This window comes from Streptomyces sp. RK9 (assembly GCF_045070545.1).
In the GTDB taxonomy this organism is placed as follows: domain Bacteria; phylum Actinomycetota; class Actinomycetes; order Streptomycetales; family Streptomycetaceae; genus Streptomyces; species Streptomyces alboflavus.
The window spans coordinates 872545-1100854 of record NZ_CP173704.1 but is presented as its reverse complement, the minus strand read 5'-3'; the positions used below and the strand labels follow the sequence as shown (position 1 = coordinate 1100854).

At 71.2% G+C, this 228310-nt stretch carries 207 protein-coding genes, 6 tRNA genes and 1 riboswitch (2 of these 214 running past the window's edge); of the genes, 97 read left to right on the top strand and 116 right to left on the bottom strand.

The window, feature by feature from the left end:
* From AB6L24_RS25085 to pknB, 4 genes are all read left to right on the top strand, one after another.
* Positions 1-861: the 3' portion of a peptidoglycan D,D-transpeptidase FtsI family protein gene (locus AB6L24_RS25085; RefSeq protein WP_405658661.1), read on the top strand. It extends 603 nt beyond the left edge of the window; the window shows 861 of its 1464 coding nt (coding positions 604-1464); its start codon lies beyond the left edge, outside the window; it ends in the stop codon at positions 859-861.
* A gap of 74 nt (positions 862-935) precedes the next feature.
* Positions 936-1331 carry a peptidase inhibitor family I36 protein gene (locus tag AB6L24_RS25080; protein ID WP_405658659.1) on the top strand — a complete coding sequence of 132 codons (396 nt, stop codon included), beginning with the start codon at positions 936-938 and terminating at the stop codon, positions 1329-1331.
* A gap of 100 nt (positions 1332-1431) precedes the next feature.
* A complete protein-coding gene (locus tag AB6L24_RS25075; protein WP_405658657.1) occupies positions 1432-2337 on the top strand; it encodes a hypothetical protein in 906 nt (301 codons plus the stop codon).
* 243 nt (positions 2338-2580) lie between these two features.
* Positions 2581-4614: a Stk1 family PASTA domain-containing Ser/Thr kinase gene (pknB, locus tag AB6L24_RS25070; RefSeq protein WP_405658655.1), complete on the top strand. Its 2034-nt coding sequence runs from the start codon at positions 2581-2583 to the stop codon at positions 4612-4614.
* 135 nt (positions 4615-4749) lie between these two features.
* Here the strand turns inward: pknB and AB6L24_RS25065 are convergent, their stop codons facing one another.
* Genes AB6L24_RS25065 through AB6L24_RS25040 form a run of 6 tightly spaced genes read right to left on the bottom strand, consistent with a single transcriptional unit; the run spans position 4750 to position 9015 of the window.
* Positions 4750-5523 (bottom strand): class E sortase, encoded by a 774-nt coding sequence (locus AB6L24_RS25065; protein ID WP_405658652.1) that lies wholly within the window; start codon positions 5521-5523, stop codon positions 4750-4752.
* A 26-nt stretch (positions 5524-5549) separates the two neighbouring features.
* On the bottom strand, positions 5550-6740 hold the full coding sequence (locus AB6L24_RS25060) for a class E sortase (RefSeq protein ID WP_405658650.1): 1191 nt from the start codon (positions 6738-6740) through the stop codon (positions 5550-5552).
* Positions 6671-7321: an aminodeoxychorismate/anthranilate synthase component II gene (locus AB6L24_RS25055; RefSeq protein WP_405658647.1), complete on the bottom strand. Its 651-nt coding sequence runs from the start codon at positions 7319-7321 to the stop codon at positions 6671-6673. Before AB6L24_RS25055 ends, AB6L24_RS25060 begins: the two co-directional genes overlap by 70 nt.
* A complete protein-coding gene (locus tag AB6L24_RS25050) occupies positions 7318-7479 on the bottom strand; it encodes a hypothetical protein (protein WP_030360570.1) in 162 nt (53 codons plus the stop codon). Before AB6L24_RS25050 ends, AB6L24_RS25055 begins: the two co-directional genes overlap by 4 nt.
* 51 nt (positions 7480-7530) lie before the next feature.
* Positions 7531-8220, bottom strand: coding sequence for a class E sortase (locus tag AB6L24_RS25045; RefSeq protein WP_405663313.1), 690 nt, complete (start codon positions 8218-8220; stop codon positions 7531-7533).
* A 21-nt stretch (positions 8221-8241) separates the two neighbouring features.
* Positions 8242-9015 (bottom strand): DUF881 domain-containing protein, encoded by a 774-nt coding sequence (locus tag AB6L24_RS25040; protein ID WP_405658645.1) that lies wholly within the window; start codon positions 9013-9015, stop codon positions 8242-8244.
* Positions 9016-9163: 148 nt separating this feature from the next.
* Here AB6L24_RS25040 and crgA point away from each other — a divergent pair, with 148 nt between their 5' ends.
* Positions 9164-9421, top strand: a complete 258-nt coding sequence (gene crgA / locus AB6L24_RS25035; RefSeq protein ID WP_380843005.1) for a cell division protein CrgA — start codon at positions 9164-9166, stop codon at positions 9419-9421.
* A 383-nt stretch (positions 9422-9804) separates the two neighbouring features.
* On the opposite strand, the gene AB6L24_RS25030 is transcribed toward crgA, so the two are convergent.
* Both AB6L24_RS25030 and AB6L24_RS25025 read right to left on the bottom strand, forming a co-directional pair.
* The gene (locus AB6L24_RS25030) at positions 9805-10701 is read right to left on the bottom strand and encodes a rhomboid family intramembrane serine protease (RefSeq protein WP_380843007.1); all 897 of its coding nucleotides are present in this window, start codon (positions 10699-10701) and stop codon (positions 9805-9807) included.
* A 139-nt stretch (positions 10702-10840) separates the two neighbouring features.
* On the bottom strand, positions 10841-11374 hold the full coding sequence (locus AB6L24_RS25025) for a peptidylprolyl isomerase (protein WP_380843009.1): 534 nt from the start codon (positions 11372-11374) through the stop codon (positions 10841-10843).
* Positions 11375-11636: 262 nt separating this feature from the next.
* On the opposite strand from AB6L24_RS25025, the gene AB6L24_RS25020 reads away from it, so the two are divergent.
* Positions 11637-12353 carry a DUF5324 family protein gene (locus tag AB6L24_RS25020; RefSeq protein WP_405658640.1) on the top strand — a complete coding sequence of 239 codons (717 nt, stop codon included), beginning with the start codon at positions 11637-11639 and terminating at the stop codon, positions 12351-12353.
* Positions 12354-12423: 70 nt separating this feature from the next.
* Here AB6L24_RS25020 and AB6L24_RS25015 read toward each other — a convergent pair whose 3' ends face one another.
* The 4 genes from AB6L24_RS25015 to AB6L24_RS25000 form a co-directional block, all read right to left on the bottom strand.
* Positions 12424-13140, bottom strand: coding sequence for an ANTAR domain-containing protein (locus AB6L24_RS25015; protein ID WP_405658637.1), 717 nt, complete (start codon positions 13138-13140; stop codon positions 12424-12426).
* On the bottom strand, positions 13137-14000 hold the full coding sequence (locus tag AB6L24_RS25010; protein WP_405658635.1) for a GAF domain-containing protein: 864 nt from the start codon (positions 13998-14000) through the stop codon (positions 13137-13139). The genes AB6L24_RS25015 and AB6L24_RS25010 overlap by 4 nt, the downstream gene beginning before the upstream one ends.
* A gap of 157 nt (positions 14001-14157) precedes the next feature.
* A complete protein-coding gene (locus AB6L24_RS25005; RefSeq protein WP_405658633.1) occupies positions 14158-16023 on the bottom strand; it encodes a CheR family methyltransferase in 1866 nt (621 codons plus the stop codon).
* Positions 16023-16604 carry a chemotaxis protein CheB gene (locus AB6L24_RS25000; protein ID WP_405663311.1) on the bottom strand — a complete coding sequence of 194 codons (582 nt, stop codon included), beginning with the start codon at positions 16602-16604 and terminating at the stop codon, positions 16023-16025. The genes AB6L24_RS25005 and AB6L24_RS25000 overlap by 1 nt, the downstream gene beginning before the upstream one ends.
* A 270-nt stretch (positions 16605-16874) precedes the next feature.
* Here AB6L24_RS25000 and AB6L24_RS24995 point away from each other — a divergent pair, with 270 nt between their 5' ends.
* Positions 16875-17570 carry a M23 family metallopeptidase gene (locus AB6L24_RS24995; protein ID WP_405658631.1) on the top strand — a complete coding sequence of 232 codons (696 nt, stop codon included), beginning with the start codon at positions 16875-16877 and terminating at the stop codon, positions 17568-17570.
* A 29-nt stretch (positions 17571-17599) separates the two neighbouring features.
* On the opposite strand, the gene AB6L24_RS24990 is transcribed toward AB6L24_RS24995, so the two are convergent.
* Positions 17600-17881 (bottom strand): hypothetical protein, encoded by a 282-nt coding sequence (locus AB6L24_RS24990; RefSeq protein ID WP_405658629.1) that lies wholly within the window; start codon positions 17879-17881, stop codon positions 17600-17602.
* A gap of 218 nt (positions 17882-18099) precedes the next feature.
* Between AB6L24_RS24990 and AB6L24_RS24985 the strand changes: the two genes are divergently transcribed.
* Positions 18100-18366: a chaplin gene (locus AB6L24_RS24985; RefSeq protein WP_405658626.1), complete on the top strand. Its 267-nt coding sequence runs from the start codon at positions 18100-18102 to the stop codon at positions 18364-18366.
* 82 nt (positions 18367-18448) lie between these two features.
* On the opposite strand, the gene AB6L24_RS24980 is transcribed toward AB6L24_RS24985, so the two are convergent.
* The 8 genes from AB6L24_RS24980 to AB6L24_RS24945 all read right to left on the bottom strand — a co-directional run bounded on the left by AB6L24_RS24980 (position 18449) and on the right by AB6L24_RS24945 (position 23319).
* Entirely contained in the window at positions 18449-19318 is an 870-nt protein-coding gene (locus AB6L24_RS24980; RefSeq protein ID WP_405658624.1) for a tyrosinase family protein, read from the bottom strand.
* Positions 19319-19364: 46 nt separating this feature from the next.
* The gene (locus AB6L24_RS24975; RefSeq protein WP_405658621.1) at positions 19365-19787 is read right to left on the bottom strand and encodes a tyrosinase cofactor; all 423 of its coding nucleotides are present in this window, start codon (positions 19785-19787) and stop codon (positions 19365-19367) included.
* Between the two features lie 25 nt (positions 19788-19812).
* Positions 19813-20475: a vitamin K epoxide reductase family protein gene (locus AB6L24_RS24970; protein ID WP_405658618.1), complete on the bottom strand. Its 663-nt coding sequence runs from the start codon at positions 20473-20475 to the stop codon at positions 19813-19815.
* Complete coding sequence (locus tag AB6L24_RS24965; protein ID WP_030360553.1) at positions 20475-20978, bottom strand: DUF5949 family protein; 504 nt, start codon at positions 20976-20978, stop codon at positions 20475-20477. The genes AB6L24_RS24970 and AB6L24_RS24965 overlap by 1 nt, the downstream gene beginning before the upstream one ends.
* A 204-nt stretch (positions 20979-21182) precedes the next feature.
* A complete protein-coding gene (locus AB6L24_RS24960; RefSeq protein WP_405658615.1) occupies positions 21183-21431 on the bottom strand; it encodes a chaplin in 249 nt (82 codons plus the stop codon).
* Between the two features lie 127 nt (positions 21432-21558).
* On the bottom strand, positions 21559-21837 hold the full coding sequence (locus tag AB6L24_RS24955; RefSeq protein WP_405658613.1) for a hypothetical protein: 279 nt from the start codon (positions 21835-21837) through the stop codon (positions 21559-21561).
* Positions 21838-22109: 272 nt separating this feature from the next.
* Positions 22110-22781, bottom strand: coding sequence for a hypothetical protein (locus AB6L24_RS24950; protein WP_405658611.1), 672 nt, complete (start codon positions 22779-22781; stop codon positions 22110-22112).
* A gap of 298 nt (positions 22782-23079) precedes the next feature.
* Positions 23080-23319 (bottom strand): chaplin, encoded by a 240-nt coding sequence (locus AB6L24_RS24945; protein ID WP_087887727.1) that lies wholly within the window; start codon positions 23317-23319, stop codon positions 23080-23082.
* A 284-nt stretch (positions 23320-23603) separates the two neighbouring features.
* On the opposite strand from AB6L24_RS24945, the gene AB6L24_RS24940 reads away from it, so the two are divergent.
* The 9 genes from AB6L24_RS24940 to AB6L24_RS24900 all read left to right on the top strand — a co-directional run bounded on the left by AB6L24_RS24940 (position 23604) and on the right by AB6L24_RS24900 (position 35563).
* On the top strand, positions 23604-24725 hold the full coding sequence (locus tag AB6L24_RS24940) for a DUF3344 domain-containing protein (protein ID WP_405658609.1): 1122 nt from the start codon (positions 23604-23606) through the stop codon (positions 24723-24725).
* A 44-nt stretch (positions 24726-24769) separates the two neighbouring features.
* The gene (locus AB6L24_RS24935; protein WP_405658606.1) at positions 24770-26446 is read left to right on the top strand and encodes a glycosyltransferase; all 1677 of its coding nucleotides are present in this window, start codon (positions 24770-24772) and stop codon (positions 26444-26446) included.
* Positions 26443-28104 (top strand): sugar transferase, encoded by a 1662-nt coding sequence (locus tag AB6L24_RS24930; RefSeq protein ID WP_405658604.1) that lies wholly within the window; start codon positions 26443-26445, stop codon positions 28102-28104. Before AB6L24_RS24935 ends, AB6L24_RS24930 begins: the two co-directional genes overlap by 4 nt.
* Positions 28105-28108: 4 nt before the next feature.
* On the top strand, positions 28109-29611 hold the full coding sequence (locus AB6L24_RS24925) for an O-antigen ligase family protein (protein WP_405658602.1): 1503 nt from the start codon (positions 28109-28111) through the stop codon (positions 29609-29611).
* Positions 29608-31383 carry a lipid II flippase MurJ gene (locus AB6L24_RS24920; RefSeq protein ID WP_405658599.1) on the top strand — a complete coding sequence of 592 codons (1776 nt, stop codon included), beginning with the start codon at positions 29608-29610 and terminating at the stop codon, positions 31381-31383. The genes AB6L24_RS24925 and AB6L24_RS24920 overlap by 4 nt, the downstream gene beginning before the upstream one ends.
* Positions 31384-31711: 328 nt before the next feature.
* The gene (locus AB6L24_RS24915) at positions 31712-32431 is read left to right on the top strand and encodes a polysaccharide deacetylase family protein (protein ID WP_405658597.1); all 720 of its coding nucleotides are present in this window, start codon (positions 31712-31714) and stop codon (positions 32429-32431) included.
* A complete protein-coding gene (locus tag AB6L24_RS24910; protein ID WP_405658595.1) occupies positions 32428-33612 on the top strand; it encodes a glycosyltransferase in 1185 nt (394 codons plus the stop codon). The genes AB6L24_RS24915 and AB6L24_RS24910 overlap by 4 nt, the downstream gene beginning before the upstream one ends.
* Positions 33609-34418 (top strand): lipopolysaccharide biosynthesis protein, encoded by an 810-nt coding sequence (locus AB6L24_RS24905; protein ID WP_405658593.1) that lies wholly within the window; start codon positions 33609-33611, stop codon positions 34416-34418. The genes AB6L24_RS24910 and AB6L24_RS24905 overlap by 4 nt, the downstream gene beginning before the upstream one ends.
* Positions 34415-35563 carry a GNAT family N-acetyltransferase gene (locus AB6L24_RS24900; RefSeq protein ID WP_405658590.1) on the top strand — a complete coding sequence of 383 codons (1149 nt, stop codon included), beginning with the start codon at positions 34415-34417 and terminating at the stop codon, positions 35561-35563. Before AB6L24_RS24905 ends, AB6L24_RS24900 begins: the two co-directional genes overlap by 4 nt.
* 51 nt (positions 35564-35614) lie before the next feature.
* Here the strand turns inward: AB6L24_RS24900 and AB6L24_RS24895 are convergent, their stop codons facing one another.
* Entirely contained in the window at positions 35615-36871 is a 1257-nt protein-coding gene (locus AB6L24_RS24895) for a glycoside hydrolase family 26 protein (protein ID WP_405658588.1), read from the bottom strand.
* A gap of 131 nt (positions 36872-37002) precedes the next feature.
* Here AB6L24_RS24895 and AB6L24_RS24890 point away from each other — a divergent pair, with 131 nt between their 5' ends.
* Both AB6L24_RS24890 and AB6L24_RS24885 read left to right on the top strand, forming a co-directional pair.
* Positions 37003-38403: an ATP-grasp domain-containing protein gene (locus AB6L24_RS24890; RefSeq protein ID WP_405658585.1), complete on the top strand. Its 1401-nt coding sequence runs from the start codon at positions 37003-37005 to the stop codon at positions 38401-38403.
* Entirely contained in the window at positions 38396-39709 is a 1314-nt protein-coding gene (locus AB6L24_RS24885; RefSeq protein ID WP_405658583.1) for an NAD(P)-binding domain-containing protein, read from the top strand. The genes AB6L24_RS24890 and AB6L24_RS24885 overlap by 8 nt, the downstream gene beginning before the upstream one ends.
* Before the next feature lie 189 nt (positions 39710-39898).
* Here the strand turns inward: AB6L24_RS24885 and AB6L24_RS24880 are convergent, their stop codons facing one another.
* The 3 genes from AB6L24_RS24880 to AB6L24_RS24870 all read right to left on the bottom strand — a co-directional run bounded on the left by AB6L24_RS24880 (position 39899) and on the right by AB6L24_RS24870 (position 41996).
* Entirely contained in the window at positions 39899-40837 is a 939-nt protein-coding gene (locus AB6L24_RS24880) for a chaplin (protein ID WP_405658580.1), read from the bottom strand.
* A 135-nt stretch (positions 40838-40972) separates the two neighbouring features.
* The gene (locus AB6L24_RS24875; protein WP_405658578.1) at positions 40973-41206 is read right to left on the bottom strand and encodes a chaplin; all 234 of its coding nucleotides are present in this window, start codon (positions 41204-41206) and stop codon (positions 40973-40975) included.
* Between the two features lie 379 nt (positions 41207-41585).
* Positions 41586-41996: a rodlin gene (locus AB6L24_RS24870; RefSeq protein WP_405658575.1), complete on the bottom strand. Its 411-nt coding sequence runs from the start codon at positions 41994-41996 to the stop codon at positions 41586-41588.
* Between the two features lie 324 nt (positions 41997-42320).
* On the opposite strand from AB6L24_RS24870, the gene AB6L24_RS24865 reads away from it, so the two are divergent.
* Positions 42321-42731 carry a rodlin gene (locus AB6L24_RS24865; protein ID WP_405658573.1) on the top strand — a complete coding sequence of 137 codons (411 nt, stop codon included), beginning with the start codon at positions 42321-42323 and terminating at the stop codon, positions 42729-42731.
* 215 nt (positions 42732-42946) lie between these two features.
* A complete protein-coding gene (locus AB6L24_RS24860) occupies positions 42947-43354 on the top strand; it encodes a rodlin (protein WP_405658570.1) in 408 nt (135 codons plus the stop codon).
* 132 nt (positions 43355-43486) lie between these two features.
* On the opposite strand, the gene AB6L24_RS24855 is transcribed toward AB6L24_RS24860, so the two are convergent.
* The gene (locus tag AB6L24_RS24855) at positions 43487-44194 is read right to left on the bottom strand and encodes an NAD(P)-dependent oxidoreductase (protein WP_380843069.1); all 708 of its coding nucleotides are present in this window, start codon (positions 44192-44194) and stop codon (positions 43487-43489) included.
* 109 nt (positions 44195-44303) lie between these two features.
* Here AB6L24_RS24855 and AB6L24_RS24850 point away from each other — a divergent pair, with 109 nt between their 5' ends.
* Entirely contained in the window at positions 44304-45059 is a 756-nt protein-coding gene (locus AB6L24_RS24850; protein ID WP_405658568.1) for a TetR/AcrR family transcriptional regulator, read from the top strand.
* Between the two features lie 72 nt (positions 45060-45131).
* On the opposite strand, the gene AB6L24_RS24845 is transcribed toward AB6L24_RS24850, so the two are convergent.
* Positions 45132-45761: a TetR/AcrR family transcriptional regulator gene (locus AB6L24_RS24845; RefSeq protein ID WP_405663309.1), complete on the bottom strand. Its 630-nt coding sequence runs from the start codon at positions 45759-45761 to the stop codon at positions 45132-45134.
* Positions 45762-46266: 505 nt separating this feature from the next.
* Here AB6L24_RS24845 and AB6L24_RS24840 point away from each other — a divergent pair.
* Complete coding sequence (locus AB6L24_RS24840; RefSeq protein ID WP_405663307.1) at positions 46267-46668, top strand: VOC family protein; 402 nt, start codon at positions 46267-46269, stop codon at positions 46666-46668.
* A 47-nt stretch (positions 46669-46715) separates the two neighbouring features.
* A complete protein-coding gene (locus AB6L24_RS24835; RefSeq protein WP_405658565.1) occupies positions 46716-47597 on the top strand; it encodes a GNAT family N-acetyltransferase in 882 nt (293 codons plus the stop codon).
* 300 nt (positions 47598-47897) lie between these two features.
* On the opposite strand, the gene AB6L24_RS24830 is transcribed toward AB6L24_RS24835, so the two are convergent.
* Positions 47898-47970: transfer RNA gene (locus tag AB6L24_RS24830), tRNA-Ala, on the bottom strand.
* 184 nt (positions 47971-48154) lie between these two features.
* Here AB6L24_RS24830 and AB6L24_RS24825 point away from each other — a divergent pair.
* Together AB6L24_RS24825 and AB6L24_RS24820 are read left to right on the top strand one after the other, a co-directional pair.
* Positions 48155-48703, top strand: coding sequence for a DNA-binding protein (locus AB6L24_RS24825; protein WP_030357748.1), 549 nt, complete (start codon positions 48155-48157; stop codon positions 48701-48703).
* Between the two features lie 51 nt (positions 48704-48754).
* Entirely contained in the window at positions 48755-50557 is a 1803-nt protein-coding gene (locus tag AB6L24_RS24820; protein WP_405658563.1) for a protein kinase domain-containing protein, read from the top strand.
* Positions 50558-50664: 107 nt separating this feature from the next.
* Here AB6L24_RS24820 and AB6L24_RS24815 read toward each other — a convergent pair whose 3' ends face one another.
* Both AB6L24_RS24815 and AB6L24_RS24810 read right to left on the bottom strand, forming a co-directional pair.
* Positions 50665-51999, bottom strand: a complete 1335-nt coding sequence (locus tag AB6L24_RS24815; RefSeq protein ID WP_405658561.1) for a hypothetical protein — start codon at positions 51997-51999, stop codon at positions 50665-50667.
* A gap of 348 nt (positions 52000-52347) precedes the next feature.
* The gene (locus AB6L24_RS24810) at positions 52348-52476 is read right to left on the bottom strand and encodes a DLW-39 family protein (protein ID WP_003999697.1); all 129 of its coding nucleotides are present in this window, start codon (positions 52474-52476) and stop codon (positions 52348-52350) included.
* A gap of 337 nt (positions 52477-52813) precedes the next feature.
* On the opposite strand from AB6L24_RS24810, the gene AB6L24_RS24805 reads away from it, so the two are divergent.
* Positions 52814-53146, top strand: a complete 333-nt coding sequence (locus AB6L24_RS24805; RefSeq protein ID WP_405658559.1) for a DUF6344 domain-containing protein — start codon at positions 52814-52816, stop codon at positions 53144-53146.
* Positions 53147-53291: 145 nt separating this feature from the next.
* On the opposite strand, the gene AB6L24_RS24800 is transcribed toward AB6L24_RS24805, so the two are convergent.
* The 10 genes from AB6L24_RS24800 to dnaA all read right to left on the bottom strand — a co-directional run bounded on the left by AB6L24_RS24800 (position 53292) and on the right by dnaA (position 66705).
* Positions 53292-53705 carry a hypothetical protein gene (locus AB6L24_RS24800; RefSeq protein WP_405658557.1) on the bottom strand — a complete coding sequence of 138 codons (414 nt, stop codon included), beginning with the start codon at positions 53703-53705 and terminating at the stop codon, positions 53292-53294.
* Between the two features lie 90 nt (positions 53706-53795).
* Positions 53796-53869: transfer RNA gene (locus tag AB6L24_RS24795), tRNA-Ile, on the bottom strand.
* Between the two features lie 186 nt (positions 53870-54055).
* Positions 54056-54802: a DUF3566 domain-containing protein gene (locus tag AB6L24_RS24790; RefSeq protein ID WP_405658555.1), complete on the bottom strand. Its 747-nt coding sequence runs from the start codon at positions 54800-54802 to the stop codon at positions 54056-54058.
* A 19-nt stretch (positions 54803-54821) separates the two neighbouring features.
* On the bottom strand, positions 54822-57410 hold the full coding sequence (gene gyrA / locus AB6L24_RS24785) for a DNA gyrase subunit A (RefSeq protein ID WP_030357755.1): 2589 nt from the start codon (positions 57408-57410) through the stop codon (positions 54822-54824).
* Positions 57411-57483: 73 nt separating this feature from the next.
* The gene (gene gyrB / locus AB6L24_RS24780) at positions 57484-59595 is read right to left on the bottom strand and encodes a DNA topoisomerase (ATP-hydrolyzing) subunit B (protein ID WP_380843086.1); all 2112 of its coding nucleotides are present in this window, start codon (positions 59593-59595) and stop codon (positions 57484-57486) included.
* Positions 59596-59880: 285 nt separating this feature from the next.
* The gene (locus AB6L24_RS24775; protein ID WP_405658552.1) at positions 59881-60465 is read right to left on the bottom strand and encodes a DUF721 domain-containing protein; all 585 of its coding nucleotides are present in this window, start codon (positions 60463-60465) and stop codon (positions 59881-59883) included.
* Complete coding sequence (recF, locus tag AB6L24_RS24770; RefSeq protein WP_405658550.1) at positions 60462-61586, bottom strand: DNA replication/repair protein RecF; 1125 nt, start codon at positions 61584-61586, stop codon at positions 60462-60464. Before recF ends, AB6L24_RS24775 begins: the two co-directional genes overlap by 4 nt.
* 94 nt (positions 61587-61680) lie before the next feature.
* The gene (gene gnd / locus AB6L24_RS24765; protein WP_380843092.1) at positions 61681-62565 is read right to left on the bottom strand and encodes a phosphogluconate dehydrogenase (NAD(+)-dependent, decarboxylating); all 885 of its coding nucleotides are present in this window, start codon (positions 62563-62565) and stop codon (positions 61681-61683) included.
* Positions 62566-62697: 132 nt separating this feature from the next.
* Positions 62698-63828 (bottom strand): DNA polymerase III subunit beta, encoded by a 1131-nt coding sequence (dnaN, locus tag AB6L24_RS24760; RefSeq protein WP_030357760.1) that lies wholly within the window; start codon positions 63826-63828, stop codon positions 62698-62700.
* Between the two features lie 903 nt (positions 63829-64731).
* On the bottom strand, positions 64732-66705 hold the full coding sequence (gene dnaA / locus AB6L24_RS24755) for a chromosomal replication initiator protein DnaA (protein ID WP_405658546.1): 1974 nt from the start codon (positions 66703-66705) through the stop codon (positions 64732-64734).
* 375 nt (positions 66706-67080) lie between these two features.
* Here dnaA and rpmH point away from each other — a divergent pair, with 375 nt between their 5' ends.
* From rpmH to AB6L24_RS24710, 9 genes are all read left to right on the top strand, one after another.
* Positions 67081-67218, top strand: a complete 138-nt coding sequence (gene rpmH / locus AB6L24_RS24750) for a 50S ribosomal protein L34 (RefSeq protein WP_016644655.1) — start codon at positions 67081-67083, stop codon at positions 67216-67218.
* 20 nt (positions 67219-67238) lie between these two features.
* The gene (gene rnpA, locus AB6L24_RS24745; RefSeq protein WP_087884955.1) at positions 67239-67610 is read left to right on the top strand and encodes a ribonuclease P protein component; all 372 of its coding nucleotides are present in this window, start codon (positions 67239-67241) and stop codon (positions 67608-67610) included.
* On the top strand, positions 67607-67966 hold the full coding sequence (yidD, locus tag AB6L24_RS24740) for a membrane protein insertion efficiency factor YidD (protein WP_030357762.1): 360 nt from the start codon (positions 67607-67609) through the stop codon (positions 67964-67966). The genes rnpA and yidD overlap by 4 nt, the downstream gene beginning before the upstream one ends.
* A gap of 3 nt (positions 67967-67969) precedes the next feature.
* Positions 67970-69304, top strand: coding sequence for a membrane protein insertase YidC (yidC, locus tag AB6L24_RS24735; protein WP_405658543.1), 1335 nt, complete (start codon positions 67970-67972; stop codon positions 69302-69304).
* 14 nt (positions 69305-69318) lie between these two features.
* Positions 69319-69834, top strand: coding sequence for a R3H domain-containing nucleic acid-binding protein (locus tag AB6L24_RS24730; RefSeq protein ID WP_030357764.1), 516 nt, complete (start codon positions 69319-69321; stop codon positions 69832-69834).
* 99 nt (positions 69835-69933) lie between these two features.
* Complete coding sequence (rsmG, locus tag AB6L24_RS24725) at positions 69934-70650, top strand: 16S rRNA (guanine(527)-N(7))-methyltransferase RsmG (RefSeq protein WP_030357765.1); 717 nt, start codon at positions 69934-69936, stop codon at positions 70648-70650.
* A gap of 298 nt (positions 70651-70948) precedes the next feature.
* On the top strand, positions 70949-72025 hold the full coding sequence (locus AB6L24_RS24720; protein WP_078619016.1) for a ParA family protein: 1077 nt from the start codon (positions 70949-70951) through the stop codon (positions 72023-72025).
* Entirely contained in the window at positions 72022-73140 is a 1119-nt protein-coding gene (locus AB6L24_RS24715; RefSeq protein ID WP_405658540.1) for a ParB/RepB/Spo0J family partition protein, read from the top strand. The genes AB6L24_RS24720 and AB6L24_RS24715 overlap by 4 nt, the downstream gene beginning before the upstream one ends.
* A 326-nt stretch (positions 73141-73466) precedes the next feature.
* The gene (locus AB6L24_RS24710) at positions 73467-74084 is read left to right on the top strand and encodes a GNAT family N-acetyltransferase (protein ID WP_030357768.1); all 618 of its coding nucleotides are present in this window, start codon (positions 73467-73469) and stop codon (positions 74082-74084) included.
* A gap of 84 nt (positions 74085-74168) precedes the next feature.
* On the opposite strand, the gene trxA is transcribed toward AB6L24_RS24710, so the two are convergent.
* From trxA to AB6L24_RS24675, 7 genes are all read right to left on the bottom strand, one after another.
* Entirely contained in the window at positions 74169-74501 is a 333-nt protein-coding gene (trxA, locus tag AB6L24_RS24705) for a thioredoxin (protein WP_030357769.1), read from the bottom strand.
* A gap of 49 nt (positions 74502-74550) precedes the next feature.
* On the bottom strand, positions 74551-75513 hold the full coding sequence (trxB, locus tag AB6L24_RS24700; RefSeq protein ID WP_030357770.1) for a thioredoxin-disulfide reductase: 963 nt from the start codon (positions 75511-75513) through the stop codon (positions 74551-74553).
* A gap of 193 nt (positions 75514-75706) precedes the next feature.
* Positions 75707-76747 carry an anti-sigma factor family protein gene (locus AB6L24_RS24695; protein WP_405658535.1) on the bottom strand — a complete coding sequence of 347 codons (1041 nt, stop codon included), beginning with the start codon at positions 76745-76747 and terminating at the stop codon, positions 75707-75709.
* Positions 76744-77502 carry an RNA polymerase sigma factor SigM gene (sigM, locus tag AB6L24_RS24690; RefSeq protein ID WP_405658533.1) on the bottom strand — a complete coding sequence of 253 codons (759 nt, stop codon included), beginning with the start codon at positions 77500-77502 and terminating at the stop codon, positions 76744-76746. Before sigM ends, AB6L24_RS24695 begins: the two co-directional genes overlap by 4 nt.
* A 42-nt stretch (positions 77503-77544) precedes the next feature.
* The gene (locus tag AB6L24_RS24685; RefSeq protein WP_405658531.1) at positions 77545-79257 is read right to left on the bottom strand and encodes a protein kinase family protein; all 1713 of its coding nucleotides are present in this window, start codon (positions 79255-79257) and stop codon (positions 77545-77547) included.
* A gap of 118 nt (positions 79258-79375) precedes the next feature.
* Entirely contained in the window at positions 79376-82108 is a 2733-nt protein-coding gene (gene murJ, locus AB6L24_RS24680; RefSeq protein ID WP_405658529.1) for a murein biosynthesis integral membrane protein MurJ, read from the bottom strand.
* Between the two features lie 47 nt (positions 82109-82155).
* On the bottom strand, positions 82156-84624 hold the full coding sequence (locus AB6L24_RS24675) for a DUF6049 family protein (protein ID WP_405658527.1): 2469 nt from the start codon (positions 84622-84624) through the stop codon (positions 82156-82158).
* A gap of 227 nt (positions 84625-84851) precedes the next feature.
* Between AB6L24_RS24675 and AB6L24_RS24670 the strand changes: the two genes are divergently transcribed.
* A complete protein-coding gene (locus AB6L24_RS24670) occupies positions 84852-86321 on the top strand; it encodes a CCA tRNA nucleotidyltransferase (RefSeq protein WP_051810652.1) in 1470 nt (489 codons plus the stop codon).
* Between the two features lie 112 nt (positions 86322-86433).
* Here the strand turns inward: AB6L24_RS24670 and AB6L24_RS24665 are convergent, their stop codons facing one another.
* The 4 genes from AB6L24_RS24665 to AB6L24_RS24650 all read right to left on the bottom strand — a co-directional run bounded on the left by AB6L24_RS24665 (position 86434) and on the right by AB6L24_RS24650 (position 90284).
* Positions 86434-86958: a hypothetical protein gene (locus AB6L24_RS24665; RefSeq protein WP_405658525.1), complete on the bottom strand. Its 525-nt coding sequence runs from the start codon at positions 86956-86958 to the stop codon at positions 86434-86436.
* A gap of 131 nt (positions 86959-87089) precedes the next feature.
* Positions 87090-88346: an MFS transporter gene (locus AB6L24_RS24660; RefSeq protein ID WP_405658523.1), complete on the bottom strand. Its 1257-nt coding sequence runs from the start codon at positions 88344-88346 to the stop codon at positions 87090-87092.
* A gap of 115 nt (positions 88347-88461) precedes the next feature.
* Positions 88462-89544 (bottom strand): inositol-3-phosphate synthase, encoded by a 1083-nt coding sequence (locus AB6L24_RS24655; RefSeq protein WP_030357779.1) that lies wholly within the window; start codon positions 89542-89544, stop codon positions 88462-88464.
* A gap of 59 nt (positions 89545-89603) precedes the next feature.
* Positions 89604-90284 carry a helix-turn-helix transcriptional regulator gene (locus tag AB6L24_RS24650; protein WP_380843117.1) on the bottom strand — a complete coding sequence of 227 codons (681 nt, stop codon included), beginning with the start codon at positions 90282-90284 and terminating at the stop codon, positions 89604-89606.
* 375 nt (positions 90285-90659) lie between these two features.
* Between AB6L24_RS24650 and AB6L24_RS24645 the strand changes: the two genes are divergently transcribed.
* Positions 90660-93389, top strand: a complete 2730-nt coding sequence (locus tag AB6L24_RS24645) for a transglycosylase domain-containing protein (RefSeq protein WP_405658520.1) — start codon at positions 90660-90662, stop codon at positions 93387-93389.
* A 220-nt stretch (positions 93390-93609) separates the two neighbouring features.
* The gene (locus AB6L24_RS24640) at positions 93610-95163 is read left to right on the top strand and encodes a glycosyltransferase family 87 protein (RefSeq protein ID WP_405658517.1); all 1554 of its coding nucleotides are present in this window, start codon (positions 93610-93612) and stop codon (positions 95161-95163) included.
* A gap of 130 nt (positions 95164-95293) precedes the next feature.
* Here AB6L24_RS24640 and AB6L24_RS24635 read toward each other — a convergent pair whose 3' ends face one another.
* From AB6L24_RS24635 to AB6L24_RS24625, 3 genes are all read right to left on the bottom strand, one after another.
* Positions 95294-96325, bottom strand: a complete 1032-nt coding sequence (locus AB6L24_RS24635; protein WP_289948502.1) for an alanine racemase — start codon at positions 96323-96325, stop codon at positions 95294-95296.
* A 77-nt stretch (positions 96326-96402) separates the two neighbouring features.
* Complete coding sequence (locus AB6L24_RS24630; protein ID WP_190118555.1) at positions 96403-97524, bottom strand: peptidoglycan bridge formation glycyltransferase FemA/FemB family protein; 1122 nt, start codon at positions 97522-97524, stop codon at positions 96403-96405.
* Positions 97525-97711: 187 nt separating this feature from the next.
* A complete protein-coding gene (locus tag AB6L24_RS24625) occupies positions 97712-98023 on the bottom strand; it encodes a hypothetical protein (protein ID WP_030357785.1) in 312 nt (103 codons plus the stop codon).
* A 265-nt stretch (positions 98024-98288) separates the two neighbouring features.
* Here AB6L24_RS24625 and rpsF point away from each other — a divergent pair, with 265 nt between their 5' ends.
* From rpsF to rplI, 4 genes are all read left to right on the top strand, one after another.
* Positions 98289-98579, top strand: a complete 291-nt coding sequence (rpsF, locus tag AB6L24_RS24620) for a 30S ribosomal protein S6 (protein ID WP_016644628.1) — start codon at positions 98289-98291, stop codon at positions 98577-98579.
* A gap of 101 nt (positions 98580-98680) precedes the next feature.
* Positions 98681-99280: a single-stranded DNA-binding protein gene (locus tag AB6L24_RS24615; RefSeq protein WP_405658514.1), complete on the top strand. Its 600-nt coding sequence runs from the start codon at positions 98681-98683 to the stop codon at positions 99278-99280.
* A 73-nt stretch (positions 99281-99353) separates the two neighbouring features.
* Entirely contained in the window at positions 99354-99590 is a 237-nt protein-coding gene (gene rpsR / locus AB6L24_RS24610) for a 30S ribosomal protein S18 (protein ID WP_006381652.1), read from the top strand.
* A gap of 18 nt (positions 99591-99608) precedes the next feature.
* A complete protein-coding gene (gene rplI / locus AB6L24_RS24605) occupies positions 99609-100055 on the top strand; it encodes a 50S ribosomal protein L9 (RefSeq protein WP_189731142.1) in 447 nt (148 codons plus the stop codon).
* 157 nt (positions 100056-100212) lie between these two features.
* On the opposite strand, the gene AB6L24_RS24600 is transcribed toward rplI, so the two are convergent.
* Positions 100213-101550, bottom strand: coding sequence for an MATE family efflux transporter (locus AB6L24_RS24600; RefSeq protein ID WP_380843126.1), 1338 nt, complete (start codon positions 101548-101550; stop codon positions 100213-100215).
* Between the two features lie 460 nt (positions 101551-102010).
* Between AB6L24_RS24600 and dnaB the strand changes: the two genes are divergently transcribed.
* Positions 102011-103483 (top strand): replicative DNA helicase, encoded by a 1473-nt coding sequence (dnaB, locus tag AB6L24_RS24595; protein WP_030357789.1) that lies wholly within the window; start codon positions 102011-102013, stop codon positions 103481-103483.
* A gap of 74 nt (positions 103484-103557) precedes the next feature.
* On the opposite strand, the gene AB6L24_RS24590 is transcribed toward dnaB, so the two are convergent.
* Positions 103558-104880 carry a phosphatase PAP2 family protein gene (locus AB6L24_RS24590; RefSeq protein ID WP_405658509.1) on the bottom strand — a complete coding sequence of 441 codons (1323 nt, stop codon included), beginning with the start codon at positions 104878-104880 and terminating at the stop codon, positions 103558-103560.
* 519 nt (positions 104881-105399) lie between these two features.
* Between AB6L24_RS24590 and AB6L24_RS24585 the strand changes: the two genes are divergently transcribed.
* Positions 105400-106773 (top strand): serine hydrolase domain-containing protein, encoded by a 1374-nt coding sequence (locus AB6L24_RS24585; RefSeq protein WP_405658507.1) that lies wholly within the window; start codon positions 105400-105402, stop codon positions 106771-106773.
* 74 nt (positions 106774-106847) lie between these two features.
* Here AB6L24_RS24585 and AB6L24_RS24580 read toward each other — a convergent pair whose 3' ends face one another.
* Both AB6L24_RS24580 and AB6L24_RS24575 read right to left on the bottom strand, forming a co-directional pair.
* The gene (locus AB6L24_RS24580; RefSeq protein WP_405658505.1) at positions 106848-107300 is read right to left on the bottom strand and encodes a GNAT family N-acetyltransferase; all 453 of its coding nucleotides are present in this window, start codon (positions 107298-107300) and stop codon (positions 106848-106850) included.
* Between the two features lie 118 nt (positions 107301-107418).
* A complete protein-coding gene (locus AB6L24_RS24575) occupies positions 107419-107877 on the bottom strand; it encodes a MarR family winged helix-turn-helix transcriptional regulator (protein WP_405658503.1) in 459 nt (152 codons plus the stop codon).
* Positions 107878-108102: 225 nt separating this feature from the next.
* Between AB6L24_RS24575 and AB6L24_RS24570 the strand changes: the two genes are divergently transcribed.
* Both AB6L24_RS24570 and AB6L24_RS24565 read left to right on the top strand, forming a co-directional pair.
* Positions 108103-109314 (top strand): MFS transporter, encoded by a 1212-nt coding sequence (locus tag AB6L24_RS24570; protein WP_405658501.1) that lies wholly within the window; start codon positions 108103-108105, stop codon positions 109312-109314.
* Between the two features lie 112 nt (positions 109315-109426).
* Positions 109427-109858, top strand: coding sequence for a heme-binding protein (locus tag AB6L24_RS24565; RefSeq protein ID WP_405658499.1), 432 nt, complete (start codon positions 109427-109429; stop codon positions 109856-109858).
* Positions 109859-110045: 187 nt separating this feature from the next.
* On the opposite strand, the gene AB6L24_RS24560 is transcribed toward AB6L24_RS24565, so the two are convergent.
* Together AB6L24_RS24560 and AB6L24_RS24555 are read right to left on the bottom strand one after the other, a co-directional pair.
* The gene (locus AB6L24_RS24560) at positions 110046-110924 is read right to left on the bottom strand and encodes a GNAT family N-acetyltransferase (protein ID WP_405658497.1); all 879 of its coding nucleotides are present in this window, start codon (positions 110922-110924) and stop codon (positions 110046-110048) included.
* A gap of 5 nt (positions 110925-110929) precedes the next feature.
* Positions 110930-111511: a DUF2269 domain-containing protein gene (locus AB6L24_RS24555; RefSeq protein WP_405658495.1), complete on the bottom strand. Its 582-nt coding sequence runs from the start codon at positions 111509-111511 to the stop codon at positions 110930-110932.
* 76 nt (positions 111512-111587) lie between these two features.
* On the opposite strand from AB6L24_RS24555, the gene AB6L24_RS24550 reads away from it, so the two are divergent.
* Together AB6L24_RS24550 and AB6L24_RS24545 are read left to right on the top strand one after the other, a co-directional pair.
* Entirely contained in the window at positions 111588-112259 is a 672-nt protein-coding gene (locus tag AB6L24_RS24550) for an HAD family hydrolase (protein WP_405658492.1), read from the top strand.
* 374 nt (positions 112260-112633) lie between these two features.
* Positions 112634-114277, top strand: coding sequence for a globin domain-containing protein (locus AB6L24_RS24545; RefSeq protein ID WP_405658490.1), 1644 nt, complete (start codon positions 112634-112636; stop codon positions 114275-114277).
* Positions 114278-114347: 70 nt separating this feature from the next.
* Here AB6L24_RS24545 and AB6L24_RS24540 read toward each other — a convergent pair whose 3' ends face one another.
* The 5 genes from AB6L24_RS24540 to AB6L24_RS24520 form a co-directional block, all read right to left on the bottom strand.
* Positions 114348-114830 (bottom strand): NUDIX domain-containing protein, encoded by a 483-nt coding sequence (locus tag AB6L24_RS24540; RefSeq protein ID WP_405658487.1) that lies wholly within the window; start codon positions 114828-114830, stop codon positions 114348-114350.
* A gap of 58 nt (positions 114831-114888) precedes the next feature.
* Positions 114889-115794 carry a LysR family transcriptional regulator gene (locus AB6L24_RS24535; RefSeq protein WP_405658476.1) on the bottom strand — a complete coding sequence of 302 codons (906 nt, stop codon included), beginning with the start codon at positions 115792-115794 and terminating at the stop codon, positions 114889-114891.
* Between the two features lie 234 nt (positions 115795-116028).
* A complete protein-coding gene (locus AB6L24_RS24530) occupies positions 116029-117261 on the bottom strand; it encodes a cystathionine gamma-lyase (RefSeq protein ID WP_405658473.1) in 1233 nt (410 codons plus the stop codon).
* Positions 117258-117791: a low molecular weight protein-tyrosine-phosphatase gene (locus AB6L24_RS24525; RefSeq protein ID WP_405658471.1), complete on the bottom strand. Its 534-nt coding sequence runs from the start codon at positions 117789-117791 to the stop codon at positions 117258-117260. The genes AB6L24_RS24530 and AB6L24_RS24525 overlap by 4 nt, the downstream gene beginning before the upstream one ends.
* A gap of 9 nt (positions 117792-117800) precedes the next feature.
* On the bottom strand, positions 117801-118181 hold the full coding sequence (locus tag AB6L24_RS24520) for a phage holin family protein (RefSeq protein WP_030357804.1): 381 nt from the start codon (positions 118179-118181) through the stop codon (positions 117801-117803).
* A gap of 71 nt (positions 118182-118252) precedes the next feature.
* On the opposite strand from AB6L24_RS24520, the gene AB6L24_RS24515 reads away from it, so the two are divergent.
* The 4 genes from AB6L24_RS24515 (at position 118253) to AB6L24_RS24500 (ending at position 120731) form a co-directional block, all read left to right on the top strand.
* The gene (locus tag AB6L24_RS24515; RefSeq protein WP_030357805.1) at positions 118253-118570 is read left to right on the top strand and encodes a cupin domain-containing protein; all 318 of its coding nucleotides are present in this window, start codon (positions 118253-118255) and stop codon (positions 118568-118570) included.
* A 290-nt stretch (positions 118571-118860) separates the two neighbouring features.
* Positions 118861-119076, top strand: coding sequence for a DUF5326 family protein (locus AB6L24_RS24510; protein WP_030357806.1), 216 nt, complete (start codon positions 118861-118863; stop codon positions 119074-119076).
* Positions 119077-119466: 390 nt separating this feature from the next.
* Positions 119467-120192, top strand: coding sequence for an IclR family transcriptional regulator (locus AB6L24_RS24505; protein WP_405658467.1), 726 nt, complete (start codon positions 119467-119469; stop codon positions 120190-120192).
* 101 nt (positions 120193-120293) lie between these two features.
* Complete coding sequence (locus AB6L24_RS24500) at positions 120294-120731, top strand: SsgA family sporulation/cell division regulator (RefSeq protein ID WP_405658465.1); 438 nt, start codon at positions 120294-120296, stop codon at positions 120729-120731.
* 72 nt (positions 120732-120803) lie between these two features.
* Here AB6L24_RS24500 and AB6L24_RS24495 read toward each other — a convergent pair whose 3' ends face one another.
* Positions 120804-122198 (bottom strand): YibE/F family protein, encoded by a 1395-nt coding sequence (locus tag AB6L24_RS24495; protein ID WP_405658462.1) that lies wholly within the window; start codon positions 122196-122198, stop codon positions 120804-120806.
* A 71-nt stretch (positions 122199-122269) separates the two neighbouring features.
* Positions 122270-122424: riboswitch (TPP riboswitch) on the top strand.
* Between AB6L24_RS24495 and thiC the strand changes: the two genes are divergently transcribed.
* Together thiC and AB6L24_RS24485 are read left to right on the top strand one after the other, a co-directional pair.
* A complete protein-coding gene (gene thiC / locus AB6L24_RS24490) occupies positions 122417-124198 on the top strand; it encodes a phosphomethylpyrimidine synthase ThiC (protein WP_405658460.1) in 1782 nt (593 codons plus the stop codon). (Overlaps the previous riboswitch by 8 nt.)
* An 82-nt stretch (positions 124199-124280) precedes the next feature.
* Positions 124281-125723 carry a VWA domain-containing protein gene (locus AB6L24_RS24485; protein ID WP_405658457.1) on the top strand — a complete coding sequence of 481 codons (1443 nt, stop codon included), beginning with the start codon at positions 124281-124283 and terminating at the stop codon, positions 125721-125723.
* Positions 125724-126026: 303 nt separating this feature from the next.
* On the opposite strand, the gene AB6L24_RS24480 is transcribed toward AB6L24_RS24485, so the two are convergent.
* From AB6L24_RS24480 to AB6L24_RS24470, 3 genes are all read right to left on the bottom strand, one after another.
* Positions 126027-126920 carry a hypothetical protein gene (locus tag AB6L24_RS24480; protein WP_405658454.1) on the bottom strand — a complete coding sequence of 298 codons (894 nt, stop codon included), beginning with the start codon at positions 126918-126920 and terminating at the stop codon, positions 126027-126029.
* A 245-nt stretch (positions 126921-127165) separates the two neighbouring features.
* A complete protein-coding gene (locus AB6L24_RS24475) occupies positions 127166-128215 on the bottom strand; it encodes a metallophosphoesterase (protein WP_405663304.1) in 1050 nt (349 codons plus the stop codon).
* Between the two features lie 754 nt (positions 128216-128969).
* Entirely contained in the window at positions 128970-130091 is a 1122-nt protein-coding gene (locus tag AB6L24_RS24470) for a LacI family DNA-binding transcriptional regulator (RefSeq protein ID WP_405658452.1), read from the bottom strand.
* Between the two features lie 484 nt (positions 130092-130575).
* Here AB6L24_RS24470 and hisC point away from each other — a divergent pair, with 484 nt between their 5' ends.
* The 6 genes from hisC (at position 130576) to AB6L24_RS24440 (ending at position 141408) form a co-directional block, all read left to right on the top strand.
* Entirely contained in the window at positions 130576-131664 is a 1089-nt protein-coding gene (gene hisC, locus AB6L24_RS24465; RefSeq protein WP_405658449.1) for a histidinol-phosphate transaminase, read from the top strand.
* A 263-nt stretch (positions 131665-131927) separates the two neighbouring features.
* Entirely contained in the window at positions 131928-133472 is a 1545-nt protein-coding gene (locus AB6L24_RS24460) for a cytochrome ubiquinol oxidase subunit I (protein WP_405658447.1), read from the top strand.
* A gap of 14 nt (positions 133473-133486) precedes the next feature.
* Positions 133487-134506, top strand: a complete 1020-nt coding sequence (gene cydB / locus AB6L24_RS24455; protein ID WP_405658445.1) for a cytochrome d ubiquinol oxidase subunit II — start codon at positions 133487-133489, stop codon at positions 134504-134506.
* Positions 134507-134551: 45 nt separating this feature from the next.
* Positions 134552-138280 (top strand): thiol reductant ABC exporter subunit CydD, encoded by a 3729-nt coding sequence (gene cydD / locus AB6L24_RS24450; RefSeq protein ID WP_405658442.1) that lies wholly within the window; start codon positions 134552-134554, stop codon positions 138278-138280.
* A gap of 115 nt (positions 138281-138395) precedes the next feature.
* Positions 138396-140132 carry a GAF domain-containing sensor histidine kinase gene (locus AB6L24_RS24445; protein ID WP_405658440.1) on the top strand — a complete coding sequence of 579 codons (1737 nt, stop codon included), beginning with the start codon at positions 138396-138398 and terminating at the stop codon, positions 140130-140132.
* A gap of 151 nt (positions 140133-140283) precedes the next feature.
* Positions 140284-141408: a M23 family metallopeptidase gene (locus AB6L24_RS24440; protein ID WP_405658437.1), complete on the top strand. Its 1125-nt coding sequence runs from the start codon at positions 140284-140286 to the stop codon at positions 141406-141408.
* A 42-nt stretch (positions 141409-141450) separates the two neighbouring features.
* Here AB6L24_RS24440 and AB6L24_RS24435 read toward each other — a convergent pair whose 3' ends face one another.
* The 7 genes from AB6L24_RS24435 to AB6L24_RS24405 all read right to left on the bottom strand — a co-directional run bounded on the left by AB6L24_RS24435 (position 141451) and on the right by AB6L24_RS24405 (position 148928).
* Positions 141451-142329: a Cof-type HAD-IIB family hydrolase gene (locus AB6L24_RS24435; RefSeq protein ID WP_405658434.1), complete on the bottom strand. Its 879-nt coding sequence runs from the start codon at positions 142327-142329 to the stop codon at positions 141451-141453.
* Between the two features lie 201 nt (positions 142330-142530).
* Positions 142531-143433, bottom strand: a complete 903-nt coding sequence (locus AB6L24_RS24430; RefSeq protein WP_405658431.1) for an LLM class flavin-dependent oxidoreductase — start codon at positions 143431-143433, stop codon at positions 142531-142533.
* Positions 143434-143490: 57 nt separating this feature from the next.
* Positions 143491-143937 carry a hypothetical protein gene (locus AB6L24_RS24425; protein ID WP_405658429.1) on the bottom strand — a complete coding sequence of 149 codons (447 nt, stop codon included), beginning with the start codon at positions 143935-143937 and terminating at the stop codon, positions 143491-143493.
* 233 nt (positions 143938-144170) lie between these two features.
* Complete coding sequence (locus tag AB6L24_RS24420; protein WP_405663302.1) at positions 144171-145142, bottom strand: MerR family transcriptional regulator; 972 nt, start codon at positions 145140-145142, stop codon at positions 144171-144173.
* A gap of 128 nt (positions 145143-145270) precedes the next feature.
* On the bottom strand, positions 145271-146266 hold the full coding sequence (locus AB6L24_RS24415; protein ID WP_405658426.1) for a metal-dependent hydrolase: 996 nt from the start codon (positions 146264-146266) through the stop codon (positions 145271-145273).
* Positions 146263-148044 (bottom strand): SDR family oxidoreductase, encoded by a 1782-nt coding sequence (locus AB6L24_RS24410; protein ID WP_405658423.1) that lies wholly within the window; start codon positions 148042-148044, stop codon positions 146263-146265. Before AB6L24_RS24410 ends, AB6L24_RS24415 begins: the two co-directional genes overlap by 4 nt.
* Positions 148041-148928 (bottom strand): M24 family metallopeptidase, encoded by an 888-nt coding sequence (locus AB6L24_RS24405; RefSeq protein ID WP_405658420.1) that lies wholly within the window; start codon positions 148926-148928, stop codon positions 148041-148043. Before AB6L24_RS24405 ends, AB6L24_RS24410 begins: the two co-directional genes overlap by 4 nt.
* A gap of 299 nt (positions 148929-149227) precedes the next feature.
* On the opposite strand from AB6L24_RS24405, the gene AB6L24_RS24400 reads away from it, so the two are divergent.
* The 5 genes from AB6L24_RS24400 (at position 149228) to AB6L24_RS24380 (ending at position 153158) form a co-directional block, all read left to right on the top strand.
* Positions 149228-150265, top strand: coding sequence for an ABC transporter ATP-binding protein (locus AB6L24_RS24400; protein WP_405663299.1), 1038 nt, complete (start codon positions 149228-149230; stop codon positions 150263-150265).
* Positions 150255-151136, top strand: a complete 882-nt coding sequence (locus AB6L24_RS24395; RefSeq protein ID WP_405658418.1) for an ABC transporter permease — start codon at positions 150255-150257, stop codon at positions 151134-151136. The genes AB6L24_RS24400 and AB6L24_RS24395 overlap by 11 nt, the downstream gene beginning before the upstream one ends.
* A gap of 2 nt (positions 151137-151138) precedes the next feature.
* Complete coding sequence (locus tag AB6L24_RS24390; RefSeq protein ID WP_405658416.1) at positions 151139-152050, top strand: ABC transporter ATP-binding protein; 912 nt, start codon at positions 151139-151141, stop codon at positions 152048-152050.
* An 11-nt stretch (positions 152051-152061) separates the two neighbouring features.
* A complete protein-coding gene (locus tag AB6L24_RS24385) occupies positions 152062-152784 on the top strand; it encodes an ABC transporter permease subunit (protein WP_405658413.1) in 723 nt (240 codons plus the stop codon).
* A 98-nt stretch (positions 152785-152882) separates the two neighbouring features.
* Complete coding sequence (locus AB6L24_RS24380; RefSeq protein WP_405658410.1) at positions 152883-153158, top strand: hypothetical protein; 276 nt, start codon at positions 152883-152885, stop codon at positions 153156-153158.
* Positions 153159-153629: 471 nt separating this feature from the next.
* On the opposite strand, the gene AB6L24_RS24375 is transcribed toward AB6L24_RS24380, so the two are convergent.
* The 9 genes from AB6L24_RS24375 to AB6L24_RS24335 all read right to left on the bottom strand — a co-directional run bounded on the left by AB6L24_RS24375 (position 153630) and on the right by AB6L24_RS24335 (position 163967).
* Complete coding sequence (locus tag AB6L24_RS24375) at positions 153630-154460, bottom strand: HAD family hydrolase (protein ID WP_405658408.1); 831 nt, start codon at positions 154458-154460, stop codon at positions 153630-153632.
* On the bottom strand, positions 154457-155746 hold the full coding sequence (gene serS, locus AB6L24_RS24370; RefSeq protein ID WP_087884917.1) for a serine--tRNA ligase: 1290 nt from the start codon (positions 155744-155746) through the stop codon (positions 154457-154459). The genes AB6L24_RS24375 and serS overlap by 4 nt, the downstream gene beginning before the upstream one ends.
* 679 nt (positions 155747-156425) lie before the next feature.
* Entirely contained in the window at positions 156426-157361 is a 936-nt protein-coding gene (pheA, locus tag AB6L24_RS24365; RefSeq protein ID WP_405658405.1) for a prephenate dehydratase, read from the bottom strand.
* 108 nt (positions 157362-157469) lie between these two features.
* On the bottom strand, positions 157470-158738 hold the full coding sequence (gene efeB, locus AB6L24_RS24360; protein ID WP_405658403.1) for an iron uptake transporter deferrochelatase/peroxidase subunit: 1269 nt from the start codon (positions 158736-158738) through the stop codon (positions 157470-157472).
* Between the two features lie 6 nt (positions 158739-158744).
* On the bottom strand, positions 158745-160775 hold the full coding sequence (locus AB6L24_RS24355; protein ID WP_405658401.1) for a copper resistance CopC/CopD family protein: 2031 nt from the start codon (positions 160773-160775) through the stop codon (positions 158745-158747).
* Between the two features lie 16 nt (positions 160776-160791).
* A complete protein-coding gene (locus AB6L24_RS24350) occupies positions 160792-161370 on the bottom strand; it encodes a copper chaperone PCu(A)C (protein ID WP_405658399.1) in 579 nt (192 codons plus the stop codon).
* Positions 161367-162059, bottom strand: a complete 693-nt coding sequence (locus tag AB6L24_RS24345) for an SCO family protein (RefSeq protein ID WP_405658397.1) — start codon at positions 162057-162059, stop codon at positions 161367-161369. Before AB6L24_RS24345 ends, AB6L24_RS24350 begins: the two co-directional genes overlap by 4 nt.
* Positions 162060-162132: 73 nt before the next feature.
* Entirely contained in the window at positions 162133-162885 is a 753-nt protein-coding gene (locus AB6L24_RS24340; RefSeq protein ID WP_405658394.1) for a YcnI family protein, read from the bottom strand.
* 185 nt (positions 162886-163070) lie between these two features.
* Entirely contained in the window at positions 163071-163967 is an 897-nt protein-coding gene (locus AB6L24_RS24335; RefSeq protein WP_405658392.1) for a hypothetical protein, read from the bottom strand.
* 204 nt (positions 163968-164171) lie between these two features.
* Between AB6L24_RS24335 and AB6L24_RS24330 the strand changes: the two genes are divergently transcribed.
* Positions 164172-164678: an ATP-binding protein gene (locus AB6L24_RS24330; RefSeq protein ID WP_405658389.1), complete on the top strand. Its 507-nt coding sequence runs from the start codon at positions 164172-164174 to the stop codon at positions 164676-164678.
* A gap of 40 nt (positions 164679-164718) precedes the next feature.
* Here the strand turns inward: AB6L24_RS24330 and AB6L24_RS24325 are convergent, their stop codons facing one another.
* Positions 164719-165525, bottom strand: coding sequence for an NAD(P)H-binding protein (locus tag AB6L24_RS24325; protein WP_405658387.1), 807 nt, complete (start codon positions 165523-165525; stop codon positions 164719-164721).
* A gap of 105 nt (positions 165526-165630) precedes the next feature.
* Here AB6L24_RS24325 and AB6L24_RS24320 point away from each other — a divergent pair, with 105 nt between their 5' ends.
* Positions 165631-166071: a winged helix-turn-helix transcriptional regulator gene (locus AB6L24_RS24320; RefSeq protein WP_405658384.1), complete on the top strand. Its 441-nt coding sequence runs from the start codon at positions 165631-165633 to the stop codon at positions 166069-166071.
* Between the two features lie 105 nt (positions 166072-166176).
* Here the strand turns inward: AB6L24_RS24320 and AB6L24_RS24315 are convergent, their stop codons facing one another.
* Positions 166177-167631: a PLP-dependent aminotransferase family protein gene (locus AB6L24_RS24315; protein ID WP_405658382.1), complete on the bottom strand. Its 1455-nt coding sequence runs from the start codon at positions 167629-167631 to the stop codon at positions 166177-166179.
* Positions 167632-167672: 41 nt separating this feature from the next.
* On the opposite strand from AB6L24_RS24315, the gene AB6L24_RS24310 reads away from it, so the two are divergent.
* Entirely contained in the window at positions 167673-168170 is a 498-nt protein-coding gene (locus tag AB6L24_RS24310) for a carboxymuconolactone decarboxylase family protein (protein ID WP_405658380.1), read from the top strand.
* Between the two features lie 55 nt (positions 168171-168225).
* Here AB6L24_RS24310 and AB6L24_RS24305 read toward each other — a convergent pair whose 3' ends face one another.
* From AB6L24_RS24305 to AB6L24_RS24295, 3 genes are all read right to left on the bottom strand, one after another.
* A complete protein-coding gene (locus AB6L24_RS24305; protein WP_405658378.1) occupies positions 168226-169473 on the bottom strand; it encodes an MFS transporter in 1248 nt (415 codons plus the stop codon).
* 172 nt (positions 169474-169645) lie between these two features.
* Positions 169646-171166 carry an aminopeptidase P family protein gene (locus AB6L24_RS24300; RefSeq protein ID WP_405658375.1) on the bottom strand — a complete coding sequence of 507 codons (1521 nt, stop codon included), beginning with the start codon at positions 171164-171166 and terminating at the stop codon, positions 169646-169648.
* 75 nt (positions 171167-171241) lie between these two features.
* Complete coding sequence (locus AB6L24_RS24295) at positions 171242-172717, bottom strand: PP2C family protein-serine/threonine phosphatase (protein ID WP_405658373.1); 1476 nt, start codon at positions 172715-172717, stop codon at positions 171242-171244.
* A gap of 614 nt (positions 172718-173331) precedes the next feature.
* On the opposite strand from AB6L24_RS24295, the gene AB6L24_RS24290 reads away from it, so the two are divergent.
* The gene (locus AB6L24_RS24290) at positions 173332-174033 is read left to right on the top strand and encodes a bifunctional DNA primase/polymerase (RefSeq protein WP_405658371.1); all 702 of its coding nucleotides are present in this window, start codon (positions 173332-173334) and stop codon (positions 174031-174033) included.
* A gap of 54 nt (positions 174034-174087) precedes the next feature.
* On the top strand, positions 174088-174690 hold the full coding sequence (locus AB6L24_RS24285) for a hypothetical protein (protein WP_405658369.1): 603 nt from the start codon (positions 174088-174090) through the stop codon (positions 174688-174690).
* A gap of 283 nt (positions 174691-174973) precedes the next feature.
* On the opposite strand, the gene AB6L24_RS24280 is transcribed toward AB6L24_RS24285, so the two are convergent.
* The 3 genes from AB6L24_RS24280 to AB6L24_RS24270 all read right to left on the bottom strand — a co-directional run bounded on the left by AB6L24_RS24280 (position 174974) and on the right by AB6L24_RS24270 (position 177691).
* Positions 174974-175960 carry a DUF5926 family protein gene (locus AB6L24_RS24280; RefSeq protein ID WP_405658367.1) on the bottom strand — a complete coding sequence of 329 codons (987 nt, stop codon included), beginning with the start codon at positions 175958-175960 and terminating at the stop codon, positions 174974-174976.
* Between the two features lie 187 nt (positions 175961-176147).
* Positions 176148-176786 (bottom strand): ATP-binding protein, encoded by a 639-nt coding sequence (locus AB6L24_RS24275; RefSeq protein WP_405658364.1) that lies wholly within the window; start codon positions 176784-176786, stop codon positions 176148-176150.
* A 53-nt stretch (positions 176787-176839) separates the two neighbouring features.
* Positions 176840-177691, bottom strand: coding sequence for a glycerophosphodiester phosphodiesterase (locus AB6L24_RS24270; protein WP_405658362.1), 852 nt, complete (start codon positions 177689-177691; stop codon positions 176840-176842).
* A gap of 197 nt (positions 177692-177888) precedes the next feature.
* Here AB6L24_RS24270 and AB6L24_RS24265 point away from each other — a divergent pair, with 197 nt between their 5' ends.
* Positions 177889-179520 (top strand): S1C family serine protease, encoded by a 1632-nt coding sequence (locus AB6L24_RS24265; protein WP_405658360.1) that lies wholly within the window; start codon positions 177889-177891, stop codon positions 179518-179520.
* A gap of 53 nt (positions 179521-179573) precedes the next feature.
* Positions 179574-179660 (top strand) — tRNA-Ser (locus tag AB6L24_RS24260).
* Positions 179661-179795: 135 nt separating this feature from the next.
* On the opposite strand, the gene AB6L24_RS24255 is transcribed toward AB6L24_RS24260, so the two are convergent.
* From AB6L24_RS24255 to AB6L24_RS24200, 12 genes are all read right to left on the bottom strand, one after another.
* A complete protein-coding gene (locus AB6L24_RS24255; protein ID WP_405658358.1) occupies positions 179796-181172 on the bottom strand; it encodes a tyrosine-type recombinase/integrase in 1377 nt (458 codons plus the stop codon).
* A gap of 60 nt (positions 181173-181232) precedes the next feature.
* Positions 181233-181418, bottom strand: a complete 186-nt coding sequence (locus AB6L24_RS24250) for a helix-turn-helix transcriptional regulator (RefSeq protein WP_405658356.1) — start codon at positions 181416-181418, stop codon at positions 181233-181235.
* Between the two features lie 465 nt (positions 181419-181883).
* Positions 181884-183359, bottom strand: a complete 1476-nt coding sequence (locus tag AB6L24_RS24245; protein WP_405658353.1) for an ATP-binding protein — start codon at positions 183357-183359, stop codon at positions 181884-181886.
* Between the two features lie 2 nt (positions 183360-183361).
* On the bottom strand, positions 183362-184222 hold the full coding sequence (locus tag AB6L24_RS24240; RefSeq protein ID WP_405658351.1) for a DNA primase: 861 nt from the start codon (positions 184220-184222) through the stop codon (positions 183362-183364).
* Positions 184223-184308: 86 nt separating this feature from the next.
* Positions 184309-184617, bottom strand: coding sequence for a hypothetical protein (locus AB6L24_RS24235; protein WP_405658349.1), 309 nt, complete (start codon positions 184615-184617; stop codon positions 184309-184311).
* A 204-nt stretch (positions 184618-184821) separates the two neighbouring features.
* Complete coding sequence (locus AB6L24_RS24230; protein WP_405658347.1) at positions 184822-186942, bottom strand: ATP-binding protein; 2121 nt, start codon at positions 186940-186942, stop codon at positions 184822-184824.
* A gap of 32 nt (positions 186943-186974) precedes the next feature.
* Positions 186975-187541 carry a hypothetical protein gene (locus AB6L24_RS24225; protein ID WP_405658345.1) on the bottom strand — a complete coding sequence of 189 codons (567 nt, stop codon included), beginning with the start codon at positions 187539-187541 and terminating at the stop codon, positions 186975-186977.
* Positions 187542-187593: 52 nt separating this feature from the next.
* On the bottom strand, positions 187594-187980 hold the full coding sequence (locus AB6L24_RS24220) for an RRQRL motif-containing zinc-binding protein (protein WP_405658343.1): 387 nt from the start codon (positions 187978-187980) through the stop codon (positions 187594-187596).
* Entirely contained in the window at positions 187980-188810 is an 831-nt protein-coding gene (locus tag AB6L24_RS24215; protein WP_405663296.1) for a DUF2637 domain-containing protein, read from the bottom strand. The genes AB6L24_RS24220 and AB6L24_RS24215 overlap by 1 nt, the downstream gene beginning before the upstream one ends.
* 53 nt (positions 188811-188863) lie before the next feature.
* Entirely contained in the window at positions 188864-189082 is a 219-nt protein-coding gene (locus tag AB6L24_RS24210) for a hypothetical protein (protein ID WP_405658341.1), read from the bottom strand.
* On the bottom strand, positions 189079-189348 hold the full coding sequence (locus AB6L24_RS24205) for a DUF6284 family protein (RefSeq protein ID WP_405658339.1): 270 nt from the start codon (positions 189346-189348) through the stop codon (positions 189079-189081). Before AB6L24_RS24205 ends, AB6L24_RS24210 begins: the two co-directional genes overlap by 4 nt.
* A gap of 89 nt (positions 189349-189437) precedes the next feature.
* Positions 189438-189890, bottom strand: coding sequence for a hypothetical protein (locus AB6L24_RS24200; protein ID WP_405658337.1), 453 nt, complete (start codon positions 189888-189890; stop codon positions 189438-189440).
* Positions 189891-190278: 388 nt separating this feature from the next.
* On the opposite strand from AB6L24_RS24200, the gene AB6L24_RS24195 reads away from it, so the two are divergent.
* The 3 genes from AB6L24_RS24195 (at position 190279) to AB6L24_RS24185 (ending at position 192680) form a co-directional block, all read left to right on the top strand.
* Positions 190279-191037 (top strand): GntR family transcriptional regulator, encoded by a 759-nt coding sequence (locus AB6L24_RS24195; RefSeq protein WP_405658335.1) that lies wholly within the window; start codon positions 190279-190281, stop codon positions 191035-191037.
* The gene (locus tag AB6L24_RS24190; protein ID WP_405658333.1) at positions 191034-191717 is read left to right on the top strand and encodes an AAA family ATPase; all 684 of its coding nucleotides are present in this window, start codon (positions 191034-191036) and stop codon (positions 191715-191717) included. Before AB6L24_RS24195 ends, AB6L24_RS24190 begins: the two co-directional genes overlap by 4 nt.
* A gap of 881 nt (positions 191718-192598) precedes the next feature.
* Positions 192599-192680, top strand: a tRNA-Ser gene (locus AB6L24_RS24185).
* A gap of 157 nt (positions 192681-192837) precedes the next feature.
* Here AB6L24_RS24185 and AB6L24_RS24180 read toward each other — a convergent pair.
* Both AB6L24_RS24180 and AB6L24_RS24175 read right to left on the bottom strand, forming a co-directional pair.
* Positions 192838-193344 (bottom strand): hypothetical protein, encoded by a 507-nt coding sequence (locus AB6L24_RS24180; protein WP_405658330.1) that lies wholly within the window; start codon positions 193342-193344, stop codon positions 192838-192840.
* A 24-nt stretch (positions 193345-193368) separates the two neighbouring features.
* Positions 193369-193959, bottom strand: coding sequence for a hypothetical protein (locus AB6L24_RS24175; RefSeq protein ID WP_405658327.1), 591 nt, complete (start codon positions 193957-193959; stop codon positions 193369-193371).
* Positions 193960-194793: 834 nt separating this feature from the next.
* Here AB6L24_RS24175 and AB6L24_RS24170 point away from each other — a divergent pair.
* Both AB6L24_RS24170 and AB6L24_RS24165 read left to right on the top strand, forming a co-directional pair.
* Positions 194794-195033 (top strand): hypothetical protein, encoded by a 240-nt coding sequence (locus AB6L24_RS24170; RefSeq protein ID WP_405658325.1) that lies wholly within the window; start codon positions 194794-194796, stop codon positions 195031-195033.
* Positions 195034-195175: 142 nt separating this feature from the next.
* Positions 195176-195640: a hypothetical protein gene (locus AB6L24_RS24165; RefSeq protein ID WP_405658323.1), complete on the top strand. Its 465-nt coding sequence runs from the start codon at positions 195176-195178 to the stop codon at positions 195638-195640.
* Between the two features lie 190 nt (positions 195641-195830).
* Here AB6L24_RS24165 and AB6L24_RS24160 read toward each other — a convergent pair whose 3' ends face one another.
* Positions 195831-196889: a bifunctional DNA primase/polymerase gene (locus AB6L24_RS24160; RefSeq protein ID WP_405663294.1), complete on the bottom strand. Its 1059-nt coding sequence runs from the start codon at positions 196887-196889 to the stop codon at positions 195831-195833.
* Between the two features lie 516 nt (positions 196890-197405).
* On the opposite strand from AB6L24_RS24160, the gene AB6L24_RS24155 reads away from it, so the two are divergent.
* The 9 genes from AB6L24_RS24155 to AB6L24_RS24115 all read left to right on the top strand — a co-directional run bounded on the left by AB6L24_RS24155 (position 197406) and on the right by AB6L24_RS24115 (position 206914).
* Positions 197406-197717 carry a hypothetical protein gene (locus tag AB6L24_RS24155; RefSeq protein ID WP_380834809.1) on the top strand — a complete coding sequence of 104 codons (312 nt, stop codon included), beginning with the start codon at positions 197406-197408 and terminating at the stop codon, positions 197715-197717.
* 247 nt (positions 197718-197964) lie between these two features.
* Positions 197965-199152: an acyl-CoA dehydrogenase family protein gene (locus AB6L24_RS24150; protein WP_405658321.1), complete on the top strand. Its 1188-nt coding sequence runs from the start codon at positions 197965-197967 to the stop codon at positions 199150-199152.
* On the top strand, positions 199149-200312 hold the full coding sequence (locus AB6L24_RS24145; RefSeq protein ID WP_405658318.1) for a bifunctional MaoC family dehydratase N-terminal/OB-fold nucleic acid binding domain-containing protein: 1164 nt from the start codon (positions 199149-199151) through the stop codon (positions 200310-200312). The genes AB6L24_RS24150 and AB6L24_RS24145 overlap by 4 nt, the downstream gene beginning before the upstream one ends.
* A 1-nt stretch (position 200313) precedes the next feature.
* On the top strand, positions 200314-201480 hold the full coding sequence (locus tag AB6L24_RS24140) for an acyl-CoA dehydrogenase family protein (protein WP_405658315.1): 1167 nt from the start codon (positions 200314-200316) through the stop codon (positions 201478-201480).
* A complete protein-coding gene (locus AB6L24_RS24135) occupies positions 201477-201959 on the top strand; it encodes a MaoC family dehydratase (protein WP_405658313.1) in 483 nt (160 codons plus the stop codon). Before AB6L24_RS24140 ends, AB6L24_RS24135 begins: the two co-directional genes overlap by 4 nt.
* On the top strand, positions 201956-203122 hold the full coding sequence (locus AB6L24_RS24130) for a lipid-transfer protein (protein WP_405658311.1): 1167 nt from the start codon (positions 201956-201958) through the stop codon (positions 203120-203122). Before AB6L24_RS24135 ends, AB6L24_RS24130 begins: the two co-directional genes overlap by 4 nt.
* Before the next feature lie 52 nt (positions 203123-203174).
* Positions 203175-204065, top strand: coding sequence for a DUF1906 domain-containing protein (locus AB6L24_RS24125; RefSeq protein WP_405658309.1), 891 nt, complete (start codon positions 203175-203177; stop codon positions 204063-204065).
* A gap of 327 nt (positions 204066-204392) precedes the next feature.
* Positions 204393-204956 carry a SigE family RNA polymerase sigma factor gene (locus AB6L24_RS24120; protein WP_030357870.1) on the top strand — a complete coding sequence of 188 codons (564 nt, stop codon included), beginning with the start codon at positions 204393-204395 and terminating at the stop codon, positions 204954-204956.
* Positions 204957-205264: 308 nt separating this feature from the next.
* A complete protein-coding gene (locus AB6L24_RS24115) occupies positions 205265-206914 on the top strand; it encodes a long-chain fatty acid--CoA ligase (RefSeq protein ID WP_405658307.1) in 1650 nt (549 codons plus the stop codon).
* A gap of 111 nt (positions 206915-207025) precedes the next feature.
* On the opposite strand, the gene AB6L24_RS24110 is transcribed toward AB6L24_RS24115, so the two are convergent.
* A complete protein-coding gene (locus AB6L24_RS24110) occupies positions 207026-208315 on the bottom strand; it encodes an MFS transporter (RefSeq protein ID WP_405658304.1) in 1290 nt (429 codons plus the stop codon).
* Positions 208316-208479: 164 nt separating this feature from the next.
* On the opposite strand from AB6L24_RS24110, the gene AB6L24_RS24105 reads away from it, so the two are divergent.
* Positions 208480-209067 carry a TetR family transcriptional regulator gene (locus AB6L24_RS24105; protein WP_405658302.1) on the top strand — a complete coding sequence of 196 codons (588 nt, stop codon included), beginning with the start codon at positions 208480-208482 and terminating at the stop codon, positions 209065-209067.
* 59 nt (positions 209068-209126) lie between these two features.
* On the opposite strand, the gene AB6L24_RS24100 is transcribed toward AB6L24_RS24105, so the two are convergent.
* Positions 209127-214022 carry a PAS domain-containing protein gene (locus tag AB6L24_RS24100; protein WP_405658300.1) on the bottom strand — a complete coding sequence of 1632 codons (4896 nt, stop codon included), beginning with the start codon at positions 214020-214022 and terminating at the stop codon, positions 209127-209129.
* Positions 214023-214263: 241 nt separating this feature from the next.
* Positions 214264-214827, bottom strand: a complete 564-nt coding sequence (locus AB6L24_RS24095) for an SSI family serine proteinase inhibitor (RefSeq protein WP_405658296.1) — start codon at positions 214825-214827, stop codon at positions 214264-214266.
* Between the two features lie 197 nt (positions 214828-215024).
* On the opposite strand from AB6L24_RS24095, the gene AB6L24_RS24090 reads away from it, so the two are divergent.
* A tRNA-Ser gene (locus tag AB6L24_RS24090) sits at positions 215025-215115 on the top strand.
* Between the two features lie 270 nt (positions 215116-215385).
* Positions 215386-215458, top strand: a tRNA-Arg gene (locus AB6L24_RS24085).
* Positions 215459-215573: 115 nt separating this feature from the next.
* Here AB6L24_RS24085 and AB6L24_RS24080 read toward each other — a convergent pair.
* The 5 genes from AB6L24_RS24080 to AB6L24_RS24060 all read right to left on the bottom strand — a co-directional run bounded on the left by AB6L24_RS24080 (position 215574) and on the right by AB6L24_RS24060 (position 220316).
* Complete coding sequence (locus AB6L24_RS24080) at positions 215574-216107, bottom strand: GNAT family N-acetyltransferase (RefSeq protein WP_405658294.1); 534 nt, start codon at positions 216105-216107, stop codon at positions 215574-215576.
* A gap of 127 nt (positions 216108-216234) precedes the next feature.
* Positions 216235-217485: an NAD(P)/FAD-dependent oxidoreductase gene (locus tag AB6L24_RS24075; protein ID WP_405658292.1), complete on the bottom strand. Its 1251-nt coding sequence runs from the start codon at positions 217483-217485 to the stop codon at positions 216235-216237.
* Positions 217486-217649: 164 nt separating this feature from the next.
* Positions 217650-218597, bottom strand: a complete 948-nt coding sequence (locus AB6L24_RS24070) for an RNA polymerase sigma-70 factor (protein WP_405658290.1) — start codon at positions 218595-218597, stop codon at positions 217650-217652.
* A 79-nt stretch (positions 218598-218676) separates the two neighbouring features.
* On the bottom strand, positions 218677-219321 hold the full coding sequence (locus tag AB6L24_RS24065) for a CatB-related O-acetyltransferase (protein ID WP_405658288.1): 645 nt from the start codon (positions 219319-219321) through the stop codon (positions 218677-218679).
* Between the two features lie 164 nt (positions 219322-219485).
* Positions 219486-220316, bottom strand: coding sequence for an MOSC domain-containing protein (locus AB6L24_RS24060; protein WP_405658286.1), 831 nt, complete (start codon positions 220314-220316; stop codon positions 219486-219488).
* 207 nt (positions 220317-220523) lie between these two features.
* Between AB6L24_RS24060 and AB6L24_RS24055 the strand changes: the two genes are divergently transcribed.
* The 7 genes from AB6L24_RS24055 to AB6L24_RS24025 all read left to right on the top strand — a co-directional run.
* Positions 220524-221438: a DUF2797 domain-containing protein gene (locus AB6L24_RS24055; RefSeq protein ID WP_405658284.1), complete on the top strand. Its 915-nt coding sequence runs from the start codon at positions 220524-220526 to the stop codon at positions 221436-221438.
* Positions 221439-221610: 172 nt separating this feature from the next.
* Positions 221611-221979 (top strand): antibiotic biosynthesis monooxygenase family protein, encoded by a 369-nt coding sequence (locus AB6L24_RS24050; protein WP_380843352.1) that lies wholly within the window; start codon positions 221611-221613, stop codon positions 221977-221979.
* A gap of 85 nt (positions 221980-222064) precedes the next feature.
* Positions 222065-222946, top strand: coding sequence for an amidohydrolase family protein (locus tag AB6L24_RS24045; RefSeq protein ID WP_405663292.1), 882 nt, complete (start codon positions 222065-222067; stop codon positions 222944-222946).
* 169 nt (positions 222947-223115) lie between these two features.
* Positions 223116-223862: a response regulator transcription factor gene (locus AB6L24_RS24040; RefSeq protein WP_405658281.1), complete on the top strand. Its 747-nt coding sequence runs from the start codon at positions 223116-223118 to the stop codon at positions 223860-223862.
* A gap of 38 nt (positions 223863-223900) precedes the next feature.
* The gene (locus AB6L24_RS24035) at positions 223901-225496 is read left to right on the top strand and encodes a sensor histidine kinase (protein WP_405658279.1); all 1596 of its coding nucleotides are present in this window, start codon (positions 223901-223903) and stop codon (positions 225494-225496) included.
* A 26-nt stretch (positions 225497-225522) separates the two neighbouring features.
* Positions 225523-226860, top strand: coding sequence for a glycosyltransferase (locus AB6L24_RS24030; RefSeq protein ID WP_405658277.1), 1338 nt, complete (start codon positions 225523-225525; stop codon positions 226858-226860).
* On the top strand, positions 226857-228310 hold the 5' portion of the coding sequence (locus tag AB6L24_RS24025) for an ArnT family glycosyltransferase (protein WP_405658274.1). The gene runs 637 nt beyond the window's last position; only the first 1454 of its 2091 coding nucleotides appear in the window; its start codon is at positions 226857-226859; the stop codon falls past the right edge of the window. The genes AB6L24_RS24030 and AB6L24_RS24025 overlap by 4 nt, the downstream gene beginning before the upstream one ends.

Genomic DNA, 228310 nt, shown 5'->3' with positions numbered 1-228310 from the left:
GACAAGCCGATGCTGAACCGCGCGCTGCGCGAGACCTACCCGCCCGGCTCCACCTTCAAGGTGGTCACGGCCGCGGCGGCGATGGAGCACGGCCTGTACACGGAGATAGACGAGAAGACGAAGTCCCCGCTGCCCTGGACGATGCCGAACACCACGACCGAGCTGAAGAACGAGGGCAACATCCCCTGCAAGAACGCCACGCTGCGCGAGGCGCTGCGGGTGTCCTGCAACACGGTCTTCGGCAAGATCGGCTCGGACCTCGGCAAGGACAAGATGCTGGAGACGGCCGAGAAGTTCGGCTTCAACGAGGAGCAGTTCGTCCCGGTCCGTTCCAACGCCTCCGTCTTCCCCGAGGAGATGGACAAGCCGCAGACCGCGCTCTCCTCCATCGGCCAGTTCGAGACCGCGGCGACGCCGCTGCAGATGGCGATGGTCACCTCCGCGATCGCCAACGACGGCACCCTGATGGAGCCGTACATGGTCAAGGAGCTCCAGGCGCCGAACCTCGACGTGATCGAGAAGCACTCGCCCAAGGAGATGAGCGAGCCGCTGTCCAAGGAGAACGCGCAGAAGCTCCAGGACATGATGCAGACCGTGGTGAACGAGGGCACGGGAACCAGGGCCAAGATCCCGGGCGTCACAGTGGGCGGCAAGACCGGTACCGCTCAGCACGGCCTCAACAACAGCAAGAACCCGTACGCCTGGTTCATCAGCTACGCCAAGACCGACTCGGGTTCCCCGGTCGCCGTGGCCGTGGTCGTGGAGGACAGTGACGCCGCCCGTGGCGACATCTCCGGTGGCGGGCTCGCGGCTCCGATCGCGAGGGACGTGATGAAGGCGGTTTTGGACAGTAGCAAATGAGCCAATTCCCCTCCCTTGCGAAGAATGATTAAATTTTGCTACGGTACCGTAAAATTTCGGGAGGGGAAATTTCTATGAAGAATAGACTAGCCATATGTGGCACAACCGCTGCGCTTGCATTTTCCGGATTGGCGCTGTCCGCGCCTTCCGCTATCGCCGCACCCGGTTCGGACTGCCAGTCATCGGCCGCATGTCTTTACTATAATTCCGGCTTGCATGGCGCAATATGGTGGACAACATCAAGCGAACCCAACCTTGATGGATATGTTTTCATCAGGGATCACGAGTCCGCCGGTAAAGGCAAAAAGGTCAAGAACAACGCCGCATCTATTGTTAACCATACACGCAAAACCGTTCGCGTGTATTTTAACTCCGGTTACCGCGGCGCCTATGACTCAGTGACCGCTGGCCACTGGCGAGACCTGGTAAACACCAAGAATAACAATGCGTCACTTGAAGTGCGCAGGTAATATTCGAGAATAGCGCATGGCGCCAATGAGTCGCGCGGACTACCCATACGGGGGCTAGTCCGCGCGACTTTTGGCACTCGACGCAAGGGAAAATGCGAGCATGAACCCCACCACAAGGCGCGTTATAAAATTGGCCTTGCCCACAAGCTTCATCACAACTCTTCTCATCGGCTGCTCCAACACAATTTCGAGCAGCGGCAAGCAGAACGAAGACTACCGTAAACCAGAAGGTAGTCGCTCTTTGCCCATAGAGAAGTACCTCCTCTCAAACGACGAAGAACTAATACTTGAAAAAGCAAAGTACTCCGCTGCACGCAGCTGCATGGAACGCCTCGAAGCCCGGTTCCCACCCCCCGCGCACAGAGAACCATTTAAGCTACAAATGACGGAGCGGCGATACGGGATAACCAACCGCGACGAAGCAAAGATTCATGGGTACCGCGTTCCTGCAGCAGGCAAAGCAAGCTCGACCACTGAAGAAGAACCCCTAACCCATAAACAGCTTAGGGCACTATTCGGTGTCGAGCAAGGAAAAGAGAAGGGGGTGGCGAAAGTATCGCACATAAATGGAAAACCTATCCCTGAAGGGGGCTGCATGGGGGAGGCAGAGAGGAACCTCTCGAACAGGCAGCGCGTTTATGGGGACGGTCGACTTGCAATGAATATATCACAAAGAAGCTTTAAGAAATCCTCGTCAGACCCTCGCGTTCGCCGCGCGATTGAAAAGTGGTCCTCATGCATGGAAAGAAATGGGCATCCATACGAAAACCCACTCACGGCAGGCGAAGATCTGATGAATGGGAGGAGCGCTTCCGAGCAAGAAAGGAAGGTTGCAACAATCGATTCCGACTGTAACCGCGAAGCAAAAGTTGCCAAAACTTGGTTTGATGTCGAATCCGATATACAAAATGGGCTAATAGCAGACCACGAGAAAGAGCTTGATGAGCTGAATCAAATAAAGAAGAGGGAGATCGTCAACTCGCGAAAGGAGCTGCAAATATCTTAAAATTTCGACACTTACAATCGTTCCATTTATTGATTCTATACCTCAATTATCGTTAGGTCGATAAAAGCTTCCTGAGCTAGGCTTCCACGAACATCGGAACCTCACTCTTATACCATTCGTGTATCAGGTGACGGCAGGGGCACTGATCGGCTTCGGGTGCCGGGTACGGTATGCCCGGACAGCACACCGCCGGACCGCGCAACACGGTGCGGTCGGGACCGACGGAGAGGGCTGGGAATAGCTATGGAAGAGCCGCGTCGCCTCGGCGGCCGGTATGAGCTGGGCCAGGTGCTCGGCCGCGGCGGGATGGCGGAGGTCTACCTCGCGCACGACACCCGCCTCGGTCGCACCGTGGCGGTGAAGACGCTGCGAGTCGACCTCGCCCGCGACCCGTCGTTCCAGGCCCGGTTCCGCCGTGAGGCCCAGTCGGCCGCCTCGCTCAACCATCCGGCGATCGTCGCGGTCTACGACACCGGCGAGGACTACGTCGACGGGGTCTCCATCCCGTACATCGTGATGGAGTACGTCGACGGCTCCACGCTGCGCGAGCTGCTGCACTCCGGGCGCAAGCTGCTGCCCGAGCGCGCCATGGAAATGACCATCGGCATCCTCCAGGCCCTGGAGTACTCGCACCGCAACCAGATCGTCCACCGCGACATCAAGCCCGCGAACGTCATGCTGACGCGCAACGGCCAGGTCAAGGTCATGGACTTCGGCATCGCCCGCGCGATGGGCGAGTCCGGCATGACGATGACGCAGACGGCCGCCGTCATCGGCACCGCACAGTACCTCTCCCCGGAGCAGGCCAAGGGCGAGCAGGTCGACGCGCGCTCGGACCTCTACTCCACGGGCTGCCTCCTCTACGAGCTGCTGACCGTCCGGCCGCCCTTCGTGGGCGACTCGCCGGTCGCCGTCGCCTACCAGCACGTCCGCGAGGAGCCCCAGGCCCCCAGCGTCTTCGACGGCGAGATCACGCCCGAGATGGACGCGATCGTCCTGAAGGCGCTCACCAAGGACCCGGACTACCGCTACCAGTCGGCCGACGAGATGCGCGCCGACATCGAGGCCTGCCTCGACGGCCAGCCCGTCGCCGCCACGGCCGCCATGGGCGCGGTCGGCTACGGCGGCCACCCCGACGACCAGGCCACGGCCATGCTCCGCCCGCAGCACGGCGGCGCCGGCCACGGCCAGACCTCGATGATGCCGCCGGTCAACCCGGACGACGGCGGCTACGACGAGGGCGGACGGCGCGGCCGCGGCCAGAAGAAGAGCAACACCTCGACGATCCTCCTGATCGCCGCGGGCGTGCTCGTCCTGGTGGGGGCGATCCTCATCGGGAAGTGGGCGTTCAGTGGGGGCGGCGGGACCAGCGACGACAAGACGGCGCCGAACTTCGTGGGCGAGACCCTGAAGGAGGCGCGGGAGTCGGCGAAGAACGTCGACCTGGAGATCGCGGTGTCCGAGCGCAAGCCCTGCGAGAAGTACCCCAAGGGGGAGATCTGCTCGCAGGACCCGGGCGCGGACGCCAAGGTGGAGAAGGGCGACACGATCAATGTGGTCGTGTCGACCGGTGCGCCGAAGATCACCGTTCCGGACGTCGAGGGTCTTACCTACGAGAAGGCCGAGAGCCGACTCAGGGACAAGGGCTTCGAGGTCACGAAGAAGACCCAGGAGTCCGAGCAGAACCCGGGCGTCGTGATCAGTCAGAACCCACCTGGCGACACGGAGGCCCAGAAGGGCACCAGCATCACCCTGACGGTCGCCAAGGAGCAAGCGAAGTCCGTCGTTCCCGATGTCTCCGGTCAGACCTGGGAAGCCGCGAAGAAGCAGATCGAAGACAGTGGTCTCGTCGCGAGCCGCTCAGACGTCGAGAGCGACAGCGTCGAGGAGGGCAAGGTCATCCAGACCTCGCCCGCGGCCAACACCGAGGTCGACCCCGGCTCCACGGTGACCGTCCAGGTCGCCAAGAAGAAGGCCGAGGAGGAGCCGGAGGAGGCCACCGTCCCGACCCTCGGCGGCCAGAGCCTCGGGGACGCCCGTGACGCCATCGAGGACGCCGACCTCACCGTGGGCACCATCACGGGCCCGCAGGACGACGACGCCCGTGTGGTCCTCTCCACGCCGAGCGGCGGCCAGAAGGTCCCGTCCGGCACGGCGATCAACCTGGTGACCACCGGCGGCTCCGGCGGCGACCAGGGCGGCAACGACAACGGCGGCGGCAACGGCGGCGGCTTCATCGAGGGCGCCACCGGCTTCGGCCGCCACGGTCGGGACTGACGCCTCCGGCAGGACTGACACCTCCGGCGGTACAGCGGACAAGGACGAGGGCCCCGGCACCAGAAGGTGCCGGGGCCCTCGTCCGCGCTCCGGGCTCCGCGCACCGGCCTCGCGTCCCTGAAGCAAGCGCAGCGGCTAGCTCAGCTCACGCGGCGGCGTCCGCCTGTTGTCCACCTTCTCGATCCGCTCCAGCTTCCCCCACACCACGTAGCGGTAGTTCGAGGTGAAGACGGGGGTGCAGGTGGTGAGCGTGATGTAGCGGTCGGCCTTCTTCGCGCCGGACTCCTTGGGGATGGGGTCGAGGACGCGGACGTTGTACTTCGAGGTCTCGGGGAGGGTCTTGTAGACCTTGTAGACGTACCACTTGTCGCGGGACTCGAAGACGATCGGGTCGCCCTCGTCGATCTTGTCGATCTTGTGGAACTTCGCGCCGTGGCCGTCGCGGTGGGCGGCCAGGGTGAAGTTGCCCTTGTCGTCCTGCGGCAGGGCGGACTTGATGGGGTCCGTGTAGTAGCCGGCGACGCCGTGGTTGAGGGTCTTGGGGTTGGTGCCCTTGGTGACGAGGATCTCGCCGCCGCTCATCGAGGGCACGTGCAGGAAGCCGATGCCGTCCTTGGTGTCGATGGGGCCGGGGCCCTTGGCCTCCCAGTGGTCGCGGACGCGGTTCCCCTGCTTCTTGGCCTCGCGGTCCGCTATGACGTTGGTCCACCACAGCGAGTACGCGACGAACAGGCCTAGGATCACGCCCGCGGTGATGAGGAGTTCGCCGAAGACGCTGACCGCCGTCGCGATCCGGCCACGGCCGCGCTGCCGCGGCGCGGGCTTCGGCTCGGGCTTCGGCGCGGGCTCCTCGGCCCGCTCGGCGCCCTCGCCCCGCTCCTGCTCGTCCTCTTCGGTGGTGGCTGCCACTGCGTCTGCCCCGTCCGTCTCAGCTGCTAGTCGACCAACGCGGGTGGCTTCCCCTGGTCGCGTGGCCGGTCTTCGACCATCTTGCCCCACACGATCATTCGGTACTTACTCGTGAACTCGGGGGTACAGGTGGTCAGTGTGATGTAGCGGCCCGGTTTCGTGAAGCCGGAGCCGGGCGGCACCGGATCGAGGACCGCCGTGTTGCCGGGGCTCGTCTGCGGCAGGATGCTCGCCATCTTGTAGACGTAGTACTTGTCCTGCGTCTCGACGACGATCGGATCGCCCGGTTTGAGCCGGTTGATGTACCGGAACGGCTCGCCGTGCGTATTGCGGTGACCGGCGAGCGCGAAGTTGCCGGGGTTCGCGTCCGGCATCGGGGTCTTGGTGCCGCCCTTGTTGTAGTGGCCGACCATGCCCCGGTCGAGGACCTTGTGCTTGTCGATGCCCTCGGCGACCGGCGTGACGACGTCCAGCTTCGGGATGTGCAGGAGCGCGAAGCCCTGGCCGGGCTCGAAGGCGCCCGGCTTGCCCTTGCCCTTCGCCCACTCCTCCTGGAGTTTGCGGGCGGCCGCGTCGGCCTGCTGCTGGGCCCTTATGTTCGTCCACCACAGCTGGTACGTGACGAAGAGGAGCATCAGGACGCCGATGGTGATGAAGAGTTCACCGATGGCGCGGCTGGCCACGGTGGCCGGGCCCGGCTTCGCGGCACGGGCGGCGCGGCGGGCCTCGACCCGGGTGAGGGGGCGCTCCGCTTCGGCGGGGGGCGTGGCGGTGACATCCGCGGGCGCCCCCGCATCCGTCCCGCGCTTCGCGCCCCGACGCCCCTTGTGCTTGGCGGCCTTGCGGCGGGCCGCACGCCCACCCGTGGGCGGCAGCTCACCCGTGGGCGGCAGCTCGCCCCTGGGCAGCACCACCCCCGCCTCACCGACTATTCGGCGCGTGTCCGCCGTCCGCAGCCCGATGGTCTCGTCGTCCCGGGGAGGGTCGTACGCCGCCGGGTACGGCTCGGGAGCCACCTCCGCGTCCCCCCGCGCCTCCCCTGCGGGCGTCTCGGGCCCCACCTGCCCCTCAGCCGCCCCCGCGCCGCTCCGGAACCACGGCGACGGATGCTCCCCCGGCGCGGCGGCGTCGGGGCCACCGGGCGCGGTCACGCCGTGGCCCTGCCCACCACCGGGGCAAGCCCGCTCGAACGGGCCACGGCCCCGGTGTCGCCGCACTCCACGAGCCAGTTGGCGAGCATGAGGTGGCCGTGCTCGGTGAGGACGGACTCGGGGTGGAACTGGACGCCCTCGACGGGCAGTTCGCGGTGGCGCAGGCCCATGATGATGCCGTCGGCCGTGCGCGCGGTCACTTCCAGCTCGGCCGGGACGGTGGCGGGCTCGGCGGCGAGCGAGTGATAGCGGGTGGCGATGAAGGGGGACGGCAGACCGGCGAAGACGCCCTTGCCCTCGTGCGTGACCGGCGAGGTCTTGCCGTGCAGAAGCTCCGGCGCCCGGTCCACCACACCGCCGTACGCCACCGCCATGGACTGCATGCCGAGGCAGACGCCGAAGACGGGCACGCCGGTCGCGGCGCAGTGGCGCACCATCTCCACGCAGACGCCCGCCTGCTCGGGCGTGCCGGGTCCCGGCGAGAGCAGGACGCCGTCGAAGCCGTCCTGGGCGTGCCGCAGCTCGACCTCGTCGTTGCGGAGCACCTCGCACTCGGCCCCGAGCTGGTAGAGGTACTGCACGAGGTTGAAGACGAAGCTGTCGTAGTTGTCGACGACGAGAATGCGGGCGTTCTTGCTGGAGCTCACTGGCCGTCCACCGTCACATCGTTGAAGGGCAGCAGCGGCTCCGCCCAGGGGAAGACGTACTGGAACAGCACATAGACGACCGCGAGGACGAGCAGCAGCGAGAGCAGCGCCTTCACCCAAGCGTTCCCGGGCAGATGCCGCCAGATCCAGCCGTACATGCCGTCCCTTCCGTCGTCCGGCGCCACAAGCCGTCGCCGTTCGGCACCAGACTAACGGCGCAGTGCCTCGGGTTTCCCGGCCTCCACGGGCTGGGTGGCGTCGAGGTGGGCCCAGGCGATCAGACGGTGGCTGTGGCCCCACTCGGGTTCACAGGTGGTGAGGGTGAGGTAGCGGCCGGGCTCGCGGTAGCCGGACTTGCGCGGGACGGGGTCGATGACACCGATGTCGGCGGGCAGGGTGCGGTACGGCTTCCTGTCGATGCGGTACGTGAACCAGGTGGTCCCGTCGGTCAGGACGACGGCGTCGCCGGGGCGCAGCTCGGGGAAGTCCTTGAAGGGGTCGCCGTAGGTGCGGCGGTGCCCGGCGACGGCGAAGTTGCCCTTCTGGCCGAGCCGGGCCGTGCGCGCGTAGTGGCCGAGGCCCTTCTTGAGGGTGCCGGTGGCGGTGCCCTGGAGCACGGGCTTGTTCCACGTGAAACCGAAGCGCGGGATGTACATCACGGCGAAGGGTTTGCCGTCCCGGTACGCGGCGGGCTCCGGCGGCGCGGCGTCCGCGCCCCCGCCCGAGCCCTGGGCGGCCACCGGCCGCCGCGCCCACTGGTCCTGCAGCTGGTCGATCTGGCTGTCCATCGCGCGGTCGGCCTTCACCCCGGTCCAGAACAGGACGTACACGACGAACAGCACGATCACGGTCCCGACGGTGATGCACAGTTCGCTGAACGTCCTGACGATCACTCGCACCGGCACGGGGTCCCCCAGGGGCTACTGCTCCACAGGCTTCGCGTAGTGGAGATCCACTGTGCCCGAGTAGCCGGGAAGAGTCACCGCTCCGTCGTCGTCGACTTTCCAGCCGAGGCCGTAGGCGTTGACGTAGAGCATGTAGTTCTGGATCTCCGGGGAGGCCGCGAGGGACTTCCTGAGCTTGTCCGGGTCACCGACGGCGGTGACCTTGTACGGCGGTGAGTAGACGCGGCCCTGGAGGATCAGGGTGTTGCCGACGCAGCGGACGGCGCTGGTGGAGATCAGACGCTGGTCCATGACCTTGATGCCCTCGGCGCCGCCCTGCCACAGGGCGTTCACCACGGCCTGCAGGTCCTGCTGGTGGATGACCAGGTCGTTGGGCTGCGGCTCGGGGTAGCCGGGGAGCTTGGCGGTGGCGTCGGGCGGGGCGTCGGTGAGGGTGACCGTGACGGCGTCGCCGTTGAGCTTGCGGGTGCCCGCGTTCTTCTCCAGGGCCTTCAGACGGGCGTCGTCGGCCTTGCCGCCGGGGCTGTCGCGCTGGGCCAGGGAGTCGACGTCGCCGCGCAGGGAACCGTTGGACTCCTCCAGGTCCTTGTTGTCGCGGCTGCGCTCCTGGATGAGGTCGGAGAGCTTCAACAGGGAGGCGTCCGTACGGATGTTGGTGCCCTTGGCCGTGTTGAAGCTGGTGACGAAGATGAGGCCGGCGAGGGCGAAGACGGCGATCGTGAGGAGCCGCACCGGGCGCCAGCGGCGGCCTCGACCGGTGCCTCCCGGGAAGTCGGCAGAATTGCTCAACGTACCCTTATCTCCTTCACCGCCGCGGAAGCACTACGCTAACGGACGCCCGGGGGAGGACTTCGCGCACCGTAGCGCCGAAGAACCCACCCCGCGTCACACCCCGTTCCCTGCGCGGCCACGCAGCGCATCGACAGGAGAGACCCTCGTGCCGAAGTCACGTATCCGCAAGAAGGACGACGACTACACGCCGCCGTCGTCGAAGAAGGCGACGAACATCAAGCTGACCAGCCGCAGCTGGGTGGCTCCGGTGATGCTGGCCATGTTCCTGATCGGCCTGGCCTGGATCGTCGTCTTCTACGTCACGGACGGAAATCTGCCGATCGACCCGCTGGGCAACTGGAACATCGTCGTCGGCTTCGGCTTCATCGCGGCCGGGTTCGGCGTCTCCACGCAGTGGAAGTAACGGTTCCACGCGGCTGAGGGCACGGCGGGCGGGCACACGTGTGCCGCGAGAGCGGAAACGGAGCCCGTCCGCAAGCCCTGGCCTGAGTTATCCACAGCGCGAGCGCCACCATCCACAGACCTGGGGAAAGGTCTGAAGATCTGTGGATAACTCTCAGAAGGTTGACGCCGGTGTGACTGGCCCACTGCCTTGCACCGGCCCGCACACCCCTTGTCCCGCCTGGGAAAACCCGGATCGGCGACACAAGGAACACCCGTTCCCCACTTCGTGCACAAGATCGGGCACAGACTGTGGACAACACGGGTGCGGGCGCCGGTCCGCGCACGTCGCACACAGATCGGCCGACGAGCGCCGAGTGACACCCGCCGGCCGACCACCGCACATCAGGTGAGCTGGGCCGTCCTCAGCACCACGGTCACCACGATCACCGCGAACACCACCGCGCACGTCCCCCACTGCACCAGGGCCCGCCGCTCGCGCGGGGCGTGCACCATGCCGTACGCGATGGCCACGCCCGCGATCAGACCGCCGACGTGGGCCTGCCAGGCGATGCCGCTCCAGGTGAAGGTGAAGAGCAGGTTCAGCGCGAGGAGCGCGATGACCGGGCGCATGTCGTAGTTCAGGCGCCGCATCAGGACCGCCGTCGCGCCGAGCAGGCCGAAGATCGCGCCGGAGGCGCCGAGCGAGGCCTTGTCCGCGTCCTCCAGGAGATACGTGAGGGCGCTGCCGCCGAGGCCGGACAGCAGGTACAGCGTCAGATAGCGGGCCCGGCCGAGCGCCGCCTCCAGGGGACCGCCGAGCCACCACAAGCCCAGCATGTTGAACGCGATGTGCCAGATCTCCTGGTGCGTGAACATCGACGTGACCAGGCGATACGCCTGTCCGTCCGCGACGCCCTCGGTCGGCACGAAGGGGTGCGGCGGCCACTGGCCGATGAGCACCAGATCGCTGAGCAGGCTGTCGCCGCGCACCCGGACCGCGACGAACACCAGCAGGTTGATCGCCAGGATGATCTTCGTGAGCAGCCGGGGGTCCTGGGCGATGGTGCCCCCCGCGAGCGTGCGCGGCTGGCTGGCCGCGGGCGAGTGCCCGGTGCCCGAGCCGCCCCGGACGCACTCCGGGCACTGGAAGCCGACCGAGGCGCTGATCATGCACTCGGGGCAGATCGGCCGCTCGCAGCGCGTGCAGGTGATGCCGGTCTCCCGGTCCGGATGCCGGTAGCACGTCGGCGGGCCCTGCGCGTCCCGCGGCTCCTGCGGGCTCCCTGGCGCCTGGTCCATTGCGGTCCCCTCATTCTCCGTACGAAGGTGGCGTGGCGAACGCGCCGCCCCGCCCTTCCTGTACGGATGGGCGGGGCGGTTTGGTTCCCTCGGGGAAGGGGCCGCGCGGGCGCCGTCCCCGGAGAGCTCGCGTCGGCGCTCAGCCCTCGCGCGTCTCGATGACGACGGACTCGATCACGACGTCGTTGACCGGGCGGTCGGTGCGCGGGTTGGTCTGGGTGCCGGCGATGGCGTCCACGACCTTCTTGCCGGCGTCGGTGGAGACCTCGCCGAAGATGGTGTGCTTGCGCGTCAGCCAGGCCGTCGGCGACACCGTGACGAAGAACTGCGAGCCGTTGGTGCCCGGGCCCGCGTTGGCCATCGCGAGCAGGTAGGGCTTGTCGAAGGCCAGGTCCGGGTGGAACTCGTCCTCGAACTCGTAGCCCGGGCCGCCGGTGCCGTTGCCCAGCGGGTCGCCGCCCTGGATCATGAAGCCGCTGATCACCCGGTGGAAGACGGTGCCGTCGTACAGGCGGTCCGAGGACTTCTTGCCGGTCGCGGGGTGCACCCACTCGCGCTCGCCCTGGGCGAGCTCAACAAAGTTCTTGACCGTCTTGGGCGCGTGATTCGGCAGGAGCCGGATCTCGATGTCGCCCTGATTGGTCTTCAGGGTGGCGTAAAGCTGCTCGGCCACGATCTGCCTTCCGTTGTCCTCTGTGACCCTCCGATCCTCGCACGGACCGGTTTGCGACGAGTAGCCACCGACTGGGCGCGCGCCGCGGGGATCCGTGGCATTGTCGACGACAAGCTCCGCTCGTACCGAATTGGTCGAGTTCACCGGGAGCGGCCGATGACCCGGATGCCCGCCCTCGCATGCCCCGGTTCCGTCCGGCAGGCATGATCCCGGAAAGGGTGGAAAGGTGACATACCTATACGCCACCAAGGAGGAGGATCCCGTGACCCGCAAAGAGAGCGTGCGCGCCGCGGCCGACTCGGCGAAGGAGAGCGTGCGGCACGCCGCGGACGCGGTGGCCCCGTACGCGGACAAGGCGGCCGAGGCCAAGGACAAAGCCGCGCACCTGGCGCAGGAGGCCCGGGCACGGCTTGCGCCGAAGGTGTCGCACGCCGCCCACACGGCCGCCGATCAGGCCCGCGTCCAGTTCGACGCGCATGTCGCACCGCGCGTGGAGCAGGCCCGCAGCCATGTGCCGCCGAGGGTCGACCACGCGGCGCACGAGGCCGCCGTCCGCACCCGCAGGGCCGCGCGTCAGGCCGCCGACTTCTCGAAGCCCCGCGTCGAGCACGCCGTGGCGGCGGCCGGACCGGTCCGCGAGGAGGCCGCGTCCCGCGGTGCCGCGGCGCTCGCCGCGCTGCGCGGGCAGGTCTCGCCCGAGCAGATCGAGCACCTGGCCCGCCGGAACGAACGCCGTGCCCGCGCCGGGCGTCTGGCCAAACGGCTCGCCGTCCTCGGCGTGCTCGCGGCCGGCGCCGTCGCCGTGTGGAAGTGGTGGGACAAGCAGGCCAACCCGGACTGGCTGGTCGAGCCCCCCGCGGCCACGGAGGTCCCCGACCGGGCCCCGCTGACCTCGGTCGACGGCAGCGCCCAGGCCTCCCTGGACCCCGAGGTCCAGGCGAAGCAGGCGGAGGCCGAGGGGCGCGACGAGCGGGGCTGAGCCCCGGGGGCCCGCCGGGTGCGTGCATGCCCCCACGGAGCCCAGGAACGGTCAGTGGTGGAGGGGCGGCTCACAGGACGAGCCGCCCCTCCACCACATCCCGTGCCACCTCTGTCAGCTTCCGCTGCCGCGCACGCGCGTGCCCGCGGAGCATCGCGAAGGCCTCGTCCAGGGAGAGCGACCGCTGGGCCGCGAGCACGCCCTTGGCCTGCTCGATGCCGACGCGGCTGGTCAGGGCGTGCTCCAACTGACCGGTCAAGGTGCGGCTGCGGTCGAGTTCGAGCTCCCTCAGCAGGGCGATGGTCACGATGTCCGCGAGGGACTGGCCGAGCGCCAGCGCCTCGTCGGTGATCGGCGCCTCCTCGCTGCCGAAGAGGACCAGCGCACCGATGACCTGGTCACGTCCGCGCAGGGGCCGCGCCGCGACCTCCGTGTAGCCGAGAGCGAGGGCGCGGGTCACATAGTGCGGCCAGCGGTGCCGGGCGGCCGAGCCCTTCAGGTCGGTCCTCGGCAGCGGGATCCCGGTCGCCCGGCAGTGCGGGCCGGGCCCCTGGCCCCGGTGGTGCGCGTCGAGGACCAGCTCTCTGGCCCCGTCCTCGGACGCGTAGACCTCGCCGGACCCGGTGCCCGCGGAGGCGAACAGGACACCGCAGGCGCGTGCTCCCGCGAGCTCCCTGCTGTGCGCCGCGAGCGCGGTGAGCAGGGCAGCGGGTTCGATCGGCATGGCGGAGTTGCCTCCGGCCAGTTCCACGAAGATGTCAGCCAGATGTTGCCGTGGCGTCGTCATGACGGCCCTTCCGGGGTGAGCTTGAGTTCACCAGCCACGATTCCCCGCGCGTACGTCTCCAACGGCACCCCGAGTGTGAAGGCGCGGGCCTTGATGAGCGCCAGCGCGTCGTCGACGCGTCGGCTGATGTGCACGGACAGCACTCCCGCCGCCTGCTGCACGACCTCCCGATGGTCGGTCCCGCCGTACAGCTCGGGGTCGGCGTCCGGGTCGAGGAGCACCGTGCGGGTCAGCGCCCCGACGATGTCCGCGAACGCCTGGGTGCCGACGAGCCCGGGACGCGGGTCGAACACCGCGAGCGCGCCGAAGCAGCGACCGGTGGTGTCGAGGGGCGCGGCGGCGACCTCGCGGATGCCGAGCGCGGTGAGGGCGGGGCCGTAACAGGGCCAGCGCTGCTCGATCGCGTCGCGCGAGGCGACGACGAGCCGGCAGTGGGCCGTGGCGTCCCTGGTGGGGCCCTCACCGAGCATGAACTCCAGGTCCTGGGCGGCACGCGCCGGCTCGCTGGACGCGGCGACGGCGAGCTGGCTGTGGTCGGCGGCGACCAGCGTGAGGGCCGCGCTGCTGGTGCCGCACGCCTCGGCGACGCCGGTCATGAACTGCGGCCTGCCCCCTTGTCCCCGCCGCCAGCCCGTGAGGTTGTGCGCGAAGGCCTCCTGCAGCCGTGCCGACGAGCGGTGGCAGTCCGCCGTCGAGTGCAGCATCGTGGCGATCTGCACGTGCACGTCGCTGCCGGACTCCACCGCCTTCTGTTCGTACCGCTCGGCGGCTTCTTCGGCGCTCCGTGCGCGCTCCCGCGCGCGTGCCGCACGGCGCCATGCTGCCGCCGCGTGTTCGGCGGAGCCATCGCCCGTGGTCATATCCAGCAGCGTACGCCCGGAAATTGGCCCGGAGGAGGCGGTTTCGGGCTTCTCCACCCGATGGCCGGGGCTGCGCCATCGGGCCAGGAGACACCTGGAGCAGCGGTACGTGCGAAGACAGAAGCGCGACTACCGATCCCGTCCGAGAACGCCCACGTCAGCCGGTGGAGACGTCCGGAGCCTCCTCCATGAGCAGCACCACGCCCCCGTGATGACCGTCGAACGACGAGCACACCACGTTGCACACGATGGGACGGCCGATGCGGCTCACGGCGCGGACCGCGGCCGTGTCGGTGCGCTTGCCGGTGTCGATGCACACCTGGATGACCGACCTCAACTCCTCGGTGGGCAGACCGAAGTCGAGCTTGAAGAAGACCTTGTCGGCCACCTCGTCGGCGCGCAGGCCCCACAACTCGGCGGCGCCGCGGTTCCAGCTCTTGACCCGTTTCTCCCCGTCGAGGACGACCACGCCCGCGGCGACGCTGCTCATCACGCCTTCGAGGAAGGCGCGGGCCTCGTCCAGCTCCTCGCTGCGGATGCGCATCTCCTCGTTCATCGTCTCCAGTTCCTCGTTGCCGGACTGGAGCTCTTCATTGGTGGTCTCCAACTCCTCGTTGGTCGACTGGAGTTCCTCGTTGGTGGTCTCCAGCTCCTCGATGCTCGACTGGAGTTCCTCGTTCGTCGTCTCCAGTTCCTCGTTGGTCGACTGGAGTTCCTCGTACGCCGTCTCCAGCTCTTCGCGTACGCGCTTTATCTCGGACTTGAGCTGGGTGGTGACCGTGACGTCGGTGAACGTGATGATGGTGGCCGCGGCCAGGCCGGTGGGGCCGGTGAGGGGCTGGATGAGGATGTCGAAGTACTGGACGTCCTCGCCCACGCGCCGCTCGACGCGGTTGACCCGCAGGGTTCTGCGCTCGTGCGTCGCCTGCTCGATCAGGGAGCGCAGCTCGACGGGGCGGTAGGAGATCTCCAGGTCCTGGAAGGGACGGCCGAGGTCGTTGGTGGTGAGGGCGAACTGCACCCGGGCGCTGCTGTTGATCAGGGCGACCGTGCCGTCGGCGTCGACCGCGACGGCCGGGATCGGGATGGCGTCGAGGAGGAGGTCGCGCGTCTGCCGGTTGCGCGCCACCGTGCGCTGTTCGGCGCCCGCGATGGCCCTGATCTTCGGCGGTGCGGGCTGGTAGGGCGGCCCGGCGTCGCCCGGCCTGCGCCGGAAGACGCGCTGGCGCATGCTGACCACCTCGAAGCGGTCGGCGTCGTTGAGGAGCATCTCGGCCTTGCCGAGGAAGAGATAGCCGTTCTCGCGCAGCGCGAAGTGGAAGCGGTCCACGATCTGGGTCTGCGCCTCGACGTTGAAGTACATCAGCGTGTTGCGGCAGACCAGCAGGTCGAGGCGGGAGATGGGGGCGTCCCGGGTCACGTCGTGCCGCCCGAAGATGACCCGGCGCCGCAGATCAGGCCGGAAGCTGTACTGCGCGCCGTTCAGCTCGAAGTACTTCTCCCGCAGCTCCACGGGCAGCGCCTCCAGCGACTTGGCGCTGTAGAGGGCGGCGCGGGCGTCCCGCAGCGCCTCCTCGTCGACGTCCGTGCCGTAGATCTTGACGCGGTTGAGGCACTCCTCGACACCGAGCGCCTCGGCGAACATGATCGCCAGGGAGTAGGCCTCCTCACCGCTGGAGCAGCCCGCGCTCCACACCCGGATCTCGTCCTGCGGCTCCTTGTCGCCGAGGACCTCGGGGAGGACCTCGCGCTGCAGGAACGTCCACGCGTCCGGGTCGCGGAAGAGGGAGGTGACGTTGATGAGGATGGTGTTGAACAGCGCGCTGAACTCGTCCGCGCTGGTCTCCAGGCGGTCGCGGTAGTCCGCGTACGACGTCACATCGATGTCGGACATCCGCTTGCGGATCCGGCGTCCCAGGGAGGAGCGCTTGTATCCGGTGAAGTCGAAGCCGCGGGCGTCCCGCAGGAAGCCGAGGAGTTCCTCCAGTTCCTCGTCCGTCTCTGCGTCGTGCAGGTCACCCATCACTGCCTCTTGTCCTCGACGAGCCCGCGGATGATCGCGGCGATCTCCTCCAGGGGTAGCACGAAGTCCACTGCGCCCGTACCCACGGCAGCCGCGGGCATGCCACTGAACTCGGCCGATCTCGGATCCTGCACGATGACGGTACCGCCGCGCGACTTCACCGCGGTGACGCCCATCGCCCCGTCCCGGCCCGTCCCCGTCAGGACGCACGCGATCGCCCGGTGCCCGTACGCGCCCGCCACCGACTCGAAGAGCAGGTCGGCCGAGGGACGCACGAAGTGTACGAGGGCGCTCCTTGACAGCGTGAGCACACCCGCCGCGTCCACCAGGAGGTGCCGGTCGGGCGGGGCGATGTACACGGTGCCGGGCCGCGCCGACTCGTCCTGTTCCGCGAGCTTCACGGCAAGGCCGGTGCGCCGGCCGAGCACCTCGGCGATGACCGTGCGGTGGCGGGGGTCCAGGTGCTGGACGAGGAGGACGGGCACCGAGAGCTCGGGGCCGAGGGCCTCGAGCAGCACGGCCACACCGTGCACGCCACCGGCCGATGCGGCTATGGCCACGACCGAGAAGGCAGCTTCCAGGCCCTCCGTGCACGCGTCTGCCGGCTGCTCCGCCGGCTGATGAGCCGTCACGCGGTCGAGCCTAGCGTGGGCCGGATGCCGACAGGGCGGGCACGAGGACACGAACGGCCCCCCGCGGCCGTCACCCTCCCGGGGACACCGCCGCACCCGGCACCCGGCAGCCCCACCGGGCACACCGCCCCCACGAAGGGCGGCGCGCCCGGCACCCCCTTACGCCATGCGGAGCAACCGGCCGTGCGGCCCGCTCCCGTCCCGCGTGTCCTTGCAGGTATGGGCTACGGCATAGACGGCCCGCGCGAAGCGGGCACCACACGACGGGACGCGCTCGGTCTGGCCGCGGGACTGCTGGCCGGCGGCGCGCTGACAGCGGCGACGGCGACCCCCGCGGCGGCGGACGACGACGAATGGGCCGCGCCGGGGGAGGAGTGGGCTCCCGAGGCCGAGGACTGGTGCGTCGCGGACTTCGACGAGGAGTTCGAGGCCGACCTCTTGGCCGCGGAGGCGCTGCTCCCCGAGGAGGACAGCCGGAGCCTCGGTGTTCCGGGCAAGCCCACGGGCAGGTACACCCGGCCGCTGCGCCGCCGCTACCGCGTCACCTCGCGCTACGGCGTGCGCGGCAACTGGGCCGCCGGGCACCACACCGGAATCGACCTGGGCGTGCCGCGCGGGACCCCGGTGTACGCGGTGACCGGCGGAGTCGTCGTGCTCGCCCGCTGGTCGGGGGCGTACGGCAAGGCGGTGACGGTGCGGATGCCGGACCGGCACTACGTGCTGTTCGCGCACCTCTCCCGGATCTCGGTGCGCCAGGGCCAGCGCATCCGCACCGGCGCCCGCATCGGCTACAGCGGCGCCACCGGACGTGCCACGGGCCCGCACCTCCACCTGGAGATACGGGCCCGGCGCGGCTACGGCTCGGACATCAACCCCGTCTCCTACCTGGCCAGGCGAGGGGTACGGCTGCTGTAGGCGGCTTGTCCGCGAGCTTCGGCCGCGGGCTACTGGACGGCGGGCACCGCGTTGGTCACGGGCGCCACCAGGTCGGTGAGCTGGTGCAGTTGGTGCAGCTGGTGCAGGCCGCCCAGCTGGCTGGCGACCGTGGGCACCTGGTGCCGGTGCTCGGCGGGGATGCCGGAGGTCTGCAGTTCGTCGATCGTGTCCAGGACGGAGATCTTGGACGCGGTCGACGCGTCGGTGGACGCGTGCGCGGCGGGCGCGGCCAGAGCGGCGGCACCGGCGGCGAGGGAGACGGCGGCCATGAGTCGGCGTGCTGATGTCATGCCCTCACAAACGCCCGGGCGCGGTGAAGGATACGGCTCGCCGACCGCTGTCACTCAGGAAGCGCACGCCGACCCGAGGTGTTCTCCGGCATTTCTCGCCCCCTCGTACGACACGAATACGCAAAGCCTCACCCGGCGTGACTTCGTGTCAAGAACGTGCGTTAGAGGGACACGGCCGTCCCTTTGCGGCCGTATTTCCCCAGTCAAAGGAGAACGTGATGTCTCGCATCGCGAAGGCAGCCGCCGTGACGCTCGGCGCGGGTGCCGTCGTACTCAGCGGTGCCGCGCTTGCCTCGGCGGACGCGGGCGCGCAGGGCAAGGCCGTCGGCTCCCCCGGTGTGCTCTCGGGCAACCTGATCCAGGTCCCCGTCAACGTTCCGGTGAACGTCTGCGGCAACACCGTCGACGTCGTCGGCCTGCTGAACCCGGCGTTCGGCAACCAGTGCGCCAACAAGGGCGACATGCACGGCGGCTACGGCAAGTGACGCCGAGGCGAAGCCCCCGGCTGCGGCCGGGGGCTTCGCTGTGTGCGCGGGCCGCCCGCGCGGGCGGTGCGAACGTGTCCGGTCACTCGGCGTACCGGTAGACCGCCTTGTGGCTGAGCATGTCCTGCGGCGTCGTCCGCCACGGCGGCATCGGCTCACGGCGCGCCACGATGCGCCGGTACTGCGCTTCGCCGAGGGTGGGCGGCTTGGCCGGCAGGAACGGGGCGGAGTCGGGGCGCTGCCGCTGCCACCTGCTCCACAGCAGGTCCACGAAGGCGTGGTTCAGCCAGAAGACGGGGTCGTTGACGGAGGCGCCGCCGAGCATGTGCCCGCCGACCCACCGGTGCACCCGGTTGTGGTTCTGCCAGCGCGCGCTTCCGCTCTCCTCCGTCCAGCCCTCCAGGCGGTTGCGGAAGCCGCGCCGCGAGGTGGAGTCCCACGGCTCGACGTCGTACACCGTCTCCGCCATCGCCCAGTCCACGTCGCGGCGGGTCGGCAGCTCCAGCGGGGCGGCGCGGCGCCCGAGGTCGCGGGTGAGGAAGTCCCCGTCGGTGACGGCCTCCTTGACGACCCAGCCGTTGCCGCGGGCGAAGGGACCGGTCATGACCCGCCGGTCGGAGCGCCGGCCGTTGCCGCCCATCAGGTCCTCGCCCCACAGCGACCCGGCCGGGCTGCGGTCCTTCGTCCAGTCCCAGTACGGCACGGTGACGCTGTCGTCGACGCGGCGCAGGGCCCGCTCGAAGTCGAGCAGGAAGCGGCGGTGCCAGGGCAGGAAGGTGGGCGTCATATGGGCGACACGCAGCCGGTCGTCGCCGTCGGAGACGTAGAAGTCGATGTGCGTGCGCACGAACTCGTCGTACTCGCCCCGGCGTTTGAGGCGCAGCACGGCGTCGACGAACCGGCGCCGCTCGGCCCGGCTGAGGCTGTTCTGGTTCTTGCGCGTGTAGGCCATGGCAGTCGCTGTCCGTCCGTATCTCCGGTCCCGGTGCGGGCGGGGCTCAGTGGAGTCGACCGCTCAGGGTCTGGTACGAGCCGAGTTCGTCGACCGCGCCGCGGGCGGCCGCCAGGGGCGTCGCGTACGACTGGTAGTGGTCCACCATGCTCAGATAGCTGCCGTCGGCGCGGCGCATCAGGCCGAGCGGCTGCCCGTCGACGGTGACCCGCCAGCCGTCGGGCCCGTGCTCGCGCTCGCCCGTCGTGGGCTCGCCCTGGATGCGCCGGCCGCGGTACGTCTCGTCGAACCCGGGCCCGCCCGGCGCCCCCGGCAGCCCCTCCCGCTCGTCCTTCTCACGCAGCCCGCGAAAGGCGCCGATGGCTCCGAGGGCCGCCGCGGCCGCGACGGCGATCAGATGACGGCGCGTCAGCCGGTTGGCTACGCTGACTCTGCGTACGGACGACACCGCGGCATTCTCCTCCCGCACGGGGACGCTTTCGACGAAATCGCGGTCAGCTCATCCAGAAATCCCACCAACGGGTGAGAATCAGCATGCCGATGACGCCCGCGTGCAGCACCGGGAGAACCCAGGTGAAGTCATTCATGAACGTACGCAGCCACGCGGGCGCGGGCAGAAGTCCATGGCGCACATTGTGCGAGGTCACGTACCAGAACATGAGGATCGTGGCGGCCCACGCCAGACAGCACCACAGGCACAGCGCGTTGACACGGTAGAACGACTGGAATTGCAGCCAGGTGCAGAATCCGACGCCGAAGAGCGTGCCCGCGTTGAACGTCAGCCAGTACCAGCGGGGCAGGCGGGCCCCGGCGAGGAGGCTCACGCCGACGCAGAGGACGACGGCGTACGCGGCGAGGCCGAGCAGCGGGTTGGGGAACCCGAACACCGCGGCCTGCTCGCTCTTCATGATGCTGCCGCAGGACACCACCGGGTTCATGCTGCACCCGGGGACGTAGTCCGGGTCCTTCAGGAGCCGGAGCTTGTCGAGGGTGATGACCCAGGAGGCGAGCAGCCCCGCCGCCGCCGTGAGCACGAGCAGCAGGGCGAGGCCGCGCCCGCCCCCGGCCGTCCGGGAGTTCTCCGGCCGGGGGGCGGTGGCGGGCCGGGCTCCGGAGACCTGCGCCGGTACCCGTCCCGTGGTCGCGACGGTGCGCATCAGGCGCGCAGCCTGCGCACGGGCAGCAGGCAGTGGGCCGCGTTCAGCATGGTGTCCTCGGACCCGGCGAAGTCGCGCAGCGCCTCCTCGGAGACGGGGCTGCCGGGCTTGCCCTCGGGCCAGGCCACGGTGGTGATCATGAAGTAGGCGTGGCCGCGCTGTTCGACGGCGGCGAGCCACTCGGGCGGGACGACGCACTGCGCCTTGACGTGGGGCATGTTCACGACGGCCTGCTCGGCCTCGACGAGGAGGCTGACCGGCAGGGAGGGGGTGCGGGCGCCGTCGAGGACGGGTCCGCCGAGGGGCAGTTGCTCGTTGCGCAGGAGGGTGCGCATGGCCTCGGCCGTGGCTTCGGGTCCGCCTTCGGCGTCGCCCAGGGAGTAGGCCAGGAGGAAGGCCATGTCCTGCTCGTCCTCCGGGTGTTCGCCGCTCCAGGCGAGGACGGCGAGGGTGCCGAGGTCGGTCACCCGGAAGGTGCGCTGTTCGTTGGAGGTTGAGGTCATGGGCTGCACGCTATAGACGCGTGGGGGCCGCCCGAATCCCTTTGTCACCTGTCTGGCGGAGCGCGGAAACGGCATCACACGATGGGGTCAGCACGCCCTCGGACTTGACGTGCCCGGTCCGCCGACGACGAAGGGCCGGTCCCGGCGGTGTGTCGCCGGACCGGCCCTTTCGCCTCCGGGTGCGGAGGCGTCCCCGAGGGGCTTTCAGTCGTTGACGGACGAGTTGCCGAACGCCGGGTTGAGGGCGCCGATCAGGTTGGCCGTGTTGCCGGAGACGTTCACCGGGACGTGCACCGGGACCTGGGCGAGGTTGCCGGAGCCGACACCCGGGGAGCCGACCGCGGCGCCCTCGGCGCTGGCGCCGTCACCACTGGCGAAGGCGCTGCCGGACGCGGCACCCGCGGCGAGTCCGGCGGCGGCGATGACGAGTGCGGCCTTCTTGACATTCTTCATGATCAAAACCTTTCCTTGGGTTTACGCCAGCCTATGGACATGAATGCGGAAAGCTTCGCAATAACACGCCCACACGTTCTCGCCCCTCATTCCCCCATTACGCGAAGGCTCGGTGAGGGGAAGTCCACTACTTCTGGAGCGGAAGTCCACCGAGCAGCTTCGCGGGACCGCCGCCCTGGTTCACACCCTCCGCGGCGTCCGTGACGGTGTTGACGACGGAGTCCTTGTTCTCGGTGTCCAGCATGTTCGTGCTGACCGGCTTGGTGTCCAGCATCGACTGGCCGAGAACGGTCTCCAGGCCGCCGTTCAGGCTGGTGGGCGTCAGGTCGCTGGCCATGGCGGGCGCGGCGACACCGGCGACGGCCATCGACCCGGCCAGGACAGCGGCAGCCTTGAGGGACTTCATCGTGTTCCTTTCTTCGGCGACTTCGATCGCCTATGGGGGCACCGTTCAGGCAGCGAATGCCTGTCTCTCGAGTTCACTACGCCTAACGAGCGCAGGACGCTGCGGAAACCCCTGAGAGGAAACTTCCCCCGGCCCGCACGGATGAATAAAGGCCGCCATTTCTCATATCAACAGGCGTATTTTCAGACGGGGTTGACGAAGACGGGGTTGACGAAGCCACCCGCCGCTCCGGGGTACGGGAGCGGCGGGTGGCGAAGGTGCGGGGCGCGGCCTCAGACCGGGAGCTTGGGCAGCGGCAGCGCGTCGGTCGGCAGCTTGGGCAGCGCGGGCAGGCCGGGCAGGTTCGGCACCGGCAGGCCGCCGCCGAGGACGGTGGCGACGACGACGTTGACCAGGCCGGTGACGACCGCGGTCGCCGCCGGCAGGACGGCCGTCGGGTCGCCGCCGGTGACGGCCTTGAGGAGGGTGTCGACCGCCTTCTGCAGCGCGGCCAGGGCGTCGCCCTTGAGGTCCATCGGCGCCTGGGCGGCCGGCGCGCCGCCCAGCGGGAGCTGCGGGGTCGCCGGGAGCTGCGGGGTGGCCGGGAGCTGCGGGGTGGCGGGGAGTTCGGCGCCCTTGGGGGCCGCCGCCGTGACCGCGGCGATCGCGGTCTTGACGGCGTCCCCGAGCTTCGTGGCGTCCGCCGCCGGAAGCTGGCCGTTGTCCGCCTTGAGGGCGGCGTCGAGCAGGTCGGTGACCGGCTTGAGGACGCCGCCGATGTCGCCGAGCGTCTTCACCTGCGCCAGGAGCGCGTCGGCGCCGGGCACGGGCGCCTGCGGCGCGGCCGCCGCGGCCTCGCGCGCCGTGTCGTCGTGGGTCGCGGCATAGACGGGGCCCGCGGTGCCGAGGAGCAGCGCGGTGCACAGGAAGGTGGTCGCGATGCGCCGTACAGGCAGAGCTCGCATGGGTCAGTTCCCTTTCGGTGGTGCGTCAGATCCTGTGATCACCGTCTAAACGGCACCCACTGTCCGCAACCGAGCGACCACGCACTGTGGCGTGTCGCTCTCGGGGAAACCGGCATCGGCGCAGGTGAGAAGGAAGGGCGGCGGGCGCCCGACGACCCGCCGTACGGACGTCCATACGGGGTACCGGAGTACTCCGACCGGATGCGCGCGCACACGAAGCGGCGGCCGCCCCCGGGACCGGGGACGACCGCCGCTGTGCCGACTGTGCGTCAGGCGCTGTACGCCGAACGGCCGTACGTCAGTCGTTGACGCAGGTGTTGCCGAACGCCGGGTTCAGCAGACCGATGACGTTGATGCTGTTGCCGCACACGTTGACGGGAACGTGCACCGGCACCTGGATGGCGTTGCCGGAGACGACGCCGGGGGAGTGGGTGGCCGCACCCTGCGCGCCACTGTCGGCGGCGGCGACACCGGCGCCACCCGCGACGGCTGCGGCGGCGACGGCGGAGAGGGCGAGGGCCTTGCTGGTACGCGACATGGAGTACTGCTCCTTGTTCCGATGCTGGTGATGCTGAAAGCCGTGCGTGATGCCCGGTGTGGGGATCAACTGAGTTCCCCGACCGTCGGTTGTGCGCCCAGATGAGTGATGTCTTGCTCGCGGTTCGGCCACACGCTTCACCAATCCGACACACGCCACCAAGTCATCAGAAACTCCCGCAATAAACGCTACTGTTGCGCTTCCTTCTGAGTCTATTTCCGTCATACGCGCTCAGATCCACACATTTAATGCGATTAACCGCACCGTGGAAGGCCAGTGCCGTCATGCGTCATCTTCTGGGCCCGCGTCGTGTGCTCGCCGTCCTGCTCGCCCTCACCGGGTGCCTCTCGCTGACCGGCACCGGCACCGCGGCCCCGGGCACAGACACCGCCGCCACCGCCGCCCCCGCGGGCGAGAAGCCCCGCATCGCCTTCGCACAGCGCTACCACGCGGTCCAGCACGGCGGGATCGTCCGGGCCGCCAACTCGGCGATCACCTGCCGCCGCCCGGTGTCCCGCGCGGCGGCCCCGTGCGCGGACGTGCGGCGCGGCGGACCCGGCGCGAACCACGACTTCGAGATGTTCTACACGGACATCGACCGCGACCCGAACACGTACAACTCCAGCGCGGGCGAGGTCCGCCTTCCCGCCGGGTCCCGGGTCTCGTACGCCCGCCTGTACTGGGGCGGCAACCTCCGCGTCGGGGAGCAGAAGCCGCCCAAGGACAACGGCCGGGTCCTGATCGCCGAGCCCGGCGGCAGCTACCGCGCCGTCCTCGCCGACACCCTGACCGGCCACCGGGTCGCGGGCGGCGCGGACGCGTTCCAGGCGTCCGCCGACGTCACCTCGCTGGTCCGCGGCTCCGGCTCGGGGCTCTACACGGTCGCGCAGGTCAATGTGGCGATGGGGCACTCCAAGGCCGGGGCGTGGGGCGGCTGGACGCTGGTCGTGGCGTACGAGAACGCGGCGCTGCCGAAGCGGTCGCTCGCGCTGTGGGACGGGTTCGACTCGTTCGGCGTGCCGGGGCAGCGGCACACGGTGCGGATGAAGGGCGTTCCCGTGGCGCCCGGTGCGGCGGGCGGCGGGGTCGTCGAGCTCGTCGCGTACGACGGCGACCGGGGCGTGCGCGGGGACGCGGTGCACGTGTCCGCGGGGCGCGGCAGGCCCGTGCCGCTCTCGGACCGCGCCAACCCCGCCGACGACGTACTGAACTCGACCGTCAGCGAGCCCGGCCGGCCGGCCCGCAGGAGCCCGGCGTACGCCAACACCCTGGGCTACGACTCCGACGTGCTGCGCCTGCCCGACCGGCTGCGCGGACAGCGCGGCGACTTGACGGTGCGGATGTCCGCGCGGCGGGACGCGGCCTGGACGGGTGTGCTCTTCGCCGCCGTCGACGTGAAGCGGTAGCGCGTATTCCGTCGTCCTGACCCTAGGAACTCAAGGAGTCGTGCATGCAACTGCCGTCGAACTCCTCCCCCGCGCCGCGCGTCCTGCACGTCAGCCAGCCCGTCGACGGCGGCGTCGCCCGCGTCGTCACCGACCTCGTCAGGGCGCAGCGCGCCGCGGGCATCGACGTGCACCTGGCCTGCCCCGACGGCGGCACCCTCGCCCGCTCGGCGGCGCCCGTGCCCGTGCACCCGTGGGCGGCCGCCCGCTCCCCCGGGCCCGGCCTGCGCGCCGAGGTGCGCGACCTCGCCCGGATCGTGGACGCCGTCCGGCCCACCCTCGTGCACGCGCACAGCGCGAAGGCGGGGCTCGCGGCCCGGGTCGCCGTGCGCGGGCGCGTACCGACCGTCTTCCAGCCGCACGCCTGGTCGTTCGAGGCCGTCGACGGCAGCGTCGCGCTGCTCGCCCGCACCTGGGAGCGGCACGCGGCCCGCTGGACGGCCCGCACCCTGTGCGTCAGCGAGGCGGAACGGGACACCGGCCGCCGCGCGGGCATCACGGGGCCCTGCTCCATCGTGCCGAACGGCATCGACCCGGAGCGGTTCGTCCCCGCCGACCGGCGCGCGGCGCGCGCGGGGCTGCTTGCGGCGGGGGGCGGCTTGTGGGGTGTGGGCGGTACGGGTGGGCCGGATGGGTTCGGTGGGCCGGATGGGTTCGGTGGGCTGGACGGGTTCGGTGGGCTGGACCGGCCGGGCGCACTGGGCACGCCGGACGGGCTGGACCTGCTGGACGAGCTGGGTGGGCCGGGCGCTCCCCGGGTGCTGGACGCCCCCTGGGTCGTCTGCGTCGGTCGGCTGTGCCGCCAGAAGGGGCAGGACGTGCTGCTCCGCGCCTGGCCGACGGTGGCCGCGCGCGTGCCGGGGGCCCGGCTCGTGCTGGTCGGCGACGGACCCGACGCGGAGACGCTGCGGGCGGGGCTGGATGAGGCGGGGCTCGGTGAGGCGGGGCTCGGTGAGGCGGGGCTCGGTGAAGCGGGGCTCGGTGAAGCGGGGCTCGGTGAAGCGGGGCTCGGTGAAGCGGGGCTCGGTGAGGCGGGGCTCGGTGAAGCGGGGCTGTCGGCGGGGGCGTGCGACGTGGTGGGGGTGCGGGCGGGGGCGCACGACGCGGAAGGAGCGCGGGCAGGACTCACTGACGCGACAGGGCTGCGGGCGGGGGCGCTCGGCACGGCGGAGGCACGGGTGGGGCCCGCTCACGCGACAGGGCTGCCGACCGGGCCGCCCAGGACAACCGGCTTGCGGGCAGGCCCGCCTGACGCCGGGTCGGCCGCGGCGGCCCGCTCCTCCGTGATGTTCGTGGGCGCGGCCGAGGACACCGCGCCCTGGTACCGGGCGGCCGACGTGGTCGTCCAGCCGTCCCGCTGGGAAGGCATGGCGCTCGCGCCCCTGGAGGCCATGGCCTGCGCCCGGCCCGTCGTCCTCACCGATGTGGACGGCGCCCGCGAGAGCCTGCCGCCCGCGCACCACGCCCACGCCCTGGTCCCGCCCGAGGACCCGGACGCGCTGGCCGACGCCCTGACGGCCCTGCTGCGCGACTCGGCCCTGCGGGAGTCCCTGGGCACACAGGGGCGCGCGCACGTCCTCGACCACCACGACGTGCGCCGTACGGCGGCCGCGGTCGAAGCGGTGTACCGCGAACTTCTGGGCCCGGCGCCCACCGAGCACAGGGAGTGCAGCACCACGTGAGCGCGGAACGTACCGTCACCTCGGCGTCCGGACACCCACGGCAGGACGAGCGGCACCGCACCGGGCCGCTCGTCGTAGCTCCCCGGGGAGCACCGGCCGGCAGCGCCGGACGCCGCGGCGGACCGCCCGTCCACCGCGGCCACCGGGCCCTCGCCCCGCTCACCGCCGACGCGTTCGCCGCCGTGACCGCCGCCCTGCTGCTCCCGGACCCGTACCGCTCCCCGGCCCTGCTCGCCCTGCTCCTCATCGGCGTCCTCGCCCTCAACACCCAGGGCGGGCTGTACGAGGACACGCTCGCACCGTCCGTCCTCGACGAACTGCCCGCCCTCGCCTGGCGGATCGCCCTCGCCTGGTGCGCCGCCGCGGTCCTCGCCCTCGCCCTGACCCCGGCGCTCGCCCCGGCCGTCCCCCCGTGTCCGCCGGTGCCCCCGGCCACCCTGCTCACCGCGGCCGCGCTGCACGGCGTGCTCGGCGCGGGCGGCCGTGCCCTCGCGCACTGGCACCGCAGGGCGGCGGCCGCGCGCAGGCCCCGCCCCGTCCTGGTGCTCGGCCACGGCGGCCAGGCACGGAGCGTGGCGGCGGCCCTGCTGCGGCGGCCGCGGTGCGGGGTGCGGCCGGTGGGGGTGGTGGGGGAGTCGGGGGAATCGGGGGACTACGAGTACGGGAACCGTACGGATTACGCCGACTACGCCGATTACGCCGATCGCGCGGACGAGTTCGAACGGGGTGCGGGGCCCGGCGGCGGGCCAGGTGGTGGACCTGGCGGGCCCGGCGGCGGCTCCGGCAGCGGGCCCGGCGGCGGCTCCGAGCAGCACGGGGACGCCGCGCCCGAACTCCCCCTGCTGTCCTCCGAGGACGAACTGCACCGTGCCGTCATCCAGAACGACGTCCGCGCCGTCCTGCTCCTGTCCGGCCGCGCCCCCGCCGACGACGCCCGCGCCGCCGCCCTGCGCTCACTCGGCTGCGAGCTGTGGGAGGTCGACCCGCGCGGCCCGGCCGTGCCCGCGCCGCGCGACCGCGCCCGCCCCCTGTTCGTGGCCGGATTCCGCTGCCGCCCGCTGGTGGCCGCCGACCGGCCGCGGCCGAGCGCGGGCAAACGGGCCCTCGACATCGCCGTGTCCGGCACCCTGCTCCTGCTCACCGGGCCGCTGCTGCTCGCCTGCGCGCTGGTGCTCCGCGCCACGGAGGGCCCGGGTGTGGTGTTCCGCCAGGAGCGCGTCGGCAAGGACGGACGGCTGTTCACGCTCCTGAAGTTCCGCACCCACCGCCCCGCCGACCCCCAGGAGTCGGCCACCCGGTGGAGCGTCGCCGACGAGCACCGCATGAGCCCCTTCTGCCGGTTCCTGCGCGGCACCTCGCTGGACGAGCTGCCCCAGCTGTGGAACGTGCTGCGCGGCGACATGAGCCTGGTCGGACCGCGCCCCGAACGCCCCTTCTTCGTCGACCGGTTCAGCCTGCGCCACCCGCAGTACGCGTACCGCCACCGGATGCCGACCGGCATCACCGGCCTCGCCCAGATCCACGGTCTGCGCGGGGACACCTCCATCGAGGACCGGTGCCGCTACGACAACGCGTACATCGACAGCTGGTCGCTCTGGCAGGACCTGTGCATCCTGCTGCGCACGGTCGGATGCCTGCTGCGCCGCACGGGGAGCTGATCGCGTGGACCAGGCCCTGCCGCACCCGCGTACCTCGCTGCCCCCCGCCCTCCGCCACGCGGCCACCGTCCTCCCCGTCATCCCCGTAGTCGTCCTCCTCGCCCTCCTCGCGCTCCCCCTCCCGGCGGGCGACGGCTCCGGAGGCACCCCCGCCGACGCGTTCTCCGCGCTGGTCGTCGGCTGTGCCCTCGTCCATGTGGTCCGCTCCGCGCGCCGCCCCCTGACCCGGAGCGCCGCCGTGGTCGTCGGCCTGCCCGTCGTCGGCATCGCCGCGGCCGCGTGCGCCTCCTCGTCGGCGGCGACCGGGGTCACCGGGGCCGCGCGTTACCTCCAGGTCTTCGTCCTCGTCCCCGCTGCCGTCCTCGTGCTGATCCGGGACGCCCGCCAATTCCGGGTGCTCGCCTGGGCGTTCGTCGGGCTCGCGCTGTTCCAGGGCGCGCTCGGGGTGCACCAGAACCTCACCGGGACCGGGGCGTCGTACATGGGCGCGGACATCCGGGCGGTGGGCACGTTCGGGCCGACGGACGTCATGGGGATGGCGACCGTGGTGTCGTACGGGCTGATCGCCGCGCTCGCCCTCGCCTTCCGGCCGCACGCGCCCCGGCAGCGGGCCGCCGCGCTGACCTGCGCGGGGCTGCTGACCGTGCCGCTCGCGCTGTCGTTCAGCCGGGGCGCGTGGATCGCGACGGTGGCGGCCTGCGGGGTGGTCCTGCTGCTCGCCGGGGCGCGGCACGCGCTGCGGGCCGCGCTCGTGGGGGCGGCGGCGGGCGTCGTCCTGGTGGCCGGGCTCGGCCTCGGCTCGCAGCTGCTCCAGGACCGCCTGACCAGCATCACCGACGTCACGGACGCCCCCGACCAGTCCGTCACCGACCGGTACGCGATGTGGGCGGCCTCCGTCGACATGTGGCGGGACCACCCGGTGACCGGCGTCGGCCTCAAGGGCTTCCCCGAACACCGCGACAGCCACGCCTCCCTGGCCCTGTCCTCCGGCAGTGACACGGCGGGCGCGGGCGCCGAGTTCCGCCGCCAGCCGCTGCTGTCCCCGCACAACATGTACCTCCTCGTCCTCGCCGAACAGGGACTCCTCGGCCTGCTCACCCTCGCGGGCAGCTGGCTCGCGCTGCTGGTGTGCGCGGTGCGCGGGTGGACGCGGGTCCGGCCCCGGCACGGCCGGGCGGGCGCCGGGGCAGGCCGGGCGGGGGGCAGGGGAGAGCCGCTCGACTGCGCCCTCGTGGCCTGCGGCCTGCTGGTCTGGCAGCTCGTCGACTTCATGTACGCCGACATCGGCGGCCCGTCCACGGTGCTCACGGCGGTGGCGCTCGGCGGGTGCGCCTGGTGGGCGCTGCGGGGGCGGGGGGAGTGCGAGGGGGGCGCGGAGGGCTCGGCGCGCGTCTCCGGCGTGGGGTACGCGGACGGGGCCGATGCGGTGGGCGGGGCCGACTCCCCGTGTGGGAGCGGGAGTTCGGACGGGGCGGGCGTGTCGCGGGCCGTGGCGGGGGTGCGATGACGACGTTGCCGGGCACGGAGGCGGGGGCGGGGGCCGAGACGGTTCCGGGCGCGGCGGTTCCGGGCGCGACGACCGCGGACGCCGCTCCGGCGAAGAGCGCCCCGAGCCCGGCCGGAGCCACCGCATCCGCCGGGCCGGACCCCACCCCCCGTACAGACACACCCCCCGGCACCGACTCCGGCACCGACCCCGGCAACGCCTTCCTCGCCAAGGCCGCCGTCGTCACCGCCGTCCTGACCGTCGCCGGGTCCCTCCTCGGGCTCGTGCGCGACCAGGTGCTCGCGCACTTCTTCGGGGCCGGGAGCGCCACCGACGCGTTCCTGGTGGCCTGGACCGTGCCGGAGATGGCGGCGACGCTGCTCATCGAGGACGGGCTCGCCTTCTTCCTGGTGCCCGCGTTCAGCCTGGCGCTCGCGCGGCGCGCGGCGGCTGAAGGGGCCGGGGGACCCGATCCGGTACGCGCCCTGGTCGCCGCCTCGCTGCCGAGGATGACCCTGTGGTTCGTGGGCGCCTGCCTCGCGATCGTCGTCGCGGCCCCGCTCCTGGTGGCCGCGCTCGCGCCGGGCCTGCCGGACCCCGGGCTCGCCGTGGACTGCACCCGGCTGACGGCGACCTGTGCCCTGAGCTTCGGGCTCGCCGGGTACTGCAGCGCGGCCCTCCGCGCCCACCAGCGCTTCGCCGCGCCCGCCGCCGTGTACGTCGTCTACAACACCGCCATCATCGCCACCCTGTTCCTGCTCGCCGCGCCGCTCGGCGTGCGCGCGGCCGCGGTGGGGGTGGCCCTCGGCGGCGTCCTGATGGTGGTCGTGCAGGCGCCTTTCCTGTGGCGGCAGTTGCGGCTGCGGGGCGCGGCGGGGGCGGCGGGGCGGCAGGCGCCTCGGGGGGAGCAGGCCGTACGCCTGGAGACGGCCGTCATCTGGACCGTGCTGCTGTTCGCGCTGTGCCGCCAGTCGCAGGTGCTCATCGAGCGGTTCCTCGCGTCCTCGCTGCCCGCCGGGGCGATCTCGCATCTGAACTACGCGCAGAAGGTCGCGCAGATGCCGATGGTCCTGTCGCTGATGCTGTGCACGGTCACCTTCCCGGTGGTCGCGCGGGCCCTTGCCGCGGGCGAGACCGAGCGCGCCCGTGACCGGGTCGAGCGGGACCTCGTGCTCGCCGGGTGCGTGGTGCTCTGCGGCGCCGCGACGATCGTCGCCGTCGCGCCCGACCTGGTCCGACTCCTCTTCCAGCGCGGCGCGTTCACGGCGGCGGACACCGCGGCGACGGCGGCCGTCATGCGGGTGTACGCCATCGGGCTGCTCGGCCACACGCTGGTGGGCGCCCTCGCCCGCGCCCACTTCTCCGTCGGCCGGGCCACCTGGGCGCCGCTGGCCGCGATGGGCGTCGGCATCCTCACGACGGCCGGGACCGGCTTCCTGACGGTGGGCACGTGGGGCGTGTACGGCATCGCGGGCGCCAACGCAGCCGGGATCTGCGTCACGGCGGTGCTCCTGCTGCACGCACTCGGGCCGCGCGCCGTCCCCCTGCGCACGCGCGCCGTCACCGGGCAGCTGGGCCGCCTCACCCTCGCGGCCGCGTGCGCGGCGGGTCTCGGCGCCTGGTGCGCCCACCACGTCGGCCCACCCGTGGCCGCGGTGGCGACGGGCGGCCTGGCGGTGGGGGTGTCGTTCCTGGCGGCCGGGTGGGGGCTCGGCGTACCGGCTCTGCGCGCCGCGACCGCGCGCCTCAGCGCCCCCAGCTCCGCCACACGAAAGCGACGCCATGACAGCTGACTTCACGCGATCCGGGAGACCTGAGCGCCCCGGCGACCGGACGCCGTCCGGGGAGCCCACCCGATCCGCCGACCGCCCCGCGCGACCAGACGACCCCGAGCACCGCACCTGCCCTCCCACCCCCGACCCGCACCCGGGCGACCGCCCGAACCCCGACCAGGCCGCCCCCGGCGCTCACCCCACGGACGAGAGAGACGGGTGGGCGGGTGGGAGACACCGCCGCGCGCAGCGCGGCGCACCCCCCACGGCCCCGCACCCGGGCGACCACCCCACCCCGCCCCCGGGGCCCCCCGCACGCCGCCCGACGCGACCCGCGAGCTGGATCGCCATGTACCACTCCGTGGCCGCCCCCACCGAAGACCCGTACAACATCACCGTCTCCCCCGACCGCCTGGACGCCCAGCTCACCTGGCTGGCCCGCCGCGGCCTGCGCGGGGTGTCCATGGACCGGCTCCTGGAGGCGTGCCGCCGGGGGCAGGGCCACGGCCTCGTGGGGCTCACCTTCGACGACGGCTACGCCGACTTCCTCGACCACGCCGTGCCCCTGCTGCACCGCCACGCCTGCACCGCCACCGTCTTCGTCCTGCCGGGCCGCCTCGGCGGCGACAACGCCTGGGACCCGCTGGGCCCCCGCAAGCCCCTGCTCGACGCCGACGGCATCCGCAGCGCCGCCGAGCAGGGCATGGAGGTCGCCTCGCACGGCCTGACGCACGTCGACCTCACGCGGGCCGACGACGGCACCCTGCGCCGCGAGGTCGCGGACAGCCGGTCCGCCGTGGCCGACCTGACGGGACGTGCCGTCGGCGGATTCTGCTACCCGTACGGCCACGCGGACCCCCGCGTCCTGGCCGCCGTGCGCGCCGCCGGGTACACGTACGCCTGCGCCATCGCCCCCGGCGACCTCACCGGACCGCTCGCCCTGCCCCGCATCCACGTCGGGCAGCGCGACACCGCCCTGCGGCTGCGCCTGAAGCAGGCCACCGGCGGGCCCCGCGGCCGCACCCTGCGCCCCGGCCACACCCCGCTCCCGGCGGCGGTGACCGCGTGAGGGTCCTGCACATCATCACCGGGCTCGGCATGGGCGGCGCCGAGCAGCAACTGCGCCTGCTGCTCCGCCACGTACCGGCCACCTGCGACGTCCTGACCCTCACCAACGCGGGCAGCGTCGCCCGCGGCATCACGGCCGACGGCACCCGCGTCACCGACCTGGACATGGCGGGCAACCGGGACCTCGCCGCCCTGCCCCGCCTGGTCAAGCTGATCCGCGCGGGCCGCTACGACGTCGTCCACACCCACCTCTACCGCGCCTGCCTGTACGGGCGGATCGCGGCCCGCCTCGCCGGGGTGCGCGCGGTCGTGGCCACCGAACACTCCCTGGGCGACTCGCAGATGGAAGGGCGCCCCCTGACGTCCGGCGTGCGCGCGCTGTACCTCGCCGGGGAGCGGCTCGGCCGGATGACCGTCGCCGTGTCCCCGGCCGTCGGCGCCCGCCTCAACCGGTGGGGCGTGCCCTGGCAGCGCATCCGGGTGGTGCCCAACGGCATCGACGCCGAGCGCTTCCGCTTCGACCCGGCCGCGCGCGCGGCCGCGCGCGAGCGCCTCGACCTGCCCGCGGACGCGTTCGTCATCGGCGGCGTGGGGCGGCTCGCCGAGGGCAAGCGCTTCGACGTCCTGCTGCGCGCCGCCGCCCAACTCCCGTCCGACGTACGGGTGCTCCTGGTGGGGTCGGGCCCGCAGGAGCCGGAGCTGCGCCGCCTCGCCGGGCGCCTCGGCCTCGCCGACCGGGTGCGGTTCGCGGGCGAGACCACGCACGAGGACGGTGGTTCCGGTGGTGCCGGCCGTGACGGCGGCGACCGCGGCCCGGAGCACGCCGCCACCCATCTGCCGTCGCTGCTGTCCGCCATGGACACGCTGGCCTCCCCGTCCCCGGAGGAGGCGTTCGGCCTCGCCCTCGTGGAGGGCCTGTCCTCGGGCCTTCCCGTCCTCTACGCGTCCTGCCCCGCCATCGAGGGGCTGCCCGCGCACGAGCGCACCAACTCGGCGTACTGCGCGAGCGACCCCGACTCCTTCGCGCAGGTCCTGTACGGCCTGCGCAGATCAGGACCACCGCCGCAGCGCACGGCACCCGCCGCGGTGCGGCACTACGACATCACCCGCAGCGCCGGTCGGCTGATGGACGTCTACGCGTCCGTGCTCACCGGCCCGAACCAGGAGGTGAACTCCCCATGAGCGCCCCTTCGAGCGCCCCCTCGGGCACGACCGAGTCCAACACCAAGTCCAGCGGTACGGCAGGGGGCACGGGCGGCACCGGCGGCACGTCCACCGCTCAAGCCCCGTCCGCCACCACCGCCCCGGGCACCACCGCCCCGGGCACCACCGACACCTCACTCCCGCCCCGCCGCACCCTCCTCACCGTCCGCACCCTCCTGGCCCCCCTCACCCGCCTCCCCCGCTGGACCGTCCTGCCGGCCTGCGCGGCCCTCGGCGCCCTCGCGGGCGGCACGTACGGGCTGCTCCAGACCCCGGAGTACACCGCCACCAGCTACGTCGTCGCCGTGCCCGGCGCCAAGGCCGACCCGGCCACCGCCCTCGGCTTCGCGCAGGCCTACGGCAGGGTCGCCACCCAGCTCGCCGTCCTCGGGGACGCCCAGATCGCCGCGGGCGTCTCGCCCACCGAACTGCAGGACCGGGTCAAGGTCGCGACCTCCCCCGACGCCCCCATGATCTCGGTGTCCGCGTCGGCCGACCGGGCGGGCGACGCCGCCACCCTCGCGAACGCGGTGTCCCGCGCCCTCACCACGAGCGCCGGCCACACCAAGGACAGCACCCGGGTCAAGCTCCTGCCGTTCTCCCGCGCGGTCGCGCCCACCGCGCCCTCCTCGCTGTCCGCCCCGGTGACCGCCCTGGTCGGCCTGTGCGCGGGCGGCCTGCTCGGCGGCCTCGGCCTCCTGGTGCGCCCGCGCGCCGCCGCCAGGACGCTGCCCGGCGGCGCCGTGCCGGGGCCCGCGTCCGCCGAGGTCCGGGGCGGCGCGTGACGACGGCGACCCGGTCCGGGCTCACCACCGGACTCTGCGTGGACGAGGCCGAGTTCGCGTCCCTGGCCGGGCCCTGGCGGCGGCTGTACGAGCGGTGCGAGGAGGCGACGCCGTTCCAGAGCCACGCCTGGCTGACGTCGTGGTGGCGGTCGTACGGCCGTCCCGGGCGGCTGCGGGTGCTGCTCGTCCGCGACGGCGGCGACCTGGTGGCGGCGGCGCCGCTGATGCGGACGTACCGGCCGGTCCCGGCGCTGCGGCCGATCGGCGGCGCGATCTCGGACTTCGCTGACGTGCTGCTCGCCGCCGACGGCCGCGAGCGCGCGGCGGACGCCCTCACCGAGGGGCTGCGCGGGCTCGCCCGCGGCACCCTGATCGACTTCCGCGAGGCCCGCCCCGGCGCCTGCGTCGAGAGCGTGTACGAGCGGTGGCGCGGCCCGCGCCGCGAACTCACCGACTCCCCCTGCCTCGAACTGCCCCCGCTGCCCGTCGACGAGCTCCTGAAGCGGCTGCCCACGGCGACGGCCCAGCGCGCCCGCGCCAAACTGCGCAAGCTGACGGCGGTCGGCGTGCGCGCCCGGGTCGTACCCGCCGACGAGGTGGAGACCGCCGTGGCCACGCTGCTTCGGCTGCACCAACTCCAGTGGCAGGGGCGCAGGGTGACGACCGAACACCTCCGGCCGCGCTTCCGCGAGCACCTGCTGCGCTCCGTGCGCCCCATGGTGGCGGCGGGCGACGCCGTGGTCACCGAGTTCAGCGTCGACGGGGAGGTCCTCGCCGCCGACGTCACCCTGCTGTCCGCGCGGGTCGCGGGCGGCTACCTCTACGGCGCCCACCCGCGCCTGCGCGAACGCAAGGTCGACGTGGCCACGATGCTGCTCGACGCCTCCACCCGGCACACCGCGGGCGACCGCCCGCGCACCCTGTCCCTGCTGCGCGGCGACGAACCGTACAAACACCACTGGCGCCCCGACCCGGCCCCCAACCGCCGCTTCCTGCTCGCCCACGCGCGGACGGCCCCCCTGCTCGCGGCCGCCGCGGGCGAGGCGGCGGCGCGGGAGTGGGCGCGAGAAGTGCGCAGGGAACGGCGGCTGCGGCAGCAGCGGCGCGCACGCGAGGGGCGGCCCGGTGGCGGAACTCCCCCGTGAAGGTTCCGCCACCGCGCCGGGCCGAGCCACCCCCGCGACCCACGCGCCCCCTCAGGCGCGCGGCCGCTCCTTGCGCTCCCACCAGTCGAACCGCAGGCACAGCTTCCCGCCCAGCCAGTACTCGACCCAGTCGCCCAGGTCCAGCGGCGAACAGAGCGGCGGCCGTACCGGAGTGGTCGGTTCGGTCGGCTTCGGCGTCGGGTTCACCGGCAGGCCGGAGAGCGCCTCGCGGTACACCTTGGTGGACTTGGGGTTGTCCTTGCACTGCCACACACCGTGCGGGCAGTAGTCCGTGACCGTGTTGTACAGCGGCTTGTGCTCGGCCATCCACTTCAGCATCCGGCGCATGTACTCGTCGTTGTCGCCGTTGCGGAAGAGCCCCCATTCGGGATACGAGATGGGCTTCTTGTGGGCCTTCGCGAAATCCACGTGGTGCTGGAGCCCGTACTCCTCCGTGACCTGCTGGTCGAACGTCACACCGCTGGGCTGGTCGTACGAATCGAGGCCGATGATGTCGACCGAATCGTCACCGGGATAGCAATCGGTCCACGGAATGGCGTCCCGACCGCGATTCGGGGTGAAATCGAACTTGAATTTCTGCCCCGGCACCGAACGCATCGTGGTGACGATTCGTTTCCAGTACGTCTTCCAGGATTCCGGATCCGGACCGCAACGATGGGTGTACGTGGTGCCGTTCATCTCCCAGCCGAGCACGATCACCGTGTCCGGCACCCCGAGGTCGACAAGCCGCTTCGCGAGGACGCGGAAGTGCTCGTCGAAGAGCCCGGACGCGCCCTGCCGCAGCATCGCGCGCACCTGCCAGTCACCGACGCGGTCCTCGTTGCGCTCCAGCATCGGCACGTTCAGGACGAACATCCGGTCGTCCTTGGCCTTGCGCCAGGCCGCCCAGCTCTCCAGGAAGCGCGGCGCGCCCTCGATGTTGCTCCACCGGTCACCCGGGAGGTACGTGTGCCCGACCCGCAGCTCGGTCCCGTCGAGCCACTTGCTCAGCTCGGTCATGCGGTCGACGCCGAGGGGGCCGTAGTCGAGGTAGGCCCCGATGGCGGGGAGCTGGGGGTCGGCGGGGGCGGGGCTGCTTCCCGAGGGGGCGGGGGTCTCGGCGGGTGCGGGGGCCGGGCTCTGCGCGGGCGCCGGCACGGGCGTCGGGTCGTCCGCGGGCGCCTTCCCGGCGGCGTTTCCGGGAACGGCGGTCACCGCCGTCGACGCGATGATTCCGGCTGCGACGAGGGCGAGCCGTTTTCCGCGTCGCCCCAGTCGTTTACTGCGTTGGCTACGCCGTGGGTTCATGACTGCTCCTCGTGCACCGGCCACACACATCACTGACGTTCCGTCATATGTATTTCTTTTACGCCAATCGAGTCCTTAATCCTCTGTGACCGCACATCGCCCCATTGGGCGAGCGATGAGTAAGGCCGACCTTGCATTCTCTGGACACACGCGTTCCCGCGGTCCTGCTGCGGATCGACCGGAATCCCTTTCACCACGGCACGCTGGGCGCGGTCCGTTCCCTGGGCCGGGAGGGGGTGGAGGTGCACCTGGTCGCCGACGACGCGCACAGCCCGGTCGCCCGCTCCCGCCATCTCCACCGCATGCACCCGCCGCCCGCCCCCACGGCCACGCCCGACGACGTCCGCGCCGCCCTGCTGCGCGTCTCCGCCCGCGTCGGCCGCCCCGCCGTCCTGATCCCCCTGGACGACGCGGGCGCCCTCGCCGTCGACGCCGTCCGCGAGGCCCTCGCCGACCGCTACCTGCTGCCCCGGCCCGCGCCCGGCCTGCCGGGCCGCCTCGCCGACAAGGCCGCCCTCGCGGCGCTGTGCGCCCGCCTCGGCGTGGCGCACCCCGCGACGGTCGCGCCCACGACGCCCGCCGAGGCGGCCGGGGCGGTGACCGACCTGGGCACCCCGGTGGTGGCGAAGTGGAGCCGCCCCTGGCTGCTGCCCCGCGGCAGCGGCCTGCGCAGCGCCGTCCTGGTCCGCTCCCCGCGCGAGGCGGCGGCGCTGCACGCGCGCGCCGCGGCCGCGGGCAGCCGCCTGCTGCTCCAGGAGTACGTCCCCGGCGGCCCCGACGCCGACTGGTTCGCGCACGGCTACGTGGGCCGCGACGGCGAGGTGTTCGGCGGCGGCACGGGCCGCAAGCGCCGGGCCCGGCCCCGCGCGGCCGGGCTCACCGCGGTCGGCGAGTGGGCGCACGACGCGGGCCTGTGGGCGCTCGTCCGGCGGCTGCTCGCGGGCCTCGGCTACCGGGGCGTGTTCGACCTGGACTTCCGCAGGGACGCCCGCACCGGCACGTACCACCTGCTCGACTTCAACCCGCGCCCCGGCGCCCAGTTCCGCCTCTTCACGGACGGCGCCGGCACCGACGTGGTGCGGGCCGCCCACCTCGACCTGACGCACCGCCCGGTCCCGGCACCGGACCCGCTGCCGGGCCGCGCCTTCGTGGTGGAGAACTACGCGCCGCTGACGGCCCTGCGCACCCGGCTCGCCCCCCGCCGCCCCCGCAGCTCCCGGCAACAGCGCCCGCCCGCCACCGAGTTCGCCTGGTCCGGCGCCGACGCCGCCGACGACCCGGCCCCGGCCGCCGACCTGTGGCGCCGCTGGCGCCGCCACGTCCTGCGCCACGCGCGCGCCAGGATCGCGGGCGGCACCCAGAACATCCTCCTGACCCTGTCCACCAGGGCGCGGGAGACCTCCCCCGCCGTCCTGTCCACCCCGAACCTGACCGGCACAAACCTGACCGCCCCGACCTTGACCGGCACCACCCTGTCCGGCACCCCCCTGACCGGCACGACGAACAGAGAGCGAGCGGTCACCGATGCATGACCTGCTGATCGTGGGAGCGGGCCCCTACGGCCTGTCCATCGCCGCGCACGCCGCGGCGTCCGGCCTGGACGTACGCGTCTTCGGCAGGCCCATGGCCTCCTGGCGCGACCACATGCCGCGCGGCATGTTCCTGAAGTCGGAGCCCTGGGCGTCCGACCTCTCCGACCCCGGCGCCCGCTACGGCCTGGCCGCGTACTGCGCCCGCGAGAGCCTGCGCGCGGAGCACGGAGTCCCGCTGCCGGTGGAGCACTTCGCCGCGTACGGCCTGTGGTTCGCCGAGCGGGCCGCGCCACCGGTCGACGAGCGCCTGATCCGGTCCGTCCGCCCGCTCCCGGACGGCTTCGCCGTCACGACCGCCGACGGCGAGACCTGCCACGGCCGCACGGTGGCACTCGCCGTCGGCGTCATGCCGTTCGTCGAAATCCCCTCCCTGGTACGGGGCCTGGGCCCCGACCACGTCTCGCACAGCAGCCACCATGCGGACCTCGGCCCCCTGCGCGACAAGGACGTCACGGTCCTCGGCGCGGGCCAGGCCGCCCTGGAGACGGCCGCGCTCCTCGCCGAACAGGGCACCCGCGTACGCGTCCTGGCGCGCGCCCCGCAGGTGCGCTGGAACACCCTTCCGCCCGCCCTGCGCCGCCCCTGGTGGCAGTCGGCACGCGCCCCGCACAGCGGCCTCGGCTGCGGCTGGCGCAACTGGTTCTACGCCGAACGCCCCGGCCTCTTCCGCCTGCTCCCCGAACCCACCCGCGCCCGCGTCAGTGCCACCGCCCTCGGCCCGGCGGGCGCCTGGTGGGTGCGGGACCGCGTGGAGGCGGGTCCGTGCGGCGCGCCGACGGCGGCTGGCGCGGCGCGCTCAGCCGCAGCGATCGAGATCGTCACCGGACACCGGCTCACCGGCGCCCGCCGCCACGACGGACAGGTCCTCCTGTCCACCCACGGCCCGGACGGCGCCGCCGTCTTCGAGACCGACCACGTCCTCGCGGCCACCGGCTTCCGCGCCCTGACCCACCGCATCGACGTGCTCGACCTGGACGTCAGGGACACGCTGCGCCAACTCGCCGACGGCGCCCCGTACGTGGACACCGCCTTCGAGACCTCCCTGCCCGGCCTGTTCGTCGCCGGCCTGCCGACCGCGTCGAGCTTCGGCCCCGCGATGCGCTTCGTCCAGGGCGCGGGCTTCACGGCGGCCCGCCTGGTGGCGGGGGTACGACGGCGGGTGCGGCGGCCGGGCGCGGTGCCGGTGGCCCGGGGTGCGGGGGCCGCCGTGACGGCGTCGTACGGGAGTGGGGCGCCCGGGCGCTGACGGGCGCCCCCACGCACGGAGCGGACGGGCCGCCGTCGACCCGTCCGCTCCGGCGCTGCCGCGCCTCGTGCTTCTGCTTCTTGCTGCGCCAGCTCTTGCTGCTTCTGCTCGTACTGCTCCTGCTCGTACTGCCTCTTGCTGCTCTTGCTGCCTCTTGCTGCTTCTGGCTCCGCTCCGCTCCGGCGCGGTTCAGGACGTGCTGCGTCCGCGCCGGTAGAGGAGAGCCCCGCCGACCAGCAGTCCGGCGCTGGCGGCGGCTGCTGCGAGGGCGTTCTGGTCCATGCCGGTCGCGGCGAGCTGGGCGGCGTGCTCCGGGGCCTCGACGGGACGCGAAGGCCGGGCGGTCGCGGCGGCCTTCAGGAACTCCGGGGCCCGGGGGACGGTGCGCGGCGCCCGGGGCGGCTCGGGCGGCGTGACCCGCTCGACGGGAGGCTCGGGCTTGACCGGCGGGACGTGCGGCTTCGGCTCCGGGGGCGTCTCCTCGGGGGCCTGGTCGCACGTGTTGCCGGTGGTCCCGGAGAGCGCGGCGACGACCGCGACGGCGTTGCCGCACGCGTTGACCGGCACGTCGAACGCGGCCTGGAGCAGGTTGCCCGAAAGCAGCCCCGGCGAGTGGGACGCCTCGCCGTCGGCACGGGCACCGCCGTCGTCGTGCGCGGGTTGCGGAGTCGCAGGTTCCGGGGTCGCCGACTTCGGGGTCGCCGGCTCGGCCGCGGGCTTCGGGGCGGGAGCGTGGGCGGGCGCCGGGGCGGGCTCGGAGACCGCGCGCTCCGGTGCGGGCGCGGGGTTGGGTGCGGGCCTGGGCACGGGGGCGGGCGCGGGCTTCGGCGCGGCCTCGCGCTGCGGCGGAGCCGCACGTTCCGGTGCCCGCTCGGCGGTCGGGGACGAGGTGTGCGCGCACGAGTTGCCCATGGCCGGGTTTCCCGCGCCCACGCCGTTCACCGAGTTGCCGCAGACGTTCAGCGGCACCTCCAGCGGGGCTTGCACACTGTTGCCCGACAAGAAGCCGGGCGAGCCCGTGGCCTGTCCGTGCGCATCGGCTGCGGCGAACGCGGACTGGCCGGGCAGGGACAGGATGCTCGTGGCGGCCGCCGCCGAGAGCACCCCTTTGGTGAGGGCCTGTCGCAATCTAGTGGTCTTCCTGTGAGCGAAGGGAAGCCGGCCTTGGGGCCGTTGAGCGAAGGAGAGCCGGCCTTGGGGCCCTGAGGCCTGCCAAGGCCGGCGGTGACACGGCCTGGAGCGCCGGGTCGCTACGTCAGTACGTCAGTCGTTGACGCAGGTGTTGCCGAACGCCGGGTTCAGCAGCGCGAGCAGGTCAACGCTGTTGCCGCACACGTTGACGGGAACGTGGACGGGAACCTGCACGAGGTTGCCGGAGAGAACACCCGGGGAGTGGGCGGCCACGCCGTCGGCACCCGCGTCGGCGAATGCCGGGGCACCGAAGCTCAGTGCCAGGACAGCACCAGCGATGACGGTTGCGCTCTTCTTGAGCTTCACAGATCTTCCCTTCTGACCGGTCGCGCCTAAACGGCGGTGAGAGCCGGGCGGGCAGTATCTTCACCCGCACCGCGACCTGAGTCCTGACCAACGAGCACCTGGAGCAGAAGAAACCAGCAGCGCCCCGGAATTCCCAGGTTCACCCGACTGCTGCCGCCCGGGTATTACGTACCGGGATACAAGAATCCGTACGCGAAGAAGTCGGCGTCCGAATTCCCGACGAAACCGTCAGGGAAGAAACCTACCTGGTCGAAACAGCCCTGGCCGAAACGGCCCTGGCCGAGACCGTCCGAATTACCGGGGCGGGCATGGAAAAGCCGCTCGGGCCGCCCCGCTCGAAGGAGTCGGGGCGGCCCGTGCGGTCGCTGCGGCGTGACGGTCAGCCGTTGTGCGCGCCGTTGCCCGAGAGCACCGGGATGTCGCTGAGGATGTGCGACAGCGGCTCGTCGCCCTTGGCCTGCGTGGAGTTCTCGGTGCACTGCTGGTTCTGCGGCGCCGACAGGATCGGGATGTCCTGGACGGCGACCGGCACCAGGCCGACGAGGGCGCCGACGTTGCCCTTGATCGGCAGGCCGACACAGGGCTTGTTCAGGGATCCCTGGACGAGGGACAGCTGCGGGCTCATGTCGCCCTTGGTGGCGGAGTTGCCGAACGCCTGCTTGGCGCCGTTGCCGCTCGCCGACTGCGTGCCGCTGTCGTCACCGATGGCCATCGCGGCAGGGGCTGCGGTGGCTGAGATACCGACGACGGAGACTGCGACCGCAGCCGCTGCCATTGCCTTCTTGAGCATTTGCTGTTCCTTTTCTGGGCAGAAGCACAGGTTACTGCGGGCTGCTCAACTCACCGTCGGACGTTTGGTTCCGCTCATTCACTCCATCGGATCTTTTCCGCGGACCGGTGGCACCCGGCGCATTCACATAAATGCGCACCACCATGAGCGGCGCCGTACCGAACCATCGGATTATCCGCACAACGCCACCCGCCCCCATGCCCACCAATGGCCCGCATCCGGGCCATTGGTGGGCCATAAGAGTGAACAGCAGCAACCCCGCACCGCCGTGACAGTTGCTCAGGGTGCTCCACGGACGGGGTTCATATCCAGAAGGGAAATGCTGTGCTCAAGAAGGTTATGACTGCGGCCGCGGTCACGGCTTCCGTCGTCGGTGCGTCGGCTGCCACTGCTTCCACGGCGTCCGCCATCGGTGACGACAACGGCACCCAGACGATGAGCGGCAACCACGCCTCCCAGACGTTCGGCAACTCCGCCACGTACGGGAACATGAGCCCGCAGATGGCGCTCATTCAGGGCTCCTTCAACAAGCCCTGTATCGCGCTGCCCGCCAAGGCCAACGTCGGCTCCCTCGTCGGCCTGGTGCCGGTCGCCGTCCAGGACATCCCGATCCTGTCGGCGCCGCAGAACCAGCAGTGCACGGAGAACTCCACGCAGGCCAAGGGCGACGAGCCGCTGTCGCACCTGCTCAACGACATCCCGGTTCTCTCGGGCAACGGCGTCAACAACCACTGACACCGGCACCAAGTCCAGCGGGCCGCCACCTCTCCTCGGCGGCCCGCTGTTTTGGGCTTCCCGGACCGGTCGACGGCTTCTCGCAGCGCCGTCCGTTTCTCCGCTCAGCACACTAATCGGCCGACCGAGGTAATCGCCGAAACCACGGTTCCATCGGTCAGTTGACCACCATGCGGCTCCGCAACGGAGCCTGTCTCCGAAGGGATTTCCTCACCATGAAGAAGATCTTGGCAACCGCCGCGATCGCCGCATCCGCCGCCGGCATGACGGCCGTCACCGCCCCCTCCGCGATGGCCATCGGCAACGACGCGGGCACCACGTCCGTCAGCGGCAACGGCGCCGAGCAGACGTTCGGCAACTCCGCCACGCACGGCAACATGAGCCCGCAGATGTCCCTGGTCCAGGGCTCGCTCAACAAGCCCTGCATCGGCCTGCCCGCCAAGCTCAACGTCGGTTCCCTCGTCGGTGTCGTGCCGGTCGCGGTCCAGGACATCAGTGTCCTGTCGGCCCCGCAGAACCAGCAGTGCACCGAGAACTCCACGCAGGCCAAGGGCGACGAGCCGCTGTCGCACATCCTCAACGACATCCCGATCCTCTCGGGCAACGGCGCCGGCAACCACTGACGCACCGGGGCCGAGCGCGGCCCCGTCGTCCGCAGTGCCGCACCAGGTGGCCGCCACGAACTCCGTGGCGGCCACCGCGCGTTCGGGCCGGGTCGTTGCGGCGGCCGCCGGGTTCTTTCGGCGGCCCAGGCCTCAGTAGCCGATGGTGAAGCGGCGCTGGACGAAGCGCGGCAGTTCCACCTCGTCGATCAGGGCGACGGCGGCGTCCTCGGCGGAGACCCGGCTGCGGCCGTCGGCGTCCAGGACGGGCTGGTCGCCGCCGACCCGGAAGCGGCCGGTGCGCTCGCCGGGGGCGATGTCCTCGGCCGGGCTGAAGTAGGTCCACAGCCGGTTCGAGGTCCGCAGGACGTTCAGGGCGTCCCGGTGGCCGCGCACCGCCGCCGCGTACTCGCGGGGCAGCCCGACCTCGTCGAGAGTGGCGTGCAGCAGCTCGTCGGAGTCGGCGCGCACCACGCCCGGCGCGACCTCCAGGCTGCCCGCGCCGCCGATGACGACGAGCCGGGTGCGGGGGTGGCTCTCCAGGGCCTTCAGGAGGGCCCGCGCCACGGTGGCGTACACCGTGGGATCGGCGATCGAGCGGCGCAGCGTGTCCGCCATGTCCTGCGCGGCGTTGCCGGGCTGGAACGCGCTGATCAGGACATCGAGCCCGGGCAGCACGGCCGCTATGGACGCCGGGTCCAGGGCGTCGACCCCGGCCCAGGTGACGTTCTCCCGCCGCTCCGCGCCCGCCGCCCGCTCCGGGTCACGGCTGTACGCCTCGACGTGGTGCCCCCGGCCGACGGCCTCGGTGACGACCCGGCTGCCGATGGTCCCCGACGCTCCGATGACTCCGATGCGCATGACTTCTCCCCCTGTTCGCGGACGCCACCCGAAGGTGACGCCTCTCAGAAACTATACGCCGTGAAGTTACTACACCCCGCATACTAAGCAAACGCTGTAGAGTTACTGCGTGACAGGGACAGGGACAGGGACAGGGACAGGGACAGGGACAGGGACAGCGGGCGGCCAGGGCAGGCGTGAGCGGCTGCGGGCCGAGACGACGGCCGAGATCAAGAGCGTGGCGCTGGCCCTGATGGCCTCGGGCGGCCCTGACGCCATCACCCTGCGTGCGATCGCCCGCGAGATGGGCATGACCGCGAACGCCATCTACGGCTACTTCCCCACCCGCGACGACCTGGTCACCACGCTGATCAACGACGTGTACACAGCCCTGGCCGACGCCGTGGACACCGCGTGGGAAACCGGCGCGCCGCTGGATCCGGCCGCGCGGATCCAGTCCTGGGCGACCGCCTTCCGCGACTGGTCGCTCGCCCACCCCGAGGGCTTCCGACTGATCTACGGCGACCCCGTCCCGGGCTACCGCGCCCCGGCCGGCGGCGCCGCCCCCGACGCCGCGCGCCGCGTCTGCACCGGCCTCGCGGGGCTCGCCGCGGCCGCCTGGCCGCACGCCCGACACCTCTACGCGACCAGCGAGTTCGAGTGGTCCGACTTCGACCCCGGCCTGCTCGACAAGGTCCGCCCGGCGTTCCCGGAGCTGCCGCCCGCGGCGGTCGCGCTCGCCCTGCGCATCTGGGGACGCCTGCACGGCCTGGTGTCCCTGGAGGTCTACGGCCACCTGCGCACCCAGACGGTCAGCCCGCAAAAGCTCTTCCAGGAGGAACTGACCCAGCTCGTGCGGGCCCTGGCCCTCCCGGCCACCGGCTGACCGCTCCGGCGCCCACCGCCCCCGCTCCGGCCGGAGTCCGTCGAAGCCCCGACCCGGCCGTGGGCGTCGACGTCACCAGGTCATGGCCGTGGGGTCGTCGGCGAGGGCGGCGGCGAGGAGGGTGCGGAGGTGGTCGGCCTCCGGGAGGAGCGTGGCCTCGATCTCGTCATTGGTGCGACCGGCCAGGGTGAGTTCCTGGATGCGCCGGAACAGCAGCCGGTCCGCCGCGGCGATCAGGGCGGCGCCGGACAGGGGCGCGATGGCCGGGGCGGAGTCGGGGGCGGCGGCGGTCAGCGCCGCGGCGAGTGCCTCCTCCCGCTGGTCGTGCAGTTCGCGCAGCCGGGCGGTGAGGGTGGGGCTGTCGGCGATCATGCGGGCGAACGCGATGCCGGTGAAGCCGACGACGGGGCTGTGGTCGAGGAGGGCGGCGCGGAAGGTCCGGCCCACGGCGGCGAGCGGCTCCTCGCCGGGTTCGCGCTCGGTGACGGCCCGGGCCAGGCCCCCGGTGAACGCCTCGTGGTGGTCGAGGGCCAGATCCTCCTTGCGGGGGAAGTAGTTGGTCACCGTCTTCTTGGCCACGCGGGCCGCGGCGGCGATCTCGGTGATGGTGGTCTGCTCGAAGCCCTGCTCGATGAAGAGCCTGGTGGCGCAGTCGGAGATCAGCTGCCGGGTCTCCTGCTTCTTGGACTCACGGAGCCCCATCTCAGTAGTCATGAGGGAATCTTACATCCAACGTAAAAATATGCTTGACGAACTGAGGGGCCGGACCTAAAGTTACGTCCGTTGCAAAAATCCCCTCAGTGAACGGACTGCTTTTGCGCAAGCTCACGCACCTCGTCAGCACCACCATCGCCACGGAGTTCGCGGCCGCCCTGCCCGCTCCGGACCGCGCGGCACCCGGCCTCGCGGACACGCTCAAGTCGACACTTCGACACGGTCCGGGCGGGGCGGGGTACGGACGCCCCGGTCTTCAGCAGCCTGTCCGCCCGGCCGCGGCGAATCGTTCCGCCCCGCACGCTCACCAGCGCGGCCCCGGTCGTCGAGGCAACCGGTGAGGACCCACTCACCCGCCTGAGTCGTCCTCACCCGCCTGAGTCGTCCGCCTCGGCCGACGCTGAGGTCGCACCACCGGTCCCGCGCCACATCCGCGCGTGCCACACCCACACCTGCCACACCAGCCACACCCAAACTTCTGCCAGGAGCAGCCCTGAACGTCACCGCCTCCACCGTGTCCCTGACCGTCGCCGACGTCGCCGCGTCGCGGGAGTTCTTCCACACCCACCTCGGCTACCAGGTCGCCATGGCCGCCGACGGCTTCGCGTCCCTGACCCGCGGGGACGCCGCCGCCGACATCGTGCTCCTCCAGCGCGGCAGCGAGGTGCTCCCCCCTGAGCAGCGCGACCAGCAGGCCACGGGCCTGATCTTCGCGCTCACCATCACCGGCATCGAGGCCGAGGAGCGGCGCCTGCGCGAGGCCGGCGCCCCGATCACGATGCCGCTGCGCGAGGAGCCCTGGGGCGAGCGCCTGTTCCAACTGACCGACCCGAACGGCGTGGTGGTCCAGTTCGTCGAGTGGGCCGCGCAGGAAGAGCCCACGCAGGGCGACTGACCCACGCAGCGCGACCAGTCCGACCCTTCCTCACTCACGGAGCCGACTTGCCCCTGCGCATCACCGCCCTGACCGACCCCGAAGAGACCTCCGCCGCCCGCCGCCTGGCGTGGCTGGCCTCGGGCCCCGACGGCAGCCCTGCCGGGTACGCCTTCCTGCGCCTGTTCACCAAGGAGGGCCAACGCCACCTCGCCGAACTGGACGTCCAGGTCCACCCCGCCGAGCGGCGCGCGGGGGCGGGCACCCTGCTGCTCGAAGCGGCCGTCGAGGCCGCCCGCCAGGACGGCCGCAGGACCGTCGTCGCCCAGGCCCCGGCCGAATCCCCCGGCGCCGCCTTCCTCACCGCCGCAGGTTTCCGCGCCGCGCTGACCCTCACGTACGCCCGGCTCCCGCTGGCCGACGCGGACCCGCCCGAGCTCACCGCCGCCATCGAGAAGCCACACCCCGGCTACCGCCTCACGGCATGGGAGGGGATGGTGCCCGACGAACTCGCCGATACGTACGCGGCGTCACGCCGGGCCATGGACGACATGCCCATGGGGGCGGTCGACTACGGCACGGTGATCTGGGACGTCGACCGGATTCGGGCCGCGGCCGACGCCGTCTCCGCGCGGGGCGACATCCTCCACACCGTGGCGGCCGTCGACTGCTCGGACGGCACCGTCACCGGCTTCACCGAACTGGTCGTCCCCGGCGACGGCACGGGCGACGCCCAGCACTACGGCACGGCCGTGCTGCCCGAACACCGCGGCCACGGCCTCGCCCGCTGGATGAAGGCCGCCTCGATCGTCGCGGCCCGCGAACGCCACCCCCACCTCGGCGGCCTGCTCACCGACACCGCCGACAACAACCCGCACATGCGCCGCGTCAACGACGAACTCGGCTACCTGCCGACGCACACGGCCCACGAGTACCAGCTCGACGTGTAGCCGGACCTCCCTCGCGCCGGGCTCACGCCACACCCGGCCCGCGCACCGAGCCCTTCGAGCGGAACCTCGGTGTACGGGAGGCCCATCGGGGGCACTCACCCATCATGAAGATCCTTTTTCTCCTGGCGCTCGTCGGCATCGCGGTCACGCTCTGGTCCCTACGATCGAACAAGCGCAAGTAGCAGCGCACCCCAGCGTGCGCCCCCCGACCGCGGACCCGGAGGCCGACGGTGTGGGAAGCAGAGACCCAAAAAGCCCCCCTGAGCTGCGTTACCGCAGCTCAGGGGGGCTTTCTCGATGTGGAGCCTAGGGGAGTCGAACCCCTGACATCTGCCATGCAAAGACAGCGCTCTACCAACTGAGCTAAGGCCCCGCGTGCGCCGAAGCCGTGGCGAAAAAATCGCGCCTCGGCGGGCGTCGCAGACCAGAGTACCGGGTCACCCCCCAGATCTCGCAAAAGGATTGGGGCTCCCCGTGCGCGACCACTCTCCGTAAGATGCTCGACGTGGTTCGCGGCAGCGAACCACGTCTTAGGGGAAGCGATGGGGAGACGCAAGATGGACGCTGCACAACAAGAATCAACCGCGAGAGCACGCGAGCTCCAGCGGAATTGGTACGGGGAGCCACTGGGGGCACTGTTCCGTCGCCTCATCGACGATCTGGGCCTGAACCAGGCACGGCTCGCCGGGGTGCTCGGCCTCTCCGCACCGATGCTGTCGCAGCTGATGAGCGGCCAGCGCGCCAAGATCGGCAATCCGGCCGTGGTCCAGCGGGTGCAGCTCCTCCAGGAGCTGTCGGGGCAGGTCGCGGACGGCAGTGTGAGTGCCGCCGAGGCGACGGACCGCATGGACGAGATCAAGAAGTCCCAGGGGGGTTCCGTACTGACCAACACCACCCAGTCGACCACGAGTTCAGGCGCACCCACGGTCAAGCGCGTGGTGCGTGAGATCCAGTCGCTGCTGCGCTCCGTCGCGGCGGCGGGCGACATCATCGATGCCGCGGACACGCTCGCCCCGACCCACCCGGAACTGGCAGAGTTCCTTCGGGTATACGGAGCGGGCCGCACCGCGGACGCCGTCGCCCACTACGAAGCGCACCAGAGCTGAGCCGCCGGCCGGGCCGCTGCCGGGCGGCCCGGAAGGGGAGCGGGCACGACCATGGGTGAGGTCTTCGCCGGGCGGTACGAACTCGTCGACCCGGTCGGACGCGGGGGAGTGGGCGCCGTATGGCGTGCCTGGGACCATCGCCGCCGCAGATATGTGGCGGCCAAGGTGCTTCAGCAGCGCAACGCTCACACTCTGTTGCGTTTCGTGCGGGAGCAGGCACTGCGGATCGACCATCCGCATGTGCTCGCTCCCGCCAGCTGGGCCGCCGACGACGACCAGGTCCTGTTCACCATGGAGCTGGTCACCGGCGGCTCGCTCGCGCACGTCATCGGTGACTACGGCCCCCTCCCCGCCCACTTCACCTGCACCCTCCTCGACCAGCTCCTCTCCGGCCTCGCCGCCGTGCACGCGGAGGGCGTCGTGCACCGCGACATCAAGCCCGCCAACATCCTCCTGGAGGCCACCGGGACGGGGCGGCCGCACCTGCGTCTGTCGGACTTCGGCATCTCCATGCGCAAGGGCGAGCCGCGGCTGACCGAGACGGACTACGTGGTGGGCACCCCCGGGTACTTCGCGCCCGAGCAAATGATGGGCGCCGAACCGGACTTCACCGCCGACCTCTTCGCCGTCGGCCTCGTCGCCCTGTACCTCCTGCAGGGCGCCAAGCCCGACGCCAAGGCCCTGATCGAGCACTTCGCGGCCCACGGCACCCCCACGGCGCCGCAGGGCGTGCCGGAACCGCTGTGGCAGGTCATCGCCACCCTCCTGCAACCCGACCCACAGGCGCGGTTCCGCACCTCCACGGGGGCCCGCAAGGCGCTCGCCTCCGCCGCCGAGATGCTGCCCGAGCCCGGGCCCGACGACGAGCTCGTCGAGATCTTCGACCAACTCGCCCCGCTGCCCACGGGTTTCGGCCCTGACGGCCCCCTCACCCGCGCCCCTCAACCACCCCCGTCCCAGCCACCACCCCTCACATCTCCCACCTCGTCGACCAACTCAGCCTCCGTCACCCCACCCCCACCTCTGTCCCACCCGTCCACGGGCCAGCCGCTGACAGGCCACCCGCTGACGGGGCAGCCGCTGGCGGGCCATCCGTCCACGGGACAGTCACCGACAGGCCACCCGGCCACGGGCCATCCGTCCACAGGGCACCCGGCCACCGCTCACCCGCCCACAGGTCATCCGGCCACAGGTCATCCGGCCACAAGTCACCCCTCCACAGGCCACCCCGCCACAGCCCCGCCCGCCACGCCACTCCCGCCCCCGGTCCAGCCCTCCGTCGGCCAGCCCTTCTCCACCCAGTCGCCCACCGGTCAGCCCTCCGCCGACCGGCCCTCGGCGCCGCACCACCCCGTACAACCGCCATCGCCCCCCGCGCACCCCCCGATGTCGGAGACCGGCAGCTTCCACCTCCCCCCACCGATCCCGCCCCACCAGGCGCCACCCCCACAACCCGCGCAACCGCCCACTCCCCCTACACCGACACCTCTCCCGGCCCCGCTCCCGGCCGAGCTCCCGACAACACCCCCCACACCCACACCGACCCCCATCCCGCCCCCCTCATCCGCAGTCACCCCGGAGCCCGTTCACGCCTCGGCCGCGTCCCTCGCCGCGCACCGCGTTTTCGCTCCTCCTTCTCCATACACCGCTCAGCCCCAACAGGTTCCATCCCCCAGCACACCAATTCCGGCCCCGGTCCCGGAACTTCAGCCAAGGGGCCGCGCCCAGCGCCGCCACGCCGCGGCCGCCGCACGGGCACCGCGCCCCGGTCCGCCCGTGAAGGTGGCCCTGCCGATGCTGCTGGCCGCGCTGGCGTGCTTCGCGGTGGGTTTCTGGGCCCTCACCCGCATCTGACGGACCGTAGGAAGACCGCCGCGGCCAGACAGAACGAACCGCGGTACCGCCAGGAGCTACCGAGCAGCACACAGATCCGGCCGGACACAGATCCAGCCGGCCCCGGATCAAGCCGAGACCCGCCCGAGCCGCCGCCGCGACACAGTCCGCCACACCCCCAGAACGGCGAGCAGCACGGTCCCCGAGCCGATCCCCGCCGCCGCGAGCACCTTCATGGCCATATCGCCCTCGGAGGCGGCCGCAGAGCCGCCGGGGCCGGGCTCGCGCCGGGCGGAGCCACCCCCTCCGGCGCCGTTCCGCGCCGCGGCCTCGTCGCGCTCCGTGACGCCGAAGCCGTCCGCGGGGCGCGGCGCCCCGGCGTACGCGGGCGCCGGCCGCCGCTCACCGGCGACGCCCACCCGCAGGGTCAGCCCCGTCTCGTCCGCGCCGAACCGCTTGCCGACGTCCGGGTCCAGGTGGACCGCGAGGTAGTACCAGCCGGCGAACCGCATCCCGGAGGTCCGGTCGAAGGGTGCGTAGCGGTTCTCGTAGGCGACCGGCGGCAGCGGGGACAGGGCCATGGACTTCTGGCGGCCGTCGTACGGGATGTCGGAGTCCGCGACGGGCCCGCGCACCGGGTTGAACAGCTCCATGATCAGCGCGGACGTCACGAAGTCGCCGCTCCGGGTGCCGCTGCCGAGTTCCAGGGTGACGGAGAGACGCTGTCCCCAGTCGACGGGCACCCGGTAGAACCGCGTCTGCCCGGCCCGGACGCGGTCGCCCCACACGCCCTTGCCCAGCGCCCTGGCCGTACCGAAGCTGCTGCCGCCCGCGCGGGGCATCGGTGCCCCGGCGGGAGGCTGCTGCTGCGGGGTGGAGCCCGTGTCCTGCGGCGGGGTGGTCGAGCCCGCCTTGGCCAACGCGGGCTCGGAGGCGACGTACAGCTCCAGATCCCAGTCCTCCGTAGAGGACGGTTTCTCCGGGGTGGACGACACCGGGGACCTGGAGTCGGTGGTCCGCTCGACCACCACGTAGTACGTCCCGGCGGTCTGGCACTTCTTCTGGTCCGCCGCGACCTGCCGCTGCGCCGAGGCGGTGAGCGGCCGCGGGCTCTGCGAGGAGCCGATCCGCGCGGCCCCCAGGTCGCAGGTGAAGCCGTCGGCGTCCTGCAGGGACACCTTGATGCCGTCGGCGAACCCGACCCGGCCGCGCGGGCCGGGCAGGGCGGTCACGGAGACGTACGCGCTGTCCTTGGCGCCGAGTTCGAGACGGTAGTAGAGCTCGCTGCCGACGGAGCCGGAATCCCCGGGATGCCCGATGGCGCTCCGATAGGTCGCCCCCGGCACCAGCATCCGGCTCCCGGCCGTACTGGTCGTGCCGTCGACGTCCTTCACGTCGCTGTCGAAGGCGTACGGACCGGGGCTCTCCTCGACGGGGGCGTGCCCGGGCCGAGCGAGGGCCACGCCGCTCCCGGTCCCGCCGCCCGGCAGCGCCACCACACACAGCACAGCGCCCAGGACCGCACCGACCGCGGACCGACCGCCCCGGCCTCGTCTCATCACGCCGCTCGGCACCTCACCCTCCACCGATTTGCTCAAGCAAGGAATGAAATTGCGCAAGTGAACCAAAGGGGTGACGCCGTCGAGGTCACGCCGGGGGCAACCGGCTCGCCCCGGACCTCACGGCCTCCGTACACGCGGGGGCGAGCTCTCGCCACCCGGCAGAACAAGCGGGACAAAAGGATCCCGGGACAGCACAGGGCCCCGACCGCTCAAGCGACCGGGGCCCTGTGACGAGACTGCTGTCGATACTCACGAACCCGTGGGCACGGAGTCAGTCGCCTCCGTCCACAGATCCTGCTCGGCGCGATCCGCCTGGATCTGGCGGTACACGAGGAGCCCGCCGATGGCGGCCAGTGCGACCAGGAGAAGCTTCTTCACCGCGCGACCTCGTCTTTCCTTGACGTAGGGGACTTCTGGCGCCCGACTATACACACCGCCCGATACCGATCGGTGACCTGGATCCCACCCCGGTTCCGGCCCCAACTCCCGGCCTGATCACCGCAGTAGAAGCGGATCGCCCCGCTCCACCCGCTCACCGGCCACTGTGATTTTCGCCGCCCTTGCCCTGTTTCCTGGCCTCCTGGGGCTGCTTGCGCCCATCCGGGTGGTGTTCATCAGAACATCGACGCGGCGCGGGCGTCGGTCCCGCACTTCCGGCCCGGCATACACATCATGAGGAAAGTACGCAAATCGCCCAACCTGAATGTGAGGGGCCATGACCGCCACCAAGGCCATGAAGCTGTGGACCGCACTCGTCACCGCGGTGCTCGCGCTGTTCGCCACGCTGGGACTCACCTCGACCGCCACGGCGGCCGCCCCGGCACACCGGGCCACGACCACGTGCGAAAGCACGGTGAGCCCGACGCCCGCCTTCGCGGCCCTCTGGCAGGCGGCATACGAACGCTCCTTGCCCCCCACGATGAAGCAACGCATCCGCGCCGAGGCCCACGGCTCCACACCGAGCTGCCGCCACCTGCCGACGACGGACACCGAGGACCAGAACGACCCCCAGACCCCGCCGGGGGACCGCCTCGCCGCGGAGCCGTAGCCACAACGGCTGCCGGCCGCGACACCCCGTACAGCGAGGAAGACCCCCAGCCCGCACCGGCTGGGGGTCTTCTCGTTGCCGCACGGCACCGCGCTTCGCGATCTCACCGTCAGGAGACACGTGCGCGCATGCTCGCCGGCCGTGCTCAGCGCCTCCACCGGAGCACGAGGTAGAAGAGCAGACCGGCGGTCGGCAGGGCCGCTGCCGTCAGGGACGCGCCGAGCGGCGCCGGATCACCCCAGAGGATCTTGGATCCCGGAGCCCCGAGCATCATCGTGGCGAAAACGATCGCCGCGTTCTCGGCCTTCGCGTGGGGCCTGCGCCGCGTGGCACCCAAGTGGAACCAGGACCAGGCAATCATCAGCAGCGTTGCCGCCACCAGGACGAGCACCCCCACGGCAGCGGGGACACCGCTCGTACAAGCTGCGGCCAGTCCGGCGAGCAGGACCGCGGCAGAGACCACGCCCAGCGCCCGCTCGCGGACGGTCGCGGCCTTGTTCGGCTTGGGGGCTCCGTCGATGACCCCCGGCCGGCCTGCCGCATCAAGCTCTCGTTCCACAACTGATCACACCCCAGGACGTACCGCGTGGGCAAACGAAGAGGGCGCCTCCCGCTCGGGAGACGCCCTCTTCGTACTGCTCTGAAACTGTGGGGCTAACAGGATTTGAACCTGTGGCCTCATCCTTATCAGGGATGCGCTCTAACCAACTGAGCTATAGCCCCGCCGCGCTCTTCGGGATCGCCCCGCGCGCTGACCACTGAAGATTAGCGCACGTCCGGGCCAGTCCCAAAATCGATAAGTGCCGAGGGGCCGAGCGCACCCCCGGAGCCCCGCGCAGAGGCCCCCGAAGGTCCCGCGAAGGCCCCTCGAAGACCCTCCGACAGTCCTCCGAAGGCCCAGGGGCCCGCCTACTCGTCCTCGGCCAGCGTCAGCTCGACCCCGCCCACGAAGCCCGCCGACAGGTTGTAGATGAACGCGCCGAGCGTCGCGAGGGCCGTCGCGAGGACGACGTCGATGACCGCGATGATCGACGTGAAGATCAGGACGCGCGGGAGCGAGAGGAAGGCCTGGAGGTCGAAGCCGTTGGACTCGTTCGACCCGGTGGCCTCGGAGATCGTGCCGCCGACCGTGGAGAAGACGCCCATCGCGTCCATGACCATCCACAGCACGGCCGCCGCGACGATCGTGCAGATGCCGAGGGCGATGGAGAGCAGGAAGCTGACCTTCATCACCGACCACGGGTCGGCCTTGGCCACCCGCAGCCGCGCCTTGCGCGTGCGCGGGGTCGTGCGCGCCCCCGTGCGCGGACGCCGCACCGCGCCCGCGGGCGCGGGCTGGTAGGCCGCCGGCGGGTGGTACGGCTGGTTGTTCTGCTGCGGCTGGCGCTCCCCGGGCAGCGCCCCGGAGGCGCCGTCCGCGGCGCGCTTGCCGGCGGTCCCGCTCCCGGAAGCCCCGTCCCCGGCGTGCCCCCCAGCACGCTTGCCGGCGCCCCCGCTGTCGGTGTCCGTGCCCGTCCGGCCTCGGGTGTCCGTCACAGTCCCCCCCTGGGATCCATGAGACTCATGCGAGTCGGGTGCGTCTGTGGCGGAGCCACGGGCACCTTCCGTGCCGGTTCCACTCGTCCCGGCGGATCCGGCGCCCGTGGCTCCACTCACGATGACTTCACTCCTCGCGCTACTCGGCCGGGGACTCGGTGCCCTCGTCCGTGCCGACCACCGGCTCGCCGTCGGACGATTCGTCGACGTCGCCGTCGACTTCCTCGGCCTCGCGCCCGGCCTCGGCATTACGTGCGATGCCGACCACGGCATCGCGCTTGCCCAGGTTGATCAGTTGGACGCCCATGGTGTCACGGCCCGTCTCCCTGACCTCGTTGACTCGCGTACGAATCACACCGCCGGACAGGGTGATGGCGAGGATCTCATCGGTCTCCTCCGTCACCAGCGCGCCGACCAGCTCACCGCGGTCCTCCACGATCTTGGCGGCCTTGATGCCGAGGCCACCGCGGCCCTGGACGCGGTACTCGTCGACGGCGGTCCGCTTCGCGTACCCACCATCGGTGGCGGTGAAGACGAACGTACCGGGCCTGACCACATTCATCGAGAGCAGTTGATCGCCGTCGCGGAAGCTCATGCCCTTGACGCCGGAGGTCGCGCGGCCCATCGGGCGCAGGGCGTCGTCGGTCGCCGTGAAGCGGATCGACTGTGCCTTCTTGCTGATCAGAAGCAGATCGTCGTCGGCCGAAACCAGTTCGGCACCGATCAGTTCGTCGTCCGAACCGTCGTCCGTCTCGCGCAGATTGATGGCGATGACGCCACCGGAACGGGGCGAATCGTAATCCTTCAGAGGCGTCTTCTTGACCAGACCGGCCTTCGTGGCGAGGACCAGGTAGGGCACCGCGTCGTAGTCGCGGATCGCGAGGATCTCGGCGATCTGCTCGTCCGGCTGGAAGGCGAGCAGGTTCGCCACGTGCTGGCCGCGGGCGTCGCGTCCGGCGTCGGGCAGCTCGTAGGCCTTCGCGCGGTAGACGCGGCCCTTGTTGGTGAAGAACAGCAGCCAGTGGTGCGTCGTGGACACGAAGAAGTGGTCGACGATGTCGTCTTCCTTGAGCTTCGTGCCGCGCACGCCCTTGCCGCCGCGCTTCTGCGAGCGGTAGTCGTGCGTCTTGGTGCGCTTGACGTAGCCACCACGGGTGATCGTGACGACGATGTCCTCTTCGGCGATCAGGTCCTCGATGGACATGTCACCGTCGAACGGCACGAGCGCCGAGCGGCGGTCCTCGCCGAACTTCTCGACGATCGCCGCGAGTTCCTCGCTGACGATCGCCCGCTGCTTCTCGGGCGAGGCCAGGATCGCGTTGTACTCGTCGATCTTCAGCTGGAGCTCGTCGTGCTCCGCCACGATCTTCTGCCGCTCCAGGGCGGCGAGCCGGCGGAGCTGCATCTCCAGGATGGCGTTCGCCTGGATCTCGTCGATCGCCAGGAGGTCCATCAGGCCGCCGCGCGCGATCTCGACGGTGTCGCTGCGCCGGATCAGCGCGATGACCTCGTCGATGGCGTCGAGCGCCTTCAGCAGACCGCGCAGGATGTGCGCGCGCTCCTCGGCCTTGCGCAGCCGGAACTTGGTGCGCCGGACGATGACCTCGATCTGGTGGCTCACCCAGTGGCGGATGAACGCGTCCAGGGACAGCGTGCGCGGCACGCCGTCGACGAGCGCCAGCATGTTGGCGCCGAAGTTCGTCTGCAGGTCCGTGTGCTTGTAGAGGTTGTTCAGCACGACCTTGGCGACGGCGTCGCGCTTGAGCACGATGACGAGTCGCTGGCCGGTACGGGACGACGTCTCGTCGCGGACGTCCGCGATGCCACCGACCTTGCCGTCCTTGACCAGGTCGGCGATCTTCTGCGCGAGGTTGTCCGGGTTCGTCTGGTACGGGAGTTCCGTGACCACCAGGCACTGGCGGTTCTGGATCTCCTCGACCTCGACGACCGCGCGCATCGTGATGGAGCCACGGCCCGTGCGGTACGCCTCCTCGATGCCCTTGCGGCCGACGACGAGGGCGCCGGTCGGGAAGTCCGGGCCCTTGATGCGCTCGATGAGGGCGTCGAGCAGCTCCTCGTGCGAGGCCTCGGGGTGCTCGAGCGCCCACTGCGCGCCCGCGGCCACCTCACGCAGGTTGTGCGGCGGGATGTTGGTGGCCATGCCGACCGCGATGCCCGCCGAGCCGTTGATCAGCAGGTTCGGGAAGCGGGACGGCAGGACGGTGGGCTCCTGGGAGCGGCCGTCGTAGTTGTCCGTGAAGTCGACGGTCTCCTCGTCGATGTCCCGGACCATCTCCATGGACAGCGGCGCCATCTTGCACTCGGTGTAGCGCATGGCGGCGGCGGGGTCGTTGCCCGGAGAGCCGAAGTTGCCGTTGGAGTCCACCAGCGGCATGCGCATCGACCACGGCTGCGCGAGGCGGACCAGCGCGTCGTAGATCGAGGAGTCGCCGTGCGGGTGGTAGTTGCCCATGACGTCGCCGACGACGCGGGCGCACTTGTAGAAGCCCTTCTCGGGCCGGTAGCCGCCGTCGTACATCGCGTACAGGACGCGGCGGTGGACGGGCTTGAGGCCGTCGCGGACGTCGGGCAGCGCGCGGGACACGATGACGGACATCGCGTAGTCGAGGTACGAGCGCTGCATCTCCGTCTCGAGCCCGACGGGCTCGATCCGCAGCGTCTGGCCCTCGTCGTCCTCGGGCGTGGTGGGGTTGTTCTCGTCGGCCATGGCCGGTCAAGATCCTTTCGGTGCGGTCAGCAGTCAGTAGTCGGCAGTCGGCGACTTCGAGTGCCTGACCGGCTCAGATGTCGAGGAAGCGGACGTCCTTGGCGTTGCGCTGGATGAACGAGCGGCGTGCCTCGACGTCCTCGCCCATGAGGACCGAGAACAGGTCGTCGGCCTGCGCGGCGTCGTCGAGCGTGACCAGGCCGAGCACGCGGTGCTCCTGGTCCATGGTCGTGATGCGCAGCTCCTCGGCGTTCATCTCGCCGAGACCCTTGAAGCGCTGGACGGAGTCCTCGCGGATGCGCTTGCCGTTCTGGCGGCCGAGCTCGATGAGCGCGTCGCGCTCGCGGTCCGAGTACGCGTACTGGAAGTCGTCCCGGGACCACTTGATCTTGTAGAGCGGCGGGCGGGACAGGTAGACGTGCCCGGCCTCGACGAGCGGCCGCATGAAGCGGAACAGGAACGTCAGGAGCAGGGTGTTGATGTGCTGGCCGTCGACGTCGGCGTCCGCCATCAGGATGATCTTGTGATAGCGGAGCTTCTCGATGTCGAAGTCCTCGTGGACTCCGGTGCCGAAGGCCGAGATCAGCGCCTGGATCTCCTGGTTCTGGAGGATCTTGTCGACGCGGGCCTTCTCGACGTTCAGGATCTTGCCGCGGATGGGCAGGATGGCCTGGTACTGCGGGTTGCGGCCGGACTTGGCGGAGCCGCCGGCGGAGTCGCCCTCGACGATGAAGATCTCGCACTTCGTCGGGTCGTTCGACTGGCAGTCCGAGAGCTTGCCCGGGAGGGACGCGGTCTCCAGGAGGCCCTTGCGGCGCGTGAGGTCGCGCGCCTTGCGGGCGGCCACGCGCGCGGTCGCGGCCTGGATGCCCTTGCGGATGATGTCCGCGGCCTCGTTCGGGTTGCGGTCGAACCAGTCCGTCAGGTGCTCGTGCACGACCTTCTGGACGAAGGTCTTCGCCTCGGTGTTGCCGAGCTTCGTCTTGGTCTGGCCCTCGAACTGCGGCTCGCCGAGCTTCACCGAGATGATCGCGGTCAGACCCTCGCGGATGTCCTCACCCGTGAGGTTGTCGTCCTTCTCGCGGAGCAGCTTCTTGTCGCGGGCGTACCGGTTGACGAGGCCGGTCAGCGCGGCGCGGAAGCCCTCTTCGTGGGTACCGCCCTCGTGCGTGTGGATGGTGTTGGCAAAGGAGTAAACGCCTTCGCTGTACTGAGAGTTCCACTGCATCGCGATCTCGACCGAGAGCATGCGCTCCTTGTCCTCGGCCTCGACGTCGATGACGGTCGGGTGGACGACCTCGCCCTTGCGGGAGTTGAGGTACGTCACGAAGTCGACGATGCCGCCCTCGTAGTGGTACGTGACCGTGCGGACCTCTTCGACGGTGTCGTCGGTGGCCTCGGCGGAGTCGGCGCCCGCCGTGGCCTTCGCCGACTCACGCTCGTCGGTCAGCTTGATCGTCAGGCCCTTGTTGAGGAAGGCCATCTCCTGGAAGCGCCGCGCGAGCGTCTCGAAGGAGTACTCGGTGGTCTCGAAGATGTCGCCGTCGGCCCAGAAGGTGACGGTCGTGCCCGTCTCCTCGGTGGCCTCGTGCCGCTCCAGGGGGGCCGTGGGGGCACCGCCCTTGTAGTCCTGCGTCCAGCGGTAGCCGTCGGTCCTGATGTCGACCGACAGCTTCGTGGAGAGCGCGTTCACCACGGAGACACCCACGCCGTGCAGACCACCGGAGACGGCGTACCCGCCGCCGCCGAACTTGCCGCCCGCGTGCAGCACGGTGAGGACGACCTCGACGGCCGGCTTCTTCTCCACCGGGTGGATGCCCACCGGGATGCCACGGCCGTTGTCGATCACGCGCACGCCGCCGTCGGCGAGGATCGTGACGTCGATGGTGTCGGCGTGACCGGCCAGGGCCTCGTCGACGGAGTTGTCGACGACTTCCTGGACCAGGTGATGCAGACCACGCTCACCGGTCGAGCCGATGTACATGCCGGGCCGCTTGCGGACCGCGTCCAGACCCTCGAGGACGGTGATGGCGCTGGCGTCGTACGACGAGGCTCCCTCTCCGGAGGTCGCGGCGGCTGCCTGCGTCTCCGGGGGGACCTCGCCGGCGGCGCCGGCGGCAGTGGACGGGATGTTCTCGTTGGGGTTGCCGGAATCGGCCACGAAGCGCCCTTTCTGGCACAGCACAAGCCAAGCTCCCGGCGCTCGCCGGAGCGGCTGCGGCGTGTTGCGTTGGTAAGCCTGGTTCAGCTCTTGCTCAGCTTCTCCCGTCGCTCCCCACGCTTGGGGCGGGATTAGCTTCCAGTCTACCGGTAGCGCCGACAGTGATGGGGGTTTGCCGGTACCTGAGTCCGCATGTGCCGCCCTGAACCGGCATCAGCCGACTCCCCATATGCGGCCCCGGGGTCCCAGAGGCTCACAGCGGCACTCAGCGCTTCGGGAGGTCAACCACCAGCTACGGTCCGGATCACGTCATCCGTAGGTGTCGCCGGGACCCGTGCTACCAGGGGCGCGCAGGGGTCCGAAGCGGTGCGCGGGGCCCCCGGGACCGAGCACCTTGATGATGCGCACGGTGCCGTGGCCCAGGTCCTCGTTGAGGCGCGCGACCAGCTGCGGAGCCAGCAGGCGCAGGTTCGTCGCCCAGGCCGTGGAGTCGCACTGCACGGTCAGGACCCGCTCGTTCTCGTCGTACCGCTGCGGCACGCAGTGCTTGGCCAGGTCGTCGCCGACGATCTGCGGCCAGCGGCCCATCACTCCGCCCACGGCGGCCGGGGTCTCCCAGCCGCGCTCGGTGATCAGCCGGTTGATGGCGGAGCCCAGGGGCAGCGGATCGCGCCCGTCCGCCCGCGCGCCGGAGCGCAGTCCGCCGCGGCGGGCCTGCTTCTTCTGCTGCGTCGCGTCCCCCCGCGCGCGTGCCTGCTCCTTGGCGGCACGCAGGGCGACGCGGGCGAGGTCCACGCCGGAGGGCTCGGGGGTCTTGGGGGTGTCCGGGGCGCCGGGCGCGTTCTCGGTCCCGCCTGCCTTCGGAGCGTCGTGTTCCGGCTCCTTGCCGGTCATACGCGCTCCACCGCACCCTCGGCCACGGAGTACCGCACGCCCGTGAGGACGCCCGGCACGTCGTCGTCCACAGCCGCCGTCACGAGGACCTGCTCGCCGGGCGCCACCAGCTCCGCGAGCCGTTCCCTGCGGCGCGCGTCCAGCTCGGCGAAGACGTCGTCGAGGACGAGCACCGGCTCGTTGCCCTCGGCCCGGAGCAGGTCGTACGAGGCGAGGCGCAGCGCGAGGGCGTACGACCAGGACTCGCCGTGGCTCGCGTAACCCTTCGCGGGAAGCTGGCCAAGTCTGAGCAGTAGTTCGTCGCGGTGCGGCCCGACCAGCGTGACGCCCCGCTCGATCTCCTGCTTGCGGGCCTCCACGAGGGCGGCGATCAGCTGCTCGTACAGCTCGTCGCGCGCGTGGCCGACGATGTCCGGCGAGGAGGGTTTGTAGTCGAGCGCCACGGGGCCGCCGCCGGGCGCGAGCTGTTCGTACGCCTTGTCGGCCAGCGGCTGAAGCGCGGAGATCAGGTCGAGGCGCTGGGCGAGCAGCTCGGCGCCCGCGCGGGCGAGGTGCTGGTCCCACACGTCGAGCGTGGACAGGTCCATGGAGCGGCCGCCGTGGCGGCGCGCGAGGGCCGCCGACTTCAGCAGGGTGTTGCGCTGCTTGAGGACGCGGTCGTAGTCGGAGCGGACGGCCGCCATGCGCGGGGAGCGCGCGGTGATCAGCTCGTCGAGGAACCGCCGCCGCTCGCCGGGGTCGCCCTTGATCAGCGCCAGGTCCTCGGGCGCGAACAGGACGGTGCGCACGATGCCGAGGACGTCGCGGGGCCTGACCTGCGAGGACCGGTTGATGCGGGCGCGGTTGGCCTTGCCGGGGTTCAGCTCGAGCTCGATGAGCTGCTGGCGCTCGCCCTGCCGGACGGCGGCCCGGATGACGGCGCGGTCGGCGCCCATGCGGACCAGGGGGGCGTCCGAGGAGACCCGGTGGCTGCCGAGGGTGGCGAGGTAGCCGACGGCCTCGACGAGGTTGGTCTTGCCCTGGCCGTTCGGGCCCACGAACGCGGTGACGCCCGGGTCGAGCGGAACCTCGACCCGGGCGTACGAGCGGAAGTCGGCCAGCGACAGATGCGTGACGTGCATGGTGTGCGCCGACCTCCCCCGGCCTACTTCACTTGCTTGTCGGTTCCCCACCGGTCCGCACAGGCTGTGGACAAGGAACCGTACGGGCTGTGGATCAGTGCTCGCTCTTGGACTCGACCGCGTGGCCGCCGAACTGATTGCGCAGCGCGGCGATCATCTTCATCTGCGGGGAGTCGTCCTGGCGCGAGGCGAACCGGGCGAACAGGGACGCGGTGATCGCGGGCAGCGGCACGGCGTTGTCGATCGCCGCCTCCACCGTCCAGCGGCCCTCTCCGGAGTCCTGCGCGAAGCCGCGCAGCTTGTCCAGGTGCTCGTCGTCGTCGAGGGCGTTGACCGCGAGGTCGAGCAGCCAGGAACGGATGACCGTGCCCTCCTGCCAGGAGCGGAAGACCTCACGGACGTCGGTGACCGAGTCCACGGCCTCCAGGAGCTCCCAGCCCTCGGCGTAGGCCTGCATCATCGCGTACTCGATGCCGTTGTGGACCATCTTCGCGAAGTGGCCCGCGCCGACCTTGCCCGCGTGCACCGAGCCGAAGTCGCCCTCCGGCTTGAGCGCGTCGAAGACCGGCTGCACCTTGGCGACGTTCTCCTTGTCGCCGCCGTACATCAGCGCGTAGCCGTTCTGCAGGCCCCAGACGCCGCCGGAGACGCCGCAGTCGACGAAGCCGATGCCCTTGGCCGCCAGCTCCTCGGCGTGCTTCTCGTCGTCCGTCCAGCGCGAGTTGCCGCCGTCGACGACGACGTCGCCGGGCTGCAGGAGCTCGCCGAGCTCGTCGATGGTGGACTGTGTCGCGGCTCCGGCCGGAACCATCACCCACACGACGCGCGGGCCCTCGAGCCTGCCGACGAGCTCTTCGAGGCTGTGGACATCCGCGAGGTCCGGGTTGCGGTCGAATCCGATGACGGTGTGGCCTGCGCGGCGGATGCGCTCGCGCATGTTGCCGCCCATCTTGCCGAGACCGACGAGACCGAGCTCCATCAGTGCGTTCCTAACTAGCGATGTGGCGTGAAGGCACGTCGCCGCCGCTCGTCGTCGAGCGGCATACGTACCCGCGGCACTTTCGTACCCGCGTCCGAGCCTACGCCCGGACGCGGCCACACACCTGTGGGCTCAGCCGCTCAGACGTACGGGCATGATCAGGTACTTGTACGCGTCGTCGGCCTCGGCGTCGAGGGCGGGCTTGCCGCTCAGGAGCGCGGGCTTCGTGGACGTCGTGAACGACAGCTGGGCGACCGGGGAGTCGATCGCGCTCAGGCCGTCGAGCAGGAACGTCGGGTTGAACGCGATCGAGATGTCGTCGCCGTCGAGCTGGGCGTCGACCCTCTCCACAGCCTGTGCGTCGTCGCTGGAGCCTGCCTCCAGGATGAGCACGCCCTGCTCGAAGCTGAGGCGCACCGGGGTGTTGCGCTCGGCGACGAGGGCCACGCGCTTGACGGCCTCCACGAAGGGGGGCGTCTCGATCACGGCGACCGAGTTGAACTCCGTCGGGAACAGCGTGCGGTACTTCGGCAGGTCGCCCTCGAGCAGGCGTGTGGTCGTGCGGCGGCCCGCGCCCTCGAAGCCGATCAGGCCCTCGCCCGCGCCGGAGCCGGAGAGCGCCAGGGTGACCGTGTCGCCGCTCGTGAGGGCCTTGGCGGTGTCCTGGAGCGTCTTGGCGGGCACCAGGGCGACCGCGGACGCCTCCGGGTCCTCCGGCTTCCACAGGAACTCGCGGACCGCGAAGCGGTAGCGGTCGGTGGACGCCAGGGTGACCTTGTCGCCCTCGATCTCGATGCGCACACCCGTGAGCACCGGGAGGGTGTCGTCGCGGCCGGCGGCGATCGCCACCTGGTTCGCGGCGGCGGCGAAGACCTCACCGGGGACCGTGCCGGTCGCCGTGGGCATCTGCGGCAGCGCCGGGTACTCCTCCACAGGGAGGGTGTGGAGGGTGAAGCGCGAGGAGCCGCAGACCACCGTCGCCCGTACACCGTCTGTGGAGATCTCCACCGGGCGGTTGGGCAGGGCGCGGCAGATGTCGGCGAGCAGACGGCCGGAGACGAGGACCGTGCCCTCCTCGTCGACCTCGGCGTCCACGGAGACGCGGGCCGAGACCTCGTAGTCGAAGCTGGACAGGGAGAGGGCGCCCTCCTCGGCCTTCAGCAGCAGGCCCGCGAGGACGGGCGCTGGCGGCCGAGCCGGGAGGCTGCGTGCCGCCCACGCCACCGCCTCCGCGAGTACGTCGCGTTCCACCCGGATCTTCACTTAGCCGCCCTCCTGCTGTTGCTGGCACTGGGGACCAGTCTGACGCACCGCACTGACAGCTGGTGCCCGTCGGGGTCAAGTCGTGCCGAGAGGTCTCGGAGGGCTCGGCCGCGAGTTGTGCACAGCCCCAACTTCGAAACGGATTCCCAGGTGACTCTAGGGGGCAGTAGTAGTAGGGCCTGTGGAAACCGTGGATAACCGTGAATGCGCAGGTCAGCGCCCGTTTTTTGTCCACGGGCCCTGTGGGCGGCGGCGGTGGACAACCCGGTGAATCTGTGGACGGGCGAAAGTTCTGCACACCCGATGCACAGGAGGCGGGTACTTCTCCCCAGCCCTGTCCCCAGCTTTACCCAGCTTCCCCACAGGCCAACCCGGCACCTTTGTGTGACGCCTTTCACTCGTCCCGGTGAGAGGGCGCGTCGCGTTGCCGAACAGTGGACAGCCCTGTGGGGAAGCCGGGAAAAGTTGGGGACAACCGGGCCGCACCTGTGGGCCGCCGGTGGACAACTCCGGAGCGTCCCTGTGGACACGATCTTCATCCACAGACTGTGGAGAGTCTTCGTCCACGAATCCACAACCATCTGACCTGGCCTGATGGTCATTCAGCAGGGTCCCCTGTGGACACGATCTGGACAACTCTCCAGTCCCCAGGGTGTGGAAGGCGCAAAGGCCACAGATCTGTGGAGAACGTCCTCGCCGCGATCCGTATTCGAACGGCAGGTGTCGGGAAGGTCGCGGCCGGGAGCCGCTCTCCGTTGTGCACAGCTGTGGGTACGCGCGCTCGGGCGGTTCTGGGCACGCCTGAAGGCAGCTGTCCACGCGCGCGTGGGCAACGAAAAGGGCGCCCCGGGATGTTTTCCGGAGCGCCCTGAGGCCGCGTGGAGCCGTGTAAGCCCTTGGCGGTCAGCCGTTCTTGATGCGGTTGGTCAGCTCGGTGACCTGGTTGTAGATGGAGCGGCGCTCGGCCATCAGCGCGCGGATCTTGCGGTCGGCGTGCATCACGGTCGTGTGGTCGCGGCCGCCGAACTGCGCGCCGATCTTGGGCAGCGACAGATCGGTCAGCTCCCGGCACAGATACATGGCGATCTGGCGCGCCGTCACCAGGACCCGGCTGCGCGAGGATCCGCACAGGTCGTCCACCGTGAGGCCGAAGTAGTCCGCGGTCGCCGCCATGATGGCCGTCGCCGTGATCTCCGGGGCCGCGTCCTCGCCGCCGGGGATCAGGTCCTTGAGGACGATCTCCGTGAGGCCGAGGTCCACCGGCTGCCGGTTGAGCGACGCGAACGCCGTGACCCGGATCAGCGCGCCCTCCAGCTCGCGGATGTTGCGCGAGATGCGGGACGCGATGAACTCCAGGACCTCCGGCGGGGCGTTGAGCTGCTCCTGCACCGCCTTCTTACGAAGAATGGCGATACGCGTCTCCAGCTCCGGCGGCTGGACGTCGGTGATCAGGCCCCACTCGAAGCGGTTGCGCAGCCGGTCCTCCAGGGTCACCAGCTGCTTGGGCGGCCGGTCGCTGGACAGCACGATCTGCTTGTTCGCGTTGTGGAGCGTGTTGAAGGTGTGGAAGAACTCCTCCTGCGTCGACTCCTTGTCCGCGAGGAACTGGATGTCGTCGACCAGCAGGATGTCCATCTCGCGGTACCGCTTGCGAAAGCTGTCGCCCTTGCCGTCGCGGATGGAGTTGATGAACTCGTTGGTGAACTCCTCGGAGCTCACATAGCGCACGCGCGTGCCGGGGTAGAGGCTGCGGGCGTAGTGCCCGATCGCGTGCAGCAGATGCGTTTTGCCGAGCCCGGACTCCCCGTAGATGAACAGCGGGTTGTACGCCTTGGCGGGCGCCTCGGCCACCGCGACCGCGGCCGCGTGCGCGAACCGGTTCGAGGCGCCGATGACGAAGGTGTCGAAGAGGTACTTCGGGTTCAGGCGCGCCGTGGGCTCACCCGGGCCCGTCGCCGGCGCGGGCTGCGCGGCCAGCGGCCCCGGGGCGCCGCTCGACGCGGGCAGCGGGGTGCCTCCGCGGCCCACGGGGCCCACGGGACCGCCGTGCCCGCCCTGTCCCCCGTGCCGCCCGGTGCCGCCGTGGTCGCCGCGGTCGCCGGAGCCCGCGCCGCCGGACGGCTCGGGCATGCCGTGCCGCTCCCGGCGGTCGTGCTGGTCGTGCCGGTCCTGCTGCTGGCGCTCCGGGAGCTGCTGGTCGTAGGGCCCGCGGTCCTGCGGCTGCGGGCGGTAGTCGTGCTGGGGCTGCTGCGGCGGGTTCGCGTACGGGTCGCGGTCGGGGTAGCCGAGGCGGGGCTGCTGCCAGCCGTAGTCGTCCTGGGGCTGCTGCGGCCAGGCGCCGGGGCGCTGGTAGTCCGGGTAGGCGGGGCGGGCCGTCGGCAGCTGGTCGGGGCGGCCGCCGTGGTCGTCGGCGGGGCGGCGGCCGTAGCCGTCGTAGGTGTCATGCCCCTGACCGGAGGGGTTGGGCTCCTGGTCCTCGTACCGCTGCGGACGCTCCTCGTACCGGGAGGACTGGTCCTCGTACCGGGACGGCTGCTCGTCGTACCGCGGCTGCTGTCGGGGCTGCTGCTGGACCGGGGGCGCCGGTGGCGTCGGCTCGCCCACGGAGTCGTCGACCGTGATGGCGATGCGGATCGGGCGGCCGCACTCGCGGCTCAGGGTCTCGCTGACGACGGGGGCGAGACGGCCCTCCAGGACGCCCTTGGCGAACTCGTTCGGCACCGCGAGGAGGGCGGTGTCGGCGACGAGGGCCAGCGGCTGGCACCGTTTGATCCAGTGCTCGTCCTTCGCCTCGACCCCCTGCCCCCGCCCTTCACCGAGAAGTTGTTCCAGAACCCGTGGCCACACTGCGGCAAGATCGGCAGGTACGTCAGCCACAGGGCACGCTCTCTCACAGGTCCCACGAAGGTGTGGTTCTTGGGACGGGTAGGGACGGAAGTCGACAGGGGCGGGGGGAAGGGAATGAAACGGAGTTCAGCCACGGTAGTCAGGGCGACGGGTGCGGTTCAAGTTGTTGTCCACAGGCTGTGCACAGTGTCTCTCCATGACGGCTGGTTTGACCGGATGGCGTAGCCCCGCGTACCGTAACCAGGTCGAGTTGTCGATGGCTGCTGCCGCCTGCCTCCGATGGGCAAAGATCACGATCTGTGATTGTGAAGCGGTGCACTCGGTGCGTATGCGAGCTTCTCGTGGGCGCACGGTGACAGCCAGGCGATGCCCCGCCACCACACACATCATTTCTGGAGCCCCCGAGTGAGCAAGCGCACCTTCCAGCCGAACAACCGTCGTCGCGCGAAGACCCACGGCTTCCGGCTGCGGATGCGCACCCGTGCCGGCCGCGCCGTCCTGGCGTCCCGCCGTAGCAAGGGTCGCGCCCGCCTGTCCGCCTAAGCGCATTAGGTCATGACGTCGTGCTGCCTACCGAGCATCGGCTGAGGCGGCGCGAAGACTTCGCGACCGCGGTACGACGGGGTCGTCGGGCCGGACGCCCGCTTCTCGTCGTCCATCTACGTAGCGGCGCAACGGACCCGCACGTGCCGGGGGAGAGCCTTCCCCCGACACGTGCGGGTTTCGTCGTCAGCAAGGCCGTGGGTGGGGCCGTGGTCCGCACCGCGGTCAAGCGCAGACTCCGCCACCTCATGCGCGACCGACTGGCCTCGTTGCCCCCCGGTAGCCTGGTAGTCGTACGAGCGTTGCCCGGCGCGGGCGACGCCGACCATGCACAGCTGGCCCGAGACCTGGATGCCGCCCTGGAGCGGCTGCTGGGAGGGGGCGCGCGATGAAGTACCCGCTGCTGGCGCTGATCAAGCTGTACCAGTGGACGATCAGTCCACTCCTCGGCCCAGTCTGCAAGTACTACCCGTCGTGCTCCCACTACGGCTATCTGTCCATCGATCGGCACGGCGCGATCAAGGGCACAGCGCTCACCGCCTGGCGCATCCTGCGGTGCAATCCGTGGTCGCTCGGCGGTGTCGATCATGTACCGCCGCGCAAGCGCCCGCGGTGGCACGAGATGCTGCGCGCCGCCTGGCGCGAACGCAAGGGCGGGCCCTCCGCCGCTGGCGTGCCGTCCGGAGACCTTCCCCCGGCTCCCACGAGCCCGGCCGCCGAGACCCCGTCCCATGCTCAAGGAGCTTGATTAGTGGACACGATTGCCGGTTTCTTCAGCTTCATCACGACACCCGTCTCCTGGGTCATCGTGCAGTTCCACAAGCTGTACGGTGCGATCTTCGGCCCTGATACGGGCTGGGCCTGGGGCCTGTCGATCGTGTCTCTGGTGATCCTGATCCGCATCTGCCTGATCCCGCTCTTCGTGAAGCAGATCAAGGCGACCCGGGCCATGCAGACGCTGCAGCCCGAGATGAAGAAGATCCAGGAACGCTACAAGAGCGACAAGCAGCGTCAGTCCGAAGAGATGATGAAGCTGTACAAGGAGTCGGGCACCAACCCGCTCTCCTCGTGCCTTCCTATCCTGGCGCAGTCCCCGTTCTTCTTCGCGCTGTACCACGTGCTCAACGGCATCGCGTCGAACAAGAAGGTCGGCGTCATCGACCAGCAGCTGCTCGACAGCGCTCGTGACGCCCACATCTTCGGTGCCCCGCTCGCGGTGAAGTTCACGGACAGCGCCGACAAGGTCGCCTCCCTCGGCGCCTCGCTGACCGACGTGCGCGTCGTGACCGCGCTCATGATCATCCTGATGTCGGCGTCGCAGTTCTTCACCCAGCGCCAGCTGATGACGAAGAACGTGGACACGACGGTGAAGACGCCGTTCATGCAGCAGCAGAAGATGCTGATGTACGTCTTCCCCATCATGTTCGCCGTCTTCGGCATCAACTTCCCGGTCGGTGTCCTCGTCTACTGGCTGACCACCAACGTGTGGACCATGGGCCAGCAGATGTACGTGATCCGCCAGAACCCGACCCCGGGCTCCAAGGCCCAGGCGGCCTACCTGGAGCGCCTGCAGAAGCACGTCACCGAGGCCAAGAAGACGCGCAGCCGTGGCCAGTCCCGCGCCATCAAGGCCATCGTGGCCAAGGGCCGCGACCGCAACGAGTACGAGCGCAAGTTCATCAACGGCCTGAACAAGGCGGGTCTCGCAGCCCAGGCGGACGGCACCGTGATGGTCAGCGACACCGTCACCACCACCGAGGACGGCACCCCGGCCGCCGGTGGCGCGCCCAAGCGGCAGCAGCCCAAGCGCCAGAGCAAGGCCAAGCGCCAGGCCGGACCGACCGCCGGAGCCGCGAAGGCGGACGCGGAGCCCGGAGCCAAGCCTTCGCTGACCAAGTCCGACGACGGTTCCGCCAAGGACGCGGACAAGTCCGGTGAGCCCAAGGACGCCGCGGCCAAGGACGCGGGGAACAAGGGCAAGCCCGGAGCCTCCGGCGGTCAGCAGCCCGGCCAGGGCACCCGCAGCAAAGCCAAGTCCGGGCAGCGCAAGGGCCAGCAGCGGCCCAAGCACCCGTCCAAGAAGTAGAAGGAGTCCATCCCGTGACGGAAGGCACCACCACCTCCGCCGCTGCTGAGGCAGGCGACACCATGACCCGCCTTGAGCAGGAGGGGGAGATCGCGGCGGACTACCTCGAGGGTCTGCTGGACATCGCCGACCTCGACGGCGACATCGACATGGACGTCGAGGCCGACCGCGCCGCCGTGTCGATCATCAGCGACGCCGGCAGCCGCGATCTGCAGAAGCTGGTCGGCCGCGACGGCGAGGTCCTGGAGGCGCTCCAGGAGCTGACCCGCCTCGCGGTGCACCGTGAGACCGGCGACCGCAGCCGCCTCATGCTGGACATCGCGGGCTACCGCGCGAAGAAGCGTGAGGAACTGTCCGAGCTCGGCGCCAACGCCGCGGCCGACGCGAAGAGCTCCGGCGAGCCGGTGAAGCTCAAGCCGATGACGCCCTTCGAGCGCAAGGTCGTGCATGATGCGGTCAAGGCCGCCGGCCTGCGCAGCGAGTCCGAGGGCGAGGAGCCCCAGCGCTTCGTCGTGGTCCTCCCCGCCTGATCACACGCGTTTCCCCCGGCCCCGTCTGTCCGCAGACGGGGCCGGTCTTTGTCAGCCTGATAGTCAGCGAACCCAGTGCGGTACGGAAGGACGGTCCCCGTGACGGAGGCAGCGGAGCTCCCCCCGGCGCCGGAGCAGGCACGGACAGTTTTCGGTGAGCGGTTCCAGGACGCGGTCCGCTATGCGGAGCTGCTGGCCGAGACGGGAGTGCAGCGCGGCCTGATCGGCCCTCGCGAGGTGCCCCGGCTGTGGGAGCGGCACCTGCTGAACTGCGCGGTGCTGTCCGAAGTGGTCCCCGAGGGCGTGACGGTGTGCGATGTGGGCTCCGGCGCCGGGCTGCCCGGCATCCCGCTCGCCCTGGTCCGGGAGGACCTGAAGATCACGCTGCTCGAGCCGCTGCTGCGGCGCACGAACTTCCTGACCGAGGTCGTCGAGCTGCTCGGGCTCGACCATGTGACGGTCGTCCGGGGCCGCGCCGAGGAAGTCCTCGGCAAGCTGCCGCCCGTCCATGTGGTGACGGCGCGGGCCGTGGCCCCGCTGGACCGGCTCGCGGGCTGGGGCGTGCCGTTGCTGCGTCCCTACGGCGAGATGCTGGCCCTCAAGGGCGACACCGCCGAGGAAGAGGTCAAGGCGGCGGGCGCCGCCCTCAGCAAGCTCGGCGCTGAGTCCGTCTCCGTCGTGCAGGTGGGTGAGGGTGTGGTGGATCCGCTGTCGACTGTGGTGCGGGTCGAGGTCGGGGAGAGCCCCGGCGGTGTGCGCTTCGCGGCCAAGCGGGCCAAGGCCGCACGGGTGGGGCGGACGCGGCGTCGTCGCTGAGAGGCGACAAGGTCGGCGCCGCAGCGTCGTCGCTGATCCGTCCTGACGACGAGCCGTACTCCACAAAAGCTGTCAAACGTACGCATACCGGGGTGTCGCACCAGCGGCACCCCGGTCGCCGTGCATCGTGTTTCACGTGAAACGTCGCTCACTGCTGCATGGCATCATCAGCCGCGGCCGCGCTGCGGAACCCCGCGAACGTCGGCCGCTTGGTTCCCTCGACAAGGGCACGGAGTTGTCCACAGAGGGGGATTCGTCCACAGAAGACCGGGCCTCGCTGGTTCACGACCCCGAAAGCATGGGAGGCTCTGTTCATTGCGAGCCTGAAGTCGAGGAGAGTGAATCCTTGCGGTCCGACGCCAACATCGCGGGACCGATGACCGATCCGGTCCCCGGTCCCCGTACCGAGTCGGCGGGGGAGGATGTTTCACGTGAAACACCGAGCCCGATGGACGACACCCCCATTGGTCGTGCCGCCCAGCTGGCGGTGGAAGCCCTGGGCCGTGCAGGTGAGGGCCTGCCGCGACCGGATCAGACCCGAGTCATGGTGGTCGCCAACCAGAAGGGCGGGGTAGGCAAGACGACGACAACCGTCAACCTTGCCGCTTCGCTCGCGCTGCACGGCGCGCGCGTTCTGGTGATCGACCTCGATCCGCAGGGCAATGCGTCCACGGCTCTCGGTGTCGACCACCACGCCGAAGTCCCCTCCATCTACGACGTGTTGGTCGAGAGCAAGCCTCTCTCCGAAATCGTCCAGCCCGTCCCCGACGTCGAAGGCCTCTTCTGCGCCCCGGCGACCATCGATCTCGCGGGTGCGGAGATCGAGCTGGTGTCCCTGGTGGCACGGGAGAGCCGACTGCAGCGGGCCATCCAGGCCTACGAGCAGCCGTTGGACTACATCCTCATCGACTGCCCGCCGTCACTGGGGCTATTGACGGTCAACGCTCTGGTGGCCGGCGCGGAGGTACTCATCCCGATCCAGTGCGAGTACTACGCACTGGAGGGTCTGGGACAGCTCCTGCGCAACGTCGACCTGGTGCGTGGACACCTCAACCCGCTCCTGCATGTGTCGACCATCCTGCTCACCATGTACGACGGCCGGACCCGGCTGGCGTCGCAGGTGGCGGACGAGGTGCGCAATCACTTCGGCGACGAGGTGCTGCGCACGAGCATCCCGCGCTCCGTGCGCATCTCCGAGGCACCCAGCTACGGCCAGACCGTGCTGACCTATGATCCGGGCTCCAGCGGTGCCCTGTCGTACTTCGAGGCGGCACGCGAGATCGCCCTGCGCGGAGTCGGCGTGCGCTACGACGTACAGCATGCCCACGCGGGCAACCAGAACGAACAGCAGAACATGACGGAGGGGATGCAGTGAGCGAGCGACGGAGAGGGCTGGGCCGTGGCCTCGGCGCTCTGATCCCTGCGGCTCCTACGGAGAAGTCGGCGGCCCCGGCCGCAGGTGGGGGTTCCACCTCGCCCTCGGCTGTGCCGGTGCTCACCGCTGAGCGAGGTGTGGCTGCCGCGAAGGTGGCTTCGCTTCCCCAGCACCCCGTTTCCCAAGAAACGGACGAGCCCACGAACGGTGCTGTGGCCGAGGAGCCGCTGCGCCCGGCCGGAGCACATTTCGCGGAGCTTCCCCTCGACTCCATCAAGCCCAACCCGCGGCAGCCGCGTGAGGTGTTCGACGAGGACGCCCTCGCCGAGCTGGTGACCTCCATCAAGGAGGTCGGCCTTCTCCAGCCCGTCGTCGTACGGCAGTTGGGGCCTGCGCGCTATGAGCTCATCATGGGCGAGCGGCGCTGGCGGGCCTGCCGTGAGGCGGGCCTGGAGCGCATCCCGGCGATCGTCCGGGCGACGGAGGACGACAAGCTCCTCCTGGACGCACTCCTGGAGAACCTGCACCGCGCCCAGCTGAACCCGCTGGAAGAGGCCGCGGCCTACGACCAGCTGCTCAAGGACTTCAACTGCACGCACGACCAGTTGGCCGACCGCATCGGGCGTTCGCGTCCGCAGGTCTCCAACACGCTGCGGCTCCTCAAGCTCTCGGCGACGGTGCAGCGCCGGGTCGCCGCCGGCGTTCTCTCCGCGGGCCACGCGCGGGCCCTGCTGGCCGTGGAGGATCCGGAGGAGCAGGACAGGCTTGCCCACCGCATCGTGGCCGAGGGGCTCTCGGTGCGTGCCGTGGAGGAGATCGTGACCCTGATGGGGTCGCGGCCGCAGAGCAAGCCCAAGGCGAAGGGCCCTCGCGCCGGCACGATCGTCTCCCCCGCCCTGACCGGTCTGGCCACGCGCCTCTCCGACCGGTTCGACACCCGGGTGCGCGTCGACCTGGGCCAGAAGAAGGGCAAGATCGTCGTCGACTTCGCCTCCCTGGAGGACCTGGAGCGCATCCTCGCCACGCTGGCCCCGGAGGAGGGCCCGGTGCTGAGGAACGGGCTCGCCGAGGCCGAGGCTGAGGCCGAGAAGGCCTCGGAGGACGAGCAGGACTGAGGCCCAGGAGGCCGTAGGGCGAAGTGCCCTGAACCCTGTGGGAGCAGGTCGTGTCCGGTGTGTGCCGGAACACGGCCTGCTCTTTCCTTTCTTACGGTTTCGGCGCAATCGCATCGTGGATACGATGCGATCGGGTACGGCGCATCCACCTGACGGCACCTCTTAGGGGAGGCAGGGGCCATGCGATCGGTGAGCCGCACAGGACTGATGACCGCCGGGCTCGGGCTCGGAGCGGTCGGTGGTTTCGTCGGCAGCCTGCTCCGGGAACGGAGCGCACTGACAGCCGCTCGTGGCGCCGCGAGCGAAGGAAGTGAGGAACCGCCTTCATGGGGCGACGGCTCGTACCGCTCACGCTGGACAACCTTCCGGACCTTCCCAAGCGTTGTCGCACGTGTGTCTTCTGGGAGCTGGACCCGGTCAGCGGCCAGGCCGCGGTAAAGGCCGGGACGCCGGAGCTGGAGAAGGAGGCGTGGATCTCCGCCGTCCTGCTGGAGTGGGGATCCTGCGGCCGAGTGGTCTACGTCGACGACGTGCCCGTGGGCTTCGTGCTCTACGCACCGCCCGCGTATGTGCCGCGCTCCACGGCATTCCCCACGAGCCCTGTCTCGCCGGACGCCGTGCAGCTGATGACCGCCTGGATCATGCCGGGCTATCAGGGGCAGGGGCTCGGTCGCGTGATCGTGCAGACCGTCGCGAAGGATCTGCTGCGCCGGGGGTTCAAGGCCATCGAGGCGTTCGGTGACGCCCGCTGGGAGAAGCCGGCCTGTGTGCTGCCCGCGGACCATCTGCTGGCCGTGGGCTTCAAGACGGTCCGCCCGCACCCCTCCTATCCCCGGCTGCGTCTGGAGCTGCGGACGACGCTGTCGTGGAAGGAAGACGTCGAGCTGGCCATCGACCGCCTCCTCGGAGCGGTCCAGAAGGAACCGGTGTTGCGGCCGCTGTAGCCAAACGAATGGGCCAACCCCGTGGGGTTGGCCCATTCGTGTTTCACGTGAAACATCGCCTGCCGCCATCGCGGGAGGCGTCGACTACTCGGCGATGAAGTCTTCCAGGTCGCGCACGAGGGCGGCCTTCGGCTTGGCGCCGACGATGGTCTTGGCGACCTCGCCACCCTGGTAGACGTTCAGGGTCGGGATCGACATGACGCCGTACTTGGCGGCCGTCGCGGGGTTCTGGTCGATGTTGAGCTTGACGATCTCGATCTTGTCGCCGTGCTCGGCGGCAATCGCCTCGAGGGACGGCGCGATCTGGCGGCACGGGCCGCACCACTCGGCCCAGAAGTCGACCAGTACGGGCTTGCTGCTCTTGAGCACGTCCTCCTCGAAGGAGGCGTCAGTGACGTGCTTCAGGGTTCCGGCCACGGGGGGCTCCTAACTTGGTGCTGCGGTGAAGCAGGCGGGGTGAGTGGGGTCAGACAGTCGCGGCGGCAGCGTTCTCGCTGTCCACAGCGGCAGCGAGGAAGCGCTCGGCGTCGAGAGCGGCGGAGCAGCCGGTGCCCGCCGCCGTGATCGCCTGGCGGTACGTGTGGTCGACGACGTCACCGGCACCGAAGACGCCGGAGAGGTTCGTCCGGGTCGACGGCGCGTCGACCTTCAGGTAGCCCTCGTCGTCCAGGTCCAGCTGGCCCTTGAAGAGCTCGGTGCGCGGGTCGTGGCCGATCGCGATGAACAGACCCGTCACCGGGAGCTCCGAGGTCTCGCCCGTCTTGAGGTTGCGCAGGGTGAGGCCGGAGAGCTTCTGGTCGCCGTGGATCTCGGCGATCTCGCTGTCCCAGATGAACTTGATCTTCGGGTCCGCGAAGGCGCGCTCCTGCATGGCCTTGGAGGCACGGAGGGTGTCGCGGCGGTGGACCACGGTCACGGACTTGGCGAACCGGGAGAGGAAGGTGGCCTCCTCCATCGCCGTGTCGCCACCACCGATCACCGCGATGTCCTGGTCCTTGAAGAAGAACCCGTCGCAGGTCGCGCACCAGGAGACGCCACGTCCGGAGAGAGCGTCCTCCCGGGGCAGGCCCAGCTTGCGGTGCTGCGAGCCGGTCGTGACAATGACGCTCTTCGCGCGGTGGACCGTGCCCGCGGTGTCCGTGACCGTCTTGATCTCACCCGACAGGTCGACGGCGACCACGTCGTCAGGGACGAGCTCGGCACCGAAGCGCTCGGCCTGGGCCCGCATGTTGTCCATGAGGTCGGGGCCCATGATGCCGTCCCGGAAGCCCGGGAAGTTCTCCACATCGGTGGTGTTCATCAGCGCACCGCCCGCGGTGACGGCACCTTCGAACACCAGGGGCTTCAGAGAGGCGCGCGCGGTGTAGAGCGCCGCCGTGTAGCCGGCGGGCCCGGAGCCGATGATGATCACGTTACGGACGTCGGTCACGGCTTGATTCCTCGTCTCTGGGGACTACTGCGTACTGCCGGGGGCCTGTCTCAGGACTCTCACCCCACCCAACGGATCCTACGGGGCGAGCATTCCCCACGTGTCCGAGCACACGGAAGGAGCGCGTGCCGAGGCATGGCAAGGGAGCCCGGCGCCGGGGCCGGAAGGTGGGTCAGCAGGGGGGTGCACGGCCTCAGGGGCGGGCGTAGGACTCCGTGAGCAGGACCTTACCCGTGGCGTCGGCCGACGCGGACGCGCTCACGCAGGCGGCGTCCACGACGAAGGCGGAGACCTTCGCTCCGTCGGTGTCGTGCGGCACGACGACGAGATAGGCGTTCGTTCCCTCGTACGTGCCCTTGCTGGCGGCCAGCGGCGTACGTCCGCCGAGGCCCTTCTCGATGCAGGCGGGCACCTCGACGTATTCCTCGCGCAGCGTGGAGCCCTTCCGCGGGGTTCCCTCGGGGCTGGACCGGGTGTCGAAGGAGGGCTTCTTGCCTCCCGTGTCCGCGCCTGAGATCTTCTGCTCCTCGGAGAGGAGGTCGGAGACCTGAGCCTCGAGCTTGCTCTTCGAGAAGGTGTCCTTGCCCGTCGAGGAGGCGGTGGGCGACTCCGTCGAGTCATCGCTCCACGGCTGGATCAGCAGGGCCCCCAGGCCGAGGGCGGCAGCGGTGAAGACGGCTCCGAGCATCGTCGTACGGCGTCGGCGGCCCCGCAGGCGTGCGCTGCGACCCGGGCCGGTGGCCGCACGCGGGTGTCCGGCGGGGCCATGGGCTGAGGAGCTGCTCGAGGTCGAAGTCGGCAGGGCGCCGGTGCCGGTTCCGGCGGTTCGCTTGGGCGCGTCCGGGGGCGATGTTTCACGTGAAACATGCGCGACGGGGTCGGCGGCGGTTTCACGGCCGGAGGTGGTGGCGGCGTCGCTCTCGCGGTCGGAGCCGTCGAGACCCACCCTCTCGACTTCGGCGACAGTCGTCGTGGCCGTAGCGTCGAGCAGTGCCTCCGCCGCCAGGGCCGCGTCGATGCGCTCTGCGACGTCGGTGGGCATGCGGGGTGGCCCGGGCAGCGAGCCGAGCATGCCGCGGATCTCTTCGAGGGACGCGTAGACGTCGGCGCAGAGCGGACAGCCGTCCAGGTGCTGACGCACATCCAGGGTGCGCGACGGGGAGAGCAGGCCTTCGGTGAGGTCGGAGATCTCGGCGACGTCCGGGTGCTCAGCTGAGTCTGTCGTCGTGGTCACGCTCGCCCACCTCCGCCCTTCACTGCCGCTGAGTCACCGGGTCCCGCTTCCGAAGGGGGCCCCGCGTCCTGAGGTTCCGCTGCCGGTGGGACGGTTGTCCCCTCGGTCCGGTTCCGTCCCGGGGCGTTCTTTCTGGGGGAGTCCTTGCCTCCGCCCGTGTCGTCCTCACGTCGGGACGGTGCCTCGGTCCGTAGATGCGTGAGGAGAGGCAGGAGCCGGGCTCTGCCACGCGCGCAGCGGCTCTTCACCGTGCCGGTCGGGACGTCGAGCACCCGGGCCGCCTCGGCCACGGGATAGCCCTGCATGTCCACCAGCACGAGGCAGGCGCGCTGATCGGGCGGCAGGGTGCCCAGCGCCTCCAGGAGCTCCCGGTGCAGGTCGCCGCGCTCGACGGGCGCCGCGGCCGACTCGTGCGGTTCGAGGAGCTGGTCCAGGCGCTCGGCGTCGTCGACGGGAGAGGTCTTCCGGGATGCGGCCTTGCGCGCGCGGTCGAGGCAGGCGTTCACGGTGATGCGGTGCAGCCAGGTCGTCACGGCGGACTGCCCGCGGAAGGTGTGCGCGGCGCGGTAGGCGGAGACGAGGGCGTCCTGGACGGCGTCCGCGGCCTCCTCGCGGTCCCCCAGGGTGCGCAGCGCCACGGCCCACAGCCGGTCGCGGTGGCGGCGGACGATCTCGCCGAAGGCGTCCTTGTCGCCGTCGACGTGGCGCGCAAGGAGCTCTTGGTCGCCCAGCTCACCGAGCTCGGTGCTGTCCACCGTGGAACCCCTCCCCTCGCCCCTCAGCGTCCGCCGGCCCGGTCAGCCCTTGAACTTCACGTCCGTGATGCCCTGCTTGAAGCCCGCGCTGTAGTAGCCGTCCGCACCGGACTGCGGCACGTGCGTCATCCAGAGAAGCACGTACTGCGTCTTCACCGGCGTGTCGGCCTTGATCGTCAGACTCGTGTTCGTGGTGGTGCCGTCGCCGATCTTCTTCATCGAGTCGACCGGCCCGGTCGGTGACAGTGAGTCGGCCGCGTACAGCGTCGCCGTCGTCTTGGTGCCCGGGTACTTGAGGCCGAGCGACGCCGCCGTGACGTTCTTCGCGGAGCCGAGGTCGTACACGATGCCGACGCCCGCGCGGTACGGGGCCAGCCGAGGGCCGTCGACGTACGACTTGGTGCGCCAGAGCGTGGAGGCGTCGCCGTCGTACGTCTTGGAGACGTTCTCGGGGTCCTGCAGCTTGCCGCCGATCGGCGACTCCTGTGCGTTCTGGATCGCGATCGGCTTGGGCGGCTTCGGCTGCTTCTTGTCGTCGCCGTCCGTCGTCTTCGTCGTGTTGGAGTCGCCGTTCTTGTTCTGGTCCATCAGCGCGTCCGCGAGCTGCCAACTGCCCAGGCCCAGCGCGGCGATGAGCAGCGCGGAGACGGCCCACTTGAGGGCCTTGCCGGTGCGGCTCTGCAGCGGGGGAGGCGGGGCCGGGACGACCTGCGTGGTGCCGGGAGGTGGGGCGCCCCGGCCGTAGTTGCCCTGCTGGTACGTCGTGCGCTGGTACTCCGGAGGGGCGGTGAAGGCCGGCTCCGGGGGCCGGATGCGGGGCAGCTCGGCGATGGCCTTCACCAGGTCGTCCGGCGTGGGGCACGCGGGCTCCTGGCGGGACGCGGTCGCGCCGTCGTTGGCGAGGGCGCGCATGGCGAGCTCGGACAGGCCGCGGTGCACCCCTGCGCGGACCTGGTCCGGCGGGAGCAGGCCGACGCCCTTGGGCAGGCCGGACAGGCCGTAGGCGTCGCTGTCGTAGGGCCAGCGCTGGGTCAGCGCGGCGTACAGCAGGGCGCCGATGGCTTCGGTGTCCGCGCGCTGCGGGGTCTCGGTGCTGATGCCGCGCAGCGCGGCGTTCACGGCGAGGCCACGGATGCGGTACTGGCCCGAGGAGGTGCGCAGCACGGCGCTCGGGGTCAGCCGCAGATGCGCGAGGCCCTCGCGGTGCGCTGCGGCCATCGCCTGGGTGACCTGGCTGACGAGTTGGTAGGCGTCGTGCGCCTCGAGGGGACCTGCCGCGAGCAGCGCGGTCAGTTCCGTGGCGTCGGGCAGCCACTCGTGCACGACGTAGACGAGGTCGTTCTCCTCGACCGCGTCCAGGACCTGCACGAAGCGGGGGTCGCCGAGCAGCGCCGCTGAACGGGCCGCGGCGAGCACCGAGCGGGCCCGGGGATGGTCGGCGGGCAGCAGGTGCACACCCACGGCCCGGCGCAGTTTCTCGTCGACCGCGCGCCAACTGCTGAAACCGTCCAGACGGGTGACGCACTCTTCGAGGCGATAGCGTCTGGCGAGTTTGTGACCGCTGTGCAGTTCCGGGGGAGTTGTCACCCCGGGCGGGCTGGTGGATTCGTTCGTCTTGGCTGTTCCGTCGTCCGCCGTGTCCCGCTCCCGGGTCTGGGCCACCCCGTCGGCCGTGGACTGCTCCGCCTGCGCGGTCAGCGGCTCGTCGCCGCTGTTGTCTGCCACGTCGACGGCAGCCGTGCTCCGTTCCGCCACCGTCGTTCCTGCCTCCCCATCCGTTGCGCTTCGTCAGACGCCAAAGCCAATTGTGCCCACAGTCCGGCGCTATGCACGACACGCGGTGGCCGACGATGGTTGTGCGGACTCCTTCACATCAGCGTCCCAGTCGCCCGCGCACCATACCGACCAGCGAGTTCAGCTCCTGGATCCGCATGCGGCGCGCGGCCACGAAGAAGACCCCGAAGAGCACCGCCAGACCGACGATCAGCGCGGCCAGCGAGCCGATGACCCCCTGCCCGAGCGCCTTCGTGATCGCGTACCCGGCCCCGGCGCCGAGAATCGCACCCGGCACGGAGGCCAGCGCGAGCCGGGCGTACGTCCGGATCACGTTCGCCCCGTCCAGATCGCCGCCCAGGCGCTTGCGCAGCCGCTGCCAGGCGACGCCCACACCGATCGCGTACGCGGCGCCGTAGGAGAGCGCCATGCCCGCCACGGCCCAGCGGGCGGGCAGCACCAGGTAGCAGATGCCGGAGGCGGCGGCGTTGAAGGCGGCCACGATGACCGTGTTGTAGAAGGGGGTGCGGGTGTCCTCGTACGCGTAGAAGGCGCGCAGGACGACGTACTGCACGGAGTACGGGATCAGGCCGAGGCCGAAGGCCATCAGCATGTAGCCCATGCGAGTGGCGCCGTTGACGCCGGACGAGCCGAAGATGAGCGTGCACATCGGGATGCCGAGTGCGAGGAAGCTGAAGGCGATCGGCACGATCGCGACGGCCGAGGTGCGCAGGCCCTGCGAGATGTCGTCGCGCACGGCCCCGGTGTCGCCCTCGTGCGCCGAGCGCGAGAGCCTCGGCAGCAGGGCGGCCATCAGGGAGACCGTGATGATGGCCTGCGGGAGTCCCCAGATGAGCTGGGCGTTGGCGTAGGCGGAGAAGCCGGTGCCGTCCATGCCGGAGTGCTTGACCGCCGCGGTGCCCAGCTGGGTCACGACGATCGCGCCCGCCTGGTTGGCGAGGACGAAGAGCATCGTCCACTTGGCGAGCATGGCGGCCTTGCCGAGCCCCTGGCCCTTCCAGTCGAAGCGAAGGCGCAGCTTGAAGCCGGTCTCGCGCAGGTAGGGGAACATCGCGAGCGACTGGACGACGAGGCCGAGCAGGACGCCGACACCGAGCAGCTGCACACCGTCGTCGGGGATCGACGTGACCCGCATGCCCGACTTCTCGGAAGTGCCGTACACCCAGAGGAACATGCCGAGCGTCGCGATGATGACGATGTTGTTGAGGACCGGGGTCCACATCATCGCGCCGAACTTCCCGCGGGCGTTGAGGATCTGCCCCATCACGACGTGGATGCCCATGAAGAAGATCGACGGCAGGAAGTAGCGGACGAAGGTGATGGCCACCTCGTTGGCCGCCGGGTCGCTGGCCACCGGAGTGGAGAGCAGGTGGACCAGGAGCGGCGCCGCGATCCAGCCGAGCACCGTGAGCGCGCCGAGCGCCACCATGACGAGCGTCAGGAGCCGGTTGGCGTACGCCTGGCCGCCGTCCGCGTCGTTCTTCTGGGCGCGCACGAGCTGCGGCACGAAGACCGAGTTGAGGCCGCCGCCGACAGTGAGGATGTAGATCATCGTCGGCAGCTGGTAGGCGACCTGGAAGGTGTCGCCGAGCAGGCCGATGCCGAGCGCCGAGACGATCATCGCCGAGCGGACGAAGCCGGTGAGGCGGGACACCATCGTGCCCGCGGCCATCACGGCGCTGGACTTGAGGAGACTGGACGCGCGGCCGCCGGACTTCCCCGCGGGCGCCGCGGGGGCCTGCGAGGGCGCCTTGGCGGGTGCCGGGACGGCCGGGGCCGACGGTTCCTCCTGGCCCGCGGGCGGGCGCTGGCCGCCGTGCTGCGGCTGCTGGTAGTAGCCGCCCTGGTTCGGGTCCTGGTACTGGCCGGGATCCGGGTACTGGTTCGGGTCCTGGTAGTAGCCACCGGCCTGCTGATTGGCGTACGGGGCGGCCTGCTGGGCGTACTGGGCGCCCTGCTGGTCGTTGTACGCGGCGTCGCTCTGCGGGTACGCGTACGGCGTGCCGTGCTGCTGGTCCGCGTAGCCGGCGCCCTGCTGGTGGCCGTACCCGGCGCCGGGCTGCTGCTGGTCCGGGTAGGCGGCCTGGCCGGGCTGCTGCTGGTAGGGATAGGCGGCGCCCTGCTGGTCCTGGTAGCCGGCGGGCTGCCCTTGGTACCCGGCGCCGGGCTGTGCCTGGTAGCCGCCCGCCTGCGGGTCCTGATAGCCAGGGTGCTGGCCCTGGTATCCCCCGCCCTGCTGTCCCTGGTACGGGGCGTTCTGCTGGCCCTCGTAGCCCTGCTGGGCGCGCGGGTCGGCGGCCTGGGGGTCGCCGTAGCCCGCCCGCGGGTCGCGGTGACCGCTGCCCTGCTGGTCCCGGAAGAGGTGAGCGAAGGCGTCCGGCTGGTGCCGCTCCTCGCCCGCCTGGGTGACGAGGTCGTCCACGCCCACGTACTGCGTGGTGCGCGGGTCGTCGCCGTAGGGGAGGTGACGGGTGGTGCCGTCCGGCTCCGGCGGCGGGGTCTGGGCCCAGACGCGGGGGTCCGGCTGGTACTGCGCCGACGGCGGCTGGGCGTAGAGCTGCTGCGGGTCGGGGTAGCTGCCGGGCGGCGGCGGGGGGTGGGCGGCGCGGTCGTAGAGCGCCTCGGCCACCGGGTCCTGGGCCGAGAGGTCCTGGGCCCGGTAGGGGTCCTGGGCGTACGCGTCCTGGAGGTAGGCGTCCGGCGCGTGCTGCGGCGGCACCTGACCGTCCTCGTGGGGGCCGGGAGGCGGGTCCCCGGCCGCACCGGAGCTGCCCGCGCCCTGGCCGCGCTCACCGTCGTACGGCGCGTTCATGGTTTACCCCACCTCATGGTCCGCGGGCCCACCGGCCACGACATCGCTCAACGGTCCACTCTCTCACCCGTGTGCGAAGGCTCGGTGCTTTCGGCAGCGGTGTCCGGTGTCGGGTCACTCGGCTGCTCGGGATCGGCCGATCCGGGGTCGGTGCCGGGAGAGGTGTCGGGGGTGGCGTCGGAATCGCCGTCGGGGCCGCCGTCCGGGCCCGCCTCGGCCTGCCGCCGCGCCGCGCGCTTGCGCTGGGTGTACATGCGGAACCCGGCGAGGACGAGGAGCAGGACGCCGCCGCCGATGACCAGCATCACCGTCGCGGTGAACTCGGTGACGTTGACGTCGAAGCGGACGGGCTCGCCGTAGGGCTCGTTGTCCTCGGTGTAGAGCTGGGCGTAGACCGTGACCGGGCCGTTGGCGTTGGCCGTGGTGGTGAACTTCACGGACTGGGTGTGGCCGCCGCCCGTGATCCGGACGGGCTGCTCCTCGTAGAGCCCGTCGCCGACCTTCAGACGGGTGGGGTTGGTCGACGTCAGGCGCAGGACGAGGTGGTCGACGCCTTGCACGAGGTTGTTCTGCACCGTGACCGGGATGGTCGCGCTGCGGCCCGACAGCTTCACGTCGGACTTGTTGATCAGCTTGACCTGCTGGATGAGGCTCGTCAGATAGCCCTGAACGCCCTTGCGGAAGTTCTGGGCGTCGGTCGGGCGGCCGCGCCACGACGTGGACATCTCGCGGTCCATCGCCCGCCCGAAGGGGGTGATCACGCGGTCCGGCTCGGAGAGGATCTGCTTGAAGCGGTCGAGCTTGCCCTGGGTGTTCTGGACCTCCTCGAACGCCGAGCGGGGCAGCTCCTGCTTGCGCAGCGACGACGGGTAGGACCCGGTGGAGGGGACCTGGGTGGTGGCGTTCGGGTCCGGCTCGGCCTTCGCCGCCGCCGTCAGGGACTGCGGCTGCGACCAGCGCTTGTCGTCGAGGGCGGCCAGCGCCCGCGCCATGGTCTGGGCCTGGCTGGCCGAGGGCATGCGCTGGGGGGCGACCACGATGCTGCGCTGCTTGTCCGGATCCTGCAGCGTGATCATGAGGCTTTGGGCCAGGAATTCCTGGGTGGCGAGGGTGGAGTCCTCGGCTCCCGTCATGTCGCCGCGGAAGGCGGTCGAGAGGCGCGCGTCGGCGACCACGGCGGTCGTCCCGCCGCCGATGGGCCGCGCGGCGTTGGGGGTGTACGGCAGCCCGCCCGTCTCGCGCAGGCTGTCGCTGCGGGCGATCACCGAGTGGGCGCCCGCCGATGTGGCGACGTCCACGACCGACGGGTCGACCGCGCCCTCGGCGGGCCACGCGAAGTCCGAGCTGGGCTTGACGTTGAGGATGTCCTCCACGGCCTGGGCGCCGACCTCGGTGGCCTCCTTGAGGTGGCCGAGCGAGCCCTTGACGGCCCTGCCGTTGTGGGCGAGCGAGGCGAGGTCGGGGTCGGCGAAGGGCAGCGCGACGACCTTCTTGCCCTTCACGGCCTTGTGGAGCTGGTTGAGCCACTGCTTCGCGACTGCCTGGTGCTTGCCCGCGACGGTCGAGCCGTCCGGCCCCTCGACGTCGTAGCTCGTCGTCATCGCGTCGACGGAGACCAGCAGGTCAGGGTCGATCACCCAGGCGACGTCGAGCTGGCTGCCGAGCGTCAGGAGCTGCTGCAGCCGCCCGCCCGTCTGGAGCTCCTTGGCGAGGCTCTCGTCCTTGAAGAGCGGCGTCTGCTCCTCGTCGGAGCGCGTCCTCGACGTGAGGTGCGTGGTGGAGATGAGCGGCCACAGGTACGTCGTCTTGGTCTTCGTGTCGGCCGCCCCGTCCTGCCACGGCAGGAAGGTCCGCTCGATGCCGAGCACCTGCGGGTAGGGCTGCGCGGCGGTCTGGCCGGTCAGCGTCACGCCGAGCTGGTACACGCCGTCCATGCTGAGGTGCAGGGCGCTCACGGGCACGGAGATGCTGAAGTCGTACGGGACACCCGGGGCTAGCCGGGAGAACTTCTCCACGTACTTTCCGCCGACCTCGGAGCCGTCGAGCCCGGGCTGGTAGCTGGTCCGCTTCGCGGCGCTGTCGATGTCCGTGCGGCCGCCCAGGGCGCTGCCCACGCGGAGGCCCACATGGGCGTCGGTGATCGCCTGACGTCCCTCGTTGGTGACCTTGCCCGAGACGACGACGGTGTCGCCGTCGCGCGGCGCGCTGGGCGTGAGGGTGTCCAGGGACACATCGACGGTGCGGGAGCCGGTGGGAGCGGCCTTCGCGCCCGTGGGGGCCGTGCGCGCGTTCACGGCGCCGGTGTGGGCGCCTGCGGCATGCGACGTGCCCACCGACCCGGTCGCGGTCGCCGTGCCCGTCGTCGCTCCGGTACCGGCGGCATGCGCGGAGGGGCTCACGGGCACCTGGAGCAGCCCGGCCAGCAGTGGTGCCCCGGCCAGCAGTGTCGCTGTCCGCCGGAACCACCGGCGGGCAGGTGAGGGGCTGGTCCCCGGGAAATCTGCCGCCTCGGCCACGCGTTGCCCGTCCCTCGTCGTCGTCAGCTGTGTCGGTGGTTGTCGTTCGCTGCGTCCACGCATGGTAACGAGGTGCGCCGGGGCTAAGTGCCGCGGACTGCTCCACAAGATCGGAAGACCTGGCGGCGGCGCCCACAAGCCCGGTGGTGAGCGCCGTGTGCGGCACTGACGCGGCCCGTGGAAATCCGGGCGGCCCCCGGCGCCCGGGGCACGTACCCTTTTCTGTTGTGCCGAACGCCAACGAAGACAATCCCCGTGCCCTGAGCCAGGCGCAGGACCGCGCCGTGAGCGAGCTGCTGCGCGTCTCCCCCGTCGCGGACGACCTCGCCCGCCGTTTCCAGGAGGCCGGGTTCTCGCTCGCCCTGGTGGGCGGCTCGGTCCGGGACGCGCTCCTGGGCCGGCTCGGCAACGACCTGGACTTCACGACGGACGCCCGCCCCGAGGACGTACTGAAGATCGTCCGTCCGTGGGCCGACGCGGTCTGGGAGGTCGGGATCGCCTTCGGGACGGTCGGCTGCCAGAAGGACGCCCGCGTGGACGGCGCCGAGCAGCGCTTCCAGGTCGAAGTGACGACATATCGATCGGAGGCGTACGACCGGACCTCGCGCAAGCCCGAGGTGTCGTACGGCGACTCCATCGAGCAGGACCTCGTCCGCCGTGACTTCACCGTGAACGCGATGGCCGTGGCGCTCCCGGAGAAGACCTTCGTCGACCCGCACGGCGGCCTCGGTGACCTGGCCGAGCGCGTCCTGCGCACCCCCGGCACCCCTGAGGAGTCCTTCTCGGACGACCCGCTGCGGATGATGCGGGCCGCGCGCTTCGCCGCGCAGCTCGACTTCGAGGTGGCCCCCGAGGTCGTCGCGGCGATGAAGGCGATGGCCGGGCGCATCGAGATCGTCTCCGCCGAGCGGGTCCGGGACGAGCTGAACAAGCTGGTCCTGTCCGCGCACCCGGCCAAGGGCCTCGCCCTCCTCGTGGACACCGGCCTCGCCGACCACGTTCTGCCTGAGCTGCCCGCTCTGCGCCTGGAGCGCGACGAGCACCACCGGCACAAGGACGTCTACGACCACACGCTGATCGTCCTCGAGCAGGCGATGGCTCTGGAGACCGAGGGCCCGGACCTGACGCTCCGGCTCGCCGCGCTGCTGCACGACATCGGCAAGCCGAGGACGCGTCGCTTCGAGTCGGACGGACGGGTCTCGTTCCACCACCACGAGGTGGTCGGGGCGAAGATGACCAAGAAGCGCATGACCGCCCTGAAGTACTCGAATGAGCTCATCAAGGACGTCTCGCGGCTCGTGGAGCTGCACCTGCGCTTCCACGGCTACGGCGAGGGCGAGTGGACGGACTCCGCGGTCCGGCGCTACGTCCGCGACGCGGGCCCGCTTCTGACCCGCCTGCACAAGCTGACCCGCTCCGACTGCACCACCCGCAACAAGCGCAAGGCCAACAACCTGTCCCGCGCCTACGACGGCCTGGAGGAGCGCATCGCCCGCCTCCAGGAGCAGGAGGAGCTGGACTCGATCCGCCCCGATCTCGACGGCAACGAGATCATGGAGATCCTGGCCGTCCGCCCCGGCCCTGCCGTCGGCCAGGCGTACAAGTTCCTGCTGGAGCTGCGCCTGGAGAACGGGCCGATGGAGCGGGACGCGGCAGTGGCGGCGCTCAAGGAGTGGTGGGCTGCGCAGGAGCAGTAGAGGTGAGCATGCGAAGGGGCGCTGTGTTTCACGTGAAACACAGCGCCCCTCATGCATGAAGCGGGGCGATGTTTCACGTGAAACATCGCCCCGCTTCATGCATGCAGGCTGCTTACTTCTTCAGCTTCTCCAAGCATAGCGTGAAGTCGTCGCCGCGACCCGTCTCCCGATACTGGGCGTACTTCCTGATGTCGCAGGTTCCGCTGTCCTTCTTCTCTGCGACCTTGTACGCGGCCTTGCTGTCGCCGCAGTCCACGATCTTCAAGTCCGGGTCGGTGGAGCTCGTCGGGTTGCCGACGCTCATGCAGTCGCCGACCTCGGCTGCGGCTGCCTCGTCCTTGCCGGCCAGGACCGCGCCACCCGCGATCAGGGCGACGATGGCGACACCCACGATCGAGAATATGAGCTTCTTCTTGCTCTTGCGCGGCGCCACCGGGTCCGGGCCGCCCTGGTAGAACGGCACGCCCGGCTGCTGCGGAGCGCCCGGCTGCGGCGGGTACGGCTGGCCAGGGGCCTGGTTGTACGGGTCGCCCCCACCCTGGGGCTGGCCGTACGGCGCACCGCCCTGAGGCTGCTGGCCGTAGGGCTGCTGGCCCTGGGCGAACGGATTCTGGCCCTGGGGCGGCGGAGTGGACACGGGGATCCCCCTAGAAGAGAGCGCAAGGCGTGTGGCTGGGATGCGCGATGGCGCGAAACGACCCCCGTAAGTTACCGAGATCCCGAGCGTGGATTGAAGCTCAGCGGACCTCTGTGGCACTGATGTGACACTTACTGGTCGTCAAACCTGGCCATAGCCACAGCAATCGCCGCGTAAATAACGGCCACCGTGACAACCAAGGAAGCCGATCTTCCGTCCGGGGGCAGCATCAGGGCGGCGACGGCTGCCGCGCCGACGAAGGAGACGTTGAAGAGGACGTCGTAGAGGGAGAAGACCCGGCCCCGGAAGCCGTCGTCCACGGCGGCCTGGACGACCGTGTCCGTGGCGATCTTCGCGCCCTGGGTGGTCAGCCCCAGGACGAAGGCGGCGATGAACATCGGCACCGGCGCGAAGGCCAGGCCGAGCGCGGGCTCCAGGACGGCCGCCGCGGCGGCGCAGAGCACGAGCCAGCCGCGCGGCCCGACGCGCCCCGCTGCCCACGGCGTCACCACGGCCGCCGCGAAGAACCCCGTACCGGAGATCCCCACGGCGACCCCGAGCAGCGCGAGCCCGTCGTCCTCCGTCGACCCCCACGCGTACCGGCACAGCATCAGCACCATGACCGTGAGCGCGCCGAAGCAGAACCGCATCAGCGTCATCGACACCAGAGCGTGCGCGGCCGGGCGGCGCTCGGCGAGATGGCGTACGCCGGCAAGGAGACCGCGTGCGGTCCCGGCGAGCGCCGTGCGCAGGTGAGGCTGCACCAACTCCGGATCGGGACCGAGGAGTTCACGGGACATGCGCAGGGAGGCGAGCGCGGCGCACAGATAGAGCGCGGCGCCGAGGAGGACCACGGCCGCGTCCGAGTCCGCAGCCACGATGCGTACCGCGAAGGCGAGACCGCCGCCCGCGGTGGCGGCCAGGGTGCCCGCGGTCGGGGAGATGGAGTTGGCCAGGACCAGGCGCTCGGAGTCGACGACGCGCGGCAGCGCCGCCGAGAGCCCGGCGAGGACGAAGCGGTTGACGGCCGTGACGCAGAGCGCGGAGGCGTAGAAGAGCCAGTCCGGGGTGTCGCTGAGGATCAGCACGGCGGTCACGCAGGCGAGGGCGGCCCGCAGCACATTGCCGTACAGCAGTACCTGGCGCCGTCGCCAGCGGTCGAGCAGGACGCCCGCGAACGGGCCGACGAGGGAGTACGGAAGGAGCAGCACCGCCATCGCGGAGGCGATCGCCGCGGCGGACGTCTCCTTCTCCGGCGAGAAGACCACGTACGCGGCGAGCGCGACCTGGAAGACACCGTCCGCGCCCTGGGAGACGAGCCGCACGGTCAGCAGACGCCGGAAATCCCGCAGCCGCAGAAGAACGCGCAGGTCACCGACGACAGCCATGGGGCACAGCCTCACATACGAGCGGGGTCCCCGGGCGCATACGACCCGGGGACCCCGACTGGCTACCGAAGCGGCCGACTCAAGCGTCGGCCCAGCGGTTGAGCTGGCGCTCGGCTCAGCGCTCGACCTCGCCCTTGATGAACTTCTCGACGTTCTCGAAGGCCTCGTCGTCGAAGTACTGCACCGGCGGGGACTTCATGAAGTACGAGGACGCCGACAGGATCGGGCCGCCGATGCCGCGGTCCTTGGCGATCTTCGCGGCGCGCAGGGCGTCGATGATGACACCCGCGGAGTTCGGGGAGTCCCAGACCTCGAGCTTGTACTCCAGGTTCAGCGGGACGTCGCCGAAGGCGCGGCCCTCGAGGCGGACGTACGCCCACTTGCGGTCGTCGAGCCACGCGACGTAGTCCGACGGGCCGATGTGGACGTTCTTCTCGCCCAGCTCGCGGTCGGGGATCTGCGAGGTGACGGCCTGCGTCTTCGAGATCTTCTTGGACTCGAGGCGGTCGCGCTCCAGCATGTTCTTGAAGTCCATGTTGCCGCCGACGTTGAGCTGCATGGTGCGCTCAAGACGGACACCGCGGTCCTCGAACAGCTTCGCCATCACGCGGTGCGTGATGGTCGCGCCGACCTGCGACTTGATGTCGTCGCCGACGATCGGGACGCCCGCCTCGGTGAACTTGTCCGCCCACTCCTTGGTGCCGGCGATGAAGACCGGGAGGGCGTTGACGAAGGCGACCTTGGCGTCGATGGCGCACTGGGCGTAGAACTTCGCCGCGTCCTCGGAGCCGACCGGCAGGTAGCAGACCAGGACGTCGACCTTGCGGTCCTTGAGGATCTGGACGACGTCGACCGGGGCCTCGGCGGACTCCTCGATGGTCTGGCGGTAGTACTTGCCCAGGCCGTCGTAGGTGTGGCCGCGCTGGACCTGCACGCCGGAGTTCGGCACGTCGCAGATCTTGATGGTGTTGTTCTCGCTGGCACCGATCGCGTCCGCGAGGTCGAGGCCGACCTTCTTCGCGTCGACGTCGAAGGCGGCGACGAACTCGACGTCACCGACGTGGTAGTCGCCGAACTGGACGTGCATCAGGCCCGGGACCTTGGCGTCCGGGTCTGCGTCCTTGTAGTACTCGACGCCCTGGACCAGCGAGGCGGCGCAGTTGCCCACGCCGACGATGGCTACGCGAACCGAACCCATTCCGGTTGCTCCCTGTGTGATCTCGGTATTCCGGATGAGCCTCCGCCGACTGCGGAGGCTCACTTGGTGGTGTCGTCGGACGCATCCGGCGGCGGGGTGCTGCCCCGCCGCCGGGGCAGGACGCCCGACTCCCCAGATGTGCTGTTCTGCTGAGCGGAGCCGTCGGAGGCGGACCGTTGCTGGTCGCGTCCCGCGCGCTCGCTCTCGATGAGCTCGTTCAGCCAGCGCACTTCGCGCTCCACGGACTCCATCCCGTGCCGCTGCAGCTCAAGCGTGTAGTCGTCGAGGCGCTCCCGGGTGCGGGCCAAGGAGGCGCGCATCTTCTCCAGGCGCTCCTCCAGGCGGCTGCGGCGGCCCTCTAGCACCCGCATCCGCACGTCCCGCGAGGTCTGGCCGAAGAAGGCGAAGCGGGCAGCGAAGTGCTCGTCCTCGTACGCATCGGGGCCGGTCTGCGAGAGCAGTTCCTCGAAGTGTTCCTTACCTTCAGCCGTCAACCGATAGACGATCTTGGCGCGGCGCCCCGCGAGGGGAGCCAGGGCCTCTCCGGCAGCACCCGATTCCTCGATCAACCAGCCGTTCGCGACCAGAGTCTTGAGGCATGGGTAGAGCGACCCGTAGCTGAAGGCGCGGAACACACCCAGTGAGGTGTTGAGCCGCTTGCGCAGCTCGTAGCCGTGCATCGGGGACTCGCGGAGCAGGCCGAGCACGGCGAACTCGAGGATGCCGGAGCGTCTGCTCATCGTCGCCTCCCGTCTGTCCCGGTCTGCCGCACACGGCCCTTTATGCCGACCTGATGTATCGGCTCGATACATCACGACGATAGAACGAGGTGCCGCCTGCGACAAGAGGGGGCACGGTGAACGGCATCACATCACCGATTCGTAGGAAGTAACTTGCCTGTTTTGGGGTGAACTTCGGTCCTAAGAGGGTTTTGACGGTGCGTAGTCTGTGCGCCATGCATACCGCCGGGAACCAAGTGACGCGAGGTGGCGTCGCTGTCCCCGGTGCAGTGCGGATGAGTGCCGGAACGGACGCATCCGTACATCGGGGGGACCGGAAACCAGCCGCCGTTTCCAGGCGCGGAGACCCGCGCCTGCCCGAGGAGTAGTCGTTCGATGAGCGAGCACCGTCGCAAACCGCCGCAGCCGCAGGGCGGCGGACGCGCCGCGGCCAGGCGTGGCGCATCCGGCGCGTCCGGAGCGCCGTCGGGCCGTCGTGCAGCACCGCGTGACGCCACTGGATCGCCGTCATCGCCGTCAGCCCCGTCGTCGTACGGGCCGGGGGCCCCCGGGGGCGAGGAGCGGCCCTACGGCGGTCGCGCCGAGGCCCGGCGCGCGGCCCGCAACGGTTCTGTCGGGGGTGGTGGTGGCCGTCGCAGGGCCGCCGAGAACGCCGGCCGGGGGCGGGGCAGAGGGCGTGGCCACGAGCCCGCCAAGAAGCGCTTCATCGACTACCCGCGCGCGGGCAAGTTCGGGGCGCGGCGCTGGCTGCCGTCGTGGCGGCTCGTCACCGGCCTGTTCATCGGGTTCCTCGGCAGCATGCTGGCGGTCGTCGGCATCGCGTACGCCCTCGTCGAGGTGCCGGAGGTCGCCAAGGCGGCCAAGGCGCAGAACAACGTCTACTACTGGGCCGACGGCTCGCAGATGGTCGCGACCGGTGGCGAGACCAACCGCCAGATCATCAAGTACGCGGACATCCCGCGGGCGATGCGCAACGCCGTCATCTCGGCCGAGAACAAGACCTTCAACAAGGACAAGGGCGTCGACCCCATGGGCATCGCCCGGGCCGTCGTCAACATGGCCAAGGGCGGTCAGACGCAGGGTGGCTCGACCATCACGCAGCAGTACGTGAAGAACGCCCGCCTCGACGACCAGTCGCAGACCTTCACGCGCAAGTTCAAGGAACTGTTCATCTCCATAAAGGTCGGCCGGGAGGTGAGCAAGGAAGACATCATGGCGGGCTATCTGAACACCGCCTACTACGGCCGCAACGCCTACGGCATCCAGGCCGCCGCCCGCGCCTACTTCGGTGAGGACGCCGAGGACCTGAACCCGAGCCAGTGCGCGCTCCTCGCGACCGTGCTCAAGGGCGCGACGTACTACGACCCGGCCGGCTACCCCGAGATCGACCCCGCGGCCAGCCGTGACGCGAACACGGAGCGTGCCAAGAAGCGCTGGAAGTGGATCCTCGACGAAGAGGTCAAGGACGGCCGCCTCAGCGCCGAGGTCCGCAACAAGTACACGAAGTTCCCGAAGCTGGAGAGCCCGCGCTCGAACGTCAAGCTGAGCGGCCAGATCGGCTACCTGGTCTCGCTCGCCAAGGCGTACGTCATAAACAACAGCGACGGCAAGATCACCGCCGGGCAGCTCGAACAGGGTGGCTACGAGATCCACACGACCTTCGACAAGACGAAGGTCAAGCAGCTCGAGGACGCGGTGGAGAAGGTCCGCAAGGCCAAGATCAAGCCGAAGCTGCGCCCGGACAAGGACACCCACGTCCAGTTCGGTGGCGCGTCGGTCAACCCCAAGAGCGGGGCGATCGAGGCCATCTACGGTGGTGAGGACGCGACGAAGCACTTCACCAACAACGCGGACACGACCGGTGCTCAGGTCGGCTCGACGTACAAGCCCTTCGTGCTGGCGGCGGCCTTCAAGAACGGCGTCCGATCCAAGAGCGGTGGAGAGGTCCAGGGCGATGGCACGCGCACCATCGTCGACCCGAAGAGCAAGTTCAGCGGCAAGAACAAGCTCAAGATCAAGAACTACGACGGCTCCGTCTGGCAGGACAAGGACGGAAAGGAGTGGCTGCAGACCAACGACGGTCAGCAGTCGTACAACCCGCCGTCCTACATGATCGACCTCCGCGAGGCCATGCGGGAGTCGGTCAACTCCGCCTATGTCCAGCTCGGCATGGATGTCGGGCTCGACAAGGTGAAGGCCGCGGCCATGGACGCCGGCCTCAAGGACGACAAGTCCATGGCGGGCGCCACCTACCCGTCCTTCTCCCTCGGTACCTCGTCACCGAGCGCGATCCGCATGGCCGGGGCGTACGCCACGTTCGCCGACCAGGGCAAGCAGCGGGATCCGTTCTCGGTGAAGGAGGTCAAGAAGGAAGGCGAGACGGTCTACCAGCACGACACCCAGGTCAAGAGCCCCTTCAGTCCTGAGGTCGCGAACAACGTCACCGACGTCCTGAAGACCGTCGTCGAGAAGGGCACCGGCACCTCGGCCCAGCTGCCCGGCCGCCAGGTGGCGGGCAAGACCGGTACGACCGACGGCAACAAGTCCGCCTGGTTCGTCGGCTACACCCCGCAGCTGTCGACGGCGATCAGCATGTACCGGCTCGACGACGACGAGAACAACAGCAAGCGCGAGTTCCTGGAGATGTTCGGGACGGGCGGCGAGAAGAAGATCCACGGCGCCTCCTTCCCCGCGCAGATCTGGCAGGACTACATGGAAGAGGCCCTCAAGGGGAAGCGCGCCATCCCGTTCCCCGAGCCGGGTCCGATCGGTGAGATCGTCGGAGACATCCCGCCGCCCTCCCCGACGCCGACCGAGGAGCCGGAGCCGAGCGACTCCCCGTCGCCGACCCCGACCGAGACCGAGTCCTCCGACCCTCCCGAGCCGACCAAGTCCCCCGACCCGACCGAGTCCTGCAAGCCCTGGGACCCCAGGTGTGAGGACGACGGTGGGGTGACGGACGGAGGCTCTGACAACGGCGGTGCCGATGGTGGTTCCGGCGGTGAGTCACCACCGCCGACCGGCCAGCCGAACGGCGGCAATGGCAACGGCGGGAACAACGGCAACGACAACGAAGGAGGGCTCTTCGTCGGCCCGACCGGCTGAGCCGAGCCTCGCGTACGTTTCACGTGAAACGGCGTGATCCACGGAAACGGCATGTTTCACGTGAAACAAGGCCGCCGCATCCGACGAGGGTGCGGCGGCCTTGTCGTGCTGTAGAGCTGTCGTGCTCTCCGGCAGCGAGCCTGGCGGCCTTCGGCCGTCTGTCGGCGGTACGGCGGGTTCTCGGGCACGTACGCCGGAGTTCTCAGAGCTGTACGGCAGGATGTGCGCCATGCCCAGCGCAGAGAAGATGCCCCCCACACGCGCGCATCAGTCCGTACCCGAGCAGGCCCCGCAGCCTGTGCTCCCCACGAAACAGGACGAGGTCGCCGCGGCCGGCAGCGAGCTGATCGGCGGACCGATCGGTCGTAGAGCCCTTCTGGCGATGGCCTGGCTGACCCCGGTACGCGTCATCGCACTGGTCGCGATCGGCATGTTCGCACTCGGCATGGTGCAGAAGATGCCCTGCTACAACGGCGCCTGGTTCGTCGGCGCGAGCTCGCAGTACACGCATGCCTGCTACTCCGACATCCCCCACCTCTACCAGGGGCGCGGCTTTGCCGACGGACTGGTGCCGTACTTCGACAAGCTGCCTGCCGACGTCGGCATGGAGTACCTCGAGTACCCGGTGCTGACCGGTCTCTTCATGCAGGTGGCCGCCTGGCTGACGCCGGGCAGCGGATCCATCCAGCACCAGGAGAAGGTCTACTGGATGGTCAATGCCGGGATGCTGATGATCTGCACGGTCATCATCGCGGTCTGTGTGACCCGCATCCACCGGCGTCGGCCCTGGGACGCCCTGCTCGTCGCCCTGGCCCCTGCTTTCGCCCTGACGGCCACCATCAACTGGGACCTGTTCGCGGTCGCTCTGACGGCCCTGGCGATGCTGATGTGGTCGCGTGGGAGGGCCGTGCCCGCGGGGATCCTCATCGGCCTCGCGGCGGCCGCCAAGCTCTATCCGGCGCTGTTGCTCGGGCCGCTGCTCGTGCTGTGCTGGCGGGCCGGGCGCTGGCGGGCCTTCTGGCTGACCGCGGGGAGCGCGGTGGGCGCCTGGCTCGCGGTGAACCTGCCGGTGATGATCAGCCACGACTCAGCGGGTTTCCACATCCGCGAGGGCTGGGCGAAGTTCTACACCTTCAGCCAGGAGCGCGGGGTCGACTTCGGGTCGTTCTGGCTGATCCTCTCCCAGCGCATGGACGACCCGCTGACCACGGACACGGTGAACAAGCTCGCGGCCGCCCTGATGATCCTCTGCTGTCTGGGAGTGGCCGCCCTCGCCCTGACCGCGCCGCGCCGCCCACGGCTGGCGCAGCTGGTCTTCCTGGTGGTCGCCGCCTTCATCCTCACCAACAAGGTCTACTCGCCGCAGTACGTCCTGTGGCTGATTCCGCTCGCCGCGCTGGCCCGCCCCCGCTGGCGCGACTTCCTCATCTGGCAGGCGTGCGAGGTCGCGTACTTCCTGGGGATCTGGGGATATCTCGCGTTCACGACGAGCGGTGACGCCCACAAGGGCCTGCCGACCGAGGGCTACCAACTGGCCATCGCGGTCCACCTGTTGGGGACGCTGTATCTGTGCGCCGTCGTGGTGCGCGACATCCTCATGCCGGAGCGGGACGTGGTGCGACGGACCGGGGAGGACGACCCCTCCGGAGGGGTCCTCGACGGCGCTCCGGACGTCTTCGTGCTCGGTCCGGCGGCGCATCCGCCGCAGCAGGCCGCGCCGGACGGAGCGGGCTCGTGCGTGCGGTGGGGGACGGGGAGTGACCGTTCGCCCTGAGCGAACAAGGCAGGACGAGCGGGTGCGGGGCAGGTGCAAGCCTGCCTCGCCGAGCAAGCCGAAGGGCCGGTACGCGGGAGGCGTACCGGCCCTTCGGCATGTTCTTGGAGCGACCCTTCGAGCCGACGACTCAGCGGTCCACGATCCGGTCGAACTGCGTGGTCGTGTGCCGCAGGTGGGCCACCAGCTCCTCGCCCACCTTCGGCTCCGGCGCGTCCGACGGCACGAAGAGCAGCGACACCTGCATGTGCGGCGGCTCGGCGAACCAGCGCTGCTTGTCGCCCCAGACGAACGGCGACAGGTTGCGGTTGACGGTCGCGAGGCCCGCGCGGGCCACGCCCTTCGCCCGCGGCATCATGCCGTGCAGTGCCTTCGGGGCCTCCAGGCCGACGCCGTGCGACGTACCGCCCGCGACGACGACCAGCCAGCCGTCGGAGGCGACCTTCTGCTGGCGGTAGCCGAAACGGTCACCCTTCACGACGCGCGTGACGTCCAGGATGGCGCCCCGGTACTCGGTCGCGTGGTGGTCGCCGAGCCACAGCTGCGTGCCGATGCGCGCGCGGAAGCGGGTCTGCGGGAACTGCTGCTGGAGGCGGGCCAGTTCACCGGCCTTCAGGTGGCTGACGAACATCGTGTGCAGCGGCAGGCGGGCGGCGCGCAGCCGGTCCATCCAGGCGATGACCTCCTCGACGGCGTCCGAGCCGTCGGTGCGGTCGAGCGGCAGGTGGATGGCGAAGCCCTCGAGGCGCACGTCCTCGATCGCCGCGTGCAGCAGCGGAAGGTCCTGCTCGCTGACGCCGTGCCGCTTCATGGAGGACATGACCTCGATGACGACGCGGGCGCCCACGAGGCCGTGCACGCCGTCGATCGACGACACGGAGCGGATGACGCGGTCGGGCAGCGGCACAGGCTCTTCGCCCCGGCGGAACGGCGTCAGGACCAGCAGGTCACCGCCGAACCAGTCCTTGATCCGGGCGGCCTCGTAGGTCGTGCCGACGGCGAGCACGTCCGAGCCGAATCGCGTGGCCTCCTCCGCGAGCCGCTCGTGACCGAAGCCGTAGCCGTTGCCCTTGCAGACCGGGACGATGCCCGGGAACTGCTCCAGCATGTGCTTCTGGTGTGCCCGCCAGCGCGCGGTGTCGACATAGAGCGTGAGCGCCATGGCTGGTCCCGGAACCTTTCTGGTGTCTGCGGTGTAACAGAGGTATGGAAGGAAATGCGGAAGGAAGCGGTGCGGGATCAGCGACGCGACATGTAGATGTCGAGAGCCTTGTGCAGCAGCTTGTTCAGCGGGAAGTCCCACTCACCGACGTACTCCACGGCCTCGCCGCCGGTGCCGACCTTGAACTGGATCAGGCCGAAGAGGTGGTCCGTCTCGTCCAGCGAGTCGGAGATGCCCCGCAGGTCGTAGACGGAGGCACCGAGCGCGTAGGCGTCGCGCAGCATCCGCCACTGCATCGCGTTCGAGGGCCTGACCTCACGCCCGATGTTGTCGGACGCGCCGTAGGAGTACCAGACGTGACCACCCACGACGAGCATCGTCGCCGCCGACAGGTTCACGCCGTTGTGCCGCGCGAAGTACAGCCGCATGCGGTTGGGATCCTCGGTGTTGAGGGTCTGCCACATCTGCTGGAAGTAACCCAGCGGTCGCGGGCGGAACTTGTCGCGGATCGCGGTGATCTCGTAGAGGCGCTGCCATTCGGCGAGGTCCTGGTAGCCGCCCTGGACGACCTCGACGCCGGCCTTCTCGGCCTTCTTGATGTTGCGGCGCCACAGCTGGTTGAAGTTCTTGAGGACGTCCTCGAGGGCGCGGTTGGCCAGTGGCACCTGGAACACATAGCGGGGCTGCACGTCACCGAAGCCGGCGCCGCCGTCCTCGCCCTGCTGCCAGCCCATGCGGCGGAGCTTGTCCGAGACCTCGAAGGCACGCGGCTCGATGGTCGTCGCCTCGACGTCGCGCAGCCGCTTCACGTCCGGGTTCTGGATGCCGGACTTGATGGCGGGGGCGTCCCAGCGGCGGATGACGACCGGCGGGCCCATCTTCACGGAGAAGGCGCCCTGCTTCTTCAGGTGCGCCAGCATCGGCTGGAGCCACTCGTCCAGGTTCGGGGCGTACCAGTTGATGACCGGACCCTCGGGCAGATACGCGAGATAGCGCTTGACCTTGGGCAACTGGCGGTAGAGGACAAGGCCCACGCCGACCAGCTGGCCGGTCCTGTCGTCGAACCAGCCCAGGTTCTCCGAGCGCCATTCGCTCTTCACGTCTGCCCATGCGGGGACCTGGCAATGACTTGCCGACGGCAGGCTCTGGATGTACGCCAGATGCTGCTCTCGGCTGATGGTCCTCAGGGTCAGGCTCATTCGCGGCGCTCCTCGGGCTGGTGTGTCCCCATGGGTACAGGGGCTCCGGCTCTCGCGCCGAAGCCTACTGCGCCCTGCGAGCGCCCCGTCTGGGCGTATGGAACCTTCGTCCCCGGTCGTGCTCCGACCAGGGGCGGTGCGGGTTCCTCAGCGGCAGGTCCGCCGTGTGTTCACCGGAGTTCGCCGGCTACCAGAGTCCCCCGAAGAGTCCGCCGTGCGCCATGCCCAGGAAGAAGCCGACCGCCGAGGCGCCGAGCCCGACGATCAGGAAGAACCGCTCGCGGGTCGTCACCGAGATGAACTGGCCGTAGGCCCCCGTGAAGATCCCGACCAGGCCGGTCCAGGAACTGAGCAGGTGCAGGTTGTGGAACATCGCGGTCACGAAGGCGATGGCCCCGAGCACCAGCGTCACGCCGAGCAGCGTGTCCTGGAGCGGATGGGGCTTGCCGTCGGTGGCGAAGAGAGAGCCTGCGGTGTCACGTCGCATTGCCTGTGCCATGGAGGCACCTCCTGCGGAAGGCGGCGCACTGTAGCGCCATACACACCCGATGTGTACAGATTCTGCCCGCCCACCGCCGGATTTCAACCGGAAGGCAAGGTGCAGGTAGTCTGTACCGTCTGCACCGGTGTCTGCCCAGGCCACAGCACGAGCCCCCGTCCGCGGGGGCCGATTGTCAGTGGCGGCCGATACCGTTGCGTACGCATCACGACCCTCCTGCCACGGAACGACCGTGGCCGCTGAGTCCAAAGGAGGTGGGTTCCACATGCGTCACTACGAGGTGATGGTCATCCTCGACCCCGATCTCGAGGAGCGCGCTGTCTCCCCGCTGATCGAGAACTTCCTCTCCGTCGTCCGTGAGGGCAACGGAAAGGTCGAGAAGGTCGACACCTGGGGCCGTCGTCGTCTCTCGTACGAGATCAAGAAGAAGCCCGAGGGCATCTACTCGGTCATCGACCTGCAGGCCGAGCCTGCGGTCGTCAAGGAGCTCGACCGCCAGATGAACCTGAACGAGTCGGTCCTCCGGACCAAGGTCCTCCGCCCCGAGATGCACTGAGCCCTCTGGCTCAGGCCCGTTGAGCCCTCGGGCTCGACGGCACTCGGGATCCGAGTAGCAGTAAAAGCAGCCAGCAGCAAACCCGCCGAGAGGTTCCCCCAATGGCAGGCGAGACCGTCATCACGGTTGTCGGCAATCTTGTCGACGACCCCGAGCTGCGCTTCACCCCGTCCGGTGCGGCGGTCGCGAAGTTCCGTGTCGCGTCCACCCCCCGCACCTTCGACCGGCAGACCAATGAGTGGAAGGACGGCGAGAGCCTGTTCCTGACCTGCTCGGTCTGGCGTCAGGCGGCGGAGAACGTCGCCGAGTCGCTCCAGCGAGGCATGCGCGTCATCGTGCAGGGCCGGCTGAAGCAGCGGTCCTACGAGGACCGTGAGGGCATCAAGCGCACGGTCTACGAGCTGGACGTCGAGGAAGTCGGCGCCAGCCTGAAGAACGCCACGGCCAAGGTCACCAAGACCACCGGTCGCGGCGGCCAGGGCGGGTACGGCGGCGGTGGCGGCGGCGGCCAGCAGGGCGGCGGCTGGGGCGGTGGCTCCGGCGGCGGTCAGCAGCAGGGTGGCGGCGGTGCTCCCGCCGACGACCCCTGGGCGGCCGGTGCGCCGGCCGGTGGCGGTCAGCAGCAGGGCGGCGGCGGTGGCGGCTGGGGTGGAAACTCCGGCGGCTCCGGTGGCGGCTACTCGGACGAGCCCCCCTTCTAAGCCTCGGGCCTCTGGGCCTCAGGGCGAGAAGGCGGGTCGTACCCACACTTCTTGATCACACAGGAGAAACACCATGGCGAAGCCGCCTGTGCGCAAGCCTAAGAAGAAGGTCTGCGCTTTCTGCAAGGACAAGGTCCAGTACGTGGACTACAAGGACACGAACATGCTGCGGAAGTTCATTTCCGACCGCGGCAAGATCCGTGCCCGCCGCGTGACCGGCAACTGCACGCAGCACCAGCGTGACGTCGCCACGGCCGTGAAGAACAGCCGTGAGATGGCGCTGCTGCCCTACACGTCCACCGCGCGATAAGGGAAGGGTGACCGAAACATGAAGATCATCCTCACCCACGAGGTCTCCGGCCTCGGTGCCGCCGGCGAGGTCGTAGACGTCAAGGACGGCTACGCCCGCAACTACCTGATCCCGCGGAAGTTCGCTATCCGCTGGACCAAGGGCGGCGAGAAGGACGTCGAGCAGATCCGTCGTGCTCGCAAGATCCACGAGATCGCGACCATCGAGCAGGCCAACGAGATCAAGGCCCAGCTCGAGGCCGTCAAGGTCCGCCTGGCCGTCCGCTCCGGCGACGCCGGTCGTCTCTTCGGCTCCGTCACCCCGGCTGACGTCGCTTCGGCGATCGAGGCTGCCGGTGGCCCGAAGATCGACAAGCGTCGTGTCGAGCTCGGCGCGCCGATCAAGACCCTGGGCGCCCACGCGACGTCCGTGCGTCTGCACCCCGAGGTGGCCGCGAAGGTCAACGTCGAGGTCGTCTCTGCCTGAGTCGCAGCAATGCGCTCGCAGGACTGAGTGAAGGGGCCGCACCTACGGGTGCGGCCCCTTTGCTGTGCGCTGCTGTGGGTGCCGTGTTTCACGTGAAACACGGCACGAGGAGACTCGGTACGTTCGCTCACTGCGGCTGGCGGGTGGCGCCTGGACGTCAGCGCGTGGCGCCCGTGACGATCCAGCGCCCGGAGCGCGACCGCAGCCACAGGGTCAGTGCCCGCACGGCCATCATGAGCGTCATCGCGGCCCACAGGGTGGTCAGGCCGCCGCCGAGGGTGGGGACGAGGAGCGCCACGGGGGCGAAGACCGCGAGGGTGGCCAGCATGGCCCAGGCGAGGTACGGCCCGTCCCCCGCGCCCATCAGGACGCCGTCGAGGACGTAGACGATGCCGCAGATGGGCTGGGCGAGGGCTATCACCATCAGGGCGGGCAGCGCCGCGTCCTGGACGGCGGAGTCGCCGGAGAACAGCGGGACGAACACGGGGCGGGCCGCGACGACCAGCAGGCCCAGGGCGGCGCCCGAGACGAAGCCCCACTGGATCATGCGGCGGCAGACGTCGCGGGCGCCCTGTGGGTCATTGGCGCCCAGGTACCGGGCGATGATGGCCTGCCCGGCTATCGCGATGGCGTCGAGGGCGAAGGAGAGCAGGCTCCACAGGGACAGGACGATCTGGTGGGCCGCCACGTCGGCGTCGCCGAGGCGTGCTGCCACGGCTGTCGCGATCAGCGCGATGGCGCGCAGGGCGAGCGTGCGGGCCAGGAGGGGGACTCCGGCCTGGGCGCAGGCCCTGATGCCGGCCGCGTCGGGGCGCAGGGAGGCCCCGTGCCGCTTGGCGCCGCGGACGACGACGTAGAGGTAGATGGCTGCCATGCCGCACTGGGCCAGGACGGTGCCCCAGGCGGAACCGGCGATGCCGAAGCCGAAGCCGTAGACGAGGAGCACGTTCAGGGCGCCGTTGGCGACGAAGCCGCCGACGGCGACGTACAGCGGCGTCTTGGTGTCCTGCAGGCCGCGGAGCACGCCGGTGGCGGCGAGCACGACGAGCATCGCGGGGATGCCGAGGATGGAGATCCGCAGGTACGTGACCGCGTACGGCGCCGCTGACTCGGAGGCGCCGAAGAGGTCGACCAGTGCGGGTGCGGTCGGCAGGGCGACGGCGATGACGGCGGCGCCGAGGAGCAGGGCGAGCCAGATGCCGTCCATGCCTTGGCGGATCGCGGCCTGGAGGTCTCCGGCGCCGACGCGGCGGGCGACGGCGGCCGTGGTGGCGTACGCGAGGAAGACGAAGACGCTGACGGCCGTTCCCAGGAGGGCCGAGGCGATGCCGAGGCCGGCGAGCTGGGCGGTGCCGAGATGGCCGACGATGGCGCTGTCGGCCATGAGGAAGAGGGGCTCGGCCACGAGTGCGCCGAAGGCGGGGACGGCGAGGGCGACGATCTCTCGGTCGTGCCGTCGCCGGGCGGCCTTGGGCGCCGCGGGAGCCTGTGTCATGAGCATCAATCTAATCTTCCACAGGTAAGAGATGCAACTGCCTTAGGACCCTTACTTGGTTCGGGTGTGCGCATTGGGCGGGGCCTGGTTCGTCAAGATCTTGGGCCGACTGGGGAAGTTTTTCTTCTGCACAGCCGGTGGACGGTAAAGGTGCAGGTCAAGGTGGGTGTGGAAAAGGTCATGAGGGCTTGTTCACAGGGCTGTCCACCGGACCGTGCACAGGTTTTGCGGGGTTCTCCACAGCATCGCGCCCGTCATCCACACCGCCTGTGGATAACCAGATTGGCTGACGGTGCCCGCGGGCCTACCGTGGTCCGGCGCCCGCCTCGTCCTGCCATCGCGGAAACCCCGCAAATCCGACGCGTCAGAACCGGAGTTGGGCCCCCTTATTTGTCAGTGTCGTGCCGTAGGAAAGAGAGGCACGGCGAGGTCCGCGTGGCGGACGGGAGGAGGTGGCCCGGTGAGTATTTCCGAGCCCTTGGACGACCCGTGGGCCGACAGCGGTCCGGGGGACCGTCTGCCCGTCTCCCGCCCGCGCCGCGACGGCGGACGCGGCCAGGAGCAGCATGAGCGGGGCAGGGAGGGCGGCTGGGACAGCGGCGGCACGTCCTTCGAGCGCGTCCCGCCGCAGGACCTCGACGCGGAGCAGTCCGTGCTCGGCGGCATGCTGCTTTCGAAGGACGCCATCGCGGACGTCGTCGAGGTGCTCAAGGGCCACGACTTCTACCGCCCGGCGCACGAGACGATCTTCATCGCGATCCTCGACCTGTACGCCAAGGGCGAGCCCGCCGACCCCATCACCGTCGCCGCCGAGCTCACCAAGCGCGGTGAGATCACCAAGGTCGGCGGCGCCTCGTACCTCCACTCGCTCGTCCAGACCGTCCCGACGGCGGCGAACGCCGAGTACTACGCGGAGATCGTCCACGAGCGCGCGGTCCTGCGCCGCCTGGTCGAGGCCGGCACGCGCATCACGCAGATGGGGTACGCGGCCGACGGCGATGTGGACGAGATCGTCAACAGCGCGCAGGCCGAGATCTACGCCGTTACCGAGCAGCGCACCAGCGAGGACTATCTGCCGCTCGGCGACATCATGGAGGGCGCGCTCGACGAGATCGAGGCGATCGGCTCGCGCAGCGGCGAGATGACGGGTGTGCCGACGGGCTTCACCGACTTCGACTCGCTCACCAACGGTCTGCACCCGGGCCAGATGGTCGTCATCGCGGCCCGTCCCGCCATGGGTAAGTCCACGCTGGCGCTCGACTTCGCGCGGGCCGCGTCCATCAAGCACAACCTGCCCAGTGTCATCTTCTCCCTGGAAATGGGGCGCAACGAGATCGCGATGCGTCTGCTGTCCGCGGAGGCACGGGTGGCGCTGCACCATATGCGTTCCGGCACGATGACGGACGAGGACTGGACCCGGCTCGCCCGCCGGATGCCCGAGGTGTCGGCCGCCCCGCTCTATATCGACGACTCCCCGAACCTGTCGATGATGGAGATCCGCGCCAAGTGCCGTCGCCTCAAGCAGCGCGCCGACATCAAGCTCGTGATCATCGACTATCTGCAGCTGATGCAGTCCGGCGGCTCCAAGCGTGCCGAGAGCCGGCAGCAGGAAGTCTCGGACATGTCGCGAAACCTGAAGCTCCTCGCCAAGGAGCTAGAGGTGCCGGTGATCGCCCTCTCGCAGCTGAACCGTGGTCCCGAGCAGCGCACCGACAAGAAGCCCCAGGTCTCCGACCTGCGTGAATCCGGCTCCATCGAGCAGGACGCGGACATGGTGATCCTGCTGCACCGCGAGGATGCGTACGAGAAGGAGTCACCCCGCGCGGGTGAGGCGGACATCATCGTGGGCAAGCACCGTAATGGTCCGACCGCGACGATCACGGTCGCTTTCCAGGGTCACTACTCGCGCTTCGTGGACATGGCACAGACGTAGGGCCCGGCCCTCCCGCTGCAGACGTAGGGCCCGCCCCCACTCGGGGACGGGCCCTACGTCTGCAACCGTGTGGCTCAAACCAGTTCCGGCTGCGATTCTGGTTCGCGTTGCCGGACCAGTGTCGCCTTCGGCTCCCACAGTTTCGTGGTCCGTACGTAGCCGTAGATGACCGAGCCCATTGCCAGCAGCAGCAGTGGTCCGAACAGCCACGGGTTCTTGCCCATTTCCACGGGCAGAAAGCGGTACGAGAGCAAAAGCGCGGTGAATACCGTAGCGCCGTAAGCGGTGAACCGAATTCCCGAGCGGTCCCAGCCGCGGTCGAGGGTGCGCAGTCCTGCTTCGATCGTGAGGGTGAAGACCACTCCGGCGATGATATCCACGCCGTAGTGGTACCCGAATCCCAGCGTCGCGCCGAGGGTGGCCAAAAGCCAGAATGTGCCCGCGTACCGGAGAATTCGCGGACCCTTTCGGGAATGAATGAAGATCGCCGTGGCCCATGCCGTGTGGAGGCTGGGCATGCAGTTGCGCGGGGTGACCTCGTCGAATGGGATCGGGTGCGGGGTGCTGATCGACGGCGGGGTGTCCGGCCACAGGTTGGCCACCGCCCACTGCGCGGTGGGAGGCGTGCTGGGCCACAGATCGGGGTTGGTCCAGTGCTCGCTTCCGGTGCCGTAGGCGAAGATCGGCCCGACCACCGGGAAGATCATGTAGATGCCGGGACCGAGCAGGCCGATGACCAGAAACGTGCGCACCAGATGGTGCCGCGGGAAGCGGCGCTCCACGGACACGCGGCGCAGCTGGTACAGGGCGACCACGACCGCGGCCACCGCGAGCTGGACATAGACGAAGTCGAGCAGACGGATGCCCGTCGGGCCGGTGGCCGCGACCAGGCGGCCCACCACCCACGACGGGTTGCCCAGCGCGTGGTCGGCCGTGGCCACGTACTGGTCGAGCACCGTCGGGCGGGTCTTCGCGGTGATCAACAGCCAGGCGTCGCCGGTCTTGCGGCCGGCCACGAGCAGCAGGCCGAGGCCGACGCCCTTCAGCAGGAGGGTGCGTTCCCGGCCAGTGCGGCGCGTGAGGGCGATGACCGCACAGCCCAGCATCACCCACAACGCGCCGTTGCCGAAGGTCAGCTTGGAGTCGACCGCCCAGCGCCCCAGGAAGAAGGGGATGTCGATGCAGACCGCGACGCCGAGCGCGATGAACCGTTGCCGCCAGGTGAGGACCACCATCATCAACGCCATGCCGGCGTACAACAGCGGGCCCGAACTGGGCGCGAAAATCACCTCTTGCGCCTGGTTCGTGATCGGTCCCGGCAGACCGTAATGCCGCGCGGCGATCTCCAGCGCGATGAGGAACCCCAGGGCCACCAGAGTTGCTGCGGCCCATAGCATCGGCCGTGGTTGACGCCACGCGGTGAAATTAATTCTGCTTCTTATTCGCGAGAATGCCCGCGACGTGTGAGGTATCAATTGTTTGGCCGATTTGGTAGATGCTAGCTATTGGGTGACTCTTCGTGCTGGCTGACGTGCATTTCGGTGAACGCGGGCGATCGAGGCGATCGTCGTGAGTCGGATCATGTTAGCGGAGCGGCGCGGGTAGGTTTCGCTCGTCGCGGGCAGTACGAAGGTCATGCGAAGGCCGGTCGATCCTGTGAGCGATGATCTGGTGTCCCGAAGCGATCATGAAACTCCCACCGCCCGGTAGGTATGGAGAGCATCGCGTTACGCACCGGCTGCAAAGCGTGCGTACAACGGCGTGAAGTGGTCGCTTGAGGGGGGCTTCGGCCGGGGGGCAGCGAGGGGCGTGGGACGTGCGTGCAGGGGTGTTTCACGTGAAACAAGATCGGCCAGGTCAGGTGGTGGAGTCGGAAATGACTCGACGCGCGCCACCCGCCCGTATGGACTGGGCCCATGACTCATGAAGAGCTGCTGCCGAGCACCCGCCGGTCTCTGACCCATCGCATTGCCACCGCCCAGGCGGAGGGGCGGGCTCCTTCGCTGGTCGCTGCGATCGCCCGGGACGGTGCGTTGGTGTGGACCGGGGCCCGTACTTCGGTGGCGGGACACGCGCCGGACGAGAATGTTCAGTACCGCATCGGATCGATCACCAAGACGTTCACCGCGGTCCTTGTGATGCGACTGCGCGACGAGGGCGTGCTCGACCTCGCGGATCCGCTGGAGAAGCATCTGCCCGGGACCGGCGTGGGCGAGGTGACCATCGCGGAACTCCTCGGACACACGGGCGGCTTGGGAGCGGAGACACCGGGTGTCTGGTGGGAGCGCAGCTCGGCCTCGCTGCGTCCCGAGCTGAGCGACGTGCTGGGCGAGCAGCCCTTCAAGCACCCCGTCGGGCGTCGGCACCACTACTCCAACCCCGGCTACACGTTGCTCGGTTCGCTGGTGGAGGCGTTGCGTGGGGAGCCGTGGGAGGACGTGCTGCGGCGTGAGGTCCTGGAGCCGCTCGGCATGACCCGCACCAGCGGCCATCCGCAGGCCCCGCACGCCGGTGGCTGGGCGGTACACCCCTGGGCGGACGTGATGCTGCCCGAACCCACCGAGGACCTGGGGCTGATGGCACCGGCCGGACAGCTGTGGTCCACCACCGCCGACCTGGCGCGGTTCGGCGTCTTCCTGATCCAGGGCGACGACCGGGTACTCAGCGTGGGTTCGGTCCGCGAGATGAAGACGCCGGCGGCGCCCGCAGAGGCAGGGAACTGGGAGCGGACGTACGGCCTGGGAGTGGACCTGGTCGGCGGGAAGGGATACACGCTGGCCGGGCACTCGGGCTCGCTTCCCGGGTTCATCGCGTCGCTGTGGACGAGCGAGAAGGACGGGGTGGTCGCGGTGGTCCTTGCCAACTGCACGTCCGGGCTGCCGGTGGCCCTTGTGGCCGCGGAACTCCTGCAGATCGTGGCGGAGGCCGAGCCGCGCATCCCTGAGCCGTGGCGTCCGCTGCCGGACGTCGACCCGGCGGTTCTGGAGCTGGCCGGGCCCTGGTACTGGGGGACCAATGTGTCTGTGCTGCGGCTTGTGGCCGACGGGGCGGTCGAGCTGGGGCCGCTGGCAGGTGGGGGACGCAGTTCGCGGTTCCGGCCCAACGGGGACGGGACGTGGACGGGGCTCGACGGGTACTTCGCGGGCGAGCGGCTCGAGGCCGTGCGCCGGGCGGACGGTTCGGTGAGCCACCTCGACCTCGCGTCGTTCGTCTTCACGCGTGAGCCGTACGAGGCGGGGGCGCCGGTGCCGGGCGGGGTGGACTCGGAGGGGTGGCGGGGGCTCGCGTAGGTCGTCCGGGGTGTCCTGTTTCACGTGAAACAGGACACCCCGGTGGGCGTTGTCAGGGCCGGAGCCGCACGCGGTCAGAGCTGAAGCTTGAAGCCCACATGCGACGCCGTGAAGCCCAGGCGCTCGTAGAAGCGGTGCGCGTCGGTGCGCTTGACGTCCGAGGTGAGCTGCACCAACTGGCAGCCCTGCCGCCGGGACTCGTCGACGGCCCACTCGATGAAGCGGGTGCCGAGCCCGCTGCCCCGCTCGTCCGCGTGCACGCGGACGGCCTCGATGATCGACCGGACCGCACCCTTGCGGGAGAGGCCCGGCACGATCGTGAGCTGCAGCGTGCCCACCACACGGCCTTCGCGCACGGCGACGACCAGGTTCTGGTTCGGGTCCTCGGCGAGCCGCTGGAACGCCGACAGATAGGGCGTGAGGTCGTCCGGCGACTCGCGCTGGGCGCCCAGAGGGTCGTCGGCGAGCATCGCCACGATCGCGGGGATGTCATCGGGCACGGCGGGTCGTATCTCAAGATCTCCCATGGCCGCAGCCTATGCGGCCGCCGAGCGGATGGCCGGGCCCAGGCGTGCGGGCGCCCCAGATGTATGGCCGGGCCCAGGCAGGCACGTACGGAGCTACGCGGCTGTGTGGATCGCGGGCCTAGGCGGGTGTGCGGACCGCCTCGACCGCCTGGACCAGCGGTGCCAGCTCGGGGTTCTTGGCGGCCTCGTCCAGCGCCTCGCGCAGCGCCGTGTCATTAGTGGGTCGGGCCTCACCGAGGAGCGCGGATCCGCTCTCGCTGACCTCGGTGTAGATGCCGCGCCGGTCGGTGGGGCACAGGTAGCGCGAGAGGAGTCCGCGCTCCTCGAGGCGGGTGACCAGGCGGGTGGTGGCGCTCTGACTGAGGACGACGGCGTCGGCGACCTGCTTCATCTGCAGATGGCCGCCCTCGCCGTCGTGCTGGCGGTTCAGGACATCGAGCAGGCTGTACTCCCGCACGCTGAGGCCGTGCTTGGCCTGCAGGGCCCGCTCCACATGGGCCTCGATCTTCCCGTGGAGCAGGGAGAGAGCGCACCAGCCCTGGGCTAGGGCGGTGAGTGCGGGGTCTGTCGCTGTCATGACTTCTCCTCCGTCTTCCTGCGTCCCGGACGCCTTCCTGCGGCTCGGACGGGTCCCGTGCTCCGGGTGACTTCCCGCGGCCGTGACCGGCCGCTGCCCGCGTCCTTGAGCGGCTGCGTCCAGGATAGTCCACAGCTGCAATATCCAGCGCTTGCAATTAACCCGCGTATGCAACTATTGTGGACGCACGTTAAGCGCCCTTGCAACCGTCTGGAAGGTAGTTCCATGCCTCTCGCGCTTCTGGCCCTCGCGATCGGGGCCTTCGGAATCGGCACCACGGAGTTCGTGATCATGGGATTGCTGCCCGAGGTCGCGGGTGACTTCAACGTCTCCATCCCGACCGCCGGTCTGCTCGTCACCGGCTACGCCCTCGGTGTCGTCGCCGGAGCCCCGCTCATGACCGTCCTCGGCCAGCGGATCTCCCGCAAGCGGATGCTGATGCTCCTGATGGGGCTCTTCATCGCGGGCAATCTGCTCTCCGCCGTCGCCCCCAGCTTCGGCGTGATGCTCGCGGGCCGCGTCGTCGCCTCGCTCGCCCACGGCGCCTTCTTCGGGATCGGTTCGGTCGTCGCGGCCGAGCTCGTCGCCCCGGAGAAGAAGGCGGGTGCGATCGCCATGATGTTCACGGGTCTGACCGTGGCCAACGTGGTCGGTGTCCCGCTCGGCACGTTCGTCGGTCAGGTCGTCGGCTGGCGCATCACGTTCGTCGTCGTGGCCGCCCTCGGCGTGCTCGGCCTCGCCGGTATCGCCAAGCTCGTGCCGGACCTGCCCAAGCCCGAAGGCGTACGGCTCCGCGACGAGGTGGGCGCCTTCCGCAACGTACAGGTGCTCCTCGCCATGGCGATGACCGTCCTCGGCTTCGGCGGCGTCTTCGCGGCCATCACGTACATCACGCCGATGATGACGGAAGTCGCCGGCTACGCGGACTCCTCCGTGACCTGGCTCCTGGTCCTCTTCGGCCTCGGCATGGTCGGCGGCAACCTGATCGGCGGCAAGTTCGCCGACCGCGCCCTGATGCCGATGCTGTACGTCTCGCTCAGTGCCCTCGCCGTCGTGCTCGCCCTGTTCACGCTCACCGCGCACAACAAGGTCGCGGCCGCCGTCTCCGTCGCGCTGATCGGCGCCTTCGGCTTCGCCACCGTGCCGCCGCTGCAGAAGCGGGTCCTCGACCAGGCCGCCGCGGCACCGACGCTCGCGTCCGCCGCCAACATCGGCGCCTTCAACCTCGGCAACGCCCTCGCGGCCTGGCTCGGCGGCTTCGTGATCTCCGCCGGCTTCGGCTACACGGCCCCGAACTGGGTGGGCGCCGCACTCGCAGGATCCGCCCTCGGCCTGGCCTTCCTCTCGGCCGCCCTGGAGCGCCGGTCCACCTCCCCCGGCAAGGTCGTCACCGGCGCCATGCCCCTGGCCGAGGCCCCGGCGCCCGTCCACCACTGACCACATCCCGCAGGACCCGGATCCGGGCCCGGGGTCCCGCACCCCGCGCCAGATCCCACCACCCCCGCAGCCCCCCCAGAACCCCGAGCAGACCCCCAAGGAGAACCCCCTCATGAGCACGACCACCCCCACCGCCGCCGTCGCCCCGCTGACCACCGGTGACGCCGAGCTCCTCGTGACCGCCGCCCGCCGTGCCGCCGAGGCCGCGGACGTCACGGTCAGCGTCACCGTCCTCGACGCGGGTGGCCACCTCCTGGCCTTCCGGCGCGATGACCGGGCCGTGCTGATCTCCGGCGAGACCAGCACCCGCAAGGCGTTCACCGCGCTTCAGCTGAACGCCCCGACGGCCGACCTCGTGGACGCGGTGCAGCCCGGTGCGCCCTTCCACACCCTGCCGACGGCCCTCGATCGGCCGTTGATGTTCATCGCGGGTGGCGTGCCCGTCCACCGTGACGGCCGCCTGATCGGCGCGATCGGTGTCGGTGGCGGCGCCCCCGAGCAGGACCACGAGTTCGCGACGACGGCCGTGCGGAACCTCGCGTAGCGCGACTGCCGGTACGCCCGGCCACACCGGGCGTCCCGGCCGTACGGGGCCGTACGGGGCCGTACTCCCGCCGTAGTACGGCCCCGAGCGGACGCGTACAGGCCACAACGAAGCCCGCCCTCACGCGCCGGACGAACCTGGCACCTGAGGGCGGGCTTCGACGTGCTCGCGTGCGGCGGACTGCGCGTCAGCCCGCAGCAACCGTGAGCGGGGCGAACCGGCGCCTCCAGTCACCCGGCAGCTCCGGGATGCCATACGTCATCACGGCGTTGAACGCCACGGTCTCCAGGCCCCGCGCCTTGACCCAGGTGAGCAGTTCCTCGTGGCGTACGTCGATGTCCGTGCGCAGCGGCCGGTCGGTGTGGGCGCCCAGGGACGCGATGAGTGCCTTTGCCGTCTCGGTGTCCCGGGCGATCAGCGGGCCGACGACGTGCGTCTGCATGTTCGGCCACGCGCCCGCGTAGCCGATGATCTCGCCGTCGGCCTCCGCGACCCTCAGCTGGTCGGTGAAGGCCGGGAGGCGGGTCAGTACGTGGGTGCGGTCGAGGCCGAAGACCTCTGTGTCGAGCCTGACGAGGGTGGGCAGGTCCTCCGCGGTCGCCGCCCGGGTGGTGATGCCCGGAGCCTGATCGTCCGAGGTGGCGGGCGTGAAGTGGCCGGTGACCATCTCGACGCGGCCGGTCGTCTTGAAGCCGAGCTGTTCGTAGAGCGGGCGGCCGTTCGGGGTCGCGTGCAGGGTGAGCGGGGTGGTGCTCGCGGCCTCGATGACGTTGCGCATCAGATGGCGGCCGATGCCCTTGCGGGCATGACGCTCGGCGACCAGCACCATGCCGATCGCCGAGAGTCCGGGGTTCTCATGGGGTCCGTACTGGGTGACGACGCACACGGCGATCAGGCCGGGGCCGTCGGGGTCGTCGATGCCGTAGCCCGTTCCGGCCGAGAGCAGCAGGCCCCATTTGTGTTCCTCGCGGGGCCAGCCGCGGTCCTCGGACAGATCGGCGCAGGCCGTGAGGTCACGGGGAGTCAGCCTGCGGATGGGCAGTGCGGAGAGGGTAGGTGTCGACACGCGGGTCAGGCTGTCTGACGCATGACCTCGGCGTCCACCTTTTTGTGGGTAGAAGCACGCTGCTTTTGGCCAAGTTGTTTCTGGTCAGTTCGGTGGGCTGCGCGCAGGCGCCGGCCGCGCCGGGTCAGGCCCCAGGGCTTGAGGACCGAGATGACCATCATGAACAGGTATGCGCTCATCGAGACGATGGGCCCGGCGATGAGGTCCGTCGAGCCGGCCAGCTGCTCTCCGGCGGACACGGTCGCAGCCGCGTCGTTGACTCCCGGCCGCAGTGCGAAGGTCGACGCGGTCACGGTGACCAGGGTCAGCCAGAACTTCGTATAGACCCAGCGGTGCTGTGCGAGGCCCCAGGGTGTGCCCAGGGAGAGCAGGACTCCGCTCAGCAGCGTGAGGAAGGCCAGCGGCAGCACCAGCCAGTCGGTGAAGACCTTCATCGAGCGGACGGAGGCCTCGATGGTCGGGGCGGAATCGGTGGTGATCGCGGCCGCGGCGAGCGCGACGAGGCCGAGCGTGAGCCCGAGCCAGCCGGCGGAGGCGGCGACGTGGACGACGAGGGTGGCCCGGCGTGCGGGGCGGCGTAGTTTCACGTGAAACACGGTGCCGGGAGCAGCGGCCCGGGTCGTCTGACAGCGGGAGTAACCGTGGGTACTAGCCTCGGCGTACATGGCACGCCTACACCTCTTCGACCTGGACGGCACGCTGCTGTACGGCACGGCCGCGCCGGTGGAGATCTCGCGCCAGCTCGGCCTGGAGCGGGAGATCGCCGAGCTGGAGCGGGAGTTCATCGCCGGGCAGATCGACTCGCCCCAGTACGCGGTGCGGGTGCACGCGCTGTGGGCGGATCTCACCGACGCCCATGTGACCACGGCCTTCGAGGGGGCGCCGTGGCTGGGTGGCATCCGGGACACCTGGGCCGAGATCCGTGCGAACGGCGACTATTGCGCTGTTGTCTCGCTCTCCCCGTCGTTCTTCGTGGAGCGCCTCTTGGGGTGGGGCGCCCATGCCGCGTACGGCTCGCGCTTCCCTGCCGTGCCGTTCACCGAGCCCGTGAATCCCGCGGGCATCCTCGACCCGGCGGCCAAAGTGAAGATCGCGAACCGGCTCTGTGAAGAGTTCGGGGTGAGCCCGGCCGATTGCGTTGCGTACGGAGACTCGCTGTCCGACCTGGCCCTGTTCACCGCGGTGCCCGTCTCGGTGGCGGTCAACGCGGATCCGCGGCTGATCGACCTGGCCACACACACGTATGTCGGGCGCGATTTGTGGAAGGCGTACGAATTGGTGCGCACGCCGGTAATCGAGGCAATTGATGGGGGTGGAGCCCTGAATTCCGAGTGAAGGAAGGGCACTTGTGCGCTGGGCGGCGGCCGGTATGGTCGACTCCGGTTCAAGCCAGGGGTGGAGAACGGTTCGAGCCAGGGGCGTGGGAGGCGCAACCGAGGGGGCGCGGACGCAGATCAACAAAGCTTAACGGGGTAAAGAGATCGAGAACCCGTACTTCCGGCTTTGCGCTCCGCACAAGGGACGTGGCTGCGATGCTGCGGATGAGGTGACTGCGGCCAATGTCACATTCTCTCCCTACTTGTCCGTAGGTCTTGGGGCGCCGGGGTTCAATGTGATCGACATGGGCCGGCGGGACAGAGCGAGGGAAGCACGCACCTTCCGCTGAGGAAGTGCACGACCGACCAGAGATGTTCGAGGCGAGGCACAGCATGGACGCTCCGACCACCACGTCGGCGGGCAACGGCTCTTCCGGGGACAGCGGCGGTTCTGGCGGCTGGTTCACACCACGCAGGTCACCGACGCCTCAGGAGGGGCCACAGGCGGCGGAGCAGGCCGAGTCGGCGCCCGAACCCGAGGAGGGGGCCAGTCAGGCGCCCTCGGGGCGGCGGGTGTCGGTGATACGCCCCCTCGGCAGACCGGCGGCCACGGACGCCGCGGAGCCGGGTGCGGGGCGAATATCCGCATCGACGCCCCAGTCGCAGGTGCTGTACGCGGACGAGGACGTGGCGGTGGACGGCACGCACGCCGAGGCGCGGCCCGCGCAGGATGCTGAGATCACGCCGACGCCGGAGGCCCCGGCCGCCGACACGCACGGGCACATGCAGGCGGACGCCCGCACCGACACCCCCGACCCCGCTGAAGCGGCCCCTGCTGAAGCGGCCCCCGCTGAAGTCGCCCTGGTAGAAGCCGCCCCCGCTGAAGCCGCCCCGGCCATCACCGCCCCCACCCCCAGCCAGTCGACCGCCTCCCCCGACGCCGTCCTCGTCCAGCGCACGATGGCCGAGATCGCACCCGTCTCCGACAAGGTCACCTCGTACTTCTACGCGCTCCTGTTCACCCGCCACCCGGAGCTGCGCGACCTGTTCCCGGCCGCGATGGACACCCAGCGCGACCGGCTGCTCAAGGCGCTGCTCACCGCCGCGGAGAACATCGACCACACCGACGTACTCGTCACGTATCTGCGCGGTCTCGGCCGCGGACACCGCAAGTACGGCACCAGGCCCGAGCACTACCCGGCCGTCGGGGAGTGTCTGATCGGCGCGCTGAGCCGGTACGCGAGCGCCAGTTGGGACGAGGAGACCGAGGCCGCCTGGGTGCGGGCGTACACGACGATCTCCCAGGTCATGATCGACGCGGCCGCCGAGGACGAACTGCGGGCGCCCGCCTGGTGGTACGCGGAGGTCGTATCGCACGACCTCAGAACACCTGACATCGCTGTCGTCACCGTCCGCCCCGACCAGCCCTACCCGTTCCTCGCCGGCCAGTACACGAGCCTGGAGACGCCCTGGTGGCCGCGCATATGGCGGCACTACTCCTTCGCATCGGCGCCCCGCTCCGACGGGCTGCTCTCCTTCCACGTGAAGGCGGTCCCGGCGGGCTGGGTCTCCAACGCCCTGGTGCACCGCGCCCGCCCTGGCGACGTTGTCCGGCTCGGCCCGCCCGGCGGTTCGATGACCGTGGACCATTCGACCGACAGCGGGCTGCTGTGTCTGGGCGGGGGGACCGGCATAGCGCCCATCAAGGCGCTCGTGGAGGACGTCGCCGAGCACGGCAGGCGGCGCCCGGTCGAGGTCTTCTACGGCGCGCGCACCGACCACGACCTGTACGACATCGACACGATGCTGCGCCTCCAGCAGACCCACCCGTGGCTGGCCGTCCGCCCGGTCGTCGACAACCGGGCCCAACTGCCCGACGCGGTGCGCGAGTACGGGCCGTGGAACGAGTACGACGCCTATCTCTCGGGCCCGCCCGGGATGATCCGCAGCGGCGTGGACGCGCTGCGGGACGTGGGCATCCCGGTCGGCCGCATCCGGCACGACTCGGTGGAGGAACTGGTCGCGGCGGGCGACTGACCCGCGTACCTGCGGTGTTCAGCTCGGATCAGGTCGGTCGGGCCAGCAGCGGCCGATCCCGGTCCGGGCTTCAGCCCAGGTCAGGCGCGTGCATCGCCCGTACACCCTCGATGTTTCCGTCCAGATAGTGCCGTAGCGACAGCGGCACCAGATGCACCGAGGCGATCCCGACCCGGGTGAACGGCACCCGCACGATCTCGTACTCACCGGCGGGTTCGTCGATCTCGGGGCCGTGCCGCTGGGCGAGGTCCATGGACTCCAGGCGACAGACGAAGAAGTGCTGCACCTTCACGCCGGTCGCGCCGCCGTCCTCGCCGATGTGCTCGACGGTGTCCACGAAGCACGGCACCACGTCGACGATCTTGGCGCCCAGCTCCTCGTGGACTTCCCGGTGGAGCGCGTCGACGACGGTCGCGTCCTCCTCCTCGACACCGCCGCCCGGGGTGAGCCAGTAGGGATCCACGCCGGGCTTGGTCCGCTTGATGAGGATCAGGTCGTCCCCGTCGAGGAGGACGGCACGTGCGGTGCGCTTGACCACGGGTCGGACGGTCATGGGAGAAATGTGGCCCGGACTGTTCCACGTGAAACATCGCGACCCGGCCGGACCGTCCTCAGGTCCACTCGGCGGCAGCACGCAGCAGCCATTCGTGCGCCCGCGCGATGTGCGGCATGGCGAGTGTGCCGGTGCGTACGACGAGGAAATAGGTCCGCAGGGGCGGCACCGCCGGTTCGAGCAACGCCACGACCTCACCGTTCTTCAGGGCGGTGGCGCACAGATAGCGCGGCAGGACGGCGAGCCCGGCGCCCGTGGTCACACAGGCGAGCACCGCCCGGAGGTCCGGCACGATCACGGTGCCCGACGCGGCGGGCCGGGAGTCGAAGACGGCGGCCCAGTAGCGCGAGACGAACGGCAGCGACTCGTGCACCTCGACCACCGGCAGGTTCTCCACCGTGCTCGCGCCCTTGCGTCGCAGTTTGCCGGGGCCGATCCGGGTGGCCCAGGGCGGCGCGGCGACCAGGACGTGCTCCTCGTCGCACAGGGGGGTCGCGGTGAGCAGGGCGCCGCGAGGACGGGCCGTGGTGATCGCCAGGTCGTGATGCCCGGCGGCGAGCCCTTCCAGGACCTCCTCCGCGTTGCCGAACGAGGCGCGCAGCGCGAGTCCCTGTCCGTCGTCGCCGGTCAGCGCGGTGAGGGCGGGCAGGGCGCGCTCGGCTGTGAACTCCGGTGGCCCGGCGAGGTGGAGCGTGCGGACCGACGAGTCCTTGTCGATCCCGGTCTCGGCGATCTCGACGAGGGCGTCGAGGTGCGGGGCGGCCTTGTGGGCGAGTTCGTCGCCCGTGGTCGTGGGGGTCACGCCACGTGCCTGCCGCAGGAAGAGCGGGCGGCCGACCTGCCGCTCCAGGGTGCGGATCTGGGAGGTCACCGCGGGCTGGGACAGACCGAGGAGAGCCGCGGCCCGAGTGAAGGACCCCGCCCGGTGCACGGTCACAAAGGTCCGCAACAGGGCCAGATCCATGTCGCCACCTACTCCTTCAACTCCCCCTGTCGGTCCCCGGCGCCCGCCAACTATAAATTTGTCGATAGGTTGCTGTCGCTACTGTGATTGGACACTGACACAGAGTCAACTAGCCTTGTTCGGGCGGTTCTTCGCGCGCGGAACCGGGACAGTCCGAGCCACGAGGGGGGAGGCTCGGACTGTCCGTTGTACGTAGCCTGAATGGTTCGCCTGTGCGCGGCAGGGAGGGCGGTGTCAGGCCCTCGCCTCGTCCAGTGCCCGCAGCACATCCGTCACCAGGTCGTCCGCGTCCTCCGCGCCCGCGGAGAAGCGGATGAAGCCCTCCGGAACGGCGTCCCCGCCCCAGCGTCCGCGCCGCTCGGCGGTGGACCGTACGCCCCCGAAGCTCGTCGCGTCGTCCACGAGCCGCAGCGCGCCGAGGAAACGCTCGGCACCCGCGCGTGAGGGCAGTGCGAACGACACCACGCACCCGAAGCGCCGCATCTGCCGCGTCGCGAGCTGGTGCGAGGGGTCGTCGGGCAGGCCGGGATAGCGCAGGCCGGTCACGTCGCCGCGGTCGCGCAGGGCCTTCGCCAGGGCCAGGGCATTCGCGTTCTGCCGGTCGGCCCGCAGCTGGAGCGTCGCGAGAGAGCGGTGGGCGAGCCAGGCCTCCATCGGGCCCGGGACGGCGCCGACGATCTTGCGCCAGCGCCGGACGGCGGCCGTCAGTTCGGCGTCGCGGCAGGCCACGTACCCGAGCAGGAGATCGCCGTGCCCGGAGAGCTGCTTGGTGCCGCTGGCCACGGAGAAGTCGGCGCCGAGGTCCAGGGGACGCTGGCCGAGCGGGGTGGCGAGGGTGTTGTCGACGGCGACCAGGGCGCCGCGCGCGTGGGCGGCGTCGGCGAGGCGGCGGATGTCGCACACGTCGAGGCCGGGGTTGGAGGGCGTCTCGAGCCACAGGAGGCGGGCGCCGTCGAGGACGTCGAGCTGCGCGTCGCCGGCAGTGGGCGCGGTACGGACCTCGATGCCGTACGCCGTGAGCTGCTCGCGCACCAGCGGCAGCGCCTGATAGCCGTCGTCGGGCAGCACCACGGCGTCGCCCGCGCGGAGCTGGGAGAAGAGCACCGCCGAGATCGCGGCCATGCCGGACGCGAAGACCAGGGTCTCCACGGAGTCGTCCGCGGGGGATTCGAGCTCCCCGATGGCGCGCTCCAGGTGGGTCCAGGTCGGGTTCTCGTCGCGGCCGTAGGTGTACGGTCCGGTCGGCTCGCCGGGGAGGTGGAAGTGCGCGGCGAACACGGGGCCCGGCAGGGTCGGCTCGTACTTCGCCGGTTCGGGGAGGCCGGCCCGTACGGCGCGGGTGCCGTCGCCGAAGGCGGGCGTGGTGCTGTTCTCGCCGGTCAGGGGCGCGCCGGTGCTTTCGTCGGTGTGCGCGGGGGCGGCAGCGTGCCCCGGTATCCGCTCCGCTGCCCGCTCCTCGTCCGTCATGCCGCTCGTCCCTCCACCGCGTGCCGTACCGCGTCGAGCAGGCCCTCGCTCGCCGCCTCCACCATTGTCAGGCACTCGACGAAGCCGTCGGTGTCCCCGTAGTACGGGTCGGGGACGCCCAGGTCGCCGGCATCCGGGTCGTACGAGCGCAGCAGGCGCACCTTGTCCGCGTCCGCGGGCGTGGGGGCCAGGCGGCGCAGGGTGCGCTGGTGGCCCTGGTCCAGGGCGATCACCAGGTCGCGCCCGGCGAACCAGCCCGCCCGGAACTGGCGGGCCGCATGGCCGGTCTCGTAGCCCGCGGACTTCAGCACGGCGTCGGTGCGGGGGTCGGCGGGATCGCCCTCGTGCCAGCCGTCGGTGCCCGCGCTGTCCACCACGACGAGTCCGTCCAGGCCCGCGTCCCGGACGAGCGCGCGGAAGACCGACGCGGCCATGGGCGAGCGGCAGATGTTGCCGGTGCAGACGAAGCACACGGCGTACGGCGCGAGGACGGAGCCGGTGGACGGCGCGGGCGCGGAGGCGTGGGGCATGGGGCGGGGTCAGTCCTTGTGGTCGGGGAGGGCGACGTTCATCGCCCAGGACACGATCGAAATGATCAGGCCACCCAGTACGGCGGTCCAGAACCCCTCGACGTGGAAGCTGACGTCGAGCTTGTCGGCCAGCCACGAGGTGAGGAGCAGCATCAGGGCGTTGACCACCAGTGTGATCAGGCCGAGGGTCAGGACGAAGAGGGGGAAGGTCAGGACCTGCACCACGGGCTTGACCACGAAGTTCACCAGGCCGAACAGCAGGGCGACGACGAGCAGCGTGAGGGTCTTCTCGCCGGTGTTGTCTCCGGTGAGCGTGATCTTGTCGAGCAGCCACACGGCCACGGCCAGGGCCGCCGCGTTGGCGATCGTCTTGACTACGAAATTCTTCATGTGTCTGATCGTGGCAGACGTGAGGAAACAGTGGTCGGTCCACGACCTGGGGCAAGGGGCGCAGAAGAGCGATGAAGGCATTCCGACTGGACGAGCTGGAGGCGGAGCGGGCCGCCAACGACGGCGCGTATCTGCAGTTTCTGCGGGAGCGGAACATGTCGGTCGGGCTCTACGCGCTGGACGCGGGCGACAGCGACCCGCAGCAGCCGCACCGGCAGGATGAGGTGTACATGGTGGTCAGCGGCCGTGCGTCGATCACGGTCGGGATGGAGACGACGGAGGTCGCCCGCGGCAGCGTGGTGTACGTGCCGGCCGGGGTGCCCCACAAGTTCCACCACATCAGCGAGGACCTGCGGGTTCTCGTGGTGTTCTCGCCGCCGGAGCGGTGAGGCGGGGCTCGGGGCCGCGCGGCGCTCCGGGCGCTCCGGCCTCGCGCCCGCCCGGCTCTCAGGGCCTCGGCCTCAGGGTTCCCTAGGGGGAGAGTCAGGGGAGGGCAAGGGATCGCACGGCTCCGAACTGGCTTTTTCCGACCTAGCATCGAATGCGTGAAGTGGGAAATCTGCACAGGAGCGGAGTTTCCCGGCGGTCGCGGAGATCCCGTGGCACCGCGACAGCTGTCGTAGCGCGGTCGAAGCGCGGGCGGTAACAGAATCTGCGGAGAAAGGTAAGGACGAGGGCGATGCGAGAGATCTTCGCGGGTATGCCGTGGTGGGTGAAGTGGATCGCGGTGCCGGTCATCGCGCTGGTGGTCTTCGGCGGGCTGATAGCGAGCGTCGTCGGCTTCGTCTTCACCCTGCTCTTCAAGCTGCTGCTGTTCGTGGCCCTGGTGGGCGGACTCGTCTACGTCGTACGGAAGTTCATATCCAGCTCGTCCTCATCCCGAAGCGACTGGTGAAGTTCCGTAGCGCCCGGTGAAAGGGAAAGCAAGGGTTCCCTCCCCAGGGGGAAGTTTTCTGTCACAGCGCCCCTCACCGGTGGCCAAGGGTTAGAGTCCGAAAACCGACGCGGGGGGCGATCCCCGTAGGCGGGCCCACTACCCCCACTCGTCTGCCTCCGGGCGCGGGTGGATCCCCCTGTGCTTCGGGAGTGACCCATGGCCTCGGTTGACGACGCACCCCCGGACGTTCGGTCCGCCGACCCCGAAGGCAGGGACGCTTCGGGTGAAGGGCCGTCAACTCCCCTGAACAGAGGGCTTCTTACGGGCAGAGAACTCCTTGCGGGCAGCGGCCCCGGAGCGCCCTCCGACGCCGCTCCGGCGGGAGTCGGCCCCACCCTCATCGGCTCCGTGCAGCGAGCCATGCGCCTCCTGGAGGCCGCCGCCGCGCACCCCGGCGGTGCCCCCGCGAAGCAGCTGGCCCGTGAGGCGGGCCTGGCCCTGCCGACCGCGTACCACCTGCTGCGGACCCTGAGCCACGAGGGCTATCTGCGCCGGGAGAAGGGCGTGTTCGTGCTCGGCGACGCGGCGGAGCGGCTGAGCGCGGGAGCGGCGGAGCAGAACCGCCGGGCCATGATCGGCGAAACTCTGGAGTACTGGCGCGACGCCATCGGCGTTCCTGTGTACTTCGCCCTCTACCGCGACGGTGAGATCGAGATCGTGTCCGTCGCCGACACCGCGGGCAACCCGGCCGTCGAGGAGTGGGCCGACTTCCGCGAGACCGGCCACGCCCATGCCATCGGACAGTGCCTCCTCGCCCAACTCGACGACGCGGCACGGCGGGACCACCTCGACCGCCATCCGGTCCGCTCCCTCACCCCGAACACGGTGCGTGACGACCGGACGTTCCTGAGGCGGCTGGAAGCGGTGGGGCGGATGACGCCGGTGACGGAGCATCAGGAGTACGCGCTCGGGACGGTCTGCGCCGCGATCCCGGTCACGGTGGGCACCACCGCGGCCACGGTGGCGATCTCCGTTCCGTCGTCGCAGGCGAGCCGTCTGGCGCCGGCGACACGGCTGTTGCAGGAGGAGCTCGGAAAGCTACTAAGGACACTCGCCTTCTCTATCAGCATCTGAAAACTCACTCCTTGTGATCTGGTGTGTACGTTAAGCAAGATGCCATGAGTGTCAGGGAGTTGGTTCCTGCCACCACCAGGCTAATGACGGGGTAGGCGGCGATGCGCGAGTCGGTCCAGGCAGAGGTCATGATGAGCTTCCTTGTGTCGGAGGAGCTGTCGTTCCGCATCCCGGTGGAGCTGCGGTACGAGACGCGCGATCCCTATGCCGTGCGGCTGACCTTCCACCTCCCCGGCGATGTCCCGGTGACCTGGGCCTTCGGGCGGGAGCTCCTGGCCGACGGGGTGGGCAGGGCGTGCGGGGACGGGGATGTGCGGATCGCGCCGATCGACCCCGAGCACTCGGACGACGTGCTGATCCGGCTTCAAGTGGGCCAGGACCAGGCGCTGTTCAGGGTGAGCATCCCGCCGCTGCTCGCCTTCCTCGACCGGACGGACAAGCTGGTGCCGCTGGGGCAGGAGCGGACGCTCGTCGACTTCGAGACGCACCTCGACGAGGCCCTGGACCGGATCCTCGCGGAGGAGCAGAGCGCGGGCTGAGGGGCGGCGGTTCCTCGCAGGCCCTGACTGTCGGCAGTTCGGGGCATTTCATGGCATCGCCGTCGCAGAGTGTCACGTCTTGCGGCGGCGGCCCTTCCCGGCGAGGGAGGGGCGGCGAGGCGCAGGGCGGGCAGAGGGAGCGGTGGGCGCGGTGCCGGACGGCGGGGCCGAGGGGGGCTCTGCCGGGGCGGGGCCGGGGCCTGAGCGGTCGGCGGAGACGACCAGGGCCGCGAGGGCGGTGGTGACGGGGACGGAGGCGACGAGGCCGATGGAGCCGATGAGGGTGCGGACGATCTCCTCGGCGACCAGTTCGCTGTTGGCGACGGTGCCCACGCTGCTCTGGGCGATGGAGAAGAGCAGCAGGAGGGGGAGGGCGGCGCCCGCGTAGGCGAGGACGAGGGTGTTGACGACCGAGGCGATGTGGTCGCGGCCGATGCGGATGCCCGCGCGGTACAGGCCGCGCCAGCCCATCGACGGATTGGCCTGGTGCAGCTCCCAGACCGCGGAGGTCTGGGTGACGGTGACGTCGTCGAGGACACCGAGCGAGCCGATGATGACGCCCGCGAGCAGCAGGCCGCTCATGTCGATGTCGGGGTAGAGACCGTGGATCAGGCCGGTGTTGTCGTCCGTGTTGCCGGTCAGGGAGGCCCAGCCGATGAACAGGGAGCCGAGCAGGCCGATGAGCAGGAGGGAGATCAGGGTGCCGAGCACCGCGACCGAGGTGCGCGCCGTCAGGCCGTGGCACATGTAGAGCGCGCACAGCATGATCGCGCTCGCGCCGATCACGGCGACGACCAGGGGGTTCGAGCCCTGCAGGATCGCGGGGAGGATGAAGAAGGTCAGGACCAGGAAGCTCACCGCGAGGGCGACCAGGGCCATGACGCCGCGCAGCCGTCCCACCACGACGACGGCCAGGGCGAAGATGCCGGCGAGCAGGGCCATCGGGAGCTTGCGGTTCACGTCGGTGACCGAGTACTGGAGGTCCTTGGGGGCCTTGGGCTCATAGGCGACCACCACGTCCTGGCCCGCGCGCAGCTGCCGGGGGGAGTCCGGCTGGACGATCTCGGTGAAGGTGCGGCCCTTGTCCGGGCCGCTGGTGACCTTGACCGTGGCCCGGCCGCAGGTGCCCTCCGCGCGGGACTGGGCGGACTGGCCCTCGGCGGTGGAGGTGTCGCCGTTGGGCGGGGTCTGCGAGGCGTTGAGGTCCTTGCAGGGGAGCTTCTCCAGCTTCGTCACGGTGGCCGACTGGGTCTGCCGGTCGAAGCCGACTCCGGTGCGTTCGTGGGCCGGGGCCCCGCCGGGCCACAGCACCACGAGGCCGACGAGGACCGCGGTGGCGAACGGGATCAGGACGGCGGCGATGACCTTGCGCAGATGCTGGGACACGGGGGCTGCGGGGCCGTGGCTGTGGGAGTGGCCGTGCGGCTCCTGGGCGGGGGGTCCGGTGGGCGGCTGTGTGGTGGTCACGGCCCGATCATCGCAAGAACGGTGGGGGCCCTCTGTTCACCGCGCCCGACAGGACGCTAGCGTGGAGGCACCTTTGCAATCGCGGGAGCTCGGAGCACCGGGCTGAGAGGGCGCTGACCTCCGTACGAACGGCCACGAACCGGTTCGTACCGTACGGAAGCCGCTGCGTCGACCGCCGAACCTGTTACCGGGTAATGCCGGCGTAGGGAGTAGGTCTCATGACCATCAAGGACGCACGCACGCCTGCCTCAAGCACGCCCGAGGGCGCGGAGGCCGGGAAGTCCATCGGCTGGCACAAGGCGTACGTCGAGGGCTCGCGCCCCGACCTGCGGGTGCCGGTCCGCCAGGTGCACCTCACCAACGGCAAGGCGGTCACGCTGTACGACACCTCGGGTCCGTACACCGACCCGTCGGCCGAGACGGACGTCCGCCGCGGTCTGCCGCCGCTGCGGGAGAACTGGATCATCGCCCGCGGCGACACCGAGGAGTACGCGGGCCGCCCGCCCCGTCCCGAGGACGACGGCATCAAGCACACCTCGCCGCGCGGCGGGCTCAAGAACCTCGACGCGGTCTTCCCCGGCCGCCCGCGCCAGCCGCGCCGGGGCCGCGCGGGTCAGGTGGTGACGCAGCTCGCGTACGCCCGTCGCGGCGAGATCACACCCGAGATGGAGTTCATCGGGATCCGCGAGAACATGGACCCCGAGATCGTGCGTGCCGAGGTCGCCGCGGGCCGTGCCGTGATCCCGGCGAACGTGAACCACCCGGAGATCGAGCCGATGGTCATCGGCAAGAAGTTCCTGGTGAAGGTCAACGCCAACATCGGCAACTCCGCGGTCACCTCCTCCATCGAGGAGGAGGTGGACAAGATGACCTGGGCGACCCAGTGGGGCGCGGACACGGTCATGGACCTGTCCACGGGGCGCAACATCCACACGACCCGTGAGTGGGTCCTGCGCAACTCCCCCGTGCCGATCGGCACCGTGCCGCTCTACCAGGCCCTGGAGAAGGTCGACGGCCGGGCCGAGGAGCTGAGCTGGGAGATCTACAAGGACACGGTCATCGAGCAGGCCGAGCAGGGCGTGGACTACATGACGGTGCACGCGGGCGTGCGCCTTCCGTACGTCCCGCTGACCGCCAACCGCAAGACGGGCATCGTCTCGCGCGGCGGCTCGATCATGGCGGCGTGGTGCCTCGCGCACCACAAGGAGAGTTTCCTGTACGAGCACTTCGAGGAGCTGTGCGAGATCCTCGCGGCGTACGACGTGACGTACTCGCTCGGCGACGGCCTTCGCCCCGGTTCGATCGCGGACGCCAACGACGAGGCGCAGTTCGCGGAGTTGCGCACGCTCGGGGAACTCAACCAGATCGCCAAGCGTCATAACGTACAGACGATGATCGAGGGCCCCGGTCACGTCCCGATGCACAAGATCAAGGAGAACATCGACCTCCAGCAGGAGATCTGCGAGGAGGCGCCGTTCTACACGCTCGGCCCGCTCACCACGGACATCGCGCCCGCGTACGACCACATCACCTCCGGCATCGGCGCCGCGATGATCGGCTGGTGGGGCACGGCGATGCTCTGCTACGTCACGCCCAAGGAGCACCTCGGCCTGCCCAACCGCGACGACGTGAAGACCGGCGTCATCACGTACAAGATCGCGGCCCACGCGGCGGACCTCGCCAAGGGTCACCCGGGCGCACAGGACTGGGACGACGCCCTCTCCGACGCGCGCTTCGAGTTCCGCTGGGAGGACCAGTTCAACCTGGCCCTCGACCCGGTCACGGCCCGGGAGTTCCACGACGAGACGCTGCCCGCCGAGCCCGCGAAGACGGCGCACTTCTGCTCGATGTGCGGGCCGAAGTTCTGCTCGATGAAGATCTCCCAGGACATTCGCCGTGAGCACGGCACGACGAAGACGGAGATCGAGGAGGGCATGGAACAGAAGTCGAAGGAGTTCGCGGCCGCGGGGAACCGGGTGTATCTGCCGTTGGCCGAGTGAGCGGGGCGGACGGGGGCGGTAAGCGGGCGGTGATTGGTGGAAGGCGGTTTCCCCGGGCTGGGGGGATCGGCAGACTGGGCGTATGACTGCCAGTTCCTTGAGCAAGGGTGCCAATCTTCCCGTCGGGTCGGCGGCGGTGCGTGCGGAGCTCGGCTGGGGTGAGGGGCCCGGTGGGCCCACCGCCGATGCCTCGGCGCTGCTGCTCACCGCCGCCGGACGCGTGCGTGACGACGCTGACTTCGTGTTCTACAACCAGCCGCGGCACGCGTCCGGCGCCGTGCGGCACCTGGGGAAGCAGAGTGCCGCCGGCGTCACCACGGACACGGTCGAGGTGGATCTGCGGTCCCTGGAGAGCGGCGTCGAGCGGGTGTTGCTGTGCGCCTCGGCCGACGGGGGGACGTTCGGGCAGCTCACCGGGCTCACGTTGCGGCTGCTCGACTCCGTCACCGGGAGCGAGTTGGCCCGCTTCGAGATGACCGCGACGTCGGAGACGGCGTTCATAGGTGGCGAGTTGTATCTGCGGGGCGGGCAGTGGAAGTTCCGCGCGGTGGGTCAGGGGTACGACTCCGGGCTCGCCGGGCTCGCCACCGACTTCGGCATCACGGTGGACGAGGAGGAGCCGGCCGCTCCGGCGCAGCCTGTTGCCCCGGCGGCTCCCGCGCCTCCGGTGGCGCCCCCTGCCCCCGCACCTCCTGCAGCCCCGGCCCCGCCCATCACCCCCGCCGCCCCGACCACCCCCTCACCCCCCTCCTCCACCCCCCGCCTCACCAAGGGCGAGGAGCTGCTCCCCGTCGACATGCGCAAGCGCCTCTCGCTGCGCAAGGAGCAGGTGGCCGTCAGCCTGCGCAAGCGTGGGGCTGAAGGGGTCACCGCGCGCGTCATCCTCGTGCTCGACGCCTCCGGTTCCATGTCGTTCCTGTACTCCAAGGGCATCGTGGCCGATGTCGTGGAGCGGATGGCCGCCGTGGCCGCGCAGTTGGACGACGACGGGGAGATGCAGGCCTGGACGTTCGCCTCGCACCCCGCGCGGTTGCCCGATCTGCGGCTCGGGGAGCTGCCGGACTGGCTGAAGTTCCACGTCCGCGTCGGGGAGGTCGGCATCTTCCGCCGGGGCAAGCGGAAGAAGGGCCTGCGGGACGACCAGGTCGACATGCGGGACGTCGGCATCCAGAACGAGGAGCAGCGGGTGATCGCCCAGGTCCGGGCGTACGTACGGGAGAACCCGGCCGCCGCGCCCACGCTGGTGCTCTTCTTCTCCGACGGGGGCGTCTACCGCAACAACGAGATCGAGCGGGAGCTCAGGGACGCCGTGGAGGAGCCGATCTTCTGGCAGTTCGTGGGGCTCGGCAAGTCCAACTACGGGGTGCTCGAACGGTTCGACACGCTGCCGGGCCGCCGCGTCGACAACGTCGGGTTCTTCGCGGTGGACGACATCAGCACGGTGCCCGATCCGGAGCTGTACGACCGGCTGCTCTCCGAGTTCCCGGACTGGATGAGGGCCGCGAAGCGGGAGGGCATCATCTGAGGAAGGGGAGCCCTGAGACCAGGGAGCCCTGAGACCAGGGAGCTTTGAGGGCAGGGGGGCACAGGGGGACCCACGCGGGGCCGCCTGCGCGGCGAGGGCGGGCCTTCGCGCCGCCGTCCGCCGACAGCGGCGCACCGAAGCCCCATGCCGGGGGCTTCCGGCCCGTGTTCGACCGGCCGGCCGCCGTTGCCGGCCGTCCTCTCCGGTGCCGGTCCCTGACTGACCGACGTCCGGTTCATGTCCCCCGGCGACCGGCCTGATCCAGTCGCCGGGCGGCCTCGCGGAGGGTCCGCGGGGTCCGGGCTACTCCGGTGGATGCTCCGGGCCGCCGTAGTCCGGACTGGAGAAGTCCGGGCTGCTGTAGCTCGGGCGCGTCCCGGTCGTCGAGCCGCCGTCCGGGCTGCTGAATCCTGGCCTGTGATAGCCGAGTTGGGGCATGCGTCCGGCCTGTCCCGCCGAGGACGCGCGGGCCGCGGACGCCGTCTTGGTGTCCGGGGCCGTCAGCGCCTCGTGCAGGAAGGGCAGGATGCCGCGCTCCAACAGTGCCTGGCACCAGGCTTCCCTGGCCCGGTCCACCTCTTCGTTCCGCTCATGGTGCGAGCCTGCCTGGAGCGAGGTGGAGCCGTTGCGCAGGGCGGTGATGAGCAGACCGACCGCGGCGACCAGGATGGCGCCTGCCGTGAGCGCGCCGAACAGCCACCCGGCGGTGAGCAGGGTGTCCGCGAAGGCGGGCTCGGGGTCGAGCATCTTGAGGATGTAGCCGACGAGCAGGAAGATCGCGGCGGCCGTCCCGGCGAGGACGGGCGCGAGCACCGCGATCACGGCGACCAGTCCGGCGCCCGCGGTTTCGGTGACCTCGCCCATGGTGGTGGCGAGGCCGATTCCGCCGGAGCCGGACTCGGTCGAGCTGGAACTGGAACTGGATCCGTTCCCTTCACGGATCGACGTGGACGATGAGGGTCCGGGGTCGCGCAGTTCCTCACGGACCTTCACGTAGTGGTGATACTCGGTCGCGGCGGCGGCCGTGATCAGTGCGGTGGCGTTGAGAGCCATCGTGCGCAGTTGCTCGGGGTTGAGTCGCTGGCCCACCGCGGCCAGCTCCGGGCGGTTCGGTGCGGTGCGCAGCGCCTCATCGAGGACCCGCTCGTACTGGGGACGGTCCTCATTGAGCAGGTGTGGAGCGCTGTTCATGTGCATCCCCCGATGCTCCGTAGGGCTTGGGGCTCGCATGGCTACGAGCCGTCGGGCAGAAACGGAGGGGAGCCTGCTACGGATAAGGCGATGGTAGAGCGGTGACGGCACGCGGTGACAGGGGTTATGAAGAATTGGCCCGCTGGCCAGCGAGATCCTGCTAACGCGGCACGTGCCGCGTGAACGTTCAGTCGTACGGGTTCACGCGCGCATGCCTGTGCGAGTCCGCGCGTGGGATGACTCGTGAACGTTCAGTTCGCCAGCGGGAGTTGGCAGACCAGCAGCTTTCCGGCCATGGTCACGCCGCCGTCCATGGCGATGGCCAGGCCGTCGGCGTAGACGTGCGGGCCCTCGATGACGGGGCGGCCGTCGTCGTCGCCGTCGTACTCGGAGCCGACCTCGCCGAGGAGGTACGGGATGGGGCTGTGGCCGTGGACGATGCGGGTGCCGCCGTACATGTCGAGGAGTTCGCGTACGGCCGCGGGTCCTGAGTCGTCGCGGAAGGCGAAGCGCTTGGTGAACTTGCGGAACAGGTCCCAGTATTCGTCGGCGTCGTTGCGGGTCAGCGCCTCGTGGATGGTGTCGTTGACCTCTTCGATGGAGTCGCCGTAGTCGAGGTAGGCGGTGGTGTCGGAGTGCACGAGCAGATGCCCGTCCTCCTCCTCGATGGCGTCGAGGCGCGCCATCCACTGCAGGTGGTGGTCCTCCAGGCGTTCCATGTCGGTCTTCTGACCGCCGTTCAGGAGCCAGGCGGCCTGGAACGTGGCCGTGCCCGCGCCGGAGTTGACCGGGGTGTCGCCGAACTTCTTGGCGCCGATGAGCAGCAGCTCGTGGTTGCCCATGAGGGCCTTGCAGTAGCCGCCCGCCGCGGCGGCCTCGGCGGACAGGCGCATGACCAGGTCGATGACGCCGATGCCGTCGGGCCCGCGGTCGGTGAAGTCGCCGAGGAACCACAGCCGGGTGTTGCCCGCGGCCCAGCGCCCGTCCGCGTCGATCAGTCCTTCGTCGGCGAGGGCGGCGACGAGCTCGTCCAGGTACCCGTGCACGTCGCCGACGACGTACAGCGGACCCATGCCCTCCGCGTCGGGCGCGGGCGGCGGCTCGGGCATCTCGCGCACCTCGACCTGCACGGTGTCGCCGCGGTTGATGATGGGCAGGTCGCGCTCGGTCGGCGTGTAGCCGTCCGGGGCCTCGCCGGCGGAGCCGGGGTGCGCGGGCGCGTTCTGCGCCGTGGGGCGCGTGGGAGCGGCGTGCGCCACGGTGTGCGCCGGGCCCCGCTGTTCCACGGGGTGCTGTTCCACGGGCCGGGCGGCCGACGGCTGCGTCTGTACGGGGGCGGGGGCGGCGGCGCCGAGAGGATCCACCGGACCGGTCTGGGCGGGGACGTGAGCGGCGAGGCGGGTGGGTGCGTGGGGGGCGGTGTGTCCGGGGGCGGGGGCCTGGCCGGCGGCGGGAACCTGACCTACGGCGGCGGGCGCCTGCCCGGCGGCGGGAGTCCGACCCACAGCCGTGGGTGCCTGCCCAGTGACGGGAGCCTGACCCACCCCGGGGCCGTGCCCGACCTGCGCCGCCTGCCCCTGTCCGGAAACCGGGGCCTGACGGCCGACGGGAGCGCCAACGGGAGCCTGCCCGGCGGCCGGAGGCACCCGCTCGCCCGCGGACTCGGCGCCCGCGGCAGGCTCCGCGCCCAGGGACTCCTGGGCCTGGTCGCCGTCCGACACGGCCCGGCCGGTCTCACGGACGCCTTCATAGACGTACGCGGGCACGCGGAAGTCGCGCAGCGTCGCCGTCCGCACCTCGGGTCCCTGACCGGCCCCCTGAGTCATCGACCCCTCCACCACCATCGCGCCGCATCTGCACCGGGATCGGACTGCCTGGTCGCAGTGGCCCGCGGTGTCGTCCGCCCATCATAGGAATGCGGCTGTCTCTGTGTGGTGCACCAGGGGTGGTGAATCGGTGCCGAGCCCCAGTTCACCGAGGTTTTCTCCCGAATTGGCCCGAGGTTTCCCCCTCTTTTCCCGCAGGTCGCGGGCCCCGGGCCGGTCGTCGGGGAGGTCAGCCCTGGCCGGGCGACCGCGGCGGGCTGACCGTCGTACGTGGCGGACGTCGCTCGGACGAGGTGCGCACGATCAGTTCGGTCGGTATCACCTGCTCGATGGGCCGGCCCGCGTCGAGGCCCTCGATGGCGTCGATGAGGAGCTGGACGACGGCGGTGCCGATCCGCCGGGGCTTCAGGGAGAGCGTGGTGATCGGCGGCTCGGTGGTGGCGTAGACGGTCGACTCGCTGCAGCACACGAGCAGCAGGTCGTCCGGTACGCGCAGGCCGTAGCGGCGGGCCGCGGCGAGCAGGTCGGTGCCGTTCGGGTCGAACAGGCCGTACACGGCGTCGGGCCGGTCGGGCCTGGCGAGCAGCCGGTCGGCGGCGACGGCGCCCGCGCACGGGTCGTGCGCGGGGTAGGACTCGTAGACCGGGTCCTGGCCCACGCGCTCGCACCAGCGCAGATAGGCGGTGGTGGAGAGGCGGGTGTAGGTGTCCGTGGTGGTGCCGGTGAGGAGGCCGATGCGGCGCGCCCCGGCGGCCGCGAGGTGTTCGAGGATCTCCAGGACCGCGGCCTCGTGGTCGTTGTCGACCCAGGCCGTGACCGGCAGCGACCCGGCGGGCCGCCCGTCGGAGACCACCGGAAGCCCCTGCCGCACCAGCTCGCTGACCACCGGGTCGTGGTCGGAGGGGTCGACGACGACGGTGCCGTCGAGGGCGACGTTCGACCACACGTCGACCGGGCTGCGGCGCGAGGTGGCGGGGAGGATGACCAGGGCGTAGCCCCGGGCGAGGGCGGCCGAGGTCGCCGCTCTCGCCATCTCCGCGAAGTACGCGAATTCCGTGAAGGTGAAAGGTTCATCCCCGTACGTCGTCACGGTGAGGCCGATGAGGCCCGACTTTCCGGTACGGAGTGTTCGGGCCGCGGCCGACGGGCGGTAGCCCAGGCGGTCGGCGACCTCGCGGACATGGCGTCGCGTGGCGTCGGGCAGCCGCCCCTTGCCGTTGAGTGCGTCGGAGACAGTCGTGATCGAGACACCGGCTGCGGCGGCGACGTCTCTGATGCCTGCTCGGCTCTGCCGGTTGCCCCGGCGGGCGGTCTCCGCTCGGCTCACCTGGTGCTTCCCTGCTGCTGTCATGGCGAGCCGATAGTAGGGCTCATGAGGGTGGGTAGTGCGGACGCATATGCACCCATTGACAGGCACGTTTCTGCATGGCGGAAAACGCCCAATGACCTTCGAAACAAAGGGAGTTGGGCGTTCAGGGAGGTATCGCTCCCTTGTCGTCGCGCAGGGGCCTGCCAAATGGCCGAGGTCTCGAAGAGGTCTCAACTCACCTTCACGGGTGATGCGCGCCACGGAGTGAGCCACCGGCGCGCGCCGCTGCCAGGAGCGCTCCCCCTGTTTCGTGCGCTGCCGCCCCCCGGAGACGGCTTCCGGTGTACGTCCCCGGCGGCTGATGCGTACGGTGGCAGTGGGCCCCGTGCGGTCGCGGCTCAAACCTGTCGCCGCCCGGCCCCGGGGGCGTCCTGCCCAGCCGGGAGCCGTCACCCCATTCGCAGGGGCGCCGAATCCTCATAGGGTGAGAATCATTGAAGACCGGATGATCACGAGGAGGACCGCGGTGAGCGAGACGAGCCCCAGGCTGCGCGCCGAGCTGGAGGGTATCCCCGCCTACAAGCCGGGCAGGAACGCCGAGACCGGCGAGGGCGGCGGCCCCGTCGTGTACAAGCTGTCCTCCAACGAGAACCCCTACCCGCCGCTCCCCGGCGTCATGGAGCGCGCCGTCGCGGCGGCCGGCTCCTTCAACCGCTACCCGGACTACGGCTGCGACCGTCTCCTGAACGAGATCGCGGACCGCTTCGGGGTGCCCGTCTCGCACGTCGCCACCGGCGTCGGCTCGGTCGGCCTCTCCCAGCAGCTGGTCACGGCGACGGTCACGCCCGGCGACGAAGTGGTGTACGCCTGGCGGTCCTTCGAGGGGTACCCGGTCGTCACCACGGTCGGCGGCGGCAAGTCCGTGATGGTGCCGCTGGCGCCGGGTGAGGTCCACGACCTCGACGCGATGGCCGACGCGATCACCGACCGCACCCGCCTGATCTTCGTCTGCAACCCGAACAACCCCACCGGCACGGTCGTCAAGAAGGCCGATCTGGTGCGGTTCCTGGACCGGGTGCCGAAGGACATCCTGGTCGTCATCGACGAGGCGTACGTGGAGTTCGTCCGCGACCCCGAGACGCCCAACGGCCTGGAGCTGTACCGGGACCGGCCGAACGTCTGCGTCCTGCGCACCTTCTCCAAGGCGTACGGCCTCGCCGGTCTGCGGGTCGGCTTCGCCATCGCCCATGAGCCGGTGGCCGCGGCGCTGCGCAAGACCGCGGTGCCCTTCGGTGTGAACCAGCTCGCGCAGGACGCGGCCGTGGAGTCGCTGCGGTCCGAGGACGAGCTGCTCGGCCGGGTCGGCGCGCTGCTCGGGGAGCGGACGCGGGTGCAGGACGCGCTGCGGGGGCAGGGCTGGACGGTGCCCGAGACCCAGGCGAACTTCGTCTGGCTGCGTCTTGGCGACCGGACGGCTGACTTCGCGGCCGCCTGTGAGACGGCCGGAGTGATCGTGCGGCCGTACCCGGGTGAGGGCGTCCGGGTCACGATCGGCGAGACCGAGGGCAACGACATCTTCCTGAAGACGGCGGAGGCGTTCCGCAAGGAGCTCTAGCCCTCCCGGGCCGGGAGGGGACGTGACTCGCGAGGTGGCAGCCGCCGCCTCGCGAGTTTCTTTGTGCGGGCAGTGGCCGGTCGTCGACCCCCTGGCCCGTTCCCGTCGGTAAGGGGGACCCCCCTGACAAGCGTCGACCGTACGTGCGACATAATGCTTGTGAATGTGAACGCGTTCACAAGCGTGTCCCAGTTGCTCCAGGGATGTCCCTGACATAAGGGGCACACTGCCGCGTAGACCACGGCACGTAAGGAGAAGTCGACGTGGACCTGGCTCTGGCGCCGGAAACACTGGCGCGATGGCAGTTCGGCATCACCACCGTCTACCACTTCCTCTTCGTCCCCCTGACGATCTCCCTGGCCGCCCTCACGGCGATCCTCGAGACAGCGTGGGTGCGGACGGGCAAGGAGCACTACCTCAGAGCCACCAAGTTCTGGGGCAAGCTGTTCCTGATCAACATCGCGATGGGCGTCGTCACCGGCATCGTGCAGGAGTTCCAGTTCGGCATGAACTGGTCCGACTACTCGCGCTTCGTCGGCGACGTCTTCGGCGCCCCGCTGGCCTTCGAGGCCCTGATCGCCTTCTTCTTCGAGTCGACCTTCATCGGTCTGTGGATCTTCGGCTGGGACAAGCTGCCGAAGAAGCTGCACTGCGCGACGATCTGGATGGTGTCGATCGGCACGATCCTGTCGGCGTACTTCATCATCGCCGCGAACGCCTTTATGCAGCACCCGGTCGGCTACAGGATCACGGAGCGGGACGGCAAGAAGCGCGCCGAGCTCACCGACTTCGCGAAGGTGCTGTTCCAGGAGACGACGCTCGTCAACTTCTTCCACGTCATCGCGGCGACCATCCTGGTCGGCGGCGCCTTCATGACCGGCATCGCGATCTTCCACCTGCGCAAGAAGCAGCACATCCGCACCATGCGGATGTCGCTGCGGCTCGGCCTGGTGACCGCGTTCGTCGGCACCCTGCTCACCGTGATCAGCGCGGACACGCTCGGCAAGGTCATGTACGAGCAGCAGCCGATGAAGATGTCGGCTGCCGAGGCCCTGTGGGAGTCCGAGAAGCCGGCGCCGTTCTCGCTCTTCGCGTACGGCGACGTCGCCAAGGGCCACAATGAGGTCGCCATAGAGATCCCCGGGGTCCTCTCCTTCCTCGCGAAGAACAACTTCAGCGCGGAGATCCCCGGCATCAACGACCTCAACAAGGAAGCCCAGGAGAAGTTCGGCCCCGGCGACTACCGGCCGAACATCCCCACCGCGTACTGGTCCTACCGCTGGATGATCGGCTTCGGCGGCGTCTCGATGGCCCTGTGCACCGCCGGACTCTGGCTCACCAGGCGGAAGTTCTGGCTCGCCCCCGAGCACCACACCGGCGCGGACGACGTACCGAAGCTGATGCTCACCAAGAACAAGGAGCTGGCGCCGAAGCTCGGGATCTGGTGGTGGCGGCTCTCGCAGTGGACGCTGATCTTCCCCCTCATCGGCACCGCCTGGGGCTGGATCTTCACCGAGACGGGCCGTCAGCCCTGGGTCGTCTACGGCGTCCTGAAGACCGAGGACGCGGTCTCCCCCGGTGTCTCGCAGGGTGAGGTCCTCACCTCGCTGATCGTCTTCACGCTGATCTACGCGATCCTCGCCGTCATCGAGGTCAGGCTGCTCCTCAAGTACCTCAGGAAGGGCCCGCCCGAGCTGACCGAGGCCGACCTCAACCCGCCCACCAAGATCGGCGGCCCGCCCGGCGGGGCGAGCGCGGACAGCGACGCCGACGCCGATGCCGACCGGCCCATGGCCTTCTCGTACTAAGGAGCTGGGCGCACATGGAACTGCACGACGTCTGGTTCGTCCTGATCGCCGTCCTGTGGATCGGCTACTTCTTCCTCGAAGGCTTCGACTTCGGGGTGGGTGTCCTCACCAAGCTGCTCGCCCGCAACCGGACCGAGAAGCGTGTTCTGATCAACACCATCGGTCCGGTCTGGGACGGCAACGAGGTGTGGCTGCTCTCGGCGGGCGGCGCGACCTTCGCGGCCTTCCCCGAGTGGTACGCGACGCTGTTCTCCGGCTTCTATCTGCCGCTGCTGCTCATCCTGGTCTGCCTGATCGTGCGCGGTGTCGCCTTCGAGTACCGGGCGAAGCGGCCCGAGGAGCGCTGGCAGACCAACTGGGAACACGCGATCTTCTGGACCTCGCTGCTCCCGGCGCTCCTGTGGGGCGTGGCCTTCGGCAACATCGTGCGCGGCGTGAAGATCGACGCGCAGAAGGAGTACGTGGGCAACTTCTGGGACCTGCTCAACCCGTACTCGATCCTGGGCGGTCTGGTCACGCTCACGCTGTTCACCTTCCACGGCGCGGTGTTCACGGCGCTGAAGACGGTGGGCGACATCCGGATGCGGGCCCGGAAGCTGGCGCTCGCCCTGGGGCTGCTCACGGCGGTGCTCGCGCTCGGCTTCCTCGGCTGGACCCAGGTCGACAACGGTGACGGCAAGAGCCTGGCCGCGATGATCGTGGCGGTGGTGGCCCTGGTCGCGGCCATCGTGGCGATCCAACTCGGCCGCGAGGGATGGTCATTCGCCTTCTCGGGACTGACCATCGTCGCCGCCGTGGCGATGCTCTTCCTGACGCTCTTCCCGAACGTCATGCCGTCGTCGCTGAACGAGGACTGGAGCCTCACGGTCACCAACGCCTCGTCCACGCCCTACACCTTGAAGATCATGACGTGGTGCGCGGGCATCGCGACCCCGGTCGTGCTGCTCTACCAGTCGTGGACCTACTGGGTGTTCCGCAAGCGCATCGGTACGCAGCACATCGCGCCGGACCTTCCGGCCGACACCGCGCACTGAGCCAACTCTCCGTACGCCCAAGCTCCTTGGGAGGGTGTGTTTCACGTGAAACCGATCGACCCGCGTCTGCTCCGGTACGCCCGCTCCACCCGTGTCTTCCTGGCCGCGGTGGTGGTCCTCGGCCTGGCCGGGGCGGGGCTGGTCGTCGCCCAGGCCATGCTGATCGCCGAGATCGTGGTGGGCGGTTTCCAGCACGGCTACGGCGTCGGTGCGGTGCGGACACCGCTGGCCCTGCTCGTGGCCGTGGCCGTGGGCCGGGCGGCGGTGTCGTGGCTGACCGAACTCGCCGCGCACCGGGCGAGCGCGGCGGTCAAGTCGGAGCTGCGGGGCCGGCTCCTGGAGCAGGCGGGGGAGCTGGGCCCGGGGTGGCTGAGCGGTCAGCGGACGGGGTCCCTGATCACCCTGGCCACGCGGGGCGTGGACGCCCTCGACGACTACTTCTCGCGCTATCTGCCGCAGTTGGGGCTCGCCGTGGTGGTCCCGGCGGCCGTGCTGCTCCGGGTGGTCACCGAGGACTGGGTGTCCGCGGCGATCATCGTGGGCACGCTGCCGCTCATCCCGATCTTCATGATGCTGATCGGCTGGGCCACCCAGGCCCGGATGGACCGCCAGTGGCAGCTGCTCTCCCGGCTGTCCGGGCACTTCCTGGACGTGGTCGCGGGCCTGCCCACGCTGAAGGTGTTCGGCCGGGCCAAGGCGCAGGCCGAGTCGATCCGGAAGATCACCGGGGAGTACCGGCGGGCGACGATGCGGACGCTGCGCATCGCGTTCCTGTCGTCGTTCGCCCTGGAACTGCTCGCGACGATCTCGGTGGCCCTGGTCGCCGTCACCATCGGCATGCGGCTCGTCCACGGGAACATGGAGCTGTACGACGGCCTGGTGATCCTGATCCTCGCGCCCGAGGCGTATCTGCCGCTGCGGCAGGTCGGCGCGCGGTATCACGCGGCGGTCGAGGGAGTGGCCGCGGCGGAGGAGATCTTCGCCGTCCTTGAGGCGCCGGTCCCGGCCGGGGGCAAGGGAGTTGTGCCCGCGGCCGGTGCGGTCGGCGTGGCGGTGGACGGGGTGACCGTCCGGTACCCGGGGCGGGCGGTCGACGCTGTCCGCGGGGTGTCGTTCGCGGTCGAGCCCGGGGAGACGGTGGCCCTGGTGGGGCCCAGCGGGTCGGGCAAGTCGACCCTCCTGAACGTGCTGTTGGGCTTTGTGCGGCCCACTGCGGGGCGCGTCCTCGTCGGGGGCGCCGACCTCGCCGACGTGTCCCTCGACGGGTGGCGGGAGCGGGTCGCCTGGGTGCCGCAGCGGCCGCACCTGTTCGCCGGGACCGTCGCCGAGAACGTGCGCCTCGCCCGCCCCGGGGCGGCGGACGCGGACGTCGTGGAGGCGCTGCGGGCCGCGGGCGCCGGGGAGTTCGTGGCCGGGCTGCCCCGGGGCGTCGAGACCGTCCTGGGGGAGGACGGGGCCGGGCTCTCCGCCGGGCAGCGGCAACGGATCGCGCTGGCCCGGGCGTTCCTCGCCGACCGGCCCGTGGTGCTCCTGGACGAGCCGACCGCCGCGCTGGACGGGGAGACCGAGGCGGGCATCGTCGAGGCGGTGCGGAGGCTGGCCGTGGGCCGGACCGTGGTGATGGTGGTCCACCGGCCCGCGTTGCTGGGGGTCGCCGACCGGGTGGTCCGGGTGGATGCCGTGGTGGGCGGGGCCGACGACGGCGATGTCAACGGTGGTGGTGGGCTCGGCAGTCGCGAGGGCGGCGAGGGCGGCGGGGCCGAGCTGGGTGGCCGCGCGGCCCCCGGGGCCGGGAGCGGTGGCCGTGAGGGCGGCGCCGACCGTGACGGCGGCGGTGCGGGATCCGCTTCCGTGGGCGGCGACTTGCTCGGTCAGGCCGTCTCTCTCGGTGAACGGGCGGGCGCGAGGGAGGGTTCCCTTCGGCAGGGCGGGGATCTGGCCCGGGTGCGGGCGGCGGCGCGGCAGCGCAAGGGCAGGCTGGCGCTGGCCCTGCTCCTCGGGAGCCTCGCCGTCGGCAGTGCCGTGGGGCTCATGGCCACCTCCGGGTGGCTGATCTCGCGGGCCTCCGAGCAGCCCCCGGTGATGTTCCTGATGATCGCCGTCACGGCGACCCGCGCCTTCGGCATCGGACGGGCCTGCTTCCGGTACGCCGAGCGCCTGGTGTCGCACGACGCGGTGCTGCGGATGCTGGCCGACACCAGGGTCGCGGTGTTCCGGCGCCTGGAACGCCTCGCTCCGGCGGGCCTGCGGACGACCCGGCGCGGCGACCTGCTGTCCCGCCTCGTCGCCGACGTGGACGCCCTCCAGGACTACTGGCTGCGCTGGCTGCTGCCCGCGGGCGCCGCGGCCGCCGTCGGCCTGGGAGCCGTCGGCTTCACCGCCTGGCTGCTCCCGGAGGCCGGCGCCGTCCTCGCCGTGGGCCTGCTGGCCGCCGGGGTGGGCGTGCCCCTGGTGAGCGGCGCCGTCGCCCGCCGCGCGGAGCGCAGGCTGGCCCCCGCGCGCGGGGTGCTCGCCACGAGGGTCGCCGACCTGCTCACGGGGACGGCGGAACTGACGGTTGCGGGCGCCCTGCGCCGGCGTACCGACCGGGCGAAGGAAGCCGACGCCGAGCTCACCCGGATCGCCTCCCGGACGGCGGCCGCCACCGCGCTCGGCGACGGGCTCACCGCGCTGGCCACCGGCCTCACCGTGGCCGCCGCGGCCCTCGTCGGCGTCCAGGGCCTGCACGACGGGCGGCTCAGCGGCGTCGCGCTCGCCGTGGTCGTCCTCACCCCGCTCGCCGCGTTCGAGGCCGTCCTCGGGCTGCCGCTCGCCGTGCAGTACCGCCAGCGCGTCCGCAAGAGCGCCGAGCGGGTCCACGAGATCCTCGACGCCCCCGAACCCGTCCAGGACCCCGCCGAGCCCGCACAGGCCCCACGGACGCCCTTCCCGCTGCGCCTGGACGCGCTGCGAGCCCGCCACGAGGGCCAGGAGCGGGACGCGCTCGCGGACGTCTCCCTCACCCTGGAGCGCGGCCGTCGCGTCGCCGTGGTCGGCCCGTCCGGGTCCGGCAAGACCACGCTCGCCCAGGTCCTGCTGCGCTTCCTCGGCACATCCGAGGGGACGTACACGCTGGGCGGCACGGACGCGACGGCGCTCGACGGCGACACCGTGCGCCGCTTCGTCGGCCTGTGCGCCCAGGACGCCCACGTCTTCGACAGCTCCGTGCGCGAGAACCTGCTGCTCGCACGCAAGGACGCGAGCGACGACGAGCTGTACGCGGCGCTCGGACGGGCCCGGCTCGACGGCTGGGTGGCCTCCCTGCCCGACGGGCTCGACACGCTCGTCGGGGAACACGGGGCACGTCTCTCCGGAGGCCAGCGGCAGCGCCTGGCGCTCGCCCGCGCCCTGCTCGCCGACTTCCCCGTCCTCGTACTCGACGAGCCCGCCGAACACCTCGACCTGCCGACCGCCGACGCCCTCACCGCCGACCTGCTCGCGGCCACGGAGGGCCGGACGACGCTGCTCATCACGCACCGGCTCGCCGGGCTCGACGCGGTGGACGAGGTGCTCGTCCTGGACGAGGGGCGGGTCGCGCAGCGCGGGGCGTACGCGGAGCTGGTGGCCGTGGACGGGCCGCTGCGGCGGATGCGGGAGCGGGAGTCGGCGGGGGACGCGCTGGCCGGGGTCGGGGCTGGTGTCGGGGTCTCGGCCGGAGCCGGGGCTGGCGTCGAGGCCGGGGTCGCGACCGGCGCCGGTGTCGAGGTCGCAGCCAGGATCGGGATCGGGGGCTGACGGTGAGCGTGACGGCCTCGGTGGGCGGGTGACGCCGATGGCCGCCGTCCGCCGGGGCCTGGGGCCGGTGAAGGTTCGACTTTCCACGGCAAATCGGACTAACTACGCTCAAGGCATGTCCGTCCCCCCGGCCCCCGCCCCCACCCCGCCTCCCGAAGGCAGCCCGGACCCGGCGGAGGTCGCGGGCCAGGCGACCCGCAGCCTCCAGGGGCTGTCGACCGAGCTGACCGCGCGCGTACCGCAGCTCCTGGAGGCGATGCGTTCCGTCGGCACCGGCCTGGAGCTGCACACCACCCTGGACCGCATCTGCGAGACCGCGGCCGAGCTCACGGACGCCCGCTACGCGGCCATCGGCGTCGTCTCCGAAGACGGCGACGGGCTCGCCGACTTCGTCTACCACGGCATCGACGAGGCGGCCGCGGCCCGCATCGGCCGCCTCCCCGACGGACACCGCGGGCTGCTCGGCGCGCTCATCCACCAGCCGGAGACGCTGCGCCTCGCCGACCTGGCGTCCGACCCGCGCTCCTGCGGCTTCCCCGCCCACCACCCGCCGATGCGCGGTTTCCTGGGGGTGCCGATCCGCGTCCAGGGGGAGATCTTCGGCAACCTCTACCTCACGGAGAAGCGCGACGGCGGCGAGTTCAACGACTACGACGTGCACATGGTGCGCGTCCTCGCCACGGAGGCGGGCATCGCGATCGGCAACGCGCGCCTGTACGAGGCCGCCAAGCAGCGCGAGCGGTGGATCGACGGCTCCGTGGCGGTCACCACGGCGCTGCTGTCCGGCTCCGACGCGGAGGACGCCCTCGCGGTGGTCGCGGAGCAGGCGCGCCATCTGGCCGACTCGGCGGCGGGCATCGTGCTGCTGCCCGACGAGGAGGGCGGCATGGAGATCGTCGCCGTGTCCTCGGACCGGCCCAGCGGGGCGCTCGGCGTGGTGGTGCCTCCGGAGAGCCGCATCATCGCCGACCTGCTCGACGGCCGGGCCGTGTTCATCGACGACGCGGCCACCGACCCGCGCATCATGACCGACCTCGCGCGCGGCTACGGGCCCGCGATGATGCTGCCCCTGCAGAGCGACGGCCGGGTGCTCGGGACGCTCGTCACGCCCCGCGAGCGGGGGGCACGCCCCTTCACCGAGGCCGAGCGGACCCTGGCCGCCCAGTTCGCCTCGCAGGCCGCCCTCGCGCTGATGATGGCCGAGGCGCAGCGCGACCGGGAGCGCCTCGCCGTCTACGAGGACCGCGACCGGATCGCCCGCGATCTGCACGACCTCGTCATCCAGCGGCTCTTCGCCACCGGGATGATGCTGGAGAGCGCCCAGCGGCGGTCCGTCGTGCCGGAGGTGCAGCAGGGCGTCGGCAAGGCCGTCGACGAGCTGGACGTGACGATCCAGGAGATCCGTACGGCCATCTTCGCGCTCCAGCAGGGGCCCGCCGAGGCGCCCGCGGGCCTGCGCACCCGCGTCCTGCGCGAGATCAACATGGCGGCCGTGCCGCTCGGCTTCAAGCCCTCCCACCACTTCGTGGGCCCCGTCGACACGGTCGTCGGGGAACTCACCGGCAAGAACCTCATCGCGGCCCTCCGCGAGGCACTCTCGAACGCCTTCCGGCACGCGGCGGCCGCCCGCATCGACGTCGTCGTCGACGCCACGCTGGTCCTGCCGGACGGGGCGCGGGGCGTCCGCCTGACCGTCGCGGACGACGGCGTCGGCATCACGGAGGGCGGCCGCCGCAGCGGCCTGAAGAACCTCAAGCGGCGCGCGGAGTCCCTGGGGGGCGCCAGTTGGTACGGGCCGGGCATCGGGGACGACGGGAGCGGGACGACGGTGGTGTGGCAGGCGCCGTACTGATGCGGGCGGGGGCGCCTTCGGGGCTGCCCGGCGGGGGCCCGTTCGATGCGCCCCTGTTCGGCGGTACCGCGTGCCCCGTACGGGTCACCGGGTCCCCCGCGCGTACGAGTTCCCCAGGCGCCGCGCGCCCGTGCGGGCAACGATCCGGGACATGCGTCCGCTGCCTTGCCGCCCCCTCGTCGCACCGGTTCTGCCGGTCCTGCTCTGCGCGCTCGTCGCTCTCGGCGTGCCCGGAGCGGCGGCCGCCGACGGACCCGACGGACCCGACGGAAGCGGCGGGACCGCTGGGAACACCGGGAGCACCGGGACCGCCGGCAGTGAAGGGCACGGCGGGCCGAGCGCCAGCGTGAAGGTGGCGCGCCTCTACGTAGAGGCCCAGTCGGCCACCGCGCGCTACGAAGCCGGGCGCCGGGCCGCCGGAGTGCAGCGCGCCCGCGTCGAGCACCTGGAGCGGCTGCTCGCCAAGGAGCGGTACGAGGTCTCCGTGCTGCACGACGACCTGGGCCGGATGGCCACCGCCCAGTACCGCACCGGCGGCGGCCTGCCGCTCACCGCGCGCCTGCTGCTCGCGGACAACCCCGACGAACTGCTGCGCGGCAGGCGCGTCGTCGGGCAGGCGGACCTCGCCGTCACCAACACCGTGGCCCGGACCCAGCGCGCCGCGGCCAGGCTCGCCACGGCCCGGCGGTCCGCCACCCGCGCCCGGGACGTGCTCGACCGCCGTGAGGCGCGCCTCGCCCGGCTGAAGCGGGACATCGAGGCGAAGCTGGAGTCGGCGCGGTGGACCCTCCAGGAGGAGGCCGACGCGTCGGCCGCGGCGGGCCGGTGCCGGGGCGCCGTCCGGCTCGCGCAGCCGGAATCGTCGTCTACGCGCGCGTGGGTGACGCCCGTGGAGTCGTACGAGCTGTCCGCGGGCTTCGACAGCGCGGGCGCGCGCTGGGCGTCACGGCACACCGGGCAGGACTTCGCCGTCGGCATCGGCGCCCCGGTGCGGTCCGTGGGCGCCGGGCGGGTCGTGCGGGTGGCGTGCGGCGGCGGCTTCGGCGTGGAGGTCGTGGTGCGGCACGAGGACGGCTCGTACACGCAGTACGCGCACTTGGCGTCCGTCGCCGTCGACCAGGGGGAGCGGGTGCGCACCGGCCAGTGGGTCGGCCAGGCGGGCACCACCGGCAACTCGACGGGACCGCATCTGCACTTCGAGACCCGGGTGACACCGGACCTGGGCTCGGGGGTGGATCCGGTGGGATGGCTCGCGGAGCGCGGGGTGGGGCTCTAGGGCCTGTCCGATGGGTCGGCGCGGCGTCGCGTCGGACAGGCCCTAGGGCGTGCTCTGCCGCTCGGCCAGTATTCGCTCGATGACCACGGCCACGCCGTCCTCGTTGTTGGCGACCGTGCGGCCCGACGCCGCCGCGATCACGTCCGCGTGGGCGTTGCCCATGGCGTACGAGACACCGGCCCAGGTGAGCATCTCGATGTCGTTCGGCATGTCTCCGAAGGCGACGACTTCCTCGTGGCTGATGCCGCGCTCGGCGCAGCACAGGGCGAGGGTGCTGGCCTTGGAGACGCCGGGGCCGCTGATTTCCAGGAGCGCGGTGGGGCTGGACCGGGTGATCTCCACTCGGTCGCCCACGGCCACCCGGGCCAGGGTCAGGAACGCGTCCGGCGAGAGGTCGGGGTGGTGGGCGAGGACCTTGAGGACGGGCTGGTCGGCGCTGTCGGACTCGGCCCTGAGGAGCTTCTCGGCGGGCGCGACGCTGACCGCGGGGTCCAGGTGCAGCGGCGGGTAGGACGGTTCGTGGTGCACCCCGCCGGTCCGCTCGATCGCGAAGGACGTGCCGGGCGCCGCCGCGCGGAGGATGCCGATCACGTCCAGGGCCACGGCCGGGTCGAGCTCCCGCACCATCACGAAGCGGTGGCTGCCGGGGCCGCCGTGCAGGTCGACCACCGCGGCGCCGTTCCCGCAGATGGCCAGGCCGTGGCCGTGCATGTGGTCGCTGACGACGTCCATCCAGCGGGCCGGGCGCCCGGTCACGAAGAAGACCTCGATCCCGGCGGCCTCGGCGGCGGCGAGCGCGGCGACGGTGCGCTCCGAGACGGACTTGTCGTCGCGCAGCAGCGTGCCGTCCAGGTCCGTGGCGATCAGCCGGGGCGGAACGGCGGGGGCCGGCACGTGGGGCCGCGGGGTGGTTGGGGTCACGTACGCGATTGTCCCGCATATGCGCGCACGGGTGTGTGGCGGGGCGCACATCTGAGTACGTCTCACACCCGTGCGCCCCTGCCGAACCTCCGGCCCACCGGCGGCCGGAGGCGTCGGCGGCGCACGGCTGCCTCGGGTGAGCCTCGCGTCAGAGCCGGCGGACCTGTGGCGAGACCTTCGCCGAATCCGGCCGAACGCGCGTCAGAGCTGGGCGAGCGCCTCGGTCGCGATGCGCTCGAAGACCTTCTCGTCCGCGCCGAAGTCCGTGCCGGGCAGCGGCCAGTGCAGGACGATCTCGTCGAAGCCGAGCGCGGCGTGCTTGCCCGCGAAGTCGACGAAGGCGTCGAAGGAGTCCAGCGGGCGGTCCGGCGTGAAGCCGGTGAGCAGCACCTTGTCCAGCTCCTCGACGTCGCGGCCGACGTCCGCGCAGGCCTTGCCGAGCTTGTCGAGCTGGCCGCGGATGGCTTCGAGGGACTGCCCGGGGGTGCCCGTCGCGGAGATCTTCGGGTCGCCCGTCGTCACCCACGCCTGCCCGTGCCGCGCGGCGAGCCGCAGGCCGCGGGGTCCGGTGGCGGCCACGGCGAACGGCAGCCGGGGACGCTGCACACAGCCGGGGATGTTCCGCGCCTCGTACGCCGCGTACCGCTCGCCCTCGTACGTCACCGAGTCCTCGGTGAGCAGCCGGTCGAGCAGCGGCAGGAACTCACCGAAGTGGTCCGCGCGCTCCCGGGGCGTCCAGGGCTCCTCGTCGGCGCGGCGGAGCGTGGCGGCGTCGAAGCCGTTGCCGCCCGCGCCGATGCCGAGCGTGATCCGGCCGTTCGACACGTCGTCGAGGGTGATCAGCTCCTTGGCGAGCGTCACCGGGTGCCGGAAGTTCGGCGAGGTCACGAGCGTGCCCAGGCGAATCCTCTCGGTCGCCGCCGCGGCGGCTGTCAGGGTCGGCAGCGCGCCGAACCAGGGCCCGTCGCGGAAGGTCCGCCAGGAGAGGTGGTCATAGGTGTACGCGGTGTGGAAACCGAGGTCCTCCGCGCGCTGCCAGCGCTCCTTGCCCCCCTCGTGCCAGCGGCGGACGGGCAGGATGACGGTGCTCAGACGCAGACTCATGTCTTCGAGCGTACGACCGTCCGGAGCCTCGCCTTCCCCTTGTGGTCGGACGCGCGCTCAGTGGACCCGGGCGTTCAGCCAGGGCGTGAGCGAGATCATGGGGATCAGCTCCTTGTACGTCTCGTCGCCGGGCAGCGGTACGACCAGCCAGTAGCCGGGCGGGAAGCGGCGCCCCTTGACGTACGCGAGGCCGCCCAGGACGGACCGTACGAACGCGGGCACCGCGTCGCGCGGGATGTCGTGGCACTCGACGCCCTCGACCTCGATCAGCGCGTCGTCGTCGGGGTAGAGGCGCACGGAGAGCCGGGGGGAGCCGCCGAACTCCACGTACGCCTCGTGCGGCAGCGAGCCGTCCGGGTCGGTCGCCACCTCGAAGCCTGCGGCGGTGCGCCGGGAGGTCTGGTCGGCGCCTATGTCGTGCGTGACCTCGATCTCCCGCTCGTGCTCACGCGCTACGGCGCGCAGCGCGCCGACGGCCGCTTCGGTGCTGTGCAGGTGCTCCATGTCTCCCGATCATGCCTGGTCGGCGGCGCGGACGCGCCCGCTCCGCGTCTCGTTCCGCGTCTCGTTCCGCGTCTCGGTCGGAAGCGCGGTCGCCGTTTCTCCGCGTGCTCGCCCGTTCTCCGCGCACTCGATTTCTCGCCACCGACTTTTCATCGACGAATTTTCACCCACAGGTTTGATCCACAACCAAGTCCGGTTATCCACAGGCTCGTTGACGATTCTGTGGACAACTCTCAGGCGGATGGCGGCCTTTGGGTAACTTGGGCCTGTTTGTTGTCGATTGAGGCAAGTCTGTCCAATGTGCGGCTGTGGACTTCCCGTTCGGCCGCCGCCGCGATGAACTCCGCCGCGTGCTCGCGCCCAACCAGCTCCTGAACAGCGCGCATTGTGTCGGCGGGCAGACCCACGTACGCGGGCTCGTCGCCCGCTCGGAGGGGTTCCTCGGCGACGAGGTGGCGGCGCAGGTTCCGGGTGGCCAACAGGCGCATCGCGCGCGCCAGTTCCGCGTCGACCGACTTCTGCGCCAGCGGGCGGAGACGGCGGATCAGCGAGGCGGCCTCGGCCGCGTCGGCCTCGGTCGGCTGATGATCGCCGAGATAGCGCGCGAAGACGTACTCGTTGGTGAACTCCAGGAAACGGGCCGCGATGTGCTCGACCTGCCCCCTCAACTCCCGCAGATGGCTGGAGATCGCCGACAGCGGCACCCCGGCCGCGTGCAACTCGGCGGCCACCGCCAGCTCTTGCGGGCTCGGCACCAGGAACTCGTCGTCGTTCCCCGGCAGCGGTTCGAGTACGCCGAGCGCGACCGCGTCCGCCACCGCCGCCGGGTCCGGGACGCCGCCGAACGCCTCGATCAGCTCGGCCCGCGTGATCCGGTCGGCCTTCTCGTCCGTCCAGGGCCCGTCGACCTCCGCGACCAGGCCGAGCACCCCGCCGAGGCCGCGGCCCGCGTCCCAGGCCTCCAGGAGCTCCTTGATGGAGGCGAGGGTGTACCCCCGGTCGAGCAGGTCGGCGATCTGGCGCAGCCGGGCCAGATGCGCGTCCCCGTACACATTGGACCGGCCGCGCCGCTCGGGCCGGGGCAGCAGGCCGCGGTCCTGATAGGCCCGGATGGTGCGCACCGTGGCCCCGCTGTGGTGGGCGAGGTCCTCTATGCGGTACTCCACGCGGGGCTCAGCCGGGGCGGGCGCCGACACCTGGGGCACCTCCGTCCCGCCCGCGGCCTCCGCGCCCTCTCCCGCGGCCTCCGCGCCCTCTTCGGACCACCGCTCCGTGCGCGACCCCGTGGCCGACCCGTCCTCCACCACGCTTCCGCCCCTCCCGACGCTCCGTACTAGGCGATGGCCGCGCGGCCCGCCACCGCCGCCGCGGTCCGCGCCGCGGGCGACTGCGCCAGATAGTCGACGGCCTTGCGCAGCGAGCCCTCCTGCGACGGATGGTACGACCGCCGCAGGTAGCGGGGCACGGCCGCGCCGAGCTTCCGCATGGAGGGCAGCAGGCCCTTGTCGACCGCCCTGTTGTACGCCCGGGGGGTCAGCCGGGGCCTTCCCGCCGCCCTCGCTGCCCCTGTGGTCCCCGCTTCCCCCGAGGCCCCTGCCGCCCTCGCGAAGCGCGGATCGTGGCGGAGCAGATACGCGCTGCCCCAGATCCACAGGTAGAGCATCACGGGTGCCGTGACCGCCATCGCCGCGACCCGGCGTGCGTACCGGGGCGCGCCCGTGCCGCCGCAGTGCTGGTACATGTCGAACGCGACCGCGCGGTGCTCCACCTCCTCCGCGCCGTGCCAGCGCAGCAGGTCGAGCATGACGTCGTCCGCCCCGGCCCGGTCGAGCCCGTCGGCGGCGAGCACCCAGTCCCCGAGCACGGCCGTGAACTGCTCGATGGCGGCCACCACCGCGAGCCGGAACCGCAGCCACTCCTGCGTCGACACCAGCGGTCCGAGCGGCGTCCGGTCCCCGAGGAGCCGCTCGAAGAGGAAGTCGACGTACTTCGTGAAGTCGGCCGTGTCCAGGCGCTGCGCCGCCAGGTGGTCGAGCACGTGCGCGTGCTGCACGCTGTGCGTCGCCTCCTGTCCCATGAAGCCCTTGACGTCCTTGAGGAGCACGGGGTCGGTGACCAGCGGAAGGCCTTCCTTGAAGACCTTCACGAACCACCGCTCCCCCGCCGGGAGCAGCAGGTGCAGGACGTTGATGACATGCGTGGCGACGGGCTCGTCGGGGATCCAGTCCAGCGAGGTCTCGTCCCAGTCGAACGAGACCCGGCGCGGCACGATGGCGTAGTGCTCTTCTTCGTGTTCTCCCTGGTGCGCTGCCGGCTTCTCCGTGCTCACAGCGGTGGCTCCAATCGGGCTATCGCGCGCAGGGCCTTGGGCGTGAAGCGGGACATGAGGTGGGCGCCGCGCGCCTCCGGGGTGACGGGGACGACGGCCTGATTGCGCACGACGGCGCGCAGGACGGCGTCGGCGACCTTCTCCGGGGGGTAGTTCCGCAGGCCGTAGAGGCGGGCGGACTTCTTCTGGCGGCGCTTCTCCTCGTCGGCGGAGACCCCGGCGAAGCGGGCGGTCGACGTGATGTTCGTGTTCACGAAGCCCGGGCAGATCGCCGAGACGCCGATGCCCTGCCCGGCCAGCTCCGCGCGCAGGCACTCGCTGAGCATGAGGACGGCGGCCTTCGACGTGCTGTACGCCGGCAGGGCCTTGGAGGGCTGATAGGCCGCCGCCGACGCGGTGTTGACGATGTGTCCGCCCTGGCCGCGCTCGGCCATCTGCCTGCCGAACAGACGGCACCCGTGGATCACGCCCCACAGGTTGACGTCGAGGACCTTCTTCCAGTCCTCGGAGCTGGTGTCGAGGAAGGAGCCTGACAGCCCGATGCCCGCGTTGTTCACCAGGACGTCCACGACGCCGTACTCCGTGGCGACCTTCTCGGCCAGCTTCTCCATGGCCTGCTCGTCGCTGACGTCGACCGTCTCCGCCCAGGCCGCCGGGGCGCCCACGAGCCGGGACAGCTCCGCCGTGCGCGCCGCGCCCTCCGCGTCCCGGTCGACGGCGATCACCTTCGCGCCCGCCTCGGCGAACGCGAACGCCGTGGCCCGCCCGATGCCGCTGCCCGCGCCCGTGACCAGGACGAGCTGGCCCGCGAACCGCTCGGCGTGCTTGCCGGGCGCCGGGGCCGCCGCGCTCGCCAGGGCCGGGGGACCGCCGTCCTCATGGGCCGTGACGAACTCCGTGATCCACGCGGTGAGCTGGTCCGGGCGGGTGCGCGGCACCCAGTGCTTGGCGGGCAGCGTGCGCCGGGTCAGCTGCGGGGCCCACGACTTCAGGCCGTCGTACACCTTCTCCGAGAGGAAGATGTCGCCGGAGGGGACGATGAGCTGCACCGGGGCGTGGGCGTAGGCGTCCGCGCGGGGCCTGCGCAGGCGGGCGCGGACGTTGTCGCGGTAGAGCCAGGCGCCGTGCGCCGCGTCCGAGGGCAGCGACAGCGTGGGATAGCCGTCGGCGGGGACCTTCTCCAGGCGCTGGAGGATCTTCGGCCAGCGCTTGCCGAGCGGGCCGCGCCAGGCCAGCTCGGGCAGGACGGGGGTGTGCAGCATGTACACGTACCAGGACTTGGCTCCCTGGCCGACGAGTTGGGCGGCGCGGCGCGGGGTCGGCCGCGTCATGCGCTTCTTGATCCAGTGCCCGACGTGGTCGAGGGACGGCCCCGACATCGAGGTGAAGGACGCGATCCGCCCCTGTGTGCGCGCGACCGTCACGAACTCCCAGGACTGCACCGAGCCCCAGTCGTGGCCCACCAGGTGCACCGGCTCGTCCGGGCTGACCGCGTCCGCGACGGCGAGGAAGTCGTCGGTGAGCTTCTCCAGCGTGAAACCGCCGCGCAACGGCTTCGGCGCCGTCGACCTGCCGTGCCCGCGCACGTCGTAGAGCACGACGTGGAAGCGGTCCGCGAGGCGCGTGGCCACCTCGGACCAGACCTCCTTGGAGTCCGGATAGCCGTGCACGAGCAGCACCGTGGGCCGCGCCGCGTCCCCCAGCTCGGCGACGCACAGCTCCACGCCGCCCGTGCGCACCCAGCGCTCACGCGCACCCAAGAGATCCACGGTCGTCATGCGGCAGCCCTTTCCTCGGCCCAGCGCCGCACGTGCGGCAGGTCGTCGTCCAGCCAGAAGGCGCTCTGCTCGGGGTCCTTGGAGTCGGTGACGACCAGGATCTCCTCGAACTTCGCGCCCGTGCCGCGGAATCCCAGATGCGGCTCGACCGCCCACAGGCCCGGCTGCGGCGGGTGGTCGGAGAACTTGTACGGCGACCACAGGGGGGACCAGCCGTCCCGGTGGCCGTGCAGCGCGTCGCTCGCGAGGCCCTTCAGGGACTGCGTGCCGAACCCGAAGACGTGCGGGGAGAAGCGGCGCTCCTTGACCCGGTCGACCTTGTGCGCGATGACGCCGAAGGGATACGCGCGATGGCGGTTGGCGTACCCCTGGCGGACCATGAGCCGGTCCACGTTCTCGTAGATCTCGCGCAGCGGGCGGCGCTCGCGGACCTCGCGCAGGATCAGCTCGCGGTGCGCCTCCAGGTCCGCGAGCAGCTTGTCGTGCACGGGGTTGAGGCCGAGGCAGCCGGAGTACCCGATGTCGGCCGTGCAGCCCTGGAACACCGGGGCCATGTCGAGGATGAAGGGCATCCCCGGCTCCAGCCTGCGATTGGTCGGGAAGAACTGCAGGGGTATTCGGAAGTTCGTGAACGCCGTGCGGTCGCCGAACCAGGCGAACGGCAGGTGGAACCAGTCCCGCACCCCCCGCTCGCGCAGCCAGTCCCGCTGCATCCGCGCCGCCTCGCGCTCCGTCACCCCCGGCTTCAGCTGGGCGGCGACGGCCTCCGCGCACGCGTACGCGAGGGCTTGCACCTGCCGGAACCCCCGCAGCTCCGCGGGGAGTTCACCCTTCACTGCCGAGCTCACGGTCGAGCCCACCGCCGAGGTCATGGCTGAGGTCATGCCACCGTCCGTCCGTCGTGTCCGCGGGCGCCGTGCCGCTCGCGCCCGCGCTCCGTCGTCTCCGTACGCGCTCGTAACTTGACACTGATGAATGTGACAATGGCTGACGGCTGCGTCAATAGTTCTGCCCAACCCTGCGGGACAGGTCCGGAAGTTCCCGGAGGCGGCACCCGGGAGAACCTGTAGGGGGCGACTTACGGACGACCCTTACGGGCCCGTAATACTCGAGAGTGACGGCCGATCGAGCCTCAGGGCTGACGCCTTGGTGTGGTCCGCGCCACTACGTTCGAACCGTGACTGTGATCGCGACCGAAAGCCTGAGCATGCGGTTCCCCCGGGTGACCGCACTTGACCGGCTCTCCATGGACATCGGACCCGGTGTGACCGGACTCGTCGGAGCCAACGGAGCCGGCAAGTCCACATTGATCAAGATCCTGCTGGGTCTGTCCCCCGCCACGGAGGGCCGGGCCGCCGTGCTCGGCCTCGACGTCGCCACCGAAGGCGGCCGCATTCGCGAGCGCGTCGGCTACATGCCCGAGCACGACTGCCTGCCGCCCGACGTCTCGGCCACCGAGTTCGTCGTCCACATGGCGCGCATGTCGGGCCTGCCGCCGGCCGCCGCGCGCGAGCGCACCGCGGACACCCTGCGCCATGTCGGGCTCTACGAAGAGCGCTACCGACCCATCGGCGGCTACTCGACCGGCATGAAGCAGCGCGTGAAGCTCGCCCAGGCGCTGGTGCACGACCCGCAGCTGGTCTTCCTCGACGAGCCGACCAACGGCCTCGACCCGGTCGGCCGCGACGAGATGCTCGCCCTGATCCGCCGGGTGCACACCGACTTCGGCATCTCGGTCCTGGTCACCTCGCACCTCCTGGGCGAACTGGAGCGCACCTGCGACCACGTCGTCGTCATCGACGGCGGCAAGCTCCTGCGCTCCAGCTCCACCACGGACTTCACCCAGACCACGGCGACCCTCGCCGTCGAGGTCACCGACAGCGACGAGCACCCGGACGGCACCGCCGCCCTGCGCGAGGCCCTCAAGGACCGCGGCGTCGCCACCCAGGACGACGGCGGGGGTCTCCCCGGCGCCGGGCACACCGTGCTCCTGGAGGCGGCGAGCGAGGACACCTACGACCTGGTCCGGGACGTGGTGGCCGACCTCGGCCTCGGCCTGGTCCGCATGGAACAGCGCAGGCACCACATCGCGGAGGTCTTCCGCACCCAGGACAGCAGCGACGAGACCGACGAGACCGGCGCGAACCGCGACAACGACGCACAGGGGCCCGCGTCCGAGCGCCTCACCGCGCAGACGGGAGGCGGCCGCGATGCCCGCTGACTCCACCCAGATCCACAACATCGGCTACCGGCACTACGACGGCCAGCGCCTGGGCCGCGCGTACGCCACCCGCTCGCTGTTCTCACAGAGCCTGCGCGGCGCCTACGGACTCGGCCGCTCCGCCAAGTCCAAGGTCCTGCCGATGATCCTCTTCGGGGTCATGTGCGCCCCCGCGCTGATCATGGTCGCGGTCGCCGTCGCCACCAAGGCCAACGACCTTCCCGTCGACTACACGCGCTACGCGATCCTGCTCCAGGCCGTCATCGGCCTCTACCTGGCCGCGCAGGCGCCGCAGACCGTCTCCAGGGACCTGCGGTTCAAGACCGTGCCCCTGTACTTCTCGCGGCCCATCGAACGCGTCGACTACGTACGCGCCAAGTTCGCGGCACTCGCGAGCGCCCTGTTCATCCTCACGGCCGTCCCGCTGATCGTGCTCTACGTAGGCGCGCTGCTCGCCAAGCTCGACTTCGCCGACCAGACGAAGGGCTTCGCCCAGGGGCTCGTCTCCGTGGCGCTGCTCTCGGTGCTGTTCTCCGGGATCGCCCTGGTCATCTCGGCGGTCACCCCGCGCCGCGGCTTCGGCATCGCCGCCGTCATCGCCGTCCTGACCATCTCCTACGGAGCGGTCTCCACCGTCCAGGCCATCGCCCACGAACAGGGCAGCTCCGGAGCCATCAGCTGGCTCGGCCTGTTCTCGCCGATCACCCTCATCGACGGCGTGCAGACCGCCTTCCTCGGCGCCACGTCCGCCTTCCCCGGGGAGCAGGGCCCCTCGACCGGCACGGGCCTCGTGTACGTCCTCGTCGTCCTCGCCCTCATCGCCGGAAGCTACGCCGGCCTGCTGCGCCGCTACCGAAAGGCCGGGCTCTAGCCATGACGTCCCTCAGCATCGACCACGTATCGCGCTGGTTCGGCAACGTGGTGGCGGTCAACGACATCACCATGACCATCAGCCCCGGAGTCACCGGCCTGCTCGGCCCGAACGGCGCCGGGAAGTCCACGCTCATCAGCATGATGGGTGGTTTCCTCGCCCCCTCCACGGGCAGCGTCACCCTCGACGGCCACCCCACCTGGCGCAACGAGACCATCTACAAGCACCTGGGCATCGTCCCCGAGCGCGAGGGGATGTACGACTTCCTCACCGGCCGCGAATTCGTCGTCGCCAACGCCGAGTTGCACGGCCTCGGCAAGAAGGCCGCCCAGCGCGCCCTCGCCACGGTCGAGATGGAGTACGCGCAGGACCGCAAGATCTCCACGTACTCCAAGGGCATGCGGCAGCGCGTGAAGATGGCCTCCGCGCTCGTCCACGAGCCGTCCGTGCTGCTGCTCGACGAGCCCTTCAACGGCATGGACCCGCGCCAGCGCATGCAACTCATGGAACTGCTCCGCAAGATGGGCGACGACGGCCGCACCGTCCTGTTCTCCTCACACATCCTCGAAGAGGTCGAACAGCTCGCCTCGCACATCGAGGTGATCGTCGCCGGACGCCACGCGGCCAGCGGCGACTTCCGCAAGATCCGCCGCCTGATGACGGACCGGCCGCACCGCTACCTGGTGCGCTCCAGCGACGACCGCACGCTCGCCGCCGCCCTGATCGCCGACCCGTCCACCGCGGGCATCGAAGTCGACCTCGACGAGGGCGCGCTGCGCATCCAGGCCGTCGACTTCGGGCGCTTCACCACCCTGTTGCCACGCATCGCCCGCGAACACGACATCCGGCTCCTGACCGTCTCGCCCTCGGACGAGTCGCTCGAGTCGGTCTTCTCCTACCTCGTCGCGGCCTGAAGGGAGTCACCGTGTACGACCCGACTGTCGCCCGGCTCACCTACCGGGCCCTCCTCGGCCGCCGCCGGGCCCTCATCCTCTTCGCCCTGCCGCTGCTGCTCATCGTCATCTCCGTGGCGGTACGCGCCCTCAGCGGCGCCGACGACCAGGTCGCCTCCGACCTGCTCGGCGGGTTCGCGCTCGCCACGATGGTGCCGATCATCGGCGTCATCGCGGGCACCGGCGCGATCGGCCCCGAGATCGACGACGGCTCCGTGCTCTACCTGCTGTCCAAGCCGGTCAAACGGCCCACGATCATCGTCACCAAGCTGACCGTCGCCATCGCCGTCACCATGGCGTTCTCGGCGCTCCCGACGTTCGTCGCGGGCATGATCCTCAACGGCAACGGCCAGCAGATCGCCGTCGCCTACACCATCGCCGCCCTCGTCTCCTCCATCGCGTACGCGGCGATCTTCCTGCTGCTCGGCACGGTCACGCGGCACGCGGTGGTCTTCGGCCTCGTGTACGCCCTCGTGTGGGAGGCGCTGTTCGGCTCCCTGGTCTCCGGGGCGCGCACGCTCAGCGTCCAGCAGTGGTCCCTCGCCGTCGCCCACAAGGCCGCGGACGGTGGTGACCTGGTCACCTCCGACGTGGGGCTGCCCGCCGCGGTGATCCTGCTGATCGTCGTCACCGCCGGGGCCACGTGGTTCGCCGGGCAGAAGCTGCGGACGCTGACGCTGGCCGGTGACGAGTAGGTCATGAGCAGGTGCTTGAAGTCTTGACGGTGTCTTCACCCTCCCACCCGGACACTGGTGGGAGGGGGATGCTTCAGCTGTGGCCGGGAGGTGCCGCGATGGCATCGGACAAGGGACGGGACGAAGGGGCCGGGGAGACCGGCGGGGACGGTGGGCCCGGGAGGGCCGGGAGCGGCGGGGACGGGCCGTGGGACGACGTGGTCCTCGACGAGGACTTCGTACGGTCCGCGGAGGCCGCCGAGCCGTCGGCGCGGGCCCGGATGCTCTCCGCGCGGTGGCGGGAGCGGGCGCCCGAGCCGCAGCCCTGGCGGTCCGACGAGCCGCCCGCCGGGTGGTTCTTCAGTCGGCGGCGGAAGAAGTGGCGCCGTAAGTAGAGCCCCGAGCGGGCCCTGGGCGGCCGCTTCTGCGGCGAGAAAAATCGGTGGCGGGGTGCGGCCGGGCTCGGCAGAGTAGTGGGTGTCACCGCGTCGGGGCCCCGCCCCGGTGCTCACCTTCTGGGAGAGGAGCCGACGATGTTCAACCACCCGTCGTCGTGCTCCCGGCAGGGCGGTCCGCGGCAGGCTCCGGAGTAGTCACTGCACTCCGTCCGAGCCCGCGCCACGGGGGATCGCCCGGGGCGGCCGCTTCGAGCGCGCACATTTCGCTGCGCGGGCCGCCCACCCAACGTTGCACTGGCCGGGTCTGGGGTTGCGGGAGCGTTCCCGTGCCCTGGGCCCGGCCTTCTGCACGTCTACATAACAGTGGCTGTCGCCCGGGGCTGTGCCCACCCGTTCCGCCCACTGGGCGGACCAGCTGCCCACAGGGTGGTGGGGGGGGACGGCCAGGAACGACCGCAGCGGATGCCGCTACGGCAGCAACCGCTCCAGTACCACCGCGATGCCGTCCTCCTCGTTGGAGGACGTGACCTCGTCGGCCACTGCCTTGAGGTCCTCGTGGGCGTTGGCCATGGCTACGCCGTGGGCGGACCAGGCGAACATCGGGATGTCGTTGGGCATGTCGCCGAAGGCGATCGTGTCCGCGGCCTTCACGCCGAGGCGCCGGGCGGCGAGGGACAGGCCCGTCGCCTTCGTCAGGCCGAGCGGCAGGAGCTCCACTATGCCCTCGCCCGCCATCGTGACGCCGACCAGATCGCCCGCGGCCTGCTGCGCCACGGCCGCGAGGTCGTCGTCGCTCAGCCCGGGATGCTGGACGTACACCTTGTTGAGCGGCGCCGACCACAGCTCCGCCACGTCGGTGAACGGGATGACGGGGAGCGGGCCCTCCTGGACCACGTACCCGGGGCCGACCAGGACCTCGCCGTCCAGGCCGTCGCGGCTCGCGGCGAGGGCCAGCGGGCCGACCTCCGCCTCGATCTTGGCGAGGGCCAGGCCGGCGAGCTGGCGGTCCAGGGTCACGGAGGTCAGCAGGCGGTGCTCGCCCGCGTGGTAGACCTGCGCGCCCTGGCCGCACACGGCGATGCCCTCGTAGCCGAGGTCGTCGAGGACGTGCCGGGTCCAGGCGACGGAGCGGCCGGTGACGATGATGTGGGCCGCGCCCGCCGCGGTGGCCGCGGTGAGCGCGTCCCGGGTGCGCGTCGAGACCGTGTCGTCGGGGGACAGGAGCGTCCCGTCGAGATCGGTCGCGACGAGCGGATACGGAAAGGACGGGCCGGGGCCGCCCGTGGGCGCGGTGCTCACTTGGCCAGGGGCTCCAGGATCTCCCGGCCCCCCAGATACGGCCGCAGCACCTCGGGGACCCGCACGGAGCCGTCCGGCAGCTGGTGGTTCTCCAGGAGCGCCACGATCGTGCGGGGCACCGCGCAGAGCGTGCCGTTCAGCGTCGAGAGCGGCTGGACCGCCTTCTTGCCGTCGCGCTCCTCGCGCATGCGCACGGAGAGGCGGCGGGCCTGGAAGCTGTCGCAGTTCGACGCGGACGTCAGCTCGCGGTACTTCCCCTGGGTGGGGATCCACGCCTCGCAGTCGAACTTGCGCGAGGCCGACGCGCCCAGGTCGGCGGAGGCGACGTCGATCACCTGGAAGGGCAGTTCGAGGCCGGTCAGCCACTGCTTCTCCCAGTCCAGGAGCCGCTGGTGCTCGGCCTCGGCGTCCTCCGGCGCGACGTACGAGAACATCTCGACCTTGTCGAACTGGTGCACCCGGAAGATGCCGCGGGTGTCCTTGCCGTACGTCCCGGCCTCGCGGCGGAAGCAGGGCGAGAACCCGGCGTACCGCAGGGGGAGCTTGTCGGCGTCGATGATCTCGTCCATGTGGTACGCCGCGAGCGGGACCTCGGAGGTGCCGACCAGGTAGTAGTCGTCCTTCTCCAGGTGGTACACGTTCTCGGCGGCCTGGCCGAGGAAGCCGGTGCCCTCCATGGCGCGCGGGCGGACCAGGGCGGGGGTCAGCATCGGCGTGAAGCCGGCCTCCGTGGCCTGCGCGATGGCCGCGTTGACCAGCGCGAGCTCCAGGAGCGCGCCGACGCCCGTCAGGTAGTAGAACCGGGATCCGGAGACCTTCGCGCCGCGCTCGACGTCGATGGCGCCGAGCGCCTCGCCGAGCTCCAGGTGGTCCTTGGGCTCGAAGCCCTCGGCGGCGAAGTCGCGGATCGTGCCGTGCGTCTCCAGGACGACGAAGTCCTCCTCGCCGCCCACCGGCACGTCCACGTGCACGAGGTTGCCCAGCTGGAGGAGGAGGCGCTTGGTCTCCTCGTCGGCCTCGTCCTGCGCGGCGTTCGCGGCCTTCACCGCGGCGGCGAGCTCGCCGGCCTTCTTCAGGAGCTCGGCCTTCTCGTCGCCGGACGCCTTGGGGATGAGCTTGCCGAGGGCCTTCTGCTCGGAGCGGAGCTCGTCGAAGCTGAGCCCGGACGACCGGCGCCGCTCGTCGGCGGAGAGCAGGGCGTCGACGAGGCCGACGTCCTCTCCACGGGCGCGCTGAGAAGCGCGGACACGGTCGGGGTCCTCACGGAGCAGGCGAAGGTCAATCACCCCTCAAGGCTACCGTCGCACGGTTCCGGCCCACGACTTGATATTCACTTCAGGGGCGATATGACCGTTTTGCCGGAATGGGAATTCCCGTGAGTGACGTACGGGTGTCGTGCCGGTGGCCGGAGATCGCCGCGCGTTCCGAGGGTCAATAAACCGGACACGAATCCCCGAAACGGGGCAGATGTCTGCCGCCGCCTTGACTCGATCCCCTTGTGGGAAGCGGGACTTGGGGAGGTGGTTGTCCACAGGAATGAGGACGTCCGGAAAGTTATCCACAGGCTGTGCGAAAGATCTGTGGACACCGGAACGGGCCGCTCCGAATGCCGCCTCCGTGTCGCTGGATTCCTGCCCCAAACCCCCTCCGGACCAACTTTCGAGTGGAAATGGTTAACTCCAAAGAGTTGATCAATGGAAAAGAATGGACGAGGGGTGATGTGCGCGGCTGTGGACGCAACTGGGGGCTGAGGATCGCTATGTCGACGATGTCGCACTTCGTTGTCGACTTGTCCCCAGATCGAGAAGGGCACCTGTGGATAACTTCTGTGGACAACGTAAATCTGCAGGTAGTACTGCGTTTTCAGCCATGACCGCGGTCGGCGGGAGGTCATGACGAAGCACCGGCAAACGTCAGGCGAAGGCGCGGCGAACGCTCACAGCCGCCGCCCCGGCACGGCGTCGCTCAGAAGCGGCCGTCCTGGCATTGCGTCAGCCAGTCCGACGCCGCCAGGAATTCCTCGTCGGACGTGCCGGCGCGCAGCGGCCGCACATCCGCCACCGCCACCCCCGCTCGCGGATACGACCCGAGGAAGCGCACCTTCGGGCAGATCCGCTTCAGGCCCATCAGCGCCTCGCCCACCCGGCGGTCGGTGATGTGGCCCTCGGCGTCCACGCTGAAGCAGTAGTTGCCGATGCCCTGGCCGGTGGGCCGCGATTCGATGCGCATCAGGTTGACCCCGCGCACCGCGAACTCCTGGAGCAGTTCGAGCAGGGCACCGGGGTGGTCGTCGCCGAGCCAGATGACCACGGAGGTCTTGTCCGCGCCGGTGGGCGCCGCGGGCCGTCCGGGGCGACCGGCCAGGACGAACCGGGTCTCCGCGTTGGCCGCGTCGTGGATCTCGGTGACCAGCGCCTCCAGGCCGTACGTCGCCGCGGCGAACTCGCCCGCGAACGCCGCGTCGAACCGGCCCTCCTGCACCAGGCGGGCGCCGTCCGCGTTCGACGCCGCCGACTCCCACAGCGCGTCCGGCAGGTGCTCGCCGAGCCAGTTGCGCACCTGCGGCTGGGCGACCGGGTGGCCGGTGACCGTCTTGATGTCCTTGAGCTTCGTGCCGGGGCGGACCAGGAGCGCGAAGGCGATCGGCAGGACCACCTCGCGGTAGATCATCAGAGGTGTGCCCTTGGCGAGCTCGTCGACGGTCGTCGTGACGCCGCCCTCCACCGAGTTCTCGATCGGCACCAGGGCCGCCGCGGCCTCGCCGCCGCGCACCGCGTCCAGGGCGGCCGGGACGGACACCATCGGGACGAGCTCCCGGGTGGCCGCCTCCGGCAGGGTGCGCAGGGCCGCTTCGGTGAAGGTGCCTTCAGGGCCGAGGTAGGTGTAGCGCGTCGCCGACATGGACTCACCCTAATGCGCCGGGTGAGGCGAAGGTTGGCTGTTGTCCAACATACGACCCAGTACAAACACAGGCCGACAGACGGCGACAGCCGACGACGACTGTCACCGCTACCCCTCCAGCAACCCCTGCCCCACGTATTCCCCGCTCCCCGCACCCCCCGGCACGGCAAAGAGACCGCTGGCCTCGTGCCGGATGAACTCCGAGAGCGCGTCCCCCCGGTCGAGCTTGCGCTGCACCGGGACGAACCCCCGCAGCGGGTCCGCCTGCCAGCAGATGAAGAGCAGTCCGGCGTCCGGCTCGCCCTTGGCGTCGAAGCCGTCGTGGTACGAGAAGGGGCGCCGCAGCATCGCGGCGCCGCCGTTCTGGTCGGGCCGGGTGATGCGGGCGTGGGCGTTCAGCGGGACCACGAGCTTGCCGTCGGCGCCGGTCTTCTCCAGCTTCATCTCGGTGGTCTCCGTGCCGCCCGTCAGCGGCGCCCCGTCGTCCTTGCGGCGCCCGATGACCTCCTCCTGGGCCTTGGTCGCCAGCTTCTCCCAGTCGTCGAGGAGCATCCGGATGCGGCGTACGACGGCGTAGGAGCCCCCGGCCATCCAGGCGGGGTCCGTGCCGTCCGGCTTCTCGGGCACGAAGATCCGCTTGTTGAAGTCGTCGTCGGACGGCTTCGGGTTGTTCGTGCCGTCGATCTGGCCCATCAGGTTGCGTGCCGTCATCGGGCGGGCGGTGGCGCCGGGCGAGCGGTTGAAGCCGTTCATCTGCCAGCGCACCTTCGCCGCCGCACCGGCCTGCCGCTGCAGGGCGCGCAGCGCGTGGAAGGCGACGAGCGGGTCGTTCGCGCCGATCTGCACCCACAGGTCGCCGCCGCTGCGGGACTTGTCGAGGCGGTCGGAGGAGAAGTCCGGCAGTGGGTCGAGGGCCGCGGGGCGCTGCTTCTCCAGGCCGGTGCGGCGGAAGAAGCCGTGGCCGAAGCCGAAGGTGACGGTGAGCGCGGACGGGCCCGCGTCCCGGGCGATGTCGGTGTCGTTGGCGTCGGGGCCGCCGCCGTCCGCCGGCTCGCCCGCCATCAGGCGCGCGGCGGTGGCCGACCAGCGGCGCAGCAGGGCCGCCGCCTCCTTGCGCCCGGCGCCCGGCGCCAGGTCGAAGGCGATCAGATGGCCGCGGGACTGCACGGGCGTGGTGATCCCGGGCTGGTGTTTCCCGTGAAACATCACCTCGTCCGTGCCGAGCGACGTCAGGGCCGCCCGTGACCCGCCCGTGGAGTCGGACGAGCCCGAGGGCGCCGCGGCGTACCCGGCGGCGCCGCCCGCAGCGCCGAGGGCGAGGCCGGTGGCGCCCGCCGTGCCGAGCAGGCGCCGTCGCGAAATGGTGTGGTCCGCCATGGTGGGTCAGCCGATCTGCACGTTCTTGTCGAGGGTCACTTGGTCGATGTCGGAGGTGCGCACGGTCAGTTTGACCTGCCACTTGCCGGCCATCGGGACCTGCACTCCGCTCGCGCTCCAGTGTCCGGTCGCGATGCGGTCGGGGGCGACGGGCAGCGGTCCGACGTCCTTCGCCTTGAGGGTGAAGGAGACCTTGACCTCGGGCAGGTCGAAGGCGCTGCCGTTGGGGCGGGTCGCGTAGACGTGCAGGTCGTTGCTGCCGGTGCGGCCCGGGGTCAGCTCCATGCGGACGGCGCCCTTGCCGTCCTTGCCGCCGGTGTCGAAGGGGAAGTTCACCTTGACCGGGCCCGCGGGCTGCTGTGCCGAGGTGGCCGAGGCGTTCTTGGCCTCCTCCTCGGTGCGGCCCGGTTCGGTGCTGGTCAGAAGCGTGGTGACGGCGAGCACGACGACGGCGACGCCGGCCTCGGCGAACACCGAGCGGCGCAGGCCCGAGCGGTGCGGGTCGGCGTCGCGGATGCGCTTCTGGCGGGCGGTGTCCATGGCGGCCTGCTGCCGGGCGAGCTGGGCGGCACGCTTGTCCTGGCCGGGGGCCTTGGCGCCGGACGCCTTGGAGCCGTTGCCGCCGCCCTTCCCGCCGGACGCCTTGCCGTCGGCCGTGTCGACGGTCGCCGAGACGCCCGTCTTGGAGCTGTGCGCCACGGCGACCGGCTTCTTCTTCTTGGTCGAGGTGCGCTGTTCGACGACCGTCGCGGCCGCGGCCTCGGGCGCCATCCCCCCGGCCTCCCCCGCGATCCGCACCGTCCACCGCCGCGACACCGAGGCGACGCCCACGAGGACGGCGACGAGGCCGACCTTGACGAGCAGCAGCTGCCCGTACCCGGTCTCGACGAGCGCGGTCCACGAGCCGACCTGCCGCCACGACTGGTAGAGGCCGGTCGCCGCGAGCGCCACCACGCTGACGAAGGCGACGCGCGAGAAGCGGCGCACCGCCGCCGCGTCGATGTCGGGCGCGCGGTACAGGCACAGGAGCAGCGCCGCGAGCCCGCCGAGCCAGGCGGCGACGGCGAGCAGGTGCAGGACGTCGACGGGCATCGCGATCCCGGCCTGGATGCCGGTCGACGCGTGCTCGGCGAGCGCCCAGGTGGCCGCGATGCCGACGGCGACGACGCCCCCGCCGATGGCCAGGCCGAAGGCGAGGTCCCGCTTCTCCTTGGCGTCCTCGCGGCGCTCGTACGCCCCGAAGAGGACGGCGATGAACAGCGCGGCGGCCGCGAGGAGCAGCAGCCGGGAGACGAGGGCGGCGCCGGTCTTGGTCTGGAGCACGTCGCCGAGCTTCGCCAGGTCGAAGGCGTCGCCGAGCTTGCCGGAGCCGGTGTAGGGCGCCCGGAGCAGCAGGGTCACCAGGGTGGCGCCGGTGAGGGCGAGCCAGCCGCCGACGACGAGCCGCTGCAGCGGCCGGACGCCCGCGCCGCGCTGGAAGCAGCCGAGGACGAAGGCGGCGCCGCCGACGACGACGGTGAACCCGGCGTAGGCGACGTAGCGCGCGATGTCGTAGAGGGTGCCGACGAGTCCGCCGCCGACGTCCTGGTCGGGCAGCGAGACCTTGGTGGCCGATGGCGCGCCGATGGAGAAGGTGAAGGCCCCGGCGATGGGGTGGCTGTCGGCGGAGACGACCTGGTAGGCGACGGTGAAGGTGCCGTCGGGCAGGCCGGGCTTCAGCTTCACGCCGTAGGAGTGCGAGCCGAGGTCGGTGGTCTTGCCGGTGTCGACGCGCTTGCCCGCGGGGTCCAGGACCCGGACGGAGCCGTCGGACATGGCGACCTTCTCGGAGAAGGACAGCGACACCTGCTCGGGTGCCTTGTCGACCACCGCTCCCTGCTTGGGGTCGCTGCCGGTGAGCGCGGCGTGCGCGCCGGCCGGTGCCGCGGCGGCCAGGACGGAGCCGAGGACGGCGACGATCAGGGCGACGGCGACGAGCAGCAGTCGTCCGTAGCCGTTCAGGGCGGCCGGCCCCGGGCGGGGAGCGGTGGTCCGCATCAACTCTTCAGTCCCCTCAGTGCGACGAGTGCTTGTCGGTCGACGAGTGCTTGTCGGTGGTGGAGTGGGTCTTCGCGTTGCTCGGGTCGTGCTCCGTGCTGTTGGCGGAGTCCGCCGGGTTGTACGTGGCGGGCTTCACCGGCATGGAGACGGTGATCGGCTTCGACTTCTCGAAGCGGAGGGTGACCTCCACCTTGTCGCCCTGCTTCGGCTTGTGCTTGAGCTTCTCGAGCATGATGTGGTTGCCGCCGCGGGAGAAGTCGAGGGTGCCGTCGGCCGGCACGGTGAACGACTTCCGCTCCTTCATCGTGGAGCCGACGGTGGCGTGCAGGGTGACGCTGCCCGCGAGCGGGCTGGACGCCGAGACGAGCTTGTCGGCCGCGCCCTTGTTGGTGACGGTGAAGAAGCCGCCGGCCATGTCGTCCATCGCCGGTACGGGGATGTAGGCGCCGCCGACCGAGAGGTCGGGCTTCTTCGCGGAGGCGCCGTCGCCGGACTTGTCGGAGTCGCCGCAGCCCGCGAGGACGAGGCCCGCGGTCAGGGCGAGGGCTCCGCCGGTGAGGAGACGGCGGCGGCGGGTGGTGCGGTGGTTCACGGGTTCTGTCCCTTGAGGATCTTGGGGATGTCCTGCTCGTAGTCCTTGGCCGTGGCGTCCTTGCCGTTGTAGACGGCGTAGCCCGCGTCGGACTTCGGCGAGAAGGCGATGACCTGCGTGCCGTGCATCGACTCGAACTTGCCGTTCTTGAGCTTCTTGGTCGGCTCGACGTTGATGCCGACGGTGCGGCCGCTGGCCTGGATGGTCGGGAAGTCGCCGGTCAGGCCGATGAACTCGGGGTCCTGGGCCTTGAGCCACGTGCCGAGTTCCTTCGACGTGTCCCGCTCGGGGTCGGTGGTGACGAAGACGACCTGGAGCTTGTCGAGCTCGGCCTTGGTGACGGTCTTCTTCTGCAGCAGCGTCTTCTTGGCGACGGCGATGTTGCTCATCGTCAGCGGGCAGACGTCGGGGCAGTTGGTGTAGCCGTAGTAGAGGAGCACCGGCTTGCCCTTGGTCTGCTCGCGCAGGTCGTACTTCTTGCCGTGGGTGTCCTTGAGCACCAGGTCCGGCTTCTTGAACGGCCGGTCGAGGACCGTCGCGGCCTTGTCGGGCTCCATCGACACGTCGGCGACCGACTTCTTGCTGTCGCCGTCGCCCCCGCCGCCGCACGCGCTCAGGGTGAGGGCGGCCGCGGTCAGGACAGCGGCGGCGGACAGCGTCTTCGTGGTCTGCTTGGTCATCTTGCGCATACGGAAATGTCCCAGATGTGAGTGGGTCGGGACGCGCCGGGGCCGGGGGCCCGCGGCGCGTCCCGCGGGTGGCTCAGCTGCTGCGGCGGCGTCCGGCGAGCACACCGAAGGCCACGCCCGCGGCGCCGACGACGATGCCGACGATGCCGAGGGTGCGGGCGGTGGTGTCGCTGCTGTCGGAGGCGCTCTCTTCCTTGCCCTCGGACTTCGCGTCGGCCTTGGCCTCGGCCTTGTCGTCGGCGTCGTCCTTGTCGTCGGACGCGGCGCCGCCGTGGTGGTCGTCGGAGGCGGCGCTCAGCGCGAGGGCGGGCGCCGGGAACTCCGGCTCCTCCTGGCCCTTCTGCTGCGGCTCGATCCAGCGGACGACTTCCTTGTTGCTGTACGTCTGCAGCGCCTTGAACACCATCTGGTCGGCGTCCTCGGGGAGCTGGCCGAGGGACAGCGGGAACTTCTGGAAGGTGCCGGGCTCGACGCCCTTGCCGTCGGCGGTCCAGGTGACCTTGGAGACGGCCTCGTCGATCTTCTCGCCGTGGATCTCGATCGGCTTCTTCAGCTTGGTCTTGGTGACCTTGGCCTTCCAGCCGGGCACGGGCTGCGTCATCACGGACGCGAGCGGCTGGTCGGCGGGGAAGGTGATCTCCAGCTTGGTGGTGGAGGCGTCGTCGCGCTCGTTGGGGACCTTGAAGTTGACGGTCGCGTAGCCGCCCTTGGCCGCGACGCCCTCGGGGCTGACGCTGACGTGCGCGAAGGCGGGGACGGCGGAGAGCAGCAGGACGGCGGAGGCGGCGGTGCCGGCGACGACGGAGACGCGGGTCAGGGACTTCATGGCGGAATGCTCCATTTTCGGCAGGTGGTCACGGCGGTCGTGCCCGTGGTGAACGGTGAATACGGCCGTACGCACTGTGGTGTTCGGAAGGGGACGCGGTGCGCGGGCCGTGCGGCCATGCGCTGATGCGTGCGGGCGCGCCGGGCGGCACCGCTTCCGATCGAGCCGGGAGGAGCGGGTCCGCGTCAGGCGGCGAGCGTGAGGGCGGCGGTGGCGGGCGGGCCGCGCCGGATCACCGTGTCCTTGAGGGCGGTGGCCCGCAGCCGCGGCGGCGGCGGGGTGTGCGGGGCGCGCGCGGGGCCCGTCGAGGGTGCGCCGAGGAGCCCGGCGCGCAGGACTCGTACCAGCGCGAGGGCGGCACGCAGCGAACGTACGAGCGCCGCCTCGGCGACTCCGTACGCCCCCTGGGCGGACAGCCGCACGAGGCGGGCGAGCGCGAGGTCGCCGCGGCGCAGCAGCCAGCCCGCGGCGAGGGCCGCGAGGACGTGGGCGAGCAGCATCGGCAGGGACGGAAGGAGCGCGGCCATCGGCGACGAGCCCATCGACGGCATCGACGGCATCGACGGCATCGACGTCGCGGCGGACATCGCGCCCGTCGCCTGCGCGGCCGCGTCGGCCCCCGCGTGGGCGTGCGCGCCATGGGCGCCGCCCGACGGTTCCAGGCCCGCGGTGCGCAGGATCTGCCGGGCCTGGACGGGCGTGAGGGTGGCCCCGCTCGCGCCGCACGCGATGCGGGCCGCGCGCTCCACGAGCGAGGCGGCGTCCGATCCGCCGCCCGTCCCCGCCGTGGTCATCGCCATGCTGTGCCGCTGGCCGAGGCCGAACAGCGCGTGCAGCGCGAGCTGGCCGACGGCGAGCGCCCCCGCGATTCCCGGCAGCGACCGCTCGCGCCCGGCGAGGGGCACGGCGACGGCGAGGACCACGACGAAGGCGACGAGCAGCGTCCACAGGGGGACGGCGGCACAGGACGCGAGCACATGGCCCCCGGCGGACAGCACGACGCAGACCGCGGCGAAGGTCGCGGCCCGCAGGAGCCGGACATCGGCTCCGGCGCGTGTCTGACGCGGGTGGGGGGCAGTCATGGCCGGGCCATCATCGCACCAGGCTTACCCGTCTCCTACGGCAGGTCGGTGGGCGGCGGCGCGTTCTCGGGGGTGTCCGGCTACACCGGGCGGGGTGCGCGGCGCGTCCGCCGTATGGGCGGCATCACGTCAAGTGGGCGCTTATTCGCGGTTACTCGCGGCAATACGTATCGGTATGTCGAGCCGCAGCCAGGAGGCTGGAGCATGAGCATCTGGTGGTCACTCCATTTGCGGCGCGAAGCTGCGAGCGTTCCGCTCGCCCGGCGCCTGCTGATGGGCACGATGGAGACCGCGGGGGTGCACCCCGACGTCTCGTACGAACTGTCGCTGGCACTCACGGAGGCCTGCGCCAACGCCGTGGAGCACGGTGGGGCCGCGACACCGGGGGCGCCCGGCGGCGCGTACCGGGTCACGGCGTATCTGGACGGCGAGACCTGCCGCATCGAGGTCGCCGACTCGGGGCCGGGCTTCCCGCCGGGCCGCGTCCGGATGTCGGCGCGGCGCAGGGGCCGGCGCCGCACCCGCCGCCCGTCCCGCGCGCCCAAGTCCGTCACGCCTTCGGAGACGGCGGAGAGCGGCCGGGGCCTGTGTCTGATCCGCGAGCTCGCCGACCATGTGGACTTCGGCAACAAGCCGGGGCGCGGCGGCGCGGTGATCAGTTTCGACAAGGTCCTGAAGTGGCGGGAGGACGCGCCGCTCGTCAGCGCGTAGCCCTCCGGCCCTGACGCGCGGGGCCCCTACCGGCACGGCTTCACCGCACCGTCGCCGCGTACACCTCCAGAGCCGGTCGCGGCGCCCGGCCGAGCAGCGCGCGCAGCTGGTTGTCCGTGACGGAGGTGCCGTCCAGGAAGCCGCCCGCGATCGCCGAGTAGGTGCTGAGGAGCATCGGCACCTGGAAGGGCAGGGCGTCGCCGGACGCGGTGACGGCGTCGCGGGTGGCGGCGAGGGTGCCGGGTTCGTAGCGTCCGCCGACGGCTGCGGCGAGGTCGGCGCCGCCGAGGGCCTGTTCGCCGACGAGTTCGTAGGTGCGGCCCGCGTGCGGTGCCGGGTCGGTGGCCACGCGGACGGCGACGTCGGCGAGGTCCTCACGGGCGACGGCGGCGAGGCGGCCGTCGCCGAGGGGCGCGGCCACGGTGCCGTCGGGGCCCGGGGCGGCGATCGCGGCGAGGAATTCCGCGTACAGGCCGTTGCGGAGCACCGTCCAGTTCAGCGTGGAGCGGCGCAGCCTGCGCTCGGTCCAGCGGTGGGCGAGGGCGTACGTGAGGTGGTCGCCGTCGCCGCTGAGGCTGGTGTAGACGAGGTGGCCGACGCCCGCCTTCTCGGCGGCGGAGACCACGGCGTCGTGGCGGGCGGCCACGACGTCGTCCTCGGCGGCCCCGGCCGAGATGACGAGCAGGGTGTCGACGCCGGTGAGGTCCAGGGACGAGGGGTCGTCGAAGTCGACGCGGCGCTGACCGGGGGCCGGGGCGCGGGTGCCGACGACGACGTCGTCGCGGTCGGCGAGGCGGGCGGTGACGAGCTTGCCGAGCGCGCCGGTGGCGCCGGTGATCATGAGCATGGGTGTGTTCCCCCGTGGTTCTGGTTTCCTGGAGCGGGCGGTGGTGGTCACCGGGCCCGGGACCATCGTGATCGGCGGCGGGCGCGCACGTAAGGAGGCACTTCGATGTCAGCAGGGCACACGGCGGTAACCACCCCGCGGGCCGCGGTGGCGGCGGGCGAGCCGGTGATCCGGTGCGAGACGCCGCAGGACGAGTGCGGGGTCCGGGACGTCCTGGACCGCCTCGGCGACAAGTGGTCCGTCTACGTAGTGGTCGAACTCGCCTCCGGAGTGCTGCGGTTCAAGGAGTTGCAGCGCCGTGTCCACGGCGGCATCTCGCAGCGCATGCTCACCTTGACGGTGCGCCGCCTGGAGCGCGACGGCCTGGTCAAGCGCACGGTGTACCCGACGATCCCGCCGCAGGTCGAGTACGAGCTGACGGAGATGGGCCACAGCCTCACCCACCTCGTGAAGTCCCTCGCGGACTGGTCGATCGCCCACCGCCCGGCGATCGCGGAGGCGCGGGAGGCGTACGACGCGCGGCCCGCCGAGGACGTCAGGACCTGACGGACCGGCCCCGGCCCTCAACTCCCAGCCCCGAATCGCGACGTAGTCAGCCGTCGCGCGACGGCGGAGAGCAGCCCTCAACTCCCAGCCCCTAGCCCTCAGCCCTCAGCCTTCGTCCGGCGCGGGCGGAAGCACCCCGCACAGCGCCTCGACCGCCGCCGCGTACCCGTGCTCGGGCGGCGTCGCGTACCCGACCACCAGGCCGTCCTGCGCGTGCGCGGCCGCCGCCGGGTGCCGGTAGCCGGACAGGCCCTCCAGGCCGACGCCCTGCCACGCGGCGGCCTTCACGGCGGTCGCCTCCGTGCCGGGCGGCAGCCGCAGCACGGCGTGCAGCCCGGCCGCGATGCCGGTGACGGTGATGTGCGGGGCGCGCTCGGCGAGGGTGGCGACGAGGTGGTCGCGGCGGCGCCGGTAGCGCTGGCGCATGCGGCGGATGTGCCGGTCGTAGTGGCCGGAGTCGACGAGGTCGGCGAGGGTGAGCTGGTCGGGGACGCTCACCCAGGCCTCCCGCTCGCCCTTCGCGGCGAGGACCGCGCCGACCAGGTGCTCCGGAAGCACCATCCAGCCGATCCGCACGGCGGGCGACAGGCTCTTGCTCACCGACCCGATGTACACGACGCGTTCGGGGTCGAGTCCCTGGACGGCGCCGACGGGCTCACGGTCGTAGCGGAACTCGCCGTCGTAGTCGTCCTCCAGGATCAGCCCGCCGTGCGTGCGGGCCCAGTCGACGACGGCGCTGCGGCGCGCGGGGTGCAGCGGCCCGCCGGTGGGGAACTGGTGCGCGGGCGTGAGCAGCACCGCCCGCACGGGCCCCGGCACGTCCGCCAACTCCTCGACGCGGGCACCGTGTTCGTCCAGGGGCAGGGGCAGCGTCCGTACCCGCGCCGCGTCCAGGATCGAGCGGTGGAAGCCGAGTCCGTACGCCTCCACGGCGAGAGGCCCGCGCAGCACCCCGCCGCCCGCGCCGCCCCCGGGCCCGCCGAACAGCAGCCGCAGCGCATGAGCGAAACCGGAGCACACCACGATCCGGTCAGGATCTGTCCTGGTCCCGCGCACCCGCGCCAGGTACGAGGCGAGTGCCCGGCGCAGCTCGATCCTGCCCTGCGGATCGCCGGGCCCGAAGGCCTCGTTGGGCGCGGCGGCGAAGGCGCGGCGGGCGGCGGCGAGCCAGGCGGCGCGGGGGAAGGAACCGGCGTCCGGCTGGCCTTGGACGAGGTTGTGCGCGGGCTTCGCGGGCGCGCTCGGCGGGCGCTTGGGCACACGGACGCGGGGCGGGGGCGCCGCGCGCTCGGCGACGCGGGTGCCGGAGCCCTGCCGGGCGGTCAGCCAGCCCTCGGCGACGAGTTCGGCGTAGGCGTCGGCGACGGTGTTGCGGGCGACGCCGAGGTCGGCGGCCAGGGAGCGGTACGGGGGCAGGCGGGTGCCGGGGGCGAGGCGTCCGTCCTGCACGGCGGCGCGCAGGGCGCGGATGAGCGCGGCTCTGCGGCTGCCGCCGCCGGACAGCTCCAGGTGCAGGTCACTGCCGATGCGCTCCGCCGAATTGACCCAGGATTCCGCCATGGAAATGCACCCTACCCGTGGTCTTTGAGCGCCGTAGATTCATGGTCATGACGAACAACACGACGCACACTGTGTCCCACGAGCCCCTTGCCCGCATCGACTTCGCCAAGACCGCCCCGAAGGTCTTCAAGGCCGTCATCGGCCTGGACGCCGCCGCCCGCGCCGGCCTCGACCCGGCCCTCGTCGAACTGATCCAGATCCGCGCCTCGCACCTCAACGGCTGCGCGTACTGCCTGCACATGCACACCAACGACGCGCGCAAGGCGGGCGAGAGCGAGGACCGGCTCCACCTGGTCGCCGTCTGGCGCGAGGCCAGGAACTTCTACTCCGCCAAGGAGCAGGCCGCTCTCGCCCTGACGGACGCGGTCACTCTTGTCGCCGACGCCGGTGTCCCGGACGCCGCCTACGCCGAGGCGGCCGCGCACTTCGACGAGGCCGAGCTGGCCCAGGTGATCGCCCTGATCCTCGCGATCAACACGTGGAACCGGATCGCGCTCAGCACGGCGAAGGTTGCCGGGACGGACGAGCGCGAGGGCTGAGCGCCCCCGGCGCTCCTGCCCCCGCTGCCGCGTGCCGTCGGTTGCCTGCGGGTCATTACCCGCTGGTGCTCAGGCATCGGCCTGCGGCCTCGTCCTCAAGCGCCGGACGGGCTGTCACTGCCCACCGCACGGCCGGACCCATCGCGTACGACGCCACCAGGATCACCCCGCCAAGGAGCAGCCAGCCCGGCGTCCCCCACTCCACCAGGAGCGTCGTGAGGACCAGGGGGCCGAGGGTGCGGGCGACGGTGACTCCGGTGCCGAAGAAGCCCTGGTACTCGCCGATGCGGCCGGGGGGCGCCAGGTCGAAGCCGAGTTGCCAGGAGCCGGCGGACTGGAGCATCTCGGCGGCGAGCAGCACCACGGACGCGGCGACCAGCACCGCGGCGGCCGTCCACGCCCCGTCCGCGGCGGCCGAGAGGGCGAACACCGCGCACGCGGCCAGCATCAGGACGCCGGACCTGCGCACGGCCCGCACCGCCGTCGGAATCCCGGAGACCGACCGGGCCGTACGCACCTGGAAGGCCATGACGCCGACGGTGTTGAGGACGAACAGCGCCGAGACGAGCCACGCCGGGGCGTTCGTGCGCTCGGTGAGCCACAGCGGGATGCCGAGGCTGAGCAGCGGCATCCGCATGAGGAGCACGGTGTTGAGGAGCGTGACGAGCGCGTACGGCCGGTCCCTCAGCACCGCGAGCCGCTCGCCCGCGACCGCCGCCGTCGGCGCGACGGCGGGCAGCCGCCACAGCACCGCAGCGCACACCACGAAGCCGGCGGCGTCCAGCGCGAACACCGAGAGGTACGCGGCCTCGCTGCCCTGGTGCAGCGCGACGCCGCCGAGCCCGGCACCCACCGCGAGCCCCGCGTTCAGCGTGGACTGGAGGTGGGCGAGGAGCCCGGTGCGCTCCTCCCTGGTGACGAGCCCGGCGAGCAGCGCCTGGCGCGCCGCGGACAGGCCCGACTGGGCGGTGGCGTACCCGAGGGCGGCGGCCACGAACGGCACGAAGTCGCGGACGACCAGGAAGGACGCGACGGCGGCACCGGTCGCGAGGGCGAGGAGCACCGCGGTGCCGCGCGGCCCGCGCCGGTCGGCGAGCCGCCCGAGCGGCACCCCCACCACGGACCCGACGGCCCACGCGAGCGTCAGACCGAGCCCGATCCGCGCCGGGGCGAGCCCGACGACGTGCGTGAAGTAGAGGGCGGAGGTGACGTAGAACGCGCCGTCGCCCACGGAGTTGGCGAGCTGCGCGAGGGCGAGCCGTCGAGCGGGGCCGGGGGCCGGGAGGAGGCGGGGTGGCGTCATGCCCCGAACACTAGGAAGCCACTGGCACCCTCAAGCGGTCCACTTCTCGCATCAATTCATGGGCCAATTGATACTTCCCCGGAGCAGCGAAAAGCGCCGGACGGGCTGGTTCCAGCCCGTCCGGCGCTTGAGGACGAGCGCGGAGCGCGATCTGCCGCGCCCACGCCCCGGGTCAGCTCTTCAGCTTGGCCATCCAGAGTTCAACCTCGTCCGACCGGCGAGGCAGCCCCGCGGAAAGGTTCCGGTTGCCGTCCTCGGTGACGAGGATGTCGTCCTCGATGCGCACGCCGATGCCCCGGTACTCCTCGGGCACGGTCACGTCGTCCGCCTGGAAGTACAGGCCGGGCTCGACGGTCAGGCACATGCCGGGCTCAAGCGTGCCGTCGACGTAGGTCTCGGTGCGGGCGGCGGCGCAGTCGTGCACGTCCATGCCGAGCATGTGACCGGTGCCGTGCAGCGTCCAGCGGCGCTGCAGGCCGAGCTCGAGGACGCGCTCGACGGGGCCCTCGATCAGCCCCCACTCGACCAGCTTCTCGGCGAGCACGCGCTGGGCGGCGTCGTGGAAGTCACGGAACTTGCCGCCCGGCTTGACCGCCGCGATCCCGGCCTCCTGGGCCTCGTACACGGCGTCGTAGATCTTCTTCTGCAGCGCGTCGAAGCGGCCGTTGATCGGCAGGGTGCGGGTGACGTCCGCGGTGTAGTACGTGTGCGTCTCCACGCCCGCGTCGAGCAGGAGCAGCTCGCCGGAGCGGACGGCGCCGTCGTTGCGCACCCAGTGCAGGGTGGTGGCGTGCGGTCCTGCGGCGCAGATGGAGCCGTAGCCGATGTCGTTGCCCTCGACGCGGGCGCGCAGGAAGAACGTGCCCTCGATGTAGCGCTCGGAGGTCGCCTCGGCCTTGTCGAGGACCTTCACGACGTCCTCGAAGCCGCGCACCGTGGAGTCCACGGCCTTCTGCAGCTCACGGACCTCGAACTCGTCCTTGACGAGACGGGCCTCGGAGAGGAAGACGCGCAGCTCCTCGTCGCGCTCGGCGGTGACCTTGTCGGTCAGGGCCGCCTCGATCCCGGCGTCGAAGCCGCGCACGACGCGCACGGGCCCGGTGGCCTCGCGCAGCGCGCCGGCAAGATCGCGGACGTCGGAGGCGGGGATGCCGTACAGCTTCCCGGCCTCGGTCAGGGAGTGGCGGCGGCCGACCCACAGCTCGCCCTGGCCGTCGAGCCAGAACTCGCCGTTCTCGCGGTTGGAGCGCGGCAGCAGGTAGATCGTCGCGTCGTGGCCGCCGGTCCGGTTCGGCTCCATGACGAGGACGCCGTCCTCCGTCTGGTTGCCGGTGAGGTAGACGTACTCGACGGAGGCACGGAAGGCGTACTCCGTGTCGTTCGAGCGGGTCTTCAGGTTGCCCGCGGGGACGACCAGGCGCTCGCCGGGGAAGCGCGCGGAGAGCGCGGCGCGGCGGGCGGCGGTGTGCGCGGCCTGCTCGATCGGCTCCAGGTCGTGCAGCTCGGTGTCGGCCCAGCCGGACTTCATGCTCTCGGCGAGCTCGTCGGAGACACCGGGGTAGAGGCCGTTCTTGCGCTGCTTGATCGGCTCTTCTTCGGTCTCCACCAGCTCTTCCGGGGTCTCCGGGTTGAGGGCGTCCGACACGGTCTGCCTCCTGTTTGACGGCTCTGTACGGCTCTGGATCCTCTCCATCGTACGGTCGTACGTAAGGAGGCCCAGGGGCGGAAGACCTGTCACGGCGAAGGCTCACGGGCCGTGCGCGCCGCGTCACTCGAAGCGTGCCGCGAGCAGCACCACGTCCTCCTCGCTCGCCGCCGCGGCCGGGCCGTCAGTGCCGTCGAGGCCTTCCGGGAGGACCGTGCGCAGCACATGGTCGGCGATCTTCCCGGGGTCGTCCCTGGCCGCCTTCGGCACGCTCGCGGCGGCCGCGTGCAGCCGCGCGAAGGCCCGGTCCATGGCGTCCCCGGTGCGCTGAAGAAGCCCGTCCGTATAGAGAAGCAGCGTTTCTCCTGGCTCCGGGCGGATGTCCACGCTCGGCGCCTCCCAGCAGGCGAGCATGCCGAGCGGTGCGGAGAGGGACGTCTCCACGAACTCCGTGCGCCGCTCCCCGACGATCAGCGGCGGGCTGTGCCCGGCCCCGGCGAGGACGATCTTGCGCAGGGCGGGCTCGCAGAACGCGAACAGCGCCGTCGCCGACCGCGCGGGCTCGGTGAGGCGGAGCAGCAGCTCCAGGTCCGACAGGACGGCGACGGGGTCCTCGCCCTCCATCACCGCGTACGCCCGCAGGGAGGCCCGAAGCCGTCCCATCGCGGCGACCGCGCTCGGCCCGGACCCGGTGACGGAGCCGACCGCGAGGCCGAGCGCCGCGTCCGGCAGGGGCAGCGCGTCGAACCAGTCGCCGCCGCCGCGCGGGCCCGTGCTGTGCCGGGCCGCGAGCTGCACCCCGGCGACCCGCGGCAGGCGCGGCGGCAGCAGCTCCGCGCGCAGGGTCGCGGTCGTGGAGCGGGCGCGGTCGAGGTCCACCAGGCGGGCCAGGTGCTCGGTGGCGTACTGGAGGTAGCGGCCGATGAGGTGCCGCTGCCGCGCGGCCGGCTCGGCGGGCTCGTCGTACAGCCAGACCACCACGCCGACGCGGCCCGCCGTGTCGGTGAGCAGGGGCAGGGCGTAGCTCGCGGCGTACCCGAGGCGGACGGCGACCTCGCGGTGGCGGGGGTCGAGGGCCTCGTCGGCGAGGAGGTCGGGCTGCACGATCTCGGTGACGGGGGCCGCGGCGGGGGGCGCGGTCTTGGCGGCGGGGGCGCAGTCCGGCGCGCCGGGGGTGGCCCCCGCGGTGGCGTCGAGGAGGCGGCCGAAGGAGGTGGCGGCGCGCGGCACCGTCTCCAGATGGCCCAGGTCGGCGCGGGCGAGGCCGAGGCCGACGGTGGTGGTGGGGCCGAGGCCGTCGGCGGGCTCCAGGACGACGAGGCCGCGGCGGGCGCCGACGAGGGCGGCTCCGGCGCGCAGGAGTTCGGTGAGCGCGCCGTCGAGTGCGGCCGTGCGGGACAGGCGTTCGTTGAGTTCGTGCAGCGTGGTGAGGTCGGAGACCCAGCCGGCCAGGCGGTCCTGGATGAGCGCTCCCGGGGCGCCCTGGGCGCCGGGGGCGGCTGGGGCGCCCTGGGCGGGCTGGACAGGCGGGGCAGTGTGGGCCGGTGGCGGAACAGTGGAATCGATTCCGGCCACTTTCGGGAGGTGCGGGGCGTTCATGGCTGACGGCTTTCCGGCCGGTGCGTATTGCTCAATAGCATCGCAAACCCCCTGTCATTCTGCGCCGCTAGCAATGTCTCCACATCTACACGCAGTGGAGAGGGGATGTCCAGCATTGTCCTGCGGGGATTCCTGGTGTCCAGTGGGGCGGGAGTGAATTCCGGGAACTGTCAGCGATCTTGAGAACTTGTCTGAAAACTGTTGCAGGGAACGGCATATTGCGGTCGACTGACATTGTTCGAAGGAGCGTCACAGCGGTCGCGATGGGTACGTACTCGGTGATGGCCAGGGGCAGTTGCGGGACGCCCGGAACCTGGTGGCGGACCCGAGCGTCTTAACCCACGGCGGCCGTGCCCCATCCTCCCGCGGCACGGGCGGCAAGAAATACGCGGGACGGCAAACGCCAGGCGCCGCCACCCCACGCCACGTCAACGCTCGGCCCATAGGGGAGCCCCATGCCGCAGGCTGGGGTGTGATGCGCCAGCTTGTACGCACCTGTACGCACTTGCATGCACCTAGTACGCGCACCTCGTACGCACGTCGATAGTGATCCACACATGGTGTGATGTGGCCCGAAGTGTCCCTCTGCGTGTAACGGAAAGGAACGAGCGCTCATGCGCGAGATCCTCGGAAGGCGACGCAGGCTCCTGTCCTGGCGAATCGGTAGGAAGTCTGACCAGAGTCCCGCTCTGCTCGGCGCGGCCATCACCTTCGCGACCGTGTGGCGCTGGCCCGTGCTGCCAGGCGTCGGCATCGACAGCCAGGTCAGGCGAGGTATCGACACCGAAGGCGCGCTGCGCTGCGCCTGTCCCGACCCCGAGTGCGGCTTCCCCGGCGCCCATCCGCTGGACCCCGGCCTGCTCGCCGCGACGACCGACGAGCGCATGGTCCGCTGGTGGTGGACCAACCGACCCGGCGCACCGGTGCTCCTCGCCACCGGCGGCCGCGCCCCCTGCGCCGTGAGCCTGCCCGCGGCGGCCGGCGCGCGCGCCCTCGCCGCGCTCGACGAGGCGGGCGTCAGGATCGGCCCGGTCGTGGCCACCCCGGCCCGCGTCTTCATCCTCGTCGCGCCGTACTCGCTGGAACAGTTGGGCGCGCTCCTGTACGCCAAGGACTGGGTCCCGGGCTCGCTGCGGTTCCACGGCGACGGCGGGTACGTGGCGCTGCCGCCGTCGGAGACGGGCCGGGGCCAGGTCCGCTGGGAGCGGGCGCCCCTGCGCGGCTCGGCCGCCCCCTGGGTGCCCGACGTCGAGGCCGTGGTCGACGCGGTGGTCGACGCGCTCACTCGTACGGGTGTGAGCGCCCCCGAGTTGTAGGGCATTGGGCGCGCGGTGAACGCTCCGCGTGCCCATCGTCGTTATCTTCGGGCCATGCACCCCCGCCCGGCCGTGAACCCCCGCCTGCTCGCGCTCCTGGGAGTCGTGGCCGTCGCGGTGCTCGTGCCGCTCGCCGGCGCCTCCGCGGGGCCCGTGCTCCACGACTCCGTACGCCGTGATCCCGTCCTGCACGACGATGCGAAGCAGCCCGCCGGGGCGAAGTCGTCCACGGCGCACTCCCCGTCAGCGTCCACCGCACCGTCCCGGCCGCAGGACAAGCCCGGCGCCCCGGCCGCTCCCGCGCGCCCCGCGCACGACGCCGCGCCCCCGCGGGAGGCCACCGCGCGGTGCGGCCCCGAACTCTCGTCGCCGCACGGCGTGGAGGCCCAGACCTGCGTCCTGTCCCAGGCCGACGACACCTGGGCGCGTACCTACTACCGCAACGCCACGGGTGAGGCGCTGAAGGCCGTTCTGAGCGTCATGGGGCCGAAGGGGCGCACGGTGCAGATGCACTGCGCGGTGGGAGCCGACGACGAGCCGGCGGCGTGCGAGACGCCTCGTGAGCGCACGGCGGGAACGGCGGCGCGGTACACGGCGGTGGCGGAGTTCGCCGGTGCGGGCTCGGCTGCGCTCCTGCTGCGCTCCGGCAGCAACTGAGCGATGTTCCGGTGCAGTTGGGACGGTTGTTCACCGCTGAACGGCCACCGGGTGTGCACCGGGCACAGAAACGCCCGGTTGCTGGCGACGGGGGATGCACCAGCAACCGGGCTACCTGAACGGTAACAAGAGATCGGCGCTTGGCAAATTCGATCTCAGTTATCCGGACAGGGATTTACCTGTGTCCAAGGGGAGTTGTGACGGGAGTCACGCGTTCCGTTCCGACTGACTGGTGGGTCAGTGCGGACCGGCCGCGCGCCCCCGCCCACGAGGCCGCGCGAGGTCAGCTGAGGGTGACCTGTCGGTTGGTGAGGCCGCCGCGTGCCCTGCGCTCTTCCGGAGTCAGCGGCTCCGTCGCCGCGAGGGCCGTCGCGAGGCGCGACGCGAACTCGGCGGCGGGCTGCTCGATGTCCTCGGCCCCCATGCCGCTCGGCAGGTCCCACACCGGCACCGTCAGACCGTGTGCGCGGAAGGAGCCGACGAGGCGGGTGCCCTCGCCGAGGCTCGACGCGCCGGCCGCGTGCAGCCGCGCGAGCGCGTCGAGGAGCTGCTCCTCGGGGTGCGGCATGACCCAGCGCAGGTGGTTCTTCTCCGGCGTCTCGCACCAGTAGGCGGCGTCCACGCCGGAGAGCTTGACCGTCGGGATGGCGGCGGCGTTCGCCCGTTCCAGGGACGCCGACACCTCCGGCGTGGCGTTCTCCGCGTCCGGCACCCAGAACTCGAAGCCCGGGTGCACGACCGGCTCGAAGGCGCTCTTCTCGTCGATGAGCTCCTGCAGGCGGGGACCGTCGCCGGATACCGCGCGGCGGCCGGGGACCGGCTGGCCGGGCTCGGTGGTGAGGGCGCGCTGGAGGGTGTCGGCGAGGTCGCGGCTGATGTCGCCGGAGGAGGTGTCGTTCTGCAGGCCGAGCAGCACCGAGCCGTCGTCGCGGCGCAGCGCGGGCCAGGCCATCGGCAGGACGGTCGCAAGGGTCACGGAGGGCACGCCCTCGGGCAGGCCGTCCTTCAGGGTGAGCTCGACGGTCGCGGCGGGGACCAGCTCGCGCAGGGCGACCCAGTCGCACTCGCCGGGCAGTCCGTCGAAGGGGCGCTGCACCAGCTCGGTCACGGCGTGCGCGGCGGCCCGGCCGTGGCAGGCCTTGTACCGGCGGCCCGAACCGCAGGGGCAGGGTTCCCGGGCGCCGACGACCGGGACCTCGTGGTCCTTGAGCTGCGGCTGCTTGCCCTTGCTGCCCTGGTTGCCCTTGGTCTGCGGGCGCTTCTTGGCCATCGTGGGTGTCTCCCGGTTACGGCTCGCTTGCGTACGGGCGCGAGCCTAGCCGTTCGCCGTGGGGTGCCCTGGGTGCCGGGGGCGCGGTGGGAGCGGCTCGGGGACGGGTGCGGCCCCGCTCGGTCCGCGTACCCGCTCGGTCCGTGTATCCGCCCGGTCCGCGTTCCCGCCCGGTCCGCGTTCCCGCTCAGTCCACGTCGTCGAAGGGGTCCGCGAAGCCGAGGTCGGATATCGCGGCCGTGGCGGCCGCCGCCGACGGTGCGGCGACGCGCGTAGCGAAGTCCTCGTGGCGGTGCCCGGACTGCACCAGGGCCCAGACGGTGACCTCGCCGCGGGTGTCGTCGCGCACTCCCCACGCCTCGGCGAGGGCGGTGATGATGTTGAGCCCGCGGCCGCCGTGGGCGGTGACCGAAGGAGTGGCCGGAATCGGGCGGGTCGGGCCGCCGCCGTCCGTCACTTCGACCGTGAGCCGGCCGGTTTTCTCGACGCGCCACGCGGCACGCACGTCTCCGTCGTCGCCGTCCCCGTTGAGTCCCTCGCCCAGCGGCCTGCCGTGCCGGCAGGCGTTGCTGAGGAGTTCGGAAAGGATCAGTACGGCGTCGTCGATGACCGACTCCGACACTCCGTTGCCGCGCAGTTGATCGCGCATCCGGTGTCTGGCTTTCCCCACGCCCGCAGGACCATGGGGTACGGCCATGCTCGACGACGTGGGCACCTCCTGTGCCACCACAAACGCCACCCCCGAGACCTCCTTTGCCCCACGCCACGGTGTGAATGCCCCAATGGACTGGACCGGAAACCGGCCAACACCGCGATGGTGACGCACTCGACACGGTCGAATACGCACCGAACGCGCCGGTGCACTCCCCGTAATGGGCGTCAGGCGCGGCCGAGTTGGGACAGAACCTGCTTCGGGCGGTTGGTGATGATCGCGTCGACCCCGAGGCGGACGCACAGCTCGACGTCGGCGGGCTCGTTCACGGTCCACACGTGCACCTGGTGCCCGGCCCGCTTGAGCTTGGCGACGTACCCGGGGTGGTTGCGGAGGATCCGGATGCCCGGACCCGCGATCCGTACGCCCTCGGGGAGACGGCCGTCGCGGTGGCGGGGCGAGACGAACTGCATCAGATAGACGGTGGGCAGCGTCGGGGACGCGGCGCGCACGCGGTGCAGCGAACGCGCCGAGAAACTCATGACGCGCACGGGCGAGGGACCGTCGGCGGGCGGCGTGTCGAGGCCGAAGCGCTTCAGCAGGTGCAGCAGCCGCTCCTCGACCTGGCCCGCCCAGCGGGTGGGGTGCTTGGTCTCGATGGCGAGCTGGACGCGGCGCCCGGAGGCATTGTTTTCGGCCACCAGCTCAAGGAGCCGTTCCAGGGTGAGTACGGAGGTGTCCTTGGCGTCGGAGGGGTCCTGGCCCTCGTCCCAGTCGGGCCCCTCTGTGTCGCCGGGGTCCCCCGGGTCGCCGCCGTTCTTCCAGGAGCCGAAGTCGAGCGCGGCGAGGTCGGCCAGCTCCAGGGCGGAGACGGCGCCGCGGCCGTTCGAGGTGCGGTTGACGCGGCGGTCGTGCACACAGACGAGATGGCCGTCCGCGGTGAGCCGTACGTCGCATTCGAGGGCGTCGGCGCCGTCCTCGACCGCCTTCTTGTACGCGGCCAGTGTGTGCTCCGGGGCGTCCTCGGAGGCTCCGCGGTGGGCGACGACCTGGATGTGGGGCTGTCGTGCGTGGGTCACCGCGTCATCGTGCCACCGCTGACCGGTTGCGCCTTCCGTATGGGTCGGTTTCGCCCGCCGTGAACGCACAGCATCGGCTTATGGTGCCCTGACAGCCCATGGGAAAAGCTGACTGCAGACAAAAGTGAACCGAAATGATCGTCTGCTGCTCTCAGGCCGTGACCGAGTACGACAGCGTGGACCGAGGAGAAGAAGCTGTGAGCACCGAGAACGAGGGCACTGAGGTACCCCCGGCCCCGTCCGCACCTCCCGTGCCGGTGGACACTCCCGCTGCTTCCGCCCCCGACACCCCGGCGCCGACACCACCGGCGGACCGGCCTGCCGCACCCGAGCCCGCCCCCGCGGAGGCCCCCGCCGCGTCCGGGCCCGCCACCCCGGCCGAGGCTCCCGCCGCGAGCACCCCGCCCCCGTCGGCCCCGGCTCCCGCCCCAGCACCGCACGTCCCCGATCCGTACGCGCACACGGCAGGGCATGTGGGCGCGGGCCAGTCGGGCGGCGGGTACACCCAGGCGGGCCAGCCCGGCGCGGGGTACGGCCAGCAGGCCGCGCCCACCCCCGCCACGGCCGCCGCGTCGCCGTCCGGCGCGTGGCCGCCGCCCCCGCCCCCGGCCGTGCCGTCGTACGCACAGGACGGCGCCGGGGCCGGAGGCACGGGCTGGGGCGCGTCCTGGACCGCGGAGCAGCCGGCCGCGCCGAAGCCGGGTGCCCGGCGTGGCGGTCTGGTCGCCGCGGTGCTCGCGGCGGCGCTGATCGCGGGCGGCGTCGGCGGCGGTCTCGGCTTCTGGGCGGCGGACCGCAACGACGACGACAGCACGGACTCGACGACGGTCTCCGCGTCGGACAGCCCCGCCGACCTCAAGCGGGAGCCCGGCTCGGTCGCGGGCATCGCGAACAAGGCGCTGCCGAGCGTCGTCACCATCGAGGCCCAGAGCGGCAGCGGCGAGGGCGGCACGGGCACGGGCTTCGTGTACGACAAGCAGGGCCACATCCTCACCAACAACCACGTGGTGGCGTCCGCGGCCGAGGGCGGCAAGCTGTCGGCGACGTTCTCGAACGGCAAGAAGTTCGACGCTGAGGTCGTCGGCCGCGCCCAGGGGTACGACGTCGCGGTCATCAAGCTCAAGAACAAGCCCTCGGACCTCGCCCCGCTGCCGCTCGCCGACTCCGAGAAGGTGGCCGTCGGCGACTCCACGATCGCCATCGGCGCCCCCTTCGGCCTGTCGAACACGGTCACGACGGGCATCGTCAGCGCGAAGAACCGCCCGGTGACCTCCAGCGACGGCGGCAGCAGCAAGAGTTCGTACATGAGCGCGCTGCAGACCGACGCGTCCATCAACCCGGGCAACTCCGGCGGCCCGCTCCTGGACGCCCGCGGCGCGGTCATCGGCATCAACTCCGCGATCAAGCCCGCCGACAGCGGCGGCATGGGCGGCGGCGGCCAGTCCGGCTCGATCGGCCTGGGCTTCGCGATCCCGGTGAACCAGGCGAAGGACGTGGCCAAGCAGCTGATCAAGACGGGCGAGGCGACGTATCCCGTGATCGGTGCGTCGGTCTCCCTGGCGAACACCTCGGACGGCGCCACCATCTCCGACCGCGCCGCCGGCAACTCCGGCGCCGCCGTGGAGCCGGGCGGCCCGGCGGCCAAGGCGGGCCTGAAGTCCGGCGACGTCATCAAGAAGCTCGACGACACGGTCATCGACAGCGGCCCGACCCTCATCGGCCAGATCTGGACCCACCGCCCCGGCGACACCGTCAAGATCACCTACGAGCGCGACGGCAAGGAGCGCACGGTCGACGTGGTCCTGGGCGCACGCAAGGGCGACAGCTGACCCGCTACTCTTGACCCCGCGCCACCGGCCGATCACCGGCCCCGGAGGCGCGGGGTGGGTTGCCCGAGCGGCCTAAGGGAACGGTCTTGAAAACCGTCGTGGCAGCGATGTCACCGTGGGTTCAAATCCCACACCCACCGCCGCAGGTCAGAGACTTGCAGGTCAGAAGGGGTGCCCCTCTCCGGAGCGGCACCCCTTCTGTATGCCCCTGTCTCACCCCGTCCCGCCGGTTTCCCACCTCTGACCAGCGCGTGCGGCCAACCTGCGGCCAGGATTCAGGCCCCTTCGGCGGGCTCCTCGTGCTCCGCCAACCCCCGCTCGATCAGGGCGTTCATCTTGGCTTCCTCGCCGTCCAGCACCTTGGCGTAGTACCGCTGGAGGACGGCCACGCTCTGCCCTGCCCGACGGGCGGTCTCAGCCAGGCTCACGCCGGAGCGGAGCCAGAACGAGACGCACGCGTGCCGCAGGTCGTACGGGATGGCGGCGAGGGGAGAGGCCACCTGCGCGGGGGTGAGCGCCTTCCGCCGCGCTTCCTTCCACACGGCGCCGTACTCCTGCGAGCGCACCGGGCCGCCACGCACGGCGCTGAACAGCCGCCCTCCGGGCGTGACGCCCAACGCGTCGAGATGGGTCCGCAGGATGGCGACCAGAACCGGTGGGATGGGCACCGGGCGGACAGCCCGGCGGGCCCGGTGCTTCAACTGCCGCTCCTCGTAAGGCTTGCCGTCGTCCGTCCACGCGGAACCCACCTGCGGACGGGCACCGGCGAGCAGGAGCCGCCCCCACCCCTCCTCGGGTAGTTCGCACTGGTCCGCGCTCAACATGGAGACCTCTTCGGGCCGCATCGCCGCGTAGTACATGCAGGCGAAGAACGCGACCAGGTGGGCGCCCCGGTCGCCCTGCGCACGTACGGCGTCGAGCAGGGCCCGCGCCTGAGTGGGCGTGGCGACGCTGCGGGCGTCCAACTCCTCCACGGCCTTGGGGGTTTCCCAGTGGACGCGGTGGAGGGGGTTGCCGGGTAGGAGTTCGTGTTCCACTGCCAGGCGAAGGCAGTTGCTCAGCACGGCCCGGCGGCGCCGGAACGTGTTCGCAGCGGCGGCCTTGCCGTCCTGCCGCTTGGCCAGGTGCTCCAGCACCGTGCGCACGCGCCTGGCGTTGTCGAGGTCGACCACGGCAGGCGCGTTGCGCTCCACCCATGCCAGGGCCTTGGCCTCGCCCTCCGGCGGTTCCTGGCTGTCCCGCCCGGCGTTGAACGCCCACTGGTAGAGCGCGCGACGCAGCACGTCGTCTGCCGGACGGCCCTTCCCGGACGGACACAACGCCATCGTGGCGATGGTCAGACTCTCCGCGATGCTCGCCCGGTGCTTAGCTGCCGCCGTCGGCCACTTCCGCGCGGCGTGCGCACGCGCGTGGGCGTACCAGCTCGTACGGTTCCGCTCGCGCACCTCCGAGACGGGGAGGCCGGTCTCCGTGTCGAACGGCTCGCCCTTGCGTGCCGCAGACAGCAGCTCCGACCGCCGGGAGTCGGCGAGGGTCTTGGTCGCGAACTTCTCCTGAAACTCCTCCCCGCCGACCAGCCAACGCAGTTGAAACGGGGCGGCCTTGCTGGAGCGCTTGCGGATGCTCCAGATGCGCACGTCGTAGCTGTGCATCGTGCTCCCTCATGAGGGAGGGGCCTCACCGTGTGGTGGGCCCCTCCGGTCGGTCGGCGGTCAGGCTGCGATCTCGTGCTTGTCCCACCACGCGTCCAAGTCGCTGCGTCGGCAACGGATCTGCCCGTTCGGCAACTTGATGAGCTTCGGTGCCCTGCCACGAGCGCGCATGCGGTAGAAGGCGGCGCGGCTCATCTCGATCTCTTCGAGGACTTCGGGGAGCTTGAGCATCTTGGGGCGTGCCACGGTGCGACTCCTCTTCGATCAATTGGCGGGGTTCTCGAACACTGGGCTTGCCGGGACCACGTGTGTGTCCGAAGTGCGGATTTCTGCGTCATTGCGTCATCAGCGTCATTCGGGCCTCTGACCTGGCGCTTTGCGTGACGCAGGGATTCGGGGCTGCGTCATCGGCGCGTCATGCCCTGCGTCATTGGGTGACGCAGATGACGCAGGATGACGCAGAGGTCGCCGTCTGCGTCATGGCTGTAGCCGCAGGCCAGGGGCCGCTTTCCGGCATGGGTGACGCAGATGACGCAGCGTTTCCCCTCTTAGGAAAAAGAGAGGGGGTGTCTGTTGTCGTGCGGTGCGCCTTACAGCGTGGAGAAGGAGCCGCTGCGCGGCGCGACCCTTGGGCGGCGTTCCGCCGAACAGCAAGAAGAGCACGCCTGGCCGGTGGTGCTCTTCTTGCTTGTCCGCGCGAGCCCCTGGCGGTCAGAAGATCGGCTTCTGCTCGTGTGGGGGTGGGGTGGGCGGACGGGTCATTTCGAGGTAGCGGCCCTCGCTGGTGCGGCCGGAGTCGATGAGGACGCCCCTGGCGGCCAGCGTTGGCTGGAGGCGCTTGAGGCGGTCGGAGAGGACCTTTCCCGTGGTCGGCCACCCCTTGGGCAGGGGGCGCAGTTCGTCGTCGCTGTAGAGGCCGCTGAGGTGGTGCAGCCACTCGGTGGAGGTCATCCGCTGCGCTGCTCCGGGTGTGATCGTGTCGGCGTGCCGCAGGACGGTCTGCGCGAGGAGGTCGCCCTCGATCACGTCGTCGTTCAGGTCGTCCAGGCTCGCCCGGTAGGCGCTGAGCGCTCCGAGACCGGTGGCTGTGTCGAGTTGCGCGCACAGGTGCGCGAAGTCGGCCATCCGCAGGTCGGTGGGGGTCTCCGCCTTCACCGCGCGGACCTTGACCGTGAGGTCCAGGAGCGAGCCGAGCACCACGGGCAGGATCTCTTCGTACTCTGCCCACAGCTCTGCCTCGGTGCGCCGAACCTTGGGGCGCACCAGGTGCAGCGGCAGGAGCCGTTCGGCGAGGTCGGGCCGGATGAGGCCGACGTCGATGCCGGTCAGGAGAAGGGGGCGGCGGTAGCCGGTGCGGTAGACGTCGCCGTCGGTGAACAGGGCGCGTTTGACGTCCTCAGCGCCAGTGACGACGCAGCACATGGCGTCCGCCAGGTCCGGTGTCAGGTGCGAGAGGTTGTCGAGCGCGGTGACCCACCCGGCGGCCACCGCCGCGATCAGATTCGCCTCGTCCTTCGGGGCGCGGCGCAGGTCCCCGCTCATGCCCTCCACGATCCGCACGAGCATGCGCCCGCCCGTGGACTTGCCCGCGCCCTGCGGCCCGGTGAGGAACGGCGCGGGGACAGGCACGGACGGCCCGAGGCAGCCGATCAGCCAGGCGAGAGCCAGGGACTCGGTGTCGGCGTTGGCGAAGTTGCACAGCCGCATCAACAGGTCGACGCCCTTGCCATCGGTGTCCTTGGCGGGCAGGGGCAGTTCCCCGGTGAGCTGCGTGCGGCGCCAGCACACCTCGCGCGGGTCGGGGGTGGTGATGTCCCATCCGGTGGGGTGGATGCGGACGGACTGTCCGTCGTCGCGCCCGAGGTCCAGCCACGTTGCCCCGTCAAAGCCCGGGGCGACCCGGATGTGCACGGGCTGTACGCCCTCGCTCAGCGCGAGCGCTTCGATCAGGTCCAGCGCTTCCTTGATGGCGCTGCCGTTGAAGACTCCGCGTCCGTCGCGGAAGAGGCCGACCATGAGTTCCTGCCGGTGGCTTCCGGTGGCCCCCTGAGAACGGATCGGGCGGGCCACGGGGTGGCCGTTCTTCTGCGCGTACACGGTGCCGTCAGGGGTGCGGAAGTAGCGGAAGTGCTCTTGCGCGTAGTCGGTGATGATCTCGCGGGCGGGGGTCTTGTCGTCGTCAGCCATGGCTACAGCCCCAGCCTGGTGCGGGCGTTGGTCCACGCGTCGGTGCAGTGCCGAGGCGACTCGCCCTTGGCCTGAGCAGCGGTGAACAGGCGCCCGATGTGCGTCTCGGTGAGGCAGCCGCACCGGCCGTGCGTGGAGAGCACGGCGAGGAACGTGCGGTAGACGGTGTTGTGCACGCCGCTGTGGGCGTCGGTGATGCGCTGCTCGGCCATCGCGATGCCGCGCTCCAGGAAGGCGGGTGTGCGATGGCGGCACCCCCCGCCCCCGGCCGGTGCGGGCACGGCGATGGTCTGCGGGGCGGGCCGGGCCGCGACGGGCTTCGTCGCGGCGAGCGTGCGCACGGCGTCCGGCAGTGCCGTGGGGGTGCCGGTTCCGTGCCCACGCCAGCGGGCGTAGGCCATCGTGGACTTGATGTCCACGCCGGGCCGGACCGCGTTGGCGGAGCCCATCGCCCCGAGGTAGATCCAGTGCTCGCCCCGGGTGGTGGGCATGATCTGCGTGGTGGGCAGGTGCTCGCGCGCCCACATGATCGCGTCGGCGTTGTCCAGGTCGACGACCGTCAGGTCGGCCCCGCCCGGGTGGTAGGCGACCGCACTCGCCCGAACCCAGGCGCGCTCCCAGAGTCCGGAGCTGATGACGTCCGCGTCTGTGGTCGCGGCGGCCCATGCGTGGCAGACGTCGGGGCAGGCGCAGGGCCCGGCGGTCTTCATGTTGGGCCGTCCGCCGCACGCGTTGTCGGCGCAGGTACGGCAGTTGCCGAACGGCACCTTCCCGGCTCGCAGCGGTAGGACGGGCAGGCTGGAGGCGGCCAGGGCGAGAGCGGTCGGCAGGTGCTCTCGCCGAGTGTCGGTGGGTTGCGTCATGCTGGGAGACCTCCACAGCTCTGATGTGGGCAGGTGGACAAGGGCGGCCCCGGACTTTGGCGAGACGGGGGCCGCCCTTGGCGTAGCTAGGTCTTGCCGCGCGCGAGGCGCAGGGTGATGCCGCCGATGCCGATGGGTCCGGCGGCGCCGCCAATGGCCATGGCGGTGTGGGCGGCGACGTCGAGCAGGGCGAGGAATGCGGCAACGAGGCCGAAGAGGCCCATGGCGCCCGCGCCCGCGATGGCGATGGGGAAGAGGTAGTGGCGCAGGGGGCGCCCGGTCTGGTCGGTGGTGTGGACGACGATGACGACGGGCTGGCCGGTGGCTTCGGCGCGGCGGTAGTCGTCGGCGGGGATGTGCGGGGCGATGATCCCTGGCGGGTCGCGGTGGTTCATCCGGAATCCCTTCAGCTGGTGGCGCAGGGAGGAGACGGCACCCCCTTGCGGGGGCGCTGTGGAGGGGGTTTCAGGGGTGCTGAGCTGCGTGCCTCCCTGACTCCCTGATGGGCCCTTCGTGCTGGTCAAGGCCAGGGAGGAGGGGCAGGGAGGGGTTCAGGGAGTCCTCCCTGCCTCCCTGCCCGTCCTTGCTGTGGCTCCCTGCTACGCGGCGTCGGAAGCGGAACCGTCGGTGTCGCGGTTGGCGAGGGCCCGGGCGACGCGGTCGCGGCTGACGACCATGACGCCGTCGGACTTGTACGGCTCCGCCCCTGCGTCGTCGAGAACGCGCTTGAGGTCGATGAAGGACCATCCGCCGTAGGCGTCTTCGTTCAGCTTCGTGAGCCGTGCGAGGACGTCCTTGGTCCGTACCCGCGCGGTGGTGCCGATCACGGCGGCGATGTCGGCGAGCGGGTCGCGGTCCTCGCCGCGCTCGATGGTGTGCAGGGTGGTCACGCCGTCCCGCAGCGCCCGCGCCCGCTCCGCGATCTCCTTGGCGTCGTCGGTGCTGATGTAGTGCGTGCGCACCGTGATGGACGACTGCCCCTTGGGGATGTCGATTCCAGCGGAGGCGACGACCAGGGTTCCCTGGTCCAGCCCCGGACGCAGCAGGTTCGGAGCCGCGCCGCCGTCCACGGCCTTGTCCCCCAGCGCCATGCGGGCCTGCGACTCCGTGCCCAGCGCGAGGGAAGCACGGGTGTGGGCGCCCTCGCGCACGAGCTTGGGCAGGTTCTCGTTCGTGGGGTCCTGAGTGCCCTGCCACAGCAGCACGTTCACGGCCCGCCCCTGGTTGTGGATCTTCCGTGCGGCCATGTAGTAGCGGGAGTTGGCCTTGGCGCCGCCGTAGGGGCGCTTCTCGTCGTCTTTGAGGGGGCACATGAACGCCACCTGTGCCTCGTCCACGATCACGATCAGCGCCGGGAACTCGGTGCCGGGCGGCGCTTGGAGGCGGCGGTTCATCTCCTCCACCGCGTCCTCGACCATCTCGGTGACCTGGATGACGTGTTCATCCGTGGGCCCCTGGATGAGCCGTGCGGCGAGGCCGTCGAACATGTCCCAGTCGCCCACGCCCTTCAGGTCGCCCATCCAGAACTCCACCGACCGGTCCAGCGCGAGCCACAGGGCGAGCGCCCGCAGGGCGGCGGTCTTGCCCTGGTTGGACAGGCCCGTGATGAGCAGGTGGCGCTGGTAGACGCTCAGTGCGGCGGCATCCCCGCGCAGGTCCTGCCCCCACGGGGCGCGGCCCTTGGCGTAGTCGGCGGTCAGAGTGTCATCGGTGACCAGCGGAGACGGGCCGATCGGCTCGTCCAGCGCTCCGGAGTCGGCCACCCACAGCCGCACCGTGCGGGCCGCTTCGGGGATGGTGATGAACACCTCGTGCTCGTGCCGGGTCAGGTTCTCCGCCAGCTTGCGGCGCCTGCTCTGCACCTCGTTCGTCGCCACCCCAGAGGGCAGGGTGACGTCGACTTCCACCCCGCATCCGGCGATGCGGATAGGCCCGAGCATGGCCGCGCCCGCATCCCCCATCTCCTTGATGGCGCCTCGCAGCGCGGGCACGCCGAGGTCACGCAGAGCCTTGACGACGATCGAGGGAGTGATCGGCTCGCCCTCGCTGTCGCGCTCCCTGGCGGGCAGCGCCCAGGCAGGGGCGGCCTTTTGATGGCGGCCGACGGCCCAGAGGCTGAGCAGGGCGAGGAAGGGGCCGATCGTGAGGAGCGGGCCCCACACCACCATGACGATGGTGACGAGCAGGCTCACCAGCCCGACCACGGCAGCGAGGGGGGTGATGACATCGACGGGATCCTTCGTGGCCAGGGCCAGTGCGATGCCGAGTCCGATGAGTGCGCCGATGCTCATGCCGGTGCCGACCAGGGCGGTCTTGGCCGCATCGACCGGGGAGGCGAGCAGGTCCATGCGGCGCCGGTGACGTTCCGCGCGGAAGCGCTGCCCGCGCTCCTCCCACTCAGCGGCCACCTCATAGTTCCCCGCCGCTTCGGCCGCGCGGAGCATCCGCTCGTAGCGGGAGGCGGTGCGGCCGTCCCAGGTGCGGCGCGCCACGATCCGCGTGCCCCCAGCGACGTACAGGCCGTGGCGGGCCACCGCGCGGGCGGCGGTCTTGGTGTGTTCGTGGGTGATGGCGCTCTTGATGGCGCGCCCGGAGCGCACCCACAGCGGCACCACCCGCGTCTGGGTGTCGGGTGCCGGCACAACCGTCAGGACCGTCGGGCCCTGCTCCGGAACAGTGGGGTGGGGGTCTTTTTCGAGGCGAACGATGTTCTCGCTCATGCGGAAGAACTCCAGTCTCGGGGAGGGGCCGCTTAGGCGGCGGCGGTGGAGGTGGCGCCGGGGATGAGCTGGTCGGCCAGGTACTCGCAGCCGTAGGCCTCCTGCTCGTGCTGCTCGACGAGGCGGGCGTGCGCGCGGGCCTGGCGGCGCGACTGACGCTCCACACCGAACTGAGCGCGCGTGTCCTGCGTGATCTGGTCGACGACGTGCTTGCGGCTGAACTGCATGGCGTGCACGAGTTCGTGCACGAGCGTCACGGCGAACTGCCCCGGGACGGCGTGCTGGTCGACATTCACCAGCACCAACACGCCACCGTTGGCGCGCGGGATCGCACGTCCGGAGGCGTCGCGGGCGAGGCGCCGGGCGGCGCGTTCGGCGCGGTTGCGGGACCGCTTGTCCAGGACCCCCGCCAACTCGGCGTCGGCGGCCGTGCCGAGTTCGGCCATCCCGCGCGGGTCGGTCAGGATGACCTCGACGTCGGGCATCCGGCCCGGCACCGCCCGCTCGACGAGGCGCACGGCCTGTACAGCGAGCTGCTTGGCGGTGCGCAGGGTGGGCCCGTATCCGGGAATCTTGTGCGTGCTCACGGTGAGGTTCACGGAGTCTCCGTTGGCAGGCGCCGCAGGTCACGCGGCGCGTCCGGTGGGATGGTCAGGCAGCGCTCTGTTCCTGGGCGGCGATGCACGCGCCGCAGATGCCGTGGGAGCGGGGGATGCAGTAGCCGACATCCAGCGAGCAGGACGGGCAGGTGCGGCGGGCGAGCATCGCCAGCGCGAGCGCGCCCCACTTGCGCGACGTCATCGGCCGCACCGGCAGCGCCCGGTCGACGCGGTAGAGGTAGGCGACCAGCGCGCCGCCCTTGCGGCCGCGATGGCGCAGCATGAGCTGAGCGGCTATCGGCTGACCGCCCGGCCGCAGACCGCGCGCCCGGAGCTGACGGCGCGTGGCCAACCCGTCCGGGGCGTACTTCCACGGGTAGGTGGGGATGCCGTAGCGAGCGCCGGTGGGGTCGTAGCACTTCGCGTACGCGGCGCCCATCACGCCACCGCCAGACCGCGCTCAGCGCGCAAGGTCTCGCGCAACGCGCGGGCGTTCGCGGGTGAGGTGTGCACCGCCTTGCGGATGCCTTCCGCCGTCAGCTTCGCGTCCGGCCAGTCTTCGGTCGCCGTGCGCGCCTCATCGAGCAACTGCGCCGGGGTGCGCTTGGGGCGGGTCGACTTCGCGACGTCCGGGACCCGACCGGTCGCCCGGCGGGGCTGCTTGGACTGAGCGGACACCGTGCGCGCCACGATCGGGCGGGCAGGTGCCGACTCGATCGCCCGGACGGGCTTGCTCGCCACGGCCGACTTCAGGAACCCGACGGCCACCGGTCGGGGCAGCGCCGTGACGTTCGTGGTGATCGGCGTCACGGTCGATTCCGGCACGTCAGCCGTAGACCGAATCCTCTCGGTCTCGGTAGATTTCTCCGCATTCGTGGTCGGGGGTTCGATCGGAGTGGGCTGGTGGTGCAGGACCTTGGCGACCAGGTCCGACCCGAAGTAGATCGACCCGACCGGAAGCGACGTGGCGAGCAGGACCAGCGCCCAGTTCGCCGGGTCCCAGTCGGCCAGTCGGCCCCAGTCGACCGTCCGGCCGTGAAGCTCCGGGACAAGGCCGTGCACGTAGTTCAGGACCAGCGAGGCGAGGGTGTACGTGCCCAGCACCCGCAGGGCGAACTTCCGGGCGTCACCGGACAGTACGAGAGTGGCGACCAGGGCGAGGGCCATCAGGCCGTCGACGACGAACGGGTACAGCATCGCTGCCGTGTCGTCCGCGCCGATCGCGCGGGCCACATCCCGCAACGCGTTCCACGAGACCCGAAAGGCCATGGCGACGACGGCGACCAGGGCGAGCACGAGCAGGGTCTTGCCCTTGTTGCTCTTCACCGGCCCTCCTCCCCCGCGTCGTCGCACTGCCCGGTCACGGGCGGCACGGGCACCTGGGTGCTCAGGTAGCGGGCGATGAGCAGGCACCCGACCGAGACCGCCAGGGCGGGCCAGGGGAGGGCGTAGACGAACGCCGACACACTCGCGGCGAGGGCGCCCAGCACGCACACGACGGTGGCGACCAGCCGCCACCGCTCCCGCCGGACCGCGCTCATGCGACGCCGCCCGGCAGGCTCGTACCGGCCGCGCGGTTGATCAGCGCGGCCCGGGCGGCCAGCGCCCGGCGCCGGGCGCGGCGGATGCGGCGGTCGTTCAGCTCGTTCGGGGTGTGGTCGAGGGTGATGATGTGCGCGTCGAGGAGGTCGACGTCCGCGAGGATCACGGGCATCTCGTCCTCGATGGCGGCCAGTTCTCCGCTGGTCGGCTCGATCCAGTCGGCGAACGCGGTAACAGCGTCCTGAACAGTGACGATGTGGTCCATGGGTCGTGGTCTCCCTAGCAGGTGGAACGGCCCGAACAGCGCCCCCGGAGTTGCCGCTCCGGGGGCGCGCGCCGTTGAAGTGGAATGGGTCAGGCGTAGATGTGCTGGGCACCGGCCACGCGCAGCGCGGTGTGCGCCTGGCGGGCCCGCAGACCCGCCGCGTCCAACTCGTCGGCCGGGACGTCGCCGACGGCCATCGCGGCGTCGACCGCTTCCTGAGCGACGGCCAGAAGGTCGCCGTTCTGCGTGGTCATGAACAGCGTGTCCATCGCGCTGGTGACAGCCGAGCGAGCCGCATACCGGGCCTGCCGCGTCTCGGCCGTGTCGGCCACGCCCTCCCGGCGGGCCACGATCTTCAAGTACTGCTGTTCCCGGTGGCGGACCAGCGCGGCCAGCAGCGCCGGAACCGCGTCGGCCAGCGCCCGGCGGCGCTGCTCGGCCGTGGCTGTGCGGGTGGTTCGGGTGGCGCTCAGGTGCTGCATGAACCCGGCGACGACGGCCCCGGCCAGGGTGCCGAGAACCGCGATCAACGTTGCAGTCATGAGAACTCCCAAAGGGTCGAAGGAGCACGTTCCGGCTCCCCTCAGCACTGCTCGTACGAGACGAGCAGCGGAGGCAACCGGCCGCAGCAGACGAGCTGCGGAGCAGTCGAATCGCGCTGCGCAGCACGCGAGAGATCCCGCGTGGCCGCCTACTTGCCGGAGGAGAGGCGGCGTGATCCCCATGCAGTTGTCAATGAACGGCAGCTCCCCGGTGGGCGCGGTAGCCCTTGTGCTGGGCTCCCGTTTTCACGGGACACACCGAGCGCTGAGCGACTGCCGATCCGGCGTTCCAACCGGCGGTCACATCCCTAAGGTTCCCTAGGGTTCCCTGCGGTGTCAAGCGGTAGGGTAGGGAACCTAAGGGCACTGCGACGAAGGAGCTGGCGGGATGGCAGGTCAGGTCGACAATCGGGCGCCATACGCACGGATTGCCGCCCACTACGCGGAGCTGATCGCGTCCGGAGAGCTGCCGCCAGGGTCGCTACTGCCGAGCATCAAGAACCTCTCCGAGCAGTGGACCGTGAGCACCGCGACGATTGAGAAGGCCCTGCGCAAGCTCCGCAACGAGGGTCTGGTCAGAGGCATTCACGGCATCGGCACGGAGGTTCTGGACCGGCCCGCCCCGATGTCCTCGGGATCTCAGCGCCAGGACCGGGGGCACCGCACCGGGTCGAGTTGGGGGTCAGGCGAAAGGTCTGACTCGCACCAGGCGGCCGTGGTCCCGGCACCTGCGGATGTTGCGCAAGCCCTGGATATCGAGCCTGGCTCCGAAGTCATCCGCCGACGCCGCGTGTACAGGGACCGACACGGCATCGTGGCGCACAGCACGTCGTGGATCCCCATCCAGTACGGGAAGTTGATCCCCCAGTTGGCAATGAGTGAGCGCTTGACCGGCGGGACGTCACTCCAGCTCATCGCCGCAGCGACCGGCCGCCCGATCAGCCATCGGATCGACACTGCCTCTGCGCGCCTGCTGACAGCAGAGGACGCACAGCTTCTGGAGCTGGACCCCAGCAACCCGCCTGTAGAACCCTCAGTCGTGATGACAGCGAAGTTCGTCGACAGCGAGGGCAGCGTGGTCGAGTACGGCGTCGACCTTGGCGGCCCCGGCCGGACCTGGCGAACGGAGTCGGAGGTCTCCGAGTGACTGCCATGGATGACACGCTCATGAACGTGCTTGAAGGTCGCCTGGACGCATTGCTCGCGGCTCGCCGTACCGGCCCGCTCACGTCCGAAGCCGAAGCCGAGATGGCCGCCATCTCTCAGACCTTGACGAAGCCGATGCCCACCCGTCCGCCACGCTGTGTCCTGATGGCAGGGCTCCCCGGCTCCGGTAAGACCACGCTCGCCCGTGCCCTAGCCTCTCGTGGGTTCATGCGCCTGTGCCCGGATGAGGAGATGTACCGCCGCCACGGTGTGTACGGGGTGGACTTCCCGCGGGGCACCTTCCCCACCCTTGAGCGGCCGGTCCTTGAGGATGTCGCGGTTGAACTGCGGAAGCTGCTTCTGGCCGGGCGCGACGTCGTGGTTGATCATGGCTTCTGGACTCCGGATGACCGCACCCGGTGGCGAACCATCGCGACCGACGCGGGCGCTTCTCAGGTACTGGTCTATCTCGCGGCCAGCCATGACGAACTCTGGTCACGGATCAGTCAGCGCAACGAGTTCCACGCGGACGATCCCAACTCGATCTACTTCTCCGAGAGTGACCTGCAGCGGTACCGCACCCGGTTCATCCCTCCTCAGGAAGACGAACCACACCTTGTGTACGACGGCGGTCCTGCGTCCGTGTTGGCGGTGCTGAACGCGGCTAACGACGAACACTGACTCGCCTTCCGCGAGCCACTGAGCCCTCTCCTCGACGGACTAGAGACGGCCATTACAAGGTGGTAAGGCGTTCCTAACTCGACTGCTCTACGCGGATAGAAGTAAGAGTGGAATCAAGTACTCCGGATTCCGCATTCGGTTGCGTTGTTCATTTTGGGAAGTTTTTCTTCTCCACAGCGTGTACATAGAGTTCTCGCAGCTCAGGGGCCATCGCGCGCAAAGAATGGCGACTTGTTCGCAGGGTTGTCCACCGGGTCGTGCACAGATCTGAGGGCTTTACGCACAGTCATGGGGATGTTGTCCACAGCCCTTGTGGATAACCAGATTGGTGGGCGACGAGGCGGCTGTCACTATTGCCCGCTAACGGGTGGCGTGGTCGCACAAAAAAGGCGGCCCCCGCTGCAACGGGAGCCGCCCCGACCTTGTCCCTAGCTGAGAAAGGTCTAGTCATGACCGTACCCACGAACCCGGAGTCGCCGCACTCTCAGGTCGGCGGCGGCCGCCAGGTTGGTAGGTCAACGTCGGCCAGGCGCCTCCGTAGGCGGGGTGTGCTTGTAGGCGCAGTTACTGCGGTGGCACTCACCGTAGTGATCCTGGTGTTGGCCGTTCCTGGACTTGCGGCCCCTATTGGCACCGCTGCCGGAGTCGTTGCGGTAGTTGTCCCGCTGATTCAGATGCTGTGGCGTGGGGGAGCGTCCGGCGGTAGCTCGGCAGACGAACCGTAACCGGCGATAGGGCGCCTGGCTGGTGACCCTCCTGCAAGCCGTGGCGCGGTGCCCACGGCCCCGTCGACCGCAGCGCGCGAATGGCGGGGCCGTGGCCAACCTGCGGCCAAGGACAAGCACGCCGAGCCTGGGTTGAACCACGAACGCCTGGTCAAGGGTGGAACCGCAGGTCAGTACAACACGGTCTTGAAAACCGTCGTGGCGCGAGTCACCGTGGGTTCAAATCCCACACCCACCGCCGCAGGTCAGCGTTACGTGCTGGTCAGAAGGGGCGCTCCGTTTCGGGGGCGCCCCTTCTTCTTGATCGCTGTCTCGCCTTGATCCGCCCCTGCTCACGGAAACGGGGCGCCTGGTCGGTCACCGGGGCCCCTCTGCTGTCCGTGTGTGCAGAGTTGTCAGTCCTGCTCTCCGGATTCCGGATCGTTGATCCGAGGAACAGGCTTGAACGGACCGAACCGGGGGCGCTGTTGCTTCGCCAGATGTCGATGCCACTGCCTGACGCACCACCAGGCGAACACGAGGGGCACGAAAGACAGCGCCGTGGGAGTCAATGGCGGCAGCCCCGACCACAGGGGCATTGGCCACGCCACCGCGACGACGATCGGAGCCACGACGGTCAGGCCCATCAAGAGCGCGCCCCACACGTCGTCGACCCGTTCCCACCACGAACGGTGCTCAAGATATGACTGAACCGACATCAGCACGGCTGCCACGAGCGCCACGGCCGGGGCGATCAACCAGGGCGACGAGGGCATGCCTCGGTTGCCGAAGAGTTCGCCGATGAAGGTGGCCGGGATGTACGCAACGAGCAGGAAGGTAACGGCGGAGAGAACACCGCTGCCCAAGTTGCCGAGCTCGTCGTCGGTCGAATCCTGCGCAGGTGAGTCCAGGTTCTGCTTCATTGACGGTCCCCTTCCCCACTGTTTCTACATGCACGCATGGGCCAGGTCGGGGAGTCCCGTGGAGTTGACGATGAGGTTCACGATGTCATCGTCGAGCCCCTTCGGAACGGTACGGTGCTTGATGAACGACCAGACGGCCTTCCATACCTTCTTGCCTTTCTTGACGAGCTTCCACGCCTTGGCGATGCCGATTCCGTTCTCGGCGGCGAACTTCGCTACCCCGGCCGCACATCCGAACCAACCGAACGCCACTACCGCGCCCTGAGCATGCTGCTTCTGGTTCAGGAAGTCGCTGACCTCACGGAGCGCTTCCTGGTCGCCGGCTTCGACTCTCTTGATCAGCGGTTCGGGGATCGAAGCGATGAGATCAAAAGCGCGCTCGAGTGCGGCTTCGCCTTCTTCATCGCTGACTCCGGCCAGCCGAGGGTCAACATCGGTGGACGCGGCGCCGGTCGGAGCCTGCACCATGACAGTCGATATCGAAGCCTGCGCCGCGTCCACGTGCGCGCGCTCGGCAGCAACTGCCGATCCAGACAGGCCCGCGCCAATCATTGCTGCGGCGACCAGGCCGGCAACTGCTGTGCTGAGCCCGCGTCGTTGAGTGCCGTTCTGCACGTTCCGTACTCCTCTAAGTACATACTGTGTTCACTTGAGGGCATGGCTCACAACCCAACTCCTTTGGGAGAAAGAGTTGTTTAACCGGCCTCGGGGACAAGATTGACTTCATCATGCACCTATTGGGCAAGCTGTGGCGGAAGCCACAATTCCGCCCTAGGGCTCCCTCGAAGCAACGGTGTTGGCGCATTTGTAGCCGTGTGAGCACAGCCCTGGAGCGCGGACGGCCTGTAATGCCAAGGTTCGCGCGACGAGGTGGGTGAGATAGCCGCAGCGACCTTGGCCGAATCCATCCCGCTCAGTCCTCAAGGCGGCCCCGCTGCTCGCGCCGCAAGACCGAGGGGGCGGACGCCGGTGGCGTCGACTGCAGGGAACGTGCGCCGGATCTCGCGATCCGCCAGGTCCAGGAGGCCCTGTCCAGGCCGCGCACCCTCTTGAAAACCGTCGTGGCACCGATGTCACCGTGGGTTCAAATCCCACACCCCCCGCCTCTTTCGTTTTACGGGCAAGGAGAGTTGGACGTTGCCCCTTCCAACTCCCCTGTCGACGGCGGTGGTTCAGGCTCCGGGCCTCTCTGAGTGAGGGATAAAGGGGCGTGGGAACTGTAAATGATCAACCCGGACCGGCGTGTGATGTTCACCTCAAGGTGCGAACCTCTCTGTGCCCAACTTGCCCGCATTGCCCGTGTATCGGTGTGGCGTTTTGCCGGTCTCGTCGCGACTGGGCCTTTGCCGCCAAGGGTCCTTAACCCTTCTTGACATGCGGTTTGCGTGAAACGCATGATCTCTCGGCGCCGGAATTCTGGCGCCTGCAATTCGAAACGGGAGAATGTAAATGCGTAAGGTTTGCACGGCAATCCTGACGGGTCTGTTCAGCATCACGCTCTTTGTCGCGCTTCCGGGTAACCAGAGCGAAGCCCGCGCCATCACCTTCGACCCCAACGCGTGCCTTGATCTCTCCCAGGTGCAGGTGTGCAAGAAGGGTTACATCTGGAAGAACGTGCCGATGACCGGGCCCGTGGCGCCGGGCAAGTGCCGTCCCTGGGTTTCGGTGAAGACCAAGAAGAAGTGCTGACGAACCTGCGCCGCAGTTCGTGCGTGTGAGTGGCGGGCCATCATGTGATGGCCCGCCACCTTTGTTTGGGGCGCGGTGAGTTGGGCGGTGGTGGGGAGAATGGTCGGGGCGTGCTGCGTCTGCCTGGGGGAGGGGGAGTCGGATGGATCGGCGAACGTTCGTGGCCGTGGCGCTGGCTGTCGGGCTCGTGTCGGGGTGTGGTGCCGAGGCGGCCGGAGAGGAGGGGCGTTCCGGTGATTCCGAGCGGGGTGCCCGGGGTGCGGTCGAGGCTTATGTGCGGGCGTTGAACGCGCGGGACGCCGATGCGCTGATGAAGGTCGGGGGTGTTCCCGATGATGCGCGGGCCCGGCGGGAGGCGCGGCGGATCATTGCCGACAAAGGGGGTCGGGAGCTGTCGATCGTCGATGTCCGGGTCGAGATCGACATGGGGCCGGATGTCGGGTCGGCGAGGCTGCGGGCCCGGGAAGGGGCGGGGAAGGGAGCCGGGGGTGAGGTACGGGACGTGTTCACCGTGGTGCGCAGGGAGGGTGAGTGGTACGTGGTCGTCTTCATCGACCGGCCGTCGCCGCCCGGTAAGACGGCGTCGGAGGTCCGGGAGGGCGGGTGACGGGCGGGCGTCGAGCGCGGCCCCGGCGGTCGTGTCGTGACGGTGCGCGTCACCCGTGGCCCGTCAGATGGTGTCCGCGTGGCCTGTCGGACGGTGTCACGCATGGCCCGTCAGATGGTGTCCGCGTGGCCTGTCGGACGGTGTCACGCATGGCCCGTCAGATGGTGTCCGCGTGGCCTGTCGGACGGTGTCACGCGTGGCCCGTCAGGCGGGCCGCCGAGGCGATCGTCGAGGCCGCCTCGCGTGCGGTGAGGCCGACGCGGAGCGCCGCGTCGGTGAGGGGTGCGGTGAGGGCCTCGCCGAAGCCGTTCTCGTACGCCCGGCACGCCGCCCAGAACAGGCGGGTGTTGCGCTGGCCCTCGTGCGCGGCGAGGACGAACTGGACCAGGCCCTGGCCCTGTTGGGGGTCCGCGGGGGCGCCCGCGTGCGCGGGCCGCGCGCGGCGTCGTGGTGACGGGGTGAGCAGCCGCAGGAGCGCGGGCGGGCAGGTGGCCGGCGGAAGGTGGGCCGTGCCGGGGACCGCGCTGTAGACGCCGTGCTCGGTGCGGGAGCCCGGGCCGACCAGGTAGCCGCCCGCGCCGCGGATGTCGATGCCGGGGGCCAGGCGGCCCGCCGAGTTCGGTACGACGGTGTCGGGCGGGCCGGCCAGCCAGATGTGGCGGCCCCCGCTCGGCGTCGCCACGACGACGGTCTCCGGGATCGTGAACAGGTGCCGCAGCGCCAACTCCCGCAGCTCGGCGGGGGCGTCGACGCCCGACTTGGTGTCCAGGTCGATGCCGATCAGGTGGTACGGCGGCAGTCCGCAGGCGATGCCGTAGCCGGAGGCCCAGGGCGCGGCGGCGAACAGTTCGCGGATGCGGTGCGGGTCGGTCGACGCGTCGTACACGCCGTGTCCCATGCGGCCGCACTCGCCGCGGCAGGGCGATGGGGGGTGCGGGGCGTCGCCGTGCCGTGGAGTGTCGCCGTGCCGCGGAGCGTCGCGGTGCCCTGGGGAGGCGTGGTGCCCCTGGGAGGCGTGGGAGCCCGGGACGGTGCGGTCGCCGGGGACGGCGCGGGCGTCCGGGGAGGCGTGGTCACCGGGGACGGCGTGCGCGTCCGGGGAGGCGTGGTCACCGGGGACGGCGTGCGCGCCCGGGACGGCGTGGTGCCGTGCCTCGTCGTGGTGCGGGGAGCGCAGCGCCGGGAGCTTCGTCCGCGACAGCGGGATGACGGCGAGGCCGCGCTCGGCGGCGGTCAGGGCGTGGGCCAGCGCGAGGGTGGCGGTGCGGCGGTCGGCCCGGTGCTCCGGCGTTCGGGGCTCGGCCCCGTGGGGTTCGCCCCGGTGGGGTCCGGCCCCGTGGCGGGGGGCGTGGTCGGCGGCGCGGTCTGCGGCATGGCGGTCGATGGGGGCCATGCCCTCAGTTTCGTACAAACGTTCGATGAAAGGAAGGGGGGTGGCCCGGGGTGGCGCGCCGGATGCGGGCGGCGCCCCCGACTTCGGCCGGATGCGGGAACGCTTCAGCCCGTGCGGCGCCTGGCCTCGGCCATCGAGACGGCGCTGAGCTGCGACGTCGGGGGCGCAAAGCGTGTTTATCGACTTGTCCTCACGCTTGCGGGGGAATCGAGCCTTCCGGGGTGGTTCGCCGGGGATGCCATGGGCAACTCTGGTCTCGCGACGTCGTGCAGATGCAGAACCGAGGCGGTCGGCCAACCGCCTTGGAGCAAGCGTTACTTGAGGCGTATCCGGCTTCCCGCCGGTGCGAATCTCCCGTTCTGGAGGAATGACATGGCAAGCATCCGTACCGCCCGCGCCCTCGCTGCTGTCGCGGCCCTGCCCCTCGCCGCCGCTCTCTTCTCCGGCGTTGCGATGGCCGACAACGGCTCGTTCGCGGACGACGGATCCAACGCCGGTGTGGCTACGGTCAACGGCAGCGGCGTCGGCGACGACAACAACGGCAACTCGTCCACGACGCAGCAGCAGGCGGTTGGCAACGGCGCCTCGAACCAGAGCAACACGGCTCAGGTGAACGGTTCCGCGTTCACGGAGATCGACCAGACCAACGCGAACGTCGCCGTCAACTTCAGCGAACTGTGGTGACCTCGGGCCTCGTCGGGGAGTGATCCTCGGGGCCTGCTCCAAGGGGTGATGTGACAGTTGCGCGGCGGTGCCTCGGGCGCCGTCGCGCAACTGCGTCCGGGGGCGTAGGGGCGGGTTCCCGCCGGGACCCTCCGGTGTGCGGGTGCGCGCGGGGGCCTTGACGCCGGTTCTGTTTCTGACGGACAGTCAGAAATCGTTCCCGGCAAGCGGCCCGTACGCGGCCGTACGAGAAGGAGAGGCCGCCGACGTGCACCTCGCCCCCACCGAACGCCAGCAGCGCCTGCGCGCCGAACTGCGCGCGTACTTCCGTGAGCTGATGCCGGAAGGACCGCCCGCGAGCGACGACAAGGCAGGGCAGCGGCGACTCCTGCGCCGCATCGGCGCGGACGGACACCTGGGCCTCGGCTGGCCCGTCGAGTACGGGGGCCAGGGGCGCGGCGCCGACGAGCAGTTCGTGTTCTTCGACGAGGCGTACCGCGCGGGCGCACCCGTGTCGATGGTCACCCTGAACACCGTCGGGCCGACCCTCATGAAGTACGGGACCGAGGAACAGAAGGCCGCCCTACTGCCCGGGATCCTGCGCGGGGAAACCGTCTTCGCGATCGGTTACAGCGAGCCGTCCGCGGGCACGGACCTCGCCGCACTGCGGACCCGGGCCGTCCGCACGGCGGGCCCGCGGGGCGACTGGCTGATCGACGGCCAGAAGAGCTTCACCTCCAACGCCCAGAACGCCGACTGGATCTGGCTCGCCTGCCGCACCGACCCCGACGCGCCCAAGCACCGGGGCATCTCGATCCTCCTCGTGCCGACCGACGCGCCGGGCTTCTCCTGGACCCCGATCGAGACCGTCGGCGGCCAGACCACGACGGCGACGTACTACGACGGCGTACGCGTGCCCGCGGGGAACCTCGTCGGCGCGGAGCACGGCGGCTGGGACCTCATCACCAACCAGCTCAACCACGAGCGGATCGCGCTCGCGGCGATCGGCATGCAGGCCGAGGACTTCTACGCGGCGGCACGCACGGCGGCGACATCACCCGATCCGGTGAGTGGCGAGCGCCGGATTGACGCTCCGTGGGTCCGTTTGAAACTGGCGGAGGCGCATGCGCGACTTGCCGCGACACGCCTGCTCAACTGGCGTTTGGTGGGTGATGTGGAGGCGGGGGGCCCGGCCCCGGGGGACGCGAGCGGCGTGAAGTTCGTGGGAACCGAATCGGCGGTCGAGGTGTACCGAATATGTCAGGAGATCGCGGGGGACTCGGGGCTCGTGCGGGCCGGTTCGCCCGGCTCCCTGGCACAGGGGACGGCCGGGGACGGGGAGCTGGAGCGGATGAACAGGGCGGCGCAGATCAACACCTTCGGGGGCGGGGTGAGCGAGGTGCAGCGGGAGCTCGTGGCGACGATGCGGCTCGGGATGCGGAGGGGGCGGCGATGAGGGGCGGGGACGACGCGGGCGGACTCGGCGGACTCGGCGGACCGGGCGCGCGCGAGCCGGACGAGCTGTACGAGAAGTTGAGGGCGTACGAGGGGCAGGCCGCAGCCGTCGGCGGGCGCGGCAAGGACCCGGTGAACGAGCCGATGATCAGGCACTGGTGCGAGGCGATGGGGGACACCCACGCCGCGTACACCGGCCCGGAGGCCGTGGCCCCGCCGACCATGCTCCAGGTGTGGACGATGGGCGGCCTCTCCGGCCACAGCGGCCGCTCGGAGGCGTACGACGAGCTGTTCGCCCTGCTGGACGACGCCGGGTACGCCTCGGTGGTGGCGACCGACTGCGAGCAGGAGTACGTGCGTGCGCTGCGCCCCGGTGACGAGATCACCTTCGACGCGGTGATCGAGTCGATCTCGGAGCGCAAGACGACCAAGCTCGGCACGGGGTACTTCGTGACGACGCGGATGGACGTCCGCGCGGACGGCGAGCCGGCGGGGACGCATCGCTTCCGGATCCTGAAGTACGTGCCTGCGCGGCGGCGGGTGAAGGGGGCGGGCGCGGCGGGGCCGGCGAGTGCGGTGGGGTCCGCGGGGGCGGCGGGCGCGGTGGGATCGGCTGAGCCCGCGCCTGCGGCTGAGGTCGCGAGGCCGGGCGCCCCGGCGCGGAGCAGACGGCCGCGACCCGTGATCAACAGGGACAACGCCGGGTTCTGGGAGGGCGTGACCCGGCACCGGCTCCTGATCCAGCGCTGCGGCTCCTGCGCCCGCCTCCGCTTCCCCTGGCTGCCGGGCTGCAACGCCTGCGGCTCGCCCGACTGGGACACGGTCGAGGCGAGCGGCGAGGGCACGGTCTTCTCGTACGTGGTGATGCACCACCCGCCGTTCCCGGCCTTCACCGTGCCGGACCGCGCCACCGACACGGCGGAGCCGTACGCGGTCGTGCTCGTCGAGCTGGCGGAGGGGGTGCGGATCATCAGCCAGGTGGTGGGGGTGGAGCACGACCGGGTGCGGATCGGGATGCCGGTGCGGCTGGAGTTCCAGCGGGTCGACGAGGATCTTGAGCTGCCGCTGTTCCGGCCGCTCGCGCCGGACGGTGTTCCGGACGCGGCCCCGGCCGGGGCGGTCGGCCGTGCGCGCGAGGGCTCCCGAGGGGGCGGGCGCTGACATGGACTTCACGCCCACACCGGAGCAGGCGGCCGCCCGTGACCTGGCCGCGCGGATCTTCGGGGATCTGTCCGCACCGGACCGGCTCGCGGCGGCGGGCACCGGGACGGACGCCGAGCTGTGGAAGGCGCTGTGCGCGGCGGGCCTGCCGGGCGCGGTGGAGGAGGTCGGACTGCTCGGCCTGGTGCTGCTCCTGGAGGAGCAGGGCCGGACCACGGCACAGGTGCCGTTCGCGGTGAGCTGTGTGTACGGACTGCTCGCGGTGGCGGCGCACGGTTCGGCGGACCAGCGGGCGAGGCTGCTGCCGGGGCTGCGGGACGGGACGGAGGTGGCGACGGGGGCGTTGCCCGCGCGCGGGGGCGTCGGTCGGGTGCGGGTCGAGGACGGCAGGCTGACCGGGGCGGTGCCGTTGGTGCCCTGGCTGCGGGACGCGACGTTCGTGCTGGTGGCCGCGGCCGACCGGAGCCTGTGGCTGGTGCGGACGGCCGACGCGGGGTGCGAGCCGGTCGAGCTGACGGCGCCGTGGCGGGCGGGACGGCTGGTGCTTGAGGGGGTGCGGGGGGAGCGGCTGGGGGGTGGTGAGGACGCGGGCTCCGGTGGGAGCGGGAGTGGGGGCGTGGGCTCAGGTCGGGGTGAGGGCGCGGGCTCCGCGCGGGGCCCTGCCGCGGTCGTGTACGACGACGTCCTCGCCACCGCGCGTACGGCCTTCGCCGGGCTGCAGGCCGGGGTGTGCGCGGGGTCGCTGGCCCGGGCCGTGGCGTACACCAACGAGCGGGAGCAGTTCGGCCGCCCGCTCGCGGCGAAGCAGGCGGTGCAACTCCGGGCGGCGGAGGCGTACATGGACACGGAGGCGATCCGGGTCACGGCGTACGAGGCGGCGTGGCGCAGGGACGAGGCCCTGGCGTACGGCACGCACGCGCTGACCGCCGCGTGGTGGGCGTCGGAGGCGGGCCGCCGCGTCGTGCACGCGGGCCAGCATCTGCACGGCGGCGTGGGCGCCGACGTGGAGTTCCCGGTGCACCGGCACTTCCTGTGGGGCCGCCAGCTGGACGCGTATCTGGGCTGTGGCGGCGAAGTCCTGGCCGAATTGGGCGACTTGATCGCGACGGAGGGGACGGCGGCGGAGAGGTCCGCGACAGACGTGTCCGCAACGGAGGAGTCCGTATGAGCACCGCATCCGCACCGCGCGCGGGGGACACGCTGCCGCCCCTGGAGATCCCGGTCACCCGCACCCTGATCGTCGCCGGTGCCATCGCCTCGCGGGACTACCAGGACGTGCACCACGACGTGGAGCTGGCCAGGGCGAAGGGCTCCCCCGACATCTTCATGAACATCCTCACGACCAACGGCCTGGTGGGGCGGTATCTGACGGACTGCTTCGGCCCCGAAGCCACCTTGCGGAAGGTGGCGATCAGGCTGGGGGCGCCCAACTACCCCGGGGACACGATGACGTTGACAGGGGTGGTCGAGCAGGTCGAGCCGGGCGCGGCGGGTGCGGCGGGCGCGCCCGAGGCAGGGACGGCGACGGTCACCGTCAAGGTCGTCGGAGCCAACAGCATCGGCAAGCACGTGACCGGCACCGTCACGCTGACGGTGCCCGCCGGGCCGGCGCGGACGGCGGGCGCACGGGCCGGGGGTGACGCATGAGCGTACGGAAGAAGGACAGCCTCGGCGGGAGGGCGGCGGTCGTCGGGATCGGGGCGACGGAGTTCTCCAAGGACTCCGGGCGCAGCGAGCTGAAGCTGGCCGTCGAGGCGGTGCGGTTCGCGCTCGACGACGCGGGGCTGCGCCCGGACGACGTGGACGGCCTGGTGACGTTCACGATGGACACCAGCCCGGAGATCACGGTGGCGCAGGCGGTGGGGATGGGCGACCTCTCCTTCTTCTCCCGCGTGCACTACGGCGGCGGCGCGGCCTGCGCGACCGTGCAGCAGGCGGCCCTCGCGGTGGCGAGCGGGGTGGCCGAAGTGGTCGTGTGCTACCGGGCGTTCAACGAGCGGTCGGGCCGCCGCTTCGGCTCCGGGGTGCGGCATCGGGAGCCGTCGGCGGAGGGCGCGGCGCTCGGCTGGTCGCTGCCGTTCGGGCTGCTCACGCCCGCGTCGTGGGTGGCGATGGCGGCCCAGCGCTACCTGCACACGTACGGCCTGACGCCGGAGGCCTTCGGCCAGGTGGCGGTCGTCGACCGGAAGTACGCGGCGACGAACCCCGCGGCGTACTTCCACGGCAGACCCATCACGCTCGCGGACCACGCGGCCTCGCGGTGGATCGTCGAGCCGCTGCGGCTCCTGGACTGCTGCCAGGAGACGGACGGCGGCCAGGCGGTCGTCGTGACGAGCGTGGAGCGGGCCCGCGACCTGCCGCGCCCGCCCGCCGTGATCGCCGCCGCGGCCCAGGGCGCGGGCCGTGCCCAGGAGCAGATGACGAGCTTCTACCGCGACGACCTCATCGGCCTGCCCGAAATGGGCGTGGTGGCACGGCAGTTGTGGCGGACGTCGGGGATGGCGCCCGGGGACATGGACGTGGGGATCCTGTACGACCACTTCACGCCGTTCGTGCTGATGCAGCTGGAGGAGTTCGGGTTCTGCGAGCCGGGGGCGGCGGCGGAGTTCGTGGCGAAGGAGCTGCTGCCGCTGAACACCCACGGCGGCCAGCTCGGCGAGGCGTATCTGCACGGGATGAACGGCGTGGCCGAGGCCGTCCGGCAGATCCGCGGCACGGCGGTGAACCAGATACCCGGCGCGGCGCGCGCCCTCGTCACGGCGGGCACCGGTGTCCCCACATCGGGGCTGATTCTGGCGGCGGACGGCTGAACGCGGCGCGTGTCCCGCGCTCGGCGGCGGACCGGGACCGTTCACTCGCTGCATGCGCCATCGAAAGAAGCTTCTGGGAATCGTGCTGGGCCTGGCCCTGGCGACACTGGCCATGGACACGGAGTCGGGCTCGGCCGCGACAACGACGACCACGATCACACCGCCCGGCGGGCCGCCGCCCGGCCCGGACCCCGGCCTCACCCGCGCCACCACCGCGGGCCGGGCGGGCGCCGCCTTCTACGGCCGCGCCTTCGACACCTGCCAGGCGCCGTCCGCCGACACCATGCGGCGCTGGCGGGAGTCGGACTACGGGGCGGTCGGGGTGTACTTCGGCGGCCGCGGCCGGGCCTGCCCGAACCAGCAGCACCTGAGCAGGGACTGGCTGCGGTCGGTCGACGAGATGGGCTGGGGGGTGCTGCCGCTGTACGTGGGCTCGCAGTCGCCGTGCGTCGTGGCACAGAACAAGCAGCACGTCCGCATCGGGCGCAACCCCGCGCAGCAGGGCGCAAGAGAAGGAGAGGACGCGGTCACCAAGGCCCAGAACCTCGGCATCGCGCCGGAGAGCCCGCTGTACCTGGACATGGAGTCGTACCGCCGGAGCGACCGCGCCTGCGCCCGCGACACCCTCGCGTTCGTCCGCGCCTGGAACCGCGAAGTGCGCAGCCAGGGCTACGTACCGGGCTTCTACAGCAGCGCGAACTCCGGCGTACGGCACATGGACGAGGCCCGGCGGCAGGGCGTCGACGACCTGCCGGAGGTGATGTGGTTCGCGCGCTGGAACGGCGAGCCCGATCTGTACGGCGAGCCCGCGCTCGGGCGGGACGCCTGGCTGCCGGGCGGCCGGATCCACCAGTACGCGGGCAACGTCACCGAGCGGCACGGGGGGCGCACGATCACCATCGACCGCAACCTCGTGGACGCACCGGTGGCCACGCTGGGCTAGGGCTGCCCGGCCGGGTCGGCCCGGCCCAGGGGTTCCCTCAGGGACCACGGGCCCACCCGGACCGCCGGGCGCCACGCGTGTCCGTCCGGCCGCGCCCGGCGTCGCCGGTTCCCGCGCGCCCGCCGTCCGCCGGGCGCGTACGCCCCCGGACCCCGACCCCCGCCGCCAGGCGCTTTCGTACACCTCAGGGTTGAACCCGCAGGGGTCAGCCCCGCCTCCTCCACCTTCAGGAGGTGGGGCAGGCTCCCCTCGTACAACCTGAGGCGGACAAGGCTTCGGGACCTGCGGCCGATCCGCTGATGTAGGGGTCGCTTCTAGCGTGGAGCCATGACCGCATCCATGGTGTCCGTGTGCACCAGCGCATCGAAGGCCGCGACGCGGACCACGAGTCCTTCCGCCTACCCGTCGTTCGCCTCCTACGTCCGGGCCCGCCAGCTTGTGCTGCTGCGCACTGCCCGGTCGCTGACGGCGAACCCGAGCGATGCCGAGGACCTGCTGCAGACGGCGCTGACCAAGACGTATGTGGCCTGGGACCGGATCGAGGACCACCGGGCGCTCGACGGCTATGTGCGCCGGGCGCTCCTGAACACCCGCACGTCGCAGTGGCGCAAGCGCAAGGTCGACGAGTTCGCCTGCGACGAGCTGCCCGAACCCGAGACCGTGCCGGCCGGTGACCCGGCCGAGCAGCAGGCGCTGCACGACGCGATGTGGCGCGCGATCATGAAGCTGCCCGCGCGGCAGCGGGCGATGGTCGTCCTGCGGTACTACGAGGACCTGAGCGAGGCGCAGACGGCCGAGGTGCTCGGGGTCTCCATCGGCACAGTGAAGAGCGCGGTGTCGCGTGCGCTCGGCAAGCTCCGTGAGGACCCGGAGCTGACGCCGGTCCGCTGAGCGCGGGCTTCCGCCGGGCCGCGGGTTCCCCCGAGCGTCCGGCCTCCCCGAGCGTCCGGCTCCCCCGCGAGCGTCGGGCTCCGCCGGGTGTAGGCCCGCCGAGTGTGTGCTCCGCCGGGCACCGCTCCGCGCCACCGGCCCGGAGTCGACGGGGGCCATGCACGTCATCCGCTCCTGCGCGGTCATTTTCCCTCCAGGTGCTCCCGCGGTAGTGACATACCGCACGGTATGCGGCAAGAATCTGGGGCTACTAGCAGGTAAAGCGCCGGGATCACCCGGTCGCCTGTGCCGCCCACCAGGAGGACGCCGTGCTGAGCACCATGCAGGACGTACCGCTGACTGTGACCCGCATCCTCGACCACGGGACGACCGTGCACGGGGATTCGCAGGTCGTCACGTGGACCGGTGACGGTGCTCCGCAGCGCCGGACCTTCCGGGACATCGGTGCCAGAGCCGCCCAGCTCGCCCACGCCCTGCACGACGACCTCGGAATCCGCGAGGGCGACGCCACAGGGACGTTCATGTGGAACAACGCCGAGCACGTCGAGGCGTACTTCGCCGTCCCCTGCATGGGCGCCGTCCTGCACACCCTCAACCTGCGGCTGCCCGCCGACCAGCTGACGTGGATCGTCGGCCACGCCGCCGACCGCGTGATCATCGTCAACGGCTCGCTGCTCGGCCTGATCGCCCCCCTCCTCGACCGCCTGCCGACCGTCGAGCACCTCGTCGTCTCCGGCCCCGGCGACCTCTCCCTCCTCGACGGCGCCCGCGTCCGCGTCCACGACTACGAGGAACTCATCGCGGGCAAGCCCACCAGCTACGACTGGCCCGAGCTGGACGAACGCCGTGCCGCCGCCATGTGCTACACCTCCGGCACCACCGGCGACCCCAAGGGCGTCGTCTACTCCCACCGCTCCATCTACCTGCACTCCATGCAGGTCAACATGACCCAGTCCATGGGCCTCACCGACGCCGACCTCAGCCTCGTCGTCGTGCCGCAGTTCCACGTCAACGCCTGGGGTCTGCCGCACGCCACCTTCATGACCGGCGTCAGCATGCTGATGCCGGACCGCTTCCTGCAGCCCGCGCCGCTCGCGGAGATGATCGAGTCCGAGCGGCCCACGCACGCCGGCGCCGTGCCCACCATCTGGCAGGGCCTGCTCGCCGAACTCACCGCCAAGCCCCGCGACGTCGCCTCCCTGAAGCAGGTCACCATCGGCGGCTCGGCCTGTCCGCCCTCCCTGATGGAGGCCTTCGACCGGCTCGGCGTGCGGGTCTGCCACGCCTGGGGCATGACCGAGACCTCGCCGCTCGGCACGGTCGCCCGGCCGCCCGCGCACGCCATCGGCACCGACGCGGAGTTCGCCTACCGTCTCACCCAAGGTCGCTTCCCCGCCGGTGTCGAGGGCCGTCTGGTCGCCCCCGACGGCAGCCGGCTGCCCTGGGACGGCGAGTCCGCGGGCGAGCTGGAGGTGCGCGGCCCGTGGATCGCCGGTGCGTACTACGGCGGGGTGGGCGGCGAGGCCCTCAGGCCCGAGGACAAGTTCAGCTCCGACGGCTGGCTGAAGACCGGCGACGTCGGTGTCATCAGCGCCGACGGATTCCTGACCCTCACCGACCGCGCGAAGGACGTCATCAAGTCCGGCGGCGAGTGGATCTCCTCCGTCGAGCTGGAGAACGCGCTGATGTCCCACCCGGACGTCGCCGAGGCCGCGGTCGTCGCCGTCCCCGACACCAAGTGGGGCGAACGGCCGCTCGCCACCGTCGTCCTCAAGGAGGACGCCACCGCCGACTACGCGGCCCTGCGCGACTTCCTCGCCACCCGCGTCGCCAAGTGGCAGCTCCCGGAGCGCTGGGCGATCGTCCCGGCCGTCCCCAAGACCAGCGTCGGCAAGTTCGACAAGAAGGTGCTGCGCAGGCAGTACGCGGCGGGCGAGCTGGATGTGACCCAGCTCTGACGCCCGGCTGCCGTACGGCAGGTCACGGCACGGATGCCCCGCGGGCGCGGCTCGCGGGGCAGCGCCTCGCGAGCCGCGCCCCTGCTGCTCACCGCCGAATCCCTCTGCCGCTCACCGTCGTGTCCGCAGCGACGTCACCCCCCACCCCACGGCCAGGCAGCCCGCCGCCACCGCGCACACCCCGTGCCAGCCCCAGTGCGTGAACGCCGTGCCCGCGAGGGCCGAGGCCAGGGCGCCGCCCGCGAAACCCGCCACCACATAGGCGGTGTTGGCGACCGCCGGGGTGGAGGTGGTGGTCAGGGCCAGCGTCTGGTTGGCGATGTGGCTCGCGACGAGCGCCGCGTGGACGGCCACCGCCGCCGCGCACAGGGCCCACAGCCGCTCGCCGCCCAGCCAGAACAGCGGCACCGACACCGCAGCGAGCACATACGCCGACGCCACCACCCTGGCCACGCCGAACCGGTCCACGAGGCCGCCCGCGACCGGCGCCACGAGGCTCGCCGCCAGGCCGAACAGCCCGAACAGGCCGGCCGCGCCCGTCGTCATGCCGTACCCCCCGTCCCCATGACCGGTGAGCAGCAGCGCGAGGGAGGTCCACAGCGCGCTCCACGCGCCGTACATCCCGCCCTGGCGTATGCAGGCCCGGCGCAGCTCCGGTGACATCCGGACGACACCCGGGAGTTGGGCGAGACCCGCGAACAGCGGGCCGCTGCGGCGCTGCACCTCCCTGGGCAGGGCGGCCGCGGAGGCCAGGCCGAGCACCGCCGTGAGCACGGCCGCGCCGAGGAAGACGGCACGCCAGCCGAAGGCCTGCCCCGCGAGCGCGCCGAGCACCCGGGCGGCGACCACGCCGGTGAAGAGCCCGGCTATCAGCGCCGCGACATGGCTGGCCCGCCGGTGCGCCGGTGCCCGCGCGGCGACGAGCGGCACGAGCAGCTGCGGGACGACCGTCGCCGCGGAGGCGACAAGCACGGCGGCGGCCAGCGCGGTCGCACCGGAGGCCGTCGCGCCCAGGGCCAGCGCGGCGGCGGTGGCCAGGGACAGCGCAGCGACCAGCCGCCGGCGGTTCACGCGGTCGCCGAGCGGGGCGAAGAACAGCAGCCCGGCCGCGTACCCGAACTGGGCCACCGAGGCGATCCACGCGACGCCCGACGGTGTGGAGCCGAAGTCCCGTGCCATGAGGGGGAGCAGCGGGGCGGCGACGTAGATGTTCGCCGCCGTGACCGCCGTGCAGACAGCTATGAGGACGAGGAAGAGGCGCGGCGGGAGCCCGCCCGGGGGTGCCTGGTCCACCGCCGCCGAGGTGCCTGGCAGCGATTCCGCCCGGGATTCCGCCCGGGATTCCGACAGTGATGCCGACAGCGATTCCGCCCGTGGTTCCGTCCGGGACGGGGATGGCATGCGTGAGGTCATGGGTGGCAGGGCTCCAATGTCGTACCGCCGATGGCACTCCCGTGCCGCAGCTTGCAACCAACCGGTTGGTTGTTAAAGTCTGCGCCCGTGCTTCGATGACTGTCAAGCAACCAAACGGTTGGTTAGAAGTGGGAGGCGCTTACGCTGGTCCCATGGGAGTGAGAGACCCCGAGGCCACCAAGGCCCGGATCTTCGACGCGGCAGTCACGGAGTTCGCCCGGTTCGGCATCGCGGGCGCCCGCATCGACCGCATCGCGAGCGAGGCGAAGGCCAACAAGCAGCTCATCTACGCCTATTACGGCAACAAGGCGGAGCTGTTCGCGCAGGTCCTCGAGAAGAAGATGGTCGACCTGGCCGTCAGCGTCCCCATCGACGCCGACGACATCGACGGCTGGATGGACCGGTTGATCGACTACCACTCCACCCATCCCGAGGTGCTTCGCCTGCTCTTCTGGGAGGGCATCGAGTACGGCAGCACGGAGGAGTTGCCGCACGAGTACGAACGCCAGGCGCACTACGACCGCAAGGTCGCCGCCTTCGAGGAAGGCCAGGCGCGCGGGGTCATCACGACCGCGATCCCGGCGCCCGACATGCTGTTCATGCTGGTCGCGCTGGCCGGATGGGCCTCCGCGGTGCCGCAGATGCGGCGGGTCCTGGTGGGCGGCGAGGACGCGGACCGCGCGCGCCTGCGCGCCTCGGTCCGCGCCGCCGCGCGCCGCCTCACGGCGCCCGGCGACTAGGGCCTGTCCGTCCCGCGCGGGCCTGCTCCGGCTGACGTGTACCGGCCGGTGCGTACCGGCTAGTTCGTACCGATCTTCGCCAGCAGGTCCACGATCCGGCTCTGCACCTCGTTGCTCGTGGACCGCTCCGCGAGGAACAGCACGGTCTCGCCGGCGGCGAGCTTCGGCAGGTCGGTCTCGTCGACGGCCGCCGTGTAGACGACGAGGGGGGTGCGGTTGAGCTGCCCGTTCGCGCGCAGCCAGTCGACGATTCCGGCACGTCGGCGGCGTACCTGGAGCAGGTCCATGACCACCAGGTTCGGCCGCATCTGCGCGGCGAGCGTGACCGCGTCCGCGTCGCTCTCGGCCCGCGCGACCTTCATCCCGCGCCGTTCCAGGGTCGCGGTCAGGGCCAGCGCGATCTCCTCGTGCTCCTCGATCAGCAGGACGCGCGACGGGTGCTGCTCGCTGTCGCGCGGCGCGAGGGCCTTCAGGAGCACGGCGGGGTCGGCGCCGTACGCCGCCTCCCGCGAGGCCTGTCCGAGCCCGGCCGTGACCAGGACGGGAACCTCCGCGGCGACCGCCGCCTGCCGCAGCGACTGCAGCGCCGTACGCGTGATCGGCCCGGTCAGCGGGTCCACGAACAGGGCCGCGGGGAACGCGGCGATCTGTGCGTCGACCTCTTCGCGCGAGTGCACGATGACCGGACGGTAGCCGCGGTCGCTGAGGGCCTGCTGAGTGGTGACGTCGGGCGCGGGCCACACCAGGAGGCGGCGCGGGTTGTCGAGCGGCTCGGGCGGCAGCTCGTCGTCCATGGGCTGCGGCTGCGGCTGGTTCGACACCTCGACGGCGCCACCGGGGCCGTCCAGGAGCTGCGGTCCCTCGTCGGCGTCGGCGTCCGGCGCGCCGATGGCGTAGGCGCGCCCGGTGCCCTCCGTGGTCGGCGAAAGCCGGGGCTGCGCCGGTGCCTTGGCCTGCTGCGGCTGGGGCTGCGCCTGGGGGTGCGGGCGGGCCGCGTCCTGGCGCTCGTCGGCGGCGGGGTCGGGCCGCGTGGACAGCCGCCTGCGCCGCCCCGAACCTCCGGAGGCGGGCTGCGCGGGGGTCTGGGCACTCTGAGCGCCCTGGCCGCCCTGACCGCCCTGGGACGGGTCCTGCTGCGCGGGCTGTGCCTGCGGCAAGGGGTGGGCCTGCGGGGGCTGCTGGGACTGCGGCGGCTGCCCGGCCTGCTGAGGCTGGCCCGCCTGACCGGGCTGCCCCGGCTGCGCCCCGGCCTGGCGGCCGAACGGCACACCCTGTCCGAGCGTTCGTACGCTGATGGCGCGCCCCTGCGTCGAGTTCGGGTCGACGGGAGCGGCCTCGGCGGGCAGCGGCTGGGCGGCACGCACGCGTGGATCACGTTCCGGCGGCAGAGCGGCGCCCTGGGCGGGCGTCGGGACGCCTTGCGCGGGCGTTCCGTCGGCCTGCGGACCGGCCTGCGGACCGGCCTGCTGAGCAGCCTGCGGACCAGCTTGCGACGGCACACCCGTGGCCGGGGTCCCCTCGGCCGGAGTGCCGGTGGTGGCAGGGGTGCCGCCCGCCGGGGTGCCCTGGACCGGCATCCCCTGGGAGGGCGTCCCGTCGGCCGCCGGAGCCTGCCGCGCGCGCCGACGTCCGGTCGGGGCCTGCGGCTGGGCGGCCGGGGCCCCCGGGGCTCCCTGCGCGGCCGGACCGGCCTGCCCGGGCAGCATCGCGGCGGCGGCCTGCGCGGGGTGGGGCTGGAGCGGGGTGTGGTCGTCGGCCGGATCGCGCAGCGCGGCGGCGTGCTGTCCGGTGTCGTCCTGCCCGGCGGGGCCGGTGGGGCCGGTGGGGCCGACGTGGCCGAGGGAGCCGGCGGGGCCGACACCGGGCGCTGCCACGGGCAGCCCGCCGGGCGCCGCACCAGGCGCACCGCCCGGAGCACCCACAGGCTGACCACCCTGAGCCCCCGAAGGCGCACCGCCCGGAGCCCCCGAAGGCGCACCGCCCGGAACCCCCGAAGGCGCACCGCCCGGAACCCCCGAAGGCAGACCACCCTGAACCCCGGCGGGCGCACCACGCCGAGCACCCGTCGCCCGCGCACCCTGCGCTCCCCCGGACCGAGCCCCCTGCGCCCCCGCGGTCACACTCTCCTGGACCTGCGCCTGCGCCTCCGGCGCACCACCCTGCGCGGGTACGCCACCACGGCCCCCCGCCTGAAGTCCTGCCTGCACGCCCGCCGGTACGTTCACAGAGGCACCGACCTGCACGGACCCACCGCGCGCGGCGCCCAACTGCCCGGGCCCGCCCTGCGGCACGCCTCCCTGCGGCACGCCTCCTTGAGACACGCCTCCCTGAGGCACACCACCGTGCGGCACGCCGCCCTGAGGGCCACCCTCCTGAGACCCACCCTCCTGCGCCGCCCCGCCCACCTGCTCGGCCCGGCCGGGCGCGCCGTTGCCCTCCTCGCGGTCCGCCTCGGCCGGGGGCAGCGCGAACACCCGCCCGCTGGAGGCCTCCTCCGCGGCGGCACGCTCCCGGGCCGCGGCCAGCGCGCGCCGGGCCCGTCGGCCACCCGTACGCGGATCCGCGCCCTCGTTCCCGGCCGCGCCGGACGCACCCGCCTCCGGACCGGCCGCCTGGCCCGTCCCCGAGGGCAGCGCGGCCAGCGCCTGCTGCTCACCGCCGCGCCGGGCCCGCCGACCGGACGCCACGGCGACCTCCGTCGACATCGGACCGGCCTGCGACGGAACTCCCTGCGGCGGCACGGCCTGGCCCAGGGCCGCCGACCCGGCCGCGTGCTCGGCCGCCGTCACCACGGCACCCTCGGCCGGGCTCGGCCGTCCTCGACGCCGCCCGGTGCCGCCCGCACCCCCGGACGTACCGCCCGACGTGTCACCGGATCCACCACCGGCCCCGGCACCCGCACCCGCGCCCACGTCCGAGCCGACACGCGCAGGCCCCTCGGCCACGGCGCGCCGCCTGCGCCGCCCGGTCCCACCGGAACCGGAACCAGACCCGGCCCCGGACCCGGCGGCCTCCACGGACCCCGTGTCATCGCCCGCCGCACCCGGACCGGCATCCCCGGAGGCAGCGGCCGAGCCACCGTCATCCCCAGGAACCGCACTGTCCAGGAACGAGTCCACCGAGGACCGCCGGGCCCGCCGACGTCCGCCTCCGGTCCCGCCGGACGCACCGCCCGCGCCCCCGGAAGGACCCGCCCCCTGCCCGGGCACCTGCGCACCCGAACCGGCAGTCTCCGTAGACACCGAAAAACCGACAGCGCCCGCCGCGATGGCACTCGCGCTGTCGCCCATGGGCACTTCGAGGACGTACGCGTTGCCGTTCATGCCCGGCACCTCGTGCGTCTGGAGCACGCCTCCGTGGGCCTCGACGATGCCGCGTACGACGGGCTCGTGCACCGGGTCCCCGCCGGAGTACGGCCCGCGGACCTCGATGCGGACGACCTCGCCGCGCTGGGCCGCGGCCACGACGACCGTCGAGTCGACGTAACCGGCCTGCCCGCCGGGGGCGCCCGGAACGACGGCCCCCGCGCGCGTGTTGCCGGTGGCGTCGATTCCGGCGACGTCGGCGATCAGATGGGCCAGCGCGGTGGCGAGGCGGCGCGCGTCCACCTCGACCTCGATCGGCGGCGCGTGCACGGCGAACTGGGCGCGTCCCGGGCCGATCAGCTCGACGGCACCGTCGACACCGGCGGCGACGACGGCGTCGAGCGGGACGGCCGTACGGGACAACTGGTCGGTGCCGGCCTGGAGGCGCTGGTAGCCGAGGACGTTGTCGACGAGCGTCGTCATCCGGGCGTATCCGGCCGACAGGTGGTGGAGCACCTGGTTGGCCTCGGGCCAGAGCTGGCCCGCGTCGTCGGCGGCGAGCGCGGACAGTTCGCGGCGCAGTTCGTCGAGGGGGCCGCGCAGCGACTGGTCGAGGACGGCGACGAGCTGGCTGTGCCGCGCGGCGAGGGTCTCGTACCGCGACTGCTCGCGCTCGGCCAGCTCCTCGTGGCGGTCCTTCTCGCGCTCGGCGAGCGCCGCGTACCGCTCCTGCTCGGCGGCGAGTTCCTCCTCGCGCAGCTCGGCGGCCTCCGACAGCTCCTCGGCGTGCCGGGCGAGCGCGGCCTCGTACTTCTCGTTGAGCGCGTCGTAGGGCCGCCGGTCGGTGAAGGTCATGACGGCGCCGACGAGCTGGTCGCCGTCGCGCACGGGGGCCGTCGTCAGGTCGACGGAGACCTTCTCGCCGCTCTTGGACCACAGGACCTGGCCGCGCACGCGGTGCTTGCGGCCGGAGCGCAGGGTGTCCGCGAGGGGGGACTCGTCGTACGGGAAGGGGTCGCCGTCGGCGCGCGAGTGCAGGACGAGGGGGTGCAGCTCCTGGCCGCCGAGGTCGCTGGCGCGGAAGCCGAGTATCTGGGCGGCGGCGGGGTTCACGAGCACGACGCGCCCGTCGGTGTCGGTGCCGACGACGCCCTCCGCCGCGGCCCGCAGGATCATCTCGGTCTGCCGCTGCGAACGGGCGAGTTCGGCCTCGGTGTTGAGCGCGCCCGACAGATCGCGGACGACGATCATCAGCATCTCGTCGCTGCCGTAGCCGCCGTACCCGCCCTGGCTGCCGAACCGGTCGTCGTACGCGTGCCGGCTGTCCTCCAGGTTGGAGCTGGTGACCTCGACGGGGAACTCGTTGCCGTCGGTGCGGCGGGCGATCATCCGCTTCGGCTTGGTACGTCCGCGTTCGTCCGTGGTGTCCGGTCGGCGCATGGAGCCGGGGATCAGCCGGGAGTCGAACTCCGGCAGCAGATCGAGCAGTCCGCGCCCCACGAGCGCGGTGCCTGGCGCCTCGAAGGCCTCGAGCGCGATGGCGTTCGCGTTCACGACGGTCCCGTTGGCGTTGACCAGCACCAACGCGTCCGGGAGCGCGTCGAGTATGGCTGCGAGGCGAGCAGCGCCTCGGGATGGCCTGCTGCTCACGACGACGCTTCCTCCCTGATTACCGCATCTTGCTGACCGCCCGAGCCATCTTGCCTCTCGGCTCGCGGCGTGTCACGGGAGGGAGTCTACGGGGAGTGGTTGCGGGCGCGACGCCGGATGAGAGGGAGGTCGCACGCAGAAGCTGTGAGCCTTCAGTAGTCCCTGGTCACGGAAGGGTCGCGAACCACCCTTCGGTCAAGGTTGCGATGCGTCGCCGTCCCGCCGCCCGCCGCGGTCCGCATCAACCGCCGTTCGCGGGCAGGACGGGTACGAGGGTGTTCCACCGCGAGATCTGGCAGCCGTCGGTGCGCGTGAACGTCGTGTCGACGGGACGCCCCTGCCAGGTGCCCTGGACGCGGGCGGTCTCCGGGCCGCCGTACTGCTGGGTGCACGCCGCGTCGCGCGGGACCTCCTTGAACGGGTTCACGCCCTCCGCCGCGAGCTGGTCGAGACGTTCGCACGCGTCATCGGGCGAAGGGTGCGTGCCGCCCGTGGGGGCGCACTCCAGGGTGTATGCCCCGTCGCCCGCGCCGGCCTCGCTGACCGTGATGCTCAGGCGGTCGGCGGCGGGACGGTCGACGGTGTGGCCGCCGATGGGGCCGGTGGCGTTGTCGACGGCGCGGCCGAGGGCGCCGAGGTTCCCCGTGCCGAGGGGGCTGACGGCACTCGGGCCGCCCGTGCCGAGCTGGCTGCCGCCGAGGTGGCCCGCGTGCGCGACGGCGGGGAACGCGGCAAGGGCGGCGAAGGACGCGGCGGCGGACGCGGCGGCGGTGAACAGGAGGCGGCGCGGTGTGGACGGCTTCACGGGATCTCCCTGAGGGACGCGGTTCCGGCTGGTACCTACCGCCTCTAACGCCACCGCCCCCACCGCGTTGCGGCCCCGTTTTACGCTTTGCTCTGCGGGCCGCCCGACTAGTACCGTGGAGGCCGCGATTGGTGACGCGCCCCCAGGCTGTGTCATCATCTGCACGCACCCCCGCGCTCGCGCGGGATTGCAGGTTGGGAGGCGTCGCCTAGTCCGGTCTATGGCGCCGCACTGCTAATGCGGTTTGGGTCTTAAAGCCCATCGAGGGTTCAAATCCCTCCGCCTCCGCACCACGATCCGAAGCCCCGGTCATCCGACCGGGGCTTCGGTCGTTTCCACGCGACACACCCGCGGCGACTCACCCGTGAGAGTCACCGCGAGCCCACCTCAAGATCACCCAGTCCCACCGCGCGCCCCTGCCGCAGGAGGCATTTCCGCAGGTCAGAAGGGGTTCGGGAAACGGATTTCGCCTCACGGCGCAGGTCATGTAATGTTGTTCCCGCAACGCCGACCGGGGCGAAAAGCCCGGAAGGAAGAGCAACACAACAGAAGAATCAAGCACTCGTAGCTTAACGGATAGAGCATCTGACTACGGATCAGAAGGTTGCAGGTTCGAATCCTGCCGAGTGCACACAGACAAGAGGCCCCGGAGAGATCCGGGGCCTCTTGCGTTGCTGGGAGCTGAGGGAGCCGGGAGTGATCCGGCCGTTGCCCAGTGGGGTCCTCGGACCGATGGTGCGACTGGTTTATGCCTGGAACTCGGTCAGGTCGATGGTGTGGACCTGGAGGGGATGGGCGTACTCCGGGTGTGCCGTCTTCCGCTCGGGCGCCATGCCCAGCTTGCGGATGATGTTCTCGGAGGCGGTGTCCCCCACCCGGTTGATGCTGATGACGCGGTCGAGGCCGCGGTCCTGGAGTGCGAACTCCAGCGTGGCGTGGGCGGCTTCGGAGGCGTATCCCTGGCCCCAGAACTGTGAGCCGAGCCGCCAGCTGATCGCCACGGCGGGCAGTACCTCCGGCAGGAACTCGGGGACGGACAGACCCGTGAAGCCTGCCAGTTCGCCCGAGGCCAGCAGTTCGACGGCGAAGAGTCCGAAGCCCTCCTCGTCCCACTCCTCCTCCCACCGCTCGATCGCCTCCGCGGTGTGGTCCAGGTCGCGCACCGAGCCGTCGTCGATCCAGCGCATGACCCGCGGGTCCGCGTTGATGTCCGCCATCGGCGCGAGGTCGTCGTCATGCCAGCGACGCAGGAGGAGGCGGGGTGTGCGGATCTCGGTCATGGCGCCCATCCTGCCGAAGGGAACGGCCTTGTCGGTAATCCGGCGCTCGGCCGTGCAGCCGCGGGACTGACGCCCGTCGACCGAGGGCCCCACGGATTGTTCCGCGGGGCCTCTGGCGTTCGGTCGTTCAGGCCGCCGCCCTGGCGGTCGAGGCGGTCTTGGGGCGCTCCGTCGTGACGCGGCGGCGGCGGTTCGGGAGGCCGAGGGTGGGGTTGGCCACGGCCCAGGCCGCGCCCTTGCAGATCAGTTCCTTGTACGTGGCGGCGAAGCGGCCCGTCAGGGCTGCCTTGACCGCGCGGTCGTCGGCCGTGACGTACTGGATCAGGCCTTCCTTGCGGCCCAGTGAGACGCACTGGTTGAAGTAGCGGAGCGGGGTCTTGGGGATCTTGGCGCCGGTCAGGCGGGCCGCGATCGCGTCGGCGGCCTGCCAGGCCATGGGGGTGCCCGTGGCGCACGACATGCGCAGCGGCTTGTCGCCCGGGCCCATCGCCATGGCCGCGTCGCCGACCGCGTACACATCGGGGTGCGAGAGCGAGCGCATCGTCCTGTCGACCACGATCTGGCCGGTGTCGGTGACCTTCAGGGTGGTGGCCCGCGCGATCGGGTGGACCGCGAACCCGGCGGTCCACACGGTGACGGCCGCCGGGACGGACGTGCCGTCCGCGGTCGCCACGCGGTCGGCCTCGACACCGGTGACGGCGGCGTGTTCGTGCGCGGTGATGCCGAGCCCGGCGAAGACCTTGCGGACGTGGGCGCGGCCCTTCGGGGAGAGCCACTCGCCGAGTGCGCCGCGGGCGGTGAGGGCGACGTCGAGGTCCGGGCGGGCCTCCGCGATCTCGGTCGCGGCCTCCAGGCCCGTCAGGCCGCCGCCGACCACGACCACGGACTGTCCCGCCTCCAGGCGGGCCAGGCGCTCGCGCAGCCGCAGTGCGCCCGGGCGGCTCGCGAGCTCGTCGGCGAACTCGGCCGTGCCGGGGACTCCCTGGCTGTTCCAGCCGCTGCCGAGCGCGTAGACGAGGGTGTCGTACTCCAGGGTCTCCGCCGGTTCCAGGGTCTCCGGTTCAAAGGGCTCCGGCGCCCCCGCTTCCCCGGTCGGCCTCGCTCCCGTCACGGTCACCGTCTTGCGGTCCACGTCGACCGCCGTCACCCGCGCCAGCTTCAGTGCCACGCCCGTGCCCGCGAACATCTCGCTGAAGGGCCGGGGCCTGAGGTCCTGGCCGGCCGCCACCTGGTGCATGCGGACGCGCTCGACGAAGTCGGGCTCGGCGTTGACGAGGGTGATGGTGACGTCCTCGCGGTGCAGCCGCCTGGCGAGGCGTCCGGCGGCGGAGGCTCCGGTGTATCCGGCTCCGAGGACGATGATGCGGTGCTGCTGCATGGTCATGCTCCCTGTCTCGGCTCTTCCGCGTCGTCGGCTCTTCCGCGGGGTTCGCACCTTGAACCGGATGGCCCACGGATTTCTGACAGGGGTGAGGTGTGAAGCAGGTCACATGAGGGGGGCGGGGGCGGCCAGGTGGTGTGGACCGAGCGGGCCGGGACGGGTCAGAAGGCGTTGAACAGGGGGTTTCCGTGGTCCTCGGTCGCCCAGCGCTCGGTCGCGCGGACCAGCTTGTCCGGGTTCACCTGGTTGCGGAACGCGGTGATGCCCTCGGGGGTGACCTCCAGGCACAGGACGCCGACGACCCGGCCGTCGACGACCGCGACGACGGCGGGGCCGCCGTTGGCCGTCGTCGCGTACACCTCGGCCGTGCCGCCGACGAAGTCCCGCTTGGCCTTGCCGGGCTTGAACAGGCCCCACATGAACTTCGCGACCGCCACCGCGCCCTGGAACGGCTTCGCGCGGGCCGGGATCTTGCCGCCGCCGTCGCCGATGGCGATGGCGTCGTCGGTGAGCATCCGCACGAGCTGGTCGGTGTTGCCGCTGGTCGCGGCCGCCAGGAACTCCTCGACGACCCGCCGGGCCGCTGCCTCGTCGATGTCGGTGCGGGCGCGGCCGTCCGCGACCCGCTGCTTGGCGCGGTGGAAGAGCTGCTGGCTGGCGGCGTCGGTGATGTCCAGGATCTCGGCGATCTCGCGGTGCGTGTACGCGAAGGCCTCCCGCAGCACGTACACCGCACGCTCGTTGGGGGAGAGGCGTTCCAGGACGGTGAGGACCGCGTACGAGACCGACTCGCGCTGTTCGGCGGTGTCGGCGGGGCCCAGCATCGGGTCGCCGGCGAGCAGGGGCTCGGGGAGCCACTCGCCCACATAGGTCTCGCGGCGCGCGCGGGCCGAGGTGAGCTGGTTGAGGCACAGGTTGGTGAGGACCTTCGTCAGCCAGGCCTCGGGGACCTCGATGCGGTCGACGTCGGCGCCCTGCCAGCGCAGGAAGGTGTCCTGCACGGCGTCCTCGGCCTCGCTGGAGGAGCCGAGGAGGCGGTAGGCGATGGCCTCCAGGCGGGGCCTGGAGGCCTCGAACCGGTCGACGTCGTCCATGGTCAGAGGGGCCATGGTCCGGATCCTAGTCCGGCGGCGGGGACGGGGTCAGCCCCGGTGGTGGGGACGGGGCCGCCCCGGCGCGGCGGCCGGTTCAGGGAGCCGCCGCCTCCAGCGCGTCGACCGAGCCGGACATGATCGTGCGGACGTGGGCGGTGATGTGCTCCAGGGGCCAGTCCCACCAGGCGAGTTCGAGGAGGCGGGCCACGTCCTCGGGGTCGTAGCGGTGGCGGATGAGCTTGGCCGGGTTGCCGCCGACGATGCCGTAGTCGGGTACGTCGTCGACCACGACCGAGCCGGAGGCGATGATCGCGCCGTGGCCGATGCGGACGCCCGGCATCACCATCGTGCGGTAGCCGAACCAGACGTCGTGGCCGATGACCGTGTCGCCGCGTCCCGGCAGGCCGCTGATCAGGTCGAAGTGCTCGGACCAGGGGCCGCCCATGATCGGGAACGGGAAGGTGGACGCGCCGTCCATGCGGTGGTTGGCGCCGTTCATGATGAACCTCACGCCCTCGCCGAGCGCGCAGAACTTTCCGATGACCAGCTTCTCCGGGCCGTAGTGGTAGAGGACGTTCCGGGTCTCGAAGGCCGTGGCGTCGTCCGGGTCGTCGTAGTACGAGAACTCGCCCGCCTCGATCAACGGCGAGGTGATCAGGGGGCGGAGGAGCACCACGCGCGGCTGGTCCGGCATCGGGTGCAGCACGTTCGGGTCGGGGGTGAGGGGGAGGGGTGGCATGGCTGGTCTGCTCCTCGGTGCGGTGGGTGCGTGCGGCGTCGTGCGGTGCCATGCCGTGCCGTGCGGCCCGGTGGGCGACGCGCGGTGCCGGTCGTGGTCGCCTTCGCAGGTTCGTCCACCGTTCGGTGTGGTGTCCACCCGATTCTTCCCGGAGGGCTTTGCTCCTACGGGACCTCGGGGTCCGCCCAGGTGCCCACCGCCACCTCGTCGCCGACGGAGATCTTGCCGGGGTTCAGGACCGCGTACTTCGTGCCGAGGGCCACCCCGCCCTGGGGCGCGCGGCGGTACGAGGCGAGCGTGCGCAGCGGTTCCGGGCCCGCGCGGCGGCCGGCGTCCTGGTCGACGAGGGTGACCGCGCAGCGTATCGCCGGTTTCGTGTAGCCCAGTTCGGCGGTGCCGATCGTCAGGTGATGGGCGCGGTCCTCGGTGTGCGGCTCGTCCCAGCCCGCGACGACGATGTTGGGGCGGAAGCGGTCCATCGGCAGGCGCTCGGCGCCCCGCTCGCCGAGCTTCTCGTTCAACAGGTCCACGGTGGCACGGGAGATGAGGTGCAGGGCGCTGCTGTCGGCGTAGCCCGAGGTGCCGGGGATCCGGCCGTCGGTCACGCGGTGGTGCTCCGGCGGTACGCGGACGAGCCGGCTCGCGGCGCCCAGGAAGTCCGACAGCCATGCCGCCACCGCGTCCCCCTGGTCGATGCCCGTGTACGCGGCCCCGAACAGGTCGACGTCCCGGCGCGGGCCGGTCGTGTCGACGTCCACACGGACGTCGTCGTGACCCGGCGCCCCGAGCGTCAGGCGGGCGCCGTCCGCGTCGACGGCCGGGCGGATCAGGGCCAGCTTCGGGTCCCGCCGCTGTGTTCGGTACACCCCTTCCTCGCTGACGACCATGAAGCTGCGGTCGTGCGCCAGGCCCGCCGGTGTCAGGACGGCCTCGCCGGCCGGTGTTCCGGCGCAGCCCTTCACGGGGTAGTACGACAGCTCGGCGACGACAGCCATGCTTCGGCCCTTTCTTTCGGGTCTCTCGGTCTTCGGGTCTTCGGGTCTTTCGGGTCATGGTGCGGACGGTGCTCTTGGGCAACGTGGGGACCCGTCCGAAAATGCCGTACGTGACCCTTAATCAGGCGGACTCGACCTGACCGTTCGGCCGTCGACGCGTCCGTGCTGGTCAGGGGCGTTGTCAGTGGGGTGCTGCATGCTTTTCGCATGACGTGGTGGTGCACGGGGGTGCGGTGGCGGGTCGGTGACGGGCCCGTTCTGGGGTGGTACGCGCCGGGGCGGGGCGAGCGGGAGAGCCGGCTGGAGTTCGGGGGCGCGGTGGCCTTCCGGGTGCGGGGCGGGCGGTGCTGCCTCGGGGTGTGGCGGGGCGGGCGGTGGACGGCCTGTCCGGTGGGCGCGGCGGTGGCGGGGCGGGTCACGCGGGCCCAGTGCGAGGAGTGCGCGCGCGTCGACCGGGCGCACTCGGTCGCGGCGGACACGTTCGCCGACGACCCGCGGCCGTACCACGTGTACGTGGCGTGGTTCGGGCCCGGCCTGGTCAAGGTGGGGATCACGGGGGTCGCGCGGGGCGGGGCGCGGCTGCTCGAACAGGGGGCCGTGGCCTACACCTGGCTCGGCCAGGGGCCGTTGATGGCCGCGCGAAGGACGGAGGAGCTGCTGCGGACCGCGCTCGGCGTCCCGGACCGGATTCCGTACGAGCGCAAGCGGGCCCTGCGGGCGCGGCTGCCCGGGGTGGCGGAGCGGGCCGGGGAGCTGGCGGAGGTGCACCGGAGGGCGGCGGCGCTCGGCGACTGGCCCGAGTCGTTGGAGCGGCTGCCGTGCGAGGTCGTGGACCACGGTGAGACGTTCGGGCTCGCGGCGATCGGGGGGTTCGGCGCGGCGGGGCGGGTCGTGGACGAGCTGGTGGACGGCGGGGTCGTGGCGGGGGAGCTGGTCGCTGCCGCTGGGCCGGACCTGTATGTGGCGGTGAGTGGTCAGGGGGTGGTGATCGACAGTCGGTTGATGAGCGGGTGGCGGCTGGGTGGGCTGAGGGAGACGGGAGGTGACGCGGGGGATGGCGAGTGGTCGGGGGTGACGGTTCCGGTGCGGGGGATGCCGGTGGTGCAGGGCGGGTTGTTCTGAGGGTGCGGCGGCGCGGGCCCATGGGGAAGGCCGTGGCGCGGGCCCTGGGGGAGCCCCATGACCCGGCCCCGGAGGGCCTTTGGAGACCGGAAGGCAAAGACCTGCCGCCCGTTCGGCAATGACGGGGCCGAAGGGTGGACAGGGGCTCGGCGCACGGCGGACTGTGTGTGCCATGAGTGATCAAGAGCTTGCTGCTGAAGCCGGGAACGCCGGACCCGTCAGACCCACCCCACCCTTCGAGCCCCCCTACTACGCCGTCGTGTTCACGTCCCTGCGCACCCCGGGGGACAACGACTACGGCGCGACCGCCGACCGCCTGGAGGAGCTGGTGACCTCCGTGCCCGGGTACCTCGGGATGGACTCGGCGCGGACGCCGGGCGGGCTCGGCGTGACCGTCGGCTACTTCCGCGACGAGAAGGCCATCGCGGCCTGGCGCGGTGACCCGGAGCACAGGGAGGCGCGGGCGCGCGGCCGCAAGGAGTGGTACGAGGACTACGTGGTGCACGTGGCCAAGGTCGAGCGGAGCTACGGCAGTGGGTGAGGACGGGGAGGAGAGGGCGGCCGACGTGGGCGAGGAAGAGGCGAGCGCGGAAGGAACGGGCGAGGAAGCGACAGCGGAGCAAGCGGTGGCCGAGGCCGAGCGGGTCACCGCGTTCTGGGAGCGGCTGGGCCTTCCCGGACTCGTCGACGTACACACCCACTTCATGCCGGAGCGGGTCCTCAGGAAGGTGTGGGCTTACTTCGACTCGGTCGGGCCGCTCACGGGCGTGCGGTGGCCGATCGTGTACCGGCACGACGAGGAGCGGCGGCTCGCGGTGCTGCGCGGGTTCGGGGTGCGGGCGTTCACGTCGATGCTGTACCCGCACAAGGCGGGCATGGCGGAGTGGCTCAACGGGTGGGCGGCGGAGTTCGCCGCGCGGACGCCGGACTGCCTGCACACGGCGACGCTGTTCCCCGAGCCGGAGGCGGCGCGGTATGTGCGTGCGGCCGTCGAGGGCGGTGCTCGGGTGTTCAAGTCGCATGTGCAGGTGGGGGCGTACGACCCGAACGACCCGCTGCTCGACCCGGCGTGGGGGCTGCTCGCGGAGGCCGGGATCCCGGTGGTGATGCACTGCGGCTCGGGCCCGGCGCCCGGCAAGCACACCGGGCCCGAGCCGGTGGGGCGGCTGCTCGCGCGGCATCCTCGGCTGCCGCTGGTGGTGGCGCACATGGGGATGCCGGAGTACGCGGACTTCATGGACCTGGCCGAGCGGTACGAGGGGGTGCGGCTCGACACGACGATGGCGTTCACGGACTTCAGCGAGGCGACGACGCCGTTCCCGCGCGGGGAGCTCGGGCGGCTCGCGGACCTGGGGCTCGGCGGGCGGATCCTGCTCGGGACGGACTTCCCCAACATCCCGTACGGGTACGTCCACCAGCTGGAGGCGCTGGAGCGGCTCGGGCTCGGCGACGACTGGCTGCGGGCGGTGTGCCACGGGAACGGGGCGAGGCTGTTCGGGCTGGAGTGAGGCCGGGTGGGCGTGACGTCGGGCTCGGACGAGCCCCGGCTCGGGTGCGCCGGGCCCTGGGGCGGCCCCGTCCAGCGCGGCGGCCCCGTCCCGCGCGGCGCCGCGTTTTCTCAGGGAATTCACAGGTACCCGAAAGCCCCCTCTCACGGCTGCCGACCACCCTGAGGGCATGACCACGACCTCGCCCCAGGGGCGTATCGAACTGCTCAGGCCGGACGGGAGCCCCGTCCGCGTACTCGTCGTGGATGACGAGGTGTCGCTCACCGAGCTGCTCTCGATGGCGCTGCGGTACGAGGGCTGGGAGATCCGCAGCGCCGACGACGGCGCGGGCGCGGTGCGGGCCGCGCGGAGCTTCCGGCCGGACGCCGTCGTGCTCGACATGATGCTGCCGGACATGGACGGCCTGGCCGTGCTCGGACGGCTGCGCCGCGAACTGCCGGACGTGCCCGTGCTGTTCCTGACCGCCAAGGACGCCGTCGAGGACCGCATCGCCGGGCTCACCGCGGGCGGCGACGACTACGTGACCAAGCCGTTCAGCCTCGAAGAGGTCGTCGCGCGCCTGCGCGGGCTCATCCGGCGCTCCTGCGCGTCCGGGCGGCGCAGCGAGTCCGTGCTCGCCGTCGGCGACCTCACCCTCGACGAGGACAGCCACGAGGTGACCCGCGGCGGCGACTCCATCCACCTCACCGCCACCGAGTTCGAGCTGCTGCGCTACCTGATGCGCAACCCGCGGCGCGTGCTCAGCAAGGCGCAGATCCTCGACCGGGTGTGGAGCTACGACTTCGGGGGCCAGGCCAACGTCGTCGAGCTGTACATCTCGTATCTGCGGCGGAAGATCGACGCCGGGCGTGAGCCGATGATCCACACGCGGCGGGGCGCCGGGTACCTGATCAAGCCCGCCGTCCTGGCGGCGTGAGCCTCCCGGGCCACCCGCGGACCCGCAAGCCCCGCGCGTTGCGCGCACGCAAGCCCCGCACCCTCCGCACCCGTCTCGTCGTCTCCGCCGTCGCGCTGATCGCCGTCGTGTGCGCGGTGATCGGCACGGTCACGACGATCGCGCTGCGGTCGCATCTGTACGAGCAGGTGGACGGCGCTCTCCGGCAGGTCTCGATGCGCGCGGCCGGGCCGCCCGAGGACGCGGGGCAGCTGCCGGAGCACCGCGACGACGGGCCCGACGGGGGCGGACCCCTGCGGTTCGTCACCAAGGGCCCGCAGGAGGTCGGCACCGTGGGCGCCGTCGTCGGCGAGGACGGCACCCTCACCGAGGGCGCCGTCAGCACCGAGCCCGACGTGTCGAGCGGCGCCCCCGAATCCATCGCCAAGTCCCTCGACGCCGACCAGCTCGACGCCCTCGCCGACGTGGCCCGCGACGGCAAGCCGCACACCGTGGACGTACCGGAACTGGGCGAGTACCGCGTCGAGTACACCAGCGGCCGCTTCGGCGACTACCTCGTCGGCCTGCCCACCACCAAGGTCACCACCACCCTCAGCACGCTCGTCGTCACCGAGGTCAGCGTCACCGCCGCGGGCCTGGTCGCCGCCTCGCTCGCGGGCGCGGCGATGGTCGGCGTGACCCTGCGCCCGCTGCGCCGCGTCGCCGCCACCGCCACCCGCGTCTCCGAACTCCCCCTGCACAGCGGCGAGGTGGCCCTCCACGAACGCGTCCCCGACGCCGAGGCCGACGCCCGCACCGAGGTCGGCCAGGTCGGCGCCGCGCTCAACCGCATGCTCGACCACGTCCACTCGGCGCTGCACGCGCGCCAGCGCAGCGAGACCCGGGTGCGCCAGTTCGTCGCCGACGCCGGCCACGAGCTGCGCACCCCGCTCGCCTCCATCCGCGGCTACGCCGAACTGACCCGCAGGGGCCACGAGGAGGCGGGCCCCGACACCCGGCACGCCCTCGGCCGCATCGAGTCCGAGGCCACCCGGATGACCGGCCTGGTCGAGGACCTGCTGCTGCTCGCCCGCCTGGACGTGGACCGCGGCGCCGGCCCCGGCGGCGGTACGTCGGCCCCGGCGCTCCGGGGCCCGGCCCCGGGCCCCCTCACGTACGAACCCACCGACCTCTCCCCCCTCGTCGTCGACGTCCTCAGCGACGCCCGCGCCGCGGGACCCGACCACACCTGGCGCCTCGACCTGCCGCCGGACCCCGCGCTCGTCCTCGCCGACCCGGCCCGCGTCCACCAGGTCCTGGCGAACCTCCTCGGCAACGCCCGCACCCACACTCCGCCGGGCACCACCGTCACCGCGCGCGTGCGCCACGAGGGGCCCCGGGTGCGCGTCGACGTCGCCGACGACGGTCCCGGCATCCCGCCCGACCTGCTTCCGCACGTCTTCGAACGGTTCGCGCGCGGCGACTCCTCACGCTCGCGCGCCCACGGTTCAACGGGTCTCGGCCTCGCGATCGTGCGGGCGGTCGTGGCCGCGCACGACGGCGACGTGACGGTGACGAGCGAGCCCGGCAAGACGGTGTTCACCGTCCACCTGCCCGCGCACCAAGAACAACTCCCGTACTCACAGACGGGCCACAGCCTCACCACACAGCCCTGACAGCGCGCTTGGCGAGCGTCGGACGCATGCCAACCGACTCTGCCAAGGGGCCATCGGGCACGCTGCCGACGCGGGCGCACCTGCCCGCACACAGCCTCCGACACGACGTACCGACGCCACCTGTCCTCGACATCGTCATCCCGGTCCACAACGAGGAGAAGGACCTCCCGCCGTCCGTGCACAGGCTGCGCGACCACCTCGCGCGGACCTTCCCGTACCGCTTCCGGATCACGATCGCCGACAACGCCTCCACGGACAGCACCCCGCGGGTGGGGGCCGGGCTCGCGGCGCAGGTCCCCGACGTGCGGTACGTACGCCTTGAGGAGAAGGGGCGCGGGCGGGCGCTGCGCGCCGTCTGGTCCGCCTCGGACGCGCCCGTGCTCGCGTACATGGACGTGGACCTGTCCACGGACCTCAACGCGCTGCTCCCGCTGGTCGCGCCGCTGATCTCCGGCCACTCGGACCTGGCGATCGGCTCCCGGCTCGCGCGCAGTTCACGCGTGGTGCGCGGCGGCAAGCGGGAGTTCGTCTCGCGCGCGTACAACCTCGTCCTGCGGGGCTCGCTGCACGCCCGGTTCTCCGACGCGCAGTGCGGGTTCAAGGCGCTCCGGGCGGATGTGGCAGGGGAGTTGCTGCCGCTGGTCGAGGACACGGGGTGGTTCTTCGACACCGAGATGCTGGTGCTCGCCGAGCGGGCGGGCCTGCGCATCCACGAGGTGCCCGTCGACTGGGTCGACGACCCGGACTCGTCCGTCCACATCGTCAGGACGGCGGCCGAGGACCTGAAGGGCGTGTGGCGCGTGGGCCGCGCCCTCGCGGTGGGCGCGCTCCCTCTTGACCGGCTTGTGCGCCCCTTCGGGGACGATCCGCGCGACCGCGCGCTGAAGGGCGTACCGCGCACACTGCCCCGCCAACTCGTCGGCTTCTGCGTCGTCGGTGTGCTCTCCACTGTCTTCTATCTCCTCCTGTACTCCGGCTTCCGTACGTTCACGGGGTCGCAGGCGGCCAACGCGCTGGCCCTCCTCGTGTCCGCCGTCGCCAACACGGCGGCCAACCGGAGGCTCACCTTCGGAGTACGCGGCCGTGCGCGCGCCGTCCGCCACCAGGCGCAGGGCCTGGTGGTCTTCGCCATCGGCCTGGCCCTGACCAGCGGCTCCCTCGCGGCGCTCGACGCGGCCGCCGATGACGCCTCGCACGGCACCGAGCTGGCCGTCCTCGTCGTCGCCAACCTCGCGGCGACCGTCCTGCGCTTCCTGCTGCTCCGCGCGTGGGTGTTCCCGGACCGGCGTACGGAGCCGACACCGGCCGGTACGGAGCCGGCGCCCTCCCCCACGTACACGTACGAAGCGAGGAACTCCCGATGACCACGACCCATCCACCCGCCGCGGCCCTGGTGTGGCGCGGCCGCGCCGAGGACGCGCGCTGGGTGCGCCCCGCCTTCCTCGGCCTGCTCCTGGCCACGGCCGTCCTCTACGTGTACGACCTCGGCGCGTCCGGCTACGCCAACTCCTTCTACTCCGCCGCCGCGCAGGCCGGTGGGCAGAGCTGGAAGGCGATGTTCTTCGGCTCCCTGGACGCGGGCAACGCCATCACCGTCGACAAGCCCCCGGCCGCGCTCTGGCCGATGGCCCTGTCCGTGCGGCTCTTCGGCCTCAGCTCCTGGGCGATCCTGCTTCCGCAGGCGCTGATGGGCGTGGCCACGGTCGCCGTCCTGTACGCCGCCGTGCGCCGCCGCTTCAGCGCCGCCGCCGGGCTGATCGCGGGCGCGGTCCTCGCGCTCACGCCGGTCGCCGCGCTGATGTTCCGCTTCAACAACCCCGACGCGCTGCTCGCGCTCCTGATGACCGTCACCGTCTACTGCGTCCTGCGCGCCCTGGAGCACGGGCGCACCAAGTGGCTGGTGGGGGCGGGCGTCGCCGTCGGCCTCGCGTTCCTCGCCAAGACCCTGCAGGCGTTCCTGATCCTGCCGCCGCTCGCGGTCCTGTACGCGGTGTGCGCGCCGGTGCGGCTGCCCAAGCGCCTCGGCCAACTCGCCCTGTCCGGGCTCGCGACGGTCGTCGCGGGCGGCTGGTGGGTCGCGGTCGTCGAGCTGTGGCCCGAGTCCTCGCGCCCGTACGTCGGCGGCTCCCAGCACAACTCCTTCCTGGAGCTGACCTTCGGCTACAACGGCCTCGGCCGCATCAACGGCGAGGAGACCGGCAGCGTCGGCGGGGGCGGCGGACCCGGCGGCGGGGGCCGCTGGGGCGAGACCGGGCTCGGCAGGATGTTCAACTCCGAGGTGGGCGGCCAGATCTCCTGGCTGCTTCCGGCCGCGCTGATCCTGCTGGTCGGGGGCCTGATCGTGACGTGGCGGGCGCGCAGGACGGACACCGCGCGGGCGGCGTTCGCGGCCTGGGGCGGCTCGCTCCTCATGACCGCGGCCGTCTTCAGCTTCATGGCCGGGATCTTCCACCAGTACTACACGGTGGCCCTCGCCCCCTACCTCGCGGCGCTCGTCGGCATGGGCGCGACCGTGCTGTGGGAGGAGCGCGCCAGGGCGTGGGCGGGCGTGGTGCTCGGCGGCGCGGTCGCGGTGACGGCCTGGTGGGCGTACGAACTCCTCGGCCGTACGCCGGACTACGTGCCGTGGCTGCGCTGGGCCGTCCTTGTGGCGGGGCTCGCGGGCGCGGCGGGGCTGCTGCTCGCGGCCCGGCTCGGACGGCGGCTCGCCCTCACGGCCGTCGGCGTCGGCCTCGCGGCGTCGCTCGCCGGTCCGGTGGCGTACACGCTGTCCACGGTGGACAGCCCGCACACCGGGTCGATCGTGACGGCGGG

Coding starts and splice junctions, on each gene's coding strand:
- AB6L24_RS25080 (WP_405658659.1), top strand. CDS start 936: ATGAAGAATAGACTAGCCATATGTGGCACAACCGCTGCGCTTGCATTT.
- AB6L24_RS24530 (WP_405658473.1), bottom strand. CDS start 117,261: ATGACGGACGAGGAGCGGGCAGCGGAGCGGATACCGGGGCACGCTGCC.
- AB6L24_RS24255 (WP_405658358.1), bottom strand. CDS start 181,172: ATGCACAGCTACGACGTGCGCATCTGGAGCATCCGCAAGCGCTCCAGC.
- efeB (WP_405658403.1), bottom strand. CDS start 158,738: ATGGCGGACCACACCATTTCGCGACGGCGCCTGCTCGGCACGGCGGGC.
- AB6L24_RS24305 (WP_405658378.1), bottom strand. CDS start 169,473: ATGACGCCACCCCGCCTCCTCCCGGCCCCCGGCCCCGCTCGACGGCTC.
- AB6L24_RS24585 (WP_405658507.1), top strand. CDS start 105,400: ATGACTCATGAAGAGCTGCTGCCGAGCACCCGCCGGTCTCTGACCCAT.
- AB6L24_RS24300 (WP_405658375.1), bottom strand. CDS start 171,166: ATGGAGAGGATCCAGAGCCGTACAGAGCCGTCAAACAGGAGGCAGACC.
- AB6L24_RS24480 (WP_405658454.1), bottom strand. CDS start 126,920: ATGCACATGAACAGCGCTCCACACCTGCTCAATGAGGACCGTCCCCAG.
- AB6L24_RS24825 (WP_030357748.1), top strand. CDS start 48,155: ATGGACGCTGCACAACAAGAATCAACCGCGAGAGCACGCGAGCTCCAG.
- AB6L24_RS24425 (WP_405658429.1), bottom strand. CDS start 143,937: ATGGAGCACCTGCACAGCACCGAAGCGGCCGTCGGCGCGCTGCGCGCC.
- AB6L24_RS24060 (WP_405658286.1), bottom strand. CDS start 220,316: ATGGCTGTCGTCGCCGAGCTGTCGTACTACCCCGTGAAGGGCTGCGCC.
- murJ (WP_405658529.1), bottom strand. CDS start 82,108: ATGAACGCGCCGTACGACGGTGAGCGCGGCCAGGGCGCGGGCAGCTCC.
- AB6L24_RS24570 (WP_405658501.1), top strand. CDS start 108,103: ATGCCTCTCGCGCTTCTGGCCCTCGCGATCGGGGCCTTCGGAATCGGC.
- AB6L24_RS24540 (WP_405658487.1), bottom strand. CDS start 114,830: ATGACCGTCCGACCCGTGGTCAAGCGCACCGCACGTGCCGTCCTCCTC.
- AB6L24_RS24710 (WP_030357768.1), top strand. CDS start 73,467: ATGGGGCGACGGCTCGTACCGCTCACGCTGGACAACCTTCCGGACCTT.
- AB6L24_RS24405 (WP_405658420.1), bottom strand. CDS start 148,928: ATGACCTCAGCCATGACCTCGGCGGTGGGCTCGACCGTGAGCTCGGCA.
- AB6L24_RS24855 (WP_380843069.1), bottom strand. CDS start 44,194: ATGCGCATCGGAGTCATCGGAGCGTCGGGGACCATCGGCAGCCGGGTC.
- AB6L24_RS24200 (WP_405658337.1), bottom strand. CDS start 189,890: ATGACTGCAACGTTGATCGCGGTTCTCGGCACCCTGGCCGGGGCCGTC.
- AB6L24_RS24055 (WP_405658284.1), top strand. CDS start 220,524: ATGACGTGGTGGTGCACGGGGGTGCGGTGGCGGGTCGGTGACGGGCCC.
- AB6L24_RS24500 (WP_405658465.1), top strand. CDS start 120,294: ATGCGCGAGTCGGTCCAGGCAGAGGTCATGATGAGCTTCCTTGTGTCG.
- AB6L24_RS24660 (WP_405658523.1), bottom strand. CDS start 88,346: ATGGCTGTCGTCGGTGACCTGCGCGTTCTTCTGCGGCTGCGGGATTTC.
- AB6L24_RS24430 (WP_405658431.1), bottom strand. CDS start 143,433: ATGAGTCTGCGTCTGAGCACCGTCATCCTGCCCGTCCGCCGCTGGCAC.
- AB6L24_RS24650 (WP_380843117.1), bottom strand. CDS start 90,284: ATGAGCAGACGCTCCGGCATCCTCGAGTTCGCCGTGCTCGGCCTGCTC.
- AB6L24_RS24965 (WP_030360553.1), bottom strand. CDS start 20,978: ATGACCTCAACCTCCAACGAACAGCGCACCTTCCGGGTGACCGACCTC.
- AB6L24_RS24470 (WP_405658452.1), bottom strand. CDS start 130,091: ATGACAGCAGCAGGGAAGCACCAGGTGAGCCGAGCGGAGACCGCCCGC.
- AB6L24_RS24655 (WP_030357779.1), bottom strand. CDS start 89,544: ATGGGTTCGGTTCGCGTAGCCATCGTCGGCGTGGGCAACTGCGCCGCC.
- AB6L24_RS24345 (WP_405658397.1), bottom strand. CDS start 162,059: ATGCGCAAGATGACCAAGCAGACCACGAAGACGCTGTCCGCCGCCGCT.
- AB6L24_RS24335 (WP_405658392.1), bottom strand. CDS start 163,967: ATGACTGCCCCCCACCCGCGTCAGACACGCGCCGGAGCCGATGTCCGG.
- AB6L24_RS24635 (WP_289948502.1), bottom strand. CDS start 96,325: ATGGCGCTCACGCTCTATGTCGACACCGCGCGCTGGCGGGCACACCAG.
- rplI (WP_189731142.1), top strand. CDS start 99,609: ATGAAGATCATCCTCACCCACGAGGTCTCCGGCCTCGGTGCCGCCGGC.
- AB6L24_RS24445 (WP_405658440.1), top strand. CDS start 138,396: ATGTCCGTCCCCCCGGCCCCCGCCCCCACCCCGCCTCCCGAAGGCAGC.
- AB6L24_RS24390 (WP_405658416.1), top strand. CDS start 151,139: ATGACGTCCCTCAGCATCGACCACGTATCGCGCTGGTTCGGCAACGTG.
- gyrA (WP_030357755.1), bottom strand. CDS start 57,410: ATGGCCGACGAGAACAACCCCACCACGCCCGAGGACGACGAGGGCCAG.
- AB6L24_RS24970 (WP_405658618.1), bottom strand. CDS start 20,475: ATGCGCACCGTCGCGACCACGGGACGGGTACCGGCGCAGGTCTCCGGA.
- AB6L24_RS25015 (WP_405658637.1), bottom strand. CDS start 13,140: ATGACGACGCCACGGCAACATCTGGCTGACATCTTCGTGGAACTGGCC.
- AB6L24_RS24230 (WP_405658347.1), bottom strand. CDS start 186,942: ATGAGCGAGAACATCGTTCGCCTCGAAAAAGACCCCCACCCCACTGTT.
- AB6L24_RS24615 (WP_405658514.1), top strand. CDS start 98,681: ATGGCAGGCGAGACCGTCATCACGGTTGTCGGCAATCTTGTCGACGAC.
- AB6L24_RS24295 (WP_405658373.1), bottom strand. CDS start 172,717: ATGAACGCCCCGCACCTCCCGAAAGTGGCCGGAATCGATTCCACTGTT.
- rpsR (WP_006381652.1), top strand. CDS start 99,354: ATGGCGAAGCCGCCTGTGCGCAAGCCTAAGAAGAAGGTCTGCGCTTTC.
- AB6L24_RS24575 (WP_405658503.1), bottom strand. CDS start 107,877: ATGACAGCGACAGACCCCGCACTCACCGCCCTAGCCCAGGGCTGGTGC.
- AB6L24_RS24315 (WP_405658382.1), bottom strand. CDS start 167,631: ATGGCGGAATCCTGGGTCAATTCGGCGGAGCGCATCGGCAGTGACCTG.
- AB6L24_RS24340 (WP_405658394.1), bottom strand. CDS start 162,885: ATGAAGTCCCTGACCCGCGTCTCCGTCGTCGCCGGCACCGCCGCCTCC.
- AB6L24_RS24135 (WP_405658313.1), top strand. CDS start 201,477: ATGAGCACCGCATCCGCACCGCGCGCGGGGGACACGCTGCCGCCCCTG.
- AB6L24_RS24640 (WP_405658517.1), top strand. CDS start 93,610: ATGTGCGCCATGCCCAGCGCAGAGAAGATGCCCCCCACACGCGCGCAT.
- AB6L24_RS24130 (WP_405658311.1), top strand. CDS start 201,956: ATGAGCGTACGGAAGAAGGACAGCCTCGGCGGGAGGGCGGCGGTCGTC.
- yidD (WP_030357762.1), top strand. CDS start 67,607: ATGAAGTACCCGCTGCTGGCGCTGATCAAGCTGTACCAGTGGACGATC.
- cydB (WP_405658445.1), top strand. CDS start 133,487: ATGGAACTGCACGACGTCTGGTTCGTCCTGATCGCCGTCCTGTGGATC.
- AB6L24_RS24525 (WP_405658471.1), bottom strand. CDS start 117,791: ATGCCCCACGCCTCCGCGCCCGCGCCGTCCACCGGCTCCGTCCTCGCG.
- AB6L24_RS24075 (WP_405658292.1), bottom strand. CDS start 217,485: ATGCAGCAGCACCGCATCATCGTCCTCGGAGCCGGATACACCGGAGCC.
- AB6L24_RS24325 (WP_405658387.1), bottom strand. CDS start 165,525: ATGCTCATGATCACCGGCGCCACCGGCGCGCTCGGCAAGCTCGTCACC.
- pknB (WP_405658655.1), top strand. CDS start 2,581: ATGGAAGAGCCGCGTCGCCTCGGCGGCCGGTATGAGCTGGGCCAGGTG.
- AB6L24_RS24860 (WP_405658570.1), top strand. CDS start 42,947: ATGAAGAAGATCTTGGCAACCGCCGCGATCGCCGCATCCGCCGCCGGC.
- AB6L24_RS24040 (WP_405658281.1), top strand. CDS start 223,116: ATGACCACGACCTCGCCCCAGGGGCGTATCGAACTGCTCAGGCCGGAC.
- AB6L24_RS24395 (WP_405658418.1), top strand. CDS start 150,255: ATGCCCGCTGACTCCACCCAGATCCACAACATCGGCTACCGGCACTAC.
- AB6L24_RS24440 (WP_405658437.1), top strand. CDS start 140,284: ATGCGTCCGCTGCCTTGCCGCCCCCTCGTCGCACCGGTTCTGCCGGTC.
- AB6L24_RS24380 (WP_405658410.1), top strand. CDS start 152,883: ATGGCATCGGACAAGGGACGGGACGAAGGGGCCGGGGAGACCGGCGGG.
- AB6L24_RS25050 (WP_030360570.1), bottom strand. CDS start 7,479: ATGTACGGCTGGATCTGGCGGCATCTGCCCGGGAACGCTTGGGTGAAG.
- AB6L24_RS24960 (WP_405658615.1), bottom strand. CDS start 21,431: ATGAAGAATGTCAAGAAGGCCGCACTCGTCATCGCCGCCGCCGGACTC.
- AB6L24_RS24520 (WP_030357804.1), bottom strand. CDS start 118,181: ATGAAGAATTTCGTAGTCAAGACGATCGCCAACGCGGCGGCCCTGGCC.
- AB6L24_RS24625 (WP_030357785.1), bottom strand. CDS start 98,023: ATGGCACAGGCAATGCGACGTGACACCGCAGGCTCTCTCTTCGCCACC.
- AB6L24_RS24125 (WP_405658309.1), top strand. CDS start 203,175: ATGCGCCATCGAAAGAAGCTTCTGGGAATCGTGCTGGGCCTGGCCCTG.
- AB6L24_RS24210 (WP_405658341.1), bottom strand. CDS start 189,082: ATGAGCGCGGTCCGGCGGGAGCGGTGGCGGCTGGTCGCCACCGTCGTG.
- AB6L24_RS24510 (WP_030357806.1), top strand. CDS start 118,861: ATGCGAGAGATCTTCGCGGGTATGCCGTGGTGGGTGAAGTGGATCGCG.
- AB6L24_RS24320 (WP_405658384.1), top strand. CDS start 165,631: ATGTCAGCAGGGCACACGGCGGTAACCACCCCGCGGGCCGCGGTGGCG.
- AB6L24_RS24280 (WP_405658367.1), bottom strand. CDS start 175,960: ATGGCCAAGAAGCGCCCGCAGACCAAGGGCAACCAGGGCAGCAAGGGC.
- AB6L24_RS24515 (WP_030357805.1), top strand. CDS start 118,253: ATGAAGGCATTCCGACTGGACGAGCTGGAGGCGGAGCGGGCCGCCAAC.
- pheA (WP_405658405.1), bottom strand. CDS start 157,361: ATGTCGGCGACGCGCTACACCTACCTCGGCCCTGAAGGCACCTTCACC.
- AB6L24_RS24590 (WP_405658509.1), bottom strand. CDS start 104,880: ATGCTATGGGCCGCAGCAACTCTGGTGGCCCTGGGGTTCCTCATCGCG.
- AB6L24_RS24820 (WP_405658563.1), top strand. CDS start 48,755: ATGGGTGAGGTCTTCGCCGGGCGGTACGAACTCGTCGACCCGGTCGGA.
- AB6L24_RS24720 (WP_078619016.1), top strand. CDS start 70,949: ATGGGAGGCTCTGTTCATTGCGAGCCTGAAGTCGAGGAGAGTGAATCC.
- AB6L24_RS24220 (WP_405658343.1), bottom strand. CDS start 187,980: ATGGGCGCCGCGTACGCGAAGTGCTACGACCCCACCGGCGCTCGCTAC.
- AB6L24_RS24205 (WP_405658339.1), bottom strand. CDS start 189,348: ATGGACCACATCGTCACTGTTCAGGACGCTGTTACCGCGTTCGCCGAC.
- AB6L24_RS24170 (WP_405658325.1), top strand. CDS start 194,794: ATGCGTAAGGTTTGCACGGCAATCCTGACGGGTCTGTTCAGCATCACG.
- AB6L24_RS24065 (WP_405658288.1), bottom strand. CDS start 219,321: ATGCCACCCCTCCCCCTCACCCCCGACCCGAACGTGCTGCACCCGATG.
- AB6L24_RS24145 (WP_405658318.1), top strand. CDS start 199,149: ATGAGGGGCGGGGACGACGCGGGCGGACTCGGCGGACTCGGCGGACCG.
- AB6L24_RS24580 (WP_405658505.1), bottom strand. CDS start 107,300: ATGGGAGATCTTGAGATACGACCCGCCGTGCCCGATGACATCCCCGCG.
- AB6L24_RS24645 (WP_405658520.1), top strand. CDS start 90,660: ATGAGCGAGCACCGTCGCAAACCGCCGCAGCCGCAGGGCGGCGGACGC.
- AB6L24_RS24885 (WP_405658583.1), top strand. CDS start 38,396: ATGCATGACCTGCTGATCGTGGGAGCGGGCCCCTACGGCCTGTCCATC.
- AB6L24_RS24485 (WP_405658457.1), top strand. CDS start 124,281: ATGACTGCCAGTTCCTTGAGCAAGGGTGCCAATCTTCCCGTCGGGTCG.
- AB6L24_RS24110 (WP_405658304.1), bottom strand. CDS start 208,315: ATGCCATCCCCGTCCCGGACGGAACCACGGGCGGAATCGCTGTCGGCA.
- AB6L24_RS24550 (WP_405658492.1), top strand. CDS start 111,588: ATGGCACGCCTACACCTCTTCGACCTGGACGGCACGCTGCTGTACGGC.
- AB6L24_RS24105 (WP_405658302.1), top strand. CDS start 208,480: ATGGGAGTGAGAGACCCCGAGGCCACCAAGGCCCGGATCTTCGACGCG.
- AB6L24_RS25010 (WP_405658635.1), bottom strand. CDS start 14,000: ATGACCACGGGCGATGGCTCCGCCGAACACGCGGCGGCAGCATGGCGC.
- AB6L24_RS24775 (WP_405658552.1), bottom strand. CDS start 60,465: ATGACCGGCAAGGAGCCGGAACACGACGCTCCGAAGGCAGGCGGGACC.
- AB6L24_RS24240 (WP_405658351.1), bottom strand. CDS start 184,222: ATGACGCAACCCACCGACACTCGGCGAGAGCACCTGCCGACCGCTCTC.
- recF (WP_405658550.1), bottom strand. CDS start 61,586: ATGCACGTCACGCATCTGTCGCTGGCCGACTTCCGCTCGTACGCCCGG.
- AB6L24_RS24070 (WP_405658290.1), bottom strand. CDS start 218,597: ATGGCCCCTCTGACCATGGACGACGTCGACCGGTTCGAGGCCTCCAGG.
- AB6L24_RS24940 (WP_405658609.1), top strand. CDS start 23,604: ATGCGTCATCTTCTGGGCCCGCGTCGTGTGCTCGCCGTCCTGCTCGCC.
- AB6L24_RS24245 (WP_405658353.1), bottom strand. CDS start 183,359: ATGGCTGACGACGACAAGACCCCCGCCCGCGAGATCATCACCGACTAC.
- AB6L24_RS25075 (WP_405658657.1), top strand. CDS start 1,432: ATGAACCCCACCACAAGGCGCGTTATAAAATTGGCCTTGCCCACAAGC.
- AB6L24_RS24310 (WP_405658380.1), top strand. CDS start 167,673: ATGGTCATGACGAACAACACGACGCACACTGTGTCCCACGAGCCCCTT.
- AB6L24_RS24980 (WP_405658624.1), bottom strand. CDS start 19,318: ATGGCCTACACGCGCAAGAACCAGAACAGCCTCAGCCGGGCCGAGCGG.
- AB6L24_RS24165 (WP_405658323.1), top strand. CDS start 195,176: ATGGATCGGCGAACGTTCGTGGCCGTGGCGCTGGCTGTCGGGCTCGTG.
- rpsF (WP_016644628.1), top strand. CDS start 98,289: ATGCGTCACTACGAGGTGATGGTCATCCTCGACCCCGATCTCGAGGAG.
- AB6L24_RS24920 (WP_405658599.1), top strand. CDS start 29,608: ATGACGACGTTGCCGGGCACGGAGGCGGGGGCGGGGGCCGAGACGGTT.
- AB6L24_RS24180 (WP_405658330.1), bottom strand. CDS start 193,344: ATGAAGCAGAACCTGGACTCACCTGCGCAGGATTCGACCGACGACGAG.
- AB6L24_RS24535 (WP_405658476.1), bottom strand. CDS start 115,794: ATGGATCTGGCCCTGTTGCGGACCTTTGTGACCGTGCACCGGGCGGGG.
- AB6L24_RS24895 (WP_405658588.1), bottom strand. CDS start 36,871: ATGAACCCACGGCGTAGCCAACGCAGTAAACGACTGGGGCGACGCGGA.
- AB6L24_RS24805 (WP_405658559.1), top strand. CDS start 52,814: ATGACCGCCACCAAGGCCATGAAGCTGTGGACCGCACTCGTCACCGCG.
- AB6L24_RS24985 (WP_405658626.1), top strand. CDS start 18,100: ATGTCTCGCATCGCGAAGGCAGCCGCCGTGACGCTCGGCGCGGGTGCC.
- AB6L24_RS24870 (WP_405658575.1), bottom strand. CDS start 41,996: ATGCTCAAGAAGGCAATGGCAGCGGCTGCGGTCGCAGTCTCCGTCGTC.
- AB6L24_RS24955 (WP_405658613.1), bottom strand. CDS start 21,837: ATGAAGTCCCTCAAGGCTGCCGCTGTCCTGGCCGGGTCGATGGCCGTC.
- AB6L24_RS24235 (WP_405658349.1), bottom strand. CDS start 184,617: ATGAACCACCGCGACCCGCCAGGGATCATCGCCCCGCACATCCCCGCC.
- AB6L24_RS24995 (WP_405658631.1), top strand. CDS start 16,875: ATGGGCTACGGCATAGACGGCCCGCGCGAAGCGGGCACCACACGACGG.
- AB6L24_RS24935 (WP_405658606.1), top strand. CDS start 24,770: ATGCAACTGCCGTCGAACTCCTCCCCCGCGCCGCGCGTCCTGCACGTC.
- AB6L24_RS24600 (WP_380843126.1), bottom strand. CDS start 101,550: ATGACACAGGCTCCCGCGGCGCCCAAGGCCGCCCGGCGACGGCACGAC.
- AB6L24_RS24950 (WP_405658611.1), bottom strand. CDS start 22,781: ATGCGAGCTCTGCCTGTACGGCGCATCGCGACCACCTTCCTGTGCACC.
- AB6L24_RS24630 (WP_190118555.1), bottom strand. CDS start 97,524: ATGAGCCTGACCCTGAGGACCATCAGCCGAGAGCAGCATCTGGCGTAC.
- AB6L24_RS24945 (WP_087887727.1), bottom strand. CDS start 23,319: ATGTCGCGTACCAGCAAGGCCCTCGCCCTCTCCGCCGTCGCCGCCGCA.
- AB6L24_RS24565 (WP_405658499.1), top strand. CDS start 109,427: ATGAGCACGACCACCCCCACCGCCGCCGTCGCCCCGCTGACCACCGGT.
- AB6L24_RS24050 (WP_380843352.1), top strand. CDS start 221,611: ATGAGTGATCAAGAGCTTGCTGCTGAAGCCGGGAACGCCGGACCCGTC.
- AB6L24_RS24030 (WP_405658277.1), top strand. CDS start 225,523: ATGCCAACCGACTCTGCCAAGGGGCCATCGGGCACGCTGCCGACGCGG.
- AB6L24_RS24155 (WP_380834809.1), top strand. CDS start 197,406: ATGGCAAGCATCCGTACCGCCCGCGCCCTCGCTGCTGTCGCGGCCCTG.
- gnd (WP_380843092.1), bottom strand. CDS start 62,565: ATGGAGCTCGGTCTCGTCGGTCTCGGCAAGATGGGCGGCAACATGCGC.
- AB6L24_RS24215 (WP_405663296.1), bottom strand. CDS start 188,810: ATGGCCTTTCGGGTCTCGTGGAACGCGTTGCGGGATGTGGCCCGCGCG.
- AB6L24_RS24285 (WP_405658369.1), top strand. CDS start 174,088: ATGCACCCCCGCCCGGCCGTGAACCCCCGCCTGCTCGCGCTCCTGGGA.
- AB6L24_RS24195 (WP_405658335.1), top strand. CDS start 190,279: ATGGCAGGTCAGGTCGACAATCGGGCGCCATACGCACGGATTGCCGCC.
- AB6L24_RS24410 (WP_405658423.1), bottom strand. CDS start 148,044: ATGACGACCGTGGATCTCTTGGGTGCGCGTGAGCGCTGGGTGCGCACG.
- AB6L24_RS24120 (WP_030357870.1), top strand. CDS start 204,393: ATGACCGCATCCATGGTGTCCGTGTGCACCAGCGCATCGAAGGCCGCG.
- AB6L24_RS24990 (WP_405658629.1), bottom strand. CDS start 17,881: ATGACATCAGCACGCCGACTCATGGCCGCCGTCTCCCTCGCCGCCGGT.
- AB6L24_RS24915 (WP_405658597.1), top strand. CDS start 31,712: ATGTACCACTCCGTGGCCGCCCCCACCGAAGACCCGTACAACATCACC.
- AB6L24_RS25005 (WP_405658633.1), bottom strand. CDS start 16,023: ATGGGTGACCTGCACGACGCAGAGACGGACGAGGAACTGGAGGAACTC.
- AB6L24_RS24330 (WP_405658389.1), top strand. CDS start 164,172: ATGAGCATCTGGTGGTCACTCCATTTGCGGCGCGAAGCTGCGAGCGTT.
- AB6L24_RS24290 (WP_405658371.1), top strand. CDS start 173,332: ATGCGCGAGATCCTCGGAAGGCGACGCAGGCTCCTGTCCTGGCGAATC.
- AB6L24_RS24080 (WP_405658294.1), bottom strand. CDS start 216,107: ATGACCGAGATCCGCACACCCCGCCTCCTCCTGCGTCGCTGGCATGAC.
- thiC (WP_405658460.1), top strand. CDS start 122,417: ATGACCATCAAGGACGCACGCACGCCTGCCTCAAGCACGCCCGAGGGC.
- AB6L24_RS24905 (WP_405658593.1), top strand. CDS start 33,609: ATGAGCGCCCCTTCGAGCGCCCCCTCGGGCACGACCGAGTCCAACACC.
- AB6L24_RS24355 (WP_405658401.1), bottom strand. CDS start 160,775: ATGCGGACCACCGCTCCCCGCCCGGGGCCGGCCGCCCTGAACGGCTAC.
- AB6L24_RS25030 (WP_380843007.1), bottom strand. CDS start 10,701: ATGGACCAGGCGCCAGGGAGCCCGCAGGAGCCGCGGGACGCGCAGGGC.
- AB6L24_RS24140 (WP_405658315.1), top strand. CDS start 200,314: ATGGACTTCACGCCCACACCGGAGCAGGCGGCCGCCCGTGACCTGGCC.
- AB6L24_RS24845 (WP_405663309.1), bottom strand. CDS start 45,761: ATGGGGCTCCGTGAGTCCAAGAAGCAGGAGACCCGGCAGCTGATCTCC.
- AB6L24_RS24545 (WP_405658490.1), top strand. CDS start 112,634: ATGGACGCTCCGACCACCACGTCGGCGGGCAACGGCTCTTCCGGGGAC.